Genomic DNA, 230,686 nt, shown 5'->3' with positions numbered 1-230,686 from the left:
GAAGGCGATTGTGTTGATCACTGCCCATTGGGAAGAATCTGTGGTGACTTTGTCGAGTAGCCCAAAGCCAAGTATTTTGTATGACTACTATGGATTTCCACCTGAGGCTTATCAGCTGACATATCCTGCACCCGGTGAGCCAGAATTAGCCGAACAGATTGCGAATATGCTAGCAGATAAGGGCATCGCCGCCCGCTTAGATAGCGAACGCGCATTTGATCACGGTACCTTTGTACCACTTAAGTTGATGTATCCTGAAGCGAATATTCCCGTGGTGCAGATGTCGTTAGTCCACAGCCTCGATCCTAAAATCCATATAGCGATTGGGGAGGCTTTAGCGCCGCTGCGGGACCAAGGGGTGTTGATCGTGGGCTCAGGGATGTCGTTTCACAATATGCGGGCGTTTTTTTCAAGCGATCCCACGGTCCAAAGCCGCAGCGCAGAGTTTGACTATTGGCTGACGCAAACTTTAACGGCAAGTGTTAGTTCTGCCGAGGTAAAAATAGCGTTAACTCATTGGCAATCAGCCCCTGAAGCGCGTTTTAGTCATCCGCGGGAAGAACATTTATTACCGCTACATGTGTGTTTTGGTGCAGGCCATCATGGTTCATCCCATGCCGAACGTAACTTTAATGGTATTTTGTTAAACACGCTGATCTCTGGTTATATCTGGCAATAAATGGGGGGTAGGATTTCCCTCGTCGATATTAAGCCAAATTGAAGTCGTGCTGCGGCCAATAAAAAAGGTTCGTATCTATCGAAGATATGAACCTTTTTATATTCAGCATTGAGCTGTGGTGTAGCATTAGCTTAGCGGATTTACTCTTATGCGGTAAACACTAAACCCACGCTAAACAAGGTACTGAAAATCATGGTTAACTTAGCTGTGCGGCCGAGTAACGGATTTAAGGCTTCACCAGAAACGGCATAAAAATCGCTACTGAGTTTGCGGGCAATAAGCAGAGATAATCCCGCAAGTAGTACTGGTAAACCGGGTAAAATACCGAATAAAAAGCCAGCGATGACTAGACCAAAGGGCAAATAGATTAAGGCTTGATAAAGCACTTTTGCCTGAGCTTCGCCAATACGTACCGCTAGAGTATGTTTGCCCGCTTGGGTGTCGGTACGGATGTCGCGAGTGTTATTCACCAACATAATCGCAGCGTTAAATAAGCCAATCGCACAACCTAATAACCACGCATTAATAGTCGTATCGCCCGCCTGCAGATAATAACTGCCCACCACTGCCACTAAGCCAAAAAAGACAAATGCCGCTACTTCACCGAGCCCATGGGAGGCGAGGGGATAGGGGCCACCGCTGTAGCCAAGAGCACCTAAAATAGCGGCGGCGGCGAGAATGGCGATGGGCCAGCCTCCGTGCCAAATCAGATACGAACCGACAGCGAGAGCAAGGATAAGACACAATATCATGGCATTACGCACACTATTTGCGGGGATCATACCACTTTGGGTAACGCGAATGGGGCCAATACGTTCAGCAGTATCGATACCATTTTTAAAATCAAAGTAGTCGTTAGCAAGGTTAACGGCAACCTGCAACAATATGGCGCAGAGCATGGAGGTTGCAGCAATTAACCAGCTAAAACTGTTAAGGTGTAAGGCAAGTATATTACCAATTAATAATGGCCCTATTGCCGCAGGAAGCGTGCGCGGTCTTATGGCTAAAATCCAAGGATTCATGGCGTCCAGTCGTTATCTCGAAAAAGAAATCGATATTTAATTAGGAGTAGCATAACAATATTTTGCTCGAAAGTGAGCACTATCTAATAAACGCATTTAACAGAGTTTGAATTGGCGCACATATGTTGACTTATATGGAATGATATTTGTCGCCAAGCTCAAAGAAAATCATAAAAGTCTGTGTTGTTATAGCACAAGGGTTAAATAAGCATTTACCTAAGATTTTATTAATTTAGGTAAATTGTTCAATGCACTCATTAGGTTGTAAACATCAAAGATGCCATGTATACCCAAGTGTTATCTAAAGAGAAGCACTTAGGTATCTATATTGATTTTACATAAGGTCCACACTCCAGATAATGTGAATTTGCATTATATCAATAAGGATACGTTCAGATGCGTTTCGATAAGAAAGTGGCACTGATCACCGGAGCGGGTTCAGGACTTGGCCGAGCTTACGCTATTATGCTGGCAGAGCGGGGTGCAAAAGTCGTACTTATCGATCAACCTACAGTTCACTGTGCTGAAGTCAGTACAGATGCTCAATCTGTTACTCACTCCATCAATGACAACTTGAATCAAACATATGATAGTATTATTAAATTAGGTTGTGATTGCCTCCAGTTTGTCCTCGATGTGAGTGACAAAGCGGCTGTAGATCGTATGGTTGATACCGTCGCGAAAAGCTGGCAACGGATTGATATTTTAATTAATAACGCGGGTATTTATGGGGCGTGTGCCTTTGAAAGGATCACACCAGAACAATGGCAGCGACAGTTAGATGTGGATTTAAATGGCAGTTTTTATTTGACTCAAGCGGTATGGCCATTAATGAAATTGCAAAACTATGGCCGTATTGTGATGACCACAGGAGTATCCGGGTTATTTGGTGATTTACATCAAGTCGGATTTAGTGCAGCCAAAATGGCTCTAGTTGGTATGGTTAACAGTCTGTCTATCGAAGGAGAAATGCACAATATTCGAGTGAACAGCCTATGTCCACAGGCGGTCACAGCAATGACAGAAAAACATTTGGCAACAGCAATTCAACCCTTATTTTCCTTCGATACCCTGACCGCCACGACCGCTTTTTTAGTCAGCGAACATGCACCCAACGGCCAGCATATTTTGGCGGGGGCAGGGAGTGTCAGCCATGGCATGTTTGCTGAGTTTTTGCCGATGTATTTTTGTGAAGGATTATGCACACCCCATAAATTGGCTCAATGTTGGCATCAAATTTATCAAGCGTTTCCCGTGAGTTTACATGCTTGTGGTGAGGATAAAGTGCTTTCTTGGTCAAAGCTCAGCGCATTAGAGCACGATATTAAAATTGATTAGTGCTGAGTGAACAGCATTTTCGTTTTAGCATTATTTACTCAATGCTGGTCAGCCCTAGTAGAACTGAGTTACCCTTTAGTATTAATGGTTAACTATTCTGTAGGTCAGTAGGATCCCATGAGTCAGGTATTAGACGATCTTTTATCATTACTTTCCCTTGAGCAAATTGAAATTGGCCTCTTTCGTGGTCAAAGCCAAGATCTGGGTTTTGGCCATGTGTTTGGTGGCCAAGTGATGGGGCAGGCCTTAAGTGCTGCTAAACAAACGGTTCCAGTTGAACGTAACGTACATTCTTTGCATTCCTATTTTTTACGTGCGGGCGACGAAAAACTGCCGATTGTTTATGAAGTGGAGAATATGCGCGATGGCGGTAGTTTTAGTGCAAGGCGTGTGAGTGCTATCCAAAAAGGACGCCCTATTTTTCATATGACCTGTTCTTTCCAAGAACCTGAAGAAGGCTTTAGTCATCAAGCGATGATGCCACAGGTTCCTGGTCCTGAAGGTTTATTGAATCAACAAGAACTTGCGATGACGATGCGGGATAAAGTTCCGGCTAAAATGCTGGAAAAGTTTATGGCCGATGCACCAATTGAGATGCGATTGGTCAATCCACTGCACCCTTTTGCGCCTAAAGAAACCGAGCCGTACCGTTATGTTTGGATGAGAGCTAATGGCCCTATGCCAAATGATGCCCATATCCATGAATATTTACTTGCCTATGCTTCCGACTTTAACTTTTTAGTGACGGCAGCGCAGCCCCACGGTGTCTCATTTTTAAGTCCAGGTGTACGAATGGCGACGATAGATCATGCTATTTGGTTCCATCGACAAATCAATATGGGTGAATGGTTGCTTTACAGTATCGATAGTCCTAATGCCAGTGGTGGTAGGGGTTATGTTAGAGGGCAATTTTTTAATCAACAGGGCGAGTTAGTGGCTTCTTCTACTCAAGAAGGTCTTATACGTATGGTAAAGGGAAGTTGATATGGTTATGAAAATCAAGTCGTTTGTAATATGTTCACTGATGGCTATCTTGCTTAATGGTTGTGTGACTGTACAGCCTGAACCACCGGTGATTATTAATGGTGCAGCGGGTTATTTAGAGAAAATTCTCTTGCCTCAAGGTTGTGAAATTACTATTGCCATTATTGATCTTAATACACCAGGGGTTGTGATAGCACAAAAGACCTTTAATATTGCCCGCGCCCCCGTGCCATTTAAATTTTCATTACCCGCGAAGTCTATTGATAAACGAATTCAGTACGGTGTTGTTGCCATGATCAAGTATCAAGATCAGGTTATATTCCAAACCTATGACCGTTATCCTGTGATCAATAATGATAAATACACTACTGAAGTGTTGATGAAAGCCGTTATGGCTAACCGATAAAACTGATAAGTGATTAAGCCCTTTTAGATTTGAAAGGGCTTTTTTATTAGCGATTCTTCATCAGAAACTCGACAAAAGCACGGTCGGCTTGACTGACTGGACGCTGTTTTTTCCACGCAATATGCAGATTTAAAAAGACGGGTGGATCGAAGGGTTTAGCTAAAATATCGTCCTTCGGGCTGATCGCCATTTCCAGCACACTGGTGATACCAAAGCCTTGGGATACAATTTGTTTTATCAAGTTAATCAGATTGGTTTCAAAGGCAATATTGGGCTTTTTCCCTAACACTTTTGCCTGTGACAGTATCCATTCACGGTGAAAATAACCTGTCTTAAACATCACTAATTCATGGTCAAAAAAATCGCTCAAGCTAACAGCATTATGTTCTGCTAATGGATGTTCTGTCCCCATTGCAATCACCATTTGTTCACGGATTAACAGTTGACTGTCAAAATCACTCTGTAGATCTTGGGCGGTAATAATCGCAATATCCACTTCTTCTTGCTGTAACATACGTAGTGCATCGCGGGTGCCGCCTTCAAACAGTGACAGTTTTAGCTCGGGGTATTGATGGCGAAAGGCCATTAACCGCGAGGGTAAATAGAAGGAACCGAGCATACCCGGCACTGCAATACGCACTTCACCCGAGGTGAGATTGGCCATTGCATGGATTTGTGCCTCGGCCTGTTTGATTTGCTTTAGGATAAGCGTGGCATGTTGATGGAGTACTAAACCTTCAGCGGTGAGGGCCAGTAGTTTGTCATTTTTATGGCTAGTACGATTGATTAAGGTAACACCTAGGGATTGCTCAAGACGTTTAATACTCTGACTGAGCGCAGGTTGCGCCATATTGAGTTTTTTAGCCGCGGCAGTAAAACTGCCAGTGTTAGCAAGGGCGTCTAAATGTTTGAGTTGACGTATATCCATCTATTGGCTCACACAGAGTTATTAATGAGATCTATCTATAACAAAAATCAATAATTACGATACTAATTATCTATTATTGTTATGTTATGCCCAGTGCTAACCTTTGTCTATCCTATGAGTGAGATGTGATCGAGGCTAGCGTGCAAGCCGTGTTGGACACTATGATTGACAATAAACAGCGTGATACCCGATTAATGTGGGCCCTGTGTGTGGCCTCCGTTGTGGTGTATATCAATTTGTATTTAATGCAAGGAATGTTGCCCTTAATTGCCGAACACTTTGCGGTATCCGGCTCTAAGGCGACCTTGATCCTCTCCGTCACTAGTTTTTCTTTAGCGTTTTCATTACTTATCTACGCGGTAATATCTGACCGTATTGGCCGACATGCTCCTATTGTTGTGAGTTTATGGTTATTAGCGCTTTCAAATCTATTGCTAATTTGGACGCCGGATTTTAATGGTTTACTTTTGGTAAGATTGCTGCAAGGTGTTGTATTGGCTGCTGTTCCTGCTATTGCTATGGCCTATTTTAAAGAGCAGTTATCCCCCAGCACTATGCTTAAAGCCGCGGGCATTTACATTATGGCTAACAGTATTGGTGGTATTGTGGGGCGTTTACTGGGAGGAATGATGTCGCAGTTTTTATCTTGGCAAGCATCAATGTGGTTATTGTTTTTAGTGACCTTAGCCGGGGTGGCGTTGACCAGTTATTTATTACCCTCAGGTGCAGATGCTCAAGCGATGTCCCAAGTCCATAAGCCTGAGCGCCTGTCCAAACGTGCACGTTTAATGCAAGACTTTCATGGTTTTAGCTATCATTTAACCGATCCTCAAATGCGTTTAGTCTACGCTATTGGTGGTCTCACTTTTATGATGATGGTCAATCAGTTTAGTTTTATCCAGTTACATTTGATGGCACCACCCTATGAATGGAGCCGTTTTCAAGCAACCTTGATTTTTCTGTGTTATTCCAGTGGGACTGTCGCGTCATATTTTACCGCAAAATGGTTGGCAAAATTTGGTCAACACAAGCTATATCAATGGTCTTGGGGGTTGATGTTTTTGGGCAGTTTACTGACCTTGTTTGATACGACGTTGACGATTTGTGCGGGGTTTTTAATGACGGCCTGTGGGTTCTTTCTGACTCACAGTTGTTGCAATTCCTTTGTAGCAATGCGTGCAAGCCGCGATCGCGCTAAGGCTACCTCACTCTATTTATGTTGTTATTATTTGGGCGCTGCGATGGGTGGCCCATATTTAATGCTGTTTTGGCATGAGGCGATGTGGCGTGGTGTGGTAATGGGATCTTTGACTCTATTAGCCTTGATTGCTTTAGCGATTACGCGTTTGCATTATCATCAGACACATATTAACAGGGTGTTAGTTTAATGATGTCGCTGAGATTGCGTTTGCTGCAGGAGCGATAAGCCGTTGCAATACTAAACAAATGTCATCCAAAGGCTCGTATGATGCGGCGCTAGTTTTGTAATACGAGCCTTTTTCTCTTGGGAGAATGGCGATGATTATCCCACAGTGTCAGTGGTGATTTCTGGTTCAAGTGAGTGTTTATCGTTGTGGGAGGCGATACTCGACACTAAACGCAGATTTATTCCAAGAGCGGCCATTTGCTTTTGCTCTCGCTGCAAGTCTTTCATAAAAAGGCTTATTTTTCGTTTATGGCTGGGTAGCACTAACATAACGCCATCTGGAATAACTTGAATTTGTTCCAAAATCAATGATTTGGCGATACGGCCAAGATTGAGCAGAACAGCAAGGCGTAATAGACAGAGTAAGCGAATGAGCGTCAATTTATGATTTGGCTCTAATTCAGCAAGCATTAACTCATAGGGTTTTTTACGATGGTTGACAATCAGTCGCGCTAGATCTTGCTGTAATGCCTCACTAAACCCTGGCATATCGCTATTACTAATGATGTAGGCGCCGTGTTTATGCAATGCCCTTGAATTTATGTGTAAACCTATCTCATGTAAGGTGGCGGCATAGGCGAGTAATCGAGCATGGGGCCTTAATTGCCATTCATCGGCAACCTGTTCAAACAATGCCATCGCAGTATCTCGTACCTTAATCGCGTGGGGCATATCGATATGGTAAAGCTGGGCAATGCTATCCACAGTGCGGTGGCGTATATCTTGATATTGGCCAATTTTAGCTAACTCATATAACACGCCTTCTCGCAGCGCCCCAGGGCTAAACTCCAACTTTTCAACAGGTAAGCGTCTAAAAAAACTAATTAAAATAGCAAGACCTGCGGAGATTAACGGTGTGCGTTTGTTATCCACATGGGTGAATTGGACATGATCAATGTGCCCAAATCTGATTAATTTCAACTTGAGTTGTTTCAGCCGCGTTAAGGTAATGACTTCATCACCGTGATCTTCTTGAACGGCTTCACATATGGCTTTGACGGTTCCCGAACTGCCCAGGACTAAGTCCCAATGACCGCTGAAGTATTCTTTTGATAAGGAAGCAAACTGCTTATCTGCAGCACTTTGTGCGGCGCGAAAGGAGGCTGGTGTAATATGTCCATTTGGGAAGAAGCGTTCGTTGAAACTGACACAGCCACAGCGCAAGCTGGATAAATGGGTGGGAGTATTTTTCTGTCCAAGCACGACCTCGGTAGAGCCACCACCAATATCGATAACGAGATTACGTTTTCCCAATACTTGGCTTTGGGCAATACCGTTATAAATTAAGCGCGCTTCCTCATGACCAGAAATGACTTCCACTGGATAGGGCAAAATGGCAAGCGCTGCTTCAATAAACTGCTCACGATTTTTAGCCACCCTAAGGGTATGAGTTGCCACTAAACGCACTTGTGCTTGGTCAAGGTTTGAAAAGCGTTGATTAAAATCACGCAGGCAATTAAGGCCTCGTTCCATCGCCTCTTGGCTTAACATATTTTGTGTATCTAACCCAGTAGCTAGCTGAACTTGTTGTTTTTCTTTGTGTAATATCTGCAAACTGCCATCTTGCTCACGGGCAATAACAAGGTGAAAACTATTTGATCCCATGTCGATGGCGACAAAGTGTCGCGGTTGTGAATGTGTGGCAACCAATCGGATTATCCTTAGGCAATCGAGATGATAATAAAGCCAGTGATTAACTGGCTTTGGCCTGTAATTCTGGTTTTTTCTCTAGGGTAAACTCCCCGGAGGAAGTCGCTTGTGATGCTTCCATCTGGGCGTTAAATTCCTGTTGTTGTCGCTTCTCATAATTAATCAGATATTGATAAATGGCAATTTGAGAACGCACTTTACGTTTATTGCCACGGTTTCGATAAGGATTACTTTGTTCCTTATTGATTATTCGGGCCTTAGTGTTGTCATTAAACTGTAAAGATAAAATATCCATCACCATTTGTTTTAGGCGCAGATCATAAATAGGTACACTGACTTCAACACGGTTATCAATATTACGGCTCATCCAGTCGGCCGAGCAGATAAAGAGCTTATTTTCGCCCCCCGCATGGAACAACATTACGCGGGAATGCTCGAGGAATCTATCCACAATACTGTAAACCTCGATATTGTCGCTGATGCCTGGTATTTGCGGGATCAGCGAGCACATTCCGCGGATTAACAACTTAATTTTTACGCCTGCAGCAGAGGCTTCATAGAGTTTTTGCACTAACGCATCATCGAGTAAGTTATTTAATTTTAAGGTAATAGCCGCCTTAATGTGACTCTGTGCGTTGACGATTTCTTTATCGATTAAGTAGGTGAGCTTTTGTCGTGCATCGTAGGGCGACACGATCAAATGTTGGAAGTTATCTCGGCGATATGGGTGTTCAATCAAGTCAAATACCTGTTCAACTTCACGGGCAATTTCTTGGTTTGCAGTAAACAATGATAAGTCAGTGTAGACCCGCGCTGTGCCTTCGTTAAAGTTGCCAGATCCCACGTGACAGTAGAGTTTGATTTCTCCTTGTTCTTCGCGACCAATTAAACAGAGCTTGGAATGCACTTTTAAACTGGTGATCCCGTGGTGCACTTTTACGCCTGCTTCGGCCAAAATACGAGTCCACTCGATATTGGATTGCTCATCGAACCTTGCCCTAAGTTCAATCACGGCGGTAACTTGTTTGCCATTTTTAACCGCATCGATTAGTGACTGCATCACGTGGGATTTTTTTGCCACTCGATATAAATTAATGCGGATAAAACGCACTGCAGGATCGTAAGCGGCTTGGCGCACCATTTCGGTAAAGTGGGAAAACTTATGGTACGGGTAGTTGAGCATAATATCGCCCATTTTTATCGCATCAAAACTGTTGGCGCAGCGGCCAAATCCTGCGCTGTTGAGCGCGGGGAGTTTTTCGTTTTCGAGGTAATCACGGCTAGGATTCGGAAAACCGATAAAGTCTTTAAAACTGTGGTAACGCCCACCGGGAATTAGGCATTCGGTTGAACTGATATTTAGATTCTCTTTGAGCATGACTAACATATGTTCGGGCATTTCTTTGTCATATACCAAGCGCACGGGTTCAGCCGTAAGACGTTTTTTTAAACCCTTAGTCATTTTTTCAAGCTGAGTTTGCTCTAACTCGTCTGTGATATCAAAATCAGCATCACGGGTAAGTTTCATTGAATAGACTTCAATCGCATCGTATTCGAAGAAGGGGCCAAAAAGTTCATCTACGCAGTGACGGATAATGTTATCGAGTAAAATAAGATACTTTTTCGCTTTACTTTTTTCCGCGGGAAGCTCGAGAAACCGTGGTACATTTTTTGTCGGCACTTCTACTAGGGCATACTGACGGCGGGCTTTGGTGTATAAGCACACACACAGATAGGTTGAATCATCATTGATATGTTTCACCAGATCGCGGTTATTACTGACGATCAGCGGGGCAATATGGCGTTTAAAATGGTCTCTAAAATGTTTTTTAAGCCAATTACTGTGAAACTCACTGAGTTGTTTCTCATTGATTAACAAAATATTACGACGAACGAGTTCTCGCATTAAATCCGTATAAATACTATCGAATCGTTCCTGTAATGCCATCACCTTAGATTGGATTTTGGCCATTAAATGGCGACTATTACTGCGGCCTTCCTGTAAGGCTGAAAGTAAAATAGATCGCCTAACAGCAGCAACGCGCACGCGGAAAAATTCATCCATATTATTGGAAAATATCCCCAAAAAACGTACCCGTTCAACAAGGGGGACGTTAGGATCGCAAGCCTCTTGCAATACCCGCTCATTAAATGATAACCAGGAGAGTTCTTTATCAATCGATAATTTATCGGTATTCGGGGACACTGCACAGCTCCTTTAAGCAAGCGTCATGGCGCACTATACAATAGCATTCATCCACCGTTGTGCAATCAGATTTACGGCTGACAAGTGAAGGAATTTCAATGATAAATATTGTACAAGCGCCAAAATCGGTCGGGAATTTATCTTGGCTAAAGATACGAGGGAAATATGTCAGATTGATGACGAGTATGACAGAAATATGACCTTAATATGAAAGCCACTTGATTTGCTTTAGAGCCATCGCTTTGGGTTATTTTGATGAGACTCCATCGCTTTGTGGTATCAACGCAATAATGGGCTTTGGCATTCGCTCATTGGTATACCTTGAATGAAAGCGCACTAAGTACTCATTAATGGGGGGCTCGTGTCGGTATATAAGCTAACTTCTTTGGGATCGACACAAACTATGTTACCTTGCTCGGCTTTTTTATCGCGGGAGTGAAAGGTATGTTTGTCGGATTTGATTATGGGAGTGCCAACTGCGCCGTCGGCATTATGCTAGGCGAGAATGTCCAGTTGTTATCTTTATCAGAGCAGTCAGCGTATTTACCTTCTACGCTCTATGCGATGGATCGAGAGCTTATCGCTGAGGCAGTGTATCGTGGGCTTCCTATTGAATTTAAAGCTGATTATGCCAAAAAACGTGCGGCTCAATTAAGTCGGGCACGTTTAGTGCGCCATGAATTAGATCTTGATACCGATACCCAAGCTGTGTTTGTTGGAGAGCAGGCGATAAGCGCCTATTTAGAGATGCCGGAGGAAGGATTTTATGTCCGTTCGCCAAAATCATTTTTAGGAGCCTCTGGATTAAGGATTGAGCAAATTGCGTTGTTTGAGGATATTGTCACCTTGATGATGCAGCATATTAAAACCCGTGCAGAAGCTGTGTTAATTGAAAAAGGATTAGCTCAAGAGGGCGATGAGTCAATCATTACCCATGCGGTGATAGGTCGTCCAGTAAACTTCCAAGGTATCGGTGGTGAGGAAAGTAATAGACAGGCTGAGGCGATTCTAACTTTAGCGGCAAAACGCGCGGGGTTTATCGATGTGGCCTTTCTCTTTGAACCACTGGCTGCGGGTATGGATTATGAAGCGAGCCTTATCGACAACCAAACCGTGCTGGTGGTTGACGTTGGCGGCGGTACAACGGATTGTTCAGTCGTTAAGATGGGGCCAGCCCATAAAGCGAACCTCGATCGCGCAGCGGATTGTCTTGGTCACAGTGGTCAGCGTATTGGTGGTAACGATCTTGATATCGCCCTTGCCATGCATGCGTTTATGCCGCATTTTGGACTAGGTTCGTTAATGCTTAATGGTAAGCCTATGCCAAGTAACCCATTTTGGAATGCGGTTGCGGTAAATGATATCAGTGCCCAACGTGAATTTAGCACCTTAAGTAGCCGCAAATTGATCGACGAATTAATTAAAGATGCCGAGCAGCCCCATTTACTGCATCGCTTATTAAAAGTGCAGCAACAGCAGTTAAGCTATCAGTTAGTTCGCCAAGCGGAGCGTGCTAAAATTGGACTGTCGGACACCGAGCATACTGATATTAATCTGGATTTTGTCGATGCGGCATTACAGGTTGGGGTCAGTCGTAAATTGTTTGAAAATGCCATCGAACCCTCATTAACGAAAGTGGAAGCCCTGATGCACCAAGCGCTTGCGCAAGCCGCAAAAACCTTGGTAGCAACAAATGTCGCAGTAGACGGTCCAGATCCAGAGGATTTATCCGCTGAAGCTGAATGTAAACCCGATGTGATTTACGTGACGGGCGGGACTGCACGAAGTCCTGCCATTTATGCGAAAATTGCTGGCATTTATCCCGATATTCCCGTGGTGGTCGGCGATCACTTTGGCTCTGTGACAGCAGGACTTACTCGCTGGGCGCAAAAGCTATTTGCTAAGCACTAACCTATAAGCAATAACATAAAAGGATGTATAAATGAAAACTCTGTTGAAGTGTGCGTTTGTGGCCACTGTGGGTCTATTGCTCGCGGGTTGTGGTGACGATGTGGGTAAGGTGAGCCTTGGGCTTTTCACCACAAAGGATGTGATTATCGATGCTAAGCAGGATCCTAAAATCCCGGGGGTTACCTGTCATATTAGTCGTATCGAAGCCAATTTAGATTTTGCCGATCCATCAGATATGAGCATTAGTTGCCGCCAGACAGGGCCTATTACTCGTGCCGATCTTGCTAACATTGATATGGGAAAACACGGCGAAGTGATTTTCACTGAGTCCTTGAGTATTTTATTTAAATCATTAAAAGTGCGCAGAATTTACGATGCGCAAAACCAGACATTGCTGTATTTATCTTATTCAACAAAAGAGACTAACGGCAGCCATAAGCATGCGCTCTCAACTGTGCCGCTTTATGGTTCACAGGCTTGGGTTGACCCTGTACTAAATGTAGGCACTAAAGCTAATTAATTGCAGCAAAGTGAATAGCTTAGATCTTCTGTTGCATAAGCATAAAAAGGGGCGGAATTTTCATTCCGCCCCTTTTGTTTTATGCCGCTAGCATCGAGCGCCTAAGCGACATAGTTACTTCGCTTTAGCTGTCAGAACGGCGTTAAAGCGTTCAAATCCAGCACTGAGATCGGCGATTAAATCGGCGGGATCTTCTAAACCAATATGCAAACGGATTAAGGGTTTACTCGGATCCCATTTCGTTGCCGAGCGGATCCTGTCAATACCGAAAATCCCTAAAATTAGACTCTCGTAGCCCCCCCAAGAAAAGCCCATTTTAAAGTGGCTCATATTTTCCACCATCGCGGTGACCGCATCGGCATCACCTTGCTTTAATACAAAGGAAAACAAACCATTTGAGGCACTAAAGTCGCGTTTAAAGAACTCATGCCCAGGGCATGTATCAAACGCGGGGTGACGCAGATGATCCACTTCTGGGCGGGTTTTCAACCAATTAGCGACTTGCATTGCATTTTTTTCATGCTGCGCCATACGCACGCCTAAGGTGCGCAGGCCGCGCGCGGCAAGGTATACATCATCTGGCGAGGTGGTTTGCCCCATCAAATAGCTGTGTTCACGCAGTTGCGGCCAGTATTTTTCGTTAGCGGTGGCGGTGCCTATCATCACATCCGAGTGACCGACAATATATTTAGTTGCCGCTTGAATGGAAATATCGACTCCCATTTCGAAAGGTTTGCTGTTGATGGGCGAGGCCCAAGTGTTGTCTAGTATAGTGACAAGCCCATGTTCGTGGGCGATACGGCACAAAGTTGGCACATCTTGCACTTCCATGGTGATTGAGCCCGGAGACTCTAAAAACAGCACCTTAGTATTGGGGCGAATAAGATCGCTAATGCCCGCGCCAATCAAGGGATCGTAGTAAGTGGTTTCAATACCAAAGCCCGCGAGAATATGCGTACACAGATCCCGCGTGGGTTCATACACGCTATCGACCATCAACAAATGATCGCCCGTTTTTAAAAATGACAGTAGTGCGGCACTGATCGCTGCCGCGCCTGAAGGGTAGAGCGCAGTACCGACCCCGCCTTCTAATTGGGCAATCGCAGCTTGAAAGGCAAAATGGGTTGGGGTGCCACGGCGGCCGTAAAACATCTCGCCATTGGTTTTATTTTTTGCGGCGTGGCGCATGTCTTCCATGGTATCGAAGACGATAGTCGAAGCGCGAAATACGGGTGGATTAATCACACCTTTGGTCCATTTTTTGTCTCGACCTAAGCTGACGATTTGGGTGGCTTGACGATGTTTGTCTGTCATAGAAGCATTACCTTGGCATGTAGGTTGGATCAGTAGGCTGAATCAGTAGGTTGGGCAAATTTTTACTCATCCCTTGTTATGGCGGTCATCTTAGCATTTACTCTGACAAATGGCAGAGACGAAGTGATGAGTTTGGCTCATGTTCTTCGCTCCTGTGCCATTTGTCGATAGGTTCTGCTCTAAAGGAAGCCTCACTTTGACCAAGGACCTACTTAATTTGTTAATTTAATGGCAGTGTGACTAGGATATCCACACCATCGTGTTCGCTACGGTTACGGGCGAGAATTTTGCCTTGATGGAACTCAGCGACTAGCCGCGCAATATATAAGCCTAAGCCGAGGTGCGGTTTATCTTGAGCCTGATTTATCCGCACTGACACCATAGAATCGAAAATCTGCTCCGACATATCAATTGGGAGTTCAGGCCCTAAGTTACTGATCAGTAATGTGGCTTGTTTACCTACTTGGGTGAGCGTCACTTCAATGGCGCTATCCTTGTGACAAAACTCAATCGCGTTGGCGATAAGCTTATCCATTAACTGAGCGATATATTCGGGTACGCCTTGCATCATCAGCGGCTGTTCTGGCACTTTTACGCTAAATCGTTGTTCAGGATAAGTGATTTGATACCCCTGCATACAACCGCTGATCACTTGAGACAGTGGAAACTTAGTGATATCAGCCTGCAATAAACTTTGCTCTAGGCGCGTTGCTTCGCTCATATTATTGAGCATCATGCTTAAGCGGCTCACGCCTTCCTGCGCGCGGTCGACATATTTTTGCGCATCTTGATCTAAGGTTTGCAGGTTTAAATGCTCAAGGGACGATCGCACTACGGCGACGGGGGTACGGAGTTCGTGGGAGAGGCGCGACGACATATTTTCCAAATAATGGGTGTATTGGCCTAGGCGTCCGACGATACTCGAAAAACTACGCGAAAGATCGCCAATTTCATCCCGAGCCTTTGACGGTTTAAGGTTATTGCGCACTCGACCTTGGCTGTCGATGGCATTTTCTGCCTCATCCCGCAGTTTGCGAATTCGGTTTGAAATACTCGAAGCAAAGAAGAACAGCGCCAGTGTGCCCATGCTCATAATGGTCAAGATCACGTTAAAGAGTTTTTCCAAGGCACGGTTACGTAGAGTACGAATACCGTGGGTGGTTTCTTCGGCAACGACGGCGCCCATCACATTGTTATCAATCCAGATAGGGCTCGCAGCGGCGAGTACTACCGCTTTGTTATCTGGGGTTAAGCGCCAAGTCGAACTTTGCTGACCCGAGAGCGCTTTTTGGATATGGCTGCCATCAAGTTCAGTAGAATCCTGCAGCGAATCAATAAAATCCTTGGGTGGTTTTGTCAGAATTTTGTAATACAGGGGATGCAGATAATCCCGTTTAAAGCTTCCCCAGAGTGAGCCTGGTGTTTCATCTTCTAAGGTGCGGGTCCAGACACTGCTATTCGCGCGCAGATCTCCGGATTTCGCTAATACCCGCCCATGTTTGTCTACCACCCATACTCTTGAGCTATAGTGACTCATCCCTTTGATAATACTTTCAATTTCTGGTGATGGAACTAATACAGTGCCGAGTTTATCGACGGTGTCCAAGGCGGATGTACCCACAATTGCGGTGATGTCGCGATATTTACTGTCATTCACATCGGCAATGGCAAAGCCGAGTTTGCTACCGACCATATTAAGGGGAATACGCAGCTCAATATTGTAGCCCACATCGGTTGTTGCCCATTGTCCTTGGATACGCACTTCCGGGGTGACAGGCACCGTCAGCTTAGGATTAGCGGGTAATTCGAAGGCGCTGATCCAGCCTGGCTGAGTGGTGGCAACAATATAGCGTTTGAATTTATTGTCGGGTGACAATGTGGCGATGGATAAGTGATCATTTCTATCGACACTGAGGGCATTTTTGCCGCGAAACACCACATTAGGGTCAACTACTTGGAAAAAGGCGTACAGGTAACCATCATATTGGCCGACCATATGGGTAAAACTTAAGGTTAAGGGCGTGGTTGGATCGGCGCGCATGATTTGATTCGCCTCTCCGTATTGGATAAATCTGTGCTGATATTCCTGCCACTCGTTAAGTTTTCCATCGAGTAATATTGCTCCCGCCAGTGGATAGGCGTAGAGATCGCGACTTTTTTCCACTTGCTTTAAAAAGCTCGCTTGGCCATCAAACAGCTTTGGGCGCTCGTGCAGCGCAGTTGCAAGCGCCTGTGTGGTTCCTTCTAAAGTACGTTCTTGACCATGGCGTAAGTACTTTTCCATCTCCCAAACATATTGATACCCAAGCCAAGGTAGGCAGAGTAAAAATAGGCTAAGGCCAATGACTTTTGTGCGTAAGCCGAAGGGAAAACGTGTCATAGGTTATACATCAAAGCAGATCCCATCATTACTTAGGCTAGGCTGTCCCAGCGGTAGCCCATGCCATAAACCGTATCGATACAATCAAATTCAGGAGCAGAGGCGATAAATTTTTTCCGGATCCGTTTCACATGGGAAGTGATAGTGCTGTCATCAACAAAGATTTTTGCCTCTTGCATTAATTCGTGACGGCTACGGACATGGCCAGGGTGTTTTGCTAACGCATGTACCATCCAAAACTCGGTTACGGTCAGTTCGATAGGATGCTGGTTCCAATAGACCTGCATACGATTAGCATCGATAGTTAAGGGACCTCGTTCGAGTAGGTTTTCCTGTGGCGTTTGACTGGCTGCGAGTTCAGAGCGGCGAAATAATGCGGCTAAGCGTGCGGTCAAATGTGGAAAACTCACCTCTTTACTTAGGTAATCGTCGGCACCTAAGCGCAGGCCGCACACGGTATCAAAATCGCTGTCGCGGGCGGTTAAAAAGATAATCGGCAAGGTGTTCGACATCGCGCGGAGGGATTGACACAACATAAAGCCACCATCGATCTCATTGCCTAAGCCAATGTCGATAATCGCTAAATCGGGTAATCGCGTATTAAAGGCTAACATAGCCGATGGCCTGTCGGCATAGGTTTGTACGCTATAACCGTGTTGCTGCAACACATCCTTGTAATTTTCTCGAATGGCGGCTTCATCTTCCACTATGGCGATACGCTTCATAGAGCCATATTCCTATTGACTTGGGGGATTAAGTTTTCGTGACTATACAGGATTTTACCTGAGAAAAAAGTGCCTAAATGCAATTGCCATTTTGTTGCCACAATTGATAGTTGCATTGCCATTTTCCATCCCTGCTCGTGCCATTCTAACTGTGTTTAATAGCCCCATTCAGTTTTGCACCCTGCATGTTGAGTTGTGGGTATCGATGCGAGTGCAAGCTCAACTAAAGATTAAATAGAACCAATATCCATACTTACAAGAAGGAAGCCTTTGTGATGGTCACAGGGAAAAGGATAAAAGAAGTCGTTGAAGCAGTCCTGATGGTTGTTGTCAGTATTGCTATTTTTTTGGGGTTACCATTTGCAGTCCTAGCATCGCCAAATACAGCAGTAACCTTATTTGGGCAACAAGATGCAGCTTCTGCATTGGAAGTACACATTCCGCAGCAGCAACAAACATTAGATTACGATGATATTACTCAGGGGATGCTGTTGTATTTCATGCCAAATGGTGCCTTATTGCCTTCTTTACCCCTCGATACACAGGTGTCGATGCAAGTGTCGGGCTTAAATAATCGCGTTAGCGTGAAGCAGATTTTTACTAATAACACCGAATTTGTGTTAAACGGCCAGTATTTGTTTCCTTTACCAAACGAGGCCGCAGTCGATTCGCTACGTATGCACATAGGTCAGCGGGTAATAGAAGGGCAAATTCATCCCAAAGCTGAGGCTAAGCAGATCTTTCAACAGGCAAAAGCTGAGGGGAAACGCGCCAGTCTTGTCAGCCAAGAACGCCCCAATATGTTTACGACTGACGTGGCAAACCTTGCGCCAAATGAACAATTAGTTGTCGAAATTAGTTACCAGGAAAACATCAAATATGAGGATGGCCTATTTAGTTTGCGCTTTCCTCTGGTAGTGGCGCCGCGCTATATACCAGGTTTCATCCACGATAAGGCTTCTGCCAATGACAATGCGGCTAACTCGCGTGTCACCAGTAGCGAAGTTTTTGATGCTGAACGTATCGTTGCGCCATTAAGAAGAGCCAATAGCAAACAAGATCCTGTGCTTAACGCCAATATTGAGGTGCGTCTTGCTAAGGGCGTTGATAAATCAACCATTGCAAGTCCTTACCATCAGATCAAGCTGGATGAGCCGCATCACGGCATCATCAATGTATCACTTACCAATAGCGTGGTCGCAAATCGTGATTTTGTGCTGCAATGGCGTGCTAAACAAGGCATGAGCCCAATGGCTTTAGTCTTTAATCAGCAGGGCAAAACCCATGGCGATGGTGCTTCTGAAGATAACGTCTCTGAAAACCGCCAATCAGATGATCACTACAGTCTTGTGATGGTGTTACCACCCAAGACTGATGAACACGCGTTGTCCACATTACCCCGTGAATTAATTCTAGTAATTGACACCTCTGGCTCCATGGCGGGGGATTCGATAGTACAGGCCAAAAGTGCGCTTCTCTATGCGCTTAATGGATTAAAGGCTGAAGACAGTTTTAATATTATTGAGTTTAATTCTGAATTGACGCAATTATCGCCAACATCATTGCCAGCAAACCAAACACATCTTGCCCGTGCAAGGCAATTTATTCATCGATTACAGGCTGATGGTGGCACAGAGATGGCGTTAGCACTGAATGCTGCCTTGCCTCGGGGTATAAACCGCTTGTCGGAATCATCTCAATCCTTGCGTCAGGTGATTTTTATGACTGACGGTTCGGTGGGTAATGAGCAAGCCTTATTTGATCTGATCCGTTATCAAATAGGTGAGAGTCGCTTGTTTACTGTGGGTATTGGCTCTGCGCCTAATTCGCATTTTATGCAAAGAGCTGCAGAACTAGGTCGAGGTACTTTTACCTATATAGGTAATGTGGATGAGGTTGAGCAGAAGATAAGCAAGCTGCTAAGTAAAATCCAGTATCCAGTATTAACCGATATTAACGTGCGCTTTGACGATGGTGGGGTGCCTGATTACTGGCCATCACCCATTCCAGATTTGTACCGTGGTGAGCCTGTTGTTGTCAGCCTAAAACGCAGTGAGCGTGAGCCGCAGGAGTTAGTGATCTCCGGTCGTCAGGGCCATAAAAACTGGCAACAGTCGCTTTCCCTCAAGGACAGCAGCGATGGATTAATCACCAATCAAGATGCGGGTTTAGATTTACTCTGGGCCAGAAAGCAAATTGCCGCACTGGAACTCAGTAAAAATGGCGCAAACGATGACAAAGTAAAGCAGCAGGTAACTGCATTATCAATGAATTACCACTTAGTCAGCCCTTACACCAGTTTAGTGGCGGTAGATTTAACGCCTATTGATTCCAGCGCCATGACGCGTGATGCCGTTGTACGCCAACACTTACCCTTAGGTTGGAAACCCTTTGGTGTATTACCACAAACGGCCACATCGAGTCGTTTCGATATGCTACTTGGTGCTGTCACTTTGATATTAGCATTGCTGTTAGCAGGCTCAATGCTGCGTCAACGCCGCAAAGAGAGAGCTGTCATTCTCGCTATCCCCTACAAACAAACATTATGAGCATTTAACCTTATGAGTAGACAGCAGACACGGCGAGTTTTGCTTGTTGGATTGTTATTGCTCGGCGGTACATTGTTAGGAAAAGGACTCTATATGCAAGCTAAAGCACATTTCGCACAATATTTGATAGAACAAGCATGGACTAAGACTCTGGCTGATGGACAATCCCACAAACCTTGGTCATGGGCCGATACCTATCCTGTTGCTAAATTGTCTATTTATCAAAACCATAAATTGACACATTTTGATGAGATTGCCGCAAACGATAGCTTATATGTGCTTGCGGGAGCGTCGGGACGTAACCTTGCGTTTGGCCCAAGTTTAGTGTTATCCAGTGCGTCAGCAGGCCAAGTAGGGAATACGGTTATTGCAGGGCATAGGGACACGCATTTTGCGATATTAAATGGGATGAGTGTTGGACGAAAAATATCCCTACAAACGGCTTCGGGAAAAGACATTCTTTACCAAGTAGTGGCAACGCAGGTTGTGCACGAGTCACAAACGGAGTTTATGGCACCTTCAGAAGATGAAAGACTCACCCTTATTACATGTTACCCTTTTAATGACATTCAAGGCGGAGCCGAACTACGATTTGTGGTACAAGCCGTGCCCGTTTTATCCTCGTAAATCACCTCGTTTCAGCTAAGGCGTGATGATGTTTCAAATGCTAAAGCCATCTGAAATATCAACATGCCTAGTTACTTATTGGCATCACCCGATTACGGCCGAGTCGTTTGGCTTCATAGAGTAACTTATCCGCCTTTTCAATCAGTTGAAGCCCTGTTTGTTTTTCTTGCCATTGCGCGACACCAAAAGAGGCACTGATATTATCGATGCGTTCATCTTTACGTCTGTCTTTTAAGCTGAGCTTTTCAAGCCCTCGGCGCATGGCTTCAGCCAATTGACGGGCAATGCGTAATTGGCTTTTAGGCACGAGAATGGCGAACTCTTCACCGCCAAAGCGGTACAGTTTAATTCCATCACGGCAGGATTCTTGTAAGCGCTTAGCAACGGCACGCAATACCTGATCGCCCATTTGGTGACCATAGGAGTCGTTAAACACTTTAAAGTGATCGATATCGACCAAAATGACGCAAGTCCCTTCGGGAGCTTGGGTTAGCATACCGCTGAAGTCGGCATCAAATGCGCGGCGGTTAAGGCACCCTGTGAGCGCATCGTAAAGTACATCTTTTTCCGTTTGTTCGAGTTTTTTCTTAAGGGCATCGATTTCCGTTTGTGCCTTTTGTAATTGTCCGGTGAAAAATTCAGTGCTAGAACGAATATTGTCGGATTCTTTTACTAAACTCCGCACTAAATCGAGTACTTGCTCGACACTAAAACCTTCATCTTCAATACGATGGAGTTTCTCAAAATTGCTCTCAATACGGGATTGAAACTCATGGGTATCAAGATTGGTGTCTTTGAGCGATTGCGAAAGCTCAGTCACCATGGCATCTAAATTTTGGCGCATTTCTCGTACGTCCAATTCGACGGGATCGGCCACATATTGGCGGTAGAGCAACTCACTACTCACAGGCGGACAGGTATTGTATTGCGCGATAACAGTATCAAGCTGCTCATTTAATGCTGAATTTTGCTCCCCGACATAGGTGTACCAGAGTGCATAATTCACAGGTGTCGTGGGAATTTTATGTTTTAGCATTAGCGGAACGGCTTTTTTTAAATTTAATGCGGCGGTTTGTAATAATTCTCGTGACATGCAGTGACCTTAATCAATAAAAACGACCAATAAGAGCGGTGGACTGAGTCGTTAGCGCCATCTATCGCTGATGTTAAACAGCATGCCACCGATGTAAAACATATCCCAAGAGATCCATCACAAGCTGTGATGTATATGATAAAGTTTATCCGCAAAATTAAATAATGATAATAACTTGGGAGAAAGTCGTGAAAAATTTCATCCTAGTCAGTGTTCTTAGCGCCTTGCTAACTGTACCCGCTGACGCAGCCACATCCTTTACCGATAGCCTAGATCTGACCCAGTACCGTAATGATGTGAAAACCCTCGCCAGTGATGCCTTTGGTGGACGGGCACCTTTATCTGAAGGTGAACAATTAACTTTAGATTATCTTGAAAAAGCCTTTAAAGAGATGGGGCTTAAACCCGCGTTTGGTGACAGTTATTTACAAGCCGTGCCTTTAGCTAAAATTAGCGCGGATCAAAATATGCAGCTTGATATTGGTGGCCTTAAATTGGCCAATGGCAGTGAATTTACCGCCAGAACCCAAAGGATTGCCGAAAAAGTCAGCTTAAAGAATAGTGATGTTGTGTTTGTGGGTTATGGCATTAACGCCCCTGAATACGGTTGGAACGATTATCAAGGCCTCGATGTAAAAGGCAAAACAGTGATCGTATTAGTCAATGATCCTGGTTTTGCTACCCAAGATCCAAACGTATTCAAAGGCAATGCTATGACCTATTACGGTCGCTGGACCTACAAATACGAAGAAGCGGCGCGCCAAGGGGCTGAGGCCGTGTTTATTGTGCACGAAACCGCGCCAGCAGCTTACGGTTGGGGCGTTGTACAAAACTCCAATACGGGCACTAAGTTTACCTTGGTCGACGCTAATAATAACCAAGAGCAAGTAGGTGTTATGGGTTGGGTGCAATATGAGGTTGCCCAGAAAATCTTTGCCAAGGCGGGAATGGATTTTGATAACTTAAAACAGCAAGCGGCAAAACCCAATTTTAAAGCGTTGCCGCTTAAACTGCGGGCGACATTGACTTTAAATAATACTATCGAGCGGGCTGAGTCCCATAATGTGGCCGCGTTATTACCAGGAAAAACTCGGCCTGATGAAGTGGTGATGATGCATGCTCACTGGGATCATTTAGGTACTATCATTGAAAATGGTAAGCCAGAAATCCTCAATGGTGCGGTTGATAATGCCAGTGGTGTTGCTGGGGTCTTGGCTCTTGCTCGGTATTTTAAGCAACAAGCCGAAATCGCCCCCTTGGAGCGTTCGATTATTTTCAGTGCTTTTACCGCGGAAGAAACGGGTTTGATTGGTGCACAGCATTTTGCGCAACATCCGAGTGTCCCCACTAAAGACATCGTCGCATTCCTTAATATCGATGGAATGAACGTGGGACAGAGTGTTGATTATATTCTACGTTATGGTGACGGCGTTTCTGAGTTGGAGCAATATTTGGATAAAGCGGCCAAAGCCCAAGGTCGTCTAGTCAAAGCGGATCCTAGGCCACAAAATGGACTCATGTTTCGCTCTGACCATTTTGCACTAGCACAACAAGGGGTTCCTGGATTGTTATTTATGAGCCTTGGGGATACCGATCCCGATTATATTGCCCATAAATACCACCAAGGTGCGGATGATTACGATCCTAATTGGTCATTAGCTGGGGTAAGCCAAGATTTAGAGCTAATGGCGCAGATGTTAACAATGTTGGCGAATAGTCGTGATTGGCCCCGTTGGATAGAGTCGTCTGATTTTAAAGCTAAGCGCGAACAGGATGGCCGTAACTAATCGTTACTTCTACAGATTGAGAAGGGCGCATATGGCGCTCTTCTTTGAAATTACCCTTTAAAAGGTATAGCTCACTGAAAGCATCGGGCCTATAAAACTGTAATCAATATTGTAATCAGCAATTTTTGTGTCTTTACTGTCTGATTTTTGGGCAATATCGACGTCTACTTTATAGTAGTTGTAGGCCACACTCATACGCCAATTGGCCGTAATTTGTGCGTCGATACCGACCTTTATATCTATCAATTCACCTTTTATATCATTCAGAGTGATAGAGAAGTATTGGAAATGACTCGCTACTTTCCAACCGGCAATGAATTCATAGTTTGCATAGAGTCCTAAATTGGGTAATGGCGCAGTAACATTCTCGTCCACGATACGGGGGATTGCTTGGCTTGCACAAACATTGTTCAACAACTCGGAGGCATTACAAACGCCAATAACACCTTCAAATCCTGTTTTGATAAACATAGTGTGCAGGCCAATAGAAAGGCCAATATTGTAGTGACTGCCTTGGAAAACATCGTAACCATAACCGATACGTAGGATATCGATATTTAGGGTAGAATTAAGTTTACCACCCATTTTGATATCGTAAATGGTATCGTTAATTTCAATCTGAAAGGGTTGACTTAGGGCTTGCGTTTCTGCGCTGCGGTGAAGTTGTTTCCAGTCTAGGTAGATGTTATGACGTTCGTTAAAGTGATAATTCCATTCAATAAAGGGTAAGAACTTATTTTCGGTTAATTGCAGATCAGACTCATAATCCAAAGTGTAATTACTCCCGGAAATGGGATTAGTCACATCCATGCGTGTGTCAGATTGTGAGTAAAAACCACCTAACTCGACAGTAAAATCACTCGCCTGCACTTGGGCACTTACAAGTGTCGCGATCAATAGTGGGCACGAGCGGATTAACATCACAAGCGTTACTCCAATATTTTCTTATTGTATTTGGCGCTAACATCAAACTTTAATGCCATAAAAAAGACATCCGGAGTGTATCAGTAATTTTTTGCGTGTGAATAAAATGTATTTATTTTTATGCTTTTTTGTGATGAGCGACAAAGGTCGCACGCTTGCGCAACCGTTAACAGTAAAGTTGCGTTTAAGATCACAGCAAATAGTGAAGTAGAGCTGAGGTTTGCCAAAGGATAGAAATCAGGGAGGTTAACTGGATTGATAGCAATCTGCGATGATCACATTGCTAATCATCGCAGATTATTAGAGCAAAACTTAATGGAGGTTATTTCGTCTTGAGTGATACGAGTTTTGCCTCGGGTGAAGTTGGCTCAGTCTGAGTCATCGAGCCATCAGTACTGCTCAAGTCATCTTTATTGAACATTCCTAGACGGATGCGAATAAAGTGTAAAATCTGCGCGGCAATATCGACATTCAAACAAGATTCTAACCCTTCAAATCCCGGAGATGAGTTTGCCTCACAAATTTTATAATGGCCGTTATCAAATAAGAGATCGATGCCTGCTACATCAAGATCGAGAATATTTGCTGTTTGTGTGGCTAGCCATTCAATTTCAGGGGTTATCTGAAAGGGGCGCGCCGAGCCACCAGCACTAACATTGGCTTTAAAGCTATCTTCCTGACCACGCCTTTCATAACAACCTGCCACTCTGCCACCGATAGTAAAGACCCGTAAATCGCGGCCATGGCTATTGGCAATAAACTCCTGCAAAATGATGTTAGCGTTTTTATTTGTCGCTTCAATCAATTGCATCAAATCGTCAAATTCGCGTGCCTTATGGGATAAAAACACGCCGCTGCCCTGCGATCCTGACAGCGTTTTTATCACCACTGGAAAGCCCAAATGGCGTTCCACGAGATCGATATCGACCGGAAACTTAACCAACATGGTTTTGGGTGTTGGCAAGTTTTTCTCGGCCAGCAACTGCTGGGAGAATAGTTTGTCTTTTACAATTTCGATCGCTTTAGACGGGTTAAGGCAATACACCCCTAAACGCTCTAAATGGCGAATAATGGCCAGGGCAAAATAGGTCGTCCCTGAACCCATTCTTGGAATGATAAAATCAGGCAGCTCAACGGCTTGCCCATTCAATAAAATACTCTTGTTATCTTCTCTAGTGACCGTAAGATCAAATTCATCAGGGGCGTAAACTGTTAGCTCTATATTGTCAGCCTTAGCCGCAGCCAGCAGACGCTCAATTTCATACCATTCAGGTTTTAGCTGAGTCGCGGTTTCTTTATATAAAATCCAACCGCGCATTTAGTCGCAAACCTTAATTTTCATGCTTTATCCTCGGGTTCAGGCTCATCCTGAACGTCATCTTCAATATCAACATCAAATATCACTTCTGGCTCGACTTCAGGCTTAGTTGCAGGCAAATGCACCGTACCAACCACGGCATAAAAAGGCTTACCTTGGGCGAGTTTGCGGTACTTTAACCAGATCTGCTCCAACAAGCTACTGGGAGCGATATTTCCTTTAGCGACTTCAACAAATTGTGCTTCGTCGGCAGTACAAGGAAGTGCCTTTCCTTCGGCGAGATTTTTCATTGCATGACCATGCAATTCAAGGAGTTCAGCCTCTTTACTGGTAAAGTCACCACTGCGTTTAAAGCCCTTGGGAAAGTTTGTATCGTCATAGAATCGTTTGTGCGATACAAAACTGGCAGCTGAGCCGTTAACCGTCTCAGAACCCTTGTTAGCGTTTGAAATAGACTGTTCAGACATGGCAGTTACCTTCTAGTTTTTGATAAACAAAGATTTGCAACTGGAGTATTGGCTAGTATTATTGATTTATAAATCAAAAAAATTTGCCAATGTTGGTCAAGAATTTTTATGGATACTGATTTACTCAAGACATTTCTCGAAGTTTCCCGTACTCGCCATTTCGGCAAGGCGGCTGAAAATTTGTATCTCACGCGCAGTGCGGTGAGTTTTCGCGTTAAGCAGCTCGAAGGGATACTTGGCGTTGCGTTGTTTGAACGGCAACGTAACAATATTCAACCTACGCCTGCCGGGGAGCGAATGTTAGGCCACGCCGAAGCCGTGTTAACCGCGTGGGAGCGTGCTAAACAAGATGTCTCCTTGAGTCAGTTACAATCGACTCAATTGGCAATAGGAGCGGGCCCCAATATTTGGGATGCGTACCTTCAAGGACATTTGCAGGATTTGCATATTGGCTTACCGGGTGTCGCTTTGCGCACGGAAGTATTGCCACTGACGGTAATGACTCGGCAATTGATGGATAGAACGCTGGATATTGCGATTTCCTTCGACCCACCCAAACTTGATCAATTTGAGCTAGTGCAATTAGGACAGATTAATTTATTGTTGGTGTCCAGCTTGGCCGATATGGCTGTCGATGGGGTATCTTCAGGGCAATATGTAAAGGTGGATTGGGGCACGGCTTTTAATATTATCCATGCACAGGAATATGCCGCGTTGCCTGTTCCTAGCCTACATACCAGTTCTGCACGTATTGCCTTAGATTTTATTTTAAATAATGGGGGTTGTGCATTTTTACCTGAACATCTTATTCAGCCATTGCTGACTAAAGGGATGTTGCATTTGGTCGCAGGAGCGAACGCGATTTCCCGTAGCGTTTATGTCGCTTATTGGGCAGAGAATGACAGGCTAGAGCAGATTAAACAGGCCATCACATTTCTTATTGATGATGGACAATAAATCAAAAATAATTTAACTGAATATGCCTTTAGTTTTGTTAACTTAAGGCATTTTAGTACCAGTTCAGTAGGTCAAAAGGTTAAAGAAATAAGGGGGCTAAGATACTCAACCAAGTAATACCACACAGCGTCAGGCTTATAAATACTGCCGCCGATGCAATATCTTTAGCTTGGCCACTTAATGGATGAATTTCACTGCCGACGCGATCAACTACAGCTTCAATTGCGGAGTTTAATAGCTCAACAATCAATACGATAAACAGTGTGAAAATCAGCATTAGACGTTCAATAGTACTGATATCGACCAGTAACGCGATAGGTAACATCACTAGACACAGTACTAATTCTTGTCTAAATGCGGCTTCGTGAGTCCAGGCCGCTTTTAACCCTTTCATCGAAAATCCAGTCGCTCTAAAAATACGCTTAATACCATGATTATTGGCTGGTTTCATTGTGTTTCCATTAACATTAGCTTATTGGTTGCTAAGGGGAGTCGTTCAAATAAAGCTGTTAAAATAGGCCTATAACATTGGGATATTTAAACGAATGCATAAAAGTGGCCGCAGTATAGCCCGAGTTGAAAACCGCATAAATAGTTAACTGTGCAAATTATCAGGATACCTCTAAGTGTTAGCGCTTATCCGCTAGCCATCTTGGAGACTTCAATCTAAGCTTGGTAATGGGACGTAATTCACCATAAGGAAATGGGAATGACTCATACAAGCCAATTATTTCTTTTAATCTCTAATCCTTTCATTCTGTTGCGGTTATTATTAGTTTCCTTGCTGCTGGTATGTCTATTGGTTAATGCCAACCCCAGTGCGCCTAAGATCCAACTTGCCACAGAGCTGACTGCCGACAAGACGAGTTATGATATTCGCGAGTTTTTAATCAGTGAAAAGTTAGATGGTGTCCGTGGGTACTGGACTGGGCATAGGTTAGTCACCCGTCAAGGATATCCCATTAATGCACCCGTATGGTTTACTGCTGATTTTCCGACAATTCCTATTGATGGAGAGTTGTGGCTTGGGCGAGGGCAGTTTGAAGCTATTTCAAGTTTAATCCGTCAATCCTCTCCCAAAGAGGACGCATGGCGTAATGTACGCTTTATGGTATTTGACTTACCCAAAGCGGAGGGGAATTTTGAGCAGCGCTATCGATTAGCGATAAAGATGTTTGCAGGTAAATCTGCTTATATTGAGGTCATTGAGCAATTTCAGCTTGATAGTATTGAGGCTTTATACCAAAAACTCGATAGCCTTGTGGTTTTAGGTGCTGAAGGGTTAATGCTCCATCGCCGCAGTGCATACTATATTGCAGGCCGAAATCCAAACTTGATGAAGTTAAAACCCTACTTTGATGCAGAAGCTAAAGTCATTGCACATATTGCAGGTAAAGGTCAATTTACGGGACAGATGGGGGCATTAAAAGTACAAACATCCGATGGACGGATTTTTAGTATCGGAACAGGCTTTAGTCATGCTGAGCGCCAACATCCCCCCGCAGTGGGCACTATCATCACCTATAAATACCTTGGGCTTACCGTTAACGGTTTACCGCGGTTTGCCAGTTTTTTACGGGTAAGAACCGATATAGTCGAGTCCCCATTGGACGGCGGTGTTGACCGTTCTGGGCAATAAGCCTATATACCCTTGCCCATACGAACTAGGCTGCGAGTCTTAAAGGAAAACGAGTGTTAAAAATGCAATATAATTATCGGATCTTGATGGTATGTATGGGCAATATTTGCCGTTCGCCCACAGCAGAGGCCGTCTGTCGCGCTAAAATTCGTGAGCGTCACCTTAATATCGAAGTCGACTCGGCGGGAACTATTGGTTATCACCAAGGGGATAAGCCCGATAGCCGCGCTATTGAGGCTGGTAAAAAGCGGGGTTTTAGTTTCGAGGGCATGCGGGCGCGGCAGGTGGTGAATGCTGATTTTGAGCATTTTGATTTAATTCTAGCTGCGGATAATGCCAATTTGGCGGAACTGCTTAGCCGTTGTCCGGTTGAGTATCAACACAAGTTACAGTTAATGTTGTCCTATGCTGATACGCAAATAACGGAAGTACCAGATCCTTACTATGGCGGCGCACAGGGTTTTGAACTAGTGCTCGATCTCCTCGAGCAGAGTATGGAAGCTTTATTAGATCAATTGACCGAAAAGTTCCGTTGAGATGCGTATTGCCATTTACGGTTTGGGTTTTATGATAAGTTCGGGTAAATCCCCTTATGCGAGATGACGATGAAAGTAATGGATTCTGAAAACCGAGTATGGTTCCTTTTGGAGCATGAAGGTCGTTTGTACTTGAATGCAAATTGCAACATGAGTGCATTTGGCTATAGCTATATGATCCAGCTCAATGATCAGGAACTGCAAAATTATGAAGGTGGTGGCCGCGAGTATCTAAATAATCTTGCTCACGATATTCACTATTCTGTTCCAATCGCAAAAGACACAACGTCAATTTACAAAGGTCGTGAAGTTTCAAAACAGCTAGCTGGTTTAGCAACAGGAGCGATTAAAGCGTGGCGTGCTTAAAATCGGTTAACTCTAAAATGCCCCAAAGCTTGTTTCAAAGTTTAAAATGCAAGTAGGGCGAATAAAGTTGTGGCTATAAAAAAGCTAATGTGATGAGGTTACTTTCAACCTAGAAGTCATGCCAGTCCGAACTTTCAATAAAGCCACAGCAAAGTAAACATCATCATAAAGTCATTAATAGATATCAGTATAGTTTGACTACAAACATCAATGGTTGTGGGCTGCTTGCCTTGTCAGGTTTAGTTGGTAAGATGTTGTTCATAAAGAAAATCAAATCGTTGTACATTTAAGGACATATATGGAAATTTCATTACTTGCCGATAATCCCTCTGCGATAGACACGGTAGCTAGATGGTATTTCAATGAATGGTGCCAAGACAATGGTAGTTATACCGAGGAGGAAGTCGTTGAAAAAGTATCTGCATCAATAAATCGAGATACTGCGCCTATTCTGATCGTCGGAAAAGTAAGTGGTGTTCTTGCTGGTTCAGCAGAGCTAAAAATTCGAGAAATGGACATATACCCAGAATTTGAGTTTTGGCTTGGTGGTGTTTACGTCACTCCGCAGGCCAGAGGGCAGGGTGTCGCCTCAAAACTTGTGAAAGAGATAATATCGCTAGCACATAAAATAGGCGTGAAAAAATTATATCTTCAAACAGAAGATTTAACCGGAGGTTTGTACCTACATCATGGATTTAAGCCTATAGAACAGGTGAATTATAAAGGCATAAATGTATTGGTTATGGGTGCAAACATCGGTGAATAACAAGTGTGTGAAGGTACATTGTGGCTCAATTGTATAAAAGCGGTCAGCGAAGAATCTGGGTGGGTACCATTAAAAACTTGAAAGAAGTGGTAGATCTATCCCGCGACTAAAGCCCCCTTGCCACACAGTCAAATCCAAGATGGCTCTTCGGTGTATTGTGCCAAGAGGATGATGACTGACGGATATTGAGAGCTTATATTAGGCACGCAGAAGTCATTGGCGTAAAGTGTTTTTTATGCAAACTTTCCGTTTATGATAATTTAAAGCCAGTATATTCAATATACTGGCTTTAAATTTAATGAATGAGCGCACTAAGCTGGAATATAAAAGTCATTAGCATCTTGTCTTTAGCAAAATCTGCGTCCTATATTCCAAATGCAGAGTGGCTGACTAATCGTTATGGCGTTTGCCTGAACGTTTCAGTCTCTCTGCTGCTAGCTTAGCTTCTTTCTCTGCTTCTTTTTCGGCCATGATACGGGCGACTTCAATCTTTTCAAGCTCGGCCATCGCAGGCGTTTCTAACGAGAGTAAGCCTATTTTTCCTGAGCGGTATTCATGTAGTAACAACTCAGATGCCTTGTGCATATCGATGCGACCACCGGGACGCAGGGCACCACGTTTGCGGCCTATCGCCTCAAGTAAAGCGACATCATCCTTAGGTAATTCACTGAGGTTGTAGCGCTCACAAATCTCTTTTGGATAAGCGGTTAAGAAATACTTAGCAGCAAACAGGGCCACATCTTCATATTCCATCGCGGTATCTTTAATGGCGCCAGTGACGGCAAGGCGATAGCTGCTGGCTTCGTTATCCACTTTAGGCCACAAAATACCTGGGGTATCCGACAGCACGATACCGTTACGTAAATTGATCCGTTGCTGGGTTTTGGTTACCGCAGGTTCGTTACCGGTTTTGGCGATAACACGACCAGCTAAGGTATTGATGATGGTGGATTTCCCAACATTGGGTATTCCCATGATCATAGTGCGAATGTCTTTTTCGGTTTTATCGCGACTCGGCACTAGCTTACGGCAGAGATCAGGAATTTTTTTCACCATTGCCGCTTGAAGTGTGGTGATCGCCGTGGCTTTGACGCCTTGCTCACGCTCTAAATATTCAATCCATTGTGCGGTGATCTCTGGATCGGCCAAATCAGATTTGTTGAGCAGTTTGATACAAGGTTTGTCGCCTCGAAGCTGAGCCACCATGGGGTTTTCGCTACTATAGGGAATACGCGCGTCCAGCACTTCGATAACAAGATCGACCTGAGGCATTGCCTCTTCAATCTCCTTGCGTGCCTTGTGCATATGCCCCGGATACCACTGAATTGCCATGATAACGCCTTGTCCTAAATAACTTAAAGAACGGCTATTCTACCTTGATGGTGGTGAATGTCATAAAAAAAGCGCCCAAAGGCGCTTTAATTGCTTAATCCGTGACTGTCTCTTGCGATTGTCACTTGGATTAATAGGCTGAATTAGGGCTTAGATCACCCCTAGTTCGCGCAATCTTTCCATCAGATAACTGTCGGCGGTATAACGATCCGATAGCACTACTGCAGGGTTTGGATGTAAAAATAACGGCAAAGAGATCCGTGACTTGGTTTTATCCGTACCTTCAGGATTGATGACGCGGTGTGACGTCGATGGGAAATAGCCGCCAGAGGCTTCCTGTAACATGTCGCCGATATTGATAATAATGTTGCCAAAATCGCTTGGAACATCTAACCAAGTGCCATCTTTGGCTTTTACTTGCAATCCAGGCTCATTGGCTGCAGGTAACACTGTGATAAGGTTGATATCTTCATGGGCCGCGGCGCGAATAGCGCCCATTTCTTCACTGCCCGTCATCGGTGGGTAATGTAGAATACGCAGTAAGGTTTTTTGGCTATTGGCGATCATTTCTGGCAATGGGATTGAAAACTTGGCTTTTACGTCTTCTGGTGAGTAGGTTTCGATCCACTCTAATAGCTCAGCGGCCAGCGCGTTAGCTTTATCATAATAGGCGAGAATATTGGCACGTAGTGAGTCGGGTATACGGCCCCAAGGATACACGTGGTAGTACTCTTTAATGTCTTTGACTGTGTTGCCTTTGGCGGTTTCAGAAATCGATGCAGGGAAGAAACCGTCGTGGGTTTCCTTTTTAAACATATAGTTGTTTTTGGCTTCTGAATTAAAAAAGGCTTGCCACTCGGTGTAGATATCTTCAACTAAGCGCTTATTAATAGGATGATTAGATAAAACACCAAAGCCAGTTTCTCTAAGTGATTCAACAAATTGCTGTGCACTATTTTCAGCACGGTAATCAATAGTTTCTAATTTCATATTGGTTTCTACTTGTTATATTTAGTTGTAATTTGACCCGCTGCAAGTGTAGCCGTGCGGTGAGGTGGGTGCAAATACTCAGCGACTGTGATCTTGATCAACTGCCGTATTTTCCGTCATTTATGCAGTCGCTTATATGAGTACTTAATATGAGCACTTATATTAGTACTTACTTGAGTGGTAAGATTTTAGTCACCAAATCCGTTAGTATGGGCATTAGATTTGTTGTGATTGGATTGATGTCAGCCGCATTTTGAAGCCGAGTGCAAGAAATCTTGCTTGGAGTGGGTCTTATGTTGGCTTCCTTATAAATCAGCTTCTTAATCAACTTAATTGAGAGTATCGAAATAGACAACGACGTGAGTCGAAAGGGCATAAATATGAACAAACTGACCGATTTTGAACGCTATGTTATCGAAGAGAAAGGCACTGAACGCCCTTTTAGTGGCGAATATTATAAGCACGACGCTAAGGGATTATATTTATGCAAAAAATGCCACGCTCCTCTTTATCGATCTGATGATAAATTTAATGCTCATTGTGGTTGGCCAGCTTTTGATGATGAGATTCAAGGCGCTGTAACTCGCCATATCGATGCCGATGGTCATAGAACAGAAATCGTTTGTAGTCAGTGTGGTGGTCACTTAGGTCATGTATTTGAAGGGGAGTTTTTGACGCCTAAAAATGTTCGTCATTGTGTTAACTCGATTTCACTGATATTTCAGGGATTGGAGCAGACCTATACGCCGTCATCGAACCAATTTGCGACTTTGGGGGCGGGCTGTTTTTGGTGTGTTGAGGCCATCTTTAAAAATCTGAAGGGCGTTGTCAATGTGACCTCAGGGTATTGTGGTGGCGAAGCCCATGATGCCGATTATAAATCTGTTTGCTCAGGCCAAACCGGCCATGCTGAGGTTGTGCATATTGAGTTTAACCCAGAGGAAATTGATTTTACGACATTGTTGCAAGTGTTTTTTGAAAGTCACGATCCAACCACGCTTAACCGCCAAGGTAATGATAAGGGGCCACAATATCGTTCGGTCGTTTTTGCTCATAACGCGGATCAAATAGAACAAACTAATGAAATGATTGCAAAATTAGAGTCAGCTAAGGTTTTTGATGCGCCTATTGTGACGCAGATTTCAGCCTTTGAAACTTTTTATCCTGCTGAAAATTATCATTATGATTATTTTGCTTTACATGGCGAGGAACCCTATTGCCAAATAGTGGTTCGACCTAAAGTGGAGAAAATCAAAGCCCTATTTGCAGCACTGCAGAAGGCTTAATTTACGCCATTCCTCAAGACATGTAAGGCTAAAGCAATAAAAACGCCACCCAATTAAGGTGGCGTTTTGTTAGTTGTTAAGTGAAAACACCGTCATTAATGGTTTTCAGCTAACCACTGGGCATACTGTTTGGTGTAATAGCTGACAATCAAATCTGCACCCGCCCGCTTTAAGCCGATAAACGTTTCTGTCACCACGGCACGCTCATCCAAGGCGCCTGCAAGGGCAGCAAACTTGATGCCAGCATATTCGCCGCCGACTTGATAGGCGGCGAGTGGTAGGTGGGTTTCTTGTCTTAACCGGCTTAACACATCCAAGTAGGGCGTGCCGGGTTTAACCATCAGGATATCGGCGCCTTCGGCTTCATCTAATAAGGCTTCTAACAGGGCTTGACGACCATTAGCATAATCCAGTTGATATCCCTTGCGATTTCCGCTGAGTTCGCAATCTACCGCCGCTCTAAAAGGACCGTAAAAAGAAGAGGCGAATTTTGCCGAGTGGGCCAGAATCGCCACATGTTCAAAACCTGCGGCATCGAGCCCTTGGCGAATGGCTTTCACTTGTCCGTCCATCATGGCCGATGGCGCTAACATATCGGCGCCAGCTTTGGCGGCCGTCACCGATTGCTTAACTAAATTTTCGACGGTGAGATCGTTGCAGACTTCATTATTGTGCACCACGCCGCAATGGCCGTGATCTGTGTATTCACAAAAGCAAATGTCGGGGATCACCATCATCTCGGGCACTGCGGTTTTAATTGCGCGCACCATACGGGCGAGTAACCCATTGTCATCCCAAGTGTCGCTGCCTTTATCATCTTTTGTATGGGAAATTCCAAAGGGCATCACATAGCGAATACCGAGTGCATAAAGTTCACGAACCTCATCGGCTAATGCGCTTTCAGGAAGACGACTAATTCCAGGAAGAGTCGAAATGGGTATCGCATGATTGATCTGTTCTTCAATAAATAGCGGGTGGATTAAATCTGATAATGATATTTGGGTTTCGCGCAGCAGATCGCGCATCGCTTCTGAGCTACGTAAGCGTCTTAGGCGACGCAATGGAGGCGTGTTTAACATGACATTTCCTTATCGAAGGTGGAGCGTAATACTGTGGTTCAATCTAGGTTCAGGTGTTAGCTCTGACAGATATAAGCTAAAAAGTTTCCTCATTTTATCGAGATCTTTTACTGCATTTGCCGTTAAGTGACTTATATCACATTGCATTACACGACATTGGTGTTGGATTTGGGCTGATAGTTTAAGGCTGAAAGCTGGCAAATCAAGGCCAGCGAAATGAATGATGGGATACATTATGACTATTTTACCGTGGATAGGGCTTTGCCCTTTGTTTTCGTGAATTTGATGTTATCATTTGCGCCAGTTTTTAATGGTGCATTGGCACAGTATTTCGCCCCGTCGCGAACCACTGAATATAGTGCAAATGCTTGCCCGATTATCCGGTTTTTAAATGACAATAGACAAACTTTCAGCGTGTATTCTTGCCTTAGACACTTGTACCGAAGCCTGTTCTGCGGCGCTGTATTATCAAGGACAAATATTTTCTGAACTGGCTGACGCACCCCGTGAGCACAGTCAGCGGCTATTACCTATGGTAGATTCCGTTTTAAAAGAGGCTGGCATTGGTCTAGATAAGGTTGAAGCGATTGCCTATGGTCGCGGCCCAGGGAGCTTTACTGGGATACGTATTTGTACCAGTATGACTCAAGGTCTGGCACTGGGCTTAGATTTACCTGTGATTGGTATTTCAACCTTAGCGGCAATGGCCCAAATGGCGATAGCTGAACATAACGCCGAACAAGTGCTCTGTGCTATCGATGCGCGCATGGGCGAAGTGTATTGGGGACAATTTGCCGCGGTTAACGGCATTGCGACCTTAGTTGCTCAAGAAGTGGTGAGTGCACCCTCTGAGGTTATCCTTAGTTTAGACCCACTCAAGCCTATTTATGGATGCGGTACGGGTTTTGATGCCTATCCAGAATTACTGGCTATCGGAAAGGGGATTTTAGTCATTGATGCCGTGAAATATCCCGATGCACGGGCTATGCTAACACTTGCCGATGTAGGAATTAAATCAGGGTTTAGTACGACAGTGGATGAACTCGAACCGGTTTATTTGCGTGATACTGTGACGTGGAAAAAATTACCGGGCCGAGAATGAAATACAGCTTAATCGGTGTTGTAGGTGATTATTGTAACTCATGCTCTGTCGGGGTGTGGATTGAAAATAACGAATGGCAGAACATAAAGACTAACGTAAATTGAGTATGAATGTAGGCACCTTGATGCAGATTAATACTAATCAAACCAGTTTGACGCAGGCCGTTGCAAGCAATCGCCCCGCCATTATTCCGGGGCTAGCAGCGGCTGAAAAGTTGCATCCAGTGATTGAACGAGATGATATCGAAGCATTAAGTCTAGATGACACCCCGAACACTGCAGATAGCTTACAGTCAAGACTGGGTGCTCACCTTGAATATGAGCAAGATACTCGTGGACATCAAGGTGCTATCGCTCAATATTTACAAACACAACATGCCGCCAAGCGTGAAGAAATTCAGCAAATGGTCGGTGTGGATATTTATGCTTGATCCTCAACATAGTGCCTCTTCCGTGGTAAAAAAAGACTCAGCCTATAGTTTGTCTTCTGGAGTCCCTAGCCGTGGGCTATTTATCATTGAATTGATGTTAGCCTTACTGCTCACCCGTATACCTTATCTCAGTGTACCGTTTAAATGGCTCGAAAGTTATTTCCATGAGTTATCACACGGTATTGCGACGCTGTTAAGTGGCGGGATTGTTAGCCATATTCAATTGTTTCCTAATGGGGCGGGTTTTTGCTTTAGCCAAGGTGGTTCGCCATTATTTATTGGTTTTGCAGGGTATTTTGGTGCAGCCTGTTGGGGATACTTGATTTATTTACTTGCTACTTGGCCTCGGGGGATCCGCGTTAGTTTTGCTTTGCTTGGTGGGCTAGTAGTGTTAAGCGGATTACTGTGGGGAAGGGATATCCTTACTTTGGCGATTTTAGCTTCATTGACTGTTATTTTTTTAATGCCATTAAAGCTCAACCAAAACAAAGTATTAACTCAGTTTCTTCGGGTTGTGGGTTTGATGATCATGCTTAATGCCCTTGCTAGTCCAACGGTGCTATTAGGACTTGATGGTCAAGGTGATGCCGTATTATTGGCTGAACTTTCATGGATCCCCGCATGGATTTGGGTGATGCTATGGTTATTGACGAGTGCCTGTGCTTTATTCTTGGCTTGGCGTCGAGTTGATTCGAGAGCGTACCATTAATACTTCATTTATTTCATTTTTTATCAAGGGTTACCGTCATATTAGGTAAGTAGTTTTCATATCTTGTCATCAAACATTGTTATCCAATATTGACAGTTTCCCCTCAACATTTGCAGGACTTAAGCCAAAGACTCTTCTATTTTCTTGGATTTTTGAACATTTGGCTGCTAGGTTAAGCCTTCGGTATTCATGGAGAATTACAATGAAAAAAGTCGCATTAGTTACCAGTATGCTCGTTGCGAGCCTATGTTCAAGCCTTACCTATGCTGATGAAGGTCTAGAAAAAGCCTTAAAAAGCGATTTTCGCCAAGCTAAAAATGTCAGCCGTGATATATATCGCCATCCTGCTGAGACTTTGAGCTTTTTTGGTATTGCACCTAATCAAACCGTGATAGAACTATGGCCGGGTAATGGTTGGTATGCCGAAATTCTGGGTCCTTATTTAGCCAAAGAAGGTCAATATATTGCCGCGAGTTTTGAAATTTCACCGACCACAGATACCCCTGGAAATCGTTATCGCTCCAATGCGGGGACTAAATTTGAAGCATGGATGACGGCGAATAAAGCAGTATTGGGTAACGCGAAAATTTTAACCTTTGATCCACCCAATAAAATGAACCTAGGTGTCGATGGCAGTGCCGATTTAGTCTTAACCTTTAGGAATTTGCATAACTGGGCATCGAGCGATCAATTGGAAAATGTATTTGCGGCCTCTTATAAGGTGTTGAAAGAGGGCGGTGTGTTTGGTGTTGTTGAACACAGAGCAAACGAGGGAATGAATGTTAGCAGTGGCTATATGGATCAAGCGGCCATGGTCACCTTAGCCGAAAAGGTTGGGTTTACCTTAGAACAAAGTGCTGAAATTAATGCAAATCCAAAGGATACAAAGGATTACCCTAAGGGAGTGTGGACATTACCACCGTCATATGCGTTAGGTGATACTGATAAAGATAAGTACCAAGCAATTGGAGAGAGTGACCGCATGACACTCAAATTTGTCAAAAAATCACGCTAATTACCTGACATTAGAGGCATTATGTGGCAATCTTCCGCCCCCGAAAATCAAATTGAGTTTGTTTTACCTCATATCAAACTTGCAGGACGGTTATGGGGGGCGAAAGATAGACCACTGTTACTTGCTTTACATGGCTGGTTAGATAATGCCAATAGTTTTGAACCTCTTGCCGCCTATTTGATGGATTATCAAGTGCTTGCTATCGATTGGCCAGGGCATGGTTTTTCTGCACATAGGCCAGGTCATTATCCGTTACATTGGATTGATTATTTATATGACTTAGATGCCTTACTCGGGGTTTTACCTGTGCAGCCTGTAGCCATTATCGGTCATTCACTTGGTGGTATTATTGCCTCGGCTTATACAGCGGTATTTCCTGAGAAGGTCAATAAACTCATCCTTATAGAAGCGCTGAGTCCATTATTTGAGCCAGTAACTCAGGCAAAATCACGATTAAGAAAGAGCTTTTATCAGCATGAGAAATATCTTGCCCAAAAACAGCGGCAGCTTAAAGTCTACGACACTATTGATACCGCTGTTAGGGCGAGATCACATCTTACCGGTCTTGCCGAACCTTGGTGTCGGTTATTGCTTGAGCGCAACATGCGAACTGAAGGTGGGGGAATAGGGTGGCGTAGCGATCCAAGATTGCGATTAGATTCGCCGCAGCGTTTAACTTTTGCTCAGGTTGATGCATTGATGCAGGACATTTCAGTGAGCACATTACTGATTTGTGGGCGACAAGGATTTCATCAGTTGCAAAGCGCGTTGCCAAAGGCGCGCATGTGGTTCAAACATTTGTCGGAACAAACCATCGATGGTGATCACCATGTTCATATGGGTAATGCTTTAGGGGTTGCCGAGTTGATCAAATCATTTATTGAATAGTGGCTTTTGCTAATGCAAAAAAGACACTAGGTTTTTTGTTTTTTTTATGTGATGATGATCAAAATTAAAACGCTCGTATGATTTATGACGAGTTAATCAATAACAAAAATGTAAGTCGGTATTTTAACTCGGTATTTACCGAGTGTTGACGGTTGTATGGATACCGTTTCCGCAGTTGTGGGGATTTAGGAGAGAGTTGTGGACCAGCCTTGGATTAATCATTTGCCAAAAGATGTGCCTGCTGAAATCAATGTTGATCAGTATTCATCGCTTGTCGATATGTTCGAGACAGCGGTAGCTAAATATGCTGATCAACCTGCATTTATCAATATGGGTGCCACACTCACTTATCGTAAATTGGAAGAGCGCAGCCGTGCCTTTGCCGCTTATCTGCAAAATGAGTTAAAGCTCGAAAAGGGTGATCGTGTTGCGATTATGATGCCGAATCTTTTGCAATATCCTATTGCATTGTTTGGTGTTTTACGTGCAGGTATGGTGGTTGTTAACGTCAATCCGCTTTACACTCCCCGTGAGCTTAAGCACCAGTTAATTGATTCCGGCGCCAAAGCCATTGTCGTCGTATCAAACTTTGCCCGTACCTTAGAAGAAGTCGTGGATCAAACGCCAGTCAAAAGTGTCATTATTACGGGGCTGGGTGATTTACTCAGCGCACCGAAGCGAACTTTAGTGAATTTTGTTGTTAAATACATTAAGAAGCTAGTGCCTAAATATGATTTGCCCCATGCCTTATCAATGCGCGATACCTTAACAAGGGGGCGCCGTTTGCAATATATTAAGCCAATTATCACTAATGATGATTTGGCTTTCTTACAATACACAGGTGGCACAACAGGGGTATCTAAAGGTGCCATGTTGACCCACAAAAATGTGGTTGCAAATGTGCTCCAAGCCGATGGTGCGTATTCTCCTACCCTTAAAGATGGTAGTGAGTTTGTCGTCACAGCATTGCCTCTGTACCATATTTTTGCGTTAACGGTGAATTGCCTATTGTTTTTACACAAGGGCAGCCAGAATCTTTTGATCACCAATCCTCGTGATATTCCAGCTTTTGTGGCAGAGCTTAAAAAATACCCTTTCACCGCATTAACTGGGGTGAATACGTTATTTAATGCGCTTGTGAACAGTGACGATTTTTCGCAACTTGATTTTTCCCGTTTAAAGCTGTCTATCGGTGGTGGTATGGCAGTACAAAAAGCGGTTGCGGATAAATGGCAAAATATTACTAAAACCCGCTTACTGGAAGGTTATGGTTTGACAGAGGCTTCACCTCTGCTCACTTGTTGCCCTTATAATTTAGATGGTTACAACGGTTCTATTGGTTTTCCAGCGCCATCGACCTTGATCCAAATACGTGATGATGCAGGTCATGTGTTGCCCCAAGGCGAAACCGGTGAGTTATTTGGTAAAGGCCCACAGGTGATGAAAGGCTACTGGCAGCGTCCAGAAGAAACGGCCAAAGTTATTGATAAAGATGGTTGGTTAGCCACGGGCGATATTGGTTATATGGACGAAAAAGGCTTTTTCTATATCGTTGACCGTAAAAAAGATATGATTTTAGTCTCAGGGTTTAACGTATTCCCTAATGAAGTAGAAGAGGTCGTTGCCCTGCATCCCAAGGTTATCGAAGTCGCGGCTGTAGGTGTACCAAATGAGGCTAGCGGAGAATTAGTGAAGGTTTTTGTGGTGGCAAAAGATAAATCGTTAACCGCAGATGACATCATTAAGCATTGTCGTATTCATTTAACGGGATATAAAGTGCCGAAGCTGGTAGAATTTAGAGACGAGTTACCTAAAACCAATGTGGGTAAGATCTTGCGACGAGAGCTTAGAGACGAAGTTAAGCGTAAGTAAGATTGAAGCCGGCAATTGCCGGCTTTTGTTTTTATGGACTGTGATTGACCCCACGGGATCTGGAGAAGAATTTGTCAGTGTTCCACTATGTGAGTGATGAAGTGAGCCTTAACGCCCTCGTTGCTCAATATCAGCAAAGTAAAATACTCGTGTTAGATACCGAGTTTGTTCGTACCCGTACTTATTATGCAAAGTTAGGTTTGATCCAAGCTTATGATGGAAAAACCTTGGCGTTGATTGATCCTGTCGCGCTACCCGATCTCGCCAAATTCTGGGCTTTGTTGGCGAATCCCAATATTATTAAATTAGTGCATTCTTGTAGTGAAGACCTAGAAGTATTCGCGCACTATGGTCAGTGTCAACCTGTACCTTTATTCGATAGCCAAATTGCGGCATCTTTATGTGGTATGGGGCATGGTGTTGGTTATGCAAAGTTAGTTGAAACCTGTCTTGGCGAAGTGATTGATAAAGGTGAGTCACGCACCGATTGGATCCGCAGGCCATTAACCGAAGCGCAACTTGCCTATGCCGCAAATGATGTGTTGTATCTGCATCAACTTTACCCTCAGCTTGAAGCTAAATTGGTCGCTCAGGGGCGCCTAAATTGGTTATATGAGGAAGGGGTGAGGATGACGGAAGGGCGGCTAGATACGCCAGATCTCAATACCGCTTATTTAAAAGTTAAAAATGCCTTTCAGTTGACTGAAATTCAATTGGCTTACCTGAAAGTACTTGCCAAATGGCGTCTTGAAAAAGCCTTAGCACGTGATTTAGCTTTGGGATTTGTGATTAAAGATCATGGACTGATTGCATTAGCTAAAAAACAGCCTAAAAGTATGACCGAGTTGCTTAAGCTAAACGACCTAACCGAGCAGGAAAAGCGTATTCACGGTAAAGAGATTTTGCGAGTAATGCAAACCGTGGATTTGGTCAATCTACCAGAGCTTGTCGATGTGCTTGCACTTAAGCCGGGCTATAAATCTGCTTTTAAGCTGATCAAAAACTGTTTGACTGAACTGTGTGAAAAGTATGAAGTTCCACTGGAAATGCTAGGTTCTAAGCGACATATCCATGAGTATTTACAATGGAGATGGGACGCAGAGCAGGGCGATTTACCGATAATCTTAACTGGGTGGCGTGGCGAAATCGCCGCACAATCCCTCGCAAAGCTTGACGTTTAGGTCTAACTGTCTAACTGAAAATCATGCAGCAAAAAGCGTCATCCTCACTTGAGGATGACGCTAAAACTCGACTTATCTGTCTGGTAAAGTCACGTTAAGTTCGAGTACCGATAAGTTATCGTCGTTCTGATCTAACTGCACAGACACTTGATCATCAGAAATCTGCACATACTTACGGATCACGGCAATAATCTCTTGTTTCATCTGTGGAAAGTAATCGGGGGTGTCCCGTTGTCCACGTTGATGAGCCACAATAATTTGTAAGCGCTCTTTTGCCATTACCGCAGTGCTAGGCTTTTTCTTGCTTTTGAAATAGTCGAGTAAAGACATAATTAGCTACCAAATATCCGTTGTAAGAAACCTTTCTTCTCTTCCGTAATAAAGCGTAGTGGGACATCTTCACCCAATAAACGCGCGACTGTGTCACTATAAGCTAAACCCGCATCACTTTCTTGATCGATAATCACTGGCACACCTGAGTTAGAGGCTTTCAGAACCGACTGGGACTCTGGAATAACGCCTAACAACTCAATAGCAAGAATTTCTTGAACATCATCAACACTTAACATCTCCCCCGATTTTACACGGCTTGGTGAGTAGCGAGTCAGTAACAAATATTCTTTTATCGGTTCTAGATTCAGTTCTGCACGGCGTGATTTGCTTTGCAGCATTCCCAGAATACGATCTGAGTCGCGCACTGAGCTGACTTCTGGATTAGTGGTCACAATGGCAATGTCGGCAAAATACAGCGCCATCATTGCACCTTGTTCAATGCCCGCAGGTGAGTCACAGATAATAAATTCAAAGTCTTTGGCTAAATCGTCCAGAACACGGCCGACGCCTTCTTTAGTTAATGCATCTTTATCACGGGTTTGTGAGGCCGGTAAAACAAACAGTTTTTCGCAGCGTTTGTCTTTGATGAGTGCCTGATTAAGATTCGCTTCACCATTGATCACATTGACGAAATCGTAAACTACCCGACGTTCGCAGCCCATGATCAAATCTAAATTTCGTAAACCTATATCGAAATCGATAACAACAGTTTTGTGCCCTTGCATTGCAAGGCCAGTCGCAATAGCAGCACTCGATGTGGTTTTACCTACACCGCCTTTACCTGAAGTGACAACAATAATTTGTGCCATGTTTCTCTCTATCCTTTTTTCTGCCATTTAGAGGGGCAATGATTCAACCATAAGCGACTCGCCATTTAAGCGAATACAGCCGCTTTTATCTGAGCTATGTTGTTGTAGATTTTCAGCGAGCCAATATTGCCCTGCTATCGAAACGAGTTCGGCCTCAAGAGAGTGGGCGATGATGACGGCTGTGGGATCGCCCGCCGCGCCCGCCATGGCTTTCCCTCGTAATGCGCCATAGATATGAATGCTACCATCAGCAATGACTTCAGCGCCATTGCCTACCGCACCAAATATGATTAAATCCCCATTTTTTGCATAGACCTGCTGCCCGGAGCGGATATTTTGTTTAACGATTTTAGTTTGGCGTGGCGCAGGGGGGGGCGTTGTGCTTTGTTTACCCGCTTTGACTATGGCAAGACCTAAGTCTTTGGCCTGCTTACTGAGAACGGTTGTCGCGCCCGTTATCCCAACAATCACTAATTGACGAGAGAGCAGTAGTTCCTTGAGGCCATGTAAATTAAAATCATTATGCTGGATGGCACTGAGATTGACCACCAAAGGCGCGCCCAGAAAAAATTGTGGGGCTTGTGCCAATTTGCTATCTAATTCAGCCATGACTGCATTTAAGTCACTGCTATTAATGTGAAGCACTGAAAGAGTAAAAGAAGCTCCTTTTAACTCTAAGCTAGGTTTTGACATCCCGGCACTCTTCTTAAGAAATCATCAGTCGGTTCGCTGATTTTGCAATTAAATTATTAGGCGACCATGTTATAGTGTGCCCCATTGGCTGGCAAGTTTGAACTATTGGATATTTATACTCTTATGTTATGTACCGTTTATAAAAGTACCCGAAAGGCTGATACATATTTATTTGTGAAGAAACGAGATTGTTTTGACGATGTGCCTGAAGCTTTAATGGCAATGTTTGGTACACCTCAATTAGTGATGGTCTTTCCTATTGCGAAACGAGAATCTTTAGGAATGGCCGATATTCATAAAGTCAGAGCCGCGATCGATGAAAATGGCTACTACCTGCAAATTCCACCTCCTCAAGTTAATTTATTGGCTGAACATAAACGCAATCTTGGGCTCCAAGATTAGTCGATACAACAATTGTTGCCGGATGGGTCATTGAAAGGGTGATTAGATCCCGTTTGATTGATTTGATTGCGCGGTAATTCTTTTGGTATTTCTATTGTGTATTATCGTCAGTAGAGAATTCAGTATCCATGTATAAATTAGTGTAAAATAGCCCGCATTATGCGGGATTTTATTGAGAAGAAATCGTTGAACATGGCATTTTGGCAGAGCAAGACATTAGCGCAGATGAGCCCAACTGAGTGGGAATCCCTCTGTGATGGGTGCGGAAAATGTTGTTTGAATAAGTTGATTGATGATGAAACAGAAGATCTGTATTACACCAATGCGGCTTGTTTATTACTGGATCATCAAACGGCGAGTTGTCAGCATTACACCGACCGTTTTTCCCATGTACCTCAATGCACAGTGATTTCAGTTGATAATGTCGATGAACTAACATGGTTGCCCGATAGTTGCGCCTATCGCCGGCTTGCCGCTGGGCGTGACTTGCCAAGCTGGCACCCCTTAATCACAGGCTCTAAAGAAGCGATGCATCATGCGGGGATGTCGATTCAAGGTAAAGTGATTGATGAGCGCAGGATAAAAGATATTGAAGATCATATCGTGTTGTGGCCGCTCAAGGATATTGATTGACCCACGATGAAAAACAAAGGGAGCGATAAGCTCCCTTTGTTTTTTTACCCACCTTATTCCGTGAAAATTACCCTGTAATGGTTACTTTTTCGATAATAATAGGTTCGCGCGGTACATCTTCATGGCCTGCGACTTTAGTGGTTTTGACCTTTTCAATTTGCTGTACTACCTCAAGTCCCGCGACCACTTTACCAAATACGGCATAACCCCAACCGTTGTTTGTTGTGGCCGTATGATCGAGAAAATCATTATTCGAGGTATTGATAAAAAACTGCGCCGTGGCGGAATGTGGGGCGTCAGTCCGTGCCATGGCAATCGTGCCTAAGGTATTGGAAAGACCTTTATTGGCTTCGTTGACTATGGGGTCGTGGGTCGGTTTTTCTTTCATCTTGGCGGTAAAACCACCACCTTGGATCATAAAGCCTTTGATCACGCGATGAAAAATAGTGTGCTCATAAAACCCTTCTTCACAATAACGGAGAAAGTTTTTGGCAGTGACAGGCGCTCGCTCAAAATCGAGTTCGATGCTGATATCCCCGACATTGGTAGTGAAAATAATCATAGTATTAGCTTCTATTCGATTGAATTACTTGGTTTTAGGTCCGCTGGCCCATGGATTAAAAGGGGCACCACTGTCCTGTTGTTTTGGACTTCCCTCTGCCGTTCTTGTTGGACGTAAAGTCGCGTTCGTCGTTGGTTTTGGTTGCGACTTTGCACTGCGATGCTTTTTCGCCTTAGCCGTTTCAAAAGTCCCTTCCTTTGCACTGCGGTAAGTTCCCGCTGCAGACTCTGTTGGGCGAAATGTTTTCTCCGGCTTATGTTTTGGCACAAAATCGAGAATGGAGATTGGCACTTCTTTTTTAGGAGCAAAGCCTTCGACTTCTTTACGCACTATAAGGTGACCTAAACGGCGCTCAATGGCACAGAGGTTCTTAAAATCATCCTTTGACACAAAAGATATCGCTTCACCATGCTCTCCTGCGCGGCCTGTTCGACCAATACGATGAATATAATCATCGGCTTCATCGGGCAAGTCATAATTCACAACGCGGGTGAGGGCATCGATATCGATTCCGCGTGATGCAACTCCTGTCGCCACTAAAAATGCCAGTTTACCGGATTTAAAATCGGCTAAAAGCTGCTCACGAACCGCTTGACTGCGGCCACTGTGGAAGGCTTCTGCGCCAATGTCGCGCTTTTCAAGCTGACTGACTAATTTGGCGGCACCTTGCTTGGTCTGGATAAAAATTAACGCTTGATCCCACGCTTGTTCTTTAATCAGATGGCTGAGTAACGCAGATTTTTTATCTTTATCAACTGTGGTGAGCCACTGATCTATTTGTGGCGCCGTGGCCGCGTTTCGTGCAATTTCAATCTCGATAGGATTTTCAACGGCGGTCTTAGCTAATACGCGCACTTGCTTTGACAGGGTGGCCGAGAAGAGCAAGTTTTGCCTTTGTGGCGGTAATTTTTCGATGATTTTATTGATATCTTCAATAAATCCCATGTCGAGCATTCGGTCGGCTTCATCTAATACCAGTACAGATAATTCATCGAAGTGAATGGCTCTTTGGGTGTACATATCGAGTAATCGACCAGGTGTTGCGACTAAGATATCTACACCTTCAATCAGTTTTTTCTTTTGAGGTGCGGCATCGACACCTCCGTACATCGCCATAGAGGTGAGTGGCAGATATTTAGCGTATTGGCGGATATTTTCCTCAACCTGAACGGCAAGTTCACGGGTCGGTGTAAGGATAATGGCGCGTACTCGCTTGGGGCGAATTTTTGGGGCATCAGCAAACATTTGCAATAGAGGTAACACAAAGCTGGCGGTTTTACCTGTGCCTGTTTGTGCAGCGCCGAGTACGTTTTTACCGCTTAGGATCACTGGTATCGCTTTGGTTTGAATGGGGGTCGGGCTTGCATAACCGAGTTCTGTGATGGCTTTTACAATCGGATCGCTTAATCCAAGTTTGGAAAATGGCATGGGGTGTCTCAAATAAAGAATGTCGTGGGCAAACTGTTAAAATGGGTTTAACAGTAAAGCAGGCTCATATTATAGCAGTAGCTATGGCAGAAAAGGCGAATATCTCAAATTCAGTAGCAATCGCTATCCATAATGTAAGCCGTATTCAGTCCTTTATTATTCAAATATCCCTTTAATAGTTGGCGCACAAATTTGTAACTGAGCATGTATTCGCGGGTAACATTGCTGCAATTATTGAGGCGATATGATTAACTTAGTGCATTTTTAACCAAGACTCATTTAGGTCACTTTGCTTGTTGCACTGTTCAAGTGATCTGGTTTAGCACCTTAGCTCGAATATCACAATATCGTTTATCACAATAATAAAGGACGAAAAATAATGAAAAAAACGACGCTCTCCCTTGCGATTGTATTATCGCTAGCTGGTCTTGCTGGCTGTCAATCCCAGACGAGTACAACGGTTCCTTCTACCTCTGGTGAAGTACAAGCCACATCATTTGAACAATTCAGCGCCGCATTTATTGACTCATTATGGGCGTTATCACCCACGTGGGCACTTTACAGTGGTAAGCATGTGAATGATGGCTACTTAGAGATCCCCGATGATGCTAGTCGAGCCAAGACCTTAGCTTTTGTGAAAGCACAACAGGCAAAATTGGCACAGTTCGATCAAAAAACCTTAACCTCTAATGAGGTGATTGATTATCACCTGATAGATAATTTACTGAATAGCCTAGCTTGGGATATTACCACCTTTAAATCTTGGCAGTGGGATCCAGCTAATTACAATGTTGCTGGCGGCTTTGCTCAAATCATCAATGAAAACTTTGCACCGTTGGATGATAGATTACGCTCAGTGCTCGCGAGAATGGAAAATATTCCTGCTTATTATGCTGCAGCTCAAGCCAATATTAGCCAGCCGACCCTTGAACATACCGAGCTTGCTGTGTTGCAAAATCAGGGCGCATTTTCGGTATTTTCTGATGATTTATTGAAACAAGTTACCAACTCTGGCTTGAGTGATGCTGAGAAAGCATTATTCAAGACCCGTTTTGATGCGGCGACAGTGGCCATTAATAACCATATTTCATGGTTAAACAGTTTGGTGACAACGCTTAAAAAAGAGGGCGCTCGTAGTTTTAGAATTGGTGAAGATTTATACGAGCAAAAATTTGCCTTTGATATTCAAGCCGGTATGACTGCAAAACAGCTTTATCAAAAAGCAGTCGCAGATAAAGACAGGGTTCAAGCTGAAATGGCAAAAATTACCGATAAGCTTTGGCCTCAATATTTCTCTACGCCGAAACCATCAGATAATAAAATTGCCATTCGTCAGTTGATTGATAAATTATCAACCAAACACGTTAAGCGTGATGAATTTGTAGACGAAGTCCGTAAACAAATTCCCGAACTTATCGATTTTGTTAATCAGAAAAAGTTAGTAACACTTGATCCTAACAAGCCCCTTGTTGTTCGTGAAACACCAGAATATATGCGCGGATATGCGGGGGCTTCAATTAGTGCCCCTGGTCCCTATGAAAAACTCGGTAATACCTATTATAACGTCACGCCACTTGATGGCATGACGGATGAGTCCGCTGAAAGTTACCTACGAGAATATAACCATTGGATTTTGCAGATCTTGAATATTCACGAAGCCATTCCAGGGCATTACACTCAGTTAGTTTATTCTAATGAATCGCCCAGCCTTATTAAAAGTCTATTTGGTAATGGCGCCATGGTTGAAGGCTGGGCGGTATACACGGAACGTATGATGCTCGAGGAGGGGTACGGGAATTTCGAGCCTGAAATGTGGTTAATGTACTATAAGTGGAATCTTAGGGTTATCTGTAACACTATTTTAGATTACAGCATTCATGTTAAAGGGATGACTGAGGCCGAAGCCATTGCTTTGATGATGGAAGAGGCATTCCAACAACAGGCTGAAGCAGAAGGAAAATGGCGCCGTGCAACATTAAGCCAAGTGCAATTGACAAGCTATTACTCTGGTTACCGTGAAATATATGATTTTCGAGAAGAGTACAAGCAGACAAAAGGCAAGGATTTTGATCTTAAAACCTTCCACGAACAGTTTCTAAGTTATGGTAGTGCACCCGTCAAATATATTCGTCAGTTGATGCAAGCTAAATAATCAATACTGACTCGTTTGGGTGACTACTGATAACGATAGTCACCCAAATGATAACGATATTCACCCAAAATCACAGTTTGACATCCTAACTGTAAATTAATGGCTGTAAATAGGGATATTGATTATTGACATAATAATCAACCGAGCCATCTAATGATTGATGACGTTACATGGCGTAATACCAATATTTGTCATTACTATAACAGTGATATTCGAATTTAATTTGTCTATAAAGAGAGTTAAATTTCAGCAACAATGTTATTTATTTCGGGCATTTTCAGCCATAAGCGCTAACACATCCTCGTAGGAAATGTTAAATTCTCTTGATAAATTAATGATTCTTGTTTTATAAGTTTGGATGTTTTCTTTCTGAGCGAGTTGATGTTTCTTTTCTTCAACAAGTTCGTTGACGGTTTCTTGCAATATCAATAATCGACGTAAGCTATAGTCGAGAGATTTGATATATTTTCCCATCTGTTGTTTATTGCGTGCTTGCTCAAGATCCGCGGAGACTTTTTTATCATATCCATATTCATCAAGAGCTGCGATAGCACTCTGTAAATCAATATCAGTAGTCATTTTGTTTTCGCTTTATAACAAGGAAGTATAGGAATTTAATTACGAAATCACTTAGGTAGAAACCCAAGAAGGTGTCATAGGCTGTTAACTATCGCAGATTATAGTGGTTATGCCAATATTCACCAAGTGCTTAGTTGCTTAAAACCAATAAAAATGGGGGGTGTTTCTTATTTCAGCTTGTCGGGACTTAGAATTGTGAGTAGTCTAAAGTTTTAGTCTGCGCGGAGATACAAATGCTTGATCTATTACCAGATTTGTTCGACCACTACCCTTCAAAACTGACTTTATTGCCCTTAGAGTTTAAGGCGTACGGTGGTAAGCGCCTGTTTTGGGGGGAAGTTGTAACGGTAAAATGTTTTGAAGATAACTCTAAAGTGAAGGAAATATTGGCCCAAGATGGTCATGGTAAAGTACTCGTTGTGGATGGCGGTGGCTCATCGCGTAGAGCATTATTAGGCGATCTTATCGCGCAAAGTGCTTTAGATCATAGTTGGCAAGGCGTTGTGATTAATGGGTATGTGCGTGATGTTGCTAGATTGGCGACCTTTAATCTAGGGGTGAGTGCTCTCGGAGCCATGCCCATTAAGACTGAAAAGCTAAATCAAGGACAAATCAATGTGCCTATCGACATGGGAGGCGTTATCGTTAAACCCGGCATGATGATTTATGCCGATGAGAATGGGATAGCAATCAGCGAGGAGTCGCTAAACTTTGCTTTTTTAAATTAAAATTCGATCAAAATTCAAGATATTATTGATAAGGATGTTTGTATGAAACTCATTAAGTGGTTTTTAGCTATTCTGGTGACATTAGCCTTGTTAGTCACCCTATACCTTACCGTTTTCTTCGACCCTAATGATTTTAAACCCGAAATTGTTAATGCTGTGAAAAAACAAACGGGGCGTGAACTCGTTATTGCTGATGATCTATCTTGGACGTTTTTTCCTGCGCTTGGCATTAACCTTGGAGGCATTTCATTATCAAATCCTGAAGGGTTTACGCCTAAATCAATGCTTGATGTGAACAAAGCTGTAGCGGAAGTGGCCTTAATACCATTGTTTCGTAAAGAGATCCAAGTTGCTCAATTAAGTTTGGATGGCGCTAACATTAACCTAGTGACTCGTAAAAATGGCAGTTCCAGCTTAGATGGGCTAACGGGAACTGATCCCAGTGTCAAATCTAGCTCCACAGCTGCGCCTGCTTCCTCTCCAGCCCAACTTGCCAGTGTTGAAGTGGGTGGCGTGTCAATTACCAACACACAAATTAATATGATTGATGAGACAAAGGGCGAAACTCAAACATTCACTTTAGACAGTTTTACTTTAGGTACATTTTCTTTAGACAAATTTGCCCCTATTGCTTACGAATTCACTGCCACGTTATCCGATATGAAAATCACTAGTAAAGGTGAAGGTGAACTTAAGCTAAGTCGTGATTTTAATCAGTTGGTGATAGAGAAACTAAAAATCGACACAGTGGTGGAAGGCAATAGTATTCCCAATCAAAAATTGACTACAGCGTTAAGTGTCAATACCGAAATCGCCTTAGATAAAAAGCAACTATTGGCGGATATAACCCAGTTAAACGCTGCGGATATTAATGCTTCTGGTAAGTTAACGGTGAATTATGGAACAAAGGTTCCACAAATTAAGGCTGATTTCCAAGTTGGTGATATAGATGTCGATAGTCTCTTACCTAAATCAGAGGCAACAGCAAATGGCGCTCCAGTATCGGCAGGGGCTGAGCAAGCAACGGAGCCGGATCTTAGTGCACTAAAATCACTCGATCTCAGTGTTAAACTGGCGGTGAAATCAATTAAAGTCGCTAATTTGTCGACCCAAAATTGGTTACTCGATCTTGGGGTTAAAAATGGCATACTCGATCTTAAACAATTAACGGCTGATTTATATCAAGGAAAGTTATTGGTGAGTGCTCAAGTTGATGCTCGCCAAACTGTCGCCAGTTATCAATTTGATAAACAAATAACAGGCGTGCAAATTCAGCCATTACTGAAGGATGCAGCCGATATTGACTTGTTAGCAGGGATGGCAAATTTCAATCTGAAAGGAAGAGGAAAAAGCTTACTTCCAGAGGCGCTAAAGAAAAATCTACTCGCTAATGGTCGTTTTGATATCACGGATGGTGCGCTTTATGGCGTCAATATTGCGCAGATGATCCGCAGTGCACAAGCTAAGTTAAAAGGTGATTTATCGGCTGATACGAAAGAAGAGCGTAAAACAGACTTTTCGAGTCTGACAGGCACTTTTTCATTGGAAAATGGTGTTGCTACGAATCCTGATTTATCGATGGCATCTCCATTATTGCGTCTTGCGGGTAAAGGGAATGCAAATTTAATAACAGAGGCCCTCGATTATCGATTGACGGCTAGCCTTGTTAACTCATTAAAAGGACAGGGAGGCAGTGAGAAAGATGCTCTTGCGGGGGTTGATATTCCATTAGCGATAACTGGCACTTTCCAAAAACCAGAGTATGCATTGGATACTCAAGCTTTATTGAATAATCAACTGAAGGAAGAAACGGATAAAGCGAAGGAAAAATTGAAAGATTCTCTGCTGAAAAAGCTTGGGGGTTTATAGTGGCGCGTGGTGCTTGTCTTATCTGTGCAAGTATTTTAATCAGTAGTCAATTGGTTGGCTGCTCGGTTCCCGAAACAGCAGATACAAATGTTACCGCTATCACAGAGAGTAAGATTGACACGGCTGTTCAGTCGGAGTTTGTTCGTGCGGCGGATCCTGTGCTCGAGCTTGCTACGGGAGCCTCAAGATTAAAGGTCGAGCAAGTGAAATCTGATAAGGTACAAGGGCTACTTCAAGGGGAGTTAGTGCTCGATCCTTTTGTCGACGTTAGGCAATCACTTACGGCTACTTTTACCGTAACGAATCCACAATCTTATGCCGTGCCGTTACGATATAACTCAGGAATGACCGCGGATCTCTGGCTTGTCACTATGGAAGGAAAGCGTTTATGGGCTTGGTCAGATGAGATGATGTTCACACAGGCCATTCGTGATACTCGGCTTGATGCTGGAGCTTCTATAACGGAGAAGTTTATCATTCCTGAAAACATCCTTGCCGCTATTTCAACCGATGGGGCTCGTTTAGAAGCCCACTTTGCGGCCAAGGTCATTGAGTCAGAGGTGCCAGTTATGATCCCCGTGGTGGTGTTGCTTCAATGGGAATAACGGCGAGATTGTGTTGAATGTAGTACTGAAAAAGGCAGCGTTTCAAGGACTCGCTGCCTTTTTTGATTTATCTTTTGGGTTTGACCCGTCTTAAATAGCGTTGTCACTAAGCGTTTAATTTGCTTTCATCGACAACCAGTTTTAATACTTGGCCAGGTTGTAAATATTGCGATTGAGTTAAGCTGTTCCATTCCAACAATTCAGTGACGGTGACGTTAAACTTGCTAGCTATTCGAGCCAATGAATCACCGGATTTTACTTTATAGCTGACGGTACGGGTTTTTTCGGTAGTTTCAGTGTGTTTAGGCGCTAAAACGGCCAGCTTTTGCCCTGTTTGCAGTTTGCTATCTTCCTTTAAGTGATTCCATACAGTCAGTTGTTTGATTGTCACATTATACTTTTTTGCAATTTCCCACAGGGTGTCGCCGGATTGCACTTTATGCGTCAGTTGAGTATTTGTTGAAGAGCGTAATTTCTTCGGTAATTTCTGGCTTGTCGATTGAGCGTATAACTGTTTATCATCCGCAGACACTGGAATAATCAGGTGCTTACCTGCAACAATCGTATTGTTTTTCATACCATTAGCGGCGCGAATTGCTGCTACAGTTGTATGGTGCTTTTTAGCGATCGCGCCAATACTGTCACCGGATTTGATGGTATATCGCAACCAGCTCATTCTTGCTTCGCTCTCTGTCTCCGCCAGTGCTTTTTTAAACTCTTCAGATTTATCTATAGGCAATACTAAGGTGTGTGGTCCCAAGGGCGACGTTGCCCAGCGATGATAGCCAGGGTTGAGTTTTTGTAATTCCATCGTTGTCATATTGGCAAGTCCTGCAGCCATAGCAAGATCAATTTGGCTATCAATATCAACAACTTCAATTGAAGGGGTATTCTCTATTGGTGCTAAAGTAATACCATACTCGTCGGCATGCTTAATAACCTCTGCAAGCGCGAGAAGCTGAGGCACATAGCGTTTAGTTTCTTTAGGTAGGTTAAGTGACCAAAAATCCGTTTTTAACCCTTTTGCCTCATTATTTTTTATTGCATTGAGAACCCGTGATTCCCCAGAATTATAAGCTGCAAAAGCATAGAGCCAATTATTATTTGTTTTATCATAGAGATATTCCAACATATCCAATGCGGCAATCGTCGAGGCAGGTACATCACGGCGACCGTCATACCACCAGTTCATTTCTAATCCAAAATGATTGGCCATAGGTGTGGTAAATTGCCATAACCCCGAAGCGGCGCTGGCAGAGGAGGCAGATGGGTCGAAGGCACTTTCGATAATGGGCAGTAGTGCAATCTCAATCGGAAGATGACGTTTCTCAAGTTCTTCCACAATCATATACATATAAGGAGCCGCACGCTCAGAAATAATTTCGAGATGTTTCGGATTCTTGATATACCAATCACGGTATTGATTGACTAATTTTTGATCAGGGATAGGTAATTGCATTCCTTGACGAATTCGTTCCCACACATCGGTAATTTGCGCCGATTCAACCTCTGATGAGAGATAAAAGGGAGTGACGGTATTTGGTTTTGTGACGGCTTTAGCTTCTGGCTTAGTAACCTCAGGGTTATCCAATGTCTGACAACCCGCGAGTAGGGCAAATCCCCCTACTACAATATAAAGTGATACTCTCATGGAAAACGGTAGTCCTCTGTTAGTGCATTGTCAGTGCGCCATGCTTGTAGATTAAAAGCATGATTTTTAATAGGATAATGACAACACAGAGCGCAAAGTATTCACGCAAAAACGAGCCATTCTATGGGATCTTTTCGATCTTGTCCCTTAATTATCGTACATCTTGTAAGGCTATTTTTGACTTACATCATCAAAAGTGGAAAAAACTGTATAAATTTCAATCTAAAAACGATCGGTTGGTGCTAAAAAATATCTTTCCACTGCCGAAGGCGGGTAAAACAAGTGAGTTCATCTAGTTTGATAGGATCGGGATCATCAAAATGCTGTTTTATACTATCAATAATGCTTTGTTCTCCCACGCGCAAAAAAGGATTGATAGCTCGCTCCAAGGCAATACTTGAGGGAATTGTAGCGCTATTTTGAGCACGCATTTCTGTGGCTTTTTGCATATATGCCTGTAAATTTAGATTGTTAGGCTCGACTGTTAGAGCAAATTTAAGATTGGAGAGGGTATATTCATGGGCGCAGAAAACTCGAGTATTCGCAGGAAGTTTGGCTAATAGTGTAAGAGAGCTAAGCATTTGCTCCGCGGTGCCTTCAAATAGTCGACCACAGCCTGCACTGAATAAAGTATCACCACAAAAAAGCGCATCCTCAATGACATAGGCAATATGTCCAGCTGTATGGCCTGGCACGTTCAGCACTTGTATTTGAGCGTTAAGGAAAGGAAGGGTGAGTTCAGTTCGCATTTCAGGATTAAGTGGTACATTGACATGAGCAATATTTTCTTTTTGTGGTCCGTAAACCTGCAGTGTTTGTGATGAAGTTTGCTCAACGTAACGTTTAAGTTCCCCGACACCGCCAGTATGATCTTGGTGATGGTGCGTGAGCAAAATACCAGCGAGTGCTAACTGATGGGAGACCAGATAGGCAATAACGACCTTAGCATCACCAGGATCGACAACATAAACCTGCGAGTGGGGAGTTTGTTGTAACACCCAGATATAATTGTCATTAAAGGCTTTAATCGCTGTTATAGTGAGCATAGAACCACCTTATGGCTGTATTTCAATTTATAGATAAGGTTATTATCCACAAGTCGATACACCTTGGCGACTTTTGCCATAATGGCATAGTGTTCTGTACATGGTTATATCAGTCAGCAAGGGTTTGGTTGAATTGCTATCGTACAAGGGTAATGGAGAAACGTTGTGTCGTATTTCAGTACTGAATGCAAACCTGAACAATGGGAAGATTTACCCAATGGTGCTGCGCTACAATTTGCAGTGGCAGAGAAATTAGCTCACTGGTGGCCGCGGGTATTTGGTTATCATTTACTAAAGCTCGGCCCCTTAAGTGCTGCCTTATCCAGTATGGAATCTCCTGTCGCGCATCACTTTTCCTTATCTTCAAGCCAAGATGCTTCAATTATTGGCGATTTTTGTCATCTTCCCCTGCAAAATGGTGTGATTGACGCTGTAGTGATGAGCTTACTGCTGGAATTTGAACCTGATCCCTACCGTATTTTACGTGAAACTGACCGAGTACTTATCGCTGGTGGCTATTTATTTATTGTGGGATTTAACCCGCTAAGCCCTGTTTTTTTAGGTAAATTGTGGCCTAAATATCAAGATTGTTTACCTTGGAATGGCCGTTTTTTTATGCCATCACGGGTGAGGGATTGGCTCGGACTTTTAGGATATCAAGTGGTAAGTGATGAGCGTTTGGTATACCACCCTTTGATTGGTGAATTTAATGAAGGACGTTTTCTACAACAAACATTAGCATCTTGGTTGCCTAGCACTGGGAGCTTATATTTGATCGTAGCGCGTAAGCTAGAATCCCCATTAACCCCGATCCGTGATAAACGTAAAGTATTACAGCCTAACTGGAGCACCGCATCAAGCGCAGGCCGTTCTGGACATTTATCGGAACATTCCAAATAACCGCGTGTACAAACGAGTATGATATGCGAATAACCTTGAGGCAACTGGCTGTATTTGAAGCCGTAGCGCGAAGCGGTCAGGTTGCTAAAGCCGCGGAGCAAGTTAACCTTTCTCCCCCTGCGACTTCTATGGCATTGGCAGAATTAGAAAAACAGCTAAATGCTAGACTTTTTGAACGAATTGGCAATCGTTTACAATTAAATTCCCAAGGCAATTTGTTACTACCTCTGGCAACGGATTTATTACATAGAGTCGAGCAGATTGAACAAGCTTTTACTCAGCAAGATGGCGATCTTATTGGGCATTTAAGCGTGGGGGCTAGCTCGACAATCGGTAATTATTTACTCGCCAAAGCCGCAGTGGCTTTTTGTCAGCAACATCTTCAAACCCACGTGGATGTCGCAATCACAAATACCCAAGATGTGATCCAATCGGTAGCACAATTTCGTTCAGAAATGGGCTTTATTGAAGGCTATTGTACTGATAGTCGATTGAAGGTTGAGGTGTGGCATAAGGATACATTACTCGTGTTTTGTCATCCTGCGCACCCGCTTGCTGGCAAAATTGTAAAACCTGCCGCACTAAAAGGACAATCTTGGGTGCTACGAGAAGAAGGATCTGGCACTCGAGAATATTTTGTTAATGCTGCCAATGAGTTAGATATGCATCCAGAGGCTAAATTCTGCTTTTCTACGCCGGATGCGATTAAACATGCTGTCAAGCAAGGTGCAGGATTAGGCGTATTATCAGAGCTTGCTCTAGATAAGGAGATAAGCCGAAAAGAATTGGCGATGGTGACAGTTGAAGGGCTGGTCCTAGAGCGGCAGTTTTATCGCATTACCCATAAAAGCCGTCAAGCGACCTCTTTAGGGCAAGCGTTTGTGCAGTTTTGCGGGAATTTCTTCAATATTGCTCACTAGGGTAAATACGTGACATCTGAAGTGATATCAACTGAAAGCCCCTCTAACGCGATGATGGGAAGGAGGCTTTTAGAGATTGATACCACACAATGTTTACGATAAGTGAGTGCGTAAAACAGAATATTTATTATCTCGTTATCTCTAGTGATTTAGAGGAGTGTGCTTAAGGTTGATAACCTTCATCGATTTGGGTTGGATTCGCTTCAGCCGCGGAGCGTGCTAGGATATCACAACGCTCATTTTCAGCATGGCCAGCGTGGCCTTTTACCCATTGCCAATCGATAGTGTGCATTTGCGATACTTTATCTAAGCGTTTCCAAAGATCCACATTTTTGACAGGCGTACGGTTTGAGGTCATCCACCCTTTTTTCTTCCAACCGTGGATCCACGTCATTATGCCTTGGCGCATATATTGACTATCACTGGTAAGAACGACTCTGCAAGGTTCTTTAAGACTTTCTAGGGCGATGATTGGTGCCAACAATTCCATGCGATTATTGGTGGTAAGTGCAAAACCGTCGGACATCTCCTTTGTATGACCCTTATAATTCATTACAATGCCATAGCCACCGGGGCCGGGGTTGCCTAAGCAAGAGCCGTCAGTGAAGATGTGGATCAGTTTTCGTTCAGTCATCAAGTTGTTACCATTGCCGTGAATTTCGGCCGAGTATAACCAAAAATTGTCATAAGAAGCGCATAAAAGTATGAATATTATTTCAAACGCCAGCCGCCAGATTGTGTTGGATACAGAAACTACAGGTATGAATCAAGGCAGCGGTGCAGTCTATTTGGGTCATAGAATTATTGAAATTGGCTGTGTGGAGGTTATCAATCGTCGGCTGACTGGGCGTTACTTTCATCAATATATCAATCCAGGACAGGCCATTGATCCTGAAGCGATAGCTGTCCACGGTATTACCGATGAGCGAGTTGCAAACGAACCACGTTTTCACCAAATAGCACAGCAATTTATTGAATTTATTGATGGTGCTGAAATCGTAGCCCACAACGCAAACTTCGACGTGAGCTTTATGGATCACGAGTTTTCGATGTTGCCTTCTAAAGGCCCGAAAACGATGGATATCTGCGATATTCTCGATACTTTAGAAATAGCTAAATTTTTACATCCGGGGCAAAAAAATAACCTTGATGCCCTGTGTAAGCGATATGGTATTGATAACTCGCGTCGTCACTATCACGGCGCATTACTCGATGCCGAGATCCTTGCTGATGTTTATCTGATCATGACGGGTGGGCAAACGAAGTTTAATTTATCTAACGAAGAAGTAGGACAGGAAGCAGGGGGGATCCAGCGGTTTGCTCCCAATTCACTTAATCTTAAAGTGATCTCAGCATCGGCCGATGAACTAGCTATGCACGAACAACGCCTTGATTTAGTCGCAAAATCGGGAAAATGCCTCTGGAGAGGATAAATAATCTGTTATGACGATTTCGCTTCCTACGCCCCTATTCAACACTGTTTTAATGCTCGGCACTTTATTGCTTGGCTCCAACGCTTGGGCTGCTAACCCGCCAGCACCGGAGAAGTCTTCAACACCGATGATTAAAGTGGTGCCATTAGAAACGGCATCTGAGCTTAAAAATCGCTTTAGAGTCGATCACATGGTTAGCAGTATGATGCTATTGATTGAGCGTGAGTATGGTTCAGCGCCTGTGGTCATAGTGTTGCCAGATGGCAGTAAATGGTATGCCAATCGTCACCCTGAGACGGTAAAATGGGTTGATGGTATTACAGGTGACATCATTCATATTGAATCTCCGCCAGTGGGCCCATGGCAACTGTTGGGGAAAGTGGTGCCGACTTCAACCATTAAGAAAATCTCCAAGCTTGAAATTGAAGTGCAAGCACTGCCGCAGCCGCTATTTCAAGGCGAACAAATTAAGATCATTGCTCAACTGATGGGTGATGCCGAGCGTGTTCGTATGCCTGGTTTAGATTATTTAGTGGAATGGACAGCGCATTTTGTGAGTAAGCATCGTGCAGGTGATGAAAACTTTGCCGTTGGGGATATTATTGTTGGTTCCTATAAAGATAACGGTGAGAGTTTTGATGAAAAGCCTGACGATGGCATTTTCACCAGTAATATCAATATTAAGCAACCATGGGGAGAATATGATTTTGTGGTTAAAGCACGTAATAACGTGTTTGAGCGCCAAGTTTCATTTCCTTTTAAGCTGTCGCCACGACCTATTAATGCCGAAGTGCTCATTCCTGATGATCCTTTAACGGGTCAATGGAAAATTATGCTTCATGCCGATAACAGTGTCCTACAGTTGGCAGAGACACACTTTTCATTTGAGTTAGTCGGGCCTGCGGGATTGCAGCTGCCCATTATACTCAACGGGTTAACAGAGCCTGATACTGAGTTGCCATTACCGCCAGTGTCTGAATTTGGTAGTTACCGCATTAAAGGTTTTGTGGCGACAACCACAGTAACAGGGCGGGAGATAGTGATTGATCTACCAGAACTCTTTTTCAATTTAGTTCAGCCGCCAGAGCCTCCCCCGAGTGCTGAAGAACTTGCGGCTGTGGCCGCACAACAAGCGGCAGAAGAAGAAGCTCTTGCAAAAAAGGATGCCATCTTTTGGATTATTACCATTAATGCAGTCTTACTGGTTTTAGGAATTGTGGCATTGGTTGTATGGCGTAAACGTCAAAGCCTTGCTCAAGCACTGGCCGCCGCAGAGCAGCGTCTTTTAGATGAAGCAACGGAGAATAAATCAGCGATGCCATCCTTCGATGAAATTGATCTTACTATGCCGGATGAATTTGATAGTAAGGAGCGTTAGTTGAATTTTAATCTGTAGCGGCTGAAATATTGTAATGACGTAATATTTTACTCTTAAATCAGATGGTTTCAGTCAGTGTGGCGAATTTTTAACTAAACGATCTCAGAGTGTGAAAAAAACGGTTGACGCTCGTTAAACCCATCCGTATTATGCTGTGCAACTTGAGTGGAGCGGTAGTTCAGTTGGTTAGAATACCGGCCTGTCACGCCGGGGGTCGCGGGTTCGAGTCCCGTCCGCTCCGCCAGTCAAGTATTTGAAAATAGTCTATAATGCGACATTATTATAGCTATGGAACGGTAGTTAAGTTGGTTAGACTATCGTTTTGACATCGGCGGCCTGTCACGTCGGGGTTAGCGGGTTCGATACTCGTCAGATAATGGATACGGAAGAATTTGGAGCGGTAGTTCAGTTGGTTAGAATACCGGCCTGTCACGCCGGGGGTCGCGGGTTCGAGTCCCGTCCGCTCCGCCAAATTGCAAAAGCCCCATCGAAAGATGGGGCTTTTTGCTTTTCTATTGTACTTATTTTTATTACGTTATCCTAAACTTCAACGATAAATCATCGAGCAAGATTTATCGTTGTGCCTGCGGTGCGTTGGTAATAATCACTTCAACTCGACGGTTTTGCTGGCGACCACTAGCGGACTCATTATTTGCAACCGGAAAGCTTTCACCTTTACCTTGGCTGCTGAGTCGACTGGATTGAACTCCTTGTGCCTGCAGAAAATTGCTAACACTATCAGCCCTTCGCTCCGATAGGCCAAGGTTGTACTCCTCAGTACCTACGCTATCGGTATACCCTTCAATGATGGCGCCACGTTGTGGATATTTACCCAGAAAGGCTGCTAGGTTTGTGAGATGCTGACTCGTCGATGACTTAAGATTGGCTTTTCCAGTATCGAATAAGACATCGCCCAAGGTTACAACCCAACCACGTTCTGACTCTCGGGCATTAAGTAGAGCAAGCTGTGCTTGTGCATCATCGCTTTCCTGGCGAGCATCTGCTGCATCAGCACGGGCTAGGCGCGCATCCTGATGCGCTTGATTGGCCTCTGTCGTCCTTGCATCGAGTCTGGCATCATCACGGTTTTTTGCGAGAACCTTTTGCTGATCCTCTGCAAAGCGACTTTGCGCTTGGGCTAAGGCAATGTTGACTTTTCGGTCAGCAACAAACACGAGATGTTGTGATAGTTGCTCGTTTTTTACTGGTTGCTCAGCGGCACGTACCGCTTCTTCGGCTTGACTGATTGCAGCAGGTGCGAGGATTGCCAGCTCATTATTTGCTTGCAGAGTGTTAAGTTCTGTACGTATATCGCTGATGCCTTCAGCCATCTTAGGTGCGCTGCTGCAGGCTGCTACTGTGGTCAGCAGCAGGCTATATGACAGCAATTGACGGCTAAAACGCAAGGGGGAAACCGACGAAGCTTTAGGCATTTTCATTGCTGAATTCCTTTTGTGCGGCGCAACATTTCTTGTTGCAGAATGCTGATGTTGTTTTTCATTTCATCATTGACGCTGTTGGCTTGTGCCAGTTCAGCACGGGCTAGCGCAAGCTCTGCGTCAAGGCTTGCCTCAATGGCATAACGATCGGCGTTGACGGTATCCTTTTTTAACAATGCACTGTTTGCGGCTTGCAGTTTCTGCCTAGCCTGTGCAAGTTCATTTGATGCATATTGACCCGCTCTTGCTTGTTCGACACGAGCAATGGTTCGTTCTGCACGTTCCATTTCTGCCGTTTTAGCCAAAGGGGATGAACTGCAGCCGCTAATCGCTATAGCAATGAAGCCTGCTAATAAAAAGTGCTTTGCTCGTAGCAGACTGATTGATAACGGTTGTGGTTGTTGATTTTTTTTGATGTTCATTTGTAACTCCTTTACAAGACACAAACTACCGAGTGTGGTTCTAACGTCAGTTATCCAACGATTCACCGTTAATCATATTGGTGAATAGCACTATTTTTGAGAGTGTCGATATTGATTAGAATGTTAATGCTTTGGATGTGACACTTTTAACACCACGGATATTCTGTGCTGTTTCAACAGCTAATGATTGTTCACTGCCGCTGGCAACTTTACCTGTCAGTGTTACTATGCCGTTATTGGTGCTGACATCAATGTCAGAGCCATTAATATTGCTTGAATACATAAAGCTGGATTTTACTTTGGCTGTTATCCAACTATCTGAAATATTGAGACTTTCTGTTTCATTTTTCAGTTTTGCTTTTTCGTCTTTGCTTACCGTTGCGCTTTGAATTTTCAAATTATTGGTGACTGATTTTACGCCGCGAGTATTGAGTGCCAATCGATGAGTAATGTCTTTTGCATTCTGGTTGTTTACAGTGCCATTTAGCGTGACTCGTCCGGATTTAGTCATGACTTCTGTGCCGACGTCATCGACATCTTTATTCCATTGCAATTTAGAGCGAATAGCGGCCGAGATATTGGCATCATCAATTTTGTCACCAAAACCATTTGAGTTAGCTTTCGGCATGTAATTAGCGTCAACGACTATCTGGTTATCAACATCTTTAATACCTGATACGCCCTGAGCGATTTCACCCGCGAGTTCTTTGCTAATTTTTTCGTCCACTTGACCTGTCAACACTGCTTTACCTTTTTGTACTGTGACTTTTAGATCATTAGCGCGTAAATAGGGGTTGAGGGCATAACTTGTTGCAATTTGGCTTTCTTGGCGTACATCATCCATTGCTTTCGTTGCCGTATCAGCGGCTGATGCTGACTGTAGTGGTGACAGGGTGAGTAAGATGGCTAAGGTAAAAATAAATTTGCGATACGATAAATTCATGATGGTACTCCCTAACAGAAAGAGAACCAGTGCAGCAATAGCGACACTGGCCTAAGCTAAATACGGTTGTTATTCAGTACAACCGCAAGGTTTAGCATTTACATTTATCAATAAAGCTTTTTACCTGTTTGCTCGAGTCATCTCGGCTCAATGAATAATGCTTTTGCACGAGTTCATTTAGGTTGGCTTCATTGCCGTTTGATTTAACCAATTCAGTTTCGCTGATTTTGCTCCAATTACCTTTTGCTGCTTGGATCTGGTCTTGCCATTTACCGTTAAAGGCATCTTTTTGCTGATTTTCGGTATTTTTGCTCGTGCCAACCTCCTGTTTGTCTTTATCTCCTGCGATAATTTTGCCAGTTTGGTTGTTGCTAGCGGTGACCGGAGGATTGGCTTTGTTGGTTTTAGTATTCTGTTCATCTTTAACGATGGTTTTATTTTGTTCAGTGAATTTATTCATATAAACCTCAAGTAATCCGGTGCAGTGCAAGAGTGCATGAACCGTATATTCAGAATGACCTGTTAAATATTGAACGTCTGTGCGTTAGCGCGCATGCAGTCCGTGGCATTAGCATTTAGATGTAGGCACTTTGTGGATTTAAAGGAAAGTCGTTTGATGATAAGTGCAAGGAATTGCGGTGGTTGTGCAGGCGTTTGGGATTGGCAGTATCAGTACATGCTATCCTTGCGTATCTAGTTTTGATGACTGCCCGATTTATTTAGGGTGTACCACAGACAGCTTTGCTATCTGAAGTCTGAACTTTCACCTTAGTAAAATAGGGTTTTACAACGGTAAAGTTTATCTAGAGTATGTATGACTGAAATAGCCTGCGAGGTTGACTATTTTTTAGTGCCATTTTTTAGTGGCATCAGACGTTCTGACTCCTGCTTAACGACTGAGTAACATTCACAACAGGTTTGCTCCAGCAATTTGCGGTTCAGTACCTCAATATTACCGCGACTGTAATTGATTATTCCCATTCGTTGCAGTTTTCCTGCAGCATCGGTGACGCCTTCTCGGCGTACGCCAAGCATATTGGCAATTAATTCCTGCGTCATCAATACGCGATCATCCGATAGCCTATCGATAGAGAGTAACAGCCAGCGGCATAGTTGCTGTTCAATACTATGGTGGCGATTGCAAACTGCCGTTTGGGCCATTTGGGTGAGCAATACTTGGCTATAACGTAGCAAGAGGTGGAGCAGAGCACCATGGCGGTTAAATTCGTCTTTGAGCCGTTGACCAAACAACCGATAGGCAACGCCAGCGCTTTGTACTACGGCTCGACTCGTGGTGCTTTCTCCCCCCATAAACAGTGCAACGCCGACCATGCCATCATTGCCAACGACTGCAATTTCAGCAGATGCACCATTTTCCATCACATAGAGCAGTGAAATAATAGAGTCCAGTGGAAAATAGACATAACGCAGCTTCGAGCCAGCTTCGCAGACCACGTCACCAAGCTCTAATGACACTAGCTCTAGATGCGGGAAAATACGCTGTTTGACTTCATCAGGTAAGTCGTTTAGTAACCGGTTGTTTTCGGGGGGGCATTAGCCTTTTTCAGTGCCTGTTCTGGCACCGCTTTTAATTGTTGTGTGTCCATGACTTATAGTGTGTCCTTGTGCTTTAGTGTCGTTTATAGAGGTTACAGCGCAAAGTATCAATGCTATGTACGCTAGCGCACATAATGGCATTTTTGTTGGTTTGTTGAGTAAAAAAGATACTGTTAAGTACGCATTAAATGATAACAACTGCAGCAACGAGCCAGCAGACCTTGTCTGTCGAGGATATATAACCGCCCACGGTTATATGAAATACAGCCGCTGGCCTGCAATTCTCCCGCGGCCTCGGTAATACTGCTTCGCCTAACACCCAACATATCAGATAAAAACTGATGGGTGAGAAACAGCTCATTAGTCTGTATGCGGTCGTGACTCATTAATAGCCAGCGTGCAAGCCGAGATTCGACTGAGTGAAAATGTGCGCAGACGGCATTTTGTGATAATTGGCATAATAATTGGTATAGGTAAGTTTCCAATATCTGTCTCAGACTGCTACTTTGAGCAAGTAAGTCTTCAAACGTTGCAATTGGGATACGCCAGGCTTTACCTGAACCTTGGATAATTGCCTCAGAAGGGACTTGTCGAGTGCTCAACAACGTTGTTGCACCAAGCATGCCTTCATAGCCAATTAAGCCCATTTCTAATGCAGGGTGTTTTGGTAGTTTAGCGATCAATGAAATAAATGCCGTTAACGGAAAATAAACGTATTGATATGACTCCCCTGGCTGACACAGTAAATCAGCGAAGTTAAGTTGGACTAATTTAGCTTGTGATAATAATTCAGCTTGCTCTAAAGCGGGTAGGTGATGGATCAATTGATTCTGAACCTTTGGTGCTAGTGTGTTTTGAATTATTGTTGACATTGCTATTCCTACCACTGGTGGTACAGGCCTAACACCAGAAAATCTGCTGCAAAAAAGAAGATCCGTAACACCAGAATGGGGCTACGGAATAATTGACGTTAAATAATTCTCTGTCTAGTTGAGGTGGAATGAAGGGTTATTTTAGTTGCATATCGTTTTTGACTGAAATGACACCAGGGACTTTGCTTGTCAATTTGACTGCTGTATTGATATCTTCGCGTGATTTGACAAATCCGCTGAGCTGAACCACACCTTTAAATGTTTCAACATTAATCTCAGCTACGCTCAAGCTTTTTTCACCTAGAATTGCCGCTTTAACTTTAGTCGTCACCACACTGTCGTCGAAATATTCGCCAGTGCCTTCTTTGTTGTAATTGGAGCTGCAACTGGCGACGGCGACTAGCCCAATGGCAAGCAGAAAGATGCTTAACACTTTAATTGTTTTCATCAGATTATCCTTTTGATAAATAGTAAGAATGATAATGGCCTGTTAACTGATGCGACCGGTTAACAGCAATATAATCAGCACCAGTAGCACTATGCCTATAACGCCACCGGGACGATAACCCCAGTTGCGGCTATGAGGCCAAGTGGGGAGCATGCCGAGAAATAACAAAATTAAAATAATCAATAATATAGTAGCAATTGACATGGCGAGTCTTCCTGATGTCGGAGCAATTCTTGCACCGGGTAATATCAAGTTTGTACCCTAATAAACCGTATGTCGGTACGCTGGCGCACGTATAGGAAGTGATGAATTGACTTGTTTCATTGTTATCTCCATATGACCCGATAAGCGGTATGCCGAACAGAGATTGTGATTGCAGGGGGGCATACTTTGACCAATGTCCGTTGACGGACATGTTCAGTAGAGCCCAAGATTTGGTGCTTCACTTATCCAGTTGCTCAGTTCCATGGGCAGCGCTACAGAGGTCAACAAAATGAATTATCATGATCGCGATATTTACGGTATTTACAAGAATCCCCAGTTCGCCGAGACATTATCGACACAGGGACCCGGTCCATATCTGATGGGTGCTGAAACTCTGATCGGCAACAGTGTTGTTAACCATGCTGATGAGACCTTAGGGGACATCAAAGAAATTATGCTTGAAGTTGGAACTGGCCGTGTCGGTTATGCGGTACTGTCATTCAGTACTTACTTTGGTTTTGGAGAAAAGCTTTTTGCGGTACCTTGGAAAATGCTGACTCTTAATACAGAGAAAAAATGTTTTGTTATGGACATATCATTAGAACGACTAAAAACGGCGCCAGGTTTTGACAAAGGTCATTGGCCGAATATGACAGATGTTGAATGGGGAAAAAATCTGCACGATTACTATGGTAGTCAGTGGGATTAACAGATAGTAAAAAGCAGGGGATTTCTTCCCTGCTTTTTCAATTCAACCAATGAATAGCTGATAAGACCGGACGAGTTGATTGTAATCATCCCGTTAAAATACATTCTATTTTTCAGGGGTTGGTTTGTACCGTTACAATGTGGGAAGATGCTTGACTAAAGAGTCTTGACCAAAGTGAAGCGTTAGCGTTTAGTGATGAACAAAAGAAAGGAGGCTTATACAGCCTCCTTTCTTTGTGTAATAACCAATCCTATGTGGTTATTAGGCTGCGCGCTCTTGTGAAGTAGCAGAAACTACTTCTGGACGCAGTTCTGCTGGGTCAAAGTCATCCACATTGATTGACTTCATGCGGCCAATCTCGGCTCTTTCCAACAGTTGTATTTCGCTATCGCTCAATACCCCTAAGGCTTTGCCTTCAGCGGCCACTTTATCTAACCACATAAAGGGTAGACGTTTACCACTGGCTTTACAGACTTTGTCAAATAAAGGTTCGGCAGCCAGAATATCCTTAAGCGTTTGCTCTTGAATACCTACAGCATTGTGCTCCGAGTTAGTCCAGAACTGGCCTTTACCTAAACGGTCACGACTTTCACAGGGTGTTTGCATGATCTTAGCGACTTTATGATCTAACACATCGCTTGGGCGTTTCAGTGGACGACCGAATGGGAACATCACCACACGTAATACGCCGCCAAGACCCATAGGGAAGTTATCCAGTAAATCGTCTAAAGATGCTTGTAGCTTGTATAGTGCATCTTCAACGGCCCATTGTACTAATGGCAAGTCGTCGGTTTGACGGCCTTCATCTTCATAGCGTTTCAGTGTGGCTGATGCCAGATACAGTTGACTTAATAAGTCACCTAAACGGGCAGAGATACGTTCTTTACGTTTAAGGTTACCACCCAACGTTGCCATGGCTAAGTCAGAGAGTAGGGCAAGGTTGGCACTGAAACGATTCATATGTTGATAATAACGCTTGGTTTTATCTGAGTAAGGCGCGTTTGAGAAACGGCTCGATGTCAGACCTAACCAGAAGCTACGAACAAAATTACTGGTCGCAAAACCAATATGACCGAAAATTGCCGCATCGAAATTGGCTAAACCTTGACCCGACTGGGTATCAAACGCGGATTCCATTTCGGCAAGCACGTACGGATGGCAACGGATCGCGCCTTGGCCGTAGATGATCATCGAACGGGTGAGGATGTTTGCACCTTCAACAGTAATCGCGATAGGCGCAGCTTGGTAACCACGGCCTAAATAGTTATTCGGGCCAAGACATACGCCTTTACCGCCATGAATGTCCATGGCATCGATGATGCATTTCTGCATTCTATCGGTTAAGTGGTATTTCACTATTGCAGAGATAACCGATGGTTTTTCTCCTAAATCAATACCTGTCGTTGTTAGCGAAGTGACCGCATCCATTAGGTAGGCGTTGCCACCGATGCGAGCCATTGGCTCTTCAATGCCTTCTAACTTACCAATGGGCAGTTTGAATTGACGACGAATGCGCGCATAGGCACCCGTTGCCAGTGCTGCGGTTTTCACGCCACCCGCTGAGTTTGATGGCAGCGTGATACCACGACCCACTGATAAACATTCCACCAGCATGCGCCAGCCTTGACCAGCCATTTTCGGGCCGCCAATGATGAAGCTTAATGGCACGAATACTTCGTTGCCGCGAGTCGGACCGTTTTGGAACATACAGTTGAGCGGGAAGTGACGACGACCCGTTTCAACACCTTCAACATCGGTTGGGATCAGTGCGCAGGTAATGCCGAGCTCTTCTTTATCACCAAGTAGATGATCAGGATCGCGCAGTTTGAAGGCTAAACCTAATACAGTGGCAACCGGTGCTAAGGTGATATAGCGTTTGTTCCAGGTTAACTTCATCCCCAGAACTTCTTCGCCTTCCCATTGACCTTTACACACGATACCAAAATCAGGAATCGAGCCTGCATCGCTACCGGCTTCTGGGCTGGTCAGAGCGAAACAAGGGACTTCTAACCCTTTGGCTAAACGCGGTAAATAATGGTTTTGTTGCTCTGGCGTGCCGTAATGTTGCAATAGTTCACCAGGGCCTAAAGAGTTCGGTACACCAACAGTTGAAGCTAACTCACTGCTGACGCCTGCTAGTTTTTGCAACACACGGGATTGTGCATAGGCTGAATACTCTAAACCGCCGTATTTTTTCTTGATGATCATAGCAAAGAAGCCATGATCTTTGAGGTATTGCCATACTTCTGCAGGTAAGTCAGCGAGTTGGTGTGATACCTGGTGTTGGTTTACCATGCGGCACACTTCTTCTACTGGGCCATCGAGGAAGGCTTGCTCATCTGCACTTAAACGCGCAACTGGGTAGTTATGGAGTTTTTTCCAGTTCGGGTTACCTGAAAACAGATCGGCTTCCCACCAAGTGGTACCGGCTTCAATCGCTTCTTTTTCGGTAGAAGACATTTCAGGCATGATGCCACGATATATCTTCATCAGTGGGCGACTGATTACATTTTGTCTAAATGCACTGATGTTAAGTGGCAAGGCAATCACAAGGAAAACGATCCAAGAGATAGGGCCGACAACATCGAGTGTCCATCCTGCTGTCATCACAACAGCGGCTGCGATAGTGGCAGTGAGCAAAGATACCCGAAGGTAAGCTAGGGCTCCTAACACTAAGATCATAGCGATGATCCAAAGTAGGGTAGTCACTGTAATTCTCCTTAAGTATGACCGAGTGCCAACCACAGGTCATAGCGAGTTTTATTGATGGCGATCACAATTATAGTTTGTGGTCAGACCTGTGTCGCATAAAAGTTAAACCTAAGAGAATTTTAATACAAGCATTTTTCAAACAATTGTTTAAATTTTTTGTCAGCTCTGATCATTCCACAAATGTCATCAACTAGTTACAATGCAAAACCGTAGAGAGTTGAGAGCAAATAGGCGAGAGATATGTGTGAATTACTGGCGATGAGTGCCAATGTGCCGACCGATATTGTGTTTAGTTTTACGGGATTAGCACAACGTGGTGGGGTAACGGGGCCCCATGTTGACGGTTGGGGTATTACTTTTTACGAAGGGAAAGGTAGCCGCACTTTTAAGGATGCTTGCCCGAGCAGTGAATCCCATATTGCAAAATTGATCCAATCTTACCCCATTAAGAGTGAAGTGGTGATAAGCCATATTCGCCAAGCCAATCGCGGTTGTGTGTCTTTGGAAAACACGCACCCTTTTACCCGCGAACTATGGGGGTGTTATTGGACTTATGCTCATAATGGTCAATTGACGGATTATCAGGATATGTTTCAAGTCTCGCGCTATCAGAGCGTGGGCGATACCGACAGCGAACTCGCTTTCTGCTGGATTTTAGAACAAGTTGCCCAAAAGTTTGGTGATGCTAAACCCCAAGATATGCTGGCAGTATTTCATTTTGTTGCGACTCTAGCCGAACAAATTCGAACCTTAGGCGTGTTTAATATGATCTTAAGCGATGGTGAGTATTTGATGAGCTATTGCAGCAACAACTTGTGCTATATCACGCGCCGCGCGCCGTTTGGCAAAGCGAAACTTATTGATACCGATGTGGTGATTGATTTTGATAAAGAAACAACCCCCCATGATGTCGTGACAGTGATTGCCACTCGGCCATTAACTGAAAATGAGAACTGGCATGTGATGCAGTCTGGCGATTGGAAGTTATTTCGATTCGGTGAGTTATTGGTTGATTGCTAATGTTGCCAAGTGTTTTATCTTACATGGTTACAGTTCAGCGATTATCTGCAATAACGCACTGTTTATTTTAAGTTATTCGCATAATGAGGGTGACAAACTCCGCATTAACAATACTGAGTTTGTCACTATAGAATTAACCCAATTTTTGCAATTGAGATAAACCGTTAGTTTTCAGTCGTCCCTTTGTCAGTTGTCCCTAAGAGTTTTGGTGCTGCTTGTGGTGTAAGTGTTTCGGTTGGTTCGGGTGTAACAGCTTGTTGTTCATCGAAATGATATTTGAGTAATTTAATATCAAGCTGCTTACTGCCTTTTTCAAAATGAGATAAACGAACAGGAAGATAAGCTAAGTCAGGTGCCATCCAAAAAAAAGTTTGACGCTTTTTATTATCGCGTACAACTTCGATTTTTACCGTGTCATAACTGCCACTTTCTATTGTCATTCGCTCTTTACCTATGACATGAAATTGATAGTCATCCACCTCGTTGTCCTTGATCATTTTATAATCGAGCACTTCTTTGCCTGTACTGATATCCAATCTGAATTGCAGTTGTACCATTAGGGGATCGAATATTTCGTCCTCATAGGGAAACTTACCTTTCTCGTCTTTATATCGGGTATGGATAAATCCTTGTGCTTTAGCAAAGGCGGTTTGCTCAGTGTAATTAGGGCCAACACCTTTACGTTGGTGTAAATAGCGTAGTGGAGTCAGCTTTCCTTCCTCTTGGGTAAATTCACTCAGTACATGGCGGACATCGGTCAGTAGCAAAAGGCTAAGATCGCTATCAAAACGATACTTAAATACGCCGTTTTCTGCACTGGGGAGTACGTATTTGGCTTTGCCTAATTGAATATCACCATAATTGACCTGATATTCAGCAGTTTGTGGGGTGAGTGGCGTAGGCGGTGCCATGGCAAATACACTGTGGGAGAGTGCGGAAATGCTCATTAATAATGCTGTTATGGTGCGCAAATAATGCTCCTTATGTCGCAGGTTTTCACCTTGTATGACGGCGCTAACATGTGCCGCAGTGGATAAAAAAGTGTCGAGTCGCATCTTACTTACACAGTTTTCATTGTTAAAAAGATAGCATTTATTGCGTTAACTTAGGTTATAACCGAGGGATTAACCTATGTAACCAGATGATAGTTCAGTAGATTAAACTAAAATGGCATCGACATCACTAAGGTTGCTAGATCGGGACGCCACTCAAACTCAGACAAGTTAACTTTGCCTCGGTTCACTACTATTCCTTCAATTCGTAATAATTCCATCTGTTCTTGAAACGCGGATGAGTTTTGTTCGAAGGATATTTTGCCATGGCTATTGAGTACTCTATGCCAAGGCAGTGATAACTGCTCTGGTGCTAGTTTAAGCGCTTTGGATACATAACGTGCTCGCCCTGGTAAGCCTGCAAGATCAGCGATTTTACCATAGCTGCTGATCTTTCCCTCTGGGATCATACCAACAATATGCCAAATTCTCGCCATAGGGGACGACACTACTTGCATAGGTATCGTGTCTAAAATCTTTTCATCTAGTTTCAGATAGGGGTAGTGCACAGATTTATCTTTAGAAAACGGCGACATGAACAAGTGCCCTTATTAAGATTTCATACCTGCTAAAGTGTTAGGTTAGCCAGTTTAACGCTAAATAGCTCAGTTGCGAAATCTTGCTGTTAGCTCGTATGAGTCATTTTAGGGACGCTTAACTTGATTTTTAAGGTGGCTTGAGTATATCTACTAACTCGATTGTAATCTTGGCGATTAAACTATTTTTGCTTGAAATATTGTGTAAATAGTCAAATAGTCCATAATAGCGCCAATTTTTTTGACTCGATGAGAGAAGATAACTGGCATGGCTGTACTCGATATTCTAACCATTCCCGATGAGCGCCTTAAACGTAAAGCGCAACCTGTAAAAGATATTGAAGCTGTTCAGGGATTTATCGATGATTTAATCGAAACCATGTATCACACGGACGATGGTATTGGTTTAGCAGCAACTCAAGTCGGCAGTACAGATGCAATTATCGTGATCGATTTATCTGACGGTCGCGACCAGCCTTTAGTGCTGATTAATCCTGAGATTGTTGAAAAGTCAGGTGAGTTCGTTGGTGAAGAAGGTTGTCTGTCTATCCCAGGTTATCGCGCTAAAGTGTCACGTTTTGAAAAAGTTAAAGTGACCGCCTTAGACAGAACGGGCAAAGCTATCGAAATCGAAACCGATGAGTTTTTAGCCATAGTGTTGCAGCATGAAATCGACCATTTGCATGGCAAAGTATTTATCGAACATTTATCCATGCTAAAACAACAAATCGCCCTTAAAAAAGTGCGTAAATACGCTTAACTTTTGACTTAAGTTGTATTTTACAGAATGGTTGTACCTATTGACTAGCCGCATTTATAGTGCGGCTTTTTTGTATTTAAAATCTAGTCAAAGAAGATTAATACTGTGATATGTGAACATAACAGCTTGTTTTTACTCTGATGAGTGGATAAGGTAACCCAAAATCTGCATTAGTTGTAGGTTCAGTTTTCATCATTAACAGCAAGAGTATGGATACGGTAGGGAAACAAATGAAATTTAAGGTAATAGCCTGTGGCATAGCCTCATTCGCAATGCTTTCACTGAGTGGCTGTAGTGCATTTTTTAACGGTAATACCACGGAGAAAAATGCGGTATCGAGTAGCTTAGTCGAATATTTATACCCTGATGAGAAGAGTCGCCAAGCCCAGCAGCCATCCTTACCTGTGCTACGTTTACCGATTACCGTCGGCATCGCTTTTTTGCCATCATCCCATTGGCAACATGATGCAATTGATAGCCGAACTCAGATGGCCTTACTTGATAAAGTTAAAAAATCCTTTGTCAAATATGACTATATCGATCGTATCGAAGTGATCCCAAGTACCTATCTTAAAAATGGTAAAGGTTTTGAAACCTTGCAGCAGGTTGCGCGTTTGCATGATGTCGATGTGATGGCATTGGTGTCTTACGATCAATTGATGCAAAGCCACGAGAACAAATCCGCCATTCTTTATTGGACGATTGTGGGCATGTATTTAATCCCTGGCAATGAAAATGCGATTCAAACCTTTGTTGATACCGCCGTTTTCGATATGCGTAGCCAGAAGATGTTATTTAGGGCGCCAGGTATTAATCAGTTAACTGAAAGTTCAACCGCTGTTGGCGTAACGACAACCTTAAGAGAAAAATCCTACGAGGGCTTTGATCTTGCGGTAAACGACATGATAGTCAATTTAGATGACGAGCTTGCCCGTTTTAAAACTCGGGTTAAGGAAGAGCACGTCGCCACCATAGAACATAAACAAGGTTATAGCGGCGGTGGCAGCTTATCGCTATTGATACTTTCATTACTGGGGATTTTTGCGATGCGCCGTTTAACCATCTGCCGAGAATAGTTGAACCCATTTATCAGGGGGGAGGTGAATGAAAAGGAGTTTCAATGTTTTGGATATTTCTACTTCGGGCTTTGTATTAAGTTCTTATCACTCCTTTACCCTATGTTAAATGGGCTGATTGAAACATTAAGGACTTAAATATAATGACAGAAATTATTGATAGAATTGTTTATTACATCGAGGATGTTGAAGAGGCGGTAAACCTTGTAAAAACTATCTCGTCAGCACATGAATTGTATTCCTTATTGAACCATTATAATTGGGATGATGGTAATGAGATTCCTATTGCAATTGCGGATCATCCATTATGCGAGTTAGCCATTGCCATAAAGCTATTTTGGCTTGCTGAAGCGATGGATTGGTTAGAAATGAATGAGCTAAATGAATTAATTCCAACAAATGAGGTAATAGAACCTTATCAACAGGAACATTATGATTTCGCGGTCATGCTGACTAAGCGAATTTTAAGCGGTTATTATCAGGTGAAAACAGTTTCTCATACTGAAAAAATAACAAAGACGGCGCAATATTTTCTTAAGAAGCGTGGGGTGCCTGAGATTTTGTATCAACCTATTGTGGTATGAGTGTTGAGTGTAGAGATATACGATGTTGTAGTCGGGTGGTTAGGCGTGCCTATTTATGTGTGAAGCCCCCTTTTTTAGGTAACAACTAGGACCATAGACACGAGTGGGTAGAGCCACAAATGCTTAAACCGGCTCAGGTTTTTGCTATTGATGTCGTTGTTTATGCGGTGATGAGCAACCATCCGCATCTTAGCGGCCTAGCTTGTCGTTATCGCCGTGACCGCAAGTGACAATATGCCAATGTGGGTGATTTTTTATGGCTTTAGCCTTAACTCGGTACTAGCATGCTTGCGTATTCGGGCTTGACCTCCTATGATCCTCCGGTTTTATCATTCACGGTAACCTTTAAATGTTGAATTCTCCGCTTTCTGCCAGCTCTAACGAATTAGTGATCAGTATCTTAACTATGGTGTTGAGCCAAGGAAAACCCTTAGATCGAGCCTATTCTCAGCATTTTTCTGGGTTGCAATTGGTGCCAGCTGAACAAGCGCGTATTGCGCTGGTGACGGGGGATATTCTTAGGCGCTTAAATCTGTACTGTTATTTGGCTGAAATCAGTCCTGATGAAATGGAACGATATGGCTCCAAGCTACTCAATGCTTGGCATTTATTCCATGACTTACCATTACCTAAGATGCAATATTCCTTACCCGTGGATGAACAACGTCTGGCTGAGCGTATTGAGCAAGCAAAAACTCAACTTGTGCTTTGGGATGGTTGTCCAGAATGGCTTGATACCATGGGCCGTGAGCAACTTGGTAAATCTTGGGAAAAGGAGCGCGCAGCCTTAAGCACTGCGCCTAAGCGTTTTTTACGCGCTAACGGCCTCAAGGTTACCCGTGATGAGTTAATGGCAAAACTTGCTGCAGAATATGTGAGTACGCTACCCGTTGATACAGTTAATTCTGCGTTAGAAGTCACCTCAGATTCTGCATTATTTCGCACCCAGAGTTTTAAAGAGGGGTTGTTTGAGCAGCAGGATGCGGGTTCTCAGCGCGTGGCCGCTGCACTGGATGCAAAACCGGGTATGAAAGTCATCGATGCTTGTGCGGGCGCGGGCGGTAAGACCTTACACATCGCCGCACAAATGCAGGGCAAAGGGCGCCTATTAGCTATGGATGTGGAGCAATGGAAACTCGATAAGCTCAAAGAGCGTGCCCGTCGTAATGGGGCTTATAATGTTGAAACGCGCTTAATTGCTAGTAGTAAAACCATTAAGCGTCTTAAACTCAGTGCCGATCGTGTGTTGCTCGACGTTCCTTGTTCGGGTCTTGGAGTACTGAAGCGTAACCCTGATGCAAAATGGCGTGATACCGCAGAGCGTTTACCCGTTCTGATGGAACTGCAAAAACATATTTTGAACAGTTACAGCCGTATGGTGAAAGTGGGCGGGATCCTTGTATACGCCACTTGTTCTATTTTTCCGTGCGAGAACCGTGGTCAAGTGGATGCATTTTTGGCGGAAAATCCAAACTTTCGTCTGATAGAAGATGAAACGATAAGCCCTGCCGATACAGGTTTTGATGGTTTTTATCTTGCGAAAATTGAACGAATTCAAGAATAAACACCTTTCAATACTGCTCTAAAGCACTTTTAGTCTATTTAAGGCTGAGTTGCTTTGGGGCACCTTAGTGCCTAGAATTCTTCTGAGTTTATAATGTTTTTACTTGAGCCTAACAGTATTGCACGGCGAAGGAAGATATGGACGAAGGCACTAATGTTATGGGACGACTTTTCGAATCCTCACTTAAACTAGATCACGATGTTAGCTTAGATTGCTATAGCGGCATTTTATCTATGTTGTTAAATGGTGCGCCTCTAGGTGAGATTCTTCACGCGCTCGTCCTTAAAATTGAAGCTCAAAAAATAGGGACAAAGGCTTCCGTCCTACTGTTGAGTGATGATGGTAAACGGTTACTTTTTGGTGCAGCCCCCCACTTGCCAGATAACTATAACCAAGCAATTCATGGCATTGAAATTGGCCCAGACGTAGGCTCCTGTGGTACTGCGGCCTACTTGGGGGAACGTGTTATTGTTGAAGATATCGCGCACCATCCATTTTGGGAAAAGTTTAAAGCAATTCCTCTCAGTGCGGGCCTTAAATCCTGTTGGTCTGAACCCATCAAAGATAATCATGGGAAAGTACTCGGGACTTTCGCCATGTATTATGACGTCATAAAATCACCTATGCCGCAGGATTTAACCTTGATATCGGAAGCCGCAAGATTGGCGAGCCTTGCGATTGAACGTAGCCGTTCGATGGAGTTTCAGCGTTTAGCGGTGAAAATATTTGATCGCTTGCCTTTAGCACTTGTGATCACCAATTCCCTCGATGCCGTGTTATATGCAAATGCAGCATTTAAGCAAATAGTACAACCACAAACAGTAGAATCATCTAATTTTCACCCAAAAACCTTTTTGTCTCAGTCAGAACCCCATGAACTTGATATGCTTTTTCAGCACCTATCTGCAGGGAAAATGTGGCAAGGGGAATTAGTTGGACTTAGGGGAAATGGTGAAACCTTCTACCTTGATCTTACTGTAACGGTATTTCGTGAGCCTCACAGCAATTACAATGGCTTCGCTTGGTTATTTTCCGATATCAGTGAACGTAAAAAAGCCGCACAACTAATTAAGTATCAAGCGAATAATGATTCACTCACAGGGCTTGCAAATCGTAATGCCCTCTTTAGACAAATCCAAACCTTAATCACTTCTGACTGTTTAACGCCGGGCTTTAGTTTTATGCTGATGGACTTAGATAACTTTAAGCAAGTCAATGACACCTATGGGCACGATAAGGGCGATATGTTGTTGTTACAGGTTGTTGGACAGATAAAAACCTGTTTAGACAGCAGTATAATGTTTGCGCGTTTAGGTGGTGATGAGTTTGCCTTACTGTTACCCGGGGTTGTTACACAAAAAGCACTCTCACAATTGGCCGAAAAAATCATTAAAAATGTCTATCGGCGTTATGAGCTATCAAAGGATAAAGGCGTTTACAGTTCGGTTAGTATCGGGATTGCACGTTTCCCTGAGGATGCACTTAATTTGGAGCAATTGCTTAATTGTGCTGATCAAGCCATGTATATCTCCAAGGCGAATGGGCGCAATCGGTATCATTTCTTTACTGAGCAAATGCAGCAGAATGCCGAACGAATAGCGAATTTACATACATTGCTAAAGCAAGCCTTAGATCAACAAGCCTTTGAGCTCTATTATCAGCCAATCGTTAATGCGACAACGGGGTTGATCGTGCGTGCAGAGGTACTATTACGCTGGCAACATGAAGGCCAGTTTATTGCTCCAGATGAGTTTATTCCCATCGCTGAAAATAGTGGATTGATTGTTGATATCGGTCGAAATGTCCGCCGATGTGCGATGGAAACGATTAAGGAGATGCAAGACCATGGTTGGGGTATTAGCTTAGCGGTGAATGTGTCTACTTTTGAGTTCTGGTCCCATGAGTTGCAGGATGCATTTTGTGACTCTTTTGCTGACATAATTGAAGAATTAGGCTTAGTTGATTTTCCCTATGAATTGATCACGCTGGAAATTACCGAATCCTTATTGATGAAACAACATGTACATTTAATCAAAGTGCTCAATGAACTGCGTGCTCGAGGTGTGAAAATATCCTTAGATGACTTTGGTACTGGTTATTCCTCTTTATCTTATTTAGCGAATTTTCCCATAGATCAAATTAAGATAGATAAAAGCTTTATCGATAGATTAGCAGAAGGCGAACGCCACGAGGCTCTGGTTGAGGCCATAGTGCGCTTAAGTCATGCATTAAATTTGAGTGTGACTGCTGAAGGGGTAGAAACAGAGGCTCAGTTGAAGTTTGTGATGGCAAATGACATTCAAGAAATTCAAGGTTACCTCTATTATCAACCTATGCCTAAGGCCGCATTTTTTGAATTATTGGCTAAGCAAGCTAAGCCACATTAGTGTGTTCGCATTTATGTGTAACTAAACTGCATGACAACATCAAAAAGAGCGCCATTGGCGCTCTTTCACATAACCTACAATAAAACGGATTTAATCCTTTGCCGATAACTGGTTGTTGATCACTAGGCTTAAATATTCGGTAAAGTCGTGGCCGTGGTTTTGCAACATTTTAGGGAACATTGAAATCGGTGTCGAACCAGGGAATGTGTTGATTTCGTTGAGCAAAATTTCATTTTCAGCGGTTAAGAAAAAGTCGATACGTGACAGGTGACGCAGCTTCATCCCCTTAAATGCCTTGATAGCATAAGCACGGATCTGTTCACTGAGTTCTACAGAAACATCTTTTGCAACCACATCGGTGCGTGCCTTACTGCTTTTGGCGTATTTTTCATCAAAGGTGTAGAAGGTATTGGTATCACAGATAATTTCACCTGGCAGGGTTGCCACAATCTCACCATTGTATTCGTATACCGCGACTTCTAATTCACGGGCTTTAATGGTTTTTTCCACGACAACATAGGGTGCGTAGCCGAAGGCATCTTTGAGTACTTGTGCCACTTTGCTGCTGTCATCCACTTTATAGCAACCGACAGACGATCCTTGCGACGCGGCTTTAATAAAGATTGAACCCCAATTAGCCAAGGCAGTTTGTGCTTGGCTGATCGCCTCATCATCATATTGGTGTAGAAAAATGTAGGGAGTATTGGGGATCCCTAGGGCTGAAAACCACATTTTGGCGGTGATTTTATTAAAACAATTACTACTGGCTTCGGATTCACAGCCGAAGTAGGGCAGTTGGATAAGGTTGAAATAGGACTGGATATCACCTGTTTCGCCGGGATAACCATGGATGCAAGGAATAACATAGTCCACAGGCCAAGGCGCTTTAGTTTCATCGCGAAAACGGATTTCGCGATTATTCGTCAGTTCACACTCATCGCCTGCCGCGGTGCGATATTGACCCAATTTATCAAGTTCTACCCGTAACACGGAAAATTGATCGGATTTTGCCAATGAGGATTCAAAATAGTTAGCCGACATTAGTGAAATATCGTGTTCAGCACTTCCGCCGCCGCACAGCAAAAGTAAGTTAATTCTAGACATTGTCATTCCTCAATTGAGCAAGATCAGATGAGAGCCATGTGTTGGTCAATCATCCTATAAAATAGCCGTAGCCATCTTAGTTTTGTTATCCCTATGAGTGCAAGTTCTGCGGTATTGAACCTTAACCGAGTGGTGATTTTTAACGCATTAATCACTTGTGGTAAACCACATTGAGGTAAATATTCGGGCTGATGACAAGCTTAGACCTCCTTGCTAACTTAGATACGACTCAACGCAATGCTAAAAATGGTAACTATAATAAGTTTATTCATACGCAACATGATGCATCTGTATGTTTTTTAAGCGGCATTTAATTCTTCTCTTGCTAGTTAGTCTTACTGTGTATGGCGCTTTAGTTCCTACTTTTGCCACTGCCGAGCCTAAGGTTTTATACGCTCACTTTCGCCATCGACCTCCTGAAATGATCGTTGATGAACGTAATATGACAATGTCGAGCCCTTTAAAAGACATTATCGAGGAGGCTGCAGAGAAAATTGGTTATCGCATTCATTGGACGATTAGTCCTTTTGCTCGCAGTCTCCATGATTTACAAGTCGGTAAGGTTGATATTGTTCCGCGCACCATAAAAACCTCCGAGCGGGAAACCTTTATCCGTTTTCTTGGACCTGTGTCGACACAAACGAGGGATATTTTATTTTTGGTCAAAGCAGGTAAAGAGTCGAGCATTCAAGTTTATGAGGATTTATATAAATTAAGCGTGGGAGTCAAACGCCAAACCGTCTATTTTGAGCGTTTTAATGACGACACCGCCATCAATAAAATGGAGTCAATTGATGATGAAAATATGGCTAAGATGTTTATTAAAGGTCGTTTTGATACCATGATTATCCTCGACCGCGCCTCGATTGAATATCAACTCAATAGTCTTGGTTTCCATGATTTTAGCTATGCACAGTATCGGCAAATAAATAAAATTGACAACTATTTTGGGATGTCACGTAAGTCGGCTCATTTTGCTGCTTTTGAGTCATTGAATAGCGTCTTAATTGAAATGGTTCGCTCTGGACGAGTGAAAGCGATCTATGATTTTTATGGTTTATCGGCGGAGTTAGAGTAACTAATCTTGTAGGGTGCTTCATTACCTACGGTATTACTCATCAGGTTTTCAGGTTTTCAGGTGATTAGGATGACTTCAAACGCAATAAAAAACGCGCCGAAGCGCGTTTTAGTATTCACCAGTAATATCAAAGTGAATTAGAAGTTTGCTGTACGTGGTGCACGTGGGAAGGGGATCACATCACGGATGTTAGAGACGCCAGTCACATAAGACACTAAACGCTCAAAACCTAAACCAAAGCCCGCGTGTGGCACTGTGCCATAACGGCGAAGGTCACGATACCACCAGTAATCTTCTTTGTTCAGATCCATTTCGGCTAAACGCATATCCAGCACATCTAAACGTTCTTCACGTTGAGAACCCCCGATAATTTCACCAATGCCGGGTGCTAATACGTCCATTGCGGCAACGGTTTTGCCGTCTTCGTTTAAGCGCATATAGAAGGCTTTAATGTCCTTTGGATAGTTCTTCACCACAACTGGGGCTTTGAAATGTTCTTCGGCTAAATAACGCTCGTGCTCAGAAGAAAGGTCAATACCCCAAGAAACTGGGAATTCAAAGGTTTTGCCACATTTTTGCAGGATATCAACCGCATCGGTGTAGTCCACTTGGGCAAAATCACTCGACACAAAAGATTGTAAACGCTCGATAACCGTTTTATCTACGTGCTGTGCGAAGAATTGTAAATCATCCATACGCTCGGTTAATACGGCATTGAAGGCGTATTTCAGCATCGCTTCGGCAAGACCTGCGATATCGCTTAAGGTCGCGAAGGCAACTTCGGGTTCAACCATCCAAAACTCAGCTAAGTGACGGCTAGTATTGGAGTTTTCTGCTCTGAATGTTGGGCCAAAGGTATAAATTTTTGACAGTGCACAGGCGTAAGTTTCACCGTTTAATTGCCCTGATACAGTTAAGAAAGCCTCTTTACCGAAGAAATCCTTATCGTAATCGACTTTGCCTTCACTGGTGCGGGGCAGGTTTTCCATATCTAAAGTCGATACGCGGAACATTTCACCCGCGCCTTCGCAATCTGATGCAGTGATAAGTGGTGTAGAAACCCAAATAAAGCCTTCTTCGTGGTAGAAACGGTGAATCGCTTGGGATAAACAGTTACGAACGCGGGCAACAGCACCAATAATGTTAGTGCGTGGACGCAGGTGAGCGAGCTCACGAAGATGCTCAATCGAATGACGCTTAGCGGCCATTGGGTATGTGTCTGGATCATCAACCCAGCCAGTGACTTCAAGTTCAGTCACTTGTAGCTCAAATGCCTGGCCTGCGCCAGGAGATTCAACCACGTCGCCTGTCATTACGACAGAGCAGCCTGCAGTTAGCTTTAACACTTCGTTGTCGTAATTTTCGAGGCTATTGGGCACGACACCTTGGATCGGATTAAAGCAGGAACCGTCATAGACAGCTAAAAAAGAAATACCGGCTTTAGAATCACGACGAGTTCTGACCCAGCCACGTACTGTGACTTTAGAACCGACCGCGTGCTCACCTTTAAATACAGAAGCGACAGATGCAATGCTCATTGTTGCTTAGTTCTCCAACGAAACGTTTTATATGAAAATTTTGGAGGTTTATATTACCTTGCTGGTGGCTTTTCTCAAGCTGAAAAAGGTATCCTGAGGTTAATATTGCTAATATTTAGCGATATAGTGACTCAAACGGCAGGAGGCGATATGAGTAAAGTGAGAACATTTCAGATTATCCTCGCAACATTGTCCATTTTAGGCTGGATATTCGCCGTATACGCATTATTGGTTTTTGGCGAGGCAAGGCCCGATCGCGAGGTAGGGACTTATCTTAGCCGTGGTGCGGTGTTACGGGCTGAATGGGATCCCCATAGAACGCAATTGCTAGAATATTTAATTTGGACCTGCGGTGGGATCAGCCTTTTGAGTTTAGCGGTTAACTATTATGTCGCCCAACACAGTAAATTAGGCTATTGGTTCAACATTCCGCTATTACTGCTCACCTCGATTGTCGCTGGCTTATATATTCGCTTTGTCATTTAACTTTTTGTTATTTAGCGGGGCTAAATTTGCGAAGGGATACTTAAATGGCGGCAGAGATGATCAATGATTGCTGCCGTTGCTCCCCATATAAATCGCTGTTGGTAGGGGATAAAATGCACATTGTAATAACGGCCTTGACGTAAAAAACGTTTCTGGTGACGATGGGTTGGTTCAATAAAAAAACTTAACGGTACAGAGAAACAATCGGCAACTTCACCGGGATCGAGTTTCATCACAAATGCTTGCTTGACGATACCTATCACTGGGGTGATTTCAAATCCAGTAAAGGTATTGTGAGCAGGAAAAGTGCCTACAACATCCACATTGTGCCGTAACAGGCCGATTTCCTCTTCGGCTTCTCTTAGTGCAGCAGCAATTGCATTCGTATCACTTGGTTCAATTTTACCGCCAGGAAAACTAATTTGCCCTGGGTGGGCACGCAGATGCATAGGTCTTTGGGTTAAGATCAAACTCAGTTCACCTGCAATGTCTTGAACAGGGAGCAATACCGCCGCTTTGCGTAATCCAAGGTGAGGGAAAGCAGCCGGATCTTGCCGAGCTAAAGGATGTAGATTAAATCTCAATCTAAATTCAGCTTGATCCATCGAAGTTCTCGTTTATCCAGTATCAAAATTAAGGTTTTTTCATTCAGCGCCAAGCAAAGGTAAAATACGGCTGATTTTATCAAAGGTTTCTTGATATTCGGCATTCACTTCTGAATCCGCCACTATGCCACCGCCCGCCCAGCAATAGAGTTTACCCCGTTCGGCAATCAGTGTGCGAATGGTGATGCTGGTATCCATTTGTCCATCTTGGCTTAAATATCCCATACAACCACAGTATAAACTTCTGCGTGACGGTTCTAGCTCCTCGATAATTTCCATGGCGCGAATTTTGGGTGCGCCGGTAATCGAGCCGCCTGGGAATGCGGCGCGCAGTAAATCACTCGCCGTGAATTGGCTAGCGAGTTTGGCGGTAACGGTACTGACTAAGTGATGCACAGCGGGAAAACTCTCAATCTCAAAGAGATGGGGTACACGTACTGAACCGGCTGCGGCCACTTTGCCAATGTCGTTGCGCAGCAAATCGACAATCATCACATTCTCAGCACGATCCTTTGGCGAGCTTGCAAGCGTGCTGGCGGCCTTGGTATCAAGCAGTGGATCAGCATGACGTGGCATCGTACCTTTGATGGGTTTGGTTTGAATATCATCACCGCGAAGCTGGATAAAACGCTCGGGGGAAATCGACAAAATAGCGTTTTGCGGTAGACGCATAAAGGCCGAGAAGGGGGCTTTATTGGCCTTACGTAATTGGCAGTACGCCGCCCATTCATCACCTTGGTAACTTGCCTCAAATCGTTGGGTTAAATTTATTTGATAGCAATCACCGCTGTGTAAATAGGCTTGTACAGCTTCAAATTTTCTCGTGTATTGGGCTTTATTTATCTGTGTTGCCCATGGGCTAGTGAGCATAAAGGCCGCTGAGTTTGGCTTTTTAGTGAGTTTATGTTGAATTTTATTCAACTCAATCTCGAGGGCTTTCTCGCCTAAATAGTGCAACAAATGCCAACACTGGGTTTGGTAATTGAAGATAAGCGCCCAGTCGTAAAAGCCGATATTCATTTCTGGCAGTTGAATATCCTGCTTGGCAGTCATTGGCAGCGTTTCGATTCGACGCCCTAAATCGTAACTAAAGCTACCCATGGCGCCTCCTGCAAAAGGGAAGCCACTTTCAAGGGCGTTTGGATACCAATGATTTAATAATGAGTTAACGAGTTCAAATGGATCATCTGTTACGTTGGTCTTTGCCGGCAACGTCAGATCTGATTGCATAAGGGTTATTTCACTTCGCTCACCTTTGGTGACTAAAGTGGCAATAGGCGCCGCGCAAATAATATCGAATTTAGCATCTTGATGCGGCGCGTTAGCAGAATCGAGCAGAATTGCCCACTCGTCTTTAGCAAAGTATTCGAATACTTCTGTGGTGCTTAATGTCCAGTCAAGTTGGCGTGATGCAAGCTGTATTGACGCCCTAATTGCCATCGATTAATCCTATCTAAAATGTGATGTAGCCCAAAAAGATGTGAAAGAGTATCATATTGGCCCAGAAAGAATTAAACAAAAACAAGTAAGGCCACATAGGCTGCTGGAGCGCTCCTAATATGTCATCTCACCCTAAAATGTCTGAAAATGCTGTTATTAAACAAGCCGACTTTATTGAAAGTGTGGCGGATGCCCTGCAATACATTTCTTATTACCACCCAAAGGATTTTGTTGATGCCATGAGCGAAGCTTATGAGCGTGAACAAAGTGCGGCGGCGAAGGATGCAATTGCCCAGATCTTAATTAACTCGCGTATGTCGGCCGAAGGTAAGCGTCCTTTGTGTCAAGACACGGGGATTGTGACCACGTTTGTAAAAGTGGGTATGGGTGTAAAGTGGGACAAGACCGATATGACCATTCAGCAAATGGTCGACGAAGGTGTTCGTCGTGCCTATACCAATCCTGATAACCCACTGCGCGCATCAATAGTGTCAGATCCTGCGGGTAGCCGTAAAAATACCAAAGATAACACCCCATCTGTGGTGCATATCGACATGGTGCCTGGCAACCACATCGAAGTGGCGATTGCAGCCAAAGGCGGCGGCAGTGAAAACAAAGCTAAGATGGTGATGTTAAACCCATCTGACGATATCGCCTCTTGGGTAGAAAAAACGCTACCGACCATGGGCGCGGGCTGGTGCCCACCGGGAATGCTAGGCATAGGTATCGGTGGCACGGCAGAAAAAGCGGCCGTATTAGCCAAAGAAGCGCTGATGGAAAGCGTGGATATCCATGAGTTGCTCGCGCGTGGCGCGCAAACGACCGAAGAAAAACTGCGTTTAGACATTTTTGAGCGTGCGAATAATTTAGGCATAGGTGCGCAAGGTCTTGGCGGTTTAACCACAGTGTTAGATGTGAAAATCAAAACAGCGCCGACCCATGCGGCATCTAAACCTGTGGTGATGATCCCCAACTGCGCGGCCACTCGCCATGTTCATTTTCATTTAGACGGCTCGGGTCCTGCGGATCTCACGCCGCCATCATTAGCCGATTGGCCAGAAATTACCCGTGAAGTGGGTGATGATGTGCGCCGTGTTAACTTAGATACTGTCACTCAAGCGGATATCGAGCAGTGGCAGAGCGGTGAAACCATTCTGCTCAGCGGTAAAATGTTGACTGGTCGTGATGCTGCTCATAAGCGCATTCAAAGCCTGATTGAAAGCGGTGAAGGTCTGCCAGAAGGCGTGGACTTTACCGGTAAGTTTATCTATTACGTTGGCCCAGTTGATCCAGTTGGCACTGAAGTTGTCGGTCCTGCGGGCCCAACCACTGCAACTCGTATGGATAAATTCACTGACTTAATGTTAGAGAAAACGGGCTTGATGGGCATGATAGGTAAAGCTGAGCGCGGCCCTGCGACAGTTGAATCGATCAAAAAACATAAAGCGGTATATCTAATGGCCGTTGGCGGCGCTGCGTATTTAGTGTCTAAAGCGATTAAACATTCTCGCGTCGTGGCCTTTGCTGATTTGGGCATGGAAGCGATTTACGAGTTTGACGTGCAAGATATGCCAGTGACTGTGGCAGTGGATTCACATGGCGTGAACGCCCATGAAACGGGTCCTGCGATTTGGAAAGTGAATATCGCCAACGCGAAAGCGTAAGTCAGAGTAAAGGTTAGGGGGCAGTAGATTGAACTTGATGGCTTTTTAAGCAAAACAGCTTAAGTTTGAGTCTTGATATCTGTTCTTTAGGTAAAACGCTGCGTCACTGACATTTTGTCACAAAAAAATACGCTCAGGTTCGCCATTTGGCTTGCCTGAGCGTTTTTGTTTCGTTAGTGTGGCAAGCTTATCTTCGAAGATACGATCACTGATCGCTTTTAACATTCGTTCGATGGTAATGACCGAACGTTTATAACAAAAGATGGACATAACAATGAAAATAGCTCCTCTCCTCATCGCGTTAAGCGCTACAGGTTTGGCGTACTCAGTCCAAGCGGCTGAACCAACGCCTTTTTCTGTGCAACAGCTGATTAAACTCAATAAAATGCATTCAACAACGGTGTCCCACGATGGGACTAAGTTGGTCTATGGCCTTAAAACGGTAAATGAAAAGGGAGAGGCCAGTTCAGATTTATATTTGTTAGATTTGACTCAAGCCAATGCAAAGCCGTTGCAACTGACCTCTGCCGCGGGTACTGAGCACGATGTGAGTTTTGCAAATGACGATAAATCGATTTATTTCCTTGCGAGCCGCAATGGTTCAAGCCAGCTTTTTCAACTGCCATTAACGGGCGGTGAAGCGGTACAAGTTTCTGATTTACCTTTGGATATTGATAGCTATAAGCTATCAAATGACGGTAAACAAATCGTACTTAGCATGCGTGTCTTTCCTGAATGTAAAGATTTAGCCTGTTCTAAGGATAAATTTACCGCCGAATCTGAGCGTAAATCGACTGGGCGTGAATACAAGCAGTTGATGGTTCGCCATTGGGACACTTGGGAAGATCATGCCCGCAACCACTTATTTGTGGGTGCATTAAACGGCGAGAAACTCACCAAGGTTGTGGATATTACCCAAGGTTTAGACACTGAAACACCACCAAAGCCTTTTTCAGGTATGGAGGAAGTGACCTTTACCCCAGACGGTAAATATGTGGTTTATAGCGCTAAAGCGCCGAGTAAAGATCAAGCGTGGACGACTAACTACGATCTATGGCAAGTGCCAGTGACGGGTGGGACCGCAACTAACTTAACCAAAGACAATTTGGCATGGGATGCGCAGCCGACCTTTTCGAGCGATGGCCGTTATATGGCCTATTTAGCGATGAAAAAGCCCGGATTTGAAGCGGATCGCTACGGGATAATGCTACGTGATACCAATACAGGCCAGTCTAAGGAAGTGGCGCCACTTTGGGACAGAAGCCCAAGTTCACTGATGTTTGGCCCTGATAATCGTACTTTATATGTTACAGCACAGGATATGGGGCAAGTCTCTATTTTCCAAATTAATACCCAATTTGGTGATGTGCAATCCATCTATAGTGACGGTACTAACAGCTTGATCGCCGTGACCAATGATCAATTAATTTTTGATAGCAAAACCTTAGTTGAGCCTGGCGATCTCTATAGCATCACGACCGATGGTCAAGGTCTTAAGCGTTTAACTGAAGTCAACAAAGATAAGCTGGCTAAGATTAAATTCGGCGAGTTTCAACAATTTAGTTTTAAAGGTTGGAACAACGAAGACGTTTATGGCTATTGGATCAAACCTGCCAACTACCAAGAAGGTAAAAAATACCCGATTGCTTACTTAGTGCATGGTGGGCCACAAGGTTCATTTGGCAATAGTTTTAGCGGTCGTTGGAATGCCCAATTATGGGCGGGTGCAGGTTATGGCGTCGTCATGGTGGATTTCCACGGCTCTACTGGTTACGGTCAGGCCTTTACTGATTCAATCAGCCAAGATTGGGGTGGTAAGCCATTAGAAGATCTGCAAAAAGGCCTAACCGCGGTGAGCCAGCAACAAAAATGGCTCGATCCGCAAAACGCCTGTGCGCTCGGTGGTTCCTACGGTGGTTACATGATGAACTGGATCCAAGGTAACTGGAACGATGGCTTTAAGTGCCTCGTTAACCATGCTGGTCTGTTCGATATGCGCTCTATGTACTATGTGACCGAAGAAATGTGGTTCCCAGAGTATGAATTTGGTGGCACTTACTCAGATAACAAAGCCTTATATGAGAAGTTTAACCCAGTGAATTATGTTGAAAACTGGAAAACGCCCATGTTAGTGATCCACGGTGAGAAAGACTTCCGTGTACCCTATGGTCAAGGGTTAGCGTCATTTAGCTATATGCAACGTAAGGGTATTCCATCGGAGTTACTGATTTTCCCCGATGAAAACCACTGGATCCTAAAACCTGAAAACTTAGAGCAGTGGTATGCCAACGTATTCCGTTGGATGGATAGCTGGACTAAGCAGTAACTGCCAGCGCAATAACAGACTGTTTAATAACAGACTGTTTAATAATAGACAGTGAATGACTGTGTAATAAAAGATGCAAGGCTCGCCCTAGTAGCGTCATCATCGGCGAGTTGTTTGATGTGAGTGACTATTGAATTTTTCAAACGTCTTAAAAAGCCAGGACTCTGTTCTGGCTTTTTATTGCGTCATGTAATGGCTTTATTTTTAATCAAGGAGTTAAGATGAATATTCGAGCCGCAACCTTAACTGATATCCCTGAAATAAGCATATTAATCACTCAATTAACCCAAGATTTTATTGCCCCAACTTGCACTGCAGAGGGTGCTGCAATCTTAGTTAATGCCATGTCGATTGAAGCGATTGGTAGCTACTTTGCTATGGGTTATCAGTACCATGTTGCTATAACGGACTCAGGCCAACTTGCAGGAGTGGTGGGGATGAAGGCGAATAGTCACTTATACCATCTCTTTGTCGCCTCCCATGCACAGGGGCAAGGCGTAGCGCGAATGTTGTGGGAACATGCTAAAACTCAATGTTTAACCCAAGGCAATCCGGGCGTATTTACCGTGAACTCGGCATTGAATGCGCAAGCTGTGTATTTAGGCTTTGGCTTTGTGCCCCTAGGACCCGAGCGAGAGCGCGGCGGGATCCGCGATATTCCCATGCAGCTGACGCTTTAGGTTGGCAGCACTCATTCATCCAAACATTAGTACTCTCATTTGAGCTAATAGAACTAAAAACAGAGGAATTATGGCAAATTTAACCTTTTATCCCATCGGCACTGCTGGCGAAAAATGGGGCGAGGCCGAGAAAGCCGCTTGGCTTGCAAGTACCCAAATCAAGCGTTCATATCAGGACGATGTCGTGATGCCACTTAAGAGGATGGAGGCTGAGCTTACGGCATTTGGGCTTGCCACAGTGCAATATGGCTCGCTTTCGATTGATCCACAGCGTTATCCATTGCTTGCAGTTACAACGCAGAAATTTGATAGCCAAAAACCAACCGTGCTGGTGACGGGCGGTGTGCATGGGTACGAGACCAGTGGCGTTCACGGTGCATTAGCCTTCTTAGCCAATCAAGCGGCGAATTATGTGCAACAGGTGAATTTAGTGGTTGCCGTGTGCGTGAGCCCTTGGGGTTATGAGACGATTAATCGCTGGAATCCTAAGGCTATCGATCCTAATCGTTCGTTTTATGCCAATAGTCCAGCAGAAGAATCGGCAGCCTTGATGGCTCTGATCGCTTCAGTCGAACAAGGTTTTGATCTGCATGTGGATTTACATGAAACTACAGATTCAGACGAATTAGAATTTCGCCCAGCGCTTTGCGCCCGTGATGGGATTGAATATGAAAAAGGCACAATCCCCGATGGTTTTTATGCCGTGGGTGATACCGAAAATCCAATGGATGCATTCCAAAAGGCCATTATCGACGGTGTGAGCAAAGTGACCCATATTGCACCCGCCGATGAGAAAGGGGAGATCATTGGCTCGACTGTGGTTCAGCACGGAGTGATCAATTACCCGTTGAAAAAGCTAGGCTTATGCAGCAGCGTAACGGGTTGTGCCTATAACACTACGACAGAAGTTTACCCTGATAGCCCATCGACAACGCCAGCGGAATGTAATTTGGCACAGGTAGCGGCAATCACTAGCGCTATTGATTATGTGTTGGCACAGCGTTAATTATGCTTTGTTTTAGAGGAATCAATGGGATGAGCTGTGACTGAAGTGATTTTACGTTAGGAGCCGTTACGCAAGTATTCATCCTTATGGTAAGACATGCATTAAAAAGCCCTCATTGGAGGGCTTCTTCGTTGATATAGTGCTGCTTTTATCTAGGTGATAGCCTAGTTGTTATCGCTATAATCGCGACCATAGTAACTATCGAGTAATAACTGTTTTAACTCGTTAATCAATGGATAACGTGGGTTGGCACCTGTGCATTGATCGTCAAAGGCATCTTCGGCGAGTACATCTAACTTGGCGAGGAAGTCGGCTTCGTTGACACCGGCTTCTTGGATAGAAGCAGGAATGCCAATCGTCTTCTTGAGCTGTGTGATTTTCTCAAGCAGTTTTTCCACTTTCTCTTCATCCGATTTTCCGCCTAGTTTCAAATGGTCGGCGATGGCTGCATAACGGCACAAGGCTTTGGGTCGGTCATATTGGCTAAACGCCGCTTGCTTTGTGGGCAGATCCGTTGCGTTAAAACGTATCACATTGTTGATCAGCAGCGCATTGGCTAAGCCGTGGGCGAGATGAAACTCGGCACCGAGTTTGTGCGCCATCGAGTGGCAAATCCCAAGAAATGCGTTTGCAAAGGCGATACCCGCAATGGTGGCACCATTATGAACCTTTTCACGGGCGACTGGGGATTGTGCACCTAAGTTATAGGCATCCGGCAAATATTTGCACAATAAATCGAGGGCTTGCAGTGCTTGGCCATCGCTGTACTCATTCGCCATTACGCTAACATAGGCTTCAAGTGCATGGGTCACCGCATCAATTCCACCAAAGGCGGTGAGTGACTTAGGCATATCCATCACAAGATTGGGGTCAACAATCGCCATATTGGGCGTGAGTTGATAATCAGCAATGGGGTATTTTTTACCTGTTTGCTCATCGGTAACTACCGCAAAAGGTGTGACTTCTGAGCCTGTGCCTGAGGTTGTCGGAATAGCCACCATCATGGCTTTTGTGCCCATTTTTGGGAATTTGTAGATACGTTTACGGATATCCATAAAGCGCAATGCGAGATCGGCAAAATCAACCTCAGGATGTTCGTACATCACCCAAATAATCTTGGCGGCATCCATGGGTGAGCCACCGCCGAGGGCGATGATGACATCGGGTTTAAAACTACAGGCAACCTTTGCCCCTTGGCGCACAATGGCTAAGGTGGGATCGGCTTCGACATCATAGAAAATTTCAGTTTCTAAGCCTTGAGCCTTTAAAATGCGAATAGTTTCGTTGCAATAACCTTGGTTGAACAAAAATCTATCTGTGACGATCAGCGCGCGTTTTTTATCACTTAATTCCTCAAGGGCGATAGGAAGACTGCCACGGCGGAAATAAATAGATGAAGGAAGCTTGTGCCACAGCATGTTTTCGGCCCTCTTAGCGACGGTTTTTTTGTTGATCAAATGACTTGGACCCACGTTTTCTGAAATCGAGTTGCCGCCCCAAGAACCGCAACCGAGTGTGAGAGACGGGGCCAATTTAAAGTTATAGAGATCGCCAATACCACCTTGTGAAGCGGGAGTGTTGATTAAAATTCGTGCGGTTTTCATTCTAAAACCAAAGGTTTTAACGCGTTCTGTTTGAGTGTCTTGGTCGGTGTAAAGTCCTGATGTATGGCCAATCCCCCCAAGTGCAACTAAGGCTTCGGCTTGATCGACGGCATCGTTAAAGTCTTTAGCGCGGTACATACCAAGCAGTGGCGATAATTTTTCATGGGCGAAGGCTTCGCTTTCACTAATATCAGTCACTTCACCAATCAGCACCTTAGTCCAATGAGGTACTTCAACCCCCGCCATTTTGGCAATACTCGCCGCACTTTGCCCCACGATATCGGCATTTAAGCCACCATTTTTGAGGATGACGTTTTGCATTGCCGCGGTTTCACTTGCCGATAAGATATAACCCCCATGGCTTGCGAAGCGTTCTTTCACTTGCTCATAAATGCTATCGACAACGATCACGGCTTGCTCAGATGCGCAAACCACCCCGTTATCGAAGGTTTTGGACATCAATATAGAACTCACCGCGCGTTTTATATCGGCGGTTTCATCGATAACGATAGGGGTATTTCCTGCGCCCACACCAATGGCAGGTTTACCTGAGGAGTAGGCGGCTTTCACCATACCAGGGCCGCCCGTGGCAAGGATCAAATTAACCTTAGGGTGAGTCATTAGCTGATTTGATAGTGCGACGCTAGGCTCATCAATCCAGCCAATAATATCTTTCGGTGCGCCAGCGGCCACGGCAGCATCAAGCACTAATTTTGCGGCAGTGGTGGTTGAGGCTTTAGCCCTTGGATGGGGCGAAAAAATAATGGCATTGCGGGTTTTAAGGCTAATCAAGGCCTTGAATATTGCCGTAGATGTTGGGTTAGTCGTGGGCACTATGCCGCAAATAATGCCAACTGGCTCGGCGATAGTGATTGTGCCAAAGGTGAGATCTTCAGACAAAATACCGCAGGTTTTCTCATCTTTATACTTGTTGTAAATATATTCAGAGGCAAAGTGGTTTTTGATCACCTTGTCCTCAATAACACCCATACGTGTTTCTGCCGCTGCCATTTTGGCTAGCGAGATACGCGCATCCGCAGCGGCGAGGGCGGCTGCGCGAAATATCGCATCCACTTGTTCTTGACTGAAGGTTGCATACTCGGCCTGTGCCTTGGCGACACGCTCGACCATCAGATCCAGTTCTTGTGCATTGGTCACTAACATGATTAACACTCCTAAAAAGATTTAGGGAATGCTCATGTTCACTAAATCTTCTTTATGGTAGAAAATTACACTTAAACTCACTCATAAAGTGTGAGCATACTATCAATATGCAATTTATTTGTAATAAAACTACAATAATAGTGATCTGTTTCTATAACTATCGGTATGTGCTACTCAAATGGAATAATCAAATATTATTTAAACTTGTGATTAAACCTCAAAAATCTCATTTTTCAGTCATCTGAGCTTGAGATACTATACTGGCCCTTGAGCTTACTTTGATGAACATGGCGTGACACGCATATAAGGATCGCAACTTGGAGTTAACACTTTACGTTAAATTTTTTCTTGGCCTCGTTGCCATCATCAATCCGATTGGATTGCTGCCCGTATTTGTGAGTTTGACCAGTCATCAAACAGAAGCGGAGCGAAACCATACCGGAAAAGTGGCTAACTTTGCGGTAGTGGTTATCTTGCTGGTGACCATCGTTGCGGGTCAGCATATTTTAAATATGTTCAGTATCTCACTTTCGGCTTTTAGGATTGCGGGCGGTAGCTTGATAGCCATTATTGCCATGTCGATGTTGCAGGGTAAGTTAGGCGAGGTGAAACGCAACCAAGAGGAAGACCGCGAATCCTCTGCGATGGAATCCGTTGCTGTGGTGCCCTTAGCGTTACCTTTAATGGCAGGGCCCGGTGCCATTAGCTCTGTTATCGTGTTTGCCGCTGAACATAATTCCTTATCCAATTTTATTGCGATGTTCATTACCGTGATTATTTTTGGTCTAGTGAGTTTTTCACTGTTTAGAATGGCTTCCATTATTTATAAAATTTTAGGTAAAACAGGTATTAACGTGATTACCCGTTTGATGGGACTCTTGATGTTATCTATCGGAATAGAAGTGATCGCGGCAGGTATTAAAGGGCTTTTCCCTCAATTGTTCAGCTAACGGATTAACGCCCTAATATTCATTTATTCAGTGAGTACTGGGGCCTTTTTTCTCCATTCAGCATTTTTAAACATTTAGCCCATTCAGGGCTCGAGAGCTCCAACATTACCCGTGTTACAGTGACAAGCATCTGTTTTTTAAAACTTAGCACTCTCTAAAGTAGTGATGTCGAATCGTTCTAACCCCAAACCTATGCTATATAATAAGTGCCCATTAGGTTTAACCTCGCTAAACAAGGAATATTTTTATGAAATGGCAATGGATTGGTAATCTCAGCTTAAAACAGAAGTTGCTTATGGTTGTGTTACCACCGTTAATTGCGTGCTTTCTTTACGGTGCACTCTTTCTCACTGAAAAATTTAAGTACCGTCAAGATTTACAACTTGTTGTACAGTTGAGTGAACTGGCGGTGACGAATAGTAATTTAGTGCACGAATTACAGAAAGAACGCGGTATGAGTGCTGGTTTTATTGGCTCAGGTGGAAAGGCCTTTGCTGGAAAGATACCTGAACAGAGACGCTTGACCGATAGCCAACTCAAGCTTTATCAATCTTTTATTGCTGACAATGCATTACCTGAATTATTTGCTCCAAAGCTAAGAGAATTAAACACTCAGTTAGGTCGATTAGCGGGGATCCGTTCCCAAACTGACAGTTTGTCTATTAGTGTGGCAGAGGAAGTCGCGTACTACACAGATCTGAATAAGATCTTATTAGCCATAGTGGATGAGACCGCCAAGGCGGGCGCTAACCAAGAAATTGCGATTAAAGCCGCGGCGTTTAGCGCATACCTACAGATGAAAGAGCGAGCAGGAATTGAGCGTGCTGTGCTTAGCTCAACCTTTGGGCAATATGGTTTTAAACCACAGGTTTACGCAAGATTTATTACACTCGTTTCTGAGCAAAATAGCTATTTAGAGCGTTTTCAAGCCTTAGCCACTCCAGAACTTGTGCAAGCAGTGAGCCGCATTCAAAACTCTAATGAAGTACGTGAAGTTGAAGCATTACGTCAAATTGCGCTTGAGCAAGATAACCAAAAGATCCAACAACAAAGTCCTGAAGAGTGGTTCACTAAATCAACGGCGCGTATTGATAGCTTGCGAGATTTTGAGCAGCAGGTATCAACAGATTTACTCAAAACCACCCATAAACGACTGCAATCTGCCAATGAGCATATGTTTTTTGTGTTGGCGACATTAACATTGGTACTCACACTCGTATTGATTTTTAGCTTATCAGTGATCCGCTACTTACATGATAGTGTTCATCACTTATATTCAACCATTACCCAAGCCCGTAAAAATTATGATCTAAGCGTACGTTTAACTCATTCGAGTTCCGATGAGTTTGGTGAGCTTGCCATTGCATTTAATGACATGATGAGCGATTTTGAAAATGTGATTTTGCAGGTGCGTGCCAGTGGCGCTAAATTACAACAAGCCGTTAAGCAAATGGATTTGTGTACTCATGCTATGGAGCAGGATGTCATGGAAGGGCACAGCGAAGCTGAACAAGTCGCTTCGGCGATGACAGAAATGAGTGCCACCGTCGCTGAAATCGCAAGCAACGCAGTGCAAGCCTCTGAAGCATCAAGTGCAGCGAATCAAGAGGCCAAGGCAGGGAATATTGAAGTCGGCCGAACAAGCAACGCCATTAAAGCCCTTGCAGATGACATCAGTGGCGCTTCTCAAGCAATCAATGAATTAGATCGCGAAATTCACGGTATTGTGGTGGTATTAGATGTGATCAGCAGTATTGCAGAACAAACTAATTTACTCGCACTCAATGCCGCGATTGAAGCCGCCCGTGCAGGTGAAATGGGGCGTGGCTTTGCCGTGGTCGCCGATGAGGTTCGAAATTTAGCACAACGCTCGCAAACGTCGACGGCAGACATTAAAAATATGACTGACAGGTTAAAATCGGGAGCGAGTATTGCTGTAAAAGCAATGGAGCGAGGGTTAACACAAGCCAATATCAGTGTTCAAGAAGCAGAGCAAGCGGGAATAGAACTTAAGCGTGTTGTTGAACAAGTGGACATTATCGATCGTATGAACGAACAAATTGCCACAGCAACCCATGAACAATCCGCTGTATCTGAAGATGTGAATCGTAATGCGTTGAAGATAAGTGAGATTTATCTCAATACCCAAAGAATTTCCGATGAATTACGTGAGCTAACAAAAGCACTCACATTTGACGCGGATCTTATGTCTAAAGAAGTGCATAAATTTACGGTGAATTAATACGTTAACTTTATAACACTGCTCAAACGAAAGGCGGTTTGCTTAGCAATTGTGCAACCGCCTGAAATCGATTCTTTTTTACTTGACCCCCATAAGGCTTTTGCGTACAGTACCGCTCCGTTAACGGCAAAAAGTCTCTCGGCAAGACTGATATTGCGTTAACCCGTTCAATCGTGAAAGATTAACCACGTAAACATAAATCAACAAAATACGGTGAGGTGTCCGAGTGGCCGAAGGAGCACGCCTGGAAAGTGTGTATACGGAAACGTATCGAGGGTTCGACTCCCTCTCTCACCGCCACATTCTAAGAACCCGATCACATGATCGGGTTTTTTCTTTTCTAACAATAACCTATTGAATTATAGTTGCTTCATCCAATGGCTTACCAACCTTTGGCACCTTAAGGTGGTACAAAAGGGTGGTACAAAACGATGGCATTTATGACTCAACCATACAGCGATCCAAAGTCTGGAATCTGGAAAATCCGCAAGGGTATTCCTAAGCATTTACGGCCCTTTCTTGATGGCAAAGTTGAGCTTAAGCGAAGCCTAGAAACTAAAGATGCCCATGTTGCCAAAACAAGGGCTGCTGGCGTGATTGCTGAATTCGAGTCTGCGATTGCTCGTGCTCAGTCACGTTTCGACAATCAAGAGAACGAGCAGAGAATATCACCAGCTCAGTTAGATGCTATTGTCAGCTATTGGGTGGCTCATGAGCATGGGCGGCTAACGCAAGCAGACATTCAAGCAAGATATCTGCTCGAAACTCCCGAAGGACTTGCAAGCATGACTGAGTGGTTCAGCGAGCCGCTAGAAGTGCTCCATGAGGCTAATGGAACAAGCCGCCAACAAACAGAAGAACAACGCTTTGTGCGGCATATGAGTGCATTCGTTGATGAAGCCCTTGAGCTTTCTCAATGCCGACTTTACGACCATTCATTAAGACTATATCTCGCAATACAATTGGCAAATGCCTGTATCAGGCTCTGTAACTCTGCAATCGACCATGAGCAACTCGCTCGGCGTAAACAAGGACTCATAAGGCGGGAGCTAAATCGAGGTTTTGAGTCAACTTTACCTAATACGAATATAGACTCCACAGTTCCGAGCAGTGATGCGTTTCAGCAGCTCAAGGATTTAGGCCTTATAGTTACTACCAAGGCCGCCAGCAGTAAAGCCCCAAGCAAACAAAAGGAAGGTAAAATATCTGCATCTTCTAGCGTTTCGCAGTTGATTGATTGGGTGAATAACCAGAAGAAAATTATGAGTTCAGAGGTTGCCTTCAGATCATGGCAAAGTGACCGCAATCGTCCTTGTCAGCGACTGATCGAGTATTTTGCCGATAAACCCATTGGTAAAATCCAAAAGCAAGATATGCGTGAATTCTTCAAGTGGATCATCCTTTGCCCGAGTAAACCAAGCCTAAAGATACGAACATTACCCTTCCAGCAGCAAATAGACATCGCAGAAAAACGTGGATTGGCTCGGGTGAGCAGCAATACAGCTCATAAGGAACTTAATCTGATTTCGGGGTATTTCAAGCAGGCGGTCGATTTAGACATTCTGCCAAAGAACCCTTGCCATAAGGCGTCGCTCGGCAAAGTAAAGGTTAAGGTAATTAGAGATCTTGGCTACTCAAATACAGAACTGACGAAGATTTTCTCTCTGCCACTCTTTAGGCAACGCACCAATGCTCAAAAAGCAAGGTACGGTGAAGCCCTTTACTGGTTACCTGTTATTCTAGCTTACACCGGAGCAAGGGTTGAAGAGATTGCTCAGCTTTACGTGAAAGATATCAAGCAGGATAGCGATAATAGTGAGCGATGGTATTTCCATATTCAGGATGCACGTGACGACCAATCCGTTAAGACGGGTGAGTCTAGAAGGGTGCCAATTTGTCAGGCTCTTATTCAGTTAGGATTACTGGATTACCTGAATACCTTGCCAGCACAGGGGCGATTATTCCCTATGCTCAAGGCCAACGGTAAGGCTAAGTATCACTCCACGGTTGCACGTTATCTTAAAAAAGCCTTTATGACACTCGATATTGAGCATTTCGATAGCATAATGCATCTACATGCATTCCGTCATCGCTTTATCACCGAAGCCAGAAAGGTCATGCGTGAGGATGTCCAAAATGCGATAACAGGGCACTCAAATGCGGGGAATACGGGGCGTAACTACGGTATCTACACAGAGCTTCATCAAGCTATTGATAAGATGCCAGTGCTAGATATTCCGAAGTGGCATGATTAAGTTGTGATCGGCACATATACAACTGATAACGTCACAAAAGCAAGATATCTAACTCGAATTCGTAAGTTATGAATTAACATTTCTATGGATTTAGTTTATTCGAGAAGGAAGCCGATTCTGAAGAGCCTTTAATTTTTAATCTCAAAATTAAAGGCTGTCGACTATGTTAATTTAAGATAATGACTGGGTGAGCTCTAAAATTAGGGGTGCCCGGAAACTTTGAGTACGTAATTTTACTTCCACTATTAACCCTAGAAGCTCCGTAGATGCTATGGATACTAAAAAATACGCTATGTTGAGGGTTTGAAGCAAAGCCACTATATCCGTTTTGAATCATCCTCGTAACCGTCGCTTCAAAACGTTCAGAAGTTTGATAGCACAAATTTTGGCACATTTTCACAAGAGCATCAGCCGTAGGGCGTTTGGTTGGTTCATACTCCAAACAGCTATCTATTATCTTCTGAAGTTCCCTGCATAATGGGGAAAACTGTGCGTTAGAAGTCATAAAAGCAGGCCAATCTAGCCTATTTCTTGTTTTGACATTCACAGCAGCATCGAGAAAAACACCAAATGGGTACTCACCTGTTAGTATTTTGAACATCATCGCCCCAATTGACCAAATATCTAAGGCCGGAGTAATACTATCCCCTTTTTTACGAAACATCATTTCAGGTGCCATAAATGGAAGAGCACCTTTCACTGTCCCAGAAGTGGAACGAGTAATATCGCCGGAGTCGGCCTCTTCTTGAAATACTTCGTCGGTAAAAGTTGCAATACCAAAATCGGTAATCTTTAGCTCTTCGATACCAGTACTAGAGTCAACCATAATATTACTTGGCTTCAAATCTCTGTGTATTACTCCTTGAATGTGTGAGGCTCTGACCCCCTTTGCTAATAGGTGTATAGTTCTAGCGGCTAGATGAGGATCAAGGAATTTTCTCTGCTTAATCTTATCTTCAAGAGTTTCACCTTTAACAAATTCCTCAATTAGGTAAACATTTCCATTTTCTTCAAAGTAATCTAATGTCTTGGCTACATTGTGGTGATTTACTCTACCTGCAATTACAGCACTAGCTTGGAATCGTCTGGTTTTCTGGCCAGGCTGAGGCGTCTTAAGTGCGACATAATTACCGAGGAATTGATCTAGCGCCAGATAAACATCTTGCATACCGCCAGCACCAATGTGTTGGTGAACCATATAACGGCCACCGATCAGAGTATTCGATGTGATCATGAAACCACCTCTGGGTTAGATATATCGAAAGTAACAAAACGCCGATTAGAGTCGGAACCTAGAGTAATAACGGAAGCACCTGGCAGGATATAACCGACTTTGATCACTTCATTATTTACTGTTACCGAACCACCGATAGCAGCAACTTTAAATTCATAACTATCATATTCAATGGTAATTTCACCATTTAAATTATTACCATGAATAGATGAAATCTTAGCACGTCTATTTTGATTATTAAGCTCTCTAACTTCATTCCCCATCACAATAAGACCTTTGTGTTTGTCTTTCAGGAGATGCTTTCTTAGTATTTTTTCAACCTGATCGATTGTGGGGCGAGCCTCTGGTTTGTATTCTAGGCATCGCTCTAGAATCTCTGCAATATCCGAATCTAAGCTTGGTAAACTATTTTTAACCCAACCATTGTTAGCGCAACGAGGAGGGAACTCTAAAAGTTCTCTTGGGACAATAGCATTTGAAAGAGCCATTGCCGTAATACCGAAGGCATAAACATCTACAGCTGTGGTAAACTCAACTTCACCACATTTCCATAATTCAGGTGCCATATACCCCACAGTACCAATGACACTATGTGTTTTAGCGCTATCAAGTTTTCTCGAAAGCCCAAAATCAAAGACCTTGATAACTCCGATGTTATCTCGACGAATATTGTTTGGTTTGATATCACGATGAATAATTCCTGCCTTATGTATGTCAGATAAACCGCACGCAACTTGCCACAATACTTCTATGAGTCCTTTCATATTCGACTCATAAAGACCATTTTTGAGGTCCTCGCCTTTAATAAACTCTAATACTAAACCGGATTGATTATCAATATTAACTACGTCGTACAATTGAACTACATGTTTAGAACGGAGCTGAATAAGAGATTTTTGCTCGTCAATTAACCTTCGTTGTTCAGCATCACCTTTTAAGAGTTTAATTATGACATCGCGTTGTAAATGTTTGTCTTTGCAATAGAGAATGTCACCCATACCACCAGTATCGTTGTTACCACAGAGTTCATATCTACTTGGAATCATCATCTTCAACCTCATGACTTTCGCAACCTGCTTCATCAAAAATGGTCATCTTAATTTGTACTTCATCTGCGGAATCTAGATGATCAACAGCCTTCTTTGATTGACGTTTCTTTCTCTTAGGCGGGGTTTTAGCTTCAACTTTGACTGTTTCAGTAATCGATTCTTTTTCTTCGACCAAAGTTGAGGTTCTGCTAGGAGCAGCCGATTTCTCAGATTGAGCTGTATTAATAGAATTATTTTGAGTTTGAACACTTGTCTCTGGGAGAGATACTTCACTTTCCAACTGAAATTGGGGGAATATGAATTGTGTAGAGCTATGTGGATCAGATATTTGCACTATCGAGGCATCATCCAGGGACTCCTCAAAGTTTAATAGCTCTAAATCAAGAGCACTAACTGTAGCGTTATCTGGGCCTCCACACCAACGTGCAGTTGCTATCAACCGCTCTACAACCTGAGTGATTTTTTCTGCATGTTTTATAATATCAGACAATGTGTTTGGTTCAATGTAATGGACACCATCAGTTGTCAGATATACTTGCTTAGCTTCAAGTGGCAGCGGAACTACGTGTGGTCTAATTCCTTCCCCCATACCTATGAACTGCAATAATTCTGTACCGCTTCCTCCAACGGTTTCCGCTAACGAATCATCAACGGTAAGTCTAATTACTTTGCCAAAGATAGACTCCTTTGCATAAATTCGACTGTCCCCGACATTAACGGTCATATGAGTGCCGTCGCTAGCTAATAAAATTGCGGATAAGGTACTTCCACCTTTACCATTTGTAAATTCGAATACAGCGTTATTGGCAGTCATCGTGGCTTGCATTATTGCATGTTCAGAACCCAAATGAACATTTTCCATAATAGAGCACAAGAAAGTTGAAATAGCTATTTCAGCAGACTTCTCCCCATCTCTCATACCACCCATTCCATCAACTACGGCTATGACAGTATACGAAGCTGTTGAAGATCTAAATTTCATTAAAGCGGTTCTGTCTTGATTCTCAGTTCTCTTCAGACCTAGATCTGAAGCTAAGGCAATAGAACCTTTGTCGATAGATAACATTTTTCTGCCAAGAATTCCTCTGGCAAGGTGTTTTTGCAATAGCCTTTGAAACATTGTTATGTGTCCTATAGCCAACTGATACATAAGAAATAATACCATGTAAAGTAGGATATAAACCAACTTTTACAACAAGCCAATCACGAACTGCAAAATATTACTGTCTAAATAAACTGGGCATAATTTGATACGTCGTGAACTGATTGTAACTATTTGGGTAGTTACGTTTGCTGTTTGAGTAGTTACCTTTGTTGCATTACAAAATTGCACAGCAGGACTGCGCCGATCGCATTTTTTATCAGAAAGTGAAACACAGAGTGTGATAATTTTGTTTTGAACCAAGTGTAAGCAATTATTCAGCTCAGGCCTTGAATTGTAAGTGACTGATAGCGTCTGGACTCATCAATAATATAAAAGAGAGGCTTTAAGCCTCTCTTTACGTTTTTCGCTATCCAATACCTAAACGCTATACTCGGAGTTTGGGTTTGTAGGTGTGGCATGCCTCATCCCCATGCTAGCTTGTGGTATTTGCTCTGGGATATCATCAAACGCAGACTTCAACTTAATCCCCTTAATCATGGCTTTGCTATTGTGACGGCCTTTCTCAAAGCCTTTCTCCACCAGCCGTTTGGTCATGATATTGCGAGTCATTTTCCAGTCGCCATCCCGTTCAGCCCACTTCCTAAAGGCATCGTAAAGCTCATCGGTATACACAAAATCACCTTTGTTCGTACATTCCTCTAAGAACATCGCAAGTAAGTCTGACTCATGGCGATATTCCGCAATCCCAGACTTAATTGAGTTAGGGATAGATGCCTTAATGCCATCCTTTAGCCACATCTGAACACCTTCAAGTGCCCAATTGAGGATACCTGATAGCTCCGCATACAGCTTATCCATCAATTGCGGGTCCATTTGCTGCTGGCTGAAACTAGCGTTAAAGGGCAGTAAAATCATCCGTCGCCACATGCCGAGGCTGGTATCGCGAATGACGGGCTTATGGTTGCCGACCATGATGAGCTTAAACATGGGTATATATTCAAGCTCTACCTTGGCATACAACTGACGGGCAACAATCACATCACTACCTGTCATCGACTTTACTAAGTTCTCATCCATCCGAGAGCCCTCGGGTAACTCATTGGCAACCACTAGACGGCTACCATTTAGCTTGGCTAGGGATGGGTTAGGGCCTTTACCACTGTTATTTGATTGCAGTAAGACATCGCTGCTTATCTGATGGTAATAGCTTCCCATTAACCGCTGAATGATATTCATAAAGGTACTCTTACCATTACAGCCATGACCGTAGAGGAAGAATAAAACTTGCTCATCAGTCCGTCCGGTTAGGATATAGCCTACCATTCGCTGCAAAAACTTAGCGTATTCGACATCGCCACAGGTGATCTCATCGATAAACTGAAGCCAACGTGGGCAAGTGACATCAGGCTTGTAGTTGATATCACTATAACGGCTGATATACATCTCCTTATTTGCTGCAAGCAGTTTTCCGGTTGCGAGGTCGAGCACACCGTTGTTAATCCCCATTAGCATTTTGTCTGCATCGAAGGCTTTTGCCGAAATCAAGTTGCTAGACTTGAAGATCTCCAACATATCGGCAAGTTTTTTGCGATTGAGTGACTGTCTACCAAACGCTAATAACTTATCTGCTTGTTGCCGCTTCGTTTTGTCCTTAAGCGTCGCGGGATCTTCTAGCATACGATTCGCTTGAGCAATAATTCCCTCTCCAATACATCGAGCCAGTGCCAATTCTTTATCACCTATAGGCCTCCAACACTGCTCATCAAACATGTACAGACAGTTGAGTTCTGGCACATAGACTAATTTTCCGTCAGCTACTTCTGCCAGCCTATCTGCGTTACCAACGTCATTTAGCGTATCTTCATCAAATGCATCATAATAGGATGAATTGAGCTGCTCTGACTCGTCAGTTTGCTGGTGGCTAGCAAGGCTTTCATCCTGCATCGGTTCTGAAGTTGTCTCTATCGACGCTTGTGCGGCTACAACACCGTATTGTTCTACCAATACCTCAATAGAAAGGGCGTTGTCTTGCCGTAAATAATCATCAATATCCTTACCTTGACCTTCTGGTAAGGTGACTTGGACAAGTGCAGGTAAACCCAGTTGAACGAGCTTCTCCCGATACTTATCACCCGCAGGGTCACTGTCGAAGAAGGTCACTACATTTCTGTCATGTAGATTTTCCTTAATCCACGCCAATTGTGCTTGGCTAATTTGTCCGTTTGTTGCGATTACCGGACCTTGCCATCCATGATCCATAAGAGCAAGTAAGTCAAATTCACCCTCAACAACAGCAACTGTACCTTGGCGATTCATCGTATGCTGTCCATAAAACTGGATATTGTTAAGCCAAAATAGCTTCGAGAGCTGGTAAGCTACTTTTTTCTCAGGGTCTTTAAAGGTGAAGCGGCAAATCGCTCCCGTTTCATCATAATGAGGGAAGATATAGACGCCTTTAGGAAAGAAATCATATGGAGATTGTGGACTTTCCTTAACGAGCCCTGATGCGTACATTTCCTCAAGGGTGAATTCACTATCAATTAAATAACGCCAAAGAGCTCCCCGTGAGTAACCCACTTCATAGTCAATTAGCACGTTTTGGCTTAGTTTTCGCTTATCCATAAGTGACTGGAGTGGTGTACTCTCACCATCTATCATTTGCTCAAAGTAATACTCCCAAGCTGCAAGGTACAGTGCTTGACGACGAGCAAATTGCTCAGCAGTGAGTTCTATTCTCTCTGCTTCAACTTTGGTCCTATTTGCCCTTGGAGCTGGTAAAATAGTGACTCCATCGAGCTCACCATTAATGAGCTTTATAGCAGCATCTCTAGAATGCTTTGCCTGATCGAAATGAACCAGAAAATTAAAAATATCACCACGAACACCACATGAATAACAGAAGTAATGTTCATTTTCGCTTTCTTCGCAATGTAGCTTAAAGCATCCTTTATGCCCACAGAATGGGCATTCGTCAGGATCAAGCTGATAGCGGTCTATCCCCCCGCATGACTTGTAGCTGGTGCCAAGAGCGGCTGAAATTACCTCTGGTAGAAAGAATTGGCTCTTTACTTCCGCAAAGTCGATACGTTTAGATGTTGCGGCTTGATTTTGTGTTGCGTAAATATTCGGCGTATGCATAGCATATCTCCTGTTAAAGAGTGGCCGCCGCAGACTAAAATATATATGAAATTGAGTTAGTCTATTGCTTGGCCACATGGTTATTGGTAAAGCTCAGCTTTGGCAGGGTTTTCTTTTGTTACGCCCTGTCAAAGCATTCCCTCATCTTTAGCTAAATATCCGCCTATAAAGATGAGCAGCTTGCAAACCTGCAAGTGTTCTTTGAGGTGTGCTTGTAATCAGTCCCGATTGTTCCAAGCGTCGAATATGTCTTCTTGCCGTTCTCAATGAGTAACCGCAACGTCTTACCAAAGCACTCGCAAGACTCACTTCTCCGCCTAACAAGTAGCCATCGATAATCGGCATTCTGCTGATCTCATAAACGGTTTGCCCAAACTGATCATTGAACAGTTCAAAGGGCAGTCGATATTGAACCTGATGACTGCTAGTGGAATGGATAATGTTGTCTTCGCTGATATCTTGGTTTCGCACTTGGATCTCCTCTGGATGACATAATGTGTCACACCCATATCTATAATTTAGTGTTTCTTTTGGTGAGCTAATCACCTCAATTTCCCAAGAAAATGACAAATTCGAGATAGTGGCGAATTATTGCGGACAATCATTTGCATGATATATTTTTATGATTAACTATTAGTAAATTCCAATTTGGAATTAATTGTTATCTTTATGAAATTTTTAGTTTTTTCTCGTTATCACCATCGTTCACACCATCGATTCCCCTAAGCTCCATCCTCTGCCAATAAATCAGCAGACTGGCTAAAGTATTTCTGCTTACTTTTCCTTTAGTATTTTTTATGAAATCAAATAGAAATCAGCATAATAATTCTATAAATCAATCATATGGGGCAAGATTGCTTTGTTTTGTGGGAATGGGTGTTGAGGAAAATCGGCAGCGAAATCGGCGGGGAGATTATTGAACATGGACAAAAGGTTAGGGGAGAATGTTACTAAATCTGACCTGTTCACTCCGACTCAGGATTGGTACACTTACAACAGGACTATCTAGCAGCCAACCTCATGACGATCGAACAGAGCCAGCATTTGCATCAACTAAGAGCTTTAGCAGCAAGCCATCCTGAGGTGGAGGTATTGTGGCTGTATGGTTCGCAGGCTAAAGGTAATGCTAGCGAGCATAGCGATTGGGATTTGGCTGTCGCATTTGATCCCGTAAAGGCTGAGAGTGTGCTTGATACACGTATTAGAGCTGAGCTACTTGCTATGGATTGGCAAAGGGCATTGGGGTTACCCGAAGGAAAGTTGTCCGTTGTCGATATCAATCTTGCACCTATCCCTCTGGCCTTTGGTATCATTAACGCCAACAAACTTATCTTTAGTCGAGATGAAGGTCGAAGAATGCAAGAAGAGTCTCGCATTATGTCGCAAATGGAACTCGATTACTTTGCTCAGAGCCTATAAGGGAACTGCTGTCCTATGTCTGATAATGCCTATATCACATCATTGCGTGTAAGCCTTAGCCGGTATCAAGCCGAGCTTGAGGAATTGCGTCAATTACTCACTCAGCGTCCCTTATCAAATCTTGAGTATCGTGCAGCAGAGCGGACGCTACAAGTATCTATTGAAGCCTGTATTGGCATTGCGAAACATTGGGCTAAGGCTCTTGCAGGGCATAGTCCGCAGGATGCTTACCAAGCATTTGAGATCCTGTGTCAACGAGGAGCACAACCAGCCGATGAGTTGGGTGGCTGGCGTAAAGTGATCGGTCTTCGTAATGCATTAGTACATGATTACCTGAATATTGACCCTGAAATAATCCGCAGTGTGATCTCTCAAGGCTATAGTGACAGATTATTTGTCTTTGCGGAGCAGGGACTTGAATGGTTATCTTTGAAAAATAGCTAATGGTCTGATTGAGTTTGACAGACTCACCTAAAGGTTAAATAGGTGAGTCTACTGGGTGATGTCTGCTTATTTGTCAGGGTAATCGCCATACCAGTACTTAACCGCAAGCCACTCCCCAAAAGTCTGAAAATGGACTAACAGCCTGACAATCCAGTGCATATACGGCAGATGTTCTCTAGGATGAGTCGCATAGAGATTGCCGCCCTTAGTGATTGAGATAGACTCGGGGATAAAACCTTGCTCAATTAGAAACGCCCTGATCGCCTCTGGTTCCCTAAAGACACCGTTCCCCATTGCCACTTCTCCTTGAAGGTGCATCATCTTTTGATTGGTGCCACGTTTATCAGGAACTATCTCGACTGAAAAGAAGGTGCCCTTATTCTTGATGGCTTCTCGAATCTGATGCTCTCTGGTTTCGGGGGTAAAGCGGCCTTCAACAAGTAATACTGGGTACGATAGTACTTTTTCGCTGTTCATGTTTTTCTCCTATGGAAGTTAAGTGGGGCATAATATGTCACCCCCATATTTCTATTTTAATCGGTGGGTAACCGTTTCAATTCCCTTATACCGTCATTTTTCACCATGAACTAAGGCATAAGAAACCTGATGTAAATCAAATACAAAGGAGAGAATATGTCTATTCGTACATTCAAGAATCAATCGCATGATAACGCCCAAGACTCTGTTATCCGGGAGGCGATAGCTATCTTGGAAACTCGCTATAGCCTTGGAGTTAATCATGAAGTATTTACTTCGCCACAAATTGTTAAGGACTATCTTAGGCTAAGGATGGCTGCATATGAACGGGAGGTCTTTGCAGTACTATTGCTTGATAGTCAGCACCGTTTGATAGCCTATGAAGAACTGTTCTTTGGCACCATTGATGCCGCCTCAGTTTATCCACGAGAGGTGGTAAAATTGGTCCTTCATAGAAACGCCGCTGCCGCGATATTTGCCCATAACCATCCCTCTGGCATACCTGAACCATCACAGGCCGATAAACGCATTACAGAGCGTTTAAAGTCAGCATTAGCAACTATTGATGTAGCAGCCTTAGATCATTTTGTGATTGGTCACCATGAAGTTGTGTCTTTTGCTGAGAGGGGCTGGATATGACCACAACAATTCAAATCGATCTCAAGGCCGCCAGAAGTTTATTGCCGATGACGCTAAGTTTGACGCAAATCATTCGGCGGTTGCTTCTCAAAAATCTGCCGCCCATTGTGAGTAATGGTGTGACGATTAACTTTCGTGACCCGAGTTACTCTGCCGATGCTGGTGGCTTTCATCCAGTCGAAATCCGCTTGGAATACGCACTGGCCACCAGCATGTGGCAAGTTTGCTATATCACCGACTTTGCCTACCAAGGCCGATACTACCCAGAACTCGAAAAGGATATCGACTTCAATTTCGCTGAGGGTTCAGGGTATCAGGCTTATGTTGGATTTCACCCGCTAAGCCATTTCAGTGGTCTTTATCGGTTATGGGAAGCCAACTTCAGAAGTTATGTGGTTGATGATCTCTATCAGATAACCATCAGTTGGGACTAATCCACCAACACCATTCCATTCAGCACTAACCAGAAAATCACTACATGGGTTCATGTGGTGGGCCTTCGGCTGCCTGAATGCCAGCCATACAGGAGAAACATCATTAGCGAGTTACTCAAGAAGGTCGCTAAAGCCGCACTACTGACCATAGTGCCAATCCTCATTCAAGCCTTTGTCGAGCGGTATTTAGCAGACGAAGAACAATGGGAAAACGAGGGAAGTGACTCAGATCAAGAAGCTGAGTAACTCCTTGTATTAATAACCAATAAACCAAGGTATACTGACCAAGCCCTTCAAAAGGTCGAAAACAACCCATGTGACATGGTTTATGAGTCAATCCTCAACGTGTCACATGGGCTTGCTCTATTGAACAGGAGTCATACATGGCAGAAATCGGATATGCCCGAGTCTCGACCACGGGACAAAGCCTCGATGCCCAGCTAAAGGCATTGATGAGCTGCGACAAAGTGTTTCAAGAAAAGGTAAGTGGTGCAAAGGATGACCGCCCACAACTGCAACTCATGCTCGAGTTTGTCAGAGAGGGTGACATTGTGATTGTCACGAAGCTCGACAGGCTTGCTCGTAACACTCGTCACTTATTGGAGATAGCTGAGTTCTTAGCCAAGAAACAGGTTTCACTGCAAATCCAGAATCTCGGCATAGATACAGCAACCCCAACAGGCAAGCTCATGCTGACTATGGTTGGTGCCATCGCAACATTTGAGCGAGAGCTGATGTTAGAGCGGCAAGCGGAAGGGATAGCTCTCGCAAAACAGCGGGGAAAATATAAAGGACGTAAACCCACGGCAATCACTAAGGCGAAAGAAGCAGCCCCATTGCTTGCGGAAGGTTTACCTAAGCCAGAAGTGGCTAAGAGGCTGAATATCAGCTTGTCTAGCGTTCAACGGATAGCAAAACAATTAACATCTAAGGATTAGTTATGGATAAGAAACAGAAAAACCGCTTAGAGATGTACTTCGTTATGTTCATGGCAATGACAATCTTGAGTGTTTTATCACTGGTTGTTCTTGAGGATTCGATTGGTAGTCGCTATTGGGAGTCATTTGTCCTCGATATGTCACTAACATTGCAGGGCAATATCTCTATTGTGCTGATGGGGATCGGCAGCATCGGGATGTGGTATATGGCTGATTTATTGGATTGGTTGAAGGAAGACGCTCTAAAAGCTCCATCAGATAATGAGGTTCACTTTAGGCAGAAAAAGTTATCACTCCAAACAGGGATTGCTGGATCTGCATACCTGTTTACATACGGCGTCACTTTGATGTTATCAATTGTCGTTTATCACAATGGAAATATCTTCAAGATAGCCACTTCAGGAGCGGGTTTAACGGGGGTATTCATCTGCCTTCTTACTGGAATAGCCATTTGGCAACTTCGATTAAGGCTAGAGTGGATGGCTGAAGAACAAGAGCAGGCTGAAGCCGGACAATCAGATAGCAACTCTCTAAGTAACTAATCGACAAGGCCATCAGATTTTATTGATGGCTTTTTTTTGGAGAAATTATGCGTAAACCAAGAAATTTCGTCATCCTATTACTCCTAGTAGGAACTGTATTCTCATTGCCGGTAAGGGCTGGTATTGAGGATATGGCAAGCAACCTACAAAAACTCTATATGTGGGAGAAAATTGCCTCTGCATGTAAAACCAAGTCACCAACAGAACTCAAGCAAGAATGGACTGTGATCGAAATGATCGTATATGCAGAGGCGGCATTATGGGAGGGGAATATCAGTGCAGTATTACGCTCCATAGGTCGCACCGAACCACAGATTAGGCCTTTTTTTGAAGATCTGAAATGGAGTGCTGATGTACTGGCAAGAGGTGCGTTAGACCGCATGTATTGTAATACTGTTGATAAAGATCGAGCGGTTAGGGTAATGGTATCAGACCCTGCATTTAATGACGCAAGCGGTCAAGTTTTGGATGCATCTAAGCTACTGAATTAAAAAGTTTATATGTTGAATTGTAAGCCTCGATGTAAACCAGTAACGCTATCACTGAAACGGCATCCCTAAATAACTCCATAAAATTCCCATTTTGGTAACTTGTGATCTGCTTTTTTTCTGATTACAATGTTCCCAAATTGGGAAAGTAGTATAGATATGCGACTTATAGGAAAACATAATCTAAAACACGTCATAGAAAGTGATGACTTAACTCGCAAATGGGTTTTGGCTTGGGTTGCGGAATTGACACATGCAAATTGGAAAGAACCCTCCGATGTATTTCATCAATTTCCTAAAGTTAGGCTGTTAGATGCTAGTTATTTTGCTTTTCCCATAAACAGTGCAGATAAAGAGGTTTGTATTCAAATTGCATTTCAACAAGGCATTGCCGTTATCATCGGCGTACAGTGAAGATTCAAATTATGGACGTTAGAGTTATACGAACAGTTCAACAGTATGAATCATATTTAGATGAGGTTCAGGCTCTTATCTCAATAGGGCCAAAGATGACTTTGGAACAAAGTGAGCGTTTAGAACTGCTAACAGTTCTTTTAGAATCTTATGAAAACTCAAAATATCCGGTCGAAAGCCCTGACCCTATAGATGCTATTATTTTTAGGATGCACGAAAAAGGGCTAAAGCAAGCAGATTTAGCGCCATTCTTTGGGACGAATAGTCGAGTTTCCGAAGTCTTAAATCGCAAACGACCTCTGACAGTGCAAATGATTCGGTCTCTTTCTATTGGATTGGGAATTTCAGCTGATACTTTAATTGGTGCGTCCTTGCCAGAACAGTCACATAAGTCTCAATTTGTTGATTGGTCTAAGTTTCCTGTAAGGGAAATGGCGAAGAGAGGATGGATTGATAATATTAGTAAGGTTGCTAAGGATAATGTTGAGGATTTAGTAAAGAATTTTATAGCTGAAGCTGGTTTGCAATTTGGGAATGCTTCATTTCGAAAGACATTCTATGGTGAGGCCGAAACACCCACATCTAGATACGCATTATATGCTTGGCTTGCACGTGTAATCCAAAATGCAAGAATTCGTAAATCTGAAATTGGCACCTTTAATTCAACAGAATTATCTGTTAATTATTTAAAGGAGCTTGCACAACTCAGTCGCTTTGATGCTGGTCCTCTTTTAGCAATTGAGCAGCTTGAAAAGTCTGGCATTATTGTAATTATTGAGCCAGCTTTGAAGGGAACACTTTTAGATGGGGCAGCCCTTAAAGATTCCGATGGTACGCCTATTCTTGGCTTGACATTAAGGTATGACAGATTAGACCATTTTTGGTTTACTTTATTACATGAAGTAGCACATATATGGAAGCATGTGGATGGTAATGAAGCATTTTTGGATGATTTAGATTCATCTTCTGAAGATCGAAAAGAATCAGAAGCTAATAGACTTGCTGCGGAAGCGTTTATTCCTCGTATTCAATGGCGAAGGAGTGATGCCTTTACAAATCCTAACAAAGACACAATTGAGCGTTTCGCTAGGGATCTAAAGATTCATCCGGCAGTAATTGCAGGAAGACTCCGAAAGGAATTGGGAAATTATAGCTTGTTCTCTGATTTAGTAGGGCAGAATCAAGTGAGGCGATTGTTTTCATCTATCCAAGAGTAAGAGGTAAGTTATGCAGGCGATGTATTTCCCAATTCTGAAAGCTAAAGATGCTGAATTTGATGCCCTTCATGAGGCAAAAGAGCATATTGCTTCTAGCATGATACCGTTATTTGATGTCCCAAAGTTCAATCCTGAGCTAAAGAAATATCAAAATGACTCACATGCCAAAGCAACATTTTTATCAGAGATAAGCACAAAAATTGGGAAACTTCGCTTTGGGATGCCTGTGATGTTTGATACATATCACTGGCAACATCCAAATGAAAGAGTCGAATCGGGAGAGCATCATCTTTCCTACTTGTATAATACACTTAAGAGTGATGGTGTTATTGCTATTCCTGTAGTGGGTTATGACCGTTGGGATGATGAAGAATATCGGCTAGCTTTGAGAAGCATAGCGAGAAATCATAGTGGGAAGTTTTGTATCAGGTTAGACCGATTTGCATTTGAAGATATTAATGATCCTGAACATTTTCACGACCGATTATCGGAAATTATTGATAGTCTTGAAATCATTCCTGCTAATTGCCATGTAATTTTAGATCTTCAAGATCTTAGCGAGATGGCAATCCCTGATATGATTAGCCAATTTGACTCTCTCTTTTTAGCTATAACTGATTACGGTTTTGCTACATATTCTGTTGCTGGTTGCTCTTTACCTAACTCTATAGATAAAGCTGTCAAACGGAAGGACACTACTGGTAGTCTCTTACGAAGAGAGATGGTGCTTTGGAAATATGCTCGTGAGCATTACCCTGCACACCAAATTCATTTTGGTGATTACGGTGTGAGAGGCCCAAGTACCACTGAAATTGGTTATGGGAACACTAACGCAAAAATACGTTATACCATTGATAATGAGTATTTCATCGTAAGAGGACACAAAATTGAGAAACCAATAGGGGGTTTTCAGCATTGTGCTCTTGCTCGTATCCTAATGGACTCTAAATATTATCTTTCTCCTGACTTTAGTTGGGGGGATAATGAAATCAAACGATGCTCGGAGAATAAGTTAGGTGGTGGAGCAACTACTTGGATTAAGATTGACACTAGTCATCATGTTGCTTATGTAGTCCTTGAAATTGCTGAATTCGAACGTAACAGAGTTAGTAAAGCTTTAAATTTGGCATAGTAATATCCAACTAAGTATTCTTTAAACTGGTACAAAAAGTTGGTACAATCTGAAAAAATCAAGGTGCACAACACTATGATTTTATAGGGGTTGTTAGAAAGAGATGTGATTCGAGGGTTCGACTCCCTCTCTCACCGCCAAATTAAAGCAAAGGGAATCAGTATCTTACTGGTTCCCTTTGTTGTTTTGTGGCATTTTGGGGGCAGAATTTCCGTTTTCCTGTCCGTTTATGTCCGCATCAAAGCCCATTATTTCAGATATGCGACTTACCATACGTTGCGAGTCTTTAGGTATCCACTTACCATAGTGTTTCTTGATCATGGTGGTGTCACTATGACCGAGCTGACGGGCTACCCACTCAAGTGGTGCTGCCACATGTGACGACTGAAATTAGCAATCAAGGCTCGTCTTCCATCACTGATGATTTGTAAACTCACGCAGGCTGATGTGTAGCTTTATGGTTCTCACGCCAAGGGTAATGCTACAGAGCAGCCGCGACGATGCCGGCATATCAGCGGGTTATTAAGCTTCCTTAACTCCATGACTTAATACGCCTCGCCAATACAAAGACGACGGCTAGCCCGGCGAACAACCAGCCGCTCCAGATCACTCCAGGCATCCCCACTGATTCGATAAAACTGCCACCGACAAACGCACCTAGTACCACGCCGAGGTTGGCTGCTGAAACGTAAAGGCTGGTAGCAAATTCGGGGGCGTCTGGTGCCGCCGAGGTCATCCACATTTGGCTCACAATCAAGCCACTGGTGTGTGCTGCGCCCCACAGTAGGCAGATAGGCAACATGGCTGCGAAAGACGCTGAACTGAACACCAGCAACACACTATAGGCGCTGGCAAGTACTATGGGATAACTCAGCACAGTCCAAGCGAGCTGACGGCCCAGCGCACGCCCAGCTATTAGGTTGCCCAGCACACCACCAATCCCGAAAACCACCAGCAACAGGCTTATCGCTTCGCCGCCCAAATGCACCTCTCGCGCCAGATACTCGGCTGCGTAGCTGTATACGGAGAACATCGCGGCGAACATACACACGGCCGTCGCTACCGCGAGCCAGACCCTCTTTGTGCGCAGAACGAGCAAAGGATTTTGCTGGCTAGCTACCCGGGTCTTTGGTCTAGGCGGAAGCATAACCCAGAGCCCGGCTGCGGCCACCAGATTTACTACGGCGCTGAAATAGAATGACGCCTCGTAAGACACTGTAGCTTCTATCCAAGTTGACAAGGGTACGCCCAGCACCAGCCCCAATGTGGTGCCGAGGAACGCCATTGAGGTGGCGTGCGCGGCGCGATCCGCTGGGTAAAGCGACAAGGCCGAAGCAAAAGCCACCGAAAAAAATACCGGATGCAGCAGTGCAGAAGGTACACGCAGCGCCATCAGCACAGCGAAGCTGGGTGCCCTGGCCGACAGTAAGCTGCACAGGCTGAAGATCAGCAACGAAACCGCCAGCACCTTGCGCCGCTCGAAGCGCGCTAGCCACAGCACCATGACCGGTCCGCAAACTGCCACTACGCCCGCAAATAGCGCCACCAGCCTGAGCGACAGTGATGCCATGGCGCTGAATGATGGCCGGCAGTATGCCGATCACGCCGAACTCGACGGCATACAGACCGAATAAACCTAAGGCGATGAAAAGCAGTGAACGCCTGCTGTTCATGGCTACACCTCTGTCTGTTGCTTGGGCGTCGATGGACAGGGTATAGCTGCATCTTCCGGTGCGGCAAACCCGTGCTTCCTAGCTGCCCACACAACGACTAGTGCTGCCACCAGCAATATAAGTAAAGCCGGTGAGAATGAGCTGACGCCAAGCTGCTCAAGCAATACACCACCGACGATGCCACCACCTGCGATAGCCAGGTTCCAGGCGGTAACCAGCATAGACTGGGCAACATCGGCGGCCGATCCGGCCGCCTTAGCGAGTCCCGTTTGGAACAAGGTTGCAGCGCCACCAAATGCCAACCCCCAGGCAGCCACTGCGCAATAAACTGCCACAGGCACGTCGCCAGCAAGGCCCAGCACTATTGCTGTCAGGGCAAACAGCGCTATGCTGGCAAGCGTTAGAATACGTAAATGACGGTCAATTAACACGCCAATAACCCAAATTCCAAGTAGCGCGGTCATACCAAAGACCAGCAGAACCAGATCGGTTCGCTCTGCCATTCCGGCAGCCGATAAAAACGGGGCGATGTAGGTGTAAAGAATGTTGTGTGCGAGTACAAATGTCAGCACCACAAACAGCACAGGACGAATACCCGGCAGCGTAAATACCTGCCCAAGTGACAGCCGTTTACCCGTGGCTTGCCCGGCAAAGTCCGGCACTTTTAGCCGAATCCATACAATCAGCATCAGCGCTAACAAACTCATCATTGCGAAACAGACACGCCATCCGACCAAATTGCCGAGCAAGGTACCGGCTGGGACCCCTAAAGAAAGCGCTAGCGGTGTACCGACCATCGCTATCGCAATAGCACGTCCCTTAAGGTGCTCAGGCACCATGCGGCTGGCATAACCTGCCAGTAAGGCCCACAACAAACCTGCCGCCACACCGGCCAGAAAGCGGGCCACCAAGGTGAGGGTGTAACTGGTAGAAAACGTTGTTACTGTATTGGCGACAGCAAAGCCCACTATTGCTGCCAGCAACAAAGGTCGGCGCCGTACACCTTGTGTAATTGTCATCAGCGGAATAGCCATCAGCAGAGAGCCAATGGCATAAACAGTCACAAGCTGACCAGCAAGCGCTTCTGAAACACCCAATCCTGCGCCAATTTGCGGTAAAAGGCCGGCGGGTAACGCCTCGGTCAGGATGGTAACAAAACCAGCTAAGGCCAGCGCCAGCAGAGCGGCCAGTGGCAGACGATCTGGTGCAGTGGACTTCATCGCTGCACCTCAGACCCGTCATACACGGCATCCCGTAGCCCAGTAACGAAACGGCCACACATGCCCTCATACAGGGTATTGGTAAAAGCCACCATACTAAGCCCCTGGGCCCGATCCACAAACCAGGAATGGCCGTAAGCACCGCCCCAGCGCCATGTGCCTGCTGACTCGGGAGAAGCGGCAAGTTTTGGGTCACGCAGCACCGAGAACCCCAGGCCAAAACCAAAACCCGGTGAATTAGGCAGTTCCAATCCTCCTGTCTGATCCCGCGCCATTTCTGCCACCAGTTCTTTGGGCAATAGCCCGCCGCCTTCTTGACGCAGGGCTTCCAACAGGCGCAGAAAATCCCCGGCCGTGCCCGCCATGCCTGCACCTGCGGATGGAAAAGACTGTGCATCGAAGATACGAGCTGGGCTGTATTTGATACCAATTGTGCCCTCAAAAGGTGAGACGGTTTCCCCTTCTGCCAGTTGATGTGGCTGTGGTGCATCGTTAACATAAGCGGTGGCCATGCGCTGCGGATCACCTGCGACAAAACCGGTATCATTCATGCCTAAGGGGCCGGTCACCAAATGGTGTATTGCTTCGTTTAGCGAGGTACCATAAACGCGCTCAATCAATGCACCCAGCACATCGGTTGCCAGCGAATAGCCCCAAGCTGTGCCCGGCTCATACAACAGCGACACACTGGCGATGCGCTTAAGGTTTTCCTGCAGGCTAATGCCCGACGCATCCATGCCATCCGATACACCCACCAACGCGTAGGGGCTCTTTTCGTCGGCTTCGAAAAAGCGATAACCCAAGCCGGCCGTATGGCTAAGCAACTGCCGAACGGTGATCCGGGCTAGGCGGCCATCGGCCAACCTTGGCTGAAAATCAGGCAGCCAGTTGCCAATGTTCTCGTCCAGCTCTAGTCGACCTTGTGCTACCAATACCAGTGCGGCGGCAGAGACAATAGGTTTACTCACCGAGGCCAGGCGAAAAACCGTATCCACCGCCATCGGCCTTGCACTTTCCCGGTCGGCATAACCTGCTGCCTGCTGGTAGATAAGCTCACAGTTCCGAGCGACCAGCACGACAGCACCCACTAATCGTTGCTCATGTAATGCTTGCTCAATAACGTTTTGGATGCGGGCTGAGAGCGGTATGGGCACTACGCTTCGAGGCAGGGGAAATGTGTTGGTTGTCATAGCAAAGTCCTTTATTCATTGGTTATGCCATGATCATATAAAGCCTTAGATTAAAGAAAAAGTAGGGTATAGTTCCGTTATATACGGAGCTTTGTGTCCGCAATTAAGGCGGTTAATCGGAGGTAACGTGGACAGCTTGAATGGCTTTATGGTGTTTGTGCAGGTCGCCGAGCAGCGCAGCTTTGTTGGGGCAGGTCGTGAGCTTGGTGTGTCGGCTTCCGCGGTAGGTAAGAGCGTGGTACGACTGGAAGAAAAACTGGGAGTGCGTCTGTTCAACCGCAGCACCCGCAGTGTTACGGCTAACAGCCGAAGGTTTGTTGTTTTTGGAGCGTAGCCGCCGCATTTTAGCTGAAATTGAAGCGGCACAACTGGAATTATCCCAGGCCACGGGGGCACCGCGCGGACGTCTTCGTGTAAGCCTGCCGCTGGTGAGCTCGTTGGTGTTGCCAGTGCTGGGTGAATTTATGCGTGAATACCCGGATATCGAACTGGATCTGGATTTTACCGACCGTATGGTCGATGTGATTGAAGAAGGTTTTGATGCGGTAGTACGCACCGGTGAGCCACAGGATTCACGTTTGTCAGCCCGGCGTTTGGGTAACTTTCAAATGCGGCTGGTTGCCTCACCTGATTACCTAGCACTCAGAGGTACGCCGCAAACACCTGCCGACTTACTACAACACAGCTGTCTGCACTACCGTTTTCCCAACAGTGGCAAGCTCGAAACCTGGGCGCTAAAACAGCCACTTGATGAGCCTAAACTACAACTTCCCACCTCAATGATTTGCAACAATATAGAGACTCGCCTGTGCTTCGCGCTACAGGGATTAGGGATCGCCTATTTGCCGGACTTTGCTATCCATGAGCCGCTGGCTAATGGGAGACTGCGACCCATACTCGCCGACTATGTGCAGCGTACTGGTACCTTTTATATTCTCTGGCCTGCCAGCAAACATCCATTGCCCAAAGTGCGGGCTCTGGTTGATTTTCTTTGTGCAAAGCTGTTTGCGTCAGACGACACCAAACGATAAGCGGTGTACCAACAGATATTCTGAGGTTGAGTTATTTCCTTTCAAACCGTCCTGCGTGTTGCACATTGCAGTGTTTAATGCTTCTGCACGGCTTAAGCATCAGGATTTAGCGCAAGGCTCGGGTACGGCTTGTTGTGCGGGCGATCGTGGACATGTTCGCCTCTTGATGTGCACGCCCTTGCGGCTGCATAGTGCCATTTAGCAACACGACATGCTTAGCGTAATCCGCCGATGATAAATCCAGAACTTGGCCTGCATTCAGATTGGGCAAATTGGTTACCACAGTGTTAGGTATATTCATTTTTATGTTGATTTTGTTCAAAATTGTGAACTAGATAACACTGAAACTGTATAGTGAATAAACGATTCTACAGTTAGTATGGATAACACAGGGATACTTCTTATGGTGGATTTTCCTCCACCATTTTTACTGAGGTGAGTTATGGATGATTTTAGCCCATCGGATCTAAAAACCATTTTGCACTCAAAACGCGCGAACATGTATTACCTCGAATACTGTCGAGTGATGCAAAAAGATGGCAGGGTGCTGTATTTGACCGAGGCAAAAAACGAAAACCAATATTTTAATATCCCTATCGCCAACACCACAGTCCTATTATTAGGCAATGGCACGTCCATCACCCAAGCGGCCATGCGAATGCTAGCGCAGGCGGGGGTATTAGTCGGTTTTTGTGGCGGTGGTGGCACGCCACTTTATATGACCTGTGAAGTGGAATGGCTGACACCACAGAGTGAATATCGGCCCACTGAATATTTACACGGCTGGATGCAATTTTGGTTTGATGATGAAAAACGATTACTCGCCGCGAAAACCTTCCAGCAAGCCCGCATTCAATTTATCGAGCAAGTGTGGCAGAGGGATCGCGAGCTCAAAACGGAAGGCTTTATCTTTAAGGATCCGGCAATCCAAGCCGCGCTCGAGACGTTTCATGCCCGCACTGAGGCGGCAACCAAACAGTCGGATCTGCTACTGACCGAAGCCCAGTTAACCAAAGTGCTGTACAAGCACGCCGCCAATAATACCCAACTCAAAGATTTTACCCGCCAACACCAAAGCGCAGATATCGCGAACGACTTTTTAAACCACGGCAACTATTTAGCCTATGGACTCGCCGCCAGTTGTCTCTGGGTTCTGGGCATTCCCCACGGTTTTGCCGTGATGCACGGGAAAACTCGTCGCGGAGCATTAGTGTTTGATGTCGCTGATCTCATCAAAGACGCCATCGTATTACCCTGGGCATTCGTCTGCGCCAAAGAAAAGGCCAGCGAACAAGAGTTTCGCCAGCAAGTGTTACAAGCCTTTACCGACCATAACGCCTTAGATTTTATGTTCAATACGGTGAAAGGCATTGCACTGCAGGACTACAGTGCCGAGCAAATTGCAGCCCAAGGATTATAAGGTACAGAAGCTATGATGGTGACATTCATCAGTCAGTGCGAGAAAAATGCCCTCAAAAAGACCCGCCGCGTGCTGGATGCTTTTGCTAACCGCATAGGCGATAACACTTGGCAAACCCTGATCACCGAAGATGGACTATTAACGGTTAAGAAAATGCTCAAACAAACCGCCAGTAAAAGTACGGCGGTGAGTTGTCACTGGATCCGTTCGCGCGCCAGAAGCCAACTATTGTGGGTGGTGGGTAATCGGTTGAAATTTAATGAACAAGGCATAGTGCCAGTGAATAGTACCCGTAGGAATTTATTAGCGAGCGATATTGAAAATGATTGGCACTATTTACCGTTAATTAAAGCACTGGCGGGGCTATCGGCACTATTACATGACTGGGGTAAGGCAACTACGTTGTTTCAGGATAAATTAAATCCGAGTAGTCAACATCGATTTAAGGGCGATCCTATTCGTCATGAGTGGATATCTTTACTGCTATTACATGCCTTTATTCACACGACTGATGCTGATACCGATGAGCAATGGCTGAGCCGATTAAGTGAAGCTGATATTGACGAATCCCGCTTAAAACAGTTTATTCAGGCGGACACAGCTAAACCACTTAATGCTTTACCGCCAATAGCTAAATTGGTGGCATGGTTAATCGTATCGCACCACAGGTTACCATTGCCGGATAAAGATCTGTGTACTGATTACAAAACGGAAAGTGCAGCATCACTCGATATTATGCTTGCTCGTATCAGCAAAGAGTGGGGATATCAGAATCGCTATGACGAACAGGATTACGAGAAACGCCTAAAGAGCTGCTTTCGTTTTCCTAATGGATTACTCAGTAATTCAAAACCTTGGTTACAGCAAGTCAAAAAATGGTCAGCGCGGTTATTGCAGCAACAAACGCAGGTACAGCAATGTTTAACTGATGGTAGTTATCGACTTGTACTCAATCATGCCCGTTTATGCCTAATGCTAGGCGATCACTTTTATTCTTCACAGCAAGCCGATCAAAAGTGGCAGGACACCACAGGTCTTTATGCTAATACCGACAGAGCGACTAACACCTTAAAGCAAAAATTGGATGAGCATTTAGTGGGTGTTGCTCGCTGTGCATTAAATACAGCACATTTATTGCCTGCATTTGAGCAAGAACCGCCGGTTGCAGAAGATATTCATAGTTTGCGCAAACCTAGCCCTAAACCCTATCAATGGCAGGATAAAGCGGTGGATAAAATCACCACTTGGCGTTATGCCATCGATAAGCAAGCTAAACAGAAATATGGTTTTTTTACTGTGAATATGGCCAGTACGGGTTGTGGTAAAACCTTTGCAAACGCCAAAGTGATGCGAGCGTTATCGGGTGACAGTAAAAGCTTGCGCTTTATTTTGGCCTTAGGTTTGCGCACATTAACCCTGCAAACAGGTGATGAATACCGTGAGCGTGTGGGTTTAGATAACAGCGAACTGGCTGTACTTATTGGCTCTAGGGCAGTCATGGAGTTGCACCAACAGCGTAAAGCTGAATTGGATGAAAAAAATGTGGAACACACGGGGTCATCATCACAAGAAACTCTACTGGATGAAGAGATAGATTTTGACTGTGCGATTCCAGAGCAAGGGTTAAGTACAGTGTTAACCTGTAACAGAGATAAACAGTTCTTGTATGCGCCAGTTCTGGCTTGCACTATTGATCATTTGATGGCCGCAACAGAAACCAAGCGTGGTGGCTGCTATATTCTGCCGACCCTGCGCTTGATGTCGTCAGATTTAGTGATTGACGAGATTGATGATTTTACTGGCGACGATCTGATCGCTATTGGCAGGCTAATTCATCTAGCGGGTATGCTTGGGCGTAAGGTGATGATTTCCTCCGCCACGATTCCACCTTTTATGGCCGAAGGGTATTTCAAGGCCTATCGCGATGGTTGGCAGCTCTATTGCAAAACTCGCAGTGCCAGTTCAGTGATTGGCTGCGCTTGGATAGATGAATTTTCTACTCAGGTGACAAGCAACTGTGTCGCCGAATTACCCGCCGCAATAAATCAATATCGACAGGAACATGATGCCTTTATTACTAAGCGGATCGCTAAGTTAAAGCAACAGCCAGCCAAACGCAAAGCCGATATCAGTGCTTGCCAAGCGATTATCGAGCAGCATCAAGGCCAAAGCAATCAACAGCAAACAGTGATTGAAAGTAAGCAACTGGCTTATTTTAATGTGATTGCACAAAGTGCCTTGCAAAAACACCTGCAACACCATGTTCACGATATCAATACTCAACTTAATGTCTCTTTTGGCGTGGTGCGCGTTGCCAATATTTCCCCTTGTGTTGCATTGACGCAGTATTTATTAGCCAAAGAATGGCCGCTTGATACTGAGGTAAGAGTGATGGCTTATCACAGTCAGCAAGTGTTATTGCTGCGCTCGATACAAGAGCAACACTTAGATAAAGTGCTTAAACGTAAGGAAGCTGAAAACGAACCGCCACAGGCATTGTCAGATCCTGTTATTCGTCAGCATTTAGCGGCGATAGCTGCGCAGTCTAACGCTATACGCAATGTGTTGTTTATATTAGTTGCAACACCTGTGGAGGAAGTGGGGCGGGACCATGATTTTGATTGGGCTGTGATTGAGCCTTCATCCTATCGTTCCATTATTCAATTAGCCGGACGTGTAAAGCGACACAGAGAAGGTGAAGTGACTACAGCAAACATTGCTTTGTTGCAATATAACTGGAAAGGGATCCGAGATAACCATCTTGAACGTGCCAGAGTCTTTAATCGTCCCGGCTATGAAGATATCTGCTCGTTGGAAACGCATGATCTTAATTGTCTGATCAATACCCTCGATATCGCAGAGCGCCTAGATGCCATCCCTCGTATTCATAAACCAGTACAGTTAACTGCGGACTATATGCGTCATGTGAGCCGTTGTGGCAGTTTAATTGAGCTAGAACATATTGCGACTTGGAGTTGGTTGTCTAACTATAAAATGCAGGGTGAAGGTGCACAAACCAGCCCAGCAACTTTACAAGGCTGGTTAAATCAGCATTGGTTTTTAACTGCATTAGCACAGCAGCTCACACCATTTAGGCACAGTGAACCCAGTATTAAAGTGTTTTTAGTGTTCGATAACGACCAGAACACCAGTCGCTTCTGCGAAAAGAATGAAGAAGGTTATGCCGATGATCGTGAAAATATTCTTAATATTCAGCGTATCGCCTTAGCCCCGCAGGCTCGCAGTAGGTTATGGTTGGTACGTGACTATGACAGAGCCTGCGCTGAATTTGCCGATAAAAGCCTAGATAGTCAGCAGCCATTGAGTCAAAGGCGTGTGTCACTCCGCTATGGCGAGTTGAACTTCCCCCATAATGAAAAGCAGCAATACGCTTATAACGATCAATTAGGATTGGTAAAACTATAGAAAAAGCCAGAGCTTATGGCTCTGGCTTAAGGGCTGCCTGTGCGGCAGTAAACATGCGTCGTTACATTTTCTAAGCTGCCTATGCGGCAGTGGCACTAGTTTACACGAATGAAAATGGAAAAGCATAATCGAGTTTTTTATTTCGTCGTTACATGGATTGTATTGTTTTTGTTTTGAGACTAACATGCATAAATGTTAAGCAATATTGTGCGTGGTGGGTATGAGTAGAAAGTACATACGTAAAGAGATTGTCACTATCTGCAGGACTGAAGAAGTGAGTTTTGTTGATGAAGGTGAATCAATTCCAGATGCTCATACCATTGCAATCTGGAGGCGGATTTTTAAATTCTTAATGTCATTGATATGGAGTGGGGGAAAGAATGATTGATGGAACAATAAGCGAGTTCTTCGCTGACCGAAAATCGGCGTGGTTAAAGAAAAATATCAAAGCATCTATGTCTGACGTTGAGATAAAGGCGTTGGAAATCGAGTGTGAAACGCAGTTTAGTCTGGCAAATTGGCTACCTAATGCCGCCAGTCGGGCTGGGCAAATCGCCATTTCTACCCATCCTTGTACCTTTAGCCATCCCAGCGCGCGTAAAAATAAAAATGGTTACGTGACATCCATTATTGCTCATAGTGAAAAAGCCAATGATGGTTTTTTACGCAGCGGCAATGTTGAAGTGGCCGCCGATGCTCTGGGCAACGCCGCTGCGCTGGATGTGTATAAATTTTTAACCTTAGTGATGGCCGATGGTGAAACGCTTATTCAGCATTTAGAACGTGACAGTGAGCAAGCCGTTAATTTATTGGCAGCCGCGAGTAAAGAAACCTACCCAGATTACCAGACGTTAAAGCAAGCGTTTTTAGCGATGACGGCAACAAGCAGTGAAAGTATTACCAGCTCGAAAATAAAGCAGGTGTATTTTCCACTGAATCGCGGCAACTCAGTTAATGGTCATTTAGCCTCAATCGAATATCATCAGCTCTCTCTGTTAACCGCTTCTGGCATAGTGTTTGAACTGAGGCAGCGGCTGGATGCCATGCGTTTTGGCGAGACCATAAAAGAGGCGCGTGATAAAAAGAAAACCAACCAATTTCATCAGGGATACAAAGAAATCTATAACCTCACCACCATAGGTTATGGCGGCACTAAACCTCAAAATATTAGTGTGTTAAATAATCAAAATGGCGGTAAAGCGCACTTGCTGTTGAGTCTGCCTCCTAACCTTAAAAATCGCGATGTACATTTCCCCCACAGTGATTTTTTTAGTCAGACATTACGTTACACCCAATGTAAAAATCAGTTTCAGGCCTTACATCAACTCTATCGCGGCGATGATAACAATATGCATATTCGGGCGCAGCGGGATGACTATTACCAAAGTGTAATTGATCACGTCATTGAAAAAATGTGGCAGGTGCGTTCTGTTGCACAGGCACAATTCCGACGAGAAGATAGTCTGCTTCCAACGGTGCAACAAACCTGGCTTTGTGAACACACCAAAATATTACGTGAGACAACTGACGACTGGTTAGATGTTATTTGCAATGCCATCACAGTTTTTTTATTCCATGGTTATGAAAAAACCTTGGGTAGCAAAGCCATTAAGTTTGGTGATGCTGAATATCGGCAGATGCAGAAAATCGTCTTAAGCAATAAGGAGGCATTGCGATGATAGGTGAAGTTAAAAAACTACTTATTATTCCTCATATTAAGGTGCATAACGCCAATGCCTTATCCAGCCCATTTACCATAGGGTTTCCGGCAATGACGGCTTGGTTGGGTGGTGTACATGCGTTGCAACGGCATGTAAATGCGCAAGATATCCCAGTAAATTTTTTAGCGACTGGCGTGGTCAGCCACGATGTCAATTTGCAAACCTACAAAGGAGACAATGACTATGTTCACTCCATTGTAGGTACAGGTAATCCTCTGGATAAAACCGGTGCGAGATCCGCATTCATTGAAGAGGCACGCTGTCATCTTGAGATCAGTTTAGTGATTGAGTTCAATGGGATCACTATTGATGAACATGAGCACTTATTAAGTGCGGTAACCCAGTTATTGCACGCCAAGATGAAGTTAGCGGGTGGCGATATAAAAAGTTTTCAGCCGCCTTTTTGTATCAACAACAGTGAAGGTGATGATAAGGATTTACGCAAACTACAGCGTCACTTAATGCCGGGTTATGTATTGATTGAGCGTCGCGATTTGATGCAAGCCGCTATGGCAGAGGGTGTGGATGCCCTGAATGCGTTAATTGACTACCTTGCCGTTCATCATAGTTGTGATCAGGACGAAGAAGGTAACATCGAGTGGCGCAGCTACCGTAAAACACTCGAAAACAAACCGGCTGGGTGGGTAGTGCCAATAGCTACCGGATATCATGCGCTAAGTGAGTTGAGTGATGCTAAAAATCAGCGCGATCCGAACACGTCACATCGGTTCGCTGAAAGTCTTGTAACCTTAGGTGAATTTAAAATGCCACATCGCTTACATAGTGTAGAGCAGATGCTGTGGCGTTATCACATCGATGGTGACTTATACCTTTGTCAGCAAAAACATAGCGAATCTCCTAAATCTGCAAGTTCGGGCTTAACTTCAATCGAATCAGAATTTTAATCGTTAATAGAAAAGGATATTTATCATGGCGAAAAAAGAAAATGTGGCATCAGTATTAGCCTTTGAAAAAAAGTTAGTGGTGAGTGATGGCTATATGTATGGCACCTCATGGACCGAACGGAGTCAAATAGTGCCATTGGCATTGAGGGAGAAATCGGTGCGAGGCACCATTTCCAACCGTTTAAAAGCAGCGATAAAAAATGACCCCGCCAAGCTTAATGCTGAAGTGGAAAAAGCCAATTTACAACGTGTGGATGCCTGTGCGCTGGCGCCAGAGCACGATACGCTGAATTTGCAATTCACCATTAAAGTCTTAGGGGGTATTACCGAGCCATCCGCTTGTAACAATGCATTGTTCAAACAAAGTTACCGCGCAGCGGCAGCAACCTACATTGAAAACCAAGGTTTTACCGAGTTAGCTCGCCGTTACGCCACTAACTTAGCCAATGCGCGTTTTTTATGGCGTAACCGCGTCGGTGCAGAGAACATTGAAGTGCAAGTAAGGGCAAAAAATAGCACGCTTGATCAAAGCTGGACATTCGACGCCGCTCAATTTAGTACCAAAAGCTTTGATAATAACGATGCGCAAATCAACGCACTGGCTAACCATATCGCCACAGTACTTTCCAGTGAGGATGATTTTTTATTATTAGATATCAACTGTTTTGCACAGGTAGGGAGAGCGCAGGAAGTCTACCCAAGCGAAGAACTGGTTTTAGATAAAGGTAAAGGCGAGAAAAGCAAAATTCTCTATAATGTTAATGGGTTAGCGGCTATGCACTCACAAAAGCTCGGTAATGCGCTGCGTACTATCGATACTTGGTATCCTGAATTTACCGATCCTGAAACTAGTGCGGGGGCCATTGCCATCGAACCCTATGGCGCAGTTACTAATCTAGGTAAGGCCTATCGTACTCCTGCAGCCAAACAAGATTTTTACAGTTTTTTTGATCTGTGGGCGCGGGGTGAAAAGCTAAGCCGAATTGAAGATGAGCACTATGTGATGGCGGTATTAGTGCGCGGTGGAGTATTTGGCGAAAGTGATAAGGAGTAGTAATGAAATACTACCTCGATATCACTTTACTGCCCGACGCCGAAGCCAATCTTGGCTTTTTGTGGCACAAAGTTTACCAGCAGATCCACTTGATGTTGGTTGAACATAAAGTCAGTGTGGAAAATTCAGCCATTGGGTTGTCGTTCCCCAAATATGATGCTAAGTCATTCAGTGATAATACAAAGTTTCCGTTAGGGGATAAGTTAAGATTATTCGCTGGAACAGAGCAGCAACTAGCAGATCTTAAGGTTGCGCAATGGTTGGCGCGTTTAGCGGATTATGTACACATAAAAGCAATTAAAGCGGTGCCTGATAATGTCTCCGAATATGCTTACTTTAAACGCCGCCACTTTAAGTCACCTGACAAACTGCGCAGAAATATCGATGCTCGTGCGATAGTGATCGCCCAAAAAAATGGCTTTGCTATTAATGAAGTTAAGACGCGTTTATTAGCGTCGATAGATAATCTCGATACTAAATCTAAATTGCCGTTTATCAACTTACGAAGTTTATCAACGGAGAAAGATGTCAGTCCCGCAGATCGCAGAAAGTTTTTATTGTTTATTGAGTGTGAAAAAGTCACCAAACCTAGTCAAAATAATGGGCTATTTAATTGCTACGGGCTTAGCCGTCGTGCTCAAACAGAACAAGCCGCAGTCCCTTGGTTTGAAGGTTAATTTAGAGACCTAAAATACCCTTTATTTTTGCTCTTTAAAAAATTAGTTTTAAAACAAAAAGTTACAACAGTTGATATTTAGAAAGGTAAAAGTACGTTTTTTTACCTATCTGCCTGTTGTAACTTATTTTTTTGCAGATAAGCTATTGTTCACCGCCACACAGGCGGCTTAGAAAATTGAACATTATGAAGCTCAAATTCTCTTACTGTTCACCGCCACACAGGCGGCTTAGAAAACCACGGCCACCATTGCAGCGACCGCTTTTGTGTTCACCGCCACACAGGCGGCTTAGAAAGATTGGCAAAACCTCGAAACATGGCGTGAGACGTTCACCGCCACACAGGCGGCTTAGAAAAGGTGAAGCAATTATGGCAATTGCTGAAGGTTGTTCACCGCCACACAGGCGGCTTAGAAAGATTTGGCAACAGGGTTTAGCGTTACCGTTTGGTTCACCGCCACACAGGCGGCTTAGAAAGTCTGTATAAGCTAGACGGGCATAATCACAATGTTCACCGCCACACAGGCGGCTTAGAAAGATCACACCCATGGGCGATTGATACCCATACCATTCACCGCCACACAGGCGGCTTAGAAAAAAATTTATTTGGAAACTAATATGAAAATATTGTTCACCGCCACACAGGCGGCTTAGAAAAATAAAGCAAATTGACTGCACCTTTACTGCTCGTTCACCGCCACACAGGCGGCTTAGAAATAGCTGTTTGACCTAAAGCTGTTCTCATATCTGTTCACCGCCACACAGGCGGCTTAGAAATGTTGGTGCTGCGGTTTTAGCTGTTGCGGCTAGTTCACCGCCACACAGGCGGCTTAGAAAATTGGTGCCATGCCTAGTTGAACCATTTCAACGTTCACCGCCACACAGGCGGCTTAGAAATCACAAATGGTATTAATTGAAGAATAAAGCGAGTTCACCGCCACACAGGCGGCTTAGAAAATTCCAGCCTGTTTTATTTTTGTCACAATGGCGTTCACCGCCACACAGGCGGCTTAGAAAGATCCGCTGCAAATGGCGGCATCACTTAATTCGTTCACCGCCACACAGGCGGCTTAGAAATTCATGAAAAAGCACGTTGAAACGGCGATTCGGTTCACCGCCACACAGGCGGCTTAGAAATACAGCCGCCCACAAGGTGGCGTCAAGCTGGCGTTCACCGCCACACAGGCGGCTTAGAAAATCTGGCAGTACGACGAGCTTAAGATTATGACGTTCACCGCCACACAGGCGGCTTAGAAAATTGGTCGGAAACTCGAACTGGTCGAATACGAGTTCACCGCCACACAGGCGGCTTAGAAATAACTGAACAAGATAGGTATCTGCAATCGCTAGTTCACCGCCACACAGGCGGCTTAGAAATAGGGGATAAACTACACCGCTATGTACAACCTGTTCACCGCCACACAGGCGGCTTAGAAATGTACAGCCGTGATTTTAGCAATCGCTTTGGTGTTCACCGCCACACAGGCGGCTTAGAAATACTGGCGGTACTTGTTCTCCATTTCAATTTGGTTCACCGCCACACAGGCGGCTTAGAAAGACTCTATGAGTAGCGTTTTACCACCTAACACGTTCACCGCCACACAGGCGGCTTAGAAACACAAGAGAAGGTGAAGTATTTAAAAATTCAAGTTCACCGCCGCACTGGCGGCTTGTAGATATAGCGGTAAGGGTGAGTGCTAATATTGGCGTTAATGTCGTTGTTAACTTGTAGTCTTATCTTAAATCAGCATAATGCTTCGAACTCCCTTTTAACTTTAAGCCTAGTATTGTGATGTATGGCGTCAGCTAGAGAGTGCCAGCCCATATCGGCTATTGATGAGTTCAATAATTGATTACGGCCTTACGATACTTTTTGAATATTTTATAACACCTTGATAAAGGATAGATTTCCCCTTTGACTCGCTCCCGCCAATCAACCACTCAAGCCTCAGTGGTTAAGCCTTTAGCCTCAAACGGTTCTGTATCGGTAAGTCGACTCTCGACTGAAGTGCAACGTGCATTTTTGCAAGGAGGGGTATTGTCGACGCATATTCAAGGGTTTAGTGCTCGGGAAAGTCAAATGCAGATGGCACAAGGGGTAAGTGAGGCCATTGCATCAAAAGGTAATTTGGTGATTGAGGCGGGAACGGGGGTTGGAAAAACCTTTGCCTATTTGATCCCTGCGTTATTGAGCGGCAAACAAGTTATCATTAGTACGGGCAGTAAAAATCTGCAAGAGCAATTATTTTTTAAAGATTTACCTGCACTTACCTCTATGTTTGGGATTGAGCCTAAACTCGCCTTACTCAAGGGGCGTAATAATTATCTGTGCCAGTGGCGACTGGATAAACAAATGCGAGAGGCAAGCCATATTGAAGCTCGTTTACTGGATGATTTATTAAAAATTAATCAGTGGGCGGGTATCAGTCAGGATGGTGATATTGGTGCGCTTACCTCTGTTCCTGAGCATTCTTCTGCGCTGCCATTAGTGGTGAGTACCAAGGAGACTTGTCTTGGCAAGCGCTGCGATTTTTATGAGGTCTGCTTTACCCGTAAAGCGCGTAGCCGTGCCATGGATGCTAAGATTATCGTCGTTAACCACCATTTATTTTTCGCTGATAGCGTATTGAAGGACACGGGCTTTGCTGAGTTATTGCCCGATCCCGATGTGGTTATTTTCGATGAGGCACATTTATTACCCGATATTTGTGTTAACTATTTTGGTCAACAATGTTCGAGTCGTACTATCGATGATCTTATTCAAAAGCTACTTGCCATTTATCAAACAGAACTGAGTGATACTGGTCAAATTGCCCAGTTTTGTCAGCGTTGTCTTACCAAATTAAGTGATTGGCATAATCAGTTATATTCGGCTGGTGAGTCAGATTGGCGATTGGTGCTAGGCAATAAATTACTCGCTACTGCCTCATGGGATTTACTGGCAGAGTTAACTGCACTGCAAAATTTATTAATGGCTCATATTGGCCGTAGTGAGTTATTAGATGATATCGCGATTCAGTTGGCTGAGTTAAATAATAAACTCAATGTGTTTTTTCATTGCGATAATAATCAGGCCGCCTATAGCGTTGAATTTGGTAGTCGCTTTGTCGTGCTTCGTATTTCGCCAATTAATATTGCCCGAGAGTGTCAGCAGTTATTTGTGCCAGAAACCAGTTGGATATTTACCTCGGCAACGTTGCAAGTTAATCGCAGCCTTGCTCATTTTGCCCGTGAAATGGGGATAGTCGATGCGGCCCAAAGTATTCTCGATAGTCCCTTTGATTATCCGCGCCAAGCCGTATTTTGTGTGCCGAGGCAACTTGGGAATGTGGCAAATCAACAGCAAGCATTAAAACAACTGGTGGATGTGTGTGTGCAAGCCATAGATGCGGCGCAAGGACGTACTTTTATTCTATTTACCAGCCATAACATGCTGGAGCAAACTGCGTTGGCACTGCGGGCTCGTACTCAATATCCATTGTTGGTGCAAGGGCAAGCGGGAAAGCAGAGTTTGTTAACTAAGTTTCGTCAGCTTGGTAATGCGGTATTACTCGGTACTAGCAGTTTTTGGGAAGGGGTGGATGTCCGTGGCAAGCTATTAAGTTGCGTGATTATCGATAAATTACCTTTTGTCTCACCTGATGAACCACTGTATCGCGCACGAGCCGACAACGTGAGTCGTCAAGGGGGCGATCCTTTTACTGAAGTGTCGTTGCCTCAGGCGATTATTGCGCTTAAACAAGGTGTTGGACGTCTTATTCGTGATGAAAAAGACCGTGGTGTATTAATCCTTTGCGATAATCGGATTGTGAATCGCTATTATGGTCAAGCCTTTTTAAATTCACTGCCGCCAATGGCGCGTACCCGCGACTTAGATAAAGCATTGGCGTTTTTAAGAACCATCCCATAAAAACATCTTATTAATAATATTGGCGGACAACTGACTGTTTAGGCGTTATAGCTTAAATAAAAATTGCCACCTGTGGGCATAGGTGGCAAATTTCTTTGGAGATAGGTCTTAAAAGGCGTTACTGCCTAGTGAATCCATTCAACACGGTTGGTTTTTATTCACTTAACAATAAATCAATGACACTCTTTACAGGAATCAGCAGGTGCTTTTTCTTCATGGGCGATATGGCAATTAGTGCATGTGAGAACGCCATCATGTTTAGTATGGGCATCACCTTTAAGGGTTTTCATTTCACCATGACATGCTACGCATTGCTCATTTTCAAAAACATAATCCGCAGAAGGGGTTTTATCCTTATGACAGGATTCACAATCAGAGCGTTCTGAATGGCTGTCGGCAAGTGATGCCGCCATTAAACTAGTCGAAAAGCACAGTACAGACATTAGCATCATCTTTTTAAGCATATTATTTTCCTTCTTTATTGTTGGGTAAATCATCAATCTCAAGTGAGTTAAATCATCTATGTCGTTATGATAACTATCCAATAAAACCTGTGCTTTTGGTAATAAAGCGCATGTTGTGTGAATATGATGTAGGTATCATTACTGTTTATTTAAAAAAACGAGATGATATATCAATGAAAGCTTATGCTTCATTGATGTCGCTGTTTTATGATTAATATCGCTTAATACATCAGGTGTTAATTTGCCAAGATTAAGGTTAAATTAATAATAATCCAGAGATTTATGTTTAACTTTTCGAAGGTATAATAAGTTTTTGAAGTGATAAAACGTTGATCGTTATCAAATGTGAATGGATGAATGACTTTTTTAGTTTAAAAATTTGATCTAGATGGTGTCCTGAAGTTTTAAAGTTAATATTTAAAATCTCAAATTTAGAAATCAACTTAATTAAATTGATTTCAAGAATTCTAAATTGTAGAAAATGTAATAATGTATTGGATATAACAGGTGAAACGCAAAATGCATTTTCAACCGTTATATTTATGGCTAATTACGAGTGTTTTAAACCCATTAGTGCTTACAGGGTTTAGAAACTCGCGGTGATCCCTGCGTATACGCTACGGCTCTTTTGAATGTAGTCAAGGTCCGTTGCAGCATTATCTCGTTCTGAATCCGTGAGGTTTGTGACACCTAATTTAAGCCTAAACATTGGGTTTATTTGATAATTGGCTCCAATGTCTAATGAGCCATAACCATCAGATTTGACGTTTGCTCGCAGATATTGCTCACCAGTATAGTGGTAGGCGACAAAGGTAGATAAGCCATCTAATGCTTGCCACTGTAGTTTAATGTTGTAGCTATCCTCTGGCGTTAGGGTAAATGGCGTGCCGTTTTGTTTATCTTTTGCATCGGTTTTGCTGTAATTACCACTTAAGCTGAGATCATCGGTCAAATCGTACCATGCTTGTAATTCCCAACCTGTTATCTTCGCTTCATTCACGTTTTGGTAGGTTAATACCGCGCCGGGAACCCTATTCCAAGTTTCTGTGATGATTTTATTTTCAACATCGTTATGGAAATAAGTGATCGAGCCGCCAATATCCGTAGTTTGGTATTGGGTTGACAACTCATAGTTGACTGAGGTTTCAGGTTCTAATTCTGGGTTACCCGCAAGGGTACAAGAGCCACGGCAAGACGAAATAATATAATCAGCTTGCGATTGTGACATATTGGGGGCTTTAAACGCTTTACCGCCACCACCTTTAATCACCCACTCAGAACTGAGGTTATAGACCAAATACAGGCGAGGGCTGAATTCTGTGCCGTAAACATCGTGGTGATCCACACGGCCACCTAGGGTGATATTGAGTTCGCCTAGGTTAAATTCATCCTGTAAATAAAGGGCCGATTGATTATCGTCTAACACTCCGTCACCTAAGACGTTGCGGCTATTTTCAAGCTTAGTCCAGCGATATTCAGCACCACCAGTGAGCATATGATCGCCAAGTAGTACGGTACTTTGCCCATCGAGATTATGGTTGGTTTGGGTGATATTGCCAATCTCGGCAATTAGGGCTGAGTTATCAGTTACTTCAACATTTTCATAGTAATAGCGTAGGCGAGTATCGCCCCAATTCCAGTGACCATTATGGGTTAACCCTGAACTTATCCGCTCCGCTTGTTGGTAGTTTGTGAGGATAGCACCATAGTTATTCCAATCGGATTCGCGTTCATCATCGGCATAGCTGAGGTCAAACTGTAAATCTTGGTTGCTATCAATAAGCCATTGTAAATTGGCGATAGCACTGATTTCATCTCGGTCTTCAAGGGCATCTAGCTTAGGTTTTAAATCTGAGCGCCACGCATCGCGTTTGCTGCTATCCACAATCAGATTTGCTAATAATTTGTCTTTGATAAGTGCGCCACTGGTATAAAAATTATATTTAGTGGTATCCCCGCCGTCACCTTTTGTTGGTGTGTCATATTGCACACCAACACTGGTTTGCCAGTCGTCAGTCGGTTGACGCAATATGACGTTGATGACCCCACCTAGGGCTTCTGAACCATATAAAGACGACATAGGGCCACGCACAACTTCAATACGCTCAATTGCTGACATGGGAATAGAAGACAAGTCAAAATCGTTGCCATAAGATGATGTGAGTGCTTCGCGCGAGTTGATTCGACGGCCATTGATTAAAATCAGTGTGTAATCAGAATCTAATCCACGTAGGCTGATCTCATTGCGGCCATAGGATGTGCCTTCGCTAATATTTACCCCTTGAAGATAACGCACCGCGCTAGCAAGGTCGTCGATGACCAGCGCATCCAGTTCTGCACGATTAATCACCGATACCGATGCAGGGGCGGAAAGTTCAGAGTGCTTAGTTTGAGTTGCTGTCACCACGATTCGTTCCATGTCTGGATTGACTGAGGTCGTTTCTGCCGCATTAACTAAGGTTGTTGAGAGCGATAATCCAATGGCAACCGCACAGGATAAAACCGAAGGGGTAAAACGGGGGAGTGATGGACAATTTATCCGGCTCTTACATAAACGTTGTAAAGTAAACATATCATTCTTCCTTTGATAAAATTGGGCGAATGATAATTATTCTTAATGGAGGCAACAAGTGAATGGCTCACCATTATATGTAAATCTATTGTAAGTTTTACGTATGAAAATGAATTAGTTAATAATAAGTGGAATAGTGATGCATAATTAAGCAACAAGGGAGTATGGGCTCCCTTGTTGCTTTAATCATTAGACTTTTAACCCCACCATAAGTTGGTCGAGTTGTCCTGCTGTTGCTTGCAGTTCATCACAACCGGAAACGGATTGATTTGCCGATTGTTCTACATCGTGTGACTGGTTGCGAATTTCCATCAGATTGGTGGCTATCTCATTGGCTACTGCCGATTGCTCTTCGGCGGAAGTCGCAATAAGTACGCTCATTTCAAATACTTTGTTGCTATGGTGGGCGATAAACTCTAAGTCTTTACCTGTTTGCAGTACGTGTTGCTTGCCTTCATTGGCTTGGTTCACAGTACGCGACATGACTTGCGTTAGGTTACGTATGCCCGATTGCAACGATTCAATCATGGTTTTAATTTCAACGGTAGCCGATTGAGTGCGGCTTGCGAGGGTTCTTACTTCATCAGCAACGACAGCAAACCCGCGGCCTTGTTCACCCGCGCGTGCTGCTTCAATCGCGGCGTTGAGAGCGAGTAGGTTGGTTTGTTGGGAAATGGCATTAATGCTTGAAACGACTTCATCTATCTTGCTGGCATTATCATTGAGAATATTGACGGCATTTGAGGCGTCAGAAATTTCATCCGATAGCAGATCAATGGCTTTGACTGTGGTTTCAATGTCTTTACCACCCGCACTCACTTGCTGATTAGCTTCTTGAGTTTCGGCAGAGGATTGCTCGGCATTACGGGCGACTTCTTTTACGGCGGCGGTCATTTCTTCCATTGCAGTCGCTAAAGAATCGAGATGTTGACGTTGATTTACCGCGAGGGATTGACCTTGCTGCGCGGTGCTACGAAACGATGACACCACCTCGCGAATTTTATTGGTCGACTCCGCAATTTGCTTCACTAAGGTATGTTGCCGTTCGACTAAGGTATCAATGCTGATGGCTAAGATACTGAATTCGTCCTTCACTTCGAAAAAGTTTAAACGTCCGGTTAAATCGCCTGAGGCCGCTCTTTTTAACGCCATGACAGTGGTGTAAAGCGCGCCACCGACAAAAGTTGAAATGTAATAGCTAAACAAAAATAGCACAAACAACAGTGCCGCCATCAGCCCATACACCAACAGGTTATCTTTGGCGAGCAGGGCATCTATCTCTCTATTATCAATGGAAATAATCGTGATCTGATTTTGATCATTAACGCCACTTATCGCCCTTTGGGATTGACTATCATCAATACCGCCACCACTGCGGGCGATGGATTGTGCTTTATTATCAGCATTATTCAGGGCAATGACGTTTACATTACCGTGACTGAGTTGGTTTTGTAGCCGTTGGCGTTCTTGGTCCGGTAATTTGCTATGGAGCTGGGCGGTTATCTGATTAATTTGTTGTGCTGAGTTTTGCAGTGTCTTGAAATGTGTATCAATAAGGGTTTGCTGAAACTGGATATTAAGAAAAACCGCTAATCCCACAATCATAATCATGGGGACAAGGGCGAGAATAGCGAATTTAGTTTTTAAGGTCATGTGGATAAGATATTGATCTATCCAACGAAATTTTACTTCTTTCATTAGCGCCTCATTAAATTAGGCTGGAACCGAATCTGTATCGGTCAGTTTGCCATAGACTTTATAGTTTTCTGTTTTGTAAGTATTAATGCCTAAACAATCCCAAGATGCTGAAACGCGTATTTTGGAAGGCTTAGGTATTACATTAATGTTGTCCAATTACAGTCTATTTGTGTTGATTGCTGCAATTTTGGCAAGGTACAGGTTTGAGTTTACAGTTTAGTTACATTCGCGGCTAGTGCTAGTCGTGTTGAAGATGAAAATCTTGCCTGAGAATATCGGTTAACTTTTAACTTGAACAAAACTCATCCACTGTTTTGGGGTAACACATGAATTTGCATGATAAAAACCCCCAATAAGCCCTAGTAATATGCCGCTCGCTCGCGTAAAATTTCTATCCTTTTATTTCGTTATAGCTAGCAAAGCGTCTGGCATTAACGCCCGATAACCTGAGCACCCAAATAGCCTGAAAGTTTGGCGCCCATAGCACTTGTTTATCAAGCGCGACTATGCAGTGGAAGAGAAAATGCAGCAGTTAACTGAGATCGTAGAACAAGCCTTAGTCATTATTGACCAGGCCAGTGATCTAAAAGCACTGGATGATATCCGTGTCGATTACCTTGGTAAGAAAGGTAAGATCACCGACATGATGAAAATGATGGGTAGCTTAAGCCCTGAAGAAAAGCCCGCCTTTGGCCAAGCGGTCAATGATGCTAAACAGGCGATTCAACAAAAATTAACTGAACGCATCGATGGTCTGAAGAGTTCGGAGCTGGAAGCCAAATTAATCGCTGAAAAGATTGATGTGACTTTGCCTGGCCGCACTCAAGAGAACGGTGGTTTGCACCCCGTGACGCGCACTATCGAGCGTATCGAAACCTTTTTTGGGGAATTAGGGTTCTCGGTAAAGCAGGGGCCTGAAATTGAAGATGATTTCCACAATTTCGATGCCTTGAATATCTCTGAGCACCATCCAGCACGTGCCGATCATGATACCTTTTATTTCAATCCTAAACTGATGCTGCGTACCCAAACTTCGGGCGTGCAAATTCGTACTATGGAAACTGAAAAGCCGCCACTGCGCATTATTTCACCGGGTCGTGTTTATCGTAACGATTACGACCAAACTCACACGCCTATGTTCCACCAAGTGGAAGGGTTGTTGGTTGATGAGCATGTTAACTTTGCTGAATTGAAAGGCATTTTGCATGACTTCCTGCGTAATTTCTTCGAAGAAGATCTGCAAGTGCGTTTCCGTCCATCTTACTTCCCCTTTACTGAACCTTCAGCGGAAGTGGATGTGATGGGCAAAAACGGCAAATGGCTAGAAGTGTTAGGCTGCGGTATGGTACACCCAAATGTGCTGCGCAGCGTTGGCATAGATCCAGAAAAATACTCTGGTTTTGCTTTTGGTATGGGTGTCGAGCGCTTAACTATGTTGCGTTACGGCGTAAACGATTTACGTGCGTTTTTCGAAAACGACCTACGTTTCCTGAAGCAATTTAAATAACGGAGCTGTAATAGCATGAAATTTAGCGAATCTTGGCTTCGTGAATGGGTAAACCCTTCAGTCAGCCGTGAAGCATTATCCCACCAGATCACTATGGCCGGTCTTGAAGTTGATGGCGTAGATCCTGTTGCCGCCGATTTTAATGGTGTGGTAGTGGGTGAAGTGGTTGAGTGTGGTCAGCATCCCGATGCCGATAAATTGCGTGTGACCAAAGTCAGCGTGGGCACAGGCGAGCTTATTGATATCGTCTGCGGTGCACCAAACTGCCGTCAGGGTCTTAAAGTGGCCGTGGCTATGGTTGGTGCCGTATTACCTGGCGATTTCAAAATCAAGAAAGCCAAGCTGCGTGGCATGCCATCAGAAGGCATGTTGTGTTCATACAGCGAGCTCGGCATTAACGTCGAAAGCGATGGCATTATTGAACTGCCATTGGACGCGCCATTAGGCACGGATCTGCGTGAGTATCTCAAGCTTGATGACGCCGTGATAGAAGTGGATTTAACCGCTAACCGTGCCGATTGTTTAGGCATGGTAGGTCTTGCCCGTGAAGTGGGCGTGTTAAACCGCCAAACAGTGGTTGAGCCACAGTGGCAAGCCGTTACGCCATCGATAGATGCTAAAGTAACCATTAACGTTAAGGCGCCAGCGGCATGCCCCCGCTACTTAGGTCGCGTGGTGAAAAACGTCAATGTGAAAGCACCAACGCCTTTATGGATGCAGGAAAAACTGCGCCGTAGCGGTATTCGCTCTATCGATCCTATCGTTGATATCACTAACTTTGTGTTAGTTGAATTTGGTCAGCCGATGCACGCTTTCGATCTGGTCAAGCTAACGGGCGATATCCAAGTGCGTTTAGGTAACGGTGATGAGAAAATCACTCTGCTTGATGGCAGCGAAGTGACGATTCCAAGCGATACCTTAGTGATCGCCGACGATGCGCGTCCATTAGCCCTTGCAGGCGTGTTTGGCGGCGAATACTCAGGGGTAAGCGACACGACCCAAGATATTCTACTTGAATGTGCCTTCTTCGCGCCTTTAGCGATTATGGGTAAATCACGTCGCTTAGGTTTGCACACAGATTCATCACACCGCTTTGAACGTGGTGTTGACCCTGAGATGCAACACAAGGTTATCGACCGTGCGACCCGTTTAGTACTTGATATCTGTGGCGGCGAAGCGGGCCCAGTGGTGGAAGCGAAATCGGATGCTGATTTACCCAAACCTGCACAAATCCTGTTACGTCGTAGCAAGTTAGATAGAATTTTGGGGCACCATGTGCCAGACACTGATGTGGTTGAGATTCTGCAACGTCTAGGCTTTAGTGTGGTTGCTAGCCAAGATAGCTGGCAGGTGACCACGGCCACGTATCGCTTCGATATGGCGATTGAGGAAGACTTAATCGAAGAAGTGGCGCGTATCTACGGTTATGACAATATTCCTAATACGGCGCCTGTTGCCGCGCTGCGTATGTCAGATCATAAAGAATCAGACTTAAGCCTAAAACGCGTTCGTGCCTTACTGGTCGCTCGCGGCTTCCAAGAAGCGGTTACCTATAGCTTTGTTGATCCGAAATTGCAAAATCTGGTGCATCCCGGTGAGCAGGCTATGGTGTTACCCAACCCCATTTCCAGTGAAATGTCGGCCATGCGCCTGTCAATGTTCACTGGTTTATTGGCCGCCGTTGGCTACAACCAAAGTCGTCAGCAGAGTCGAGTGAGACTTTTTGAAACTGGCCTGCGCTTTGTTCCTGATATCAATGCAGAATCCGGTGTAAGACAGCAAGCTATGCTCGCTTGTGTCATTACAGGGCTTCAAAATGATGAACATTGGGCTATGGAATCGAAAACCGTTGATTTTTTCGACCTTAAAGGTGATTTAGAAGCAATTATCGGCTTGACAGTTTCCGCGTCAGAATTTAGCTTTAGAGTAGCAACGCATTCTGCCCTCCATCCGGGGCAATGTGCTGAAATATTGAGAAATGATCGAGTGATCGGTCATATAGGTGCAATCCATCCTAGTTTGGAGAAGCCTTTTGGACTCAATGGTAAAACCATCGTTTTTGAGTTGGAATTGGATGCTTTATTGCATACCAGTTTACCGCTAGCCCAAGCTGTATCTAAGTTTCCAGCTAATCGTCGTGATATCGCAGTTGTAGTAGATGAGAGTGTATCTGCAGGCGATGTAATGAAAGTGATAAGAAAAGTTGGCGAAAATCAGTTGGTTGGCATAAACTTGTTCGATGTATACTTAGGTAAAGGTGTTGAACCCGGCAAGAAGAGCCTGGCGATAGCACTTACATTACAAGACACTACTCGTACGCTTGAGGAAAAAGAGATCGCTGAGACAGTTGAATCAGTTGTTTCTGCCCTTAAGACCGAGTTCAACGCATCGTTGAGGGATTAAAGTATGGCACTTACCAAAGCCGAAATGGCAGAACATCTTTTTGAAACACTGGGAATGAACAAGCGTGTCGCCAAAGAGATGGTTGAGTCGTTCTTTGAAGAAATTCGGGGCGCACTTGAAAGTGGTGAGCAGGTCAAGTTATCTGGCTTTGGCAACTTTGACCTTAGGGACAAGAATCAAAGACCGGGAAGGAACCCAAAAACAGGCGAAGATATTCCTATTTCTGCTCGCCGTGTCGTGACTTTCCGTCCCGGCCAGAAGCTGAAAACTCGTGTAGAAGCTGCAAATACGGGTAAATAATTTCGTTTGTTTGATGGGAAAGCCACTCCATAGCGAGTGGCTTTCCTGTTTATTTTTTTCGCCACATTATCCTATCCACTGTCTGAGGTGATTTCTTTGTCAAGACAGCCCAAATATTTTGACCGTCGCTTTACACTCGCCTTGCTACACCCTAAATATTGGGGCTCGTGGTTAGCGATTGGTTTACTGGTTATTTTTGGACTTATGCCCGCATGGCTGCGTGATCCCATTGCAAGATTATTAGCAAAATGGGTTATTCCTATTGCCAAAAAGCCGATTAGAGTGGCAAGAGCGAATTTGAAAGCCTGTTTTCCTGAAAAATCTGCCGCTGAAATTGAAGCATTGATCAAAGATAACGTAGAACACTTCGTCTTGGTGCTTTTATCCCAAGGTGAGTTATTAGTTCGCTCGAAAGCACATTTACGCCGCCGTGTGAGCCTGTTTGGATTTGAGCATGTGAAAAAAGCGCAGGCAGCGGGACAACCGATTATTTTTATCATGCCCCATGTCTGGCCGATAGATTATGCCGGATTACGCATCAATTGTGAGATGCCTCTGGTGACTATGGCAAAAGCCCATAAAAACGGTTTGTTTAATTGGTTTAGTAATCGGGTGCGCAGTAGCTGTGGCGGCCATGTGTATATGCGTGAGGCGGGTATTCGGGCCTTATTGGCCGAGCTTAAGCAGAATAACAGCTTTTTTTATTTGCCTGATGAGGATTTAGGTCCAGAACAAAGTGTGTTTACGCCTTTTCTTGGGACGGTTAAAGCGACGCTTCCTGTGGTTGGACGTTTAGCGCAGGCGGGTAATGCTCAAGTGTTACCAGTAAAGATTGGCTATAACCAAGCTCAATATCGGTTTGAACTGACTGTGATGCCTGCTATTGCTCCGGAAGATATGCAGGGGAAAGAGAATGAAGCCTTGGCACTCAATAAGGTTGTAGAGCAGGTGATCTTGGCTTACCCAGAGCAATATATGTGGTTTCTGCGCTTATTAAAAACGCGTCCAGAGGGAGAGGCTTCTATTTATGGTAACTAAAAACGTTTGATGATGGATCTAAAAAGGCTTTGAGGCGGTTAGCTCAAAGCCTTTTGTACTTTGGGGAAGGAACTAGAAATATCAGCACCGAACATCGACATGTTTTCAATCTCGATACAATCAATGATACAGATGCCTATTCCTGCTCCATTTCAAGTTGCATCAGTAACATATCTTCGCCGTCGAGAACGCGGGTTCGATAGCTTTGACAAGCAGGGCAGACGATGGAGCGTTCATTCAGTTCAGACGATGTTTGGCAATCGAGGCATTCAATCACCAAGGGCTGTAATTGCATATTGAGCTGAGCTTCTTTGCATATACCATCGAGTTTAAAGGTATCGAAGGCCGTTTGCAGTAATGCGGGCTCAACCCCACTCATCACCCCAAGTTTAATCTCTACCCGAGTGATCTTATTTGCCTGATTGGCGAGCGCGTGTTGTTCACATTGCTCAATCAGGGCACTCACAATCGAATATTCATGCATCAGCAAATCCTTGGCAGCAGTTCACCTTGGGGAAGATCGAGATAGCGCTTGGTATTCCACGGGGTTTTTAAAATCACTTTCCCTGCGGTTTCATCTGTAACCGTGCCGATAATGGCAGCCTGTTCACAGTGACCAAAACGCTGCATAATCTCGAGCGCACCTAAGGCAATCTCCTGAGGTACAGCAAGGACAAAGGTGCCTTCATTGGCGAGATCCATGGCTTCAAAGCCATAGAGTTCACATAAGCCTTTGACTTCATCACAAACAGGAATACTCGCTTCATTCACTGTGATACCAACATTGGATGCAACCGCCCACTCATTTAATACCGCTGATAAACCACCGCGAGTGGCATCACGCATCGCATGAATGGGAATATTGGCGGCAATCAACTGCTCCACGACGGGCCAGAGCGTCGCGCAATCGCTTTGCAGCGCTGATTCGAGCACTAAACCTTCACGAGCCATTAAAATGGCCGCACCGTGACAGCCAATATCACGGGAGACAATAATCGTATCGCCCGCAGTGAGATTTGCAGCCGAGATATTGGGACGCAGGATGCGGCCAATACCTGATGTGTTAATAAATAAACCATCGGCGCAGCCCTTGGGGACAACCTTAGTATCGCCGCAAACAATCCGTGCACCACTTTGTTTTAATTCTTTGGCCATACTGCGGACGATTGTGGTTAAGTCATTGATAGAAAAACCTTCTTCTATAATCACACTGCAACTCAAATACTGAGGTTCAGCGCCCATCATGGCGAGATCGTTAACAGTGCCCGCGATAGCAAGCTTGCCGATATCACCGCCGGCAAAAAATAGGGGCGATACAGTGAAAGAGTCCGTGGTAAAAGCATTGGCGCCATGTAAGTCAAGTTTTGCAGCATCTTCTTCGCTGCGAAGGATGGGATTATCAAACTCAGCAAAAAATAGATCGCGAATGAGTTTGTTCATCTCTTTGCCGCCACCGCCGTGACTGAGTTGAATGGATTTATCTTTTGGTGTATCACCCATGATGTGGCTCCTTAATATCGACGCCTTGATAGCGGTAATAGGCATTGCAGGCGCCTTCAGAGCTGACCATACAACTGCCTAATGGCGTTTCAGGGTTGCAACCTCGGCCAAAGACTTTGCAGTCCTTAGGCTTCGCGAGGCCGCGAAGAATATCACCGCACTGACAGGCCTTATGATCATCAATTTCTTTCACGGGCAAGCGATCTTTAAACCGTAGTTCGGCGTCTCTATGGGCATATTCAGGTCTGAGTTGCAGCGCTGAATTGGGTATTGGGCCAAGGCCGCGCCAGCGAAATTGCGGTCTAACACTAAAGAATTGGTTCACTTTAGCTTGTGCTGTGAGATTGCCATCCTCTGATACGGCGCGGCTATATTGGATATCAAGCTCGGCTTTCCCTGCCGCTTTTTGTCGGACAATACGCAGGATGGATTCCATTACATCGACAGGTTCAAAACCTGAGACCACTACGGGTGTGCCATATTGTGCGACCGCTGGGCGGTAGATTTTAGCGCCACTTATCACACTGACATGGGCCGGGCCAATAAAGGCATTCACTCGCGCATTAGGATCGTGCATGACGGCATCAATGGCAGGAGGCACTAATACATGGTTGATATGGAAAAGCAGGTTATCGAGTTTTTCATGTTCGGCGAGTTGAAGCAGAATTGCCGTCATTGGCGTTGAGGTTTCAAAACCTATGGCGAAAAAAACAACGATTTTATCGGGGTTATCACGGGCAATTTTGAGCGTATCTAAGGGATCGTAAATCGGGCGGATATCGCAGCCTTTAGCCCTAAAACTGGCTAAAGAGCCTTGAGAACCGGGCACGCGGATCATATCGCCCAGCGTCACAAGGATCACATTTTCTTGGGAGGCAAGCGCTGCGGCTTGGTCGATACGTTCCTTTGGCATCACGCATACAGGGCAACCCGGGCCGTGGATAAATTCAATATTATCCGGCAGTAAATCCAACAAACCGTATTTCATTATGGTGTGGGTATGGCCACCACACACCTCCATAATATTGATTTGTTGCTTGATCGTTTTAGCCGTTAGCTGAATGTCCCGCGCCAAATTGGCGATAGTCTGGGGATCGCGAAAGCCTTGGTAGAGGTGTTTTAGTTCAAGCATTCTCTTTCCTTGGTGCGCTGATTGAGCGCACGCCTTTTATCGAAAAAGGATTTAATGTGGGTTAATGCATGGCTTCATTTTCAAGTTTTGTGACGATTTCTTGATAAAGTTCAAGACTTTGTTGTGCATCTTCTTTGTCAATTTTATTCATCACAAAGCCAATATGAATAAGCACATAGTCACCAATTTCAAGCGGCTCAGTCATTAAATGACTACTGACATCGCGGCGAACCCCTAAGGTGTCGACGGTGACACTCTGGCGCTCGGCATCAATGGCCACGACTTGGGAAGGAATGGATAAGCACATTATTGCGACTCTCCCACAGATGTTTGGCGAATATTGTCCTTAAGCCACTGGGCAACGGCCTGCATTGAGTCGCCATCTTTAATTGAGACTTCAATGATTTGGGTATCTGGATTGAGTTTTTTTAGCTGGGCTCTGGCTTCGGCTAGATTGAAATCAAAATAGGGCAGCAGATCGCACTTAGTGATAAAAACGACATCGGCGCGGCGGAACATTACCGGATATTTTTCAATCTTATCATCGCCCTCTGGTACGGATAGCAGCACGATATTTTTATGGGTGCCCACATCATAGCTTGCAGGACAAACGAGGTTGCCGACGTTTTCCACAAAACAAATATCTAAGCCTTCAAGGGGTAAGTGGTGCAGGGCGCCGTGAACCATGAAGGCATCAAGGTGACAAGCCGATCCGGTTTGAATTTGGTAGGCTTTAATACCTTTCGCGATGAGACGATCAGCATCGCGCGAGGTTTCTAAATCGCCTTCAATCACCGCATAGTTAAGCGTGGTGTATTCTTTGAGGTTTTCTAAAAGCGTGGTTTTACCACTGCCAGGACTGCTCATCAAATTAAAGGCGGTAATATTATGCGCCTCGAAATGAGCACGATTATGGCCCGCTTCAACATCATTTTTGTCGAGAATTTTGTGAATAACCGATAAGGTTTTTTTATCGTTTAACTGGGGATTCGTGTGCAGTTCAGGATGGTGGTGCTCGTGGTTATGTGAATGCGCGCCGAGATGATCATGTTCGTGGCGGGTAAGAGAGCAGCCGCAGTCTTTACACATAGTGTTATCACTCCTTTAGGCATTATGATGACCCTTGGATTTAGCTTACCCCGTCACCATAATATTATGGGCAAATCGTTAAATTTGGTTACGCTAATGTTAAGTGTGATACAAATCGGGAAATGATTCTTTGATATTCGTCAGGTTATGGGGATTCAATGGCGCGTTTTAATACACGCCATTGAATTTCCCTGAGTAGTTTTACAACGGTAAATACGGGTTAAGCAAATTGTTGACGGTATTTCAGTTGCTAATATCGCCGTAAATCAGTTTGTTATTGGTTTTGTTTAAGATCCATATGCATTTTGATCAAATGCTCCTCCATATCGAAGGTGACTTTAAATCCTAAACTTTTTGCTAGGCTTGCCATATTACGGTTTTCAAACATGGTAAAACCTGTGAGTACTGCCGTATCGTTGGCTTGATAATACTTAATGAGTTTTTCGAGTAGTAACTTGCCTAGACCTATGCCTTGGTGATCGCCGCGTACTGCCATGGCAAATTCGGCTTCTGTATTATCGGGATCGATAGAAGCCCTTACTGCGCCTAGGGTGATATCATCACCATCTGGGCCTTTTGCGGTCGCGATAAACGCCATTTCTCGGGCGTAATCGATTTGGGTTAATACCGCCATTTCCTCATGGGTCATTTTAGAACGTACCCCAAAATAGCGTTTGTACCTGTCTTCATCGGATAGCGAGTTATCGAAGGCCAAATGCTTAGGTTCATCCTCGGGTAAAATTGGCCTTAGCATCACCTTTAGGCCATTTTTAAGTTCGGCTTCTTCTTCTAATTCCTTGGGATAGGGCATGATCGCGAGGCGGGAAGTGCTGTCGGTATTAGCATCATGCAAGCGAATATTCACATCGAGCAGGGTGATCTTTTCTCCCGCTGCTAATACGGGATTTAAATCTAATGAGGCAATTTCGGGGCAGTCGATAATAATGTGGGAGATCTGCGTTAGCATCACACACAGGGCATTCATATCTAAACCTAAGGGTAAATGCCGGTCTTTTAGTTTGTGGGTCTTTAATGCTTGGATCACCATATAGCGCGCTAATGCCATATTGAGTGGGGGCAGGGCAACAGCGGCATCGTTTGTGGGATCCCATTCTGAGCCGCCTTCACCTAAACAAATGGCAGGGCCAAAGACGGGATCGCTTATCACGGCCACGCGGATCTCCTGTGCACCCGCCGTTAGCGCCATTTTTTGCACTATCATACCTTCGATAATGGCGTCGGGATTCGCCTGATGCACCCTTTGCGTAATCGCGTTCGCCGCATGACGGATATCTTCAGCCGACGTTAAATTAAGCATGACCCCATGCACATCGGATTTATGCAAAATATTGGGTGATTGGACTTTTAAAGCCAAGGGATAACCCGCCTCATTGGCGATAGCAACGGCTTCATCGGCATCTTTAACAAACCAAGTATCAATAGTGTTGAGGCCGTAAGCACGCAAAATGGGGATCGCCTCATGGGTTTCGAGTACCGATTTTCCTTTAGCTTGCGCAGCTTGCAGTAATTTTCGCGCGGTTTGACTATCGGTTGGAATATTATCGGGAATGGATTGGGGGACTTCCTGCAGTAATTTTTGGTTACGGCGATATTCAACCATGTGCATAAACGCACCCACGGCACCTTCAGGTGTGCGATAGGTCGGAATGCCGCCCTTTGTAAATCGCTTTCTCGCCTGATAGGCCGAATCTTCCCCGCTCCAGTTGGTGAGAATATTCAACCGATTCTTTTTGGGATGGGTGTGAATGGTCTTGATTAATGCATCAGCGATTTCAACACTCTCACCGAGAGCTGACGGTGAATGTAACACTAATATGGCATCTAACTCATTACAATCCATCAAAATACTCAATGCCTTAGCATAACGAGTCGCATCGGCATCACCGATAATATCGACAGGATTTTGCCGTGACCAAGTGCTGGGTAACACGGCCTCAAGCTGGGCAATGGTGTCCTCTGTGAGTTCGGCCAGCTTTCCACCACGTAAAATTAACTCATCGACTGCTAATACGGCAGGGCCGCCACCATTACTAATAATCCCTAAGCGTTCCCCTTGGAGTGGATTTGAATGAGCTAGGCTTTCTACCGCCGCAAAAAGTTCAATTAAATCATTAACTCGCAACATACCTGCGCGGCGAAATGCCGCTTCATACACGGCATCATTACCGCCAACTCCACCCGTGTGCAATTTTGCGGCGCGGGCACCTTCAGGGCTTCGGCCCGATTTAATGACGAGGATGGGTTTATTGCGAGAAGCAGCGCGGGCGGCGGATAAAAAATGGCGCTTTTCATTGACTGAATCGATATACAACATAATGGCGCTGGTGCGGCTATCGCGGCCTAAGTAATCGAGTAATTCATCGAAGTTAATATCGGTGGCGTCACCGAGAGAAATAAAAGAAGAAAACCCTATGCCTTTATTATTGGCCCAATCGAGTACCGTCGTGCAAATGGCGGCGGATTGAGACACGAAAGCAATTTTCCCAGGAAGCGCGCTGGCATGGGCTAAACTGGCATTTAAACCAAGTGGCGGCAATAACATACCTAAACTATTCGGCCCAAGGATACGCATGCCATAACGCTTAGCATGTTGCATCGTAAGTTCGAGCAAACTCACACCCTCCTCATTAAACTCCTGTGCCATACCTGAGGCCATAATAATGGCCACTTTACAACCAAACTGAGCTAAGGTTTCAACAATAGCGGGCACGCGGCAAGCACGGGTACAAATCACGGCTAAATCGGGTTTTATCGGAAGGGCCTCAATATTAGGATAGGCAAGCACGCCCATCACAGCCCGATATTTAGGCGTAACAGGCATAATTGGCCCAGAAAAACCACTGGAGAGCAGGTTTTTCATCAACACATTACCAGCGCGTTTCTCGGTATTCGAGGCGCCAATAATGGCAACGGAAGTCGGTTTAAATAAGGAGTTTAATGTACGTTGACTCATAAGCGATTCCATCCCAATCAATGACGCTTTCAGTGTAACCTAGGGTTTGATGGCTGCACAGTTAAGTTTCTGTATCTACTAAGACTATATGATGAATTGAGTCCGTTTTACTGAAGGAAGTTACCGAGTGGATAACAGGTTTGATAAACTCAGTGTTGATGATATCCAAATCCGTTTCTAATACATTTGGCAGTGGTAAGCAATGACAGGATTTTACGAGTTTTTTAGTTTACCCGATAGGGTTGAGGTTGTTTGTCCCTTATGTGATGGTTGTGCTACTTTCACCTATGCTCATGTTTTACAAATAGAAAAAAAAGATGCCCATTTATTTGAAAACGAGCAGTTTGAGATCAAACTGTTTAACCAAAGATTTGCCCATAAATGGCCCGGCGTGCTGTTTTTTCCTCCCTTATTCGGTGCAGTGTCTTGGCGGGAAAAATTGCCAGAAAAATACCAAGGTGCTTCGACTTGGGAGCATAGGGCAAATAGTGCTTTTACGGACGGCACAGATCTTGGCCTTATTTGTTGTCATCAATGTATGGCAAAACAGAAACATCAACTTGAATGGCCCCAAGATGCATTTTATGCAATTGAATTTAAAGGCCATTTACTTTGGGCATTCAATAAAATGATGATGCAGCAGATCCGTGATTATATTCAGGCTAAAGATCGCGACGCGGTATTTGCGTCTGAGCCAATCGTCATTCGACATTTGCCAACGGTTTTTAAACTGGCTAAAAATCGCGAGGGATTGGTCAAAAAAATCAATAAGCTCATTTACCGCCCATAGTCTATGAAAATGACTCGGTATATTGATAACGGGCTGTATTAATAAGAAAGCCGTCATTGGTTATCCAATGACGGCTTTTTAATGTGCTAACCCAGCGTTAATCGATATGAGTGAGTCGCGCCATATTAAGCGCGCTGTCTTGCCATAATGTCAGCTTGGCTTGAAAGATATTCATCGAAGGTGCCTTGGAAGTTAATCAGTTTTTTATCTTTAATATCAATAATGCGGGTTGCAAGCGATGAGACAAACTCACGATCATGACTAACAAAAATTAAGGTGCCTTCAAAGTCTTTGAGTGCATTATTTAAGGCTTCAATGGCTTCCATATCCATATGGTTGGTGGGTTCATCCATGATGATGACGTTAATGTCTTGCATCATTAATTTGCCGAAGATTAAACGGTTTTTCTCACCGCCTGAGCAGTTTTTCGCTTTTTTATTGGCATCATCTTCGGTAAACAGTAGGCGTCCAAGCATGGCGCGTACCATCAAATCGTTATGCTTAGGTTGGCGCCATTGATCCATCCATTCCATGATGGTGAGATCGTTATCAAAATCTGAGGTGCTGTCCTGTGGGCAATAACCGATAGAGGCATTTTCGGACCATTTAATCGTGCCTTCATTGTGGATTAACTCATTGACTAAACAGCGCAGTAGGGTGGTTTTACCAACACCGTTTTCGCCGATTATCGCTAGCTTAGCGCCCGCTTCGAGAATTAAATCGCCGCCTTGGAAGAGGAGTTCACCGTCAAAACCGTGGCCGAGATTTTCCAGCACTAAGGCTTGGCGGTGCATTTTTTTACCGGCAGCAAAGCGAATGGAAGGCGTAATGCGGCTCGATGATTTCACTTCATCGAGTTTAATTTTATCCATGCGTTTGGCTCGAGAACTGGCTTGTTTGGCCTTAGAGGCGTTAGCACCAAAACGGTTTACGAAGTCCTGTAATTCTTCAATCTCAGCACTCTTTTTAGCGTTACCCGCCAATAGCTGTTCACGTAGCAGGGAAGATTGGGCTAAAAAGTATTCATAGTTGCCGGGATAAATGCGCAGTTCGCCATAATCAATATCCGCCATATGGGTACAAACGGCATTTAAAAAATGCCTATCATGGGAGATGATAATCATGGTGCATTTGCGTTTGTTCAGCTCGGTTTCAAGCCAACTAATGGTATGAATATCCAAGTTGTTGGTCGGTTCGTCGAGCAGCAAAATATCGGGGTTAGCAAATAGGGCTTGGGCTAATAACACCCGCAATTTCCAACCTGGAGCGACTTGGGACATTGGGCCGTAATGGAAGGATTCTTCAATACCCGCTTCGATCAGGATTTCGCCCGCCCGACTTTCGGCGCTATAGCCATCCATTTCGGCAAATTCACTTTCAAGATCGCCAACGCGCATACCATCTTCTTCGGTCATGTCGGCTTTGGCATAAATTGCGTCACGTTCTTGTTTGACTTTCCAAAGCTGAACATCACCCATGATCACCGCATCGATAACAGTGTATTGCTCAAAGGCAAATTGATCTTGGCTTAAGGTACCGACCTTTAATCCCGGTGTGATGGACACATTGCCTGAGGTTGGGGCGAGTGCACCACTTAAGATTTTCATAAAGGTTGATTTGCCGCAGCCGTTAGCGCCGATCAGACCGTAGCGGTTGCCGTTACCAAATTTTGCCGAGATATTTTCAAATAAAGGCTCGGGGCCGAATTGCATTGTGATATTTGCGGTAGAGATCAAAAGGAGCGTTCCTAATTTGTGTAATAAAGGTAAAGGGCTGTAGACCAATGAGCAGACTTAAGGCAACAAGATGACTAAGCGCAAAGCCAACATAATAAGGCCGCGGAGTATACAGATTAACCGCGTAAGATGCGAGTAGACAAATGCTTGGGTTTTTGTTCTAAGCCTTTTTCGCATAGAATGGCGGGCTTAATGGCCTCTTTATAACTGGTTGTATGTACCTTTGTTAATCCGTCAACAATATATTCGTAGCGGCCCCGATTATCGCTTTAGTGAACCGGTTTCTTTTTTGGATATCAAACAAACCTTTGGCTTTAGTCATGTTCGTGTTGGCCGTTGGGTGACACGGGAAGAGTCCCGTATTGCGGCTAATCTGGTATTTGACTCGCTTGCCGATCTTGCCTTTATCCTTAAATTGCCACCGTTAACCTTAGGATTGCGACAAACCTTAAGTCTTGCCTTTGGTCATGGCGGTCAAAAAGGGGTTCAAGCCCACTATGCTCCAGCGACAAGGGAACTTGCATTAGCTAAAAATGCGGGCGCGGGTGCATTAGCTCACGAGTTTTGGCATGCGTTTGACCATTACATTGCGCCTAAAGCTTTTAACTTGAGCGAAGGACACTTTTTATGTGCCAGTGATCTTTGGCTTGCCGATTCACCCTTGATTAAGCATCCCCTTAATTTGCGATTATCTGAAATTTTTAAGGTGACCCTATTAAGCCCTGATGGAAAAGAGCCGAGCGATTATGTGCGCCGCGCATTAGCGCTGGATAAACGCTATGGCACTCGGTATTTTTCACAACCAACGGAAATGATGGCGAGGGCATTTGAAGCGTGTATTGAATCTTATCGGGATATTTCTAATCCCTACTTAGTCTCTGGTACGTCTTTTTCAGCAATGGCGAAGGAGGGCGCCTATCCAGATGAGTTACATCGGCAGAGGATTTTTACAGCGTTGCTCGATTACTTTGAACCTTTGGGAATCGCGTTGGCAAAATAACCCGCTCATTCTTGAGTATTCGAATGATGCACGTAGAGAAAGACTCAATGGCAATATCAACCTTAGGTGTAATGCGTGTTAATGGCTGCTATGGGTGAGCTAAATTGCGAATGTCATTATTTCATTGATTATTTCATTGAACATAAAAATGCCGTGTACGTTATGACACGGCATTATGGGTTAACTTGCTAGAAACTTGCTCTAGAAATTATAGCTTAGGCTTAACTCAATATTTCGGGGTTCGCCGAAGAAACCTTGATTGTAAAAATCAATGCTAGAGTAATATTTTTTATCAAATAAGTTATTGATATTTAGTTGAACTTTCGCATCGTCTGTCAGTTGATAGCTTGTCATCAGATTCACGAGATAATAGCTGTCTTGCTCGGAACGCTCACCATTGGGACCTGCTTTGTCTTTGTAAATTTTACTCTGCCAGCTTAAGTTACCGCCGACTGTCAGATCCGCGAGTGCACCATCAAAGTGATAAAGGGAGGATAAACGAATCAGATCCTTTGGTAGATAGGTGCTAAAGGCTGAACCATCTTGATCTTCTGATTCACTATGGGTATAGCTGAAAAACAGATCCCAGTCTTCTGTTGGTCTACCGTTTAACTCAACTTCATAACCTTGGTTACTGGTCCCATCCACCAAGTGCATTGGATAATTGCCACCAGGTAAGGGAAGGGCGTTATCATCGGGTTCTGCCACATTTTCTTTTTGCACTTTAAATACGGCTATACTGGCGGTCAGTTTCTCATCGAAGAAATCCCCTTTTGCGCCCAGTTCAATATTATTTCCGGTCATGGGCTCTAAGCGCTTATTGTTTGCGTCTCTTGCATCCTGTGGCAGAAATATTTCGGTATAACTGGTGTAAATCGAGATGCTATCGTTGAGGTTATATATCAGACCTGCATAGGGCGTAAAGACATCGCTATTGTTGTAGTCAGCCGCCGCGTTTGATTCAAATTTATATTGGCTAATGCGGCCACCCAGTAACAGCATCCATTGATCGTGTAAATTAATTTGTGTCGCGAGATAGGCCCCTTTTTGAGTTTCCTCACCTTCTTGATAGATTGGCGTAGACGGATAACTGGGTTCAGCGACGGAGCCATCCCATTCGAAGAAGTTACCAATACTTATGCTATTTAATGGGTAATAGGAATCTGCGGTCGTATCTTGCTTAGAGTATAGTAAACCTGCGGTAAGTTTATGCTCGCGACCAAAGAGTTCGAATGGCCCAGAGGCAAATAGCCGCGCGGCATCTTGTTTACGGGTCGATTGATAAATCATCGCCGATGCCCCCATACCTAAACCTGTGGTTTTATCTGGCGCACCATAGAGATAAAGTAAGTGCCCATCCATCTCATCTTCACGATGTTCCACGTCAAATTTGACGTCCCAATTATTATCAAAATTATGTTCAAGCGTAGCAAAGACGTTTGCACCATTGCGTTGCCAACTTGACCAAGAGGCTGCTGTTGTGGTCGAACGGGATAAATCATTCGCTAAGCTGCCATCAGCATAAAATAGAGGAAGACCACCCCAAGTAGAGCCTTTAGGATCTCGGTCACTGTAATCAGCACCTAGGGTAAATAGGGTATTATCACTGAGTTTTGCAGTGATCACGCCATAAACTTGCAGGTTTTCATCTTCGGCTAGATCAATATAACTATCTGATTTTTCATAGGCGGCGGCAAAGCGTGCCTGCACATCACCACTCTCTGTTACATCAACGGAGGCATCGCCTTCAACACGGTAACTATCCCATGCACCGACTTTTGCGCTGACATAGCCGCCAGGTGCCGCTTTAGGACGTTTACGGATAAGGTTAATTGCTGCAGATGGTTCACCCGCACCCGTTAAGAGTCCTGTTGCACCGCGGACAACTTCAACGCGGTCAAATAATATGGTGTCGGTTGAGGCGTCATTAAAGAAACTCGAGTAGTTAACGGGGACGCCATCAAACTGAAAATTAGTAATGGGATTACCGCGGGAGCTAAAGAAATAGCGGTTGGTCTCGGCTTTCTGGGCATAAATGCCAGGGGTTAAAAACATTAAGTCCGCGACACTATTGAGTGAGAAACTTTGAATAAACTCTTGATCAATAATGGTGACTGATTGTGGCGTTTCCCGCAGCGTTAAGGGCAACCCAGTTGCCGTTGCGGCTTTATCTAAACGACTTCCCTTAATACTGATGACTTCAATATCAGTAGTGGACTGAGGCTCATTAGCGTAGGAGCTTGGCGCTAATAAAAGACTTGAAATGAGTGTAGCTAACAGCGATTTTTGCATCATGATTCCCCATCATTGTTTTTTGTGAGCTGCATTCTAATTGAAAACAATTATCAATACACCGTATTGATAACAATTCGTATTACATTTACACTCACCAAATTGTAAAAGTGTTGGGATAATCACATATGGCGAAGGTTAGTAACCGATTTTGGTTTATGTTGCATGGTTGGGTATCACTCCCAATCTGGTTGTTATTTAGTTTTATCTGTTTAACGGGGACGATTGCAGTACTTAGCCACGAACTGACGTGGCTCACTAATCCTGCATCCCGCGCCGTTAATCCAAACAATTTGCCAGCAAAGTCGGTTGATGAATTAATGGCGGCGGTAAAAAAGGCTCATCCTACAGCAGAAATCAGTGGGGCTATGACCTTCGAGCCTTATCTTGTCAATGCAGTGATGTTTACCGATGTGGATAAACCCTATGCAATTGCTTATGTGAATCAATACACGGGTGACGTTCAGCAAATTAACGAAGGGCTGACTTTTATTGGTTTTATGCGTTCATTACATGGTTGGTTATTATTTCCATGGCCTGGTAGTTATAGCGTAGGGTATTACCTTGTCTGCTCTATGGCGGTATTGATGCTGGCGTCTTTAATTACCGGATTAATTGTTTATAAGCGGTTTTGGCGTAGTTTTTTGGCACCTAAAGTGCGTATTACGCAAGGGAAAAAAACACTGCTAGCGGATTTACACAAATTATCTGGTGTTTGGTCAATTTGGTTTATCGCCATTATGAGTGCAACAGGATTATGGTATTTAGTCCAAGCTGTTTTTTGGCATGCTGATATTGATATCGAGCCTCATGCGCCGTTAATTGTGGCGGAGCAAGTTCCCTTGCTTAAAGAGGGAGAGACAACTATACCCATTCCTGCGGTATCACTTAATCAAGCTCTTATGATTGCAAAGGAGCGTTTCCCTGATTTTCAACCTAGTTATGTGATGCTGCCAGAGCATAACCGGGATATGTATCACCTTAGCGGTAGTGGTGATCATATTTTTTATGACCAACATTCCTATAGCCTGAGTATTAATCCTTGGACGGGGGAAATAGCGAAAGCATCATCACCCGAAACCATGACGGGCATGCAAACCATCATGCACATTGCCGATCCGCTGCACTACGGCACGATTGGGGGAATTTGGACCAAGTTTATTTGGTTTGTGTTTGGTTTAATTTTGTCGGGTATGTCAATTACGGGCTTTATGATGTGGGGATTACGTCATGTCAGAGCCTTTAAAAAAGCAGGATCTGATGACTTAGCTGCCGATATGTTAGGGGAGATTCGCTAATGGCGTTTAATCGAGCACTGTTTTGGCAAAAGAATAAATATAAATTAAATGGATTGATCTTAGTCTTGCCATTTTTATTCTTGTACCAATCATTAACACCGAACTTTCCTCCCGCATGGCAGGCACAGGAATTAGGTGAGTTTAAAATTGCGCCTATGCCATTGAATATGAAGGCTCCTTATCAACATCACGATGAATATGTGAAGGATTTTATGTTGATTTTTGAAAAAGGGGAGACAAGGCTAATTCGACAAGGTTATGCCAATATTGGGCCTGAGGCATTACCAATTAGCCAGCTACAACAAGGGGAAAATGGTGTGCTCCATGGCAGTAAATATGGACAACATGTGCATGCCATTGCGGGGGCAAAACTGTCATCGAGTGATAGTTTATGGATCTCTATTCAAACATGGCAAGGGGAGTGGCTCGTGGCAAAGTGGCCAATACCGGAAGCGTTGCTGATTTAGCATTTTAAACAGACAATTCCATGTGTAATGGGATTGTCTGTTCAATAGGTTTATTCTTCGGGATAAACCTTCTCTTTAAACTCACACAAATCCTCAATAATGCAACTGCCACAGCGTGGCTTTCGTGCTAAGCATGTGTAGCGGCCGTGCAGAATAAACCAATGATGTACATCCACTTTAAACTCATCCGGCACAACTTTTAGCATCCGTTCTTCTACTTCGACCACGTTTTTACCGGGGGCAAATTTAGTGCGATTGGCAAGACGAAAAATATGAGTATCTACGGCAATGGTCGGCCAGCCAAAGGCGGTATTGAGCACCACGTTCGCGGTTTTTCGGCCCACACCAGGTAGTGCTTCAAGGGCTTCTCTATCTTCTGGCACTTCACCATTGTACTTCTCGATTAAGATCTCGCAGGCTTTGATCACATTAACGGCTTTGTTGTTATAAAGGCCAATGGTCTTGATATATTCCTTTAATCCCTCAACCCCTAGGGCATAAATGCTGTGGGCAGTATTGGCGACAGGAAACAGTTTATCTGTCGCCTTATTCACGCTCACATCGGTCGCTTGTGCTGAGAGGGTTACCGCGACTAATAACTCAAAAGGACTAGTAAAGTTGAGCTCAGTTTCGGGTTTCGGATTGTTATCACGAAGACGAGTGAGGATCTGGATACGTTTTGCTTGATTCATATTCACTATTCTTCGTTAACTGACCTTAGTGATCCGTGCGCGTGTCACACTTGGCTCGGTGGCGACTTGTGGTTGGTGTTCTTTGAGTTTTTTATCAATTACATTCTTCAATGCAATCAATAAGCCCATCACAATAAAAGCGCCGGGTGGCAGCATAGCGAGTAAAAAGGGGGTATCCACTTGCCATACATGAATAGTTAAGGATTTAGCCCAAGGGCCTAGCAATTGATCGGCGCCATCAAATAGTGTGCCTTGACCTAATAATTCCCGTGTTGCCCCAAGAACGGCGAGCACTAAGGTAAACCCTAGCCCCATCATTAAACCATCGAAGGCGGCGCTAAAGGCATTGTTACGTGAGGCAAATGCCTCGGCGCGGCCAATGATGATGCAGTTCGTTACAATTAGCGGCAGGAAGATCCCAAGGGATAAATACAGACCATAGGCATAGGCATTGATGAGCAACTGAACTGTGGTGACTAGCGCGGCGATGATCATCACAAATACGGGAATACGGATTTCTTTAGGCACATAGTCGCGTACAAGTGACACAAGAATATTAGAGCCTATTAGCACTAACATAGTGGCTACACCTAGCCCTAGGGCATTGGTTATGGTTGCTGTGACAGCAAGGAGCGGGCATAGGCCTAATAGTTGTACTAAGCCGGGGTTATTTTTCCACAGACCTTGCCAAGCAATTTCGCGATAATTAGTCATGTTTTATCTCACAATTCAGTGGCTGACTGAAAATTTGTGCTTGGTTATTGTTAAAGTACCATACTGCACGCTTAACCGCGTTAACATAGGCGCGTGGTGTGATGGTGGCACCGGTAAATTGATCGAAATCCCCGCCATCTTTTTTCACCAGCCATTGTTTGTCATCCTCAGCGTTCAGGCGTTTACCCATAAATTGCATCACCCAATCGGATTTACGCAGATCGATTTTATCACCAAGTCCTGGCGTTTCTTGGTGTGATAGGGTGCGAACACCAAGAACTTCACCTTGGGTGTTTATCCCCACAATCAGTTTAATATTACCGTTATAACCATCGGGAGCGATAGCCTCCAGCGCAATTGCAACTGGTTGACCCGCATTGGTCGCAATATAGGCAGGCATTGGATTTTCAGTGCCTAACGCCGCTCTATCCTGCAGCAAAGTACATTGTGCAGTGAGCTCATTGTCGTGGATGTCATCCGGGATCAATTGATGTAACACTTTCATCAATTCTTGCTGTTCTTGCTCTTTAATTTTATCTAAGGTCTGTTCATTAACCACTGCGACTAAGCCAGTGCAGAGCAGGGCAAACAGAGCGAGTAACAGTCCATTTTTAATCATTGGATTATTCAATTTCTTTCCTCAAGAGTCTTTCTTCAAGCATCACTTGATGCTTAACACAAAGGCCTAGCCCGCTGAATGACCGTAGCTACGTGGACGAACGTAATAGTCAATAAAGGGAGCACAAAGGTTTGCCAGTAATACGGCAAAGGCGAAAGCATCAGGGTAGCCACCTTGAGTGCGAATGATATAGACCAATATACCTATTAACGTCCCGAAGATAATTCGACCACGGGGACTCGTTGCGGCGGTGACAGGATCCGTCGCAATAAAAAATGCCGCTAACATGGTTGCGCCAGAAAATAGATGGAATAATGGGCTGCCTTGAGTATCGGGTGACAGTAAAAAACCGACACTCGAAGCGATAAAGAGCCCTGCTAATACGCCAGTGCTAATATGCCAGCGAATCGCCTTAAGTTTGAGCAGCACTAAACCGCCAGCAAGATAAGCTAAATTGACCCAAAACCAACCTACACCCGTAGCGCCATCAAAAATGGCTTTTGTCATACTTTCTGTGCGGGTTAATCCCATGGATAAATCGGTTTTTAGGGTATCAAGCGGTGTTGCCATGGCTACACCGTCAATGCCTAGGCGAAATTGGTCCATATTCACATTGGCACCGATATTGAAAATAAGCTGCAAGCTATCAAGCACACTCGGCGAGTGCATGGCAACTGTGCTTGGAGCAATCCAAGTGGTCATTTGCACTGGAAAGGAAATTAGCAGTAGTACATAAGCGGCCATGGCTGGATTAAACAAGTTATGGCCTAAACCGCCGTAAAGGTGTTTGACGATGATGATAGCAAAAGCTGTCCCAATAACGATCATCCACCAAGGGGCGAGTGGGGGAATCGCAACACCAATCAAGATCGCGGTCAGCATGGCACTGTTATCACTTAAGCTGGCTTTGATACTGCGCTGACGCAGTTTCATTACCACAGCTTCAGCACTTAATGCGACGATAATTGCTAGTAGCACTTGAACGAGCGTGCCCCAACCAAAAAAGGCGCACTGCACCACAAGGCCTGGCAGTAAACATAAAATCACCCGCTGCATCACAGTTGAAGTATGCAGATTTCGTGTTACATGGGGTGATGAGGCTATTTTAAACGCCATTCTGTTCCCTTTTATCTAATCTTGAGTCGTTAACCGTTAAGTTGCTGATTCTTATGTTAATTATGTTATTCATTTGAATCACTTGTCGCATCCACGGCCCTTGCCGCTTTTTTCGCTTTTGCACGGGCAACGGCTGCAGCGATTTTAGCCTTTTTCTCATCTTCGGGACTGAGTTGATGACTCGGCTCTGAGCTGAGTTCTGAGCTAAGTTCTGATCTAAGCTCAGTAATGGGTTCAGGCTTAAGCGGCGTATCACTTGGCTGAGCTGATTCTGCCTCTAGCTTTGGCTGAACTTCAGCAACCTCACTCGAATCGGCTTGGGCGGCCGCTTTTTTGGCTTTAGCCCGGGCAACGGCTGCCGCAACTCTGGCTTTTTTATCATCCTCAGGACTCGGTGTAACAGTGCTTGACTCTGGCTCGGCGACAGGCGTATTCACTACTGGAGTTTTTGTCGCTTGATCCTCAGGTGCTTGAACTGCTGGCGTTTGATCTTCGCTTACGATGCCACTTTGCTGGTTCGCTTTCTTGGCTTTAGCACGGGCGACGGCCGCGGCGATTTTGGCCTTTTTATCATCCACCTCAGTACTAGCTGCGGATCCAGTAACCCGCTTTTCGGCGTCGACTTCAGCGGCATCAATATCCTCGTTAACATCCGAGTCGGCTTTCATCGTCGCCTTTTTCGCTTTGGCCCGAGCAATGGCGGCCGCAACTTTATCTTTTTGCGATAAAGGCTCGGCTTGCTCGGTTTCCATAGATGAATCCGGTTCATCATCAATAACTTGAGAAGCTGTGGCCGCGGCGGCTTTCTTGGCTTTGGCACGGGCAATTGCTGCGGCAACGGCTGCCTTTTCCCTTGGTACTTCGACCACGGCAGTGGGGGCTATTGCAGTCTCACTGGGTGCCTGCGTCGCAGCGGCTTTTTTGGCTGCAATACGTGCGATCGCTTCAGCAACGGCATTTTTATCTGTGCCCGTCATCGTTGCCTGACGACGCTCTGCGGCTTCTTTTGCTTTGGCTTCGCGGGCGAGCTTTTCTTCTTCTAGACGAGCCAAACGTGCTTCAAAACGGTGTTTGGCACGTTCTGCCTGTTGCTTTTCATCGGCAGTTTGTTTTAAGGCTGATTTGGCAATACGGTAATATTCGACTAAAGGAATATCACTCGGGCAGACATAACTACAGCAACCACATTCAATACAATCTTTTAGGTTAAAACTGGCAGCCTTATCATATTCTTCGGCTTTTGCGTGCCAAAAGAGTTGTTGTGGTAATAGCAGTGCAGGGCAGACATTGGCGCACTCGCCGCAGCGAATACACGCTTTTTCCTCTGGTGTCACCCCAATCTCTTGATTACTCGGCACCAAAATACAGTTAGTACCTTTTAAAATAGGTACATTAATGGTCGGTAGTGCATGGCCCATCATAGGCCCACCAACGATGATCTTTTGCTCTGCTTCAGGTTTAAACTCGGTTTGCATGAGCACATGCTCAACGGGGGTTCCAATTGGCAACCAATAGTTACCAGGTTTACCCACATTTTTACCTGTCACTGTGACAACGCGCTCAACCAGCGGTTTATTTTGGACAACGGCTTGATGTATGGCAAAGGCTGTGCCGACGTTATGAACAACGATACCGAGTTTGGCGGGTATAGCTCCTGAGGGTACTTCACGGCCAGTAATAATCTGAATAAGCTGTTTTTCACCGCCTGAAGGATATTTGGTGGGGATAACGGTAACTCGAGTACTGCCTGTCGGTAGCGCACTTTGCGCTACAGCCATTTGCATGGCCTTGATCGCTTCAGGCTTATTATCTTCAATGGCGATAACGATACGTTTGGGTGTTAATAACCGATAAATAATCCCAATACCTGCCAGAATATCTTGGCTGTATTCGCGCATTAATCTGTCATCTGAGCTGATATAAGGCTCACACTCAACACCATTGATAATGACTAAATCAATTTCGCTCGCGGGATTGAGTTTGATATGACTCGGAAAAGCCGCGCCGCCCATACCCGCAACACCCGCTTGATGTATTTTATCGATAATTTGCTGATGGCTTAGGCTATCGAGATCGTTGGAGGCTAATTCGCACCAAGTATCTTTCCCATCGGCTTCGATAACGCACGTATTAACGGGGAGGGCTGAGGCATGGTTGCTGGCTCTTGGCTCAATAGCAACGATAGTACCTGATGTCGGCGCATGTACAGGTAAATGCCAAATAGAGGGGCCTTGAGTTAATGGCGTGCCTTTTAACACTTTATCGCCGAGCTTTACCGCAAGTGTGCAATTTTCCCCCACCTGAGGTATAGGGACTAAATAGGTTTTTGCTAATGGCAGTGTTGCTATAGGAGTGCCATTTGAGAGAAATTTGACTTCTGGAGGGTGTATACCACCATGCGAGCGCCAAAGGGTTCCTTTATCTAATTGATCTAATAAAGTTAGCACCGCTTTTCCTCTTCTAACATTGTCTCGTTATCCCCAGTCTCTTGGAGCAGCGTCACTGGAATGGCATTTAAACGCCAATTCCAATTTTTAAGATTTTGGGTTACGGGGATCATATCAATACAATCGACAGGGCAGGGTTCAACACAGAGGTCACAACCTGTGCAATCTGTGGTGAGCACGGTATGCATTAATTTACCTGCACCGATAATGGCATCCACGGGACAGGCCTGAATACACTTAGTGCAGCCAATACACTCATCCTCACGAATAAAAGCGACTTTTTTGACCTGCGATTGTGCTTCGGCATTGAGAGGCTCAGGCTCAACACCCATCAAATTGGCTAGTTTCTCCATTGTGGCTGTGCCGCCTGGAGGGCATTTGTTGACTTTGTCGCCATTGGCGATGGCCTGGGCATAAGGACGACAACCTGGGTAACCACATTGACCACATTGGGTTTGTGGCAGAATGGCTTCGAGTTCATCGACAATCGGGTTACCTTCAACCTTAAATTTAAGGGCGGCAAAACCGAGTAATACCCCAAAGACCAATGCCAACAGGGTCAATAATATGACAGCGATTAAAATGGTGGACATACTACTTAACCAATCCTGTGAATCCCATAAAGGCAAGGGACATTAAACCTGCGGTAATCATGGCAATTGCGCCGCCCTTAAATGGCAAGGGTACATCGGCTGCGGCTAAACGTTCGCGCATCGCCGAGAAGAGAATTAACACTAATGAGAAGCCTAACGCAGCACCAAAGCCATAGATAGCCGATTGAATAAAATCGTGCTTTTCGTTCACGTTCAACAGGGCGACACCCAATACAGCACAGTTGGTGGTGATGAGTGGCAGATAAATTCCCAACGCTCGGTGCAGGGCTGCACTGGTTTTTTGCACCACCATTTCAGTAAATTGCACTACAACAGCAATGACTAAAATAAAACTCATCGTGCGTAAGTAGCTCAGATCAAAGGGCAATAATAGGTATTGATTTACTAGGTAACTGAGGATGGAGGCTAAGGTCAACACAAAAGTGGTTGCCATAGACATACCAATAGCGGACTCCAATTTACTGGAGACCCCCATGAAAGGACATAAACCTAAGAATTTCACTAAAACGAAATTGTTGACCAGTACAGTGCTGATCAACAACAGGAGATATTCAGTCATCTCTATACTTGTCTAAACGGATCTTGGCCGTATTATCGACTTTTCCGTTTGCATAAACAACATATAGAATGCAGGGTTAAGCATCTTTACTGTAAAGAATGCTGATGAATTCACCGATATCTTAACTAAATTTGATCTCTGCTAGTGATCGCTTGGGGCTGAGCAATATAATAGCCTTGAAGACCATCGACTAAGAGTTTTTCTAGGGTCAGTTTTTCTTCTTGTCGCTCAACACTGGTTGCAATCACTCTGATACCTATTCGCCTTGCCACGTCGACCATCATACGAACGAAAAATTTATTATTGTTATCTTCATCGATATTTGAAGTGTAGCTACCATCAAGCTTAATGTAGTCGGGGCGTACCTCACTGAAGAATTTAAAGGAAGTGAAGCTCATGCCAAAACGCTCAATAGAGACTCGAGAACCCACGCTATGCACGTCACGCACAAACTTGTGGCTTGCGCCTAAATTGGATTGCATACCTGATTCGTTAATCTCAAATACTAAGCGAGAAGCAATATATTTTTGTTTGCCTAAAATATCTTTTAGCCACCCGACAAAGAGTTCTTGGTGGGCTGAAAAAGCACTAATGTTTACCCCAAAATTGCCATTGATGGTTGGATTTTCCTTAAGCATCTTTAATGCACTGATCACCACTAATTTATCTAACTCTGTGCTCATTCCATGGCGCTCAGCCATAGCAATCACAGTGGTTGTCGGCAGAAACTTACCTTCACTGTTATAAAAACGGGCTAACAGTTCGCGGTAAACCTCGACTTCAGTGCGGCAGGGTTGGATGGGTTGTTGATAGAATTTAAGAGCCTTACGACTAATTAAGTCATGGATGGCAAGTTTCCAACGATCATCACCAAATTGCTCATTACCATCGAGTTTTTCTTGAATATGGTAACTATTAGGGCCCAATGTTTGTGCAATACTGACCGCCGTATCGGCAAGGGTCAGTAAATGAATAGCCTCTACACCCTGTTGATAGGGGACTAAACCTATATGAGCAACAGATTCCGTTTTGGTCATTTGCTGATATTCATCAAGATACACTTTTAACTCATCTAAAAATTTTGGCCCATCTTTAAGCACTGTATCTGGTATAAATACGGCAAAATCAGCGCTGGACACTCGGTAACATTGTGCGTCAGGGTATTTAGTACAGGTTTTACGGATACAGTTGGCTACTCGGGCTAAATAATCATCTCCCGCAGAACGTCCTTGGTGTTGATTGATATTGGCAAGTTCGGTTGCTTTAACCATGACCATCAATCCAAATTGAGGGATATCAGGATTATTGATGGTTTCAAGTTTATTTGTGAAGCGTGGTCGACTAGCAAAGCCGGTAATTGGATCCTGATAGGCGACTTTATGCAGTTTCTCATTTTCTTGTGTGAGAGTGTCAAGCTGTACTTTAAGCTGATGACGGCAATCTTCTAATGCCTGCTTAAGCGGATTTAATTCGCCATTGAGTTTAGAGGCGGCGAGTGCGGAAAAGCTCATATCGGAAATATGTGAGACATAATCGGCGGCATATTGAATCGACGTTTTGAGTTTTGCCATTAAAAACGTAAAAATGGCCAGCAGAATGATGAAGCTCAGCAACAACATTAACCCGAGTTTTTCTGTATTTGAGATAGATTGAGCTATTTGTGCGTTCGCACTGAGTTTGACCTGCAATCGGCCTGTGGCTAATTTCTGGGTATGGGATAAATCGACGGAGAATAATCCAGCCAATGGATGTGCATTGTCAGATGTAAGGCTACCTTCGGTATGATTTAGCTCACCATCAGTATCATTAATATACTGAAAAAATTGAAATGGATACTTGATTGATAAGGCGTTAAAAAGATCTTTACCACTGCCTTGCCATTGGGAGTAAGCCGTTAAATCCCTTTTGAAGCGTTCGAGCTCTTGTTGCTGCTGGATTTGCAATTGGCTATTTTCATTTTGAAAAACGCCAGCAAATAATGCTAAAAAGATCAGTAATAAAAAGACTGGATATGATTTTGACATGGTCATATAAATCCGCTCTCACTTCAGGCGAGTCTTGCAACAGTCTATTGGGTGAGTTTTTGTTCAACACCATACTCTGTGTGAAGATGCTCATTATTTTATTTAACAAACTGATCACAGTGTAACTGCATTTGATTTAAAACAAAATCGAATTGCTGAGAGTGGATAGGTAAAGAATGAATGGTTTAGTGGGATACGACTTTTGATAGTTTACTGTAAATGGCTCCCCTGACTGGACTTGAACCAGTGACATACGGATTAACAGTCCGCCGTTCTACCGACTGAACTACAGGGGAGTAGAGGATGCGATATGACTATCGACTTTTTATCACTTACAGTAAATGGCTCCCCTGACTGGACTTGAACCAGTGACATACGGATTAACAGTCCGCCGTTCTACCGACTGAACTACAGGGGAGTAGAGGGTGCGATATGACTATCGACTTTTATAGGATTAAAATTGGCTCCCCTGACTGGACTTGAACCAGTGACATACGGATTAACAGTCCGCCGTTCTACCGACTGAACTACAGGGGAATCATTTTAATGCAGCGGCAATAAAAAATATAAGTAGTGTAATTGGCTCCCCTGACTGGACTTGAACCAGTGACATACGGATTAACAGTCCGCCGTTCTACCGACTGAACTACAGGGGAATCGTTTATCTACATTTTACTTTACTGCCTGTTCTTACTCATTTTTACGACCAGCAAATAATGGCTCCCCTGACTGGACTTGAACCAGTGACATACGGATTAACAGTCCGCCGTTCTACCGACTGAACTACAGGGGAATCGTTTCGCTCGGTCATATTGACTCGTTGAGAACGGAGCGCATAGTAAAACGCTCTGTTGGATGAGTCAACTCGAGTTACTAAAAAAAGTGTAATTATGCTGTTAAGTGCTCATCTAATGTGCATCGTGGTGTAGAAATCGACATTTTTCTGAATAATTAACTTATCTTTTCGGAAGATAGCACTTATTGCCGCGATGATTTGTAGGCTTTAAGCGTAAATAAACGCAACGAACAAACTTATGGCGATGCAGAGTGACAATAACGGGGTATTAAGTGAAGTGACTTTTAATACTCTGTAGTAGCACCGCATAAAGTCGGCATCATTTCAGATTGTGAAATTAGAAAAGTGGCAACATTTATCAAATGTAATTTTATTACCAAATGTTGCTTTGCTGTTGCTGAACAAGCCAATAGGGCTCAATCCCGCATGGACGCTAGGTTATTTCGACTTATCAACAAATTCTGTGGATAACCCTGTGGGCGGTATGAAAAAACAAGCGGCAAAGCCTTGTGCTGTGGGCGAAAGACTTAAATTGCACCATTTTGGTTGTTAAAAAATTAGATCAATAAAATCAACTTGATAGCAAAAGCAATCGTGATTTTTACCGAGACTCAATGTCGTTGCATTTTTGTAATATAGTAAAACCCCGTTCTTGTGTATTAAATTGGCATTTCTACTGAGTTTTAGCGCATTTTATCGACATTTAAAGCCCTGAGTTATCGTGGTATAAAAGTTTCATATTTTCTCCATCAAGTTGTCATCTTAGCAAGTTAGTGAGGGTGTTGGGATTGTGACGTCATTTGGATAAGTGCTGGAGCTTAGTTCGCGACTTGATTAGAATGACTCGACTAACCAAAAGGATATGTACGCGTGTCAGAATCTGTTTTTCAGCTTGAATCGCAATTTGCTCCCGCTGGCGATCAGCCTGCGGCCATTACAAAGTTAGTTGATGGTTTAGAGTCGGGACTTGCCTGCCAAACCTTACTTGGGGTCACGGGATCGGGTAAGACGTTTACGATTGCCAATGTCATTGCCAAATTAGGACGGCCAACCATTATTATGGCGCCCAATAAAACCTTGGCAGCGCAGCTTTATGGCGAGATGAAAGAGTTTTTCCCCCATAATGCGGTTGAGTATTTTGTCTCTTATTACGATTACTACCAGCCTGAAGCCTATGTGCCCGCATCAAATACTTTTATTGAAAAGGATGCCTCTGTTAATGCTCACATTGAACAGATGCGTTTGTCGGCCACAAAAGCCTTATTAGAACGTAAAGATGTAGTGCTGATTGCCTCAGTGTCAGCTATTTATGGTTTGGGTGATCCCGATTCCTACTTGAAAATGTTGTTGCATCTACGCCAAGGTGACAGTCTGGGACAACGCGATATGTTAAAGCGTCTTAGTGAGCTGCAATATACGCGTAATGATATTGAATTGCAGCGCGGTACGTTTCGCGTGCGTGGTGAAGTGATTGATATTTTTCCAGCAGATTCTGATCGTTATGCAATTCGGGTTGAGCTGTTTGATGATGAAATTGAGCGTTTAAGTGAATTCGACCCTTTAACGGGGCAAATCATCAAACGTATCGCACGTACAACCGTTTACCCTAAGACTCACTATGTCACGCCAAGGGAAAAAATCCTTGAGGCAACCGAGTTAATTAAGGAGGAATTGCGGGAGCGTAAACAGTATCTACTGGATAATAATAAACTGATTGAAGCCCAGCGGATCCATGAGCGGGTGCAATACGATGTGGAGATGATGGTCGAATTGGGCTACTGCTCTGGTATTGAAAACTACTCGCGCTATTTGTCTGGCCGCGCACCGGGGGAAGGGCCACCAACCTTGCTCGACTACTTACCTGCCGATGGTTTACTCATTATTGATGAGTCCCATGTGACTGTGCCGCAAATTGGCGCTATGTATAAAGGCGATCGTTCCCGTAAAACCACCTTAGTGGAATATGGCTTTAGATTACCATCGGCATTAGATAATCGGCCGCTCAAATTTGAAGAGTTTGAGCAGTTAATGCCGCAAACGATTTATGTGTCGGCGACGCCTAGCCTCTATGAGCTGGAAAAGAGTGAAGGAGAGATAGCTGAACAAGTTGTCCGGCCTACAGGATTGCTCGATCCCGAGCTGGAAGTACGCCCTGTGGCGACACAGGTCGATGATTTATTATCTGAAATAGCCAAACGTGTCGCGGTCAATGAGCGGGTGTTAGTCACCACACTAACAAAGCGCATGTCGGAGGATTTGACTGAATACCTCGACGAACATGGGGTAAAAGTGCGTTATCTGCATTCGGACATAGACACAGTTGAACGGGTTGAGATCATCCGCGATCTGCGCTTAGGTAAGTTTGATGTGTTGGTCGGCATCAACCTATTACGTGAGGGCTTAGATATGCCAGAAGTGTCATTGGTGTGTATTTTAGACGCTGATAAAGAGGGCTTCTTGCGCTCTGAACGCTCGCTTATCCAAACCATTGGCCGCGCTGCACGTAACGTCAATGGTAAAGTGATCCTCTATGCCGATCGCATCACTAATTCAATGGCTAAAGCGATAGGGGAAACTGACCGTCGCCGCGAGAAGCAACGTGCTCATAATTTGAAAAACGGTATAGTCCCCAAAGGCGTCGTTAAGCGTATTACCGATGTGATGGATGTGGATGATGGCCGCGACAGTAAAGCTGTGTATGGCAAAGTGGCTGAGCCTAAGTCCCATTACCATAAAGCCGATGCGGCAGAGTTGAGCCATCAAATCGATCAACTTGAGAAAAAGATGCACGAACATGCGCGCAACTTAGAGTTTGAACAAGCGGCGGCAATGCGTGATGAAGTCAAGCACCTGCGGGAATTGTTGATCAAAGCGTAGCGATATTATTGCGGTTAACATTATTAAAAAGCCGTCTAGCAATCATGCTACGACGGCTTTTTAATATCCGCAGATGGGGGCTAAATGGTGCCTTTCGAGTGTTCTAATTTAAGCTTAATAAACACCGCTAAAGCGCAAATCAGCCCGCAGATTAAGCCGACCAAATGCGCCTCGGTTGCTACGCGCGCACCTATCATGGCGGTGACATCATTGCTGGCACCATAAAGCTGTTCGTAACCGACCTTGATGATAACGCCAACGAGCAGCAGATAGCCTGAGCGCAGCTTACGGACAATATCCTGCACTGCGCCGTAGGCGAACAAGCCATGCAACATACCGCTTAAGCCGACATAACCAAGCAATTGCGGATAGCCTAAATACAAGCCTATACCTTCGAGTAAACATAACACGAAAAATAGTGCACTTAAGCCTTTGAGATGATAATGAAAATGGTGCAAAAATAGCACCACCCACAGCCCTGCAAGGTTCATCAATAGATGCCATTGATTCGTGTGCAGTAAATTTCCACTGATTAATCGCCACCATTCCCCCTCACTAATGGCACTGCGGCGATAGGCGAGTAGGTTATCGACAGCAGGGCTTGCTAAGCCTGCGACATACAAACCCGCACAAAGAAGACTCACCATCAGTGCGACCCAATAGGGACTGCGTATCATGCTTTAGGCTCGCTAGCGTCAAGCTCAGCCATAACCGCCGCTTTATTCTGTAGATAGTCGTCTAATCCACGTTTGCGAAGATGACAGGCAGGGCAATCACCACAGCCATCGCCAATCACACCGTTATAACAGGTGAGAGTATGGTGGCGAACCAGATCGAGTTGCTGATATTTATCCGCCAGTGCCCAGGTTTGTGCCTTATTGAGCCACATCAAAGGCGTGATGATTTTTAGTTGTTTATCCATGCCTTGAACTAAGGCGGATTCCATCGCTTTGACAAAATCGTTACGACAATCAGGGTAGCCTGAAAAATCAGTTTCACACACGCCTGTGATAATCGCTTCAGCCCCTAACTGATAGGCATAAATACCCGCAAGCGTTAAAAATAAAATATTACGGCCGGGCACGAAGGTATTGGGCAGGCCATTTTCCATCAACTCGTGTGAAACAGGTATCGCATCACGGGTGAGGGCTGAAATCGCTAACTCATTCAATAAGGTCACATCCATGACTTTATGGCTGGTGATCTTCAAGCGTTTTGCTAAGGATTTGGCGACTTCAATTTCTTCGCGGTGACGTTGGCCGTAGTCAAAGGTGATCCCATGTACTTCATCGTACTGGGTTAGGGCTTGAATAAGACAGGTTGTTGAGTCTTGTCCGCCACTGAAGACAACCACGGCTTTGGATGTGGCAGTTTTTGACTCGAATGTTTTTTGCAATATGCTCGTTGACATAAAGGATTTCACTTCACCGTAGAACAGGTATCAATAGAGCGTTAGTGTAACTCAGGCCATAGGGCTTGCAAACTCTGGGGATACTGGTGAAATGGGCTGCTTTGGCGCAAAAACTTGCAGCTCAAGCTAAAATCCACTATAAATGCCGCCCCAGAAAAGTGGAACGCCAGCATGAACTACCCAGTCAACGAAGTATTTGAAACCATTCAAGGTGAAGGTGTCTTTACCGGAGTGCCCGCCATATTTGTCCGCTTGCAGGGCTGTCCAGTGGGATGTGCTTGGTGTGATACGAAACAGACATGGGATGTGCTTGAAGCCAATAAGGTCTCGCCAGAGCAAGTCATTACCGTGGATGGTACGATTGGGCGCTGGGCTGAACATACGGCGGATAGCTTGATTGCTGCTTTTAATGCCGAAGGGTTTACCGCGCGTCATATTGTGATCACCGGCGGTGAGCCTTGCATGTACGATTTACGCGAATTAACCGAGACCTTGCACAGTCAAGGCTTTGCGACTCAAATCGAAACCAGCGGCACCTTTGAAGTGAATTGTGCTGATAACACTTGGGTGACAGTATCACCCAAGGTGAACATGAAAGGGGGCTATCCGGTATTAGCGCAGGCGCTAAACCGCGCCAATGAGATTAAGCATCCTATCGCAACTGAAAATCACATCGATGAACTTGATGAGTTACTGCAAGATATCGATATTTCGGCTAAAACGATTTGCCTACAGCCGATCAGTCAAAAGCCTAGAGCGACCGAACTTGCGATGAAAGTGTGTATTGCCCGTAATTGGCGCTTATCAATCCAAACTCACAAATATTTAGATATTGACTAAGGTTTGGCGAAGTTAGGATAAATATCGCCTCATTTTATGGGGCGAAATTTTTATGGTGCTATCAATTGAAATTGCAGATAGGTAACAATGCAATATTTAAATAAGGAATAAAAATATTTTAAAAGTGTATTTGTGGATATAAATCAGAAAGATATCACGGAGGAAAGAAGAGATACAAAGCAAAAAATATGTGTAGAAATGGTGGAGGGAGAAGGATTCGAACCTTCGAAGGCTGAGCCGTCAGATTTACAGTCTGATCCCTTTGGCCACTCGGGAACCCCTCCACGTGATTTTCTATACACTTTGTAGATTCACTTAAATATTTTGGCCTGATTTAAGTGTTAAAACGAGTTTGAAACGATTGAATGCAGAGAGTAAAGATAAGATGGTGGAGGGAGAAGGATTCGAACCTTCGAAGGCTGAGCCGTCAGATTTACAGTCTGATCCCTTTGGCCACTCGGGAACCCCTCCACAAATATCTTTTACTTAACTTTTACTAACTCACTCAACTAGCTTTCAACGCAAATGGTGGAGGGAGAAGGATTCGAACCTTCGAAGGCTGAGCCGTCAGATTTACAGTCTGATCCCTTTGGCCACTCGGGAACCCCTCCTCAATTGCGGCGGCCATAGTAGTCAGAAACCTTTTGCATGTAAATACCCAACTTAAAAATATTCCTAAAGTTATATCTCAAGTGGTCGATTGACTAACAACGAATTGTTTTAATGATGTTTTTTTATGCAAATTGATGTTCCTTTAGTCAACGAAGCCCAAATTGGCACCCGCTTAAATGCGGCGATAGAGCACAACAGACGAGGTGAGTTTGCGCTGCTGTTGTCTTTATTATCGGTTGATGCGAGGGATATGGCGCAGTTTCAATGGCAAAAAGACCTTGATACAGCTCAAAAATTACAGCAACAGTTTGAGTTACCACCTAAGCAGCCCTTACTGGCAGATTTATCCTTATTTGAGCCTGTTGTTGATAATAGCCAAGTGTTTATCACACAAGGGGCAAGAGCATTTCAACTACAGCAGGCTTTGCAACCTGAGGCGTTAGTTATCCGTGGTGCTGAACCTATGGCGATGGCTGAAGCTCTGAGTAATTGTGATTTAACCACTCAATTGCGTCAGCGTGGTCGCTTAACTTCACCCCAGATTGAACTTATGCACTTTGCTGATCAATTAGCCATTCAACGAAATCTAATCCCTCTTCAAGCCATTGCGTAAATTGAGCTGCTGTAATCCATTTTTCGAGATGACAAATGATTCAAACGTCACAAGCGTGAGCTAAAACCGAGTCAATCTGATTCGAATTATCTATAATTACCACCCACTTTACCTTAACTTATTCGATAGCGGTGTTTACGACGGATGTCGTGGAACGGTATTGTTATTACTCCAAATTCAGAGGAAGACAAAATGAAAGGTATTATTGCTGCGCAATCCCCAACCGTAAATGACACATGCACAGATTGCGGTAGTTTTGTCGATATTGGCGCTGTGATTGATGAACACGATATTGTATTAGAAATACAGTTTACGGGTGCATCAGCTAAAGACGATGCTGAAAACATGGCTGAGCGTGCCAAAGCGCGCTTTGGCAAGACACAAGCGAAGTTTGTCACGGTTGAAACGGGCATGAGTTTACAGTTAGTGTTTGATGTTAGTGCGGAAAAAATGATCTTTCAGCTAGAAAATGGTCTTTAAAAAGCATTAGGCTCGACATCAATGTTGCCAAAATTGTAATAAATTGTGCGTCATGTTGCTGTGTTTAAGTGAGATAGTGTAATCTGCGTCAACATAAAAATTCTCAATTGGCTCAATTAATGTGCTTTAAAAAGTGCATTAATTGTTGCTAAAAATCAGTTACCCAACACGAAGTTTTGTAGGGATCAGCGTGAAGCGACGTCAGCATCAGCATTTATTAGAGTCTTTAGTGCATTCAACTGCAAAACAGCAGGGGGATTTTGCTAAGACCGCAGAATTAGCGACAGAGTTATTGTGTCAGAATTTAACGGTTTCTTCAGTTTCTGTATGGACGTTCTCTCCAGATCAACAAAGTCAATCTCTCGTAGCACAATTTGGCGCTATGATGTTGCAAGATATCCATAGACCTAAATTATTGCAGGCGTGCCCTCGTTATTTATATGAACTTAAAACCCGTCGTCATATTGATGCGGGTAACACGTTGATCGATCCGCGTCTGAGTGAACTATCCCAAGTGTATTTTAATCCTCGGCAAGTATTTTCCTGCCTTGATGTGGGAATTCGCATTAATGGACATCTTGAAGGTGTTCTCTGTATTGAACGAACCCAAGTTACACCCCATTGGCATGACAGTGAGATACATTTGGCTTGTCAGATGGCCGATCAACTTGCATTAACCCTTGCCACAAAACACGCTTATGATAAAGAAGAGCGGCTAAGCCTATTTCGCAGTGCAACAGAACAATCCCAACAAATGAGTATGTTGATCAATTTGCATACTGAAAAAGTGGAATATGTGAATCAAGCACATGGTGAGATCACTGGGCTAACGCGTGAGCAAAGCATTGGTAGTCATTTGCGAGAGTTAACCTTCTTTAAGCAACATCCCCAACTCGCAGAGGAAACGCTCGCACAAATCTTTAGGGGAGAGCAGGCAAAAGGTGAAGTACAATTTCGCCGTGCAGATGGCAGTTATTATTGGCTTAAGTATGTGGTTAGCCAATTTATTACTGAACGAGGGAATCACTACGCCTTAGTGTCCGGTGAAGAAAGTACGGATGAGCATAATTACAAAATAGAACTAGAGCGGCTTGCTTGGCGTTGTAGTTTAACGGGATTACATAACCGCAGTCATTTTAACCGAGTGCTAGAGCGAACCAGTAAAGGGCTGCTCTTATTAGTTGATCTTGTCGGCTTTAAACGTTTTAACGATACCTATGGCCATGAACATGGTGATAGTTTATTAATCGAAATTGCGCGCCGTTTGAAACATTTCTCTGAGATCAATAAAGCCACGGAAATTGCCCGTGTAGGGAGTGATGAGTTTGTGGTGCTGTTGACGGATGATAATGCCGTCTATGATCTTGATTATTTCAGTACCCGTTTATATCAACATCTATCAGCGCCAATGTTAATCGGTCGAGAGCAAATAGAACCTAAACCTGCTTTAGCGGTGGTGGATATTGCCTCCGTTGCCAATTTATTTGCGCCACTTACCTGTGCTGATATTGCAGTGCAATACGCTAAGAAGAAAAAAGGTACTTCGATTCAAGTGTTTAATAGCACTTTGCTCAGCGCTTTTAAGGAAGATGCACAGATAGAGCGTGATTTACACAGTGCCATTCGTGGACGTCAATTTGAACTTTATTACCAACCGCTTAGGGATCTTGGATTACAAACCTATATCGGTGCCGAAGCGTTGATCCGTTGGCATCACCCCAAAAAAGGGGTTCTATATCCCGGTGCTTTTATTGATATTGCTGAGCAGTCAGGAATGATCAATGCGATTGGTAGTTGGGTACTGGAGGCCGCTTGTCGGCAACTCAATCTTTGGCAGCATCATAATGCCGATCTGACTATGCATGTAAACGTCTCTGCACGGCAGTTCTTTAGCGGTAATTTATACGAACAAGTATGGCAATTACTTACCCGTTATCGTTTAAAGCCTAAAACCTTAATCTTAGAAATTACTGAAACAGAGCTGATGGGGGATATCCGTCATGCCACGTTATTATGTCAAGAGTTAGCTGAATTAGGTGTTGGACTTGCTATTGATGATTTTGGGACGGGTTATAGCTCGATGCGTTACTTAAAGCAATTCCCCATTAGTAAGTTGAAAATTGACCGTTCCTTTATTTCCGATCTCACCATTAGCCGTGAAAGTCGTGAAATTGTTTCGGCGATTATCGCTATGGCGAATGCGTTGAATATTTCTTTAACGGCAGAAGGGGTCGAAACCATTGAACAAGAGGCCTTTTTGGCAAAAAGTTGCTGCCATCAGGCTCAGGGATATTTATACAGTCCTGCACTGAGAGAACCTGAATTTGCTCAATTTTTACTTTCAGCAAATCGTTCTTCTGTACTGACACATTGAATGTTGGTTCATTGGTAGCATAAATTAGGCAATAAATATCACCTCAATAAAAACAACAATCACATTATAGAGATTCTTAATGCCGATAAATTAGAGGGAATTCAAACAGCATTGCTTGAATTTTTTACCACTATGGCAAATACAAGGATCATTTCTACTCGGTAGTTTGGCCGTCATTTGTTTACCCTTGGTATAATACCAACGGTTATCCTGATAAATAAATTCAGAATGTTCATAGATTGCATCGATTTCACCTTCAAGTTTATACCAAGCCTTGAAGGTGACTGTACCTTGTTTTAGTGCAGTTGAATTGACAAATTCTTCGCTCGCTATCAGATCTAGCCCAAGCCAGTGTGGGTGAGGGCCTAGATTAAGGTTGGCTAAGGTAAGGTCTCCAAGAAAGTCAGGGTGCTGGGTTTTGATTATGTAATCAAATTTTTTCAAGGCAAAAGCGCTGTAGCGAGAACGCATGAGTTGCTCCGCTCTATGGGCGAAAGTGCTATCAAGGTGCAGTGGCTCGCAGCAGTCTCGATAGTATTTCCCCGTACCACATGGGCAGATATATTCTGGGCTCATTGTCATTACTTATAATAAATTATGTGGTAACCGATTAAGACTTGGGTACTTTTTTGTTGTTAGCAGGCAAAGGTGGAAATTGCCGACCATAGTATAAATTCGGCACCGGTTTGGCATTGTGATAGAAACTCGGTTCTGCACGATTATTAGTATCTAGCGTTATTTGCCAAAGATCTTTTGCCACTTTTTGAGTACCAATTGCAAACTTGCCTGCAAATTCACTCACAGGTTCACCTGTTTCCTCTGCGGGGTAAAACCGCACTAGATAATAGCCAGTATCTATGGCGCTATTATCCACGATTTTGCGATTTAAAATACGAAAATCGACATCGATATGTGCTTTTTTAGCCCTGATTTTATCGAAAAACTTCTGATAAATACCCACAATATTTTCTCGGCCATAATAGATTTCTTTACTTTGGCTTTCAGAAAGATAGCTCGTATCTTCAGCATAAATCCCACGGGTAATTTCGGCGTCTAATGTGGTAAATGCTTGGATAAATTGTGGATAATTGGCGTTAATTAATCGATCTACAGATTCAAACGATTGGTTTTTATTTGGATTAGCCAAACTTAGGGGCGACAATAGGCATATCAGGGCTAGCAGCAAAAATCTCATTACATTATTCTAATCTGACAATCATGGCGCCACTATAATGGAGGCGCACTGTGAACTAAAGGTTTGAATGTTTACAAAGTGTGTTTCTGCACAATAAAAGTGCATTGAACTCAATATAGCGGGAGGTGCTTGCCATGCTCGAAGATGGAACAGCGCTGTTTTTTGAAGAAATGGTTGGGGTAGTGCCACTAAAAGGGGATAGACCTGTGGTTAATTTACAGCCAACAGGGCTAACTGCGGAGCAATTGCAACGGCGCGAAATATTACAGCGAGAGACCTATTTGGCCTGTATGCCTCTAGATTTAAGTCTTATTCCAGTTCTTGCCCCTGATGATGTTGTGGGATTTAAGCGAGAGGGAGTACAAGGTGCGGTGTTTAAGCGTTTACGCCTTGGACAATATCCGATAAAAATGGAACTTGATGTTCATGCTTATCGATTACATCAGGCGCGTAACGCTGTTCTGAATTATTTATTAGCGGCACAGAACCACGGTGAGCGTTGTGTCATGTTAATTCATGGGAAAGGACATCAAAGTAAGCCCTTCGCAGGTTTGCTGAAATCAGCCGTTTGCCATTGGTTATCTCAACTTGATATGGTTTTAGCCTATCACTCAGCCAAAACAGAGCAGGGAGGGACTGGAGCTTTATATGTCATGCTGACTAAATCGGAACAACTCAAACTAGAGAATCGAGAAGCGAATCGCAAAGGGATGGGATGGCGTTAATGAACGCTTTATTTTTCCCTTTGGTCAACATGCTCACTGCTGGCAGAGAAGAGTAAACACCTAAACTGACCTTATACCCATTAATCTGTTCATTGTGCTAAGGGGTAATATGGGTAATCACCATATCTAAAGATATTGTTTAACATTGGGATTAATAAAATTTACGTGCTTTGATCTTATTAAGGCCAATGGGGGTATTTCATTATTTTTAGTTTGACATCCTCTTTGCCAATGTTTAATTTAAACGAGTGTTTTAAATTAATCCAAGGTCACGGAATGGCAAGTCGATCCGATACAAAAACTAGAATACTTGATGCCGCAGAAAAACTGTTCGCCGAAAGGGGCTTTTCTGAGACCTCCTTGCGACTTATTACCAGCAAAGCGGAAGTGAATCTTGCATCAGTCAATTATCATTTTGGTTCTAAAAAAGAACTGATCCGTGCTGTTTTGGCTCGATATTTAGATGTGTTTATGCCTGCTGCTTCAACAGAAATTAAACGCTTAGATGCCATACCTGCACAAGCGACTTTAGAAGAGATTTTATCGTCGCTGGTCGCGCCGCTGTTAGAGCTTAATCAGTTACGAACGGAAGGCACGACGATTTTTCTGCAGTTACTTGGGCGTGGCTATATCGAAAGTCAAGGGCACCTACGTTGGTTCATCACGACCCACTATGGTCAGCATTTAGATACCTTTGTGAGTGCTGTGTCAGCAAGTGCGCCACATATTCCTCCCGCAGAAATGTTTTGGCGCTTACACTTTACCCTAGGCACCATCGTATTCACTATGGCATCTGCTGATGCGTTAAATGATATTGCGAAAGCTGAATTTGGCGAGCATAACGATATCGAAGCGGTTATCCGTAAAGTGATCCCTTATATGGCGGCTGGTGTGTCAGTCCCTGTTTCACCTCAATAAAAGGTCTTGATTATGTTGACGATTATAATCCTTGCCCTGATAGCGATTGTCGTGCTGTTTGCGGTAAAAAATATCAGAATGCAATTTATTACTCGGCCAGTGTTTAGCTTTTTTAAAAAAGTATTACCGCCATTATCCGATACAGAACGTGAAGCAATGGAAGCGGGCGATGTCTGGTGGGAAGGTGAGTTATTTCGTGGTAACCCTAACTGGAATATCTTGCATAGCTATGGCAAGCCAACGCTGAGTGCGGAAGAAAAAGATTTTATCGATAATCAAGTGATGACAGCACTGACAATGATCGATGATTTCGACATAGTGCATAATCGTAAAGATTTACCGCCCGAGTTATGGGAATACTTTAAGAAAGAAGGTTTCTTTGCGCTGATCATTCCGAAAAAATTCGGTGGTAAAGCGTTTTCTGCCTATGCTAATTCGACCATTGTGAGCAAATTAGCCAGCCGTAGCGTGAGCGCAGCTGTAACTGTAATGGTGCCAAACTCTTTAGGTCCTGGAGAGTTGCTAACCCACTATGGTACGAACGAGCAGAAGGAACGTTGGTTACCTGCTTTAGCAAAAGGTGATGAAATTCCTTGTTTTGCATTAACCGGCCCTGAAGCAGGCAGTGATGCGGGCGCTATTCCTGATGTGGGTATTGTGTGTCGTGATACTTTTAACGGCGAGGAAATGCTTGGGCTTAAGCTCACATGGGATAAGCGTTATATCACGCTGGCACCAGTAGCCACCGTTTTGGGGTTAGCGTTTCAAATGCGTGATCCTGAAGGTTTGCTTGGCGATAAGAAAAACCTAGGCATTACCTGTGCGTTGATCCCAACAGATCATCCTGGTGTCGTTATAGGGCGTCGCCATAATCCGCTGGGCATGGCGTTTATGAACGGTACTACCCAAGGTAAAGACGTATTTATTCCATTAGACTGGATTATCGGCGGCCCTGATTTTGCGGGTAAAGGCTGGCGTATGCTGGTGGAGTGTTTATCGGCAGGCCGTGGTATCTCACTGCCAGCATTAGCCACAGCCTCGGGGCATATGGCAACAAAAACCACTACAGCTTACAGCTACGTTCGCCACCAGTTTGGTATGGCGATTGGCCAGTTTGAAGGGGTGCAAGAAGCGCTTGCACGTATTATAGCTAACACTTATCAATTAGAGGCGGCGAGGCGTTTAACGACTACGGGCATTGATCTTAAAGTTAAACCTTCAGTTGTGACTGCAATAGCTAAGTTCCATATGACTGAATTAGGCCGTTCTGTAATGAACGATGCCATGGATATTCAATCGGGCAAGGGCATTCAATTAGGACCTAAAAACTATTTAGGTCACCCTTATATGTCCAACCCAATTTCGATCACAGTGGAAGGCGCGAATATTCTAACTCGCTCATTGATGATTTTTGGTCAAGGTGCGACTCGTTGCCATCCTTACGTGCTTGCCGAAATGGAAGCCGCAGCGATGGAAAATCAACATGAAGCCTTAGAGCGTTTCGATTCACTCTTAATGGGGCATATGGGCTATGCCACTCGCAATGCCTTTAGTGCTTTGGTTAATGCATTAACGGGGAGTGTCTTCGGTAATGCACCTGTCAGCGGTGAAACGAAGCAATATTATAAAGATATGTCGCGTATTTCATCGGCTTTAGCCTTAATGACGGATTTATCCATGTTGATCATGGGCGGTGATTTAAAGCGTAAAGAAATGCTTTCTGCACGTATGGGCGATGTGCTTAGCCAGTTATATTTAGGTTCAGCGACCTTGAAGTTATTTGAAGATAATGGTCGCCAGCAAGATGATTTGCCTGCGGTACGATATGTGATGGCCAATCGCTTGCACTTAGCGGCTAAAGCGTTGGAAGATACGATTCGTAACTTCCCTAACCGTCCAGTGTCATGGCTACTTCGTGCTTTAATCTTTCCGCTTGGTAATCACTTCAATGCACCGAGCGATAAAATGGCAACGGAATTAGCCAGTGGTATGTTAAAGCCGGGTCCTGCACGTGAGCGTATTACTTTCCTATGCCCGGAATTTGAAGGGGATAAGGGCGGCATTGCTGAAGTTGAACAGGCATTTGTTGCGCAATATGCTTGTAAAGAGATTTACAAAAAGTTGAAAAAAGCACAGCGTGCAGGTGAGTTACCCGCAAAAGTGCCGAATCTAGTCTTGTTTGCAAAGGCGTTAGAAACCAGTGTTATTACCGCCGATGAAGAGCAAAAGTTGCAGCATGCTGATAAGTTGAGACTGGCGGCTATTCATGTGAATGACTTTGAAACCCTGTAAATATGGTAGGTCAGACAGTTTAATCGAGTTGCGCTGTTGCACTATTAATAAGCTGTTAGAGTTGTTCTCTTAAGTAGATTGTAGATATAAAAAACCACCTTCATTAGGCTGTCTCTTGATCACAAGTCCTGTTCAAGAGACAGAGCAAGTTCGTAACCCTCAAGGATTGCTTGCAATTTGAGCCATCCTTCCCAGAGCGTCTTTACTGATGCTCTTCCATTTCTTTTACTGTCTTTCCAACCACCAAGCCTTGCCAGGTGCTCATATGCCCATTTTGCAGTGGGTACTTCCTCTGGAGGTGGCGTCTTTATTCTTTTAAGCCAAAGTAACTTCCACGCTCTTGGTGACAAGATTTTCTCACTGCTAATGTCTTTGATTTGCTCATTGGCAAATTTCAATTGGAAGATCCTTACCGCTAAAAAGGCATAAATAGTCGCTAATCTATCTAAGTTATCTTTGCTCTGTACTCGAAGGTCTTCAACTCCGGTCCCTTCACTTTTCCAGACCTTATGATACTCCTCAATCAGCCAGCGCTTCTCGTAATAACCGATAATTTTTAAAGCATCTTCGGCACTGTTTACTGGCTCATTGGTCAGAATATGCCAATTGAGCGTCTTCTCTTCATCACCGACTTCGGAGCAACCCACATAGTTCAGAGAAATGGGGGAGCCTTTTTTGTTAGCCGGGGTTTTTAACGTTACTGCCGCATATTTAACATCCAGCGTGACTTCTCGAGCTTTACGACCGCCCCTTTGAGCTATCTGGATTTGGCGTTGTTTCACACTGTTAAGCTCTGATGCAAAATGATAAAGCTTATCTGAACCTTCTTCTATATGACGACTCATCATTGACCGCACAACAAAACGTTGTTGGTTCGCTATCTTGTAAAGGAGATAATCGTAGATGTCGGCTTCACGATCACAAACCGATATCACGTTAGCCATCGCGGTTCCTAGACGTGCAGCCATATTACGTGATGCACTTTCCCATTTATAACCTTCTTTTTCTTCGTAAGGTCGTTTTAAATTCTCACGGCGGATACCTCGAGTCTTGATGTCTCTGGTCCATCTGTGTTGTTCAATCAATCCAACAACGTCAAGAGTTTCAGGAGCAAACAACAAAATACTATGGGCAAGCAGACCTCGATAACGATTACCTTGGTTGACATGTCCTAAGTCCGCTCGAATAGAGCGATGCTTGTAGCTTAAGGTGGTTGTATCTTCAATAGCGAGAAGGAGGGGGTAACGGTGGGCTTGATTGACTGTCGCACGAAAACCGGCTTCAGCAATATCGTCTGCTGATACATTATCGTTTCGAATAAACCGGTAAGCGCCCTCCATACTTGCTGGTGAAGGTGACGATTTTACTACCGACTTACCGGGATGCTGAGCTAAGTCTGACGCCATTTTTACGAGCCTAGCCGTTCTTCTTGGGTCACCAAGTTTAGCATGACCAAATTGTTCTTCAGCCCAATCATTATTGCCTTTTATCATCTCAGGGAGCCTCAATTAAAGCCGTTAAAGATCTGATCGTGAGCCAAGAATTTAGTTCAAAAAAAATCCCTCATATCATATGAGGGACTTCTGTATAAAAGACAGCCTTCATTAGGTGGTTTTTTATTGGCTAATTTTCTAACACTGTTTTAGTGACGATAAGAAACTTAAGCAACAATCAACACCTTACAAGTGTTAGTGCCACCGATAGTTTCCATTGCATCGCCCTTGGTCATCAAAACTAAATCGCCGCTTTGTAAATAACCGGCGGTTGTCAGTGACTCTAAGGCTTTTTGTGCTAATAGATCGGCTGGATAGATAGTTGAATCAAAGTAAATCGGTAATACACCGCGATATAATGCCATCTTAGCGAGTGTTGTCGCATGGCGTGATAAACCAAGGATGGGCAGTGAAGAACTGATGCGCGACATCATCTGAGGTGTTGCACCCGATTCGGTTAAGGCGATAATCGCTTTAACACCTTCTAAATGGTTTGCCGCATACATAGTCGATAGGGCAATGGTCTCTTCCACAGAAGTAAAGCGTGCATCTAATCTATGCTTAGACACTTTAACACTTGGGTGCGACTCTGCACCGACACACACATTTGCCATCGCCTTAACGGTTTCTTCAGGAAAATCTCCCGCAGCGGTTTCGGCTGATAACATTACGGCATCAGTCCCGTCGAGCACAGCGTTTGCCACGTCCATTACTTCGGCGCGGGTTGGCATTGGGCTTGAAATCATCGACTCCATCATTTGTGTCGCTGTAATGACGATTTTGTTGAGTTGACGTGAACGGGCGATAAGTTTCTTTTGCACTGCAACGAGTGCAGCATCACCAATTTCAACGCCTAAGTCACCACGGGCAACCATAACAACATCAGACGCTAAGATCACATCATCCATCGCTTCATCAGTGGCAACGGCTTCTGCACGTTCAACTTTAGCAACAATCAGTGCATTACAACCTGCTTGACGGGCAAGATCGCGGGCGTAATCGAGATCAGCACCACTACGTGGGAAAGACACGGCTAAATAATCCACTTGGATCATTGCGGCCGTCAGAATGTCTGCTTTATCTTTTTCGGTCAGCGCCGCGGCAGATAAACCACCACCTTGCTTATTAATCCCCTTATTGTTTGATAAAGGACCCGCAACCGTCACTGTGGTGTGAACCTTACGGCCTTCAACACCTTCAACACGTAATTGAACACGGCCATCATCTAACATCAGGATATCGCCGACCGTCACGTCGTCTGGCAATTGCTTGTAATCGATACCGACTTGGGTCTCGTCACCTTCACCTTTAGCGAGCTCAGCATCTAAAACATAGGCTTGACCGAGTTTGAGCTGAACTTTCTTGTTGTCTTTGAAAGTAGAAACGCGGATTTTAGGCCCTTGTAAGTCACCAAGAATAGCAACGTGAACACCTAATTCTTTTGCTATTTCACGAGCTTGAGTTGCTCGTTTGAGATGATCTTCGGGGGAGCCGTGGGAAAAGTTAAGACGTACAACATTTGCACCTGCCGCGATAATGCGGCGTAGATTATCATCACGATCAGTGGCGGGGCCGAGTGTGGTGACGATTTTGGTTCTGCGGAACATAAGATACTCCGTTAAAGTTAAAAAATCTTGAGACTATATTACCATGCCATTCCAAATTATGTAGTAAAGTTACAAACAAATTGATCTAAAGTTATGTTTCAATTTTGTGAGGTATCGCTGAAAATTACACTAAAAATGGCTAGGCTGAACATTCGCACTAGCCATTTTTAGGATAGGAAGTGAATTACAGTATCGGATCTTTATTGATACGAGACTCTTTTAGCACTTCTTTAACGCGTTTTAGATTGTCACGGAAACGTGGTCCACGGCGTAATGTAAAACCTGTTGCCAATACATCTATAGTCACCAATTGGGCTAAACGCGAGGCCATGGGCAAATACATATCGGTATCTTCAGGGACTTCCATAGTTACGGGTAAGGTACATTCCATTGATAATGGCGAGTTACGCGCGGTAATCCCAATAACGGCGGCACCGTTTTCTCTTGCTAAACGCGCTATTTCAATCAATGACTTAGTACGGCCAGTGTGGGAAATCAATACCACTACATCGCCTTCATTACTGTTGATACAACTCATGCGTTGCATTAGAACATCGTCAAAACAGATGACAGGCACATTAAAGCGGAAGAATTTATTTTGCGCATCATGGGCAACTGAAGCGGATGCACCTAGGCCAAAAAAGGAAATTGTCTTAGCTTGAGTCAGAATATCAACGGCTTTGTTTATCGCAGAAACATCTAAACTTTGCCTTGCAGTATCAAGCGAAGCCATTGAAGATTCAAATATTTTTGTTGTATATGACTCTGTGGAGTCATCTTCTTCAACGTGACGGCTAACATAAGGCGTGCCGTTCGCAAGACTTTGAGCCAGATGTAACTTAAAATCAGGGAAGCCTTTCGTATCTAAACGGCGACAGAAACGATTCACAGTAGGTTCACTGACATCTGCCATCTTAGCGAGTGTGGCGATGCTAGAATGTATAGCTGTTTGTGGTGATGCTAAGATCACTTCTGCTACTTTGCGTTCTGATTTACTGAAATGGGTGAGGCTTTTTTGAACCTTTTCTAGGGTATTCATACGCGTACGTCCGCTAAATTGAGAATGTAATTTTATTTATTTTTGTTTAGTGGCTTAGATCAAACCTGTTATTCCACTAATCGATGCTTTGTAGTAAGTTTTTAGTACAATTTTGAAATAAGATTTTACTACCTTCAGTAATTTAAGCACAAAAAGCATATCAGATTTGTGCCCAAGGTGCCTAGTTAGCCAGAATGTTAATATTGATAAAAATAGATGCATTTAATAAATTCTGTTGTTATATTACAACAAAATGTGGATTTCTTCAGCGACATGAAGAGACACGACATACAAAGGAGAGCGTAACGCAATGGGCAAAACAACATCAGGCGCCAAAGCTTGTGACTTCGTACTCTTTGGTACTAAAGGCGATTTGGCACGACGCAAGTTGTTACCTTCTTTATACCAGTTAGATAAGGCTGAATTACTCGATAAAGATACGAAAGTGATCGGTGTCGCGAAAGACGAGTTTAGTCAGGAAGAATTTAGAGAATTAGTCACGCTTGCGTTAAACACCTTTGTCAAAGAATCCCTTTGTGAAGAAACTCTCCAACGTTTTTTGTCACGCTGCCACTATATAGGCACCAATTTTACCGATTCTGCTGGATACAGCGCCTTCCATGATTTGCTCAAACCAGAAGAGCGAGTTATGGTCAGTTACTTTGCGACACCGCCAGCGATATTCGGCGATATTTGCCGTTGTCTGCATGAACAAGATCTTATCCACCCAGACTCTCGTGTGGTACTCGAAAAGCCAATCGGCTCAGATTTAGAATCTTCCCGCGTTATTAATGATCAAGTTTCCGCTTACTTCAAAGAACGTCAGGTTTACCGTATCGACCATTACCTAGGTAAAGAAACCGTACAGAACTTGATTGCACTGCGTTTTGCTAACTCTTTATTTGCCTCTAAGTGGGACAACCGTACGATTGACCACGTCCAGATCACTGTCGCAGAAGAAGTGGGCATCGAAGGCCGTTGGGGTTACTTCGACAAAGCGGGTCAGATGCGTGACATGATCCAAAACCATTTGCTGCAAGTGTTAACGCTCGTTGCCATGGACCCACCTGTTAACTTAGACGCTGATAGTATCCGTGATGAAAAAGTTAAAGTCCTTAAATCACTGCGTCCGATTAATTCAGACAATGTGTATGAAAATACCGTACGCGGTCAGTACAGTGCCGGCTTCCTAAAGGGCAGCCCCGTACCGGGTTATTTAGAAGAAGAAGGTGCCAACCTTCAATCACACACAGAAACCTTCGTGGCGATCCGAGTCGATATCGACAACTGGCGTTGGGCGGGCGTGCCTTTCTATTTACGCAGTGGCAAACGTATGCCGTTTAAGAGCTCTGAAATTGTGGTGTATTTTAAAAACCCACCCCATAACTTATATCGCTCAAGCTACCGCAACCTGCCACCGAACAAGTTAACCATTCGTCTGCAGCCCCACGAAGGGGTTGAAATCCAGATGATGAACAAAGTGCCAGGTTTGGAGCAAAAACAACGTCTACAAACCACTAAACTCGATTTGAGTTTCTCCGATACCTTTAAAAATGAACGTATCGCCGATGCCTACGAGCGTCTATTACTTGAAGCTATGCTCGGTAATCAAGCCCTATTCGTGCGCCGTGACGAAGTCGAACAGGCATGGACTTGGGTGGATGGCATTATCCAATCGTGGGAACAAAGCAACGAAAAACCCAAACCTTATCCTGCGGGTACTTGGGGTCCTGTTGCGTCAGTGGCTTTGATCACCAAAGATGGCCGTTCGTGGGATGAGTAGGAGACGTTGATGATTAAAGAAACCGTATTCAAATCATTCGACACACCAAGTGCGTTAGAGCAACAGCTTGCAAACAAAATTGCAAGTCAGCTACAGGAAGCCGTCGATGCCCGCGGAAAAGCGAGCTTAGTGGTTTCCGGTGGTTCAACGCCGCTTAAGTTATTTCAACTATTGAGTATGAAATCCATCGATTGGAGTGATGTTTATATCACGCTTGCCGATGAGCGCTGGGTTGATGTGGAAGATCATGCATCAAATGAGCGTCTTGTGCGTGAACATTTGTTACAACATCGTGCAGCTAATGCTAAATTCCGCGGTTTAAAAAATATGTTTTCGACCGCAGAAGCGGGCGCAGATATGGCGGGTGAGTCTTTGTCTAATTTCCCACGTCCTTTTGATGTGGTGGTATTAGGCATGGGGAATGATGGCCATACTTGTTCTTGGTTTCCCTGTAGTGCCGAACTTGAACATGCGCTCACAACCCAAGACCTGTGCGTGGCGACGAACCCCACCACAGCACCCCACGGCAGGATGACGCTCTCTAAGAGTGCGATTCTGAACAGCAGACAAATTTATCTGCACTTGGTCGGGGAACAGAAATTATCCGTATATCGTCAAGCGTTAGAAAGTGATGATGTCCATGCTATGCCTATCAGAGCCGTATTAGCGCAGCGTAAAACGCCCGTTGATGTGTTCTGGAGCGCTTAAGGAGTCACTATGCACTCAGTAGAAATACACTCGGTAGTCCAAGCTGTTACCGACAGAATTATTGCCCGTAGCAAAGCGTCACGTGCAGGTTATTTAGCCGCATTGAATGATGCCCGTCATCATGGCGTACACCGTAGCTCATTGAGCTGTGGCAACTTAGCCCATGGTTTTGCTGCCTGCAAACCAGATGACAAAAATGCATTGCGTCAATTGAATAAGGCGAACATCGGCATAGTGACGGCATTTAACGATATGTTATCTGCCCACCAACCCTATGAAAGCTATCCTGAATTGCTTAAAAAAGCCTGTCAGGAAGTCGGCAGTGTTGCACAAGTGGCGGGCGGTGTGCCGGCCATGTGTGATGGTGTGACTCAGGGTCAACCCGGTATGGAGTTGAGCCTGCTTAGCCGCGAAGTGATAGCGATGGCAACGGCTGTGGGCTTGTCTCACAACATGTTTGATGGTGCTTTACTGCTCGGTATTTGCGATAAAATCGTTCCAGGCTTGCTTATCGGTGCGCTCAGCTTTGGTCACTTACCTATGTTATTCGTGCCCGCAGGGCCGATGAAATCAGGTATCCCGAACAAAGAAAAAGCCCGTATTCGTCAGCAATTTGCTCAAGGTAAAGTGGATCGCGCACAACTGTTAGAAGCCGAAGCCCAGTCTTACCACAGTGCAGGAACCTGTACTTTCTACGGTACTGCAAACTCGAATCAGCTGATGCTTGAAGTGATGGGGCTGCAGTTACCTGGCTCGTCATTTGTTAATCCTGATGATCCACTGCGCGAAGCGTTAAATAAGATGGCGGCTAAGCAAATGTGTCGTTTAACCGAAATGGGCACCCAATATACCCCAATTGGCGAAGTGGTTAGCGAAAAGTCTGTGGTTAACGGCATAGTCGCGCTATTAGCGACAGGCGGTTCAACTAACTTGACGATGCATATTGTCGCTGCGGCACGCGCTGCCGGTATTATCGTGAACTGGGATGATTTTTCTGAATTATCCGATGCCGTGCCATTAGTGGCACGCGTGTATCCAAATGGTCATGCTGATATCAATCATTTCCACGCAGCCGGTGGCATGGCGTACTTAATCAAAGAATTGCTCGATGCGGGTCTATTGCATGAAGATGTGAATACCGTTGCGGGCTTTGGTTTACGCCGTTATACCCAAGAGCCAAGGTTGCTCGACGGTGAACTATGCTGGGTCGATGGTCCAACGACTAGCTTAGATACTGAAGTGTTAACGTCAGTCGCATCACCTTTCCAAGGCAACGGTGGCTTGAAATTACTCAAAGGTAACTTAGGTCGCGCTGTGATCAAAGTGTCAGCGGTACAAGAACAACATCGTGTCGTTGAAGCGCCCGCGGTGGTGATTGACGATCAAAACAAACTCGATGCTTTGTTCAAAGCGGGCGCTTTGGATAGAGATTGTGTTGTGGTGGTTAAAGGTCAAGGCCCGAAAGCCAACGGTATGCCAGAACTGCACAAGTTAACCCCATTATTGGGAACGCTTCAGGACAAAGGCTTTAAAGTCGCACTGTTGACTGACGGTCGTATGTCTGGTGCGTCGGGTAAAGTCCCTGCGGCCATTCATTTAACGCCAGAAGCCTTAGATGGCGGCTTAATTGCCAAAGTCCAAGATGGCGACTTGATCCGTGTCGATGCGTTAACAGGCGAACTGAGCCTGCTGGTGTCAGAGACTGAACTTGCCACCAGAGCCGCGGGAATAGTGGATTTACATCGTTCACGTTATGGTATGGGTCGCGAGTTATTCAGTGCGCTACGCTCAAATCTCAGCAGTCCAGAAACAGGTGCGCGTTGTACTAATGCCATCGATGAACTTTATTAAACAAAGGAAGAATAACGCAATGCTTGAGAATAACTGGTCACTACAGCCACAAGATATTTTTAAACGCAGCCCTATTGTTCCTGTGATGGTGATTAACAAGATTGAACATGCAGTGCCACTCGCTAAAGCACTGGTTGCCGGTGGTATTAGTGTATTAGAAGTGACTTTGCGTACGCCTTGTGCGCTCGAAGCTATCACTAAAATTGCCAAAGAAGTGCCTGAAGCTTTAGTCGGTGCAGGAACCATTTTAAATGAGACTCAACTCGAACAGGCCATTGCCGCTGGCGCGCAGTTTATTATTACACCGGGTGCTACGGTTGAACTGCTCAAAGCGGGTATGCAGGGACCCATTCCTTTGATCCCTGGTGTTGCCAGTATTTCTGAGGTGATGGCTGGAATGGCACTTGGTTATACCCATTTTAAATTCTTCCCAGCCGAAGCCTCGGGTGGTGTGGATGCACTGAAAGCCTTTTCGGGCCCATTAGCGGATATTCGCTTTTGCCCAACAGGTGGCATTACGCCAAGCAGCTATAAAGATTATTTAGCGCTGAAAAACGTCGATTGTATTGGTGGTAGCTGGATTGCGCCAACGGATGCAATGGAACAGGGTGATTGGGCTCGTATCACTCAACTTTGTAAAGATGCCATCGGCGCTTTATAAATCGAGCTTGAAATAGTGACAAAATAAAAAACCACCGCGAGGTGGTTTTTTGTCTTTTATCTTTCGCATTTTGATAAAGAACGGCTGCGATAGCAGACTCTGTAGAAAGTCTGTTTTTTTTTACAGTAACACGAGCATTTACAAACAGTCTTGCCTTATAGAAAGTCGAGTTGTGAAATGAGCACTTGTCTACATTTCCTTGCTCAGTTCCACATTCGAGCCGGCTTTTGGGCTAAATAGCTGTTGATACAGTCGCCCTGCAAACTCATCTGTCATCCCTGAAATATAATCCGCTAATATTCTGTGAGTGTTCAAGCCTTGTTGCTCACTTTCTCGCCAACGCACTTGGGTGTTCAGCGGCAGTAAACGCTCAGGATCGGAAGCGAAGGCTTCGAATAATCCCATCACAATTTGCTGGCCCTTATATTCGAGCATTTGGATCTCAGGTTTACGAATAACGTATTTATAAACCAGTTGCTTAAGCACATTGAGCGCAATAGCAAATTCGGGCTCTAAGGTCGCATTAAAGCGTAATAATGGCTCTTCGAACACGTCATCTTCTGAGATCACAATGGCGGTGACAAAACCATTAACGAGTGTGCCTATGGCATCTTTACGCAGGTGATGCTCATGGGAAAATAGCTTATTGCCAATATCTGCCAGCTCTTGTTTTATCCACGCATCACTGCTGTTGGTCAGTGTCGGCGCCACATCTTGATGCCACTGGGACGCTGTGACTATGCCCATCACAATCGCATCTTCGAGATCGTGCACCGCATAGGCGATATCATCTGCCAGTTCCATAATCGAGCAATCGAAGGATTTAAACTGAGTGCGCAGATGCGGATAGTGGTGCAGGGCGGGGTGTGATCCTTCCTGCGTCGATGTAAAACGACTGCGGTCTGCTTCAGATAAAGGCTCAAGCACCCAAGCGAAAATGTCGTTATCATCATCGAAAATGCCCTTAACCGGCGGCCATTGTGACGGCTTGAGTTGTCTATGGTTGGTGATTTCATTATGTTCACCCGCGACAAATAGCTTCGAGTACGGCGCAGGGTATTTCAAAATGCCGAGCATAGTTCGGCGGCATAGGTTCATGCCAAAATCTAAGGTATAGGGTTCAAGTTTCGATAAAATTCGAAAAGTTTGGCCATTGCCTTCAAAGCCGCCGTGGTCGCGCATCATGTAATTTAATGCCACTTCGCCACCGTGGCCGAAGGGAGGGTGACCAATATCGTGGGCTAAACATAAGGACTCTAATAAGCTCATAGAGCAAAGCAGTTGTTTATGTTGTGGATATTTGCGCCTGAGCTGAGCAGCTATGCCGGTACCAATTTGCGAGACTTCGAGTGAGTGGGTTAATCGGGTTCGATAGAAGTCATTCATGCCAACGCCGAGCACTTGTGTCTTGGCCTGTAGGCGGCGAAAGGCGGCCGAGTGGAGAATACGAGCCCTGTCTCTTTGGTAGGGGCTGCGGTGATCAAAGCGCCTTTGTTTATCTTCACCATGGCGGCGTTCTTGCCAAACACTTGAAGTCATATGCATTCCTAGCGAGAGTGGAAAATCAAAGCATCTTGTTAATTTCGTCTAAATTCAAAGTGAAGCTGGGTACAAAGCAGTTCATAAAATACTGTACAGCGGGATCGGGATTCGTCGCCAGCATGTCTTCAAGTCGTTTGCGGGCAGTATTGAATTCACTGTTGCCAGCGCGGTTTTCTTCAAGGCATTTAAGATAGGCGCACAGCGTATCGGCGGATTTCACTATGGTCTTGTAAACGGGATCGGCGTAATCGCTGATGAACAGACTGCGATAATCTTCTTTAAATTCCTCCGGTACCATATCTAACATGCGCTGCTCGGCAATCGCCTCAATCTTTTTATACTCGGCTTCAATTTCTTTATTGAAGTATTTCACTGGCGTCGGTAAGTCACCCGTGAGAATTTCACTGGCATCGTGGAAAATCGCCAAACTGGTGGCTTGATGGGGGCAGAGCGTCGTGCCGAATTTCTTATTACTGATTATCACCAACGCATGGGCCACCATGGCCACCTGCAACGAGTGTTCTTGAACATTTTCAGTGCGTACGTTGTACATCAAGGGCCAGCGTTGGATAAGCTTCATGCGAGCTAAATGGGCAAATAAGTGACTCATAGTTTTCCTATTTATTCGAAGGCCAGCGTTAGATAAGCTTCATTCGTGTTATAAAAGCGGGCAAATAAGTGACTCATAGTTTTCCTGCAAATGAGTGAAATCGGAAGGCGGCAAACTGCGATTGAAGATATTGAGATAATAGGCAGTATTGACGCTAATGAAGTCTTAGATTATCACAGCCTTGGATGACACGTGAGCATGGGCGTGGAGGATTTGTCGAAATCGCTAAAAATAAAGCGACCACTTGGATCGCTTTATGACTCAAACCGTTAAAGGGATATTCTACTGTCGATAGTTTTCGAGGAAGTCACCAAACTCGGTCAGCGCTTTGTTGAGATCTTCTTTATAGGGTAAGAAAACCACTCGTAAATGATCGGGCTCTGGCCAGTTAAAGGCGCTACCATGGACTAACAGAATTTTCTTTTCCCTGAGTAAATCCAGCACTAAACGCTCATCATCTCGCAGATTGAATTTTTTCATATCCAATTTGGGGAAGGCATAGAGTGCACCCTTTGGTTTTTTCACGCTCACGCCGGGGATTTGGTTAAGCAATTCATAACAAGCATCCCGTTGAACCGTAAGGCGGCCATTAGGCAAAATAAGCTCGTTAATGCTTTGGTAACCGCCAAGCGCGGTTTGAATCGCATGTTGATTGGGCACGTTTGCACAAAGGCGCATCGAGGACAGCATTTCTAAGCCTTCGATGTAACTTTTAGCGGCCTTAAGATTGCCAGACAACATCATCCAACCGACACGAAATCCTGCTGCACGATAAGCTTTAGAGAGACCGTTAAACGTAACAGTTAAAATATCGTCTGATAAACCTGCAGCAGGAATATGTTTGGCTTCATCGTATAAAATTTTGTCGTAAATTTCATCGGCAAATAGGATCAGATCATGTTGACGGCACAGTTCAACCACTTGCAGCAGTAATTCTCTGCTGTATACCGCACCCGTTGGGTTGTTTGGGTTAATCAGCACTATGCCGCGGGTACGTGATGAGATTTTGCTTTTAATGTCGTTGAGATCGGGGAACCAGTCTGCTTCTTCATCGCAGCGATAATGTACCGCTTTGCCGCCCGCGAGGTTGGCTGCCGCAGTCCACAGAGGATAGTCTGGTGAGGGGATTAAGATCTCATCGTCGGTATTCAGCAAACCTTGCATCGCCATCATAATGAGTTCTGAAACGCCATTACCGATATAGATATCTTCGATATCAACACCAAAAATCCCTAGGGATTGATAATACTGCACGATAGCCTTGCGGGCAGAGAATAATCCTTTTGACTCACAGTAGCCTTGGGCACTGGGTAAATTAAGGATCACATCGCGCACAATTTCCTCTGGCGCTTCAAAACCGAAGGGGGCTGGATTACCAATGTTGAGTTTGAGGATTCGATGCCCCTCGTCTTCTAAACGTCTGGCTTCCTTGTGCACTGGGCCGCGGATGTCATAGCAAACGCTATCCAGTTTGTTGGATTTGATGATAGGGCGCATTTACACCTCGGAACATGCATAAAATTTTGGCTTAAGTTAGCGCACCATAACGAAATTTAGTGGGTTAAGGAAGGGGGAAAGGCTTTGATGAGCACATTTTTTTAAAAAATATATCAGTTAAATATGCTTTAACAGTCAATTAATGAAATTGCATCAAGTTTTATATTCTGAATTTTTTGTGAATATAGGATTATTTAGCTAAAGCCTGTGTCTATTAAAACTCGTTTTACGCGTTCTGGTAATGAACGTCGCGAAACTAATAAAGTGTTCTACAAAAATGAGTGTCATTGGTGATGCAATCATCGCTTGCTATTTGTTGCCTGATCCGTTCCAAATCCTTGCTGGGGAAAAGTGCATATTAGCCCAAGCTTAATGATTGATTTTTAATCACAGATTTTTGATAAAATGATCTTATACAAGCTGCATATTACTATTGTGGTAAATAGGCATATTTATTGAATGCTTATTAAGCTAAGAGAATCATATATGCCTAAGTTGCTAGAGAGTTAAAGTTGTTTAAAGTCAATATATTATGTTGATATTGCTCGCGGTCGTTAAAATTATTTTCTATCTCGTTAAATTTATTGTTGACTCATTATTCGATGCGCTTTATTTTCTGCGCGATGTTTTTGGCAAGGCACTTTAGATTGCACGCTTTTAGCGAGTTTTTCTATAAGGTTAGTCATTATGAAGCAGCAGTTTTGGCGCTCTGTATCGAGGTGATTTCAGGCGCTGTTCTAAAACCTTTTGCCTTTTAGGCGACTTAAATTAGAGGACCTAAGTGCATGTCTGAACCGACAGCGTTAAGTCTTATTCCACCTTTGGTGGTATTGGTGTTAGCCATCTGGTTACGCCGTCCCATTTTGTCCCTGATCATCGGTGCAGTAAGTGGTTTGCTGCTACTCGACCCAAGTGAAGTGTTAAATAATTTTGCCAGTGCATCCCTTAAGGTTATGGGTGATGAAACCATTGGTTGGTTAATTTTAGTATGTGGTTGTTTTGGTGCTTTAATTGCACTCTTAGTGCGCACTGGTGGTGCTTTAGCATTTGGTCATAATGCATTGAAATTTGCCAAAGGCCCTAAATCATCGCTTTTTATGACGTTTATTCTCGGTATCGTTATTTTTATCGATGATTATCTTAATGCGTTGACCGTGGGTGAAACCATGAAGCGCGTGACCGATAAGTTTAAAGTATCCCGAGAAATGTTAGCTTATGTTGTGGACTCTACAGCGGCACCTGTGTGCGTGTTAGTGCCTTTATCGACTTGGGCCGTATTCTTCGGTGGTTTACTGGTTGATAATGGGGTGGCAGCACAAGGTCAGGGGATTGCTGTCTATATGCAAGCCATTCCTTACATGCTCTATGCTTGGTTAGCTGTTGCTATGGTACTACTTGTTGTATTAGGTATTGTTCCAGCAATTGGTCCAATGAAAAAGGCGCAGTTACGTGCAGCACAAGGCGAACCCGCTCAAGAACAAGTCGATTTTGAACAGGTGCAGACCTCAGATGAATATGCGGTTAAAGCGATCGAAGAAGAATTTAAGCATGCAGACAATCATGGCAAGCTACATAATTTTTTAGTGCCTATTGGGTTATTAGTTGCTTTTACCGTGTACTTTGACATCGACGTCTGGAAGGGATTGCTGGCCACTTTAGTGTTTACACTTCCTTATTATGCGGTGCAGCGTTTAATGCCATTGTCAGAAATGATGGATCAAATGATTGATGGTTTTAAGGGCATGTTGCCAGCGATAGGTACTGTAATTGCTGCATTTGTGTTTAAGGATGTGTGTGATCAGTTATTATTACCACAGTATGTGATTACCGCATTAAGTCCTTTTATGACACCTTCGCTGTTACCTGCGGTGGTATTCCTCTCTATGTCTGTACTTGCATTTGCAACAGGGTCAAGCTGGGGAATTTTTGCAGTGACAATTCCAATTGTTATGCCATTGGCTCAATCTGTTGGAGCTGATATCCCCTTAGTAATTGGTGCACTTTTATCTGCATCTTCATTTGGTAGTCAAGCGTGTTTTTACTCGGATTCAACTGTGTTAGCGGCACAGGGGTCTGGTTGCAACTTAGTCAGTCATGCTGTGACTCAGTTACCTTATGCGCTTATCGCAGCGGTGCTTGCTTTTGTGGGCTTTATATTGATAGCCTAAAACACATTTTGTGGATTCTTTGAATATAAAAACCAGCTACGGCTGGTTTTTTATATTTTGCTAACTCTGATGCGTACGCCTAACTAGAAATATAGTATATTGCCCAAACATTTACCCTAGTTTGTATTTTTGCTCTCTGCGAGTGAGAGATGTGAGTGCTGATCTACAACAATGAGCAAATGTATTATTTATTAAGGGAGTAATAGGATCGAGAATGGATAAGAAAGCGAAAAAAATACTGTTTTCCACTTACTGGAAAAACGGCTGGATAGATTCAAAAGACAGAGTTTTAAATGCTGATGATTTCGAATATGCAAAGTCAAAGGGACTCATGTTTGAGCCGATTTCAATTTCCCATGATGAATGCATTGCATCGATTGTTGATTTGGTTGCAAATATAAGTAAAGCGCAAATAGCAAAAGGTTTTTTAAGTAGCTTGACTTCTCGCCGATTGGATTTGAGATCTTCGTTGTCTTCATACTCAATGGCTAAACATATACCCGCACATCAATATACACCAGTTATCTCTGGAACTTCCTATAAAGAGGGGATAGCAACATCCCATTCTTACACTTGTAGTATTTGTAGGGATGTTCAATACGGGGTTGGGGGTGCAGAAGCTTATGTTAACACTGATCTTAATGTGCTTAATTTTGAACGAATAAAATGGGGTGGTGTGCGTCATGGTAATATCCTTTATATGCTCTTTGACTTAGAGCAATTCAACAATACGGATATTCCTGAACCCACTTCTGATGATATTTTCTGCTTTAAGGAAATCTTGAAGACAATTGAAAATTCAGCGCCAGAAGATTATCCAAGTACGCTTGAAAAACGCTTAGCGACGGTTATTAAATCCAGCAAAACAGAAAGACAGATGTTAATTGAAATTTTAGCCAGTATGGGGGTATTAAAGCCAAGTCACTATGATAGACCCAGAAGGGGCAAAAATGACTGGGTTTTTGCTGAGTATTGGCGAGGCGAGGATAAATACAGCCGTGAAGCCATAGGTGAATATTTTGCCAAGTATATATAAGGCTGTGAATATTATCTTTTGCTAGGCTAGGAACTCATCAAATACGCATGCTTTGGCTGCAATATTCAGCGTTCGAGTTTGATCGATTAAGCCGCTAATAAGATAAAACCAATGTATAAAAAAAGCCAGTGCAAGCACTGGCTGTTAACGTCTGGTAAACGGGAAGGGCGATTAAACGCGCTTCTTGAATTCACCAGTACGAGTGTCGATTTCAATTTTATCGCCTACTTTCACGAAGTCAGCAACACTCACTGTGCCGCCGCCAGTGATAGTCGCTGGCTTCATCACTTTACCTGAAGTATCGCCACGAGCTGAAGGCTCAGTGTAGATCACTTCACGTACGATAGTGGTTGGCATTTCAACAGAGATAGCTTTGCCATCATAGAAAGTCACTTGGCAAGTTTCTTCCATACCGTCAACGATATAAGCTGCTGCATCACCTAAGTTTTCAGCTTCTACGTCGTATTGGTTGTATTCTGCATCCATAAATACATACATAGGATCAGCAAAGTAAGAATAAGTACAATCCAGACGATCTAATACGATGTCTTCTAACTTATCTTCACCTTTGAAAGTGGTTTCTGTACCAGAGTTAAGCAGTAAGTTCTTTAACTTTAACTTAACGATAGCAGCGTTACGGCCAGAACGAGTTGTTTCAGTTTTCTGTACAACCCATGGGCTGCCATCTAACATGATCACGTTACCAGGACGGATTTCATGAGCAGTTTTCATTACACTATTTCCTATATGTAGATTTTCTATTTTCGCGCAGCATCTTAGCTTTTTTTAACGAATTGGACTAGCCGAGTTGCGAGATCTGCAGCATTTATTGCGTCAATTGGCCATTGTTTAGCATGTTGCAACAAGGGCAAACTGACTGGATTAAGGTTTTGCCAATGATTTACCACGGCAGATTGCAATCCTTGGTTGAATGCTAAATTCAAGTTAGTCCAAGTTTGTGCAATTTCAGGGAGCAGATTATCGCAGTAAAGTTGGATAAAAGCTCCTAATTTTATGAGGTGATAGTCATCTTCTTGTGGATAAATGTGCCAAATAAAAGGTTTAGCAGCCCATTGTGCCCGAAGAAAACTATCTTCACCGCGTACGATATTAACATCACAGCTCCAGAGCAGGCGATCAAACCCATGTTGATCTGTCATAGGTAAAATATGCAGGGTCAAATTGCCATGATTTACCTGTTGACCCGGCACTAGCGCGGCAATTTCACAGGGCAGTAAATGAGTCAGACTGTTTAAGCTACGCCCCTTTGGGATCAGTGCATGGATTTTTACTGTCGATTGCTGCCATAACTCACATAATGCGGGTAGCGCCTCGGTCTCATAGCTAAAAACGCTAATCACTGTGTCTTGTTCCTGAATGCCCTTAAGACCTAAATCAGTAAAGAGCTGCAATTTATTGGCAGTGTTAGCTTGCCATACATCACGCTTTGCAAATAAATCTTGTTCGCAGATAAGTCCACCCGTTTTGGCGCTAAAACCAGGAAAGTAGAAATACTTCTTCAAACCATTGGCTTGTAATGAAGGCAAACCATGGCAGCCTTCAACCCAATCCTCAGCGCTTAGGTACTCTAAATTCAGCCAGACAGGTACAGATTTGGGAGCATGTTGATGTAAATAAACCAACTGTTCTTTTACCTGTTCTGGTAATTCACAGGCAAAGGCTTCTATGAGCACACTTCCTGCGACAAACGCTATAGGCAAAGGCTCTATCCAATGAATAATATTCACGTCATTGAAAGTTTGAATCGCCTTTCGTGGATCGAGTGTCGGTAAGATATGGGAGAAGCTTGCAAGATCGTCAACCCATAAATTGACGGGGAGCTGATATTCATTCACCAATTGTTTGGCTAAACGCCAAGTGACGCCGATATCACCGTAGTTATCGACAACAGTGCAAAAGATATCCCAATGATTGGAGCAGGGCGTTTTGATCATGAGTGTGGTTTTTCGTTATCCCGCGATGAAACAATCTAATTTTTATGCATGCAAATCGATGCATAAAAAAAGCGGCGTTTAAGCCGCTTCCTTTAAATGATCAACAGAATTAATCTTCTAATTCAGCTAAACACATTTCTTCGTAAATTTGTTTAACCCAAGCGTCAACACGTTCTTCGGTCAGCTCTGGTTGACGATCTTCGTCAATGCCTAAACCGATAAAATGGTCATCATCAACTTGACCTTTGGATGCTTCAAAGTTGTAACCTGCAGTAGGCCAGTGACCAATGATAATCCCCCCGCGAGCTTGAACAATATCGCCTACCATGCCCATGGCATCAAGGAAATACTCGGCATAGTCTTCTTGGTCACCACAACCAAAAATCGCAACCAGTTTATCGGTAAAATCAATTTGCTCAAGCTCAGGAAAGAAATCATCCCAATCACATTGTGCTTCGCCATAATACCAGGTTGGGATGCCGAACAGCAGCAGGTCATATTCTGCGATCTGTTCTTTGGTACTCTTGGCGATATCTTTCACCTCAACCATTTTTTTACCCAGTTTTTTCTGGATCATTTTGGCGACGGCTTCGGTGTTGCCTGTGTCGCTACCGAAAAAAAGACCTACAGTTGCCATTGTCTATCCTTTAATGTCTAGTTCACTTATACGTTAATCTTGCGGCTATCTATTATTCAGCACTCAATTTGTCGCTGAAGAATTAATTCGATTAACTGGCTACGGCTGATGTTACTGGCCAATGCCTGCTCATTCAAGGCGTCATACAAATCTTGTGACACCTTTAACTCTATTCGCTTTAATCCTTTGGCTTTATCCCGCTGGATCTGATTGCGTTTATTGACCTTTAACTGCTGGCTACGGGACAGAGGATTGCTTCGTGGGCGGCCCCGACGCTTTTCATTGGCAAAAAGGTCAATGGTAGTTCTATCAGTTGCTTCTTTTGCCATGTTCTTGTTGTTTAACCGATCCCTGAGCCTTCCCAAGTAATCTGGATAATACCTTTTGCAATAAACCCGGCGCAGCCGAGAAATAACACTAACCAAACAATAAATCGACCAAATTTTGGCACATTACCTTGCTTGAGGACATCATGGATAGCCATGCCGATAAAGAAAAATATCGCTGCAAAAAACAGGTTTAGGCCAATCGTTTCAATTTGTTCCATGTACTGAGATAACATACTTTCTTAGTCCTCTAGAGTGTTCTAAGGCCAAAAGAGGCGCGAATATATCACATCAACGTGAAGGCTGCTATATGATTTGAGTTGAGAATCCTTGTCATTTACATTGCCTGTTTGTCAATAAATTCAGACACAATTCGATTAAAAATCGCAGGTTTTTGGGCATGCAACCAATGTCCACAACCTTCAAGTGTTTTTGCTTGTGCACTAGGGAATTGCGCCATAATCGCGTCCCTATGTTCGCTATTGACATAATTTGAATCACCGCCACGAATAAATAGACTTGGGCCAGAATAGCTCAGCACGGGGTTCGGTGGCTGATTATGCCAGCCAATAATGTTTGGATAACAGGTTTTTAAACCACTTAAGTTCATTTTCCAACGAAATCCAGTATCGGTACGTTGCAAGTTTTTCAGCAAAAATTGGGCAGTGGCTTCATCAATACCATGGTTGATTAAGTGGTTTAGGGCAAAGCGTCTGTCGGTATGGCCTTCTAAGGGCAGGCTTTCTAATGCAGCAAATACAATATCGTGTCTAGGCTCATATGCGACAGGTGCAATATCGGCAGCGACCATGCTGATAATGCGCTCTGGAAAGGCTAATGCCGTGGCCATGGCGATTTTACCGCCCATAGAGTGGCCGATGATGTGCGCGTGAGCGATGTCAAGGTTATCGAGCAAATCTATCATGGCATGGGCAAGGCGAGGATAATCCATATGATCCCAATGCTCACTTAACCCATGGTTGGGCACATCAACGCGGATCACTTGGTGCTGGCTTTCTAACACTTGGCCTAAGCCTTTGAGATTATCTAAATTACCAAACAGGCCATGGATTATTAGCACCGCATGTCCTTGACCTGAGGAAACATAATTCATGGGTTTTCCTATGGGAGGTTTGCTTTCGAGACGCGAATTGTGCCCCTAATATGATGAGGTTGACAAGTCTTGTGGTTAAGCCGAACTAACTTGGTTGCTTTTTCAGCGATTGCCGCGATTCTGATAATTTGATGTGCAATTTTGCACAATTTTAGATTAATGATGCTTTATCAGATTGATAGACATGGATACACTGGGTGCGATCCCAAGGATCCTATTTGTGGATCGCCTGTGGTACATTTTTCGGTTAGGCCTAACGAATGACAAAGGATAAAAAGGTTATGAAATATATCGAAGTGGATGAAGAGCTCTATCGTCATATTGCCAGCAAAACAGAACGTATTGGTGAGAGCGCCTCTGACATTCTGCGTCGATTACTCGGCCTATCCGTGAATACGATTGAACAAGTTGAGCCACAGGCAATTAGCCAACCCAGTTTAGAAGCCGTTGAACAGAAACCGTTGGTTACGTCAGTACCAGTCATAGAGGCGTCAGTTCCTGTCAGCGATTTTAAACAATTAGTGGATGAGCATAAGTTAGCCCAGCAAAAAGGGGCTGTTGGCCGTTTCTTATTTTTGCTTGAAAGTTTATATCAGCAAAGCCAATCGCAATTTTCACAAATTTTACAGATCCAAGGGCGCGATCGACTTTATTTTGCACGCTCACGTGAAGAATTATTGAAAGCAAGTCCTTCGGCCAATCCGAAGGAAATTGGCAGCAGCGGTTTTTGGGTGACGACAAATAATAATACTGCCAAAAAACAGGCGATTTTGGTCGAGGTATTGGTACAGTTTGGTTGTGATGCTGAAGTTGCCTACGCTATTTCCCAGCGTGTTTAAAACCTTTACAAGTAATTTAAGCTATTTTCCAGTAGGAGTGGATCAGGTGGCAATACATCAACGGGCAGGACAAATAGCAAGTCAGATGGATCTGGTGAATATTCCAAAACTGATGAGCCATTATTACAGCATAACCCCCAATATGGATGATGTGCAGCAGCGAGTGACTTTTGGTACATCAGGCCACAGAGGCTGCGCTTTTAACTGCAGCTTTAATCAACAGCATATTTGGGCAATTGCCCAAGCCGTAGTCGATTATCGTCAGTCGGTGGATATCAATGGGCCGCTTATCCTTGGGATTGATACCCATGCGTTATCCTTTGCTGCCTACTTATCGGCAATTGAAGTGCTGGCCGCGAATAAAGTCACTGTGCACATCCAGCAAAACGATGGCTTTACGCCAACGCCTGTGGTTTCCCATGCGGTCATTTGTGCCAATCGTGAAGCTAATCTTAACGGCGCGGCACTTAGCGATGGTCTTATTATCACGCCCTCACATAATCCGCCTCAGGATGGTGGAATCAAATACAATCCCCCCCATGGCGGACCGGCCGAAGGTAATATCACGGCTTGGATTGAATCGCGAGCCAATGATTATCTTCGCACGGAGCTTAAGGGCGTGAATAAACTCGCCTATGTCGATGCGCTGACTTCGGGCTATGTGCATGCCATCGATTTAATCACTCCCTATGTGGCCGATCTAGAAAATGTAATTGATATGCAAGCTATCGCGAAAGCGAAGCTTAAGTTAGGTGTCGATCCATTAGGTGGCTCGGGTATCCATTATTGGGCACCGATTGCTAAGCATTACGGCATTGATATCACCTTAGTGAATGATAAAGTCGACCCGAGTTTTAGCTTTATGCCACTGGATAAAGACGGCAAAATTCGTATGGATTGCTCGTCTCCCTATGCGATGGCTGGTTTACTCGCCCATAAAGAATCTTTTGATTTATGCCTTGGGAATGATCCCGATTATGATCGTCATGGCATAGTCTGCCCGGGTACGGGCTTAATGGATCCTAACCATTATTTAGCTGTGGCGATTGATTACCTGCTGACACACAGACCAGATTGGAGCGATAGCTTAGCCATAGGTAAAACCTTAGTATCGAGTGCGCTTATCGACAAAATTTGCGCCTTCCACGGCAAAAAATTACTCGAAGTGCCTGTCGGCTTTAAATGGTTTGTCGATGGTTTAGCTGAGGCGACTATTGCCTTTGGCGGAGAGGAGAGTGCTGGCGCCGCCTTCTTACGCCGAGATGGCACTACTTGGTGCACGGATAAAGACGGTTTTATTCTAGGGTTACTTGCAGCAGAGATCCTTGCGGTGACAGGTAAAACCCCTGGTCAGCGTCACCAAGAGTTAGTAAAACAATTTGGTCAAAGTTTCTATAAGCGTATCGATAGCCCAATCAGTCTTGGAAACAAAGCCAAGTTTGCTTTGCTCAATGCTGAGACCTTAAATGCCACAGTGCTTGCGGGTGAGACAATCGAAAGCGTGTTAACCCATGCACCGGGCAATAATGCCGCCATTGGTGGCATCAAAGTCACCACAGCGAATGGCTGGTTTGCGGCGCGTCCATCGGGCACTGAAGCCTTATTTAAGATCTATGGCGAAAGTTTTATCAGTGAGCAGCATTTGGCTGAGATTATCAAAGACGCACAAGCATTAATTGATAAGGCACTAAACGCTTAAGTGAGCTTTTCAGAGATAAAAAACGCACTCATGTTAATCCGTGAGTGCGTTTTTTATTTGGCCCGATTTAAGGCTAACTCGTATTAATATTCGATATGACAACTTGGTAAGTTGTTCTTATCAATATAATTTTGATGGCATTCCTCAGCCACATGGAACTGTTGCAGTGGCACTATCTCAGTCACTATATGGCGTAATCCCCAACGGCCCGAGCGGGCAAAAGCCAACTTTGAGGCTTCTGCCGCGGCCTTTTGTTCACGGTCGTGGAAGAAAATGGTGCTGCGGTACTGAGTACCAATATCTCCGCCTTGCATGTTCAGACTCGTTGGATTGTGGTTTTTCCAAAATACATCGAGCAAGTCTTCATAACTGACAAGGGCTGGGTCAAATTCCACTTGCACCACTTCGGCATGGCCTGTTTTACCTTTTTTCACTTCTTCATAAGTAGTGGCGGCATTATTGCCACCCATATATCCACAGGTGGCATTTAGTACGCCATTCACTTGTCTAAAAAAATACTCTACGCCCCAGAAACAGCCGGCACCAAAGGTTGCTAACGCCATAATTAAATCCAATAGAAGTCTAGATGGCTAAGGATTGTGATTAAACAGAGGATTAAAAGCAAGTATGGCTGTAAAATTTTATGCAATTGTTGTGGTGTGCGATGCTTAATTTCTCTCAAGAGAAATCAAAATTTTTACCCCAAAACTGCGTAGTTCAACAAGAATGTCAGAGATATAGGTGAAAAACTTGTGTTAGTATTGAAGCGCTTTTGAAGGTGAGTATTAAGTGCTTAGGTGTTGTAGGTTTATTTAGCGCTTAGCGCTTACTTTTAACACACCATTATAAGGAGAATTCTGTGTTACAAGCTCTGTTAGATTCAAAGGATTTTTTAGCGCTCACCTTAGCCCATCCTGAACAGTTCGATGGCGAATTTTCATTTAACTTAGGCGATCATACTCAAGTGGAAGTGTGGGATACCGGTGTTATTGTTTTCGAACCAATACAGAATGAAGGAAAAGATATTGTGCTTTCTTGCGGTGTTCACGGTAACGAGACCGCGCCCATTGAACTCTGCAATAGCTTAATTAAACAACTTTTACAGCAAAAGATCATCGCAAAGCAGCGCACTTTATTTCTCATTGGTAACCCATTAGCGATTAATAACGGCACGCGGATTATTGACGAAAACATGAATCGTCTGTTTAGTGGTGAGCATTCCAATCCACCAGGGTTAGTGAACCCTGAGCGAGTACGCGCGAAAAAACTCGAAGCCTATGTCGATCGTTTTTATACTACGGTTGCCGATGGACGTCAGCGCATCCATTATGATCTGCACACGGCGATGCGCGCCTCGAAGCATGAAAAGTTCGCTATTTATCCCTATCGTCCAGGGCGCGCCTTTAGCGGCGAGCAAATTATGTTTTTAGCCGCAAGCGGCGTCGATACAGTACTTTTCCACCACGAACCGACCACGACCTTCAGCTATTTTTCCTCTGAACGCTACGGCGCCGATGCCTTTACCATTGAGCTTGGCAAAGTGTATCCCATGGGGCAAAACGACATGACGCGTTTTATCGCCACCCATGAAATGTTCATGCGCTTGATCACCGCTAAGCCGTTGGAGCTGGATGCATTTGATGCCGATAAGGTTAACTTGTACCAAGTGTGCCGCGTCATCAATAAACATTTCGATGATTTTGAATTTACCTTCGCAACGGATGTCGAAAACTTCAGATCTTTCCCGAAGGGCTTTGTTTTAGCGCGGGAAGGTGGGAAAGAAATTAAAGTGGAGCACGAGTTTGAGTCTGTCGTGTTCCCTAATGCCAAAGTGCCTATTGGCAATCGCACTGTGATTTGCCTGATCCCTGCGGTGAATGCGGACGTGCGTTAGGCTTGTAAAGCAATATATACATGCGTGGCAGGGATAACTTGTGGTTTGAGCTATGCCAATGGTTGATAGGTAGTTTACGTTAACGTAATGTTCGTCGGGCATATTCGTATAAACAGACGCATCAAAACGCTTTGATGCGTAATGAGATAACAAGAGCACAATATGAGCAAAGCAACACTCAACACTGATACAGTGCACCGTGTCGGCTTCTTGGATAAGGCATCGCTACACATTCCTATCCTTCGAATTCTACAAGCCGACGGCACCACTTATGAAACCGCGGTTTTGCCTGTGATAGATGAAACCTTAGCCACTAAAATTTACGATACCTGTGTATTCACTCGGGTGCTCGATGAACGTATGCTTGGCGCCCAGCGTCAAGGACGCATCAGCTTCTACATGACCTGTACGGGTGAAGAAGCGGCGATTGTCGGCAGTGTGGCCGCACTCGATCAAGAAGATGTGATCCTCGCACAATATCGTGAGCATGCGGCGCTGCGTTATCGCGGCTTTACCACTGAACAGTTTATGAATCAGATGTTCAGTAACGAGAAAGATCTTGGTAAAGGTCGACAAATGCCAATCCATTACGGTAGTGCGGCATTGCATTATCAAACGATTTCTTCACCGTTAGCCACGCAAATCCCGCAGGCGACTGGTGTGGGCTACAGCTTAAAAATGCAAGGTAAGCGCAAAGTCGCGGTTTGTTATTTTGGCGAAGGCGCTGCATCGGAAGGGGATTTTCATGCTGGCCTAAACATGGCCGCGGTATTGAAATGCCCAGTGATTTTCTTCTGTCGTAACAATGGCTACGCCATTTCAACGCCCACCGAAGAGCAGTTTGCCGGTAACGGTATTGCTAGCCGCGGTGTGGGTTATGGCATGCACACCATTCGTGTTGATGGTAATGACATGTTGGCCGTGTTAGCCGCAACTCAGCAAGCCCGCGCCTATGCGATTGAGCATAATGCGCCTGTGCTGATTGAAGCCATGACTTACCGTCTCGGCGCGCACTCTTCTTCAGACGATCCCTCTGGTTATCGCTCGAAAGATGAAGAAGCCAAGTGGCAGCAACACGATCCGGTTAAACGCTTCAAATTATGGCTTATCAACAAAGGTTGGTTGGCTGAAGCGGATGATGTGAAATTGCATGAGAAATATCGTGAAGAAGTATTGGCTGCAGTAAAAGTGGCTGAAAAAATTCCTGTGCCTATGCTGGATGAAATTATTGAAGATGTGTACGACAAGCCGACGCCAGTGCTGAAAAAGCAACTTGCCGATCTTAAAGAACATATCAAGAAATATCCGCAAGCCTATCCAAAAAGTGCAGGGAGACTATAAGCCGTGGCTGAAATGAATATGTTACAGGCCGTCAATGAGGCCTTGTCGATTGCCATGCAAGCCGATGAACGCATGGTGGTTTTTGGTGAAGATGTGGGCCACTTTGGCGGGGTATTTCGCGCCACCTCCGGTCTTCAAGAAAAATTCGGTCGCGCTCGCTGCTTTAATACGCCGTTGACAGAGCAAGGTATTGCCGGTTTTGCCAATGGTTTAGCCTCAAATGGCATGACAGCAGTGGCTGAAATTCAATTCGCCGATTATATCTTTCCGGCGTTTGATCAAATCGTCAACGAGTCGGCTAAGTTCCGTTACCGTAGCGGTAATGAGTTCGATGTCGGTGGATTAGTGTTCCGTACGCCCTATGGCGGCGGTATTGCTGGCGGACATTATCACTCGCAATCACCTGAAGCCTATTTTACCCAGACACCGGGGTTAAAAGTCGTTGTGCCACGCAACCCTGAGCAAGCCAAAGGCCTGCTGTTGGCGTCAATCCGTGACAAAAATCCGGTGATCTTCTTTGAGCCTAAGCGTTTATATCGTGCATCGGTTGGCGAAGTGCCCGCGGGCGATTATGAAATTGAACTGGGTAAGGCTGAAGTGGTTCGCGAAGGTAAAGACATCACCTTAGTGGCGTGGGGCGCGCAAATGGAAATCCTTGAAAAAGCCGCAGATATGGCCGCTAAAGAAGGGATCTCCTGTGAAGTTATCGATTTACGCACCTTGTCACCCTGGGATATCGATACCGTTGCAAATTCAGTCAAAAAGACCGGACGTTTATTGGTTAACCATGAAGCGCCATTAACCGGTGGTTTTGCCGGTGAAATTGCGGCGACGATTCAGCAAGAATGCTTCTTGTATCTAGAGTCGCCCATCAGCCGCGTTTGTGGTTTAGATACCCCGTACCCACTCATTCATGAAAAAGAATATATACCAGATGCGCTCAAAACCTTTGAAGCCATCAAAGCATCAGTGACCTTCTAGGAGTCCGGTATGATTAAAGATTTTATTTTGCCGGACATTGGCGAAGGTGTGGTGGAATGTGAGTTGGTTGAGTGGCTGGTCAAAGAAGGCGACACTGTAGTTGAAGATCAGCCGATTGCCGATGTCATGACAGACAAAGCCTTAGTGCAAATCCCTGCACCTTTTGCGGGCGTGGTCACTAAGTTGTATTACGCGAAGGGCGATATTGCGAAAGTGCATGCGCCGCTTTATGCCGTACAAATTGAAGGTGCCGTTGAAATCGCGGGCGAAGAATCTGTTGCGGCTGAACCTGCTGCGACGACTGCAAAAGTGACTGAGCCAGTGGTGGCAGTAAGTGCCAATACGTCATCCAGTTCATCTGTCAGCATTGAAGAATTCTTACTACCTGATATCGGCGAAGGCATTGTTGAATGTGAGCTAGTTGAATGGCTAGTGAGCGAAGGTGATTGGGTTGAGGAAGATCAACCGATTGCCGACGTGATGACAGATAAAGCGCTGGTGCAAATTCCTGCTATTAAAGCGGGTAAAATTGCCAAACTGCATTATCGCAAAGGTCAGCTTGCCAAAGTGCATACGCCTTTATTTGCCATTGAAGTTGAACAGACTGCTTCTGCACCTGCGGCGACAACAAATACAGATACTGTGGCCAATGCAGCACATGTAGCACAGGCTGTGAGTGCAGAACCTGCTCGCCAAGGTAAAGCCTTAGCCAGCCCTGCGGTTCGTCGCATGGCGCGTTCCTTAGATATCGATTTGAGCCAAGTACCTGGCACAGGAAAGCACGGCCGTGTGTATAAGGAAGATATCACTCGCTTCCAACAACAGGGTGCTAATAGTGTTATTTCTGCGGCCCCAAGTGCGACCCAAGCTCAAACATCTCTGGCTCAAGTTTCGATATCTGCTGCGACTCAACGCGCCGATACGGTTGAGCCTATTCGCGGTGTAAAAGCGGTGATGGCACGTATGATGGTGGAATCGGTATCAAGCATTCCGCACTTTACCTATTGCGAAGAGTTTGATTTAACAGACTTAGTCGCGCTGCGTGAAAGCATGAAGGCTAAGTATTCCACTGACGAAGTAAAGCTGACCATGATGCCTTTCTTTATGAAGTCGATGTCGCTGGCTATAAGTCAATTCCCTGTGATGAATAGCCAAGTGAATGCCGATTGTACTGAGCTGACCTATAAGGTGCGGCACAATATCGGCATGGCGGTAGATTCTAAAGTCGGTCTATTAGTGCCAAACATCAAAGATGTGCAGGACAAGAGTATTTTAGAAATTGCGGCAGAAATCACCCGTCTGACCCAAGCTGCCCGCAGTGGCCGCGTGGCGCCAGCGGATCTGAAGGATGGCACGATTTCTATCTCTAACATTGGCGCCTTAGGTGGCACAGTGGCGACGCCCATTATCAACAAACCTGAGGTGGCGATTGTGGCCTTAGGTAAGTTGCAAACCTTACCGCGCTTTAACGCGAAAGGGGAAGTCGAAGCCCGCCAAATCATGCAAGTGAGCTGGTCTGGCGACCATAGAGTGATCGATGGAGGTACGATTGCCCGCTTCTGTAATCTGTGGAAACAATATCTTGAGCAGCCGCAAGAGATGTTATTAGCAATGCGCTAAGCCGCTGGCACGAATAACTGACACTAAAAGGACGCTAAAAGCGTCCTTTTTTATTTGCTTTGCACAAATGGGTTAATCTTTTGATCCCGATTACGTATAATTCCCGAACGTAGTTATCCTGATGGATGTGTTATGAGTCAGTTAGCCCCCAGCCCATTTGCTCCAACAATAGAAACCATTGATTACCCGTTTCCGCCTAAGCCAGTGCCTTTGTCCGATGCGCAAAAAGCCGATTACAAGGCGCGTATCAAGCAACTGCTCATTGAAAAAGATGCCGTTCTGGTTGCCCACTATTATACCGATCCTGAAATCCAAGCCCTTGCCGAAGAAACCGGCGGCTGCGTTTCAGACTCTTTAGAAATGGCGCGCTTTGGCCGCGATCACAGCGCAAAAACCTTAATCGTTGCTGGGGTCAAGTTTATGGGCGAAACCGCCAAGATTTTGAGCCCAGAAAAAACCATTTTAATGCCGACCCTTGAAGCGACTTGTTCATTGGATTTAGGTTGTCCAATCGATAAGTTCAGCGCTTTTTGTGATGCGCACCCAGATCATACTGTGGTGGTTTACGCCAACACCTCGGCTGCGGTTAAAGCGCGCGCCGATTGGGTGGTGACCTCAAGTATTGCCCTTGAAATCGTTGAGCACTTAGACAGCGAAGGTAAAAAGATCATTTGGGGACCCGATCGTCATTTAGGCAGCTATATTGCCAAACAGACAGGCGCCGAAATGTTGATGTGGCAGGGCGATTGTATCGTTCACGACGAGTTTAAAGCGAACGCGCTGCGTGATATGAAAAGTGTTTACCCCGATGCGGCTATCTTAGTGCATCCAGAGTCTCCCGCCAGTGTGGTGGCGATGGCCGATGCCGTTGGCTCGACCAGTCAACTGATTAAAGCAGCGCAGACCATGCCAAATGAGCGTTTTATTGTGGCAACCGATCGCGGCATTTTCTATAAAATGCAGCAAGCCGCGCCAGGTAAAACCTTAATTGAAGCGCCAACAGGGGGGAATGGTGCCACCTGTAAGAGCTGTGCCCACTGTCCTTGGATGGCGATGAACGGTTTGCAGGCAATTGAAGCGTCACTCGCCGACAGCGATAAAACCACCCATGAGATTTTTGTGGATGAAGATTTAAGAGTGAAAGCGCTTATCCCACTGACGCGTATGCTGGATTTTGCCAAGACACTGAATATGAAAGTGAAGGGCAACGCTTAAGATTTCCCCTAGCGTGAAATAGGATCCTCGTCATTATGTATGACGGGGATTTTTTCTTTCAGTTATAAACTCTCAAATACAAGGCAATAAAAAGCCCCGCTAATGCGAGGCTTAATTGGGTAACGCGGTATCTAGAGACTAGACTGCTTTACGCTGACTTATTTGGCGTTCATCAGGGCAACCGCGTTATCTAACATACGGTTACTGAATCCCCACTCGTTATCATACCAAGACATCACTTTCACTAAACGACCGTTTACACGGGTTTGAGTGGCGTCAAAGTTTGAAGAAAACGCATTGTGGTTAAAGTCGATAGACACCAATGGCTCTTTATTTACCGCTAACACTTCGCTCAATGGCGCAACGCTGGCAGCACGTTCGATAATGGCATTCACTTCTTCAACTGTCGTATCACGGGCAGCGATGAAAGATAAATCCACGAGTGATACGTTAACTGTAGGTACACGAACCGCTAAACCGTCGAATTTACCTTGTAATTCAGGTACAACCAAACCGACAGCAGCAGCTGCGCCCGTTTTAGTTGGGATCATTGACAGTGCCGCAGCACGGGCACGACGTAAATCTGTGTGGTACACGTCAGATAAACGCTGATCGTTGGTATAAGCGTGAATGGTGGTCATCAAACCTGATTCGATACCAATCTCGTCATTTAACGGCTTAGCAAAAGGGGCTAGACAGTTAGTCGTACAAGAAGCATTTGAAATCACCGTCATGTCTGAGGTCAACACGTTGTTGTTCACACCGTAAACTACGGTGGCATCCACATTTTTACCTGGAGCAGAAATAATCACTTTCTTCGCGCCAGCGGTTAAATGTGGTTGAACGGTTTCTTTAGAAGTGAAGATACCGGTACATTCGAAAACCACGTCAACCTGTAGCTCTGCCCATGGCAGTTTTGCAGGATCACGTTCTTGGAAAGTGAGGATCTTATCGCCATTCACATAAATAGCTTCGGCATCATGGTCAACTTTCGCAGTGAAACGACCGTGAACAGAATCGTATTTTGTCAGGTGAGCGTTGATGGAAGCGTCGCCTAAATCATTAATAGCGACAATCTTGATTGGATAAGCTTTTTCGCTTTCGTACAAGGCGCGTAATACGTTTCTACCGATACGGCCATAGCCATTTATTGCTACACGGATAGTCATCTCATATCCCTCTGGTGATTATAAAATTCAACTGGTAGTAAAATTACCAAACTGACAGCTATCGTCAAGTTAAATCGGCATGTTACCGCAGATTTGGTTAACAATTTAGGTGATTTTTTTACATTGCTCGCGGAATCACCATTTTAACCCCCCAATTTGGGTAAAAAATTACAAGATGGCAAACATTTTGCCAATCCGATAGAGCGTTACTTTTCGGGTACTGGCTCTGTGGTTATTGTTTCTGCTGGCAAGATTTGGGGGGCTGGTTCTAGCCATTTTCGCACTGAGCTTGTTGAGTAGTTGCCATTTTTTAATGCATCTATGAGTGTTTGAGCATATTTATCCAGTTTTGCTGCCAGCGTTTTGTTGTTACTGAGCAAGGCGAGCATCTTATCCTCTGAATATTTTTGTTGTGTGAGGAGTAAATTAGCCTTAGTTAACATGTAAGTTTTATCAAACTGCTGTGTGTGACGAAAAGTGGATGCTAAGCCTAATAGCCAATTCACATCAAAGTCATCGTATTGAATTTCTGAGAGCACTTTAAGATACAGTTGTTGCGATTTAATGGCATCTCGATTGCTGTAATAGGTGGCAATTTGCGCGAGTAAAAAAGGGTCAGTCACTTCGCCAGCATTTTCATGCTCTAGCAGTCGGTTTAGTGCTTGGGTATCACCGAAACGCGTCCATTGGTAGTAGGACATAAAAGGATCTTGCCGTTCACGCGTTTGTTCTTGAAGTTGAGTTAAATTATCTGTGCTTAACCTAAAGGCTCTTGCTCTATCTGCAGTACGACTTGTGTGGATGATATGCTGCACACCTGCGGCAAGTTCGATACAACGACTGTAATCTTCAAGATAGGTAAGTTGTAGATATAGCTGTTTACCTGTAGGGTTAGTTGTGTCTTTTAAAGTATAACGATCTCTTATCAGTTGCGTTTTTTCAGCTAAACACCAACTGTCTTTATGCAAGTCGGCACAAATTTCAGGATTATTTTTACAAATTATTGCGATATTTCGGCCATTATCGCAACCGAAAAGACCTAAAATGCTCATCCCGAGCGTAAATGATGTAATTATTACTAGATTTTGACGCAAAACACCCTCCAAATGGCAGATTTTCTAATAAAATTACATATTTATAGAAAATATCTTACTGGCAACAAAGCGCGACTTTCATTACAATGGCGCCGACCAAAACAGGGTTTTACCTAAAACCCACATTAGATTATTGGTCTTTTCGTCATGTTACTCAAACCTTTCAGTACATTTTATTGAAAAGTGAGATAAAGGATCTGTAAATGAGCGCTGATAAACACCTACAAAGTTGGCAAGAACGTTTTGAAATGGCAGAGGCAATGCAGCCTTTGTTGGGCAAGTTGTATCGTAACCAAGGCGTTGAAGTCGTGGTCTATGGTAAGCCGTTACTCAATGCTTCTACGATTGAAATCATTAAAGCGCACCGTTTAGTTCGTCGTCATGTCGGTGAAAAATTACGTTTACGCGAGAGTTTCCCCTTCGTTCAAGCTTTGAGCAAACTCGCAGTTAAACAATGTAAAGTGGATATTGGTAAGCTCGCTGTCAATTACTGGCGCGACCATACTGATGTCAGCGAAATTGAAAGCTATATGGCAAAAGAATTGGCCGATGCTATCGACCATGCCGATGATGTCGCGCCGCGTGACGTCGTGCTTTATGGTTTTGGCCGTATCGGTCGCTTATTGGCACGCTTGCTGATTGAACGCACAGGTCGCAGCAATAAGTTAAGGTTACGCGCTATCGTTTTACGTGGCGGCAAGAAAGGCGATCTAGAAAAACGCGCGAGTTTATTACGTCGTGATTCAGTCCATGGTCCCTTTAATGGTTCTGTGGAAGTTGACGAAGAGAACAATGCGATTATCGCTAACGGCACTTATATCCAAGTCATTTATGCGAATTCACCTGATGAAGTGGATTACACTAAATACGACATTAATGATGCCCTAGTTGTTGATAACACTGGTATTTGGAAGGATGAAGCGGGTCTTGGTTTGCACCTTAAGAGCCCTGGTGCCAGCAAAGTATTGCTAACAGCCCCTGCAAAAGGTGCGATCAAGAATATCGTTTACGGTGTGAATGAAGGCGACATTACCCCAGAAGATATTATTGTTTCTGCGGCGAGTTGTACTACCAATGCTATTACGCCAGTACTGAAAGCTGTGAATGATAAATATGGTATCGAGAATGGTCACGTTGAGACAATTCATTCTTATACCAACGATCAAAACTTGATTGATAACTATCACACTGCAGATCGCCGTGGTCGCAGTGCACCTTTAAACATGGTGATCACTGAAACGGGTGCAGCCAAAGCCGTTGCCAAAGCTTTACCAGTGTTAGCAGGCAAGTTAACGGGTAACGCGATTCGCGTGCCAACGCCTAACGTGTCTATGGCGATTATCAGCATGAACCTAAATGCCGAAACCAATAAAGATGAACTAAACGAGTACTTGAAAGATACAGCGCTACAATCACCACTGCAAAATCAAATCGATTACACTGATTCAACTGAGATTGTATCGAGTGATTTAGTCGGTTCACGTTATGCTGGTGTGGTTGATTCCCAAGCGACTATCGCGGAAGGTAAACGCGCCATTCTATACGTATGGTATGACAACGAATTTGGCTATAGCTGCCAAGTGGTCGGTGTGATGCAGACCATGTTAGGTTTAACCACGCTGTCTCTACCAGCCTAACAGCTGTTAAACTGATCAATACGCTGCCCATCTGTTGTATACCACGACATTGATATGCAGAGATTAAGTGAAGCGCCCAGATTGGGCGCTTTTGCTTTTCTATTTCTGCTTGATTGATTTTTTAGATTTATCGCACATTAACGGGCTTTGTTTTACATAGAGCTCATCTAAAAATAATCCTGAAAATTAACACCTCCTATTATGGTTCTAATTTGTTTATGGGTGAATATTGGGCAAACGATGCGGCTTAGCGCAGTATTTCAAAATTGTTGATTGACTCTGAGGTCTAAATCGGTAGAATGCCAATCCGCAGTCAAAGGAAAGGTCTTTATATTCATTCCTTAGAGCTGGTACTTTTACAAGTAAAGGCGACATTAGCTCAGTTGATAAAGGTTAACAGACGATACCTTTATCAATGTTGAAGGCAAATATAGCAGCGATACAAAAGGCGATATTAGCTCAGTTGATAAAGGTTAAGAGACGATACCTTTATCAATGTTGAAGGCAAATATAACAGCGATACAAAAGGCGACATTAGCTCAGTTGGTAGAGCGATACCTTGCCAAGGTATAGGTCATCGGTTCGAACCCGATATGTCGCTCCAAATTCTAAAAGTCTAATTTTGCTTAAGCTGAGTTAGTCTTTAGCTAGAGTAATGGCGCGATGGCAGAATGGCTATGCTGCGGATTGCAAATCCGTCGATCTCGGTTCGACTCCGGGTCGCGCCTCCATAGATATAAAATATTAATGACACGATTCCCGTTGTTAATATGAAGAGTTTGCCCGAGTGGTGGAATCGGTAGACACAAGGGATTTAAAATCCCTCGCTGGTAACAGCGTGCCAGTTCAAGTCTGGCCTCGGGTACCATTATTCTTAGTGAATAGTAGATAAGCCTCGACATTAGTCGGGGCTTTTTTGCATCTGAGGATTTCAGCGTCTCAAATCACTTAACCTCTTATCAACAAGCAATATTCCATAATATATTGAAATTAAAAATATACTTTTATATAAATTTTATATGCACTAGCAAAAAATGTGTTTACGTGAAATAGTTTAATGATTGGTGGGGACGCGCTTGACACTTTAGGTCGTGTGAACAAGGAGAAGTGTATGGAGCATGCAAAGTTACCTTGGCTTAGCAAGCACGGGCGGCTATTTAAGATTGTCGTTTGCAGCCTGTTATTTTTAGGCATGTTCGTAAGCAATACTCTTAGAGCGACATCCCCCTTTGATAGCCGTATTAATGATAATTCCTTTCAGCAATATCCCTTCCTCTTAGAACAGACTCTTTTATTCGATCTAGCGGGTGTAAATCCCTTATTTAACACAAATTATCAGGCATTATCACAGGCTAAAACAGAACCGCTTCAACCTGATGATATGGTTCGCATGCAAGGGCAGGTGACGGCCTATTGGCAGCATATTTCAGCTTTATCGGGTTGTGATGCTGTAATGACAAACAATACAAACGCGGATCCGATGAGTGACATCCATTATCAGGCAGTGCTTAAAAAGATCAGCCAACTTATACAACTTGAATCCCAATTTTCTTGGGAAACCTTGATGTTAGAAAACAAACTCACCGTCGGTCAAACTCATCCTATAGTCAACACTATTGCCAAACGCCTTTGGTTATTAGGAGATATGCCAAAAGAAGTTGATGTTGAACAAGTCTATACCGATGAGTTGATGCTAGGTATTAAGCGTTTTCAACTTCGCCATGGTTTACAAACCGACGGGGTGATTGGTAAGCAAACCTTATATTGGTTAAATCAATCACCTAGACAACGGGCTGTATTACTCGCAAGAAATGAATTAAGACAAAGAATATTTAGTCGCAAATTAACACCCCGTTATCTGTTAATTAATGTGCCAGCTTTTGAGATGAAACTGGTTGAACAGGAACAAACGGTGTTGACCTCTAAGGTGATTGTGGGTAAGTCTTCACGGCAAACCCCAATACTGGATAGTCAAATATCCAGTATTGTGCTTAATCCCAGTTGGCGTGTGCCTAGCAGTATTTTACGACGGGATATTTTACCTCATATCCGTAAAGACGGTTATTACCTGCAAGACCGTGAATTTGATGTTTATGATTATAGTGGACAATTAATTTTTCATACGACGGAAGAATGGCAGGAGCTTGCCTCTTCCCGTTTCCCTTACCAATTAGTGCAGCGTCCAGGCCCTAAAAATGCGTTAGGTAAATATAAGTTTCATTTTGATAATAGTTTTAGCGTCTATTTACATGGTACTTCTGAACCAGCTCTATTTAAAAGGGAGAATAGGGCACTTTCATCGGGCTGTATTCGTATTGAGAAAGTCAATGAGTTAGCACAGTGGTTCAAACGTAATCTTGTTAAAGATAAGGGCTTATGGGATAGGCTTGCCCCAAATGTAACGGATCCACAATGGTTTGCACTGTCAGAGAAATTACCCGTACATCTGGTTTATTGGACGGCATGGCTTGATGATAAAGGGCAAGATCATTATCGCAATGATATTTATCATTTGGAGGCCGAGTTTACAAATGCTGTTACAAGCTCAATTTTTAACATTCCCTAACAGTTTGAACTTTTTAATCATTTGTAAATCTGAGCGTTGAAATCGAGTTTGATACTTGATCCCAGCGTTAATTCAGTATAGTTTGCCTCTCTAGTGTGCAAAAATCGAACAAATGGTGATCATGTGACTTTGATTTGTCCTGCCCGTCGGCAGTTGTTGTTAGGCTTAGGTGGTGTGGCATTGTATTCATTACTCCCGTCTAAAGCCGCTGCGAGTCGTTCGACCAAAGGGATCCGCGAGTTAAGCCTTTATAATAGGCATACGGGGGAGCGTAACGATGGTAGCTATTGGGTTGATGGACATTACCAAAGTGAAGTGTTAGCTGATTTTAGCCAGTTATTGCGGGACCATCGTCAGAATATTGCGGCTCCCATGGATAAACGCCTATTTGATTTACTCTATTCATTAAAAACGACACTGAATGTGGATGATGAAATCCACGTGATTTCAGGTTACCGATCACCAAAGACTAACGGTATGCTCGCAAATAACAGTGGTGGAGTGGCAAAGAAAAGTTACCACATGCAGGGCATGGCGATGGATATTGCTATTCCTAGTGTGAACTTGAAAACACTGAGAGATGCAGCACTTTCATTGAAATTAGGTGGTGTGGGTTACTATCCTAAGTCTGGTTTTGTGCACGTTGACTGTGGTCCGGTGAGGCGTTGGTAGCTTGGCTAATTTGTTGAATGATCTTGTCGTAAAATGCATGTTCTAAAGATTGTGATTCGCACAAATAATACCTTAGAAGTGGCATAAATTGTTGATCAAGCTTATTCATTTCTCGATGTTGTTGCCAATCACTTATTAGTTGACTTAAACGCTGTGAAAATTGGAATTGTCGTTGTCTTTGAGATTCAACTTCAGTAGATCCTCTTGTTTGCATTAATTGAATTAAGCTGTGATTTTTTTGTTGAGTACAGGCTAGTAACTCTAGCAGTTTTAATTCGAGAGTCGTTTGCTGATAAGGAACGGTTTCGATAAGAGACACGAGTTCACGGGCGAGTTGGCATGAAAGTCGATTTTCTTGTTGTAATAAATACAGCGCGTGACGCATGCTAAAGCACATCAGTTATCAAAATTTGCCCGAGCTTAGCAGGCTTGTTTAGGTGCAAATGTGATCTAGATCTCGTGTTTTTGGTTTGAGATCAAGACCTTTTCTCCCGTGTAACAGCTAAGATACAAGTTTCCCAATTCAGTAAATTATCTTTGTTATTCACAACCACGCTTTATTTCTTGTTTGAGAATGCTGTTCTTGTCGGCAGTGGCCTACTGTGTTAGTATGCGCGCGCTTTATATGCGCCATCATTGGTCGAAAATGATGGCAACTTTTACTCTAAAATTTAAGTGAGAAACACATGTCTTACACTATCCAAGCACAAACCCGCACTGAAATAGGGAAAGGTTCGAGCCGCCGCCTACGCCATGCTGGTAAAGTTCCTGCTGTTATTTATGGCCAAGGCAAAGAGCCTGTTTCTATTGTTTTTGAACACAAAGACATTATTAACATCCAAGCTAACGAAGACTTCTACACTTCTGTAGTAACTATCGTTTTAGACGGTAAAGAAGTGGGTGTTCGTGCACAAGCTATGCAACGCCACGTGTTCAAGCCAATCATCGAACATGTTGACTTCGTTTACGCTTAATTGTCGTAACTGAAGCAAAAAAGCGCCTCTGTGGCGCTTTTTTTGTGGCTGGTTTCTGCATTCGTGGTGAGTACTCTGTTCCTATCTGTAATCGAGAGCGATGTAGTTATGTCTTATACAGATTTAAAGCTGACCAGAATTACTTAATATTAAAGTTGTAATAGATGTCAAGGGATTGCCCGAGGGTACCTGATACGGTTTCAAGATATAATTGCGATAGCAGATAATATCTAACGGTCATTTCATAGCCAGGGTTAAAGACACCAACGCCATATTTCACCATGAGTTTCTCGCCAATATAACCGCTTATTGCTACTCGTCCTTCATCATTCGTATCGAGTTGGACGTTTGAAAAACCAAATTCTTCAATCAATCCTGTGGCAGTATTACCGATATTATTGATTGCTCCACCACCTACCTGTGAACTTAACCCTAAGGCAGCTCCCATCATTAAGGAGTTATTTTGTTCGTTATTGGTGCTGTTAAAACCACTGCCTTTAATAATGTATGACAGGATCTCTGCTTGCTCTTTTGCTGGATTGGAAAAGAGTGTTACTACCGGTCTGGCGGGCGTGCCTGTTACGCGGACTCCAGCGATTAAGTCTTCGCTTTTGATCTCTCGAATAGCCTCAATATTGAGATTTGGCACTGAGGTTGGGCCAACGAACTGTACTTCTCCTGTGCGGATATTCAGTGTTTGTCCCATAAATTTATAACTTCCTTGTCGCACTTTTATGTCACCAAATAAGAGCGGGGGGCGAAATGCTTGTTGTTGTAGTTTAAGTGTTCCCTGCAGCTTGCCTTTAAGTCCCATACCATCCACTCTAAGATCATTGCCTACGTTAATATTAAGATCTGCAACTATGGCATAAGGACTGGATTTAGGTTGAGCTGCGGCAATTGAATCATTAAAAACGACGTCCTCGGATAGTGCAACACCGCCTTCGGCAAGTTGAACGATTTTAATATTTCCGGAAGGAACATTGACGGTACCTTTGACCTCTAGTTGTTCACTACTGAAACTTAAGGTGAGATCAGGTGATATATCGAGAATGGCTAGGGGAGGCTGGATCACGGCAAGTTTATCGCCTTCTATAGCCAATTCTCCGCTAAATAGTCCTTGTGGCCAACGTAGATTACCAGATACTCGACCTAGGCCATTCCCCATCATCCAGCGGCCTTTCAGTTCGGCTTGCTGCCCGCCAAGATTCATCGACATATCGATTTTATTGATGAGAGTTGGGTTTGCGGTAAGGGCTAGGGCACCTTCAGTGAGTGACATATTTCCTGACACCTCAGGATCTTGAAGTGTGCCGGCAAAGTTTAATTTACTGGTCAGTTGGCCTTCGATAGTATTTAACTGAGGAAAAAACTCACCTAATGGCTGTAGATTGATCTCTTTAATCGTGGCATAACCAGACAGAGTGCGATCTGGCGTGACATTCACTGTTATTTCACTCTGCCAGCTTGCCACTCCTTCAGATTCAAAACTCAATGATGAAACAAGGCGTTTAGCATCTAGAGTGGTGTTTAAAGCCAATTGTTGGTAATTAATGGTGACTTCACGGTTTTTAGCTCGTTTCAACAGAATACTGCCAGGTGCAAAATTTAGCGTCAGATCGGCAGTGGGCTTGCGACCTTTTACCCAGGCGAAATTAGCAAATAATGCTGCATTACCATCCCAGTTCATATTGCCAGGCAATATGGGAGCGAGTAGTTTGCCAGGATTTCCGGAGTAACTGATTTGGGCATCGCCAGTTTGTCCAAGCACAGTTTGGTTATTTAAACATAACCGACTATTGGGATTAACGAGGCAGAAGGGAGTGATATTACCCTGACTTTTGTTTTGGTCCCAACCGATACTAACATCCTTATCCAATTGCCACAGTCCAAGCGGTGTTAAAAGATTGAGTCGATTAATCTGGGCTTGCAGGCGTGATTTCTTCTCGTCAAATTGACTGGCTAGACTGAGATCTAACCCTAAATCACCGCTGACATTTAGGGTTAACTTTTGAGTGTTAATATCCCCTTTACTGCCTAGGGTTATAGTGTCGAGCACTTGCTCGCCTAAGTGCAGCGCTTTAGATTTAAGCGAAACGGCAAATTCATGTTGCTCTAACGGTTTGTAATAAGCTTTAAGGGTGGATTCCTGTAATTTGATATTTTGATAGAGAAGATCGACCAATTGTGCAGTGACTTCTAATTGTGGATGTTTAGCATCACCAGCCACATGTATATTCGCCTGCAATTGACCACTGGCTTTAGGTAACCAAAGCCCCAAATCGGGTACTTGTAATTCACCCTGTAAATCCCAGTTGGCATTGGCTTCGCCCTTGAGCGCTAGGCTTGCACCGAGCGCGTTGGCATTGAGCCCTTTAGAACTGACATAAAGTGCATCATTTAGGCTAATATCACCTTTAATATCAAATGGGTAGCCCTGAAGTGTACCTTCGAGTGTCGTCTCTGTTAGTGCGACCTGCCAGCGGTTATTATCGAGTTTGCCTGTGGTGTGCAGTTTTCCGCTTATTAGGCTATTTGGCAAATGAATGGCGTCGGCGGACTCTGTCTGTGGAAGGGTTAACTCCTCAAGCTGTATGGCATCCAGTTGTACCGTAGCTTTCCAACTGATGGCTTTTTGATAATTAAGTTCACCCTCTAGCGCGACAGTACCTATATCACCACTGGCATTGAGCTTATCAATAGTCAGTTTTGAATCCTGATGCTGAAGCACTGTATCAATAGAAAGCACTTTATTAAACGGCGTGATGAGTTGTCCTTGTATCTTCGCATTCTGCTTATTAAGGCTACCTTGGGTATCTATGCTCAGGTTGCTGACAAAATACTCAGCGCTTTGTAATGGCCACTGTAGGCGTGCTTGTTCCAGTTTAGCCTTATAGGGCAGTGTTGGATCTTTGAGTTCAATTTGCCCATCGAGGATAAAGTCTGCATCGCCCTTTGCATGCGCATTAACACGCAGTTGGCCTAGGCTATCCCTGAGTTTTAAGGTGAGCTCCTGTCCGCTAAGCTCGGGTAACTCTGCGACTTGGTGGAGTGTGACATTAATATCAAGGGAAAGCGGGTAGTCATTCTCAAGATTAAGCGTTCCGGCCACTTCTGCTTGACCATAGGTATGCTCAAGCAGAAGGTGCGTTAAGGTCAGTTGATATTGCTGGAAACTTCCCTGTAGCGCAGCATGACGAAAGACGTCTTTACGATCACCGATTTCAAGGGTGGTGTTTTCTAAGTTCAGTTGTTCTACCATCACAGGGAAAGGCATAAACACTGGGGGTAATTGGGCTAGCGCCCACTCGACTGAATCTATTGATGCATTGGGTGAAGCGTTTGATGCTGCTGTATTTGTTGTAGTATTGGAACTGTCATCAAGTGGAATTAATATTGACAGCCCCTCGCTACTGAGCTGCTTTATTGTGAGTCCTTTAGTAAGCCAAGTGGCTTTAGTCTCAATACTATTGGCAGCAAAGTGCATTCCATCTAGTTGTACGTTCACTGCCATCAGCTGGGCGGTATCGAGAATAATCCCAAAGGGAAGTGTTAATTGTGACTCTGCATCATCAATACCTGCTATTTCGGAAGAGGCGTCGGCGGGATCAGATACAAGCTGCTCTGTGTCAATTTGCACCTCAACCTTAGCTGCGGTAAGTGCAGTTATACATAATTGTTTTTGCAGTAAACAAGTAGGTTGCCAAGCAAGGTGCAACGCTTCAAGTTGTACTTTAATGCCATCCATAGCCCAAACTGCGTGAGCTAAGTTGAGCTCTTTATTAATCGCGCCAGAAGTGTACGTGAGTTCAAGATCGGGAACGAATTGATTGGCTAGTCCAATGCTGAGCCTTGAGCCCATCTCAGTGCCAATTAATAGTGCGATAAGCACTAAAACGGTTAATGGTACATAGACAATAATGCGCGTAACGAGCTTAAATGCACGCCAAATACGTTGTAATCCCGAAACAGGAACAGATTGAGCGGATCCTGTTGAATCAATTGATGCCACATCAACTTGCTCGTTGGTTTTATCATTAACCTTAGAGTGGCTCATAGCTCAGTCCCCATGGTTAAGTGGATCCGCCATGACCTTTCAATGGTATCAGTTTCTTTCAAGCCTATTCCTAAATCTAATTTTATTGGGCCAATAGGAGATATCCAGTGAATACCACCACCGACAGAAACAACAGGTTCAAACTGATTATTATCAAAGGCGTTTCCCGCATCGATAAAGGTGCCGAGCCGCCAAGTGGGCGTGAGGTAATATTGGTATTCTAAACTGCCGACCATTAAATAACGCCCACCAATAACTTCACGATTCGTACTACCATCAGTATCGATATAATCTAAATAAGGGCCGAGTTCTTGATACCCGTAGCCGCGTACGGTTTGATCGCCACCTGCAAAGTAACGAAGTGAGGGCGGAATAAAAGCCAGTTCATTTTCATTGGCAATGTTCGCCGCTAAATCGATACGTGCAACGACTCTGTGGTTATCAAAGAAGGTATCAATCCATTTAAATTTGGCTTGTAGTCGTGCTAAACGAGTCTCAGAACCTAAATAAGGATCGGCATAGTCGAGACTATAGATTTGCCTAAAACCCGATTTAGGATCGAGAGAGTTATCTCCTCGGGTTGTTTTAGAAAAGTTAATTCCAGCGAGATAGAAAGTGGGAAAATAATCAGTGTCTGATTGATTATATTCTTCACGAATAGCATCGAGTGAGTAGCTCATTAGCCATTGATTATCAAGCCGTTGTTGACGAAGCAATCCAAGTAAATATTTCGTTGATTCAAGTTGGCCTGTATTGCGAAAATCTCGATTCTCTGGCTCATAAATTTGGGTAACACCATATTTGTCACGCAATAATCCTAAGCGGATTTTAAGTTGATCATCCAAGGGATGTGTGAGCGGAATGGTGTAGGTGGTTAAAAACTTAGGACGATCGGGTGACCATTCCAAACTGGTTTCTTGGGAATGACCATACTTGTTAATCTGTGGAGTACGCCAAGTGACTCGAACCCTTGGGTCAAAAGTATTATCTGCACTCTGGCCTATATCTCCCCCCAGACCCAGTTCAATTGAATGGCTTGCCTTAGGCGTTAACTCAACCTTAACAGGGATATGGTTATCCTCAACTAAATCAATTTGTGGGATTACTTTTATATTGGCGAAGTAGCCCGTGTCCAGTAATTGGCGATTGAGGGAACTGACCCGACGAGTCGAATAGGAGGCATTTTCTTTAAAGGGAATGAGATTAGTTAAAATATCCGGTTCTAACGTATGCCCATCAAAACTCACTTGTCCAAAACGATAGCGCTGGCCTGAATTGAAATGTAGGCTGATTTGAGCGGTATTAATATCGCGATTGATCTTAATTTGTGATTGTGTGAACTCGCCATCAAAATATCCTCTGGCGAGGGCGAGGGCAACAAGTTGGGACTTTAATTCAGAGTAATGACCGTGATTTAAGGTATCGCCGGGTTTGATATTGACTTGAGATAACCATTGATCGAAAGCGCGATCATTAAGCATTTCACCTGAAAAATTGATATCTACCCACTGAATCTTAGTGGGTTCTCCCGCTGACACTGTCAGTTTTAGTTCCCATGGGCCTTTTTCGTTTTCAATCAGCTTTTCTTCAATTTTTCCATGGTAATACCCCATGGATTCTAAGGCTGTAGTGACATTGTCCTCGACATTAAATAAAAAGGCTCGGCGTTGGACATCTGAGTCAGGTAAAGAGCCTAAATGCGCCAGGATATTACGTTGCAGTGCTTCATCAACACCAGAGACAGATAATTTCAAAAAATTGTCGGCAGTCGCTACTGATGCCACTAGACTCAGGCCAACAAGCAAATAAAGACGAAAAGATAATGAGGTGATTTGCAAGAATCGCTGCACTTTATGCTCCATGTGATGTGCCTTTATTGTCGCCAGAATGAAAGCAACAGGCAAGGAGATGATTGAAATTAGTCATTGAAATGGTTACAAAGGACGCTACTGTTTAAGGGGATGTAAATAATGAAAATAAAATTAGCCACCTTTAGTTTAATTATCTCGAGTGTACTTTTTATGTCGCATAACACCAACGCTAATGATAAACCGTTCGCAATCGCTATCCATGGCGGAGCGGGCACGATTTCTAAGGCCAATCTCACTCCTGAACAACGTCAAGCATATAAGGATAAGTTAAAGGAAGCTGTCGATAAAGGTTCTAAAGTATTAGAGCAAGGCGGAGATAGCCTGCTTGCCGTACAAACAGCAATCAATGTATTAGAAAATAGCCCTTTGTTTAATGCGGGTGTGGGTTCTGTTTATACCTTTGATGGTGGCCACGAACTAGATGCTTCTATTATGGATGGCAAAACCATGAATGCTGGCGCGGTTGCAGGGGTTCGTCATATTGCTAATCCCATCGATTTAGCGTTAGCCGTGATGAATAAGTCCGAGCACGTGATGTTATCGGGGGCGGGGGCAGAGGAGTTTGCTCTCACCCAAGGGTTTACATTAGTGCAAAACAGCTATTTTGATACTGAGGAGCGTTATCAACAGTTGCTTGATGCTAAACAAAAGCTACAGGCCGCCGAAAAATCAGCGCAAATTGCAGGCATTGAGATGAAAGATCTCGATTATAAATTTGGTACCGTCGGCGCGGTAGCCCTAGATAAACAAGGCAATCTAGCGGCAGGCACATCGACGGGGGGCATGACAGCAAAACGGTTTGGTCGTATTGGTGACTCACCCGTAATTGGTGCGGGCACCTATGCTGAAAATGGAGTATGCGCGGTTTCAGCAACGGGCCATGGCGAATATTTTATTCGCTACTTAGTCGCAGGTGACATTTGCGCCAAAGTAAAATATCAACAAAAGTCGATTATTCAAGCGGCAGATGAAGTGATTAATCAACGTTTAATCACTGCAGGTGGAACTGGTGGTGTGATTGCTGTGGATCATCGAGGCAATATCGCAACGCCTTTTAATACGGAAGGAATGTACCGCGCGACTCGCAGTAATGGTGAGCCTGCACAAGTGATGATTTGGCAAGATCAATAACCTGATCATCCACGGGAAATGCACCTAGCCACACAGTGGTAAACGGTCAATCGAGATGAATCCATTACATCTAGTAAGATTTTGACTAGACTCTAAGCGTAAGGCTAATTAAGGGGAATACTATGGACTCAATAAAAATCCGCGATCATATGGACCGTCAACCCGTGTTACTCCGTGCTGATATGTCGCTTGCTACTGCTGTCGAAAAACTATTAGAAAATCATAAAATGGGCGCCGCAGTGGTCGATGATAATGGCAATCTGGTGGGTTTTTTATCTCAACAAGACTGCCTCGCCGTGATGCTTAAGAGCACTTACCATTGTGATATGACATCCGTTGTAAAGGATTGCATGCGTACTGAGGTTTTGTTTGTCGGGCCAGATGACAGCATCTTACAGCTTGCAGAGCAGATGTTGGGAGCTAAACCTAAAACTTACCCTGTAGTAGATCAGGGTAAAGTGATAGGCACTATCAATCGTACAAATGTGTTAAAGGCAATGAACGTCTATATGCAGCAATGTTACTTGGCACCGGCCTGATTTGTACTACATCGGTTTCAGTTTCAGCAAATTAGCAATACCAATGCACCACATTCCTTGCTAGGATCGCGGTTTTTGATGCTAGCAATGGAATTTGGTTTTGAACTCTGATAAACATCCGCTCTCGAACGCTTTCCTCAATCTTTGCTATCAGAGCGACGCGTCGCGGATCCGACGTCGCTTATTTAAACTGAATAAAGAAGCGGATTCCGATAAGAAGACGCACCAATTAGCACAGCTTACTGAGCAAGCTCAGACAGCCTTTGAAAAGGTTGTGCAACGCCGTAACGCCCGTCCAAAAATTACTTACCCAGAAAATCTTCCTGTATCGTTAATGCGCGATGAGATTGCCCGAGCCATAGCGGGTAATCAGGTGGTGATTATTGCGGGTGAGACGGGTTCAGGTAAAACGACTCAGTTACCTAAAATCTGTCTGGAATTAGGCTTAGGTTGCCGTGGCATGATAGGTCACACACAGCCGCGTCGTTTAGCTGCGCGCAGTGTCGCTAGCCGAGTTGCCGAAGAGTTACAGAGTCCACTGGGTGAAGTGGTGGGCTTTAAGGTGCGTTTTGCCGATGCTTTAAAAAGTGAGTCTTATATCAAATTAATGACCGACGGTATTTTACTGGCGGAGTTAACCTCGGATCGCTATTTAGATCAATACGATACTATCATCATTGATGAAGCCCACGAACGTAGCCTCAATATCGATTTTATCTTAGGTTATCTCAAGCAAATTCTGAAAAAGCGTCCAGATTTAAAAGTCATCATTACATCGGCGACCATTGACGTTGAGCGGTTCTCTAAACACTTTAACAATGCACCTATTATTGAGGTATCGGGTCGAACGTTTCCTGTCGAAACCCGTTATCGCCCGCTTGTTCAAGATACGGATGCCGATCTGGATCAGATCGAAGGCATTTTTGCGGCGGTCGATGAACTCGTCGCCGAAGGACTTGGCGATATACTGATTTTTATGAACGGCGAGCGGGAAATACGCGACACCGCGGAGCAATTAAGCCGTCGTAATTACCGTGATACAGAGATTTTGCCACTTTACGCTCGCCTATCCTATGGCGAACAATCCAAAGTGTTTCATAGCCACCGAGGCAGGCGGATTGTGCTCGCCACCAATGTGGCGGAAACTTCATTGACTGTACCCGGCATTCGTTATGTGATTGATCCTGGTACGGCGCGTATCAGCCGTTATAGCTATCGTACCAAGGTGCAGCGCCTGCCGATTGAACCTATTTCACAGGCGAGTGCTAATCAACGTCAAGGACGTTGTGGCCGAGTGGGGCCGGGGATTTGTATTCGTTTATACGATGAGGCAGATTTTAATAATCGTCCGGCGTTTACCGATCCTGAAATTTTGCGCACTAACTTAGCCTCGGTGATTTTGCAGATGCTCGCGATTGGTCTTGGTGATATTGGGGCGTTTCCCTTTATTGAGCCACCGGATCCACGTCATATCCGAGATGGTTTTTTATTGCTTGAGGAATTACAAGCCGTTAAGCATCAACATGGTAAATTAGTGTTAACACCACTCGGACGACAACTTGCACAGATCCCGGTCGATCCGCGCTTAGCAAGAATGGTGGTTGAAAGTCATCAACTGGGCTGCTTAAACGAAGTGTTAGTGATTGCGGCCGGTTTATCGATTCAAGATCCCCGCGAGCGGCCTATGGATAAGAAGCAAGCGAGCGATGAAGCCCATCGCCGTTTTGCCGATCCACATTCTGATTTTGTCAGTTGGATAAACCTATGGCAGCACTTAAAAGATCAACAAAAAGAACTCTCTGCCAGTCAGTTCCGCAAAAAATGCCGTGATGAATACTTAGCCTACCTGCGAGTGCGTGAATGGCAGGATTTATATACTCAGCTTAAGCAAGCCGTGCACGATTTAAAGTGGCGTTTAAACGATACGCCAGCCACTTACGATACCTTGCACCGTGCGCTCTTGTCGGGCTTATTGAGCCATGTGGGTTTTAAAGATAATAATAACGAGTACTTAGGTGCGCGTAATCGCAAGTTTTTTGTATTCCCTGGTTCACCACTGGCCAAAAAAGGCCCTAAATGGATTATGGCGGCTGAGCTTACCGAAACCTCGCGCCTATTTGCCCGTTGCTGCGCCAAAATTGAGCCAGAATGGCTTGAGCCCTTAGCCGCACATTTGATTAAGAAAAGCTATGTAGAGCCGCATTTTGAAGCAAAACCCGGCAGCGTTATTGCTCTTGAGAATCAAGTACTCTATGGTTTGACGGTTGTGCACCGTCGCAAGGTACAGTACGGCCCCATCGATCCTATTGAAGCGCGGGATATTTTTATCCGCAGCGCTTTGGCAGAAGGGCAACTCCAAACCCAAGAAGCATTTTTTGTCGCAAATCAAAAACTGCTCGAAGATATCGAATCCTTAGAGCATAAATCCCGCCGTCGCGATATTTTAGTCGACGAGCAAGTCTTGATGGATTTTTATGAGCCGCGCATTCCACAGGGCATTTACAATGCTCAGCTATTTTTTGGCTGGTGGAAAAAGGCTAAACGCGAGCAGCCAGATTTACTCGATTTTAACAAAGCCCTGTTGATGCAACGCAGTGCGGATCATATCTCGGCATTGGATTTCCCTGATACTTGGCACAAAGGCAATTTACGCCTCAAACTCAGTTATCACTTTGAGCCCAGTGCCGCGGATGATGGGGTGTCTGTGCACATTCCCGTGGCGTTACTCAATCAAATCGATGAGATGGATTTTGACTGGTTGGTGGCGGGGCTCAGAGAAGAAAAATGTATTGCGTTGATTAAATCCTTACCTAAGAGTTTGCGGCGTAATTTTGTGCCGGCACCTGATTATGCCCGGGCTTGTGTGCAGGCTATGGTGCCCTTTAGTGCCAGTTTGCTTGAGGCCATGTGCAAGCAGTTATTGCGTATGAGTGGTACACGTGTGAATCCCGAAGATTTTGATTTAACGCAGATCCCACTGCATTTACAAATGAATTTTAAAATCGAAGACGATAAACATAAGCTCATTGCCGAGGGGCGAATGCTCGATACCTTAAAAGCAGAGCTGCAAGGCGTAGTCGCTAAGGCCATTCGTCAAGTTGCAGATAAAGGCATAGAAAAAGAAGCGCTGACAGAGTGGTCATTTGGTGAGTTACCCAAACAGTATCAACAGCAGAAAGGTAACTATCAGGTACGGGCATTTCCAGCGCTCATCGATAATAAAGACAGTGTTGCAATCAAATTATTCGATGATGAATTAGAGGCTCAAGATGCACACCGTCAGGGCTTACGGCGTTTACTGCTGCTTAATATTCCATCGCCAGTGAAACATTTGCAGCAAGCCTTGCCCAATAAGGCCAAATTAGCCATGTATTTCAATCCATTTGGCCAAGTGCAAATCTTGATTGACGATATTATTGCCGCTGCAGTACAGCAGTTGTTGGATGAAAAGGCCCTCGATGTGCGTGATCAACTGCAATTTGAGCAGGCAAAAGACTGGGTCCGCCAAGAACTTAATCCTACTGCCGAACAAATCGCCTTGAAGGTTGAGCAGATTTTGACCCTATATCAGGGCATTAAAAAGCGCCTTAAGGGCAAAATTAGCCTAGATATTGCTTTTGCTATGAGTGATATTCAAAGCCAATTAGACAAGTTAGTCTTTAAGGGATTTGTCGAAGCTTGTGGTTGGAGCCGTCTAGGCGATGTGGCGCGGTATTTAAAAGCCATTGAGATACGTATCGATAAATTACCCGTCGATCCGACCCGCGACCGTTTGCATATGCAAAGTATCAACAAAGTACAAGAGATCTTAGCGGCGCAGTTAGCTAAGGTGCCGCGATCTGTGCCAACGCCACAGACATTAATCGAGGCGAGATGGATGATTGAGGAATATCGAGTGTCCTGTTTTGCGCAGGTGTTAGGTACTGCCTATCCCATCTCTGAAAAACGGATTTTGAATCATATTCAACAGGGTTAACCGCAAATTCAAAGAATAAAGACATTAAACCGAGCCAAGTTTGCCACTTTGCTCGGTTTTTTATCTTAAATCCCATTAAGCATTAGTTGATATTGCACATTAATCTGCATATCTGTTTAATGCTGTCACAAAATTCCATGTAAATTATTTAAAATCAAATAGTTACCAATTGACTTGTTTGGCTACTCCTTAATGGTTACGCCCATTGAATACCCAACACTTTGAGTGTGTTTTTCCTCTTTTTTAGTCATCTCGCCCCTCATCTTAATAGGTAAATGCACTTAACAGATTTGCTGGTAATTCGCTAAATGGATTAAAAAGCATGATCTAACTAAATCTATCGTCAAATTAATGATCTGGATCAAGCATCAAGGGCTTTACCGATTTGGAGGTATACATTTTGTTAACAGCATAAAGGTATGATCCTCCTGTAGAAAAAAGATGCAACAGATACATATAAATTCCTGCCATTGACGAGCTTTACCATTCGTTAGCGTGAAGGAATAACCCTCTTGGAGGACGCATGAGTGCTAACACCGCAGAAGAAAAATCCTTAGAACTGAAGATCTTTATCTTTTTAACCGTATTTCTCGCCCCGTTATTGACAGTGGTATTGGTCAGTGGCCTTGGCTTTGCGATTTGGTTTAGCCAGATTTTAACGGGCCCACCGGGTGCTGGCTAAATTAACAGCTAATAATAACAATAAGTTAAGAGTGAAATGTCGCATGAGTAAAGAACTTCATATCACCAGTTTAGTGGTGCAAGTATTACCACAGAAAATGGCTGACGTCAGACAACATATTCTGACAATAGAAAATGCCGAACTTTCCGTTAACAACGATGTGAAATTGATTGTTGTGCTTGAAGGTGACTCTCAACGTGCCTTGATGGACAGCATAGAAGCAATTAATGCCATTCCTGGCGTGTTATCCGCCACTATGGTTTACCACCAGAGTGAAGTGCTCAAAGAAGGTGAAGAATGAACATGAATAGACGTGACTTTATTAAAGCCAATGCCGTCATTGCAGCCGCTGGTGCAGCAGGCCTGGCCTTGCCCGCGGGTGCCAGCAACTTAATTACCAGCTCAGAACAAACAAAATTAGAGTGGAATAAAGCCCCGTGCCGTTTTTGCGGTACAGGTTGCTCCGTTATTGTGGCAACGCGCGATGGCAAAGTGGTAGCAACCCACGGTGATGCCAATAGTGAAGTGAACCGAGGCCTTAACTGTATTAAAGGCTATTTCCTTTCAAAAATTATGTATGGCAGTGACCGTTTAACCACGCCTATGCTGCGGATGACTGATGGTAAATACGATAAGCATGGTGAATTTACGCCCATTAGTTGGGATAGCGCCTTCGATA

General features: G+C 44.2%; 201 protein-coding genes, 14 tRNA genes, 1 pseudogene and 1 CRISPR repeat array (2 of these 217 only partly in view). Of the genes and pseudogenes, 116 read left to right on the top strand and 100 right to left on the bottom strand.

Features of this window, described 5'->3' with window-relative positions:
- A protein-coding gene (locus tag SPUTW3181_RS11975) for a DODA-type extradiol aromatic ring-opening family dioxygenase (protein ID WP_041408196.1) crosses the window boundary here: on the top strand, window positions 1-679 show its 3' portion. Its footprint begins 137 nt before the window's first position; only the last 679 of its 816 coding nucleotides appear in the window; its start codon lies off the left edge, out of view; the stop codon is at window positions 677-679.
- A 146-nt stretch (window positions 680-825) separates the two neighbouring features.
- On the opposite strand, the gene SPUTW3181_RS11970 is transcribed toward SPUTW3181_RS11975, so the two are convergent.
- On the bottom strand, window positions 826-1,701 hold the full coding sequence (locus tag SPUTW3181_RS11970; RefSeq protein ID WP_011789588.1) for a 1,4-dihydroxy-2-naphthoate polyprenyltransferase: 876 nt from the start codon (window positions 1,699-1,701) through the stop codon (window positions 826-828).
- A gap of 396 nt (window positions 1,702-2,097) precedes the next feature.
- On the opposite strand from SPUTW3181_RS11970, the gene SPUTW3181_RS11965 reads away from it, so the two are divergent.
- From SPUTW3181_RS11965 to SPUTW3181_RS11955, 3 genes are all read left to right on the top strand, one after another.
- Entirely contained in the window at window positions 2,098-3,039 is a 942-nt protein-coding gene (locus tag SPUTW3181_RS11965) for an SDR family NAD(P)-dependent oxidoreductase (RefSeq protein ID WP_011789587.1), read from the top strand.
- 117 nt (window positions 3,040-3,156) lie between these two features.
- Entirely contained in the window at window positions 3,157-4,023 is an 867-nt protein-coding gene (gene tesB, locus SPUTW3181_RS11960) for an acyl-CoA thioesterase II (protein ID WP_011789586.1), read from the top strand.
- A 1-nt stretch (window position 4,024) separates the two neighbouring features.
- Entirely contained in the window at window positions 4,025-4,429 is a 405-nt protein-coding gene (locus tag SPUTW3181_RS11955) for a YbaY family lipoprotein (RefSeq protein WP_011789585.1), read from the top strand.
- Window positions 4,430-4,475: 46 nt separating this feature from the next.
- Here SPUTW3181_RS11955 and SPUTW3181_RS11950 read toward each other — a convergent pair whose 3' ends face one another.
- Window positions 4,476-5,357: a LysR family transcriptional regulator gene (locus tag SPUTW3181_RS11950; RefSeq protein WP_011789584.1), complete on the bottom strand. Its 882-nt coding sequence runs from the start codon at window positions 5,355-5,357 to the stop codon at window positions 4,476-4,478.
- Between the two features lie 140 nt (window positions 5,358-5,497).
- Between SPUTW3181_RS11950 and SPUTW3181_RS11945 the strand changes: the two genes are divergently transcribed.
- On the top strand, window positions 5,498-6,745 hold the full coding sequence (locus tag SPUTW3181_RS11945) for an MFS transporter (protein ID WP_011789583.1): 1,248 nt from the start codon (window positions 5,498-5,500) through the stop codon (window positions 6,743-6,745).
- 134 nt (window positions 6,746-6,879) lie between these two features.
- Here SPUTW3181_RS11945 and ppx read toward each other — a convergent pair whose 3' ends face one another.
- On the bottom strand, window positions 6,880-8,433 hold the full coding sequence (gene ppx / locus SPUTW3181_RS11940) for an exopolyphosphatase (protein ID WP_011789582.1): 1,554 nt from the start codon (window positions 8,431-8,433) through the stop codon (window positions 6,880-6,882).
- A 43-nt stretch (window positions 8,434-8,476) separates the two neighbouring features.
- Entirely contained in the window at window positions 8,477-10,639 is a 2,163-nt protein-coding gene (gene ppk1 / locus SPUTW3181_RS11935) for a polyphosphate kinase 1 (protein ID WP_011789581.1), read from the bottom strand.
- A 444-nt stretch (window positions 10,640-11,083) separates the two neighbouring features.
- On the opposite strand from ppk1, the gene yegD reads away from it, so the two are divergent.
- On the top strand, window positions 11,084-12,550 hold the full coding sequence (gene yegD, locus SPUTW3181_RS11930) for a molecular chaperone (protein WP_011789580.1): 1,467 nt from the start codon (window positions 11,084-11,086) through the stop codon (window positions 12,548-12,550).
- A 31-nt stretch (window positions 12,551-12,581) separates the two neighbouring features.
- The gene (locus tag SPUTW3181_RS11925) at window positions 12,582-13,070 is read left to right on the top strand and encodes a CreA family protein (RefSeq protein WP_011789579.1); all 489 of its coding nucleotides are present in this window, start codon (window positions 12,582-12,584) and stop codon (window positions 13,068-13,070) included.
- Window positions 13,071-13,184: 114 nt separating this feature from the next.
- On the opposite strand, the gene SPUTW3181_RS11920 is transcribed toward SPUTW3181_RS11925, so the two are convergent.
- The 3 genes from SPUTW3181_RS11920 to pdsR all read right to left on the bottom strand — a co-directional run bounded on the left by SPUTW3181_RS11920 (window position 13,185) and on the right by pdsR (window position 17,489).
- A complete protein-coding gene (locus SPUTW3181_RS11920; RefSeq protein ID WP_011789578.1) occupies window positions 13,185-14,384 on the bottom strand; it encodes a cystathionine beta-lyase in 1,200 nt (399 codons plus the stop codon).
- Window positions 14,385-14,604: 220 nt separating this feature from the next.
- Window positions 14,605-16,764 (bottom strand): proteobacterial dedicated sortase system histidine kinase, encoded by a 2,160-nt coding sequence (pdsS, locus tag SPUTW3181_RS11915; RefSeq protein WP_011789577.1) that lies wholly within the window; start codon window positions 16,762-16,764, stop codon window positions 14,605-14,607.
- A 32-nt stretch (window positions 16,765-16,796) separates the two neighbouring features.
- A complete protein-coding gene (gene pdsR / locus SPUTW3181_RS11910; RefSeq protein ID WP_011789576.1) occupies window positions 16,797-17,489 on the bottom strand; it encodes a proteobacterial dedicated sortase system response regulator in 693 nt (230 codons plus the stop codon).
- 275 nt (window positions 17,490-17,764) lie between these two features.
- On the opposite strand from pdsR, the gene SPUTW3181_RS11905 reads away from it, so the two are divergent.
- Together SPUTW3181_RS11905 and SPUTW3181_RS11900 are read left to right on the top strand one after the other, a co-directional pair.
- The gene (locus SPUTW3181_RS11905) at window positions 17,765-20,038 is read left to right on the top strand and encodes a marine proteobacterial sortase target protein (protein WP_011789575.1); all 2,274 of its coding nucleotides are present in this window, start codon (window positions 17,765-17,767) and stop codon (window positions 20,036-20,038) included.
- Window positions 20,039-20,050: 12 nt separating this feature from the next.
- Window positions 20,051-20,665 (top strand): class GN sortase, encoded by a 615-nt coding sequence (locus SPUTW3181_RS11900; protein WP_011789574.1) that lies wholly within the window; start codon window positions 20,051-20,053, stop codon window positions 20,663-20,665.
- Window positions 20,666-20,732: 67 nt separating this feature from the next.
- On the opposite strand, the gene SPUTW3181_RS11895 is transcribed toward SPUTW3181_RS11900, so the two are convergent.
- Window positions 20,733-21,758: a GGDEF domain-containing protein gene (locus tag SPUTW3181_RS11895; protein ID WP_011789573.1), complete on the bottom strand. Its 1,026-nt coding sequence runs from the start codon at window positions 21,756-21,758 to the stop codon at window positions 20,733-20,735.
- A 164-nt stretch (window positions 21,759-21,922) separates the two neighbouring features.
- Between SPUTW3181_RS11895 and SPUTW3181_RS11890 the strand changes: the two genes are divergently transcribed.
- Window positions 21,923-23,545 carry a M28 family metallopeptidase gene (locus SPUTW3181_RS11890; protein ID WP_041408195.1) on the top strand — a complete coding sequence of 541 codons (1,623 nt, stop codon included), beginning with the start codon at window positions 21,923-21,925 and terminating at the stop codon, window positions 23,543-23,545.
- A gap of 57 nt (window positions 23,546-23,602) precedes the next feature.
- On the opposite strand, the gene SPUTW3181_RS11885 is transcribed toward SPUTW3181_RS11890, so the two are convergent.
- The 3 genes from SPUTW3181_RS11885 to SPUTW3181_RS11875 all read right to left on the bottom strand — a co-directional run bounded on the left by SPUTW3181_RS11885 (window position 23,603) and on the right by SPUTW3181_RS11875 (window position 26,254).
- Window positions 23,603-24,466: a hypothetical protein gene (locus SPUTW3181_RS11885; RefSeq protein ID WP_011789571.1), complete on the bottom strand. Its 864-nt coding sequence runs from the start codon at window positions 24,464-24,466 to the stop codon at window positions 23,603-23,605.
- A gap of 325 nt (window positions 24,467-24,791) precedes the next feature.
- Window positions 24,792-25,787 (bottom strand): ATP-grasp domain-containing protein, encoded by a 996-nt coding sequence (locus SPUTW3181_RS11880; protein ID WP_011789570.1) that lies wholly within the window; start codon window positions 25,785-25,787, stop codon window positions 24,792-24,794.
- A 20-nt stretch (window positions 25,788-25,807) separates the two neighbouring features.
- Window positions 25,808-26,254 (bottom strand): DUF413 domain-containing protein, encoded by a 447-nt coding sequence (locus tag SPUTW3181_RS11875; protein ID WP_011789569.1) that lies wholly within the window; start codon window positions 26,252-26,254, stop codon window positions 25,808-25,810.
- 108 nt (window positions 26,255-26,362) lie between these two features.
- Between SPUTW3181_RS11875 and hdfR the strand changes: the two genes are divergently transcribed.
- On the top strand, window positions 26,363-27,211 hold the full coding sequence (hdfR, locus tag SPUTW3181_RS11870; RefSeq protein WP_011789568.1) for an HTH-type transcriptional regulator HdfR: 849 nt from the start codon (window positions 26,363-26,365) through the stop codon (window positions 27,209-27,211).
- Window positions 27,212-27,290: 79 nt separating this feature from the next.
- Here the strand turns inward: hdfR and SPUTW3181_RS11865 are convergent, their stop codons facing one another.
- The gene (locus tag SPUTW3181_RS11865) at window positions 27,291-27,662 is read right to left on the bottom strand and encodes a diacylglycerol kinase (protein ID WP_011789567.1); all 372 of its coding nucleotides are present in this window, start codon (window positions 27,660-27,662) and stop codon (window positions 27,291-27,293) included.
- A 258-nt stretch (window positions 27,663-27,920) separates the two neighbouring features.
- Between SPUTW3181_RS11865 and SPUTW3181_RS11860 the strand changes: the two genes are divergently transcribed.
- The 4 genes from SPUTW3181_RS11860 (at window position 27,921) to SPUTW3181_RS11845 (ending at window position 30,518) form a co-directional block, all read left to right on the top strand.
- Window positions 27,921-28,850: a DNA ligase gene (locus SPUTW3181_RS11860; protein ID WP_011789566.1), complete on the top strand. Its 930-nt coding sequence runs from the start codon at window positions 27,921-27,923 to the stop codon at window positions 28,848-28,850.
- Between the two features lie 62 nt (window positions 28,851-28,912).
- On the top strand, window positions 28,913-29,386 hold the full coding sequence (locus SPUTW3181_RS11855) for a low molecular weight protein-tyrosine-phosphatase (RefSeq protein ID WP_041408393.1): 474 nt from the start codon (window positions 28,913-28,915) through the stop codon (window positions 29,384-29,386).
- A 69-nt stretch (window positions 29,387-29,455) separates the two neighbouring features.
- Window positions 29,456-29,752, top strand: a complete 297-nt coding sequence (locus SPUTW3181_RS11850) for a hypothetical protein (protein ID WP_041408194.1) — start codon at window positions 29,456-29,458, stop codon at window positions 29,750-29,752.
- A gap of 298 nt (window positions 29,753-30,050) precedes the next feature.
- Complete coding sequence (locus SPUTW3181_RS11845; RefSeq protein WP_011789563.1) at window positions 30,051-30,518, top strand: GNAT family N-acetyltransferase; 468 nt, start codon at window positions 30,051-30,053, stop codon at window positions 30,516-30,518.
- A gap of 390 nt (window positions 30,519-30,908) precedes the next feature.
- Here SPUTW3181_RS11845 and ylqF read toward each other — a convergent pair whose 3' ends face one another.
- Window positions 30,909-31,850, bottom strand: a complete 942-nt coding sequence (ylqF, locus tag SPUTW3181_RS11840; RefSeq protein ID WP_011789562.1) for a ribosome biogenesis GTPase YlqF — start codon at window positions 31,848-31,850, stop codon at window positions 30,909-30,911.
- A 150-nt stretch (window positions 31,851-32,000) separates the two neighbouring features.
- The gene (locus SPUTW3181_RS11835) at window positions 32,001-32,840 is read right to left on the bottom strand and encodes an isopenicillin N synthase family dioxygenase (RefSeq protein ID WP_011789561.1); all 840 of its coding nucleotides are present in this window, start codon (window positions 32,838-32,840) and stop codon (window positions 32,001-32,003) included.
- A 380-nt stretch (window positions 32,841-33,220) separates the two neighbouring features.
- On the opposite strand from SPUTW3181_RS11835, the gene SPUTW3181_RS11830 reads away from it, so the two are divergent.
- The gene (locus SPUTW3181_RS11830; RefSeq protein ID WP_011789560.1) at window positions 33,221-34,126 is read left to right on the top strand and encodes a bifunctional methionine sulfoxide reductase B/A protein; all 906 of its coding nucleotides are present in this window, start codon (window positions 33,221-33,223) and stop codon (window positions 34,124-34,126) included.
- Window positions 34,127-34,221: 95 nt separating this feature from the next.
- Here the strand turns inward: SPUTW3181_RS11830 and hemB are convergent, their stop codons facing one another.
- The gene (hemB, locus tag SPUTW3181_RS11825) at window positions 34,222-35,205 is read right to left on the bottom strand and encodes a porphobilinogen synthase (protein ID WP_011789559.1); all 984 of its coding nucleotides are present in this window, start codon (window positions 35,203-35,205) and stop codon (window positions 34,222-34,224) included.
- A gap of 391 nt (window positions 35,206-35,596) precedes the next feature.
- Between hemB and tsaB the strand changes: the two genes are divergently transcribed.
- The 7 genes from tsaB (at window position 35,597) to rnd (ending at window position 42,402) form a co-directional block, all read left to right on the top strand.
- Entirely contained in the window at window positions 35,597-36,307 is a 711-nt protein-coding gene (gene tsaB, locus SPUTW3181_RS11820) for a tRNA (adenosine(37)-N6)-threonylcarbamoyltransferase complex dimerization subunit type 1 TsaB (protein WP_011789558.1), read from the top strand.
- A 124-nt stretch (window positions 36,308-36,431) separates the two neighbouring features.
- Complete coding sequence (locus SPUTW3181_RS11815) at window positions 36,432-36,737, top strand: hypothetical protein (RefSeq protein ID WP_011919192.1); 306 nt, start codon at window positions 36,432-36,434, stop codon at window positions 36,735-36,737.
- A complete protein-coding gene (locus tag SPUTW3181_RS11810; RefSeq protein WP_011789556.1) occupies window positions 36,730-37,446 on the top strand; it encodes a M50 family metallopeptidase in 717 nt (238 codons plus the stop codon). Before SPUTW3181_RS11815 ends, SPUTW3181_RS11810 begins: the two co-directional genes overlap by 8 nt.
- Before the next feature lie 202 nt (window positions 37,447-37,648).
- Window positions 37,649-38,461, top strand: coding sequence for a class I SAM-dependent methyltransferase (locus tag SPUTW3181_RS11805; protein WP_011789555.1), 813 nt, complete (start codon window positions 37,649-37,651; stop codon window positions 38,459-38,461).
- Between the two features lie 21 nt (window positions 38,462-38,482).
- The gene (locus tag SPUTW3181_RS11800; RefSeq protein WP_011789554.1) at window positions 38,483-39,349 is read left to right on the top strand and encodes an alpha/beta hydrolase; all 867 of its coding nucleotides are present in this window, start codon (window positions 38,483-38,485) and stop codon (window positions 39,347-39,349) included.
- Window positions 39,350-39,547: 198 nt separating this feature from the next.
- Window positions 39,548-41,221: a long-chain-fatty-acid--CoA ligase FadD gene (gene fadD / locus SPUTW3181_RS11795; protein ID WP_011789553.1), complete on the top strand. Its 1,674-nt coding sequence runs from the start codon at window positions 39,548-39,550 to the stop codon at window positions 41,219-41,221.
- Window positions 41,222-41,292: 71 nt separating this feature from the next.
- Window positions 41,293-42,402, top strand: coding sequence for a ribonuclease D (gene rnd / locus SPUTW3181_RS11790; protein WP_041408193.1), 1,110 nt, complete (start codon window positions 41,293-41,295; stop codon window positions 42,400-42,402).
- 72 nt (window positions 42,403-42,474) lie between these two features.
- Here rnd and minE read toward each other — a convergent pair whose 3' ends face one another.
- The 3 genes from minE to minC are packed head-to-tail and all read right to left on the bottom strand — an operon-like array spanning window position 42,475 to window position 44,237.
- Window positions 42,475-42,732: a cell division topological specificity factor MinE gene (gene minE / locus SPUTW3181_RS11785; protein WP_007648439.1), complete on the bottom strand. Its 258-nt coding sequence runs from the start codon at window positions 42,730-42,732 to the stop codon at window positions 42,475-42,477.
- A gap of 2 nt (window positions 42,733-42,734) precedes the next feature.
- Window positions 42,735-43,544, bottom strand: a complete 810-nt coding sequence (gene minD, locus SPUTW3181_RS11780) for a septum site-determining protein MinD (protein WP_011789551.1) — start codon at window positions 43,542-43,544, stop codon at window positions 42,735-42,737.
- A gap of 27 nt (window positions 43,545-43,571) precedes the next feature.
- A complete protein-coding gene (minC, locus tag SPUTW3181_RS11775; protein WP_011789550.1) occupies window positions 43,572-44,237 on the bottom strand; it encodes a septum site-determining protein MinC in 666 nt (221 codons plus the stop codon).
- A 123-nt stretch (window positions 44,238-44,360) separates the two neighbouring features.
- On the opposite strand from minC, the gene SPUTW3181_RS11770 reads away from it, so the two are divergent.
- Window positions 44,361-44,639, top strand: a complete 279-nt coding sequence (locus SPUTW3181_RS11770; protein WP_011789549.1) for a YcgL domain-containing protein — start codon at window positions 44,361-44,363, stop codon at window positions 44,637-44,639.
- A gap of 192 nt (window positions 44,640-44,831) precedes the next feature.
- A complete protein-coding gene (locus SPUTW3181_RS11765; RefSeq protein WP_025008110.1) occupies window positions 44,832-45,272 on the top strand; it encodes a YcgN family cysteine cluster protein in 441 nt (146 codons plus the stop codon).
- 67 nt (window positions 45,273-45,339) lie between these two features.
- Here the strand turns inward: SPUTW3181_RS11765 and SPUTW3181_RS11760 are convergent, their stop codons facing one another.
- On the bottom strand, window positions 45,340-45,834 hold the full coding sequence (locus tag SPUTW3181_RS11760) for a peptidylprolyl isomerase (protein ID WP_011789547.1): 495 nt from the start codon (window positions 45,832-45,834) through the stop codon (window positions 45,340-45,342).
- Window positions 45,835-45,858: 24 nt separating this feature from the next.
- Window positions 45,859-47,262 carry a DEAD/DEAH box helicase gene (locus SPUTW3181_RS11755; RefSeq protein WP_011789546.1) on the bottom strand — a complete coding sequence of 468 codons (1,404 nt, stop codon included), beginning with the start codon at window positions 47,260-47,262 and terminating at the stop codon, window positions 45,859-45,861.
- A gap of 379 nt (window positions 47,263-47,641) precedes the next feature.
- On the opposite strand from SPUTW3181_RS11755, the gene SPUTW3181_RS11745 reads away from it, so the two are divergent.
- Window positions 47,642-49,414, top strand: a complete 1,773-nt coding sequence (locus SPUTW3181_RS11745) for a DUF885 domain-containing protein (RefSeq protein WP_011789545.1) — start codon at window positions 47,642-47,644, stop codon at window positions 49,412-49,414.
- A gap of 258 nt (window positions 49,415-49,672) precedes the next feature.
- Here the strand turns inward: SPUTW3181_RS11745 and SPUTW3181_RS11740 are convergent, their stop codons facing one another.
- Entirely contained in the window at window positions 49,673-49,993 is a 321-nt protein-coding gene (locus SPUTW3181_RS11740) for a hypothetical protein (RefSeq protein ID WP_011789544.1), read from the bottom strand.
- A 233-nt stretch (window positions 49,994-50,226) separates the two neighbouring features.
- Here SPUTW3181_RS11740 and SPUTW3181_RS11735 point away from each other — a divergent pair, with 233 nt between their 5' ends.
- Genes SPUTW3181_RS11735 through SPUTW3181_RS11725 form a run of 3 tightly spaced genes read left to right on the top strand, consistent with a single transcriptional unit; the run spans window position 50,227 to window position 53,195 of the window.
- Window positions 50,227-50,721 (top strand): putative 4-hydroxy-4-methyl-2-oxoglutarate aldolase, encoded by a 495-nt coding sequence (locus tag SPUTW3181_RS11735; protein ID WP_011789543.1) that lies wholly within the window; start codon window positions 50,227-50,229, stop codon window positions 50,719-50,721.
- A 42-nt stretch (window positions 50,722-50,763) separates the two neighbouring features.
- Window positions 50,764-52,590: an AsmA family protein gene (locus SPUTW3181_RS11730; protein ID WP_011789542.1), complete on the top strand. Its 1,827-nt coding sequence runs from the start codon at window positions 50,764-50,766 to the stop codon at window positions 52,588-52,590.
- The gene (locus SPUTW3181_RS11725; RefSeq protein ID WP_011789541.1) at window positions 52,590-53,195 is read left to right on the top strand and encodes a BsuPI-related putative proteinase inhibitor; all 606 of its coding nucleotides are present in this window, start codon (window positions 52,590-52,592) and stop codon (window positions 53,193-53,195) included. Before SPUTW3181_RS11730 ends, SPUTW3181_RS11725 begins: the two co-directional genes overlap by 1 nt.
- Before the next feature lie 106 nt (window positions 53,196-53,301).
- On the opposite strand, the gene SPUTW3181_RS11720 is transcribed toward SPUTW3181_RS11725, so the two are convergent.
- Window positions 53,302-54,846: a LysM peptidoglycan-binding domain-containing protein gene (locus tag SPUTW3181_RS11720; protein WP_011789540.1), complete on the bottom strand. Its 1,545-nt coding sequence runs from the start codon at window positions 54,844-54,846 to the stop codon at window positions 53,302-53,304.
- Window positions 54,847-55,088: 242 nt separating this feature from the next.
- Window positions 55,089-55,892 carry a hydroxyacylglutathione hydrolase gene (gene gloB, locus SPUTW3181_RS11715; RefSeq protein ID WP_011789539.1) on the bottom strand — a complete coding sequence of 268 codons (804 nt, stop codon included), beginning with the start codon at window positions 55,890-55,892 and terminating at the stop codon, window positions 55,089-55,091.
- 165 nt (window positions 55,893-56,057) lie between these two features.
- On the opposite strand from gloB, the gene SPUTW3181_RS11710 reads away from it, so the two are divergent.
- Window positions 56,058-56,792 carry a class I SAM-dependent methyltransferase gene (locus SPUTW3181_RS11710; protein ID WP_011789538.1) on the top strand — a complete coding sequence of 245 codons (735 nt, stop codon included), beginning with the start codon at window positions 56,058-56,060 and terminating at the stop codon, window positions 56,790-56,792.
- 23 nt (window positions 56,793-56,815) lie between these two features.
- Window positions 56,816-57,712, top strand: coding sequence for a LysR substrate-binding domain-containing protein (locus SPUTW3181_RS11705; RefSeq protein ID WP_011789537.1), 897 nt, complete (start codon window positions 56,816-56,818; stop codon window positions 57,710-57,712).
- Window positions 57,713-57,875: 163 nt separating this feature from the next.
- Here SPUTW3181_RS11705 and rnhA read toward each other — a convergent pair whose 3' ends face one another.
- Window positions 57,876-58,346, bottom strand: coding sequence for a ribonuclease HI (gene rnhA, locus SPUTW3181_RS11700; RefSeq protein WP_011789536.1), 471 nt, complete (start codon window positions 58,344-58,346; stop codon window positions 57,876-57,878).
- Between the two features lie 70 nt (window positions 58,347-58,416).
- Here rnhA and dnaQ point away from each other — a divergent pair, with 70 nt between their 5' ends.
- The 4 genes from dnaQ (at window position 58,417) to SPUTW3181_RS11680 (ending at window position 60,994) form a co-directional block, all read left to right on the top strand.
- Window positions 58,417-59,145 (top strand): DNA polymerase III subunit epsilon, encoded by a 729-nt coding sequence (gene dnaQ, locus SPUTW3181_RS11695; RefSeq protein ID WP_011789535.1) that lies wholly within the window; start codon window positions 58,417-58,419, stop codon window positions 59,143-59,145.
- Window positions 59,146-59,155: 10 nt separating this feature from the next.
- Window positions 59,156-60,523 (top strand): TIGR03503 family protein, encoded by a 1,368-nt coding sequence (locus SPUTW3181_RS11690; RefSeq protein ID WP_011789534.1) that lies wholly within the window; start codon window positions 59,156-59,158, stop codon window positions 60,521-60,523.
- A gap of 167 nt (window positions 60,524-60,690) precedes the next feature.
- Window positions 60,691-60,767: transfer RNA gene (locus SPUTW3181_RS11685), tRNA-Asp, on the top strand.
- Window positions 60,768-60,917: 150 nt separating this feature from the next.
- Window positions 60,918-60,994 (top strand) — tRNA-Asp (locus SPUTW3181_RS11680).
- A 101-nt stretch (window positions 60,995-61,095) separates the two neighbouring features.
- Here SPUTW3181_RS11680 and SPUTW3181_RS11675 read toward each other — a convergent pair.
- The 8 genes from SPUTW3181_RS11675 to SPUTW3181_RS21590 form a co-directional block, all read right to left on the bottom strand.
- Window positions 61,096-61,962 (bottom strand): OmpA family protein, encoded by an 867-nt coding sequence (locus SPUTW3181_RS11675; protein ID WP_011789533.1) that lies wholly within the window; start codon window positions 61,960-61,962, stop codon window positions 61,096-61,098.
- Complete coding sequence (locus SPUTW3181_RS11670; protein ID WP_011789532.1) at window positions 61,959-62,384, bottom strand: DUF4398 domain-containing protein; 426 nt, start codon at window positions 62,382-62,384, stop codon at window positions 61,959-61,961. Before SPUTW3181_RS11670 ends, SPUTW3181_RS11675 begins: the two co-directional genes overlap by 4 nt.
- Window positions 62,385-62,499: 115 nt before the next feature.
- A complete protein-coding gene (locus tag SPUTW3181_RS11665; protein ID WP_011789531.1) occupies window positions 62,500-63,327 on the bottom strand; it encodes a BON domain-containing protein in 828 nt (275 codons plus the stop codon).
- A 91-nt stretch (window positions 63,328-63,418) separates the two neighbouring features.
- The gene (locus SPUTW3181_RS11660) at window positions 63,419-63,787 is read right to left on the bottom strand and encodes a hypothetical protein (protein WP_011789530.1); all 369 of its coding nucleotides are present in this window, start codon (window positions 63,785-63,787) and stop codon (window positions 63,419-63,421) included.
- A 380-nt stretch (window positions 63,788-64,167) separates the two neighbouring features.
- Window positions 64,168-64,824, bottom strand: coding sequence for a Crp/Fnr family transcriptional regulator (locus tag SPUTW3181_RS11655; RefSeq protein ID WP_198133646.1), 657 nt, complete (start codon window positions 64,822-64,824; stop codon window positions 64,168-64,170).
- A 233-nt stretch (window positions 64,825-65,057) separates the two neighbouring features.
- A complete protein-coding gene (locus SPUTW3181_RS11650) occupies window positions 65,058-65,756 on the bottom strand; it encodes a Crp/Fnr family transcriptional regulator (protein WP_011789528.1) in 699 nt (232 codons plus the stop codon).
- 136 nt (window positions 65,757-65,892) lie between these two features.
- The gene (locus SPUTW3181_RS11645) at window positions 65,893-66,204 is read right to left on the bottom strand and encodes a BON domain-containing protein (protein ID WP_011789527.1); all 312 of its coding nucleotides are present in this window, start codon (window positions 66,202-66,204) and stop codon (window positions 65,893-65,895) included.
- A 42-nt stretch (window positions 66,205-66,246) separates the two neighbouring features.
- Window positions 66,247-66,408 carry a DUF3309 family protein gene (locus SPUTW3181_RS21590; protein WP_011789526.1) on the bottom strand — a complete coding sequence of 54 codons (162 nt, stop codon included), beginning with the start codon at window positions 66,406-66,408 and terminating at the stop codon, window positions 66,247-66,249.
- 289 nt (window positions 66,409-66,697) lie between these two features.
- Here SPUTW3181_RS21590 and SPUTW3181_RS11640 point away from each other — a divergent pair, with 289 nt between their 5' ends.
- Window positions 66,698-67,117: a PRC-barrel domain-containing protein gene (locus tag SPUTW3181_RS11640; protein ID WP_011789525.1), complete on the top strand. Its 420-nt coding sequence runs from the start codon at window positions 66,698-66,700 to the stop codon at window positions 67,115-67,117.
- Between the two features lie 261 nt (window positions 67,118-67,378).
- Here the strand turns inward: SPUTW3181_RS11640 and fadE are convergent, their stop codons facing one another.
- A complete protein-coding gene (gene fadE / locus SPUTW3181_RS11635) occupies window positions 67,379-69,826 on the bottom strand; it encodes an acyl-CoA dehydrogenase FadE (RefSeq protein ID WP_011789524.1) in 2,448 nt (815 codons plus the stop codon).
- Window positions 69,827-70,069: 243 nt separating this feature from the next.
- Between fadE and SPUTW3181_RS11630 the strand changes: the two genes are divergently transcribed.
- Window positions 70,070-70,849, top strand: coding sequence for a class II glutamine amidotransferase (locus SPUTW3181_RS11630; RefSeq protein WP_011789523.1), 780 nt, complete (start codon window positions 70,070-70,072; stop codon window positions 70,847-70,849).
- 164 nt (window positions 70,850-71,013) lie between these two features.
- Here SPUTW3181_RS11630 and SPUTW3181_RS11625 read toward each other — a convergent pair whose 3' ends face one another.
- A complete protein-coding gene (locus SPUTW3181_RS11625; protein ID WP_082785958.1) occupies window positions 71,014-71,820 on the bottom strand; it encodes a DUF3108 domain-containing protein in 807 nt (268 codons plus the stop codon).
- A gap of 191 nt (window positions 71,821-72,011) precedes the next feature.
- Window positions 72,012-72,437: an MGMT family protein gene (locus tag SPUTW3181_RS11620; RefSeq protein WP_011789521.1), complete on the bottom strand. Its 426-nt coding sequence runs from the start codon at window positions 72,435-72,437 to the stop codon at window positions 72,012-72,014.
- Window positions 72,438-72,705: 268 nt separating this feature from the next.
- Between SPUTW3181_RS11620 and def the strand changes: the two genes are divergently transcribed.
- From def to SPUTW3181_RS11595, 6 genes and pseudogenes are all read left to right on the top strand, one after another.
- Complete coding sequence (gene def / locus SPUTW3181_RS11615; RefSeq protein WP_011789520.1) at window positions 72,706-73,197, top strand: peptide deformylase; 492 nt, start codon at window positions 72,706-72,708, stop codon at window positions 73,195-73,197.
- Between the two features lie 230 nt (window positions 73,198-73,427).
- Entirely contained in the window at window positions 73,428-74,273 is an 846-nt protein-coding gene (rhlP, locus tag SPUTW3181_RS11610) for a rhombotarget lipoprotein (protein WP_011789519.1), read from the top strand.
- A gap of 143 nt (window positions 74,274-74,416) precedes the next feature.
- Entirely contained in the window at window positions 74,417-74,857 is a 441-nt protein-coding gene (locus tag SPUTW3181_RS11605; RefSeq protein ID WP_011789518.1) for a DUF4274 domain-containing protein, read from the top strand.
- Window positions 74,854-75,048 (top strand): annotated as a pseudogene (locus SPUTW3181_RS22140) (hypothetical protein); the annotation flags it as partial. The gene SPUTW3181_RS11605 and the pseudogene SPUTW3181_RS22140, both read left to right, overlap by 4 nt.
- Before the next feature lie 158 nt (window positions 75,049-75,206).
- The gene (locus SPUTW3181_RS11600; protein WP_011789517.1) at window positions 75,207-76,421 is read left to right on the top strand and encodes an RsmB/NOP family class I SAM-dependent RNA methyltransferase; all 1,215 of its coding nucleotides are present in this window, start codon (window positions 75,207-75,209) and stop codon (window positions 76,419-76,421) included.
- A gap of 137 nt (window positions 76,422-76,558) precedes the next feature.
- Complete coding sequence (locus tag SPUTW3181_RS11595) at window positions 76,559-78,808, top strand: EAL domain-containing protein (RefSeq protein ID WP_011789516.1); 2,250 nt, start codon at window positions 76,559-76,561, stop codon at window positions 78,806-78,808.
- Between the two features lie 90 nt (window positions 78,809-78,898).
- Here the strand turns inward: SPUTW3181_RS11595 and SPUTW3181_RS11590 are convergent, their stop codons facing one another.
- Window positions 78,899-79,912: a D-alanine--D-alanine ligase gene (locus SPUTW3181_RS11590; RefSeq protein ID WP_011789515.1), complete on the bottom strand. Its 1,014-nt coding sequence runs from the start codon at window positions 79,910-79,912 to the stop codon at window positions 78,899-78,901.
- Between the two features lie 292 nt (window positions 79,913-80,204).
- Here SPUTW3181_RS11590 and SPUTW3181_RS11585 point away from each other — a divergent pair, with 292 nt between their 5' ends.
- A complete protein-coding gene (locus SPUTW3181_RS11585; protein WP_011789514.1) occupies window positions 80,205-80,990 on the top strand; it encodes a substrate-binding periplasmic protein in 786 nt (261 codons plus the stop codon).
- A 137-nt stretch (window positions 80,991-81,127) separates the two neighbouring features.
- Here SPUTW3181_RS11585 and asnS read toward each other — a convergent pair whose 3' ends face one another.
- Window positions 81,128-82,528: an asparagine--tRNA ligase gene (asnS, locus tag SPUTW3181_RS11580; protein WP_011789513.1), complete on the bottom strand. Its 1,401-nt coding sequence runs from the start codon at window positions 82,526-82,528 to the stop codon at window positions 81,128-81,130.
- 150 nt (window positions 82,529-82,678) lie between these two features.
- Between asnS and SPUTW3181_RS11575 the strand changes: the two genes are divergently transcribed.
- Window positions 82,679-83,014 carry a hypothetical protein gene (locus tag SPUTW3181_RS11575; protein WP_011789512.1) on the top strand — a complete coding sequence of 112 codons (336 nt, stop codon included), beginning with the start codon at window positions 82,679-82,681 and terminating at the stop codon, window positions 83,012-83,014.
- 20 nt (window positions 83,015-83,034) lie between these two features.
- Here SPUTW3181_RS11575 and SPUTW3181_RS11570 read toward each other — a convergent pair whose 3' ends face one another.
- Both SPUTW3181_RS11570 and pabB read right to left on the bottom strand, forming a co-directional pair.
- A complete protein-coding gene (locus SPUTW3181_RS11570) occupies window positions 83,035-83,619 on the bottom strand; it encodes a CoA pyrophosphatase (RefSeq protein ID WP_011789511.1) in 585 nt (194 codons plus the stop codon).
- A gap of 39 nt (window positions 83,620-83,658) precedes the next feature.
- The gene (gene pabB, locus SPUTW3181_RS11565) at window positions 83,659-85,059 is read right to left on the bottom strand and encodes an aminodeoxychorismate synthase component I (RefSeq protein WP_011789510.1); all 1,401 of its coding nucleotides are present in this window, start codon (window positions 85,057-85,059) and stop codon (window positions 83,659-83,661) included.
- 119 nt (window positions 85,060-85,178) lie between these two features.
- Between pabB and SPUTW3181_RS11560 the strand changes: the two genes are divergently transcribed.
- Entirely contained in the window at window positions 85,179-86,723 is a 1,545-nt protein-coding gene (locus tag SPUTW3181_RS11560) for a fumarate hydratase (RefSeq protein ID WP_011789509.1), read from the top strand.
- A 117-nt stretch (window positions 86,724-86,840) separates the two neighbouring features.
- Here SPUTW3181_RS11560 and SPUTW3181_RS21990 read toward each other — a convergent pair whose 3' ends face one another.
- Window positions 86,841-86,993, bottom strand: a complete 153-nt coding sequence (locus SPUTW3181_RS21990) for a hypothetical protein (RefSeq protein ID WP_156471683.1) — start codon at window positions 86,991-86,993, stop codon at window positions 86,841-86,843.
- A 4-nt stretch (window positions 86,994-86,997) separates the two neighbouring features.
- On the opposite strand from SPUTW3181_RS21990, the gene SPUTW3181_RS11555 reads away from it, so the two are divergent.
- The 3 genes from SPUTW3181_RS11555 (at window position 86,998) to SPUTW3181_RS11545 (ending at window position 90,735) form a co-directional block, all read left to right on the top strand.
- On the top strand, window positions 86,998-89,049 hold the full coding sequence (locus SPUTW3181_RS11555) for an alpha/beta hydrolase family protein (protein WP_041408191.1): 2,052 nt from the start codon (window positions 86,998-87,000) through the stop codon (window positions 89,047-89,049).
- Between the two features lie 221 nt (window positions 89,050-89,270).
- On the top strand, window positions 89,271-89,729 hold the full coding sequence (locus SPUTW3181_RS11550; RefSeq protein ID WP_011789507.1) for a GNAT family N-acetyltransferase: 459 nt from the start codon (window positions 89,271-89,273) through the stop codon (window positions 89,727-89,729).
- Window positions 89,730-89,799: 70 nt separating this feature from the next.
- The gene (locus SPUTW3181_RS11545; RefSeq protein ID WP_011789506.1) at window positions 89,800-90,735 is read left to right on the top strand and encodes a M14 family metallocarboxypeptidase; all 936 of its coding nucleotides are present in this window, start codon (window positions 89,800-89,802) and stop codon (window positions 90,733-90,735) included.
- A 164-nt stretch (window positions 90,736-90,899) separates the two neighbouring features.
- Here the strand turns inward: SPUTW3181_RS11545 and adhE are convergent, their stop codons facing one another.
- Window positions 90,900-93,503, bottom strand: a complete 2,604-nt coding sequence (gene adhE / locus SPUTW3181_RS11540; RefSeq protein ID WP_011789505.1) for a bifunctional acetaldehyde-CoA/alcohol dehydrogenase — start codon at window positions 93,501-93,503, stop codon at window positions 90,900-90,902.
- A gap of 317 nt (window positions 93,504-93,820) precedes the next feature.
- On the opposite strand from adhE, the gene SPUTW3181_RS11535 reads away from it, so the two are divergent.
- The 4 genes from SPUTW3181_RS11535 (at window position 93,821) to SPUTW3181_RS11520 (ending at window position 98,950) form a co-directional block, all read left to right on the top strand.
- Window positions 93,821-94,453, top strand: coding sequence for a YchE family NAAT transporter (locus tag SPUTW3181_RS11535; protein WP_011789504.1), 633 nt, complete (start codon window positions 93,821-93,823; stop codon window positions 94,451-94,453).
- 247 nt (window positions 94,454-94,700) lie between these two features.
- Window positions 94,701-96,695 (top strand): methyl-accepting chemotaxis protein, encoded by a 1,995-nt coding sequence (locus tag SPUTW3181_RS11530; RefSeq protein ID WP_011789503.1) that lies wholly within the window; start codon window positions 94,701-94,703, stop codon window positions 96,693-96,695.
- Between the two features lie 212 nt (window positions 96,696-96,907).
- Window positions 96,908-96,995, top strand: a tRNA-Ser gene (locus tag SPUTW3181_RS11525).
- Window positions 96,996-97,135: 140 nt separating this feature from the next.
- Complete coding sequence (locus SPUTW3181_RS11520) at window positions 97,136-98,950, top strand: site-specific integrase (protein ID WP_157037391.1); 1,815 nt, start codon at window positions 97,136-97,138, stop codon at window positions 98,948-98,950.
- A 166-nt stretch (window positions 98,951-99,116) separates the two neighbouring features.
- Here the strand turns inward: SPUTW3181_RS11520 and SPUTW3181_RS11515 are convergent, their stop codons facing one another.
- The 5 genes from SPUTW3181_RS11515 to SPUTW3181_RS21580 all read right to left on the bottom strand — a co-directional run bounded on the left by SPUTW3181_RS11515 (window position 99,117) and on the right by SPUTW3181_RS21580 (window position 105,947).
- Window positions 99,117-100,184: a serine/threonine-protein kinase gene (locus tag SPUTW3181_RS11515; RefSeq protein WP_011789501.1), complete on the bottom strand. Its 1,068-nt coding sequence runs from the start codon at window positions 100,182-100,184 to the stop codon at window positions 99,117-99,119.
- Complete coding sequence (locus SPUTW3181_RS11510; RefSeq protein ID WP_011789500.1) at window positions 100,181-101,233, bottom strand: serine/threonine-protein kinase; 1,053 nt, start codon at window positions 101,231-101,233, stop codon at window positions 100,181-100,183. Before SPUTW3181_RS11510 ends, SPUTW3181_RS11515 begins: the two co-directional genes overlap by 4 nt.
- Entirely contained in the window at window positions 101,217-102,353 is a 1,137-nt protein-coding gene (locus SPUTW3181_RS11505; protein ID WP_011789499.1) for a PP2C family protein-serine/threonine phosphatase, read from the bottom strand. Before SPUTW3181_RS11505 ends, SPUTW3181_RS11510 begins: the two co-directional genes overlap by 17 nt.
- A gap of 402 nt (window positions 102,354-102,755) precedes the next feature.
- Window positions 102,756-105,476 carry a phage/plasmid primase, P4 family gene (locus SPUTW3181_RS11500; protein ID WP_011789498.1) on the bottom strand — a complete coding sequence of 907 codons (2,721 nt, stop codon included), beginning with the start codon at window positions 105,474-105,476 and terminating at the stop codon, window positions 102,756-102,758.
- A 147-nt stretch (window positions 105,477-105,623) separates the two neighbouring features.
- Complete coding sequence (locus SPUTW3181_RS21580) at window positions 105,624-105,947, bottom strand: winged helix-turn-helix domain-containing protein (protein WP_157037390.1); 324 nt, start codon at window positions 105,945-105,947, stop codon at window positions 105,624-105,626.
- Window positions 105,948-106,496: 549 nt separating this feature from the next.
- On the opposite strand from SPUTW3181_RS21580, the gene mntA reads away from it, so the two are divergent.
- Complete coding sequence (gene mntA / locus SPUTW3181_RS22135) at window positions 106,497-106,895, top strand: type VII toxin-antitoxin system MntA family adenylyltransferase antitoxin (protein WP_049824074.1); 399 nt, start codon at window positions 106,497-106,499, stop codon at window positions 106,893-106,895.
- Window positions 106,896-106,910: 15 nt separating this feature from the next.
- Window positions 106,911-107,339: a type VII toxin-antitoxin system HepT family RNase toxin gene (gene hepT, locus SPUTW3181_RS22130; RefSeq protein WP_041408189.1), complete on the top strand. Its 429-nt coding sequence runs from the start codon at window positions 106,911-106,913 to the stop codon at window positions 107,337-107,339.
- A gap of 66 nt (window positions 107,340-107,405) precedes the next feature.
- Here the strand turns inward: hepT and SPUTW3181_RS11485 are convergent, their stop codons facing one another.
- Window positions 107,406-107,816 carry a hypothetical protein gene (locus tag SPUTW3181_RS11485; RefSeq protein WP_011789496.1) on the bottom strand — a complete coding sequence of 137 codons (411 nt, stop codon included), beginning with the start codon at window positions 107,814-107,816 and terminating at the stop codon, window positions 107,406-107,408.
- 156 nt (window positions 107,817-107,972) lie between these two features.
- Between SPUTW3181_RS11485 and radC the strand changes: the two genes are divergently transcribed.
- The 9 genes from radC (at window position 107,973) to SPUTW3181_RS11440 (ending at window position 113,620) form a co-directional block, all read left to right on the top strand.
- The gene (gene radC, locus SPUTW3181_RS11480; RefSeq protein WP_011789495.1) at window positions 107,973-108,455 is read left to right on the top strand and encodes a RadC family protein; all 483 of its coding nucleotides are present in this window, start codon (window positions 107,973-107,975) and stop codon (window positions 108,453-108,455) included.
- Window positions 108,452-108,889, top strand: a complete 438-nt coding sequence (locus SPUTW3181_RS11475) for a DUF2787 domain-containing protein (protein ID WP_011789494.1) — start codon at window positions 108,452-108,454, stop codon at window positions 108,887-108,889. Before radC ends, SPUTW3181_RS11475 begins: the two co-directional genes overlap by 4 nt.
- 57 nt (window positions 108,890-108,946) lie before the next feature.
- Entirely contained in the window at window positions 108,947-109,135 is a 189-nt protein-coding gene (locus tag SPUTW3181_RS11470; protein ID WP_041408188.1) for a hypothetical protein, read from the top strand.
- A 137-nt stretch (window positions 109,136-109,272) separates the two neighbouring features.
- Entirely contained in the window at window positions 109,273-109,827 is a 555-nt protein-coding gene (locus tag SPUTW3181_RS11465) for a recombinase family protein (RefSeq protein ID WP_007647788.1), read from the top strand.
- A gap of 2 nt (window positions 109,828-109,829) precedes the next feature.
- A complete protein-coding gene (locus SPUTW3181_RS11460) occupies window positions 109,830-110,369 on the top strand; it encodes a hypothetical protein (protein ID WP_011789493.1) in 540 nt (179 codons plus the stop codon).
- 47 nt (window positions 110,370-110,416) lie between these two features.
- The gene (locus SPUTW3181_RS11455; protein ID WP_011789492.1) at window positions 110,417-110,860 is read left to right on the top strand and encodes a hypothetical protein; all 444 of its coding nucleotides are present in this window, start codon (window positions 110,417-110,419) and stop codon (window positions 110,858-110,860) included.
- 156 nt (window positions 110,861-111,016) lie between these two features.
- Window positions 111,017-111,271 (top strand): type II toxin-antitoxin system HigB family toxin, encoded by a 255-nt coding sequence (locus SPUTW3181_RS11450; protein ID WP_025008599.1) that lies wholly within the window; start codon window positions 111,017-111,019, stop codon window positions 111,269-111,271.
- 95 nt (window positions 111,272-111,366) lie between these two features.
- Window positions 111,367-112,488: an ImmA/IrrE family metallo-endopeptidase gene (locus SPUTW3181_RS11445; RefSeq protein ID WP_227498114.1), complete on the top strand. Its 1,122-nt coding sequence runs from the start codon at window positions 111,367-111,369 to the stop codon at window positions 112,486-112,488.
- Between the two features lie 10 nt (window positions 112,489-112,498).
- On the top strand, window positions 112,499-113,620 hold the full coding sequence (locus tag SPUTW3181_RS11440; RefSeq protein ID WP_011789490.1) for a beta family protein: 1,122 nt from the start codon (window positions 112,499-112,501) through the stop codon (window positions 113,618-113,620).
- Window positions 113,621-114,152: 532 nt separating this feature from the next.
- On the opposite strand, the gene SPUTW3181_RS11430 is transcribed toward SPUTW3181_RS11440, so the two are convergent.
- The 3 genes from SPUTW3181_RS11430 to SPUTW3181_RS11420 form a co-directional block, all read right to left on the bottom strand.
- Window positions 114,153-115,124: an MFS transporter gene (locus SPUTW3181_RS11430; protein ID WP_264637424.1), complete on the bottom strand. Its 972-nt coding sequence runs from the start codon at window positions 115,122-115,124 to the stop codon at window positions 114,153-114,155.
- Window positions 115,125-115,295: 171 nt separating this feature from the next.
- On the bottom strand, window positions 115,296-116,513 hold the full coding sequence (locus tag SPUTW3181_RS11425) for an MFS transporter (RefSeq protein ID WP_011789488.1): 1,218 nt from the start codon (window positions 116,511-116,513) through the stop codon (window positions 115,296-115,298).
- A complete protein-coding gene (locus SPUTW3181_RS11420) occupies window positions 116,510-117,703 on the bottom strand; it encodes a serine hydrolase domain-containing protein (RefSeq protein ID WP_011789487.1) in 1,194 nt (397 codons plus the stop codon). Before SPUTW3181_RS11420 ends, SPUTW3181_RS11425 begins: the two co-directional genes overlap by 4 nt.
- A 127-nt stretch (window positions 117,704-117,830) precedes the next feature.
- On the opposite strand from SPUTW3181_RS11420, the gene SPUTW3181_RS21985 reads away from it, so the two are divergent.
- The gene (locus SPUTW3181_RS21985; protein WP_198133636.1) at window positions 117,831-118,037 is read left to right on the top strand and encodes a helix-turn-helix domain-containing protein; all 207 of its coding nucleotides are present in this window, start codon (window positions 117,831-117,833) and stop codon (window positions 118,035-118,037) included.
- Window positions 117,994-118,734: a LysR substrate-binding domain-containing protein gene (locus SPUTW3181_RS11415; RefSeq protein ID WP_198133635.1), complete on the top strand. Its 741-nt coding sequence runs from the start codon at window positions 117,994-117,996 to the stop codon at window positions 118,732-118,734. Before SPUTW3181_RS21985 ends, SPUTW3181_RS11415 begins: the two co-directional genes overlap by 44 nt.
- A gap of 106 nt (window positions 118,735-118,840) precedes the next feature.
- Here SPUTW3181_RS11415 and SPUTW3181_RS11410 read toward each other — a convergent pair whose 3' ends face one another.
- Window positions 118,841-119,035 (bottom strand): hypothetical protein, encoded by a 195-nt coding sequence (locus SPUTW3181_RS11410; RefSeq protein WP_041408187.1) that lies wholly within the window; start codon window positions 119,033-119,035, stop codon window positions 118,841-118,843.
- A gap of 141 nt (window positions 119,036-119,176) precedes the next feature.
- Between SPUTW3181_RS11410 and cas1f the strand changes: the two genes are divergently transcribed.
- The 7 genes from cas1f (at window position 119,177) to SPUTW3181_RS11375 (ending at window position 131,845) form a co-directional block, all read left to right on the top strand.
- On the top strand, window positions 119,177-120,154 hold the full coding sequence (gene cas1f / locus SPUTW3181_RS11405) for a type I-F CRISPR-associated endonuclease Cas1f (RefSeq protein ID WP_011789486.1): 978 nt from the start codon (window positions 119,177-119,179) through the stop codon (window positions 120,152-120,154).
- Window positions 120,155-120,166: 12 nt separating this feature from the next.
- Window positions 120,167-123,580, top strand: a complete 3,414-nt coding sequence (gene cas3f / locus SPUTW3181_RS11400; RefSeq protein WP_011789485.1) for a type I-F CRISPR-associated helicase Cas3f — start codon at window positions 120,167-120,169, stop codon at window positions 123,578-123,580.
- 380 nt (window positions 123,581-123,960) lie between these two features.
- A complete protein-coding gene (csy1, locus tag SPUTW3181_RS11395) occupies window positions 123,961-125,259 on the top strand; it encodes a type I-F CRISPR-associated protein Csy1 (protein ID WP_011789484.1) in 1,299 nt (432 codons plus the stop codon).
- Window positions 125,256-126,206, top strand: a complete 951-nt coding sequence (gene csy2 / locus SPUTW3181_RS11390) for a type I-F CRISPR-associated protein Csy2 (RefSeq protein ID WP_011789483.1) — start codon at window positions 125,256-125,258, stop codon at window positions 126,204-126,206. The genes csy1 and csy2 overlap by 4 nt, the downstream gene beginning before the upstream one ends.
- Window positions 126,207-126,231: 25 nt before the next feature.
- The gene (gene csy3, locus SPUTW3181_RS11385) at window positions 126,232-127,260 is read left to right on the top strand and encodes a type I-F CRISPR-associated protein Csy3 (RefSeq protein ID WP_011789482.1); all 1,029 of its coding nucleotides are present in this window, start codon (window positions 126,232-126,234) and stop codon (window positions 127,258-127,260) included.
- 2 nt (window positions 127,261-127,262) lie between these two features.
- Window positions 127,263-127,937, top strand: a complete 675-nt coding sequence (gene cas6f, locus SPUTW3181_RS11380; RefSeq protein ID WP_011789481.1) for a type I-F CRISPR-associated endoribonuclease Cas6/Csy4 — start codon at window positions 127,263-127,265, stop codon at window positions 127,935-127,937.
- Between the two features lie 147 nt (window positions 127,938-128,084).
- Window positions 128,085-129,612: a CRISPR direct-repeat array (repeat unit 28 nt; unit sequence GTTCACCGCCACACAGGCGGCTTAGAAA).
- A gap of 238 nt (window positions 129,613-129,850) precedes the next feature.
- Window positions 129,851-131,845: an ATP-dependent DNA helicase gene (locus tag SPUTW3181_RS11375; RefSeq protein ID WP_011789480.1), complete on the top strand. Its 1,995-nt coding sequence runs from the start codon at window positions 129,851-129,853 to the stop codon at window positions 131,843-131,845.
- A 173-nt stretch (window positions 131,846-132,018) separates the two neighbouring features.
- On the opposite strand, the gene SPUTW3181_RS11370 is transcribed toward SPUTW3181_RS11375, so the two are convergent.
- The 3 genes from SPUTW3181_RS11370 to SPUTW3181_RS11360 all read right to left on the bottom strand — a co-directional run bounded on the left by SPUTW3181_RS11370 (window position 132,019) and on the right by SPUTW3181_RS11360 (window position 136,579).
- Entirely contained in the window at window positions 132,019-132,309 is a 291-nt protein-coding gene (locus SPUTW3181_RS11370; RefSeq protein WP_011919229.1) for a cytochrome c3 family protein, read from the bottom strand.
- A gap of 586 nt (window positions 132,310-132,895) precedes the next feature.
- Window positions 132,896-134,881: a TonB-dependent receptor domain-containing protein gene (locus tag SPUTW3181_RS11365; protein WP_011789478.1), complete on the bottom strand. Its 1,986-nt coding sequence runs from the start codon at window positions 134,879-134,881 to the stop codon at window positions 132,896-132,898.
- Between the two features lie 189 nt (window positions 134,882-135,070).
- Window positions 135,071-136,579, bottom strand: a complete 1,509-nt coding sequence (locus SPUTW3181_RS11360; protein ID WP_011789477.1) for a methyl-accepting chemotaxis protein — start codon at window positions 136,577-136,579, stop codon at window positions 135,071-135,073.
- Window positions 136,580-137,102: 523 nt separating this feature from the next.
- Here SPUTW3181_RS11360 and pheS point away from each other — a divergent pair.
- The 4 genes from pheS (at window position 137,103) to lpxM (ending at window position 141,827) form a co-directional block, all read left to right on the top strand.
- Entirely contained in the window at window positions 137,103-138,086 is a 984-nt protein-coding gene (gene pheS / locus SPUTW3181_RS11355; protein ID WP_011789476.1) for a phenylalanine--tRNA ligase subunit alpha, read from the top strand.
- Between the two features lie 15 nt (window positions 138,087-138,101).
- Window positions 138,102-140,489, top strand: coding sequence for a phenylalanine--tRNA ligase subunit beta (gene pheT / locus SPUTW3181_RS11350; protein WP_011789475.1), 2,388 nt, complete (start codon window positions 138,102-138,104; stop codon window positions 140,487-140,489).
- Between the two features lie 3 nt (window positions 140,490-140,492).
- Window positions 140,493-140,789, top strand: coding sequence for an integration host factor subunit alpha (ihfA, locus tag SPUTW3181_RS11345; protein ID WP_006081370.1), 297 nt, complete (start codon window positions 140,493-140,495; stop codon window positions 140,787-140,789).
- A gap of 96 nt (window positions 140,790-140,885) precedes the next feature.
- Window positions 140,886-141,827 (top strand): lauroyl-Kdo(2)-lipid IV(A) myristoyltransferase, encoded by a 942-nt coding sequence (lpxM, locus tag SPUTW3181_RS11340; RefSeq protein ID WP_011789474.1) that lies wholly within the window; start codon window positions 140,886-140,888, stop codon window positions 141,825-141,827.
- A gap of 136 nt (window positions 141,828-141,963) precedes the next feature.
- Here the strand turns inward: lpxM and hypA are convergent, their stop codons facing one another.
- From hypA to SPUTW3181_RS11310, 6 genes are all read right to left on the bottom strand, one after another.
- Entirely contained in the window at window positions 141,964-142,311 is a 348-nt protein-coding gene (hypA, locus tag SPUTW3181_RS11335) for a hydrogenase/urease nickel incorporation protein HypA (protein ID WP_011789473.1), read from the bottom strand.
- Window positions 142,311-143,327 carry a hydrogenase expression/formation protein HypE gene (gene hypE / locus SPUTW3181_RS11330; RefSeq protein WP_011789472.1) on the bottom strand — a complete coding sequence of 339 codons (1,017 nt, stop codon included), beginning with the start codon at window positions 143,325-143,327 and terminating at the stop codon, window positions 142,311-142,313. The genes hypA and hypE overlap by 1 nt, the downstream gene beginning before the upstream one ends.
- A complete protein-coding gene (gene hypD, locus SPUTW3181_RS11325) occupies window positions 143,320-144,459 on the bottom strand; it encodes a hydrogenase formation protein HypD (protein WP_011789471.1) in 1,140 nt (379 codons plus the stop codon). The genes hypE and hypD overlap by 8 nt, the downstream gene beginning before the upstream one ends.
- 61 nt (window positions 144,460-144,520) lie before the next feature.
- On the bottom strand, window positions 144,521-144,766 hold the full coding sequence (locus SPUTW3181_RS11320; protein ID WP_011789470.1) for a HypC/HybG/HupF family hydrogenase formation chaperone: 246 nt from the start codon (window positions 144,764-144,766) through the stop codon (window positions 144,521-144,523).
- The gene (gene hypB, locus SPUTW3181_RS11315) at window positions 144,766-145,548 is read right to left on the bottom strand and encodes a hydrogenase nickel incorporation protein HypB (protein WP_011789469.1); all 783 of its coding nucleotides are present in this window, start codon (window positions 145,546-145,548) and stop codon (window positions 144,766-144,768) included. The genes SPUTW3181_RS11320 and hypB overlap by 1 nt, the downstream gene beginning before the upstream one ends.
- A 274-nt stretch (window positions 145,549-145,822) precedes the next feature.
- Window positions 145,823-148,522: an acetate--CoA ligase family protein gene (locus SPUTW3181_RS11310; protein WP_011789468.1), complete on the bottom strand. Its 2,700-nt coding sequence runs from the start codon at window positions 148,520-148,522 to the stop codon at window positions 145,823-145,825.
- A 202-nt stretch (window positions 148,523-148,724) separates the two neighbouring features.
- On the opposite strand from SPUTW3181_RS11310, the gene SPUTW3181_RS11305 reads away from it, so the two are divergent.
- Window positions 148,725-149,312 (top strand): hypothetical protein, encoded by a 588-nt coding sequence (locus SPUTW3181_RS11305; RefSeq protein WP_011789467.1) that lies wholly within the window; start codon window positions 148,725-148,727, stop codon window positions 149,310-149,312.
- 125 nt (window positions 149,313-149,437) lie between these two features.
- Here the strand turns inward: SPUTW3181_RS11305 and SPUTW3181_RS11300 are convergent, their stop codons facing one another.
- Window positions 149,438-151,048 carry an ABC-F family ATPase gene (locus tag SPUTW3181_RS11300; protein ID WP_011789466.1) on the bottom strand — a complete coding sequence of 537 codons (1,611 nt, stop codon included), beginning with the start codon at window positions 151,046-151,048 and terminating at the stop codon, window positions 149,438-149,440.
- A gap of 223 nt (window positions 151,049-151,271) precedes the next feature.
- Between SPUTW3181_RS11300 and SPUTW3181_RS11295 the strand changes: the two genes are divergently transcribed.
- Window positions 151,272-152,048 carry a CLCA_X family protein gene (locus SPUTW3181_RS11295; RefSeq protein WP_014610658.1) on the top strand — a complete coding sequence of 259 codons (777 nt, stop codon included), beginning with the start codon at window positions 151,272-151,274 and terminating at the stop codon, window positions 152,046-152,048.
- Between the two features lie 201 nt (window positions 152,049-152,249).
- Here the strand turns inward: SPUTW3181_RS11295 and SPUTW3181_RS11290 are convergent, their stop codons facing one another.
- Window positions 152,250-154,340, bottom strand: a complete 2,091-nt coding sequence (locus SPUTW3181_RS11290; RefSeq protein WP_011789464.1) for a TonB-dependent siderophore receptor — start codon at window positions 154,338-154,340, stop codon at window positions 152,250-152,252.
- A gap of 128 nt (window positions 154,341-154,468) precedes the next feature.
- Here SPUTW3181_RS11290 and SPUTW3181_RS11285 point away from each other — a divergent pair, with 128 nt between their 5' ends.
- Window positions 154,469-155,638 carry a PepSY-associated TM helix domain-containing protein gene (locus SPUTW3181_RS11285; protein WP_011789463.1) on the top strand — a complete coding sequence of 390 codons (1,170 nt, stop codon included), beginning with the start codon at window positions 154,469-154,471 and terminating at the stop codon, window positions 155,636-155,638.
- Entirely contained in the window at window positions 155,638-156,105 is a 468-nt protein-coding gene (locus tag SPUTW3181_RS11280) for a hypothetical protein (RefSeq protein ID WP_011789462.1), read from the top strand. The genes SPUTW3181_RS11285 and SPUTW3181_RS11280 overlap by 1 nt, the downstream gene beginning before the upstream one ends.
- Before the next feature lie 50 nt (window positions 156,106-156,155).
- Here SPUTW3181_RS11280 and nth read toward each other — a convergent pair whose 3' ends face one another.
- The 13 genes from nth to SPUTW3181_RS11215 all read right to left on the bottom strand — a co-directional run bounded on the left by nth (window position 156,156) and on the right by SPUTW3181_RS11215 (window position 165,683).
- Complete coding sequence (gene nth, locus SPUTW3181_RS11275; RefSeq protein WP_011789461.1) at window positions 156,156-156,797, bottom strand: endonuclease III; 642 nt, start codon at window positions 156,795-156,797, stop codon at window positions 156,156-156,158.
- A 15-nt stretch (window positions 156,798-156,812) separates the two neighbouring features.
- Window positions 156,813-157,511 (bottom strand): electron transport complex subunit E, encoded by a 699-nt coding sequence (locus SPUTW3181_RS11270; RefSeq protein ID WP_011789460.1) that lies wholly within the window; start codon window positions 157,509-157,511, stop codon window positions 156,813-156,815.
- Window positions 157,504-158,142, bottom strand: a complete 639-nt coding sequence (gene rsxG / locus SPUTW3181_RS11265; RefSeq protein WP_083758263.1) for an electron transport complex subunit RsxG — start codon at window positions 158,140-158,142, stop codon at window positions 157,504-157,506. Before rsxG ends, SPUTW3181_RS11270 begins: the two co-directional genes overlap by 8 nt.
- Window positions 158,143-158,196: 54 nt before the next feature.
- Window positions 158,197-159,246 (bottom strand): electron transport complex subunit RsxD, encoded by a 1,050-nt coding sequence (rsxD, locus tag SPUTW3181_RS11260; RefSeq protein ID WP_011789458.1) that lies wholly within the window; start codon window positions 159,244-159,246, stop codon window positions 158,197-158,199.
- A gap of 65 nt (window positions 159,247-159,311) precedes the next feature.
- Complete coding sequence (rsxC, locus tag SPUTW3181_RS11255) at window positions 159,312-161,693, bottom strand: electron transport complex subunit RsxC (protein ID WP_011789457.1); 2,382 nt, start codon at window positions 161,691-161,693, stop codon at window positions 159,312-159,314.
- Window positions 161,687-162,286, bottom strand: coding sequence for an electron transport complex subunit RsxB (gene rsxB / locus SPUTW3181_RS11250; protein WP_011789456.1), 600 nt, complete (start codon window positions 162,284-162,286; stop codon window positions 161,687-161,689). The genes rsxC and rsxB overlap by 7 nt, the downstream gene beginning before the upstream one ends.
- A 1-nt stretch (window position 162,287) precedes the next feature.
- Complete coding sequence (rsxA, locus tag SPUTW3181_RS11245; RefSeq protein WP_006081543.1) at window positions 162,288-162,866, bottom strand: electron transport complex subunit RsxA; 579 nt, start codon at window positions 162,864-162,866, stop codon at window positions 162,288-162,290.
- A 125-nt stretch (window positions 162,867-162,991) separates the two neighbouring features.
- Window positions 162,992-164,896, bottom strand: coding sequence for a GGDEF domain-containing protein (locus SPUTW3181_RS11240; protein ID WP_011789455.1), 1,905 nt, complete (start codon window positions 164,894-164,896; stop codon window positions 162,992-162,994).
- Between the two features lie 214 nt (window positions 164,897-165,110).
- Window positions 165,111-165,186, bottom strand: a tRNA-Asn gene (locus SPUTW3181_RS11235).
- Window positions 165,187-165,232: 46 nt separating this feature from the next.
- Window positions 165,233-165,308, bottom strand: a tRNA-Asn gene (locus SPUTW3181_RS11230).
- A 43-nt stretch (window positions 165,309-165,351) separates the two neighbouring features.
- A tRNA-Asn gene (locus SPUTW3181_RS11225) sits at window positions 165,352-165,427 on the bottom strand.
- Window positions 165,428-165,470: 43 nt separating this feature from the next.
- Window positions 165,471-165,546, bottom strand: a tRNA-Asn gene (locus SPUTW3181_RS11220).
- A 61-nt stretch (window positions 165,547-165,607) separates the two neighbouring features.
- Window positions 165,608-165,683 (bottom strand) — tRNA-Asn (locus SPUTW3181_RS11215).
- A gap of 334 nt (window positions 165,684-166,017) precedes the next feature.
- Between SPUTW3181_RS11215 and SPUTW3181_RS11210 the strand changes: the two genes are divergently transcribed.
- A complete protein-coding gene (locus tag SPUTW3181_RS11210) occupies window positions 166,018-166,239 on the top strand; it encodes a hypothetical protein (RefSeq protein ID WP_025008738.1) in 222 nt (73 codons plus the stop codon).
- A 317-nt stretch (window positions 166,240-166,556) separates the two neighbouring features.
- Window positions 166,557-168,563 (top strand): excinuclease ABC subunit UvrB, encoded by a 2,007-nt coding sequence (gene uvrB / locus SPUTW3181_RS11205; protein ID WP_011789454.1) that lies wholly within the window; start codon window positions 166,557-166,559, stop codon window positions 168,561-168,563.
- Between the two features lie 80 nt (window positions 168,564-168,643).
- On the opposite strand, the gene rrtA is transcribed toward uvrB, so the two are convergent.
- Window positions 168,644-169,240 (bottom strand): rhombosortase, encoded by a 597-nt coding sequence (gene rrtA / locus SPUTW3181_RS11200; protein WP_014610650.1) that lies wholly within the window; start codon window positions 169,238-169,240, stop codon window positions 168,644-168,646.
- Window positions 169,237-169,974 carry a 7-cyano-7-deazaguanine synthase QueC gene (gene queC, locus SPUTW3181_RS11195; protein WP_011789452.1) on the bottom strand — a complete coding sequence of 246 codons (738 nt, stop codon included), beginning with the start codon at window positions 169,972-169,974 and terminating at the stop codon, window positions 169,237-169,239. Before queC ends, rrtA begins: the two co-directional genes overlap by 4 nt.
- Before the next feature lie 171 nt (window positions 169,975-170,145).
- Here queC and queE point away from each other — a divergent pair, with 171 nt between their 5' ends.
- A complete protein-coding gene (gene queE / locus SPUTW3181_RS11190) occupies window positions 170,146-170,814 on the top strand; it encodes a 7-carboxy-7-deazaguanine synthase QueE (protein ID WP_011789451.1) in 669 nt (222 codons plus the stop codon).
- A 199-nt stretch (window positions 170,815-171,013) separates the two neighbouring features.
- On the opposite strand, the gene SPUTW3181_RS11185 is transcribed toward queE, so the two are convergent.
- From SPUTW3181_RS11185 to SPUTW3181_RS11175, 3 genes are all read right to left on the bottom strand, one after another.
- A tRNA-Tyr gene (locus tag SPUTW3181_RS11185) sits at window positions 171,014-171,098 on the bottom strand.
- A 102-nt stretch (window positions 171,099-171,200) separates the two neighbouring features.
- A tRNA-Tyr gene (locus SPUTW3181_RS11180) sits at window positions 171,201-171,285 on the bottom strand.
- Between the two features lie 55 nt (window positions 171,286-171,340).
- Window positions 171,341-171,425: transfer RNA gene (locus SPUTW3181_RS11175), tRNA-Tyr, on the bottom strand.
- Window positions 171,426-171,550: 125 nt separating this feature from the next.
- Between SPUTW3181_RS11175 and SPUTW3181_RS11170 the strand changes: the two genes are divergently transcribed.
- The 3 genes from SPUTW3181_RS11170 (at window position 171,551) to SPUTW3181_RS11160 (ending at window position 174,893) form a co-directional block, all read left to right on the top strand.
- Window positions 171,551-172,039 carry a VC2046/SO_2500 family protein gene (locus SPUTW3181_RS11170; RefSeq protein ID WP_011789450.1) on the top strand — a complete coding sequence of 163 codons (489 nt, stop codon included), beginning with the start codon at window positions 171,551-171,553 and terminating at the stop codon, window positions 172,037-172,039.
- Between the two features lie 192 nt (window positions 172,040-172,231).
- Window positions 172,232-172,519 carry a DUF406 family protein gene (locus SPUTW3181_RS11165; protein ID WP_014610648.1) on the top strand — a complete coding sequence of 96 codons (288 nt, stop codon included), beginning with the start codon at window positions 172,232-172,234 and terminating at the stop codon, window positions 172,517-172,519.
- Window positions 172,520-172,709: 190 nt separating this feature from the next.
- The gene (locus SPUTW3181_RS11160; RefSeq protein ID WP_011789448.1) at window positions 172,710-174,893 is read left to right on the top strand and encodes an EAL domain-containing protein; all 2,184 of its coding nucleotides are present in this window, start codon (window positions 172,710-172,712) and stop codon (window positions 174,891-174,893) included.
- A gap of 90 nt (window positions 174,894-174,983) precedes the next feature.
- Here SPUTW3181_RS11160 and SPUTW3181_RS11155 read toward each other — a convergent pair whose 3' ends face one another.
- Together SPUTW3181_RS11155 and SPUTW3181_RS11150 are read right to left on the bottom strand one after the other, a co-directional pair.
- Complete coding sequence (locus SPUTW3181_RS11155; RefSeq protein WP_196776119.1) at window positions 174,984-175,469, bottom strand: YchJ family protein; 486 nt, start codon at window positions 175,467-175,469, stop codon at window positions 174,984-174,986.
- A gap of 34 nt (window positions 175,470-175,503) precedes the next feature.
- A complete protein-coding gene (locus SPUTW3181_RS11150; RefSeq protein ID WP_011789446.1) occupies window positions 175,504-176,088 on the bottom strand; it encodes a hypothetical protein in 585 nt (194 codons plus the stop codon).
- Between the two features lie 134 nt (window positions 176,089-176,222).
- On the opposite strand from SPUTW3181_RS11150, the gene smrA reads away from it, so the two are divergent.
- The 3 genes from smrA to SPUTW3181_RS11135 all read left to right on the top strand — a co-directional run bounded on the left by smrA (window position 176,223) and on the right by SPUTW3181_RS11135 (window position 180,023).
- Window positions 176,223-176,813 (top strand): DNA endonuclease SmrA, encoded by a 591-nt coding sequence (smrA, locus tag SPUTW3181_RS11145; protein WP_011789445.1) that lies wholly within the window; start codon window positions 176,223-176,225, stop codon window positions 176,811-176,813.
- Window positions 176,814-177,089: 276 nt separating this feature from the next.
- Window positions 177,090-177,731, top strand: coding sequence for a TetR/AcrR family transcriptional regulator (locus SPUTW3181_RS11140; RefSeq protein WP_011789444.1), 642 nt, complete (start codon window positions 177,090-177,092; stop codon window positions 177,729-177,731).
- Between the two features lie 12 nt (window positions 177,732-177,743).
- The gene (locus SPUTW3181_RS11135) at window positions 177,744-180,023 is read left to right on the top strand and encodes an acyl-CoA dehydrogenase (protein ID WP_011789443.1); all 2,280 of its coding nucleotides are present in this window, start codon (window positions 177,744-177,746) and stop codon (window positions 180,021-180,023) included.
- A gap of 119 nt (window positions 180,024-180,142) precedes the next feature.
- On the opposite strand, the gene SPUTW3181_RS11130 is transcribed toward SPUTW3181_RS11135, so the two are convergent.
- The 3 genes from SPUTW3181_RS11130 to SPUTW3181_RS11120 form a co-directional block, all read right to left on the bottom strand.
- Window positions 180,143-181,516: an IS4-like element ISSpu9 family transposase gene (locus SPUTW3181_RS11130; protein ID WP_011789101.1), complete on the bottom strand. Its 1,374-nt coding sequence runs from the start codon at window positions 181,514-181,516 to the stop codon at window positions 180,143-180,145.
- 167 nt (window positions 181,517-181,683) lie between these two features.
- Window positions 181,684-183,123: a pyruvate kinase gene (gene pyk / locus SPUTW3181_RS11125; protein WP_011789442.1), complete on the bottom strand. Its 1,440-nt coding sequence runs from the start codon at window positions 183,121-183,123 to the stop codon at window positions 181,684-181,686.
- Window positions 183,124-183,307: 184 nt separating this feature from the next.
- Complete coding sequence (locus tag SPUTW3181_RS11120; RefSeq protein ID WP_011789441.1) at window positions 183,308-184,162, bottom strand: MurR/RpiR family transcriptional regulator; 855 nt, start codon at window positions 184,160-184,162, stop codon at window positions 183,308-183,310.
- A gap of 310 nt (window positions 184,163-184,472) precedes the next feature.
- Between SPUTW3181_RS11120 and zwf the strand changes: the two genes are divergently transcribed.
- From zwf to SPUTW3181_RS11100, 4 genes are read left to right on the top strand one after another with little or no spacing between them, the layout of a single operon-like run.
- Window positions 184,473-185,945: a glucose-6-phosphate dehydrogenase gene (gene zwf, locus SPUTW3181_RS11115; RefSeq protein WP_011789440.1), complete on the top strand. Its 1,473-nt coding sequence runs from the start codon at window positions 184,473-184,475 to the stop codon at window positions 185,943-185,945.
- Between the two features lie 9 nt (window positions 185,946-185,954).
- On the top strand, window positions 185,955-186,653 hold the full coding sequence (gene pgl, locus SPUTW3181_RS11110; RefSeq protein ID WP_011789439.1) for a 6-phosphogluconolactonase: 699 nt from the start codon (window positions 185,955-185,957) through the stop codon (window positions 186,651-186,653).
- Between the two features lie 24 nt (window positions 186,654-186,677).
- Complete coding sequence (gene edd, locus SPUTW3181_RS11105; protein WP_041408385.1) at window positions 186,678-188,504, top strand: phosphogluconate dehydratase; 1,827 nt, start codon at window positions 186,678-186,680, stop codon at window positions 188,502-188,504.
- 19 nt (window positions 188,505-188,523) lie between these two features.
- Window positions 188,524-189,165 carry a bifunctional 4-hydroxy-2-oxoglutarate aldolase/2-dehydro-3-deoxy-phosphogluconate aldolase gene (locus tag SPUTW3181_RS11100; RefSeq protein ID WP_041408186.1) on the top strand — a complete coding sequence of 214 codons (642 nt, stop codon included), beginning with the start codon at window positions 188,524-188,526 and terminating at the stop codon, window positions 189,163-189,165.
- A 189-nt stretch (window positions 189,166-189,354) separates the two neighbouring features.
- On the opposite strand, the gene SPUTW3181_RS11095 is transcribed toward SPUTW3181_RS11100, so the two are convergent.
- The 3 genes from SPUTW3181_RS11095 to SPUTW3181_RS11085 all read right to left on the bottom strand — a co-directional run bounded on the left by SPUTW3181_RS11095 (window position 189,355) and on the right by SPUTW3181_RS11085 (window position 192,814).
- On the bottom strand, window positions 189,355-190,704 hold the full coding sequence (locus tag SPUTW3181_RS11095) for an anti-phage deoxyguanosine triphosphatase (protein WP_011789436.1): 1,350 nt from the start codon (window positions 190,702-190,704) through the stop codon (window positions 189,355-189,357).
- A 25-nt stretch (window positions 190,705-190,729) separates the two neighbouring features.
- Window positions 190,730-191,317 carry a 5'-deoxynucleotidase gene (yfbR, locus tag SPUTW3181_RS11090; protein WP_011789435.1) on the bottom strand — a complete coding sequence of 196 codons (588 nt, stop codon included), beginning with the start codon at window positions 191,315-191,317 and terminating at the stop codon, window positions 190,730-190,732.
- Window positions 191,318-191,599: 282 nt separating this feature from the next.
- A complete protein-coding gene (locus SPUTW3181_RS11085; protein WP_011789434.1) occupies window positions 191,600-192,814 on the bottom strand; it encodes a pyridoxal phosphate-dependent aminotransferase in 1,215 nt (404 codons plus the stop codon).
- Between the two features lie 785 nt (window positions 192,815-193,599).
- Here SPUTW3181_RS11085 and SPUTW3181_RS11080 point away from each other — a divergent pair.
- Both SPUTW3181_RS11080 and SPUTW3181_RS11075 read left to right on the top strand, forming a co-directional pair.
- Entirely contained in the window at window positions 193,600-194,982 is a 1,383-nt protein-coding gene (locus SPUTW3181_RS11080) for a Na+/H+ antiporter NhaC family protein (RefSeq protein ID WP_011789433.1), read from the top strand.
- Window positions 194,983-195,196: 214 nt separating this feature from the next.
- Complete coding sequence (locus SPUTW3181_RS11075) at window positions 195,197-196,018, top strand: hypothetical protein (RefSeq protein WP_011789432.1); 822 nt, start codon at window positions 195,197-195,199, stop codon at window positions 196,016-196,018.
- A 171-nt stretch (window positions 196,019-196,189) separates the two neighbouring features.
- Here SPUTW3181_RS11075 and efp read toward each other — a convergent pair whose 3' ends face one another.
- The 6 genes from efp to SPUTW3181_RS11045 all read right to left on the bottom strand — a co-directional run bounded on the left by efp (window position 196,190) and on the right by SPUTW3181_RS11045 (window position 200,050).
- The gene (gene efp, locus SPUTW3181_RS11070; protein WP_011789431.1) at window positions 196,190-196,750 is read right to left on the bottom strand and encodes an elongation factor P; all 561 of its coding nucleotides are present in this window, start codon (window positions 196,748-196,750) and stop codon (window positions 196,190-196,192) included.
- A 44-nt stretch (window positions 196,751-196,794) separates the two neighbouring features.
- Window positions 196,795-197,973, bottom strand: a complete 1,179-nt coding sequence (gene earP, locus SPUTW3181_RS11065) for an elongation factor P maturation arginine rhamnosyltransferase EarP (protein WP_011789430.1) — start codon at window positions 197,971-197,973, stop codon at window positions 196,795-196,797.
- A gap of 109 nt (window positions 197,974-198,082) precedes the next feature.
- Window positions 198,083-198,610 carry a flavodoxin FldA gene (gene fldA / locus SPUTW3181_RS11060; RefSeq protein ID WP_011789429.1) on the bottom strand — a complete coding sequence of 176 codons (528 nt, stop codon included), beginning with the start codon at window positions 198,608-198,610 and terminating at the stop codon, window positions 198,083-198,085.
- A gap of 56 nt (window positions 198,611-198,666) precedes the next feature.
- Window positions 198,667-198,939, bottom strand: a complete 273-nt coding sequence (ybfE, locus tag SPUTW3181_RS11055; protein WP_011789428.1) for a LexA regulated protein — start codon at window positions 198,937-198,939, stop codon at window positions 198,667-198,669.
- Window positions 198,940-198,950: 11 nt separating this feature from the next.
- On the bottom strand, window positions 198,951-199,172 hold the full coding sequence (locus tag SPUTW3181_RS11050) for a DUF2788 domain-containing protein (RefSeq protein ID WP_011789427.1): 222 nt from the start codon (window positions 199,170-199,172) through the stop codon (window positions 198,951-198,953).
- Between the two features lie 101 nt (window positions 199,173-199,273).
- On the bottom strand, window positions 199,274-200,050 hold the full coding sequence (locus SPUTW3181_RS11045; RefSeq protein ID WP_011789426.1) for an alpha/beta fold hydrolase: 777 nt from the start codon (window positions 200,048-200,050) through the stop codon (window positions 199,274-199,276).
- A 281-nt stretch (window positions 200,051-200,331) separates the two neighbouring features.
- Here SPUTW3181_RS11045 and seqA point away from each other — a divergent pair, with 281 nt between their 5' ends.
- Both seqA and pgm read left to right on the top strand, forming a co-directional pair.
- Complete coding sequence (gene seqA, locus SPUTW3181_RS11040) at window positions 200,332-200,889, top strand: replication initiation negative regulator SeqA (protein ID WP_011789425.1); 558 nt, start codon at window positions 200,332-200,334, stop codon at window positions 200,887-200,889.
- 46 nt (window positions 200,890-200,935) lie between these two features.
- Window positions 200,936-202,588 (top strand): phosphoglucomutase (alpha-D-glucose-1,6-bisphosphate-dependent), encoded by a 1,653-nt coding sequence (gene pgm, locus SPUTW3181_RS11035; RefSeq protein WP_011789424.1) that lies wholly within the window; start codon window positions 200,936-200,938, stop codon window positions 202,586-202,588.
- 83 nt (window positions 202,589-202,671) lie between these two features.
- Here pgm and msrA read toward each other — a convergent pair whose 3' ends face one another.
- Window positions 202,672-203,151, bottom strand: a complete 480-nt coding sequence (gene msrA, locus SPUTW3181_RS11030) for a peptide-methionine (S)-S-oxide reductase MsrA (protein ID WP_011789423.1) — start codon at window positions 203,149-203,151, stop codon at window positions 202,672-202,674.
- Window positions 203,152-203,447: 296 nt separating this feature from the next.
- Here msrA and astE point away from each other — a divergent pair, with 296 nt between their 5' ends.
- The 5 genes from astE (at window position 203,448) to nadA (ending at window position 209,639) form a co-directional block, all read left to right on the top strand.
- Window positions 203,448-204,482: a succinylglutamate desuccinylase gene (gene astE, locus SPUTW3181_RS11025; RefSeq protein ID WP_011789422.1), complete on the top strand. Its 1,035-nt coding sequence runs from the start codon at window positions 203,448-203,450 to the stop codon at window positions 204,480-204,482.
- A gap of 162 nt (window positions 204,483-204,644) precedes the next feature.
- Window positions 204,645-205,823, top strand: a complete 1,179-nt coding sequence (locus SPUTW3181_RS11020) for a thiamine pyrophosphate-dependent dehydrogenase E1 component subunit alpha (RefSeq protein ID WP_006081586.1) — start codon at window positions 204,645-204,647, stop codon at window positions 205,821-205,823.
- 3 nt (window positions 205,824-205,826) lie between these two features.
- A complete protein-coding gene (locus tag SPUTW3181_RS11015; RefSeq protein WP_011789421.1) occupies window positions 205,827-206,804 on the top strand; it encodes an alpha-ketoacid dehydrogenase subunit beta in 978 nt (325 codons plus the stop codon).
- 9 nt (window positions 206,805-206,813) lie between these two features.
- Complete coding sequence (locus SPUTW3181_RS11010) at window positions 206,814-208,424, top strand: dihydrolipoyllysine-residue acetyltransferase (protein WP_011789420.1); 1,611 nt, start codon at window positions 206,814-206,816, stop codon at window positions 208,422-208,424.
- Window positions 208,425-208,556: 132 nt separating this feature from the next.
- The gene (gene nadA, locus SPUTW3181_RS11005; RefSeq protein WP_011789419.1) at window positions 208,557-209,639 is read left to right on the top strand and encodes a quinolinate synthase NadA; all 1,083 of its coding nucleotides are present in this window, start codon (window positions 208,557-208,559) and stop codon (window positions 209,637-209,639) included.
- A 158-nt stretch (window positions 209,640-209,797) separates the two neighbouring features.
- Here the strand turns inward: nadA and gap are convergent, their stop codons facing one another.
- On the bottom strand, window positions 209,798-210,808 hold the full coding sequence (gene gap, locus SPUTW3181_RS11000) for a type I glyceraldehyde-3-phosphate dehydrogenase (RefSeq protein WP_011789418.1): 1,011 nt from the start codon (window positions 210,806-210,808) through the stop codon (window positions 209,798-209,800).
- A 206-nt stretch (window positions 210,809-211,014) separates the two neighbouring features.
- Window positions 211,015-211,902: a DUF2989 domain-containing protein gene (locus SPUTW3181_RS10995; RefSeq protein WP_041408185.1), complete on the bottom strand. Its 888-nt coding sequence runs from the start codon at window positions 211,900-211,902 to the stop codon at window positions 211,015-211,017.
- A 203-nt stretch (window positions 211,903-212,105) separates the two neighbouring features.
- Here SPUTW3181_RS10995 and SPUTW3181_RS10990 point away from each other — a divergent pair, with 203 nt between their 5' ends.
- The 6 genes from SPUTW3181_RS10990 (at window position 212,106) to SPUTW3181_RS10965 (ending at window position 216,777) form a co-directional block, all read left to right on the top strand.
- Window positions 212,106-213,539 (top strand): glyceraldehyde-3-phosphate dehydrogenase, encoded by a 1,434-nt coding sequence (locus SPUTW3181_RS10990; protein ID WP_011789416.1) that lies wholly within the window; start codon window positions 212,106-212,108, stop codon window positions 213,537-213,539.
- 528 nt (window positions 213,540-214,067) lie between these two features.
- Window positions 214,068-214,143, top strand: a tRNA-Gly gene (locus SPUTW3181_RS10985).
- A gap of 53 nt (window positions 214,144-214,196) precedes the next feature.
- A tRNA-Cys gene (locus SPUTW3181_RS10980) sits at window positions 214,197-214,270 on the top strand.
- Between the two features lie 50 nt (window positions 214,271-214,320).
- Window positions 214,321-214,407 (top strand) — tRNA-Leu (locus SPUTW3181_RS10975).
- A 243-nt stretch (window positions 214,408-214,650) separates the two neighbouring features.
- The gene (locus tag SPUTW3181_RS10970) at window positions 214,651-216,105 is read left to right on the top strand and encodes a L,D-transpeptidase family protein (RefSeq protein ID WP_011789415.1); all 1,455 of its coding nucleotides are present in this window, start codon (window positions 214,651-214,653) and stop codon (window positions 216,103-216,105) included.
- A 123-nt stretch (window positions 216,106-216,228) separates the two neighbouring features.
- Window positions 216,229-216,777 (top strand): DUF882 domain-containing protein, encoded by a 549-nt coding sequence (locus tag SPUTW3181_RS10965; protein ID WP_011789414.1) that lies wholly within the window; start codon window positions 216,229-216,231, stop codon window positions 216,775-216,777.
- Here the strand turns inward: SPUTW3181_RS10965 and SPUTW3181_RS10960 are convergent.
- The gene (locus SPUTW3181_RS10960; RefSeq protein ID WP_014610625.1) at window positions 216,728-217,162 is read right to left on the bottom strand and encodes a hypothetical protein; all 435 of its coding nucleotides are present in this window, start codon (window positions 217,160-217,162) and stop codon (window positions 216,728-216,730) included. The genes SPUTW3181_RS10965 and SPUTW3181_RS10960 overlap by 50 nt on opposite strands.
- 301 nt (window positions 217,163-217,463) lie before the next feature.
- Here SPUTW3181_RS10960 and rplY point away from each other — a divergent pair, with 301 nt between their 5' ends.
- Window positions 217,464-217,751 carry a 50S ribosomal protein L25 gene (gene rplY / locus SPUTW3181_RS10955; protein WP_011789412.1) on the top strand — a complete coding sequence of 96 codons (288 nt, stop codon included), beginning with the start codon at window positions 217,464-217,466 and terminating at the stop codon, window positions 217,749-217,751.
- Window positions 217,752-217,890: 139 nt separating this feature from the next.
- Here rplY and SPUTW3181_RS10950 read toward each other — a convergent pair whose 3' ends face one another.
- Together SPUTW3181_RS10950 and SPUTW3181_RS10945 are read right to left on the bottom strand one after the other, a co-directional pair.
- Window positions 217,891-221,808 (bottom strand): translocation/assembly module TamB domain-containing protein, encoded by a 3,918-nt coding sequence (locus tag SPUTW3181_RS10950; RefSeq protein WP_011789411.1) that lies wholly within the window; start codon window positions 221,806-221,808, stop codon window positions 217,891-217,893.
- Window positions 221,805-223,670 (bottom strand): autotransporter assembly complex protein TamA, encoded by a 1,866-nt coding sequence (locus SPUTW3181_RS10945; protein WP_011789410.1) that lies wholly within the window; start codon window positions 223,668-223,670, stop codon window positions 221,805-221,807. Before SPUTW3181_RS10945 ends, SPUTW3181_RS10950 begins: the two co-directional genes overlap by 4 nt.
- 108 nt (window positions 223,671-223,778) lie before the next feature.
- Here SPUTW3181_RS10945 and SPUTW3181_RS10940 point away from each other — a divergent pair, with 108 nt between their 5' ends.
- The 6 genes from SPUTW3181_RS10940 to napA all read left to right on the top strand — a co-directional run.
- Window positions 223,779-224,810, top strand: coding sequence for an isoaspartyl peptidase/L-asparaginase family protein (locus SPUTW3181_RS10940; RefSeq protein ID WP_011789409.1), 1,032 nt, complete (start codon window positions 223,779-223,781; stop codon window positions 224,808-224,810).
- A gap of 122 nt (window positions 224,811-224,932) precedes the next feature.
- Window positions 224,933-225,349: a CBS domain-containing protein gene (locus SPUTW3181_RS10935; RefSeq protein ID WP_011789408.1), complete on the top strand. Its 417-nt coding sequence runs from the start codon at window positions 224,933-224,935 to the stop codon at window positions 225,347-225,349.
- A 100-nt stretch (window positions 225,350-225,449) separates the two neighbouring features.
- Window positions 225,450-229,325, top strand: coding sequence for an ATP-dependent RNA helicase HrpA (gene hrpA / locus SPUTW3181_RS10930; protein ID WP_413540236.1), 3,876 nt, complete (start codon window positions 225,450-225,452; stop codon window positions 229,323-229,325).
- Window positions 229,326-229,848: 523 nt separating this feature from the next.
- Window positions 229,849-230,007, top strand: a complete 159-nt coding sequence (locus tag SPUTW3181_RS10925; RefSeq protein WP_011789406.1) for a periplasmic nitrate reductase, NapE protein — start codon at window positions 229,849-229,851, stop codon at window positions 230,005-230,007.
- Between the two features lie 43 nt (window positions 230,008-230,050).
- Complete coding sequence (locus SPUTW3181_RS10920; RefSeq protein WP_011789405.1) at window positions 230,051-230,308, top strand: chaperone NapD; 258 nt, start codon at window positions 230,051-230,053, stop codon at window positions 230,306-230,308.
- A 2-nt stretch (window positions 230,309-230,310) separates the two neighbouring features.
- On the top strand, window positions 230,311-230,686 hold the beginning of the coding sequence (gene napA / locus SPUTW3181_RS10915; protein ID WP_011789404.1) for a nitrate reductase catalytic subunit NapA. Its footprint extends 2,114 nt past the window's final position; the window shows 376 of its 2,490 coding nt (coding positions 1-376); its start codon is at window positions 230,311-230,313; the stop codon falls past the right edge of the window.

Origin of the sequence: Shewanella sp. W3-18-1, assembly GCF_000015185.1 — a bacterium.
In the GTDB taxonomy this organism is placed as follows: Bacteria; Pseudomonadota; Gammaproteobacteria; order Enterobacterales; family Shewanellaceae; genus Shewanella; species Shewanella putrefaciens.
Note: the sequence above shows the minus strand (reverse complement) of the source record. Positions and strands in the feature narration are given on the sequence as shown.

Coding starts and splice junctions, on each gene's coding strand:
- SPUTW3181_RS11970 (WP_011789588.1), bottom strand. CDS start 1,701: ATGAATCCTTGGATTTTAGCCATAAGACCGCGCACGCTTCCTGCGGCA.
- SPUTW3181_RS11965 (WP_011789587.1), top strand. CDS start 2,098: ATGCGTTTCGATAAGAAAGTGGCACTGATCACCGGAGCGGGTTCAGGA.
- tesB (WP_011789586.1), top strand. CDS start 3,157: ATGAGTCAGGTATTAGACGATCTTTTATCATTACTTTCCCTTGAGCAA.
- SPUTW3181_RS11955 (WP_011789585.1), top strand. CDS start 4,025: ATGGTTATGAAAATCAAGTCGTTTGTAATATGTTCACTGATGGCTATC.
- SPUTW3181_RS11950 (WP_011789584.1), bottom strand. CDS start 5,357: ATGGATATACGTCAACTCAAACATTTAGACGCCCTTGCTAACACTGGC.
- yegD (WP_011789580.1), top strand. CDS start 11,084: ATGTTTGTCGGATTTGATTATGGGAGTGCCAACTGCGCCGTCGGCATT.
- SPUTW3181_RS11925 (WP_011789579.1), top strand. CDS start 12,582: ATGAAAACTCTGTTGAAGTGTGCGTTTGTGGCCACTGTGGGTCTATTG.
- SPUTW3181_RS11920 (WP_011789578.1), bottom strand. CDS start 14,384: ATGACAGACAAACATCGTCAAGCCACCCAAATCGTCAGCTTAGGTCGA.
- pdsS (WP_011789577.1), bottom strand. CDS start 16,764: ATGACACGTTTTCCCTTCGGCTTACGCACAAAAGTCATTGGCCTTAGC.
- pdsR (WP_011789576.1), bottom strand. CDS start 17,489: ATGAAGCGTATCGCCATAGTGGAAGATGAAGCCGCCATTCGAGAAAAT.
- SPUTW3181_RS11905 (WP_011789575.1), top strand. CDS start 17,765: ATGGTCACAGGGAAAAGGATAAAAGAAGTCGTTGAAGCAGTCCTGATG.
- SPUTW3181_RS11900 (WP_011789574.1), top strand. CDS start 20,051: ATGAGTAGACAGCAGACACGGCGAGTTTTGCTTGTTGGATTGTTATTG.
- SPUTW3181_RS11895 (WP_011789573.1), bottom strand. CDS start 21,758: ATGTCACGAGAATTATTACAAACCGCCGCATTAAATTTAAAAAAAGCC.
- SPUTW3181_RS11890 (WP_041408195.1), top strand. CDS start 21,923: ATGATAATAACTTGGGAGAAAGTCGTGAAAAATTTCATCCTAGTCAGT.
- SPUTW3181_RS11885 (WP_011789571.1), bottom strand. CDS start 24,466: ATGTTAATCCGCTCGTGCCCACTATTGATCGCGACACTTGTAAGTGCC.
- SPUTW3181_RS11880 (WP_011789570.1), bottom strand. CDS start 25,787: ATGCGCGGTTGGATTTTATATAAAGAAACCGCGACTCAGCTAAAACCT.
- SPUTW3181_RS11875 (WP_011789569.1), bottom strand. CDS start 26,254: ATGTCTGAACAGTCTATTTCAAACGCTAACAAGGGTTCTGAGACGGTT.
- hdfR (WP_011789568.1), top strand. CDS start 26,363: ATGGATACTGATTTACTCAAGACATTTCTCGAAGTTTCCCGTACTCGC.
- SPUTW3181_RS11865 (WP_011789567.1), bottom strand. CDS start 27,662: ATGAAACCAGCCAATAATCATGGTATTAAGCGTATTTTTAGAGCGACT.
- SPUTW3181_RS11860 (WP_011789566.1), top strand. CDS start 27,921: ATGACTCATACAAGCCAATTATTTCTTTTAATCTCTAATCCTTTCATT.
- SPUTW3181_RS11855 (WP_041408393.1), top strand. CDS start 28,913: ATGCAATATAATTATCGGATCTTGATGGTATGTATGGGCAATATTTGC.
- SPUTW3181_RS11850 (WP_041408194.1), top strand. CDS start 29,456: ATGAAAGTAATGGATTCTGAAAACCGAGTATGGTTCCTTTTGGAGCAT.
- SPUTW3181_RS11845 (WP_011789563.1), top strand. CDS start 30,051: ATGGAAATTTCATTACTTGCCGATAATCCCTCTGCGATAGACACGGTA.
- ylqF (WP_011789562.1), bottom strand. CDS start 31,850: ATGGCAATTCAGTGGTATCCGGGGCATATGCACAAGGCACGCAAGGAG.
- SPUTW3181_RS11835 (WP_011789561.1), bottom strand. CDS start 32,840: ATGAAATTAGAAACTATTGATTACCGTGCTGAAAATAGTGCACAGCAA.
- SPUTW3181_RS11830 (WP_011789560.1), top strand. CDS start 33,221: ATGAACAAACTGACCGATTTTGAACGCTATGTTATCGAAGAGAAAGGC.
- hemB (WP_011789559.1), bottom strand. CDS start 35,205: ATGTTAAACACGCCTCCATTGCGTCGCCTAAGACGCTTACGTAGCTCA.
- tsaB (WP_011789558.1), top strand. CDS start 35,597: ATGACAATAGACAAACTTTCAGCGTGTATTCTTGCCTTAGACACTTGT.
- SPUTW3181_RS11815 (WP_011919192.1), top strand. CDS start 36,432: ATGCAGATTAATACTAATCAAACCAGTTTGACGCAGGCCGTTGCAAGC.
- SPUTW3181_RS11810 (WP_011789556.1), top strand. CDS start 36,730: ATGCTTGATCCTCAACATAGTGCCTCTTCCGTGGTAAAAAAAGACTCA.
- SPUTW3181_RS11805 (WP_011789555.1), top strand. CDS start 37,649: ATGAAAAAAGTCGCATTAGTTACCAGTATGCTCGTTGCGAGCCTATGT.
- SPUTW3181_RS11800 (WP_011789554.1), top strand. CDS start 38,483: ATGTGGCAATCTTCCGCCCCCGAAAATCAAATTGAGTTTGTTTTACCT.
- minE (WP_007648439.1), bottom strand. CDS start 42,732: ATGTCTTTACTCGACTATTTCAAAAGCAAGAAAAAGCCTAGCACTGCG.
- minD (WP_011789551.1), bottom strand. CDS start 43,544: ATGGCACAAATTATTGTTGTCACTTCAGGTAAAGGCGGTGTAGGTAAA.
- minC (WP_011789550.1), bottom strand. CDS start 44,237: ATGTCAAAACCTAGCTTAGAGTTAAAAGGAGCTTCTTTTACTCTTTCA.
- SPUTW3181_RS11770 (WP_011789549.1), top strand. CDS start 44,361: ATGTTATGTACCGTTTATAAAAGTACCCGAAAGGCTGATACATATTTA.
- SPUTW3181_RS11765 (WP_025008110.1), top strand. CDS start 44,832: ATGGCATTTTGGCAGAGCAAGACATTAGCGCAGATGAGCCCAACTGAG.
- SPUTW3181_RS11760 (WP_011789547.1), bottom strand. CDS start 45,834: ATGATTATTTTCACTACCAATGTCGGGGATATCAGCATCGAACTCGAT.
- SPUTW3181_RS11755 (WP_011789546.1), bottom strand. CDS start 47,262: ATGCCATTTTCCAAACTTGGATTAAGCGATCCGATTGTAAAAGCCATC.
- SPUTW3181_RS11745 (WP_011789545.1), top strand. CDS start 47,642: ATGAAAAAAACGACGCTCTCCCTTGCGATTGTATTATCGCTAGCTGGT.
- SPUTW3181_RS11740 (WP_011789544.1), bottom strand. CDS start 49,993: ATGACTACTGATATTGATTTACAGAGTGCTATCGCAGCTCTTGATGAA.
- SPUTW3181_RS11735 (WP_011789543.1), top strand. CDS start 50,227: ATGCTTGATCTATTACCAGATTTGTTCGACCACTACCCTTCAAAACTG.
- SPUTW3181_RS11730 (WP_011789542.1), top strand. CDS start 50,764: ATGAAACTCATTAAGTGGTTTTTAGCTATTCTGGTGACATTAGCCTTG.
- SPUTW3181_RS11720 (WP_011789540.1), bottom strand. CDS start 54,846: ATGAGAGTATCACTTTATATTGTAGTAGGGGGATTTGCCCTACTCGCG.
- gloB (WP_011789539.1), bottom strand. CDS start 55,892: ATGCTCACTATAACAGCGATTAAAGCCTTTAATGACAATTATATCTGG.
- SPUTW3181_RS11705 (WP_011789537.1), top strand. CDS start 56,816: ATGCGAATAACCTTGAGGCAACTGGCTGTATTTGAAGCCGTAGCGCGA.
- rnhA (WP_011789536.1), bottom strand. CDS start 58,346: ATGACTGAACGAAAACTGATCCACATCTTCACTGACGGCTCTTGCTTA.
- dnaQ (WP_011789535.1), top strand. CDS start 58,417: ATGAATATTATTTCAAACGCCAGCCGCCAGATTGTGTTGGATACAGAA.
- SPUTW3181_RS11690 (WP_011789534.1), top strand. CDS start 59,156: ATGACGATTTCGCTTCCTACGCCCCTATTCAACACTGTTTTAATGCTC.
- SPUTW3181_RS11675 (WP_011789533.1), bottom strand. CDS start 61,962: ATGAAAATGCCTAAAGCTTCGTCGGTTTCCCCCTTGCGTTTTAGCCGT.
- SPUTW3181_RS11670 (WP_011789532.1), bottom strand. CDS start 62,384: ATGAACATCAAAAAAAATCAACAACCACAACCGTTATCAATCAGTCTG.
- SPUTW3181_RS11665 (WP_011789531.1), bottom strand. CDS start 63,327: ATGAATTTATCGTATCGCAAATTTATTTTTACCTTAGCCATCTTACTC.
- SPUTW3181_RS11660 (WP_011789530.1), bottom strand. CDS start 63,787: ATGAATAAATTCACTGAACAAAATAAAACCATCGTTAAAGATGAACAG.
- SPUTW3181_RS11650 (WP_011789528.1), bottom strand. CDS start 65,756: ATGTCAACAATAATTCAAAACACACTAGCACCAAAGGTTCAGAATCAA.
- SPUTW3181_RS11645 (WP_011789527.1), bottom strand. CDS start 66,204: ATGAAAACAATTAAAGTGTTAAGCATCTTTCTGCTTGCCATTGGGCTA.
- SPUTW3181_RS21590 (WP_011789526.1), bottom strand. CDS start 66,408: ATGTCAATTGCTACTATATTATTGATTATTTTAATTTTGTTATTTCTC.
- SPUTW3181_RS11640 (WP_011789525.1), top strand. CDS start 66,698: ATGAATTATCATGATCGCGATATTTACGGTATTTACAAGAATCCCCAG.
- SPUTW3181_RS11630 (WP_011789523.1), top strand. CDS start 70,070: ATGTGTGAATTACTGGCGATGAGTGCCAATGTGCCGACCGATATTGTG.
- SPUTW3181_RS11620 (WP_011789521.1), bottom strand. CDS start 72,437: ATGTCGCCGTTTTCTAAAGATAAATCTGTGCACTACCCCTATCTGAAA.
- def (WP_011789520.1), top strand. CDS start 72,706: ATGGCTGTACTCGATATTCTAACCATTCCCGATGAGCGCCTTAAACGT.
- rhlP (WP_011789519.1), top strand. CDS start 73,428: ATGAAATTTAAGGTAATAGCCTGTGGCATAGCCTCATTCGCAATGCTT.
- SPUTW3181_RS11605 (WP_011789518.1), top strand. CDS start 74,417: ATGACAGAAATTATTGATAGAATTGTTTATTACATCGAGGATGTTGAA.
- SPUTW3181_RS11600 (WP_011789517.1), top strand. CDS start 75,207: ATGTTGAATTCTCCGCTTTCTGCCAGCTCTAACGAATTAGTGATCAGT.
- SPUTW3181_RS11595 (WP_011789516.1), top strand. CDS start 76,559: ATGGACGAAGGCACTAATGTTATGGGACGACTTTTCGAATCCTCACTT.
- SPUTW3181_RS11590 (WP_011789515.1), bottom strand. CDS start 79,912: ATGTCTAGAATTAACTTACTTTTGCTGTGCGGCGGCGGAAGTGCTGAA.
- SPUTW3181_RS11585 (WP_011789514.1), top strand. CDS start 80,205: ATGTTTTTTAAGCGGCATTTAATTCTTCTCTTGCTAGTTAGTCTTACT.
- asnS (WP_011789513.1), bottom strand. CDS start 82,528: ATGAGCATTGCATCTGTCGCTTCTGTATTTAAAGGTGAGCACGCGGTC.
- SPUTW3181_RS11575 (WP_011789512.1), top strand. CDS start 82,679: ATGAGTAAAGTGAGAACATTTCAGATTATCCTCGCAACATTGTCCATT.
- SPUTW3181_RS11570 (WP_011789511.1), bottom strand. CDS start 83,619: ATGGATCAAGCTGAATTTAGATTGAGATTTAATCTACATCCTTTAGCT.
- pabB (WP_011789510.1), bottom strand. CDS start 85,059: ATGGCAATTAGGGCGTCAATACAGCTTGCATCACGCCAACTTGACTGG.
- SPUTW3181_RS11560 (WP_011789509.1), top strand. CDS start 85,179: ATGTCATCTCACCCTAAAATGTCTGAAAATGCTGTTATTAAACAAGCC.
- SPUTW3181_RS21990 (WP_156471683.1), bottom strand. CDS start 86,993: ATGTCCATCTTTTGTTATAAACGTTCGGTCATTACCATCGAACGAATG.
- SPUTW3181_RS11555 (WP_041408191.1), top strand. CDS start 86,998: ATGAAAATAGCTCCTCTCCTCATCGCGTTAAGCGCTACAGGTTTGGCG.
- SPUTW3181_RS11550 (WP_011789507.1), top strand. CDS start 89,271: ATGAATATTCGAGCCGCAACCTTAACTGATATCCCTGAAATAAGCATA.
- SPUTW3181_RS11545 (WP_011789506.1), top strand. CDS start 89,800: ATGGCAAATTTAACCTTTTATCCCATCGGCACTGCTGGCGAAAAATGG.
- adhE (WP_011789505.1), bottom strand. CDS start 93,503: ATGTTAGTGACCAATGCACAAGAACTGGATCTGATGGTCGAGCGTGTC.
- SPUTW3181_RS11530 (WP_011789503.1), top strand. CDS start 94,701: ATGAAATGGCAATGGATTGGTAATCTCAGCTTAAAACAGAAGTTGCTT.
- SPUTW3181_RS11520 (WP_157037391.1), top strand. CDS start 97,136: ATGACTCAACCATACAGCGATCCAAAGTCTGGAATCTGGAAAATCCGC.
- SPUTW3181_RS11515 (WP_011789501.1), bottom strand. CDS start 100,184: ATGATCACATCGAATACTCTGATCGGTGGCCGTTATATGGTTCACCAA.
- SPUTW3181_RS11510 (WP_011789500.1), bottom strand. CDS start 101,233: ATGATGATTCCAAGTAGATATGAACTCTGTGGTAACAACGATACTGGT.
- SPUTW3181_RS11505 (WP_011789499.1), bottom strand. CDS start 102,353: ATGTTTCAAAGGCTATTGCAAAAACACCTTGCCAGAGGAATTCTTGGC.
- SPUTW3181_RS11500 (WP_011789498.1), bottom strand. CDS start 105,476: ATGCATACGCCGAATATTTACGCAACACAAAATCAAGCCGCAACATCT.
- mntA (WP_049824074.1), top strand. CDS start 106,497: ATGACGATCGAACAGAGCCAGCATTTGCATCAACTAAGAGCTTTAGCA.
- hepT (WP_041408189.1), top strand. CDS start 106,911: ATGTCTGATAATGCCTATATCACATCATTGCGTGTAAGCCTTAGCCGG.
- SPUTW3181_RS11485 (WP_011789496.1), bottom strand. CDS start 107,816: ATGAACAGCGAAAAAGTACTATCGTACCCAGTATTACTTGTTGAAGGC.
- radC (WP_011789495.1), top strand. CDS start 107,973: ATGTCTATTCGTACATTCAAGAATCAATCGCATGATAACGCCCAAGAC.
- SPUTW3181_RS11475 (WP_011789494.1), top strand. CDS start 108,452: ATGACCACAACAATTCAAATCGATCTCAAGGCCGCCAGAAGTTTATTG.
- SPUTW3181_RS11465 (WP_007647788.1), top strand. CDS start 109,273: ATGGCAGAAATCGGATATGCCCGAGTCTCGACCACGGGACAAAGCCTC.
- SPUTW3181_RS11460 (WP_011789493.1), top strand. CDS start 109,830: ATGGATAAGAAACAGAAAAACCGCTTAGAGATGTACTTCGTTATGTTC.
- SPUTW3181_RS11455 (WP_011789492.1), top strand. CDS start 110,417: ATGCGTAAACCAAGAAATTTCGTCATCCTATTACTCCTAGTAGGAACT.
- SPUTW3181_RS11450 (WP_025008599.1), top strand. CDS start 111,017: ATGCGACTTATAGGAAAACATAATCTAAAACACGTCATAGAAAGTGAT.
- SPUTW3181_RS11445 (WP_227498114.1), top strand. CDS start 111,367: ATGACTTTGGAACAAAGTGAGCGTTTAGAACTGCTAACAGTTCTTTTA.
- SPUTW3181_RS11440 (WP_011789490.1), top strand. CDS start 112,499: ATGCAGGCGATGTATTTCCCAATTCTGAAAGCTAAAGATGCTGAATTT.
- SPUTW3181_RS11430 (WP_264637424.1), bottom strand. CDS start 115,124: ATGGTGCTGTGGCTAGCGCGCTTCGAGCGGCGCAAGGTGCTGGCGGTT.
- SPUTW3181_RS11425 (WP_011789488.1), bottom strand. CDS start 116,513: ATGAAGTCCACTGCACCAGATCGTCTGCCACTGGCCGCTCTGCTGGCG.
- SPUTW3181_RS11420 (WP_011789487.1), bottom strand. CDS start 117,703: ATGACAACCAACACATTTCCCCTGCCTCGAAGCGTAGTGCCCATACCG.
- SPUTW3181_RS11410 (WP_041408187.1), bottom strand. CDS start 119,035: ATGAATATACCTAACACTGTGGTAACCAATTTGCCCAATCTGAATGCA.
- cas1f (WP_011789486.1), top strand. CDS start 119,177: ATGGATGATTTTAGCCCATCGGATCTAAAAACCATTTTGCACTCAAAA.
- cas3f (WP_011789485.1), top strand. CDS start 120,167: ATGATGGTGACATTCATCAGTCAGTGCGAGAAAAATGCCCTCAAAAAG.
- csy1 (WP_011789484.1), top strand. CDS start 123,961: ATGATTGATGGAACAATAAGCGAGTTCTTCGCTGACCGAAAATCGGCG.
- csy2 (WP_011789483.1), top strand. CDS start 125,256: ATGATAGGTGAAGTTAAAAAACTACTTATTATTCCTCATATTAAGGTG.
- csy3 (WP_011789482.1), top strand. CDS start 126,232: ATGGCGAAAAAAGAAAATGTGGCATCAGTATTAGCCTTTGAAAAAAAG.
- cas6f (WP_011789481.1), top strand. CDS start 127,263: ATGAAATACTACCTCGATATCACTTTACTGCCCGACGCCGAAGCCAAT.
- SPUTW3181_RS11370 (WP_011919229.1), bottom strand. CDS start 132,309: ATGCTTAAAAAGATGATGCTAATGTCTGTACTGTGCTTTTCGACTAGT.
- SPUTW3181_RS11365 (WP_011789478.1), bottom strand. CDS start 134,881: ATGTTTACTTTACAACGTTTATGTAAGAGCCGGATAAATTGTCCATCA.
- SPUTW3181_RS11360 (WP_011789477.1), bottom strand. CDS start 136,579: ATGAAAGAAGTAAAATTTCGTTGGATAGATCAATATCTTATCCACATG.
- pheS (WP_011789476.1), top strand. CDS start 137,103: ATGCAGCAGTTAACTGAGATCGTAGAACAAGCCTTAGTCATTATTGAC.
- pheT (WP_011789475.1), top strand. CDS start 138,102: ATGAAATTTAGCGAATCTTGGCTTCGTGAATGGGTAAACCCTTCAGTC.
- ihfA (WP_006081370.1), top strand. CDS start 140,493: ATGGCACTTACCAAAGCCGAAATGGCAGAACATCTTTTTGAAACACTG.
- hypA (WP_011789473.1), bottom strand. CDS start 142,311: ATGCATGAATATTCGATTGTGAGTGCCCTGATTGAGCAATGTGAACAA.
- hypE (WP_011789472.1), bottom strand. CDS start 143,327: ATGGGTGATACACCAAAAGATAAATCCATTCAACTCAGTCACGGCGGT.
- hypD (WP_011789471.1), bottom strand. CDS start 144,459: ATGCTTGAACTAAAACACCTCTACCAAGGCTTTCGCGATCCCCAGACT.
- SPUTW3181_RS11320 (WP_011789470.1), bottom strand. CDS start 144,766: ATGTGCTTATCCATTCCTTCCCAAGTCGTGGCCATTGATGCCGAGCGC.
- hypB (WP_011789469.1), bottom strand. CDS start 145,548: ATGTGTAAAGACTGCGGCTGCTCTCTTACCCGCCACGAACATGATCAT.
- SPUTW3181_RS11310 (WP_011789468.1), bottom strand. CDS start 148,522: ATGAGTCAACGTACATTAAACTCCTTATTTAAACCGACTTCCGTTGCC.
- SPUTW3181_RS11305 (WP_011789467.1), top strand. CDS start 148,725: ATGACAGGATTTTACGAGTTTTTTAGTTTACCCGATAGGGTTGAGGTT.
- SPUTW3181_RS11290 (WP_011789464.1), bottom strand. CDS start 154,340: ATGCAAAAATCGCTGTTAGCTACACTCATTTCAAGTCTTTTATTAGCG.
- SPUTW3181_RS11285 (WP_011789463.1), top strand. CDS start 154,469: ATGGCGAAGGTTAGTAACCGATTTTGGTTTATGTTGCATGGTTGGGTA.
- SPUTW3181_RS11280 (WP_011789462.1), top strand. CDS start 155,638: ATGGCGTTTAATCGAGCACTGTTTTGGCAAAAGAATAAATATAAATTA.
- nth (WP_011789461.1), bottom strand. CDS start 156,797: ATGAATCAAGCAAAACGTATCCAGATCCTCACTCGTCTTCGTGATAAC.
- SPUTW3181_RS11270 (WP_011789460.1), bottom strand. CDS start 157,511: ATGACTAATTATCGCGAAATTGCTTGGCAAGGTCTGTGGAAAAATAAC.
- rsxD (WP_011789458.1), bottom strand. CDS start 159,246: ATGGCGTTTAAAATAGCCTCATCACCCCATGTAACACGAAATCTGCAT.
- rsxB (WP_011789456.1), bottom strand. CDS start 162,286: ATGTCCACCATTTTAATCGCTGTCATATTATTGACCCTGTTGGCATTG.
- rsxA (WP_006081543.1), bottom strand. CDS start 162,866: ATGACTGAATATCTCCTGTTGTTGATCAGCACTGTACTGGTCAACAAT.
- SPUTW3181_RS11240 (WP_011789455.1), bottom strand. CDS start 164,896: ATGACCATGTCAAAATCATATCCAGTCTTTTTATTACTGATCTTTTTA.
- rrtA (WP_014610650.1), bottom strand. CDS start 169,240: ATGATACGCAGTCCCTATTGGGTCGCACTGATGGTGAGTCTTCTTTGT.
- queC (WP_011789452.1), bottom strand. CDS start 169,974: ATGTCAACGAGCATATTGCAAAAAACATTCGAGTCAAAAACTGCCACA.
- queE (WP_011789451.1), top strand. CDS start 170,146: ATGAACTACCCAGTCAACGAAGTATTTGAAACCATTCAAGGTGAAGGT.
- SPUTW3181_RS11170 (WP_011789450.1), top strand. CDS start 171,551: ATGCAAATTGATGTTCCTTTAGTCAACGAAGCCCAAATTGGCACCCGC.
- SPUTW3181_RS11165 (WP_014610648.1), top strand. CDS start 172,232: ATGAAAGGTATTATTGCTGCGCAATCCCCAACCGTAAATGACACATGC.
- SPUTW3181_RS11155 (WP_196776119.1), bottom strand. CDS start 175,469: ATGAGCCCAGAATATATCTGCCCATGTGGTACGGGGAAATACTATCGA.
- SPUTW3181_RS11150 (WP_011789446.1), bottom strand. CDS start 176,088: ATGAGATTTTTGCTGCTAGCCCTGATATGCCTATTGTCGCCCCTAAGT.
- smrA (WP_011789445.1), top strand. CDS start 176,223: ATGCTCGAAGATGGAACAGCGCTGTTTTTTGAAGAAATGGTTGGGGTA.
- SPUTW3181_RS11140 (WP_011789444.1), top strand. CDS start 177,090: ATGGCAAGTCGATCCGATACAAAAACTAGAATACTTGATGCCGCAGAA.
- SPUTW3181_RS11135 (WP_011789443.1), top strand. CDS start 177,744: ATGTTGACGATTATAATCCTTGCCCTGATAGCGATTGTCGTGCTGTTT.
- SPUTW3181_RS11130 (WP_011789101.1), bottom strand. CDS start 181,516: ATGATAAAAGGCAATAATGATTGGGCTGAAGAACAATTTGGTCATGCT.
- pyk (WP_011789442.1), bottom strand. CDS start 183,123: ATGTTCCGCAGAACCAAAATCGTCACCACACTCGGCCCCGCCACTGAT.
- SPUTW3181_RS11120 (WP_011789441.1), bottom strand. CDS start 184,162: ATGAATACCCTAGAAAAGGTTCAAAAAAGCCTCACCCATTTCAGTAAA.
- zwf (WP_011789440.1), top strand. CDS start 184,473: ATGGGCAAAACAACATCAGGCGCCAAAGCTTGTGACTTCGTACTCTTT.
- pgl (WP_011789439.1), top strand. CDS start 185,955: ATGATTAAAGAAACCGTATTCAAATCATTCGACACACCAAGTGCGTTA.
- SPUTW3181_RS11100 (WP_041408186.1), top strand. CDS start 188,524: ATGCTTGAGAATAACTGGTCACTACAGCCACAAGATATTTTTAAACGC.
- SPUTW3181_RS11095 (WP_011789436.1), bottom strand. CDS start 190,704: ATGACTTCAAGTGTTTGGCAAGAACGCCGCCATGGTGAAGATAAACAA.
- yfbR (WP_011789435.1), bottom strand. CDS start 191,317: ATGAGTCACTTATTTGCCCATTTAGCTCGCATGAAGCTTATCCAACGC.
- SPUTW3181_RS11085 (WP_011789434.1), bottom strand. CDS start 192,814: ATGCGCCCTATCATCAAATCCAACAAACTGGATAGCGTTTGCTATGAC.
- SPUTW3181_RS11080 (WP_011789433.1), top strand. CDS start 193,600: ATGTCTGAACCGACAGCGTTAAGTCTTATTCCACCTTTGGTGGTATTG.
- SPUTW3181_RS11075 (WP_011789432.1), top strand. CDS start 195,197: ATGGATAAGAAAGCGAAAAAAATACTGTTTTCCACTTACTGGAAAAAC.
- efp (WP_011789431.1), bottom strand. CDS start 196,750: ATGAAAACTGCTCATGAAATCCGTCCTGGTAACGTGATCATGTTAGAT.
- earP (WP_011789430.1), bottom strand. CDS start 197,973: ATGATCAAAACGCCCTGCTCCAATCATTGGGATATCTTTTGCACTGTT.
- fldA (WP_011789429.1), bottom strand. CDS start 198,610: ATGGCAACTGTAGGTCTTTTTTTCGGTAGCGACACAGGCAACACCGAA.
- ybfE (WP_011789428.1), bottom strand. CDS start 198,939: ATGGCAAAAGAAGCAACTGATAGAACTACCATTGACCTTTTTGCCAAT.
- SPUTW3181_RS11050 (WP_011789427.1), bottom strand. CDS start 199,172: ATGTTATCTCAGTACATGGAACAAATTGAAACGATTGGCCTAAACCTG.
- SPUTW3181_RS11045 (WP_011789426.1), bottom strand. CDS start 200,050: ATGAATTATGTTTCCTCAGGTCAAGGACATGCGGTGCTAATAATCCAT.
- seqA (WP_011789425.1), top strand. CDS start 200,332: ATGAAATATATCGAAGTGGATGAAGAGCTCTATCGTCATATTGCCAGC.
- msrA (WP_011789423.1), bottom strand. CDS start 203,151: ATGGCGTTAGCAACCTTTGGTGCCGGCTGTTTCTGGGGCGTAGAGTAT.
- SPUTW3181_RS11020 (WP_006081586.1), top strand. CDS start 204,645: ATGAGCAAAGCAACACTCAACACTGATACAGTGCACCGTGTCGGCTTC.
- SPUTW3181_RS11010 (WP_011789420.1), top strand. CDS start 206,814: ATGATTAAAGATTTTATTTTGCCGGACATTGGCGAAGGTGTGGTGGAA.
- nadA (WP_011789419.1), top strand. CDS start 208,557: ATGAGTCAGTTAGCCCCCAGCCCATTTGCTCCAACAATAGAAACCATT.
- gap (WP_011789418.1), bottom strand. CDS start 210,808: ATGACTATCCGTGTAGCAATAAATGGCTATGGCCGTATCGGTAGAAAC.
- SPUTW3181_RS10990 (WP_011789416.1), top strand. CDS start 212,106: ATGAGCGCTGATAAACACCTACAAAGTTGGCAAGAACGTTTTGAAATG.
- SPUTW3181_RS10970 (WP_011789415.1), top strand. CDS start 214,651: ATGGAGCATGCAAAGTTACCTTGGCTTAGCAAGCACGGGCGGCTATTT.
- SPUTW3181_RS10960 (WP_014610625.1), bottom strand. CDS start 217,162: ATGCGTCACGCGCTGTATTTATTACAACAAGAAAATCGACTTTCATGC.
- rplY (WP_011789412.1), top strand. CDS start 217,464: ATGTCTTACACTATCCAAGCACAAACCCGCACTGAAATAGGGAAAGGT.
- SPUTW3181_RS10950 (WP_011789411.1), bottom strand. CDS start 221,808: ATGAGCCACTCTAAGGTTAATGATAAAACCAACGAGCAAGTTGATGTG.
- SPUTW3181_RS10945 (WP_011789410.1), bottom strand. CDS start 223,670: ATGGAGCATAAAGTGCAGCGATTCTTGCAAATCACCTCATTATCTTTT.
- SPUTW3181_RS10940 (WP_011789409.1), top strand. CDS start 223,779: ATGAAAATAAAATTAGCCACCTTTAGTTTAATTATCTCGAGTGTACTT.
- SPUTW3181_RS10935 (WP_011789408.1), top strand. CDS start 224,933: ATGGACTCAATAAAAATCCGCGATCATATGGACCGTCAACCCGTGTTA.
- SPUTW3181_RS10925 (WP_011789406.1), top strand. CDS start 229,849: ATGAGTGCTAACACCGCAGAAGAAAAATCCTTAGAACTGAAGATCTTT.
- SPUTW3181_RS10920 (WP_011789405.1), top strand. CDS start 230,051: ATGAGTAAAGAACTTCATATCACCAGTTTAGTGGTGCAAGTATTACCA.